The sequence below is a fragment of the Secundilactobacillus silagincola genome (assembly GCF_002583405.1).
Classification (GTDB): domain Bacteria; phylum Bacillota; class Bacilli; order Lactobacillales; family Lactobacillaceae; genus Secundilactobacillus; species Secundilactobacillus silagincola.
The window spans coordinates 114,967-345,652 of record NZ_BCMJ01000002.1; the positions used below are offsets into that span (position 1 = coordinate 114,967).

Consider the following 230,686-nt stretch of genomic DNA (forward strand, 5'->3'; position numbering starts at 1 on the left):
AATATTTAACAAAGCCGACTATTAGTGCTAACATAAAATTGTTAGGGTATCCTAACGTATGATTTTAAGACAATAAAGGGAGCGCGATTTAAATGGCTAACAAGTTAAGTAAAGAACAGCGTAAGGCATTGATCGAAAAGGCAGAGGAAGACCGTGCTAAGCACCCAAAGGCTAAGAGTGGCAAGTCAGGTTTCGCTACAATTGACGAAGCTGCTGAAAAGCTAGAAAACCAAAACTAATCAAAAACGGCTTTGGCTGTTTTCAAAAGAACAGTAAAAAGAACGTGATGGCAACCGATTGGCTGTGATCACGTTCTTTTTGTAGTTAGGCAGTTTTAACATCGACTAACCAGTTATCCTGAGTTGAATGGTTAGCTAGTTGATCACTTTGTTTAAGCAAGTCATTATTTCTTGTAATAATGGTGCCTTTAACGGGTGATTTTAAAGTTTCAACCGCTTTTGCGCCTTCCATTTCAAGCAGGTCATCATCGGGCTCCAATTGGTCATCTGGTGATGAAAAGTCCATAAAAGTGATATCACCTAGATCCTCATAAACTTGATCGGTCATCCCGATTCTGACGACACCTGGCTTGATTTCTTGATACCAAACGCCGTCTTTTTCTTTCGGTTCAAACTTAGCTGGTTTTCCACCAAACAAGTGTTTAATACTAGTGATTAATTTCGTCCAAAATGACATGACTATTCGCTCCCTCACATTTCGTTCATACAGTTAGTATACCGAGGTTTGTGAAAGAAAGAAAGCGATTCACGTTGGACTGGTATCGGCACCAGAAAAACCGTAAAATAGAAGTATCAAATATCAGTGAAAAAGGGGCAAACCTTATGTTCTTAATCGATACCAGTCGTGATGGCAAACCAGTCTATGATCCAATCGTCAATCAATCCCTTGATAATTATTTGATCAATGATCTCAAATTACCGGGGCATGGTCTCATCATGTACATTAACGAGCCTTCCGTGATTGTCGGGGTGAATCAAAATGTGTTTGCGGAGGTCAACGTACCATATTTACGCAAGAATAACATTGCGTTAGTCCGACGTACATCAGGCGGTGGTGCTGTTTATCATGATATGGGTAACTTGGTGTTCGAAAATATTGTGGTAGGGGAAACCGATGATGACGCTGAATGGGGGAACTACAGTGTCTTCGCTCAGCCAATTCTTGATGCGCTACACGAATTAGGAGCAACGGATGCCGTTTTACGTGGCAATTCCGACCTCGTGGTAAATGATCATAAGTTTACCGGTATGACCATGGTTAAGTCAGGCGATGCCTATGCTGCTGGCGGAACGCTGATGTATGACATGGATTTGGAGGCAGCTAGTCAGGCCTTACACCCGGTTGAAACGCGGATTAACGGTAAATGGGTCAAATCAAATCGAAGTAACATTGAAAATATTAAAGCTCACTTGGCACCAGAACATCAGCAGTTAACGAGTGAAGCCTTCAAGACTCAGTTGTTACTGAAGTTATTCCACGTAGAGCATTTAGAAGATATTGAAACTTATCATTTAACTGATCATGATTGGCAAATCATTGATGAACGGTTAGCCGAACAATATCGAACGAATGACTGGAATTTTGGTGCTAATCCCGGTTTTAACCGCTATCGGTTTAAGCAATTTGATGCAGGTACCGTTGCCCTTAATCTGATGGTTGACCAGCGGCAAATTATCAAGGTCGCTGTATACGGTGATTTACTTGATGATAAATTGGCCCGCAAGTTAGAAAGTCAGCTGACGGATGCCAGTCTAGATAAAGATGAATTACGAAAACGGCTCAGTAAGCGCTGGTTGCGTAAAGTACTGAGTGACGCGGATATTGAAACATTAGTTGATGAATTATTAATTGAAAAGCAGTAGGTGAATCATGGCAAAAGCAAAGTATCCAGTTGAAGAATATATCGGTGTGCCAGTTGAGCAGGATGATAGCGGTCAGTACGTTATCCGTGATGAATCAGATTTTCAACTGCATTCTTGGCGAACTGGTAGGCATACCAAGGGTAAATTGAAAGGAATCGGCCAGGTTTTTTTGACCGAGAATCATTTAACGGTAGCGGTGGTTGCCACCAAACCTGTGGCGTATAAGGACAGGCATGCCATTACAACGATGCAACGCTTCACCAGTGAGTTTGTTAGCGATGAGTTAATTCAGCTGGCAAAAACCAAACTTAAATAGTACAAAAAGGACTTCAACTCAAAAATGGCTGAAGTTCTTTTTGTATATATATTCATACTTGATTTACTTTACTTTTTAACGGCGATTGCTGAAACCTTGGGTAACTGATCAACAAACTGAAGGTAAGCTGCCTCTTCCGTGGTTTGCTGAATCGAGGCGGTTTCCGTTGTCACGTTAGCGTTATGAAGTTCTGCTTCATCAACGTCAATGAGGTGGGTCTCGGTGGCGTTACCCGTTAAATCGATCCAGTAGCGGTCATCGGCTTGGTGAACCTGAGTCTTAACTAAACCACCTGGATTGTAGACGGTGATTGTATGGTCAAATTCACCTAGATTAGGATGAACCATGGCAAACGCTAGACTAGTAGCTGACATACCGGTTCCACAGGCATTAGTAAAGCCAACGCCACGCTCATAGGTGCGAACAAATAACTGATTCTTCCCTAAGATTTGAGCGAAACTAACATTTACGCCATCAGGGAAATAGTCGTTGACGCCGTTTAAACGAGCGCCTAATTCACCTAAAACGTCACTATTCATGGTGGCTTCATCCACAAAACTGATCAGATGCGGATTAGGAACAGCGATGGCAGTGAAGTTTAATCCTGGCGCAAGTGCTGGTACTGGTTGGTCGATTAAGGCATCGTTACCCAAGTTGGTGAATGGAAAATCCGCTGGTTTGAACCGTACAGGAGAAATTTCCACGCTAAAAGCAGGTACTTCTGGCGCTAAGTCGTTTTGACGGCTAACTTGTAGATCAGCTGTTAGTGTTTCAACTTTAAACTGATTGGCATGGTTCTTTTCAGCCAGGTAACGTGAAACAGTTCGTAAACCATTACCGCACATTGAAGCTTCGCTGCCATCGGCGTTGATCACACGCATTTGACCCAAAACGTTTTCGTGTGACGATGAGTTGACCACTAGTACGCCGTCAGCACCGTCTAAAATACCCGTTTGGGGATTGGTAATCTGCTGAGCTAATGCGGTTAATTCAGCATCATTGAGCTGTTGGTCCAGGGTCGTTTGATCCAGTAAGAAAAAGTGATTTTCAGAACCGTGAACTTTTCGTAATTGCACCATAGTTTTTTACTCCTTATTTTTGCAGATAATCGTGTGGTTATTGTATCAGTCTTCAGTCAAAAAGTCTCTTGATTAAATCAATTTTTAACGGGTTCACTACTGAAAAAAGCATTATAGATCGACTTAACAGCTTCTTCCGCGTCTGCGCGACGGGTACCTAACATAATTGAGATGCGAGAAGCACCTTGGTTGATCATATGGACACCGATATCATGCTGAGCAAGTGGCTGAATGATTTGTTCAATGACACCCACTTTATTACGCATTCCTTCGCCGACCACCATGATGATAGCATAATCGTCAATCCACTCTAATGTATCGGGTTGGAGAACTTCGCGGATATCGTGGCACATGTTGTGGATGGTATCTTCATCAAACTGGGTTTTATCGAAAATAACGGTCAAGTCATCGATTCCAGAAGGCATATGTTCGTATGAGACGTTATATTTTTTGAATACTTGAAGTAATTTCAGAGTGAAACCAACTTCTTTGTTCAACAGGTAACGGTGCAAATATAGTGCAGCAAAGCGAGTAGAACTAGCGACACCAGTAATGGTTTGAGCTGGCTTGAAGTCCTTTTCTGGTACGATCAGTGTACCGGGTAGGTCTGGACGATTCGTATTTTTCACGTTAATGGGAATCTCGCCTTGAATAGCTGGAATAATGGCTTCATCGTGGAATACGGAAAAACCAGCGTATGACAGTTCTCGCATTTCCCGGTAGGTCATTCGGTGAATCGCCAGCGGATGATCGACTAGCTTAGGATTAGCAGCGTAGATAGCATCCACATCGGTGAAGTTTTCGTACAGATCAGCCTTTAAACCACGGGCGACGATGGCACCAGTGATGTCGGATCCGCCCCGTGAAAAAGTGGCAATCTGACCATTAGGGGTAAAACCGAAAAAGCCTGGGAAGACCAAGATAGTATCATCCACGTCAATGTGAGCTAAATGTGTGTAGGTTTCTGGTAGTACCGTGGCGTTATTGGGTTCATCACTAACAATGATGCCAGCTTCTTTAGGGTCGACAAAGCGGGCTTTGAGGCCTAAATGAGTCATAACGGTTGCCATTAAACGGGCATTCAAGCGTTCACCATGAGCTTTAAACGCGGCCATTAAGTAGTCGTCATCAGGATAATCGGTCGTGGGTAACTCGCTTAAGGCGTGCCAAATAGGCGCAAGTGCATCTTCAGTTAAACCAAAGTAGTCACCAATTGATTGATAACGGCTAAAAATTTGGTTAAAAATTTTACTGGTGTCTGCATGTTTAATCGTTAATTGTGCATATTTAATAAGCAGATCCGTGACCTTAATGTCACCATCATGACGTTTTCCTGGTGCTGAGGTAATAATGACCTGACGTTCAGGATCGGCTTTCATAATCGAAATTACTTTTTCAAATTGGGGTCCGTCGGCTAACGAACTGCCACCAAACTTAACGACTTTCACATCTAACACTCCTTGTCCGTTCTGCTTTTATCAGAAACGGTTAATAATTACATTGAATTCTAACAGTTTATTTTTCTTTGGCAAATTTTTTTTGATGGAAATGGGGGTGCTTTTGTGGGGCAATAGTAGGATGTGAATTTTTTTTGGATTAAGTTTTTTGGGGGGATGGAAGTGGCTGGAAAGGCTGTTTACTCTTACATCGCCTAATTGGGCTACACCGAGCAGAGACTTGCACCTAAGGGCACTCAGACACAAATCCAAACCCGGGATTTTTGCCCGAGTGCCCTTAGGCTCCAGTCTCTAACCGCTCGTTTCCACACCTTTTTTTAATTGGGTTCCACCGAGCAGAGAGCTGCATGTAAGCAGATAAGGCTAATAATCCAAGCCCGGGATTTTTAGCCTTATCCACTTACACTCCGCTCTCTAACCGCTCGTTTCCACACCTTTTTTTAATAACCCCTTGACTATCTTAGAAAACAATTATAAACTTTGATTAAATCGAAGAGGTTGCAACCGACATTAGTCAGTTCACTCAGTCACTGTTATGACTAAGAGGTGAACCAAAAGGGGACGTTGCCGAAGCGCTGAATGTTGCAGCATTCAGTTCGCTGGGACGTGATTCAATAAATCACGGACTGTCGCAGATATAACGTCTGCGGAGCGCTATCGAAATTGAGTCCATAATGAATAAGTCATTAACTGTGGGGTCCTTTTGTTTAGCGTAAACAAAAGGACCCTTTTCGTATAATCTATTATCTACCGGAGGGCATAACATGAGTGAGCAATTGACAAACGAACAGATCAACGAAGCAGGACATTTAACCATCGGTGGTGTCGATGCGGATGAATTAGCAACGAAGTACCAAACACCGCTAGCAGTTTACGATGTTTCTAAGATTCGTGATCAGATTCGACGTTTCAAATCAGTTTTTGAAGCAAACGGCGTGGACTACGCAGTTAGCTATGCCAGCAAAGCCTTTGCCGCGATTGCTATGTTCCAAGTGATTGACCAAGAACAGGGGCACATTGATGTAGTTTCCGGCGGTGAACTTTACACGGCCCTTCAGGCTGGGTTCCCAATGGCCCGTGTGAGCTTCCACGGTAATAACAAATCACGCGAAGAATTGGAAATGGCCGTTAAAAACCACGTGGGTGTCATTGTTTTAGATAACTTCCATGAAATTGAATTATTGGATCAAGTCCTTAAAGAACAGGACGCCAGTTCAGCAGTGATGCTCAGAATTACGCCGGGGATTTCAGCACATACCCACGAATACATTTCCACTGGTCAAGAGGACAGTAAGTTTGGCTTTGACTTGAAGTCAGGCCAAGCTGATGAAGCACTTCAAGAAGTTTTAGCGAACGAACGGATGAATATGTTAGGGATTCATGCCCATATTGGTTCTCAAATTTTTGAACTCAACGGGTTCCAAATGGCAGCGAAAAAGTTAGTTGAAATTGCAGCTAACTGGCACGATCAATACCAATATCAACCAGAGGTCATCAACGTTGGTGGTGGTTTCGGTATTCAATATACCAAGGATGATCATCCATTAGCTCCTGAAGATTTCGTGGATGCTATCGTTAAGACCATCAAGCAAAGTGCAGCAGATCAAAACCTGGACATGCCAGCTGTTTGGATCGAACCTGGTCGTTCAATTGCTGGCCCAGCCGGTTATAACTTATATACCATCGGCTCTCGTAAGGATGTGCCCGGCTTAACTTCGTATGTCACTGTAGATGGTGGTATGGGTGATAACATTCGACCAGCACTTTATCAAGCAGAGTATGAAGCGCTTTTGGTTGATCAGCCAACTGCAAAGCCAACTGAAACGGTGCACATTGCTGGTAAGTATTGCGAATCAGGCGATATCTTGATTGACCAGCAGCCGTTACCAGCAAGCAAGCCAGGTGACGTTCTCGCTATCTTGGATACTGGGGCATACGGATACTCCATGGCTTCCAACTATAACCGTAATCCAAGACCAGCCGTTGTCTTCGTGGAAAATGGTGAATCAACGCTGGTAGTTAAACGTGAAACGTACGCTGATTTGACGCGGTTAGATCAACCATTACCTGAATCATTTTAAAGAAAAACTTCCTATTTATAACTAATTTAAGAGAGATGAGGTTATCACATGGCACAATTAGACGCACAAGAAATTATTGATTACATTGGTAATGCACCAAAGAAGACCCCGGTTAAGGTTTATATTAAGGGTAATTTGGCTGATTTAAATGTTCCAGATAGCATTAAAGCCTTCATTGAAACTAAGACTGGCGTGCTGTTCGGTGACTGGTCGGATGTCAAAACTTTCCTTGACCAGCATCAAGCTGAAATTACGGATACGGAAATTGAAAACCAGACCCGTAATTCCGCTGTACCGTTGTTGGACATGAAAGAAATTAACGCTCGAATTGAACCAGGTGCCATTATTCGCGATCAAGTTTTGATTGGTAATAATGCCGTGATCATGATGGGTGCAACTATCAATATTGGTGCTGAAATTGGTGATGAGTCCATGATTGATATGGGTGCGGTTCTTGGTGGCCGAGCGATTGTTGGAAAACATTCTCACATTGGTGCCGGTACCGTTTTGGCAGGCGTCGTTGAACCTGCATCTGCTGAACCGGTCCGTGTTGACGATAACGTCCTGATCGGTGCCAACGCCGTGGTGATTGAAGGCGTGCACGTTGGTGAAGGTGCGGTGGTTGCAGCTGGCGCTGTGGTGACTAAAGACGTTGCACCGCATACCATGGTGGCTGGTGTACCAGCTAAGTTTATCAAGAACGTTGATCAGAAGACCGAATCGAAGACCGGTCTTGAAGACGATTTAAGAAAGTTGTGATGAGATGGCAGTTTTAACGGAAGATGCGTTAATCAAAATTCGTCGCGACTTGCATCAGATTCCTGAGTTGGCGTTAAACGAAGTGCAGACGGCAGCTTATCTGGAAAAAGTGATTACCAGTTTTAATCAGACCCATTTGGAAATTCGAAAGATTCCTGATTTGCCAACGGCACTGTTAGTACGAATTGAAGGCAGCGCACCAAAACGGACCCTGGGTTACCGAACTGACATTGACGCGTTGCCGGTTACTGAAGAAACGGGTCTCCCATTTGCTTCCAAGCATCCCGGTGTCATGCACGCGTGTGGGCACGATATTCACATGACGGTGGCGTTAGGTGTTTTGAGTTACTTTGCTGAACATCAGCCGACTGACAACATGATTTTCTTCTTCCAGCCAGCTGAAGAAAGTGAAAATGGCGGCAAGCTAGCCTATGAACTAGGGGTATTCAAAGGTCAGTGGCGACCCGATGAATTTTATGGGTTGCATGACAATCCGGACTTACCGGCTGGCGCGATTGGCTGCCGAATGGGAACTTTATTTGCTGGTACTACGGAAGTGAATATTGACCTTGAAGGTAAGGGCGGTCATGCTGCTTATCCGCAAGATGCTAATGATATGGTGGTGGCAGCAGCGGCTTTGATCAGCCAAGCTCAAACCATCATTTCCCGCAGCATTGACCCCATCGAGGGCGGTGTGATTACACTAGGTAAACTGGAAGCTGGTACGATTCGTAACGTGATTGCCGGTCACGCCCACATCGAAGGGACGATTCGTGGGTTGACGCAAGTCATGATCAAGCGTATTGACCAGCGTTTGCAAGACGTTGGTGAAGGGATTGCCAGAAGTTTTAACGCCAAGGTGACCGTGGGTTTGAATCAGGGCGGTTATCTACCGGTTGAAAATAATCCGGAACTGACCAAACGCTTCATTAAATATATGAAGGGAAATCCCGATGTTAACTTTGTCGAAACCGAACCTGCCATGACGGGTGAGGATTTTGGTTACTTGCTTTCCAAGATTCCTGGCACGATGTTCTGGCTGGGGGTTGAAGACGACTCACAGTTGCATTCAGCAACACTGAGTCCTAAAGAATCATCTATTGAAGCAGGTGTTAACGCCATTACCGGCTTTATGACCGCTAGAATGGCTGAATAATTAGACTGTAATCTGAATTGCTCAATAAAAAGGAGAACTATTATGACAACACTAGATAACGTAGATTTGATGACCGCGATTATTACCCCATTTGATGAAAACGACAACATTAACTATGATGCGTTGGAAAAGTTGACTAATCACTTGATTGATACTGGCAGCAAGGGCTTTGTTATCGGTGGGACGACTGGTGAAACACCGACGTTGACTCACGATGAAAAGATTGAATTATACACCCGTTTCGGTCAAATTATTGGTGGTCGTGTGCCCGTTATTGCCGGCACTGGTAGCAACAATACCCGTGAAACCGCAGCCTTAACCAAGGAAGTCAGCGAAATCCAAGGTGTCGATTACGAACTCGTCGTGGTACCTTACTACAACAAGCCAAGTCAACGCGGGATGATTGCTCACTTTACAGCAGTTGCAGATGCAGCTGAAAAGCCAATCATCATTTACAACATTCCTGGCCGTACTGGTGTAACCATGGCCAACGAAACGGTTGTAACATTGTCTCAGAACCCTAAGATTGCAGGTGTTAAGCAATGTACGTCAATTGAAGATATCGAATTTTTAGTTGAACACACCCCCGATGATTTCTATGTTTACAGTGGTGAAGATGCTCAGGCACTGTCTGCTCGCGTGGTTGGCGGTGCTGGTGTGATCTCCGTTGCGTCACACATCTACGGTGATCAGATTCGGGCAATGTACGATGCACTCTACGCTGGTGATTTGACTAAGGCTGGCGGTTTGAAGCGTCAATTAACACCAAAGATGGCCGCACTGTTCATGTTCCCATCACCATCACCCGTTAAGGCAGTTTTGAATGCCCAAGGCTATGGCGTTGGCGATTGCCGCTTACCAATTCAATCATTGAATGAGGAAGAATCTCGTCAATTAGCAGTGGCGTTAGGTATGGATGAAGACGCATTAGTAAAATAATAAGTGTGGTAGAACAAGGAGTTTTTTAAAATGATAAAAGTGTTAATTGCCGGTTTTACCGGTGCCATGGGTCAAAAAGCGGTTCACCTAGTTCAAGAAAGTGACGGTTATGAATTAGTCGCTGGTTTCGCTGCTGATGTGACTTCCAAGGATCCTAAGGACTATGATTTGCCAGCCGGGGTTGCCATCTATGGTGATTTGAACGAGATTCAAACCGATGCTGACATTTGGATCGACTTTACATTACCAAGCGCGGTATACGCCAACACCAAATTTGCGATTGAACACGGGATTCACCCCGTTATCGGGACAACTGGATTAACGGATGATCAAGTAAGTGAATTGCAGGAGTTAGCTAATGCTAAGCATTTAGGTGGTTTGGTCGCACCTAACTTTGGTATGTCAGCTGTGTTATTGATGAAGTTTGCCAAGGAAGCAGCCAAGTACTTCCCAGACGTTGAAATCATTGAAATGCACCATGACAACAAAGCGGATGCGCCATCAGGAACGGCTCTAAGCACAGCTAAACTGATCGATGAAGTTCGCCCAGAACATGAACAGGGAAATCCTAACGAAACAGAGAGTTTGTCAGGTGTCCGTGGTGGTGATTATCACGGGATCCATATTCATGCGGTTCGCTTACCCGGTTACGTTGCTCATGAACAAGTTTTGTTTGGCGGCCCAGGTGAAGCATTAACCATTCGCCAAGATTCCTTTGACCGTCAATCCTTCATGACCGGCGTTAAGGTCGCCATGGATCACGTCCTCGACTTGAAACAGTTAGTTGTTGGACTTGAAAACGTACTTTAATTAATAAAAAAATGGAGTGACATTATGCCTCAATTAGCTAGTGATTTAAGTCAGCAAGTCAATCAAAGATTAAACCAAGTTGGACCTTCCGGCATTCGGGAAGTTGCCCAAAAATTCTCAACCATTCCAGGACTCATTCAACTCACCCTGGGAGAACCAGATATGGACGTTCCGGAACACGTTAAGCAAGCAGCCATTAAGAGCATTCAAGACAATGATTCACATTACTCGCCACAGAAGGGGACCATGTATCTGCGGGAAGGTATTCATCATTATCTGATGGCAAGTCAGGGTTTGGATTACGATCCCAATACTGAAATTATTGCAACTGTAGGGGCCACTGAAGCCGTTTGTGCCTCACTGTTCACCATTTTAAATCCTGGTGACAAAGTGGTGATCCCGACACCAGCGTTTGCCCTGTACTTCCCGCTAGTGACGATTGCTGGAGCAACCACGGTTCAAGTTGATACCTCGGACAGTGACTTTGTTTTGACACCAGAGCGGTTGGAAAAAGTGCTGGATCAAGAAGGTGATTCAGTGAAAGCTGTTTTACTGAACTATCCAGGTAATCCAACTGGGGTTGAATATCCCAAATCAATGATTGAAGGCTTAGCTAAAGTCATTGCTGATCACCATTTGTTTGTGATTGCTGATGAAATTTACAGTGAACTGACTTATGGTGTTGATCACTACTCGATTGCTAACGTCATTCCAGAGCGGACGATTTTGATTAATGGCCTTTCGAAGTCCCACGCCATGACTGGTTATCGTATGGGCTACATGGCTGGTCCGGCTGAACTAATTGCGAATGCAACCAAGATGCACGCTTTCATGGTGACTTCACCATCGAACCCAGCACAGGCTGCCGCGGCTGAAGCACTGCATAACGGTCTGCAAGATCCCGTTGAAATGCGGAAAGTTTATCAAAAACGCCGTGACTTCGTTCAAAATGCGATGGATGACATGGGACTATCAATGGCGACCCCATCTGGTGCGTTCTACGCCTTTGTTAAAATTCCAGCTAGCTACGGCAAAGATGATGTGAAGTTTGCGTACGATTTGGCTGAGCAGGGCAAAGTCGGTGGTGTACCGGGCAGTGCCTTTGGTGCCGGCGGTGAAGGCTATATTCGTTTCTCATATGCGGCTTCTGATGAAGATTTGACGGAAGCAATGAAACGGCTAAAAGCTTTTTTAGCTGATAAAGCCTAGCACTTGACTAATTGTGCAAAATACAGTTTAATGCAATTATTAAAAACTAATTTGAAAATATGCGTGATGAAAACGAGGGATATCTGATGAGTGAGAAACTACGAGTAGGGATTATTGGTGCAACAGGTATGGTTGGTCAGCGATTTATCAAGATTTTGGCTGACCATCCCTGGTTTGAGATTGCTTTAGTTGCGGCTAGTGCGCACAGTGCGGGCAAAACTTATGCCGAAGCTGTTAAGGGCCGTTGGAAGATGGAAGGCGATGTTCCTGAACAAGTGAAGGACATGGTGCTTCATGATGCAGCCAATGTTGACGAAATTGCACCTCAAGTCGATTTCATTTTTAGTGCCATCAAATTAGATAAGGCCGACACCCGTAAGTTGGAAGAAGCTTATGCAAAGGCTGAAACGCCAGTTGTTTCAAACAACAGCGCGCACCGTTGGACACCTGATGTGCCAATGGTGATTCCAGAAATTAATCCGGATCATACGGATGTCATCAAGTATCAACGGGAACGCTTAGGGACTAGTCGCGGTTTTGTCGCCGTTAAGCCTAACTGTTCGATTCAAAGTTATACGCCAGCACTATCAGCCTGGCGTCAGTTTGAACCTACTCAAGTGATTGCTACGACTTACCAGGCTATCTCTGGTGCCGGTAAAACCTTCAAGGATTGGCCAGAAATGGAAGGCAATGTGATTCCTTACATTGCTGGTGAAGAAGCTAAATCAGAGGGCGAACCCCTGAAAATTTGGGGCCACGTTGATGACGAAAAGAAGGCCATTGTGCCCGCTGATGATACTGTGATCACTTCTCAATGTATCCGAGTGCCAGTATTATATGGGCATACTGCTGCAGCATTCGTTAACTTCCGCAAGAACCCAACTAAGCAGGATCTAATCGATGCACTGGAAAGCTATACTGGTGAACCGCAACGTTTGGGTCTGCCAAGCGCGCCAAAGCAGTTTATCCGCTACATGACTGAAGATGACCGTCCGCAAGTTCGCTTGGATGTGAACTACGAACACGGTATGGGAATTTCTATCGGTCGGCTTCGCGAAGATAAAATCTTTGATTGGAAGTTCGTTGGTCTGTCTCATAACACAGCTCGTGGGGCAGCTGGCGGTGCCGTTGAATGTGCTGAATTATTAAAGGCACAGGGTTACATTACAGCTAAATAAACAGAGTGTGAAAACAAGCGTTTAGAGAGTAGAGAATAAGGCATAGACGACGGAAATCCCGGTTTTGGATTTCTGTCATCTATGCCTTATTCTCTACTCTCTGCTTGTTTGAGCACGTTTCAAAAACAGAGTGTGAGGAGGAGCGCTTAGAGACTGGAGCGTAAGTAGCTTATGGTGGGAATCCCGAACTTGGATTTGTACCATGAGTTGCTTACGTGCAAGTCTCTGTTCTCAAGAGCACGTTTCAAAAACAGAGTGTGAGGAGGAGCGCTTAGAGACTGGAGCGTAAGTAGCTTATGGTGGGAATCCCGAACTTGGATTTGTACCATAAGTTGCTTACGTGCAAGTCTCTGCTCCCAAGAGTACGTTTCAAAAACAGAGTGTGAGGAGGAGCGCTTAGAGACTGGAGCGTAAGTAGCTTATGGTGGGAATCCCGAACTTGGATTTGTACCATAAGTTGCTTACGTGCAAGTCTCTGCTCCCAAGAGCACGTTTCAAAAAACAGAGTGTGAAGCCAGTTTAGTCTAGATTAAAGCATTGAACAAAGGTAAATTTTAAATGGTATTTCAGTTAAAAAACCAGATAAAGCTTTAATCAATATAGGCTTATATCACAGTCCTCTTTCGTTTTATTAAAATTTAATTTTCCTGATTACCGTAATTAACATTAGCGCCAGTATTCTGTTAAACTGGAAGAAGACTATTTCGAAAGGAACTGAAATTCATGAAGCCGCAGACCATATTAAAATCCCAGTTCGGATATGACAGCTTTCGTACCGGCCAAGAAGAAGTCATTAACGATGTGCTGGGACATCGAAACGTGCTGGCAATTATGCCGACTGGTGGTGGTAAATCACTTTGTTACCAGATTCCGGCACTCATGTTAGATGGGGTTACGCTGGTGGTGTCACCACTAATCTCACTAATGAAAGATCAGGTTGATGCGTTAAATGAAAATGGGATTGCGGCAACCTTCATCAATAGTTCACTGGACTATGACCAGATCAATCAGCGTTTCAATGATGCCGCAAACGGTGACGTTAAACTACTATATGTTTCCCCAGAACGGCTGGATTCGGGTTACTTGAACCGGCTAGCAGAGCTCCCAATTGATTTGGTAGCTATTGATGAGGCCCATTGTATTTCTCAGTGGGGGCATGATTTTCGGCCGAGTTACTTGAATCTGGCGCAAACGATTCAGCAGTTACCCAGTCAACCAACGATTATTGCGTTAACGGCTACCGCGACGCCAATTGTGGCAAAAGACATTTGTCAGCGATTAGGTTTAGCGGAAGAGGTCAAAACCGGTTTTTCACGGCCCAATCTAGCTTTTAAAGTAATCAAGCACCAGGATAACGACAAATATCTGGTGGATTATTTAAAGCAAAATGCCGGTCAATCCGGTATTGTTTACGCAAGTACCCGTAAAGAAGTTGAACGGTTAACTAAGTTATTAAATAAAAAACACATCGACGCAACGATGTATCATGGTGGTCTTTCTAAGGAAGTTCGTCGCCAAAATCAAGAAGACTTTCTTTATGATCGGGTACCCGTCATGGTCGCCACCAACGCGTTTGGTATGGGGATCGATAAAAGTAACGTTCGGTTCGTGATTCACGCACAGGTTCCAGGCAGCCTTGAATCATACTATCAGGAAGCTGGCCGGGCAGGTCGAGACGGCTTGCCAAGCGAAGCAATTTTACTCTTTCGACAGTCGGACGTGTCGATTCAGCATTTCTTGATCGATCAGTCTGAGCGAGACGATGCGGGTAAGAAGCGGGAATACGAAAAGCTACAGGACATGACGCAGTATGCTAATACGCAAGAATGCCTGCAACGATTTATCTTAAATTACTTTGGTGAAGAGGGCACTGATTGCGGGCAATGTTCGAATTGTCTGGATGATCGTGAAGAACAAGACATTACCGTTGATACTCAAAAAGTACTGTCTTGCGTTAAGCGGATGAACGAACGGTTCGGGAAAATCCTTGTGGCGCAAGTGCTAACGGGTTCCAGCGTGGCACGGATCAAAGAGTTTCACTTTGACCAGCTGACCACGTACGGCATCATGAAGGGTTCGTCACAGAAGTCGGTAGCAGAGCTAATCGATTTTCTGACGGCTGCTGGTTATTTGGTAGCGGAAGGCGGTCAGTATCCAGTACTGCGTGTGAGTGATAGTGGGGTAGCTGTGCTGCAGGGAAAGCAGAAAGTTTACCGGAAAGTTGCCGTGCAAGCAACGCACGTCTTACCACAAAACGATGATCTCTTCGAACGCCTGCGGGCTATTCGTCGAGAATTTGCTAAGAAGCAGGGCGTACCGCCATTCGTGATTTTTTCGGATAAAACGCTTCGTGATATGTGTGCAGTGATGCCGCAAAACGAAGAAGAGATGCTGACGGTCAGCGGTGTTGGTGAAAGTAAACTGGCTAAATATGGTGCTGCTTTTCTGAAGGAATTAAAGGCTGATAATGAGTTAAAGGTGGATTAGCTAAAAAGAGAGTTATCGTAAATTTGTATTGATAAAAATGTTATCTAGTTTTTGACTGAAGTACAATTGAAAATTTACTTTTGTTCACCACTTTAATCTAGCTTAAACGTGTTCAAACAAGCAGAGAGTTGCAAATAAGGCATAGATGACAGAAATCCAAAACCGGGATTTCCGTCATCTATGCCTTATTCTCCACTCTCTAAGCGCTTGTTTTCACACTCTATTTTACCCAATACGCACTCTTATAATCTTCCACAACCCCGCTGATATTATGCACGACTCCATTTAACTTTGGGTTAGTTAAAAAGCTGTCAGCCTGCTGATACAAAGGCGTGACGCCCTGCTGTTCAGTTAGCCTTTTTTCAGCATTTAGCATTTGCTGCCACCGTAATTGATTGTCCGTGCTCTGATTGTTATTAAGAGTATTTACTAGTCGGTCATACGTAGCGTCGTGCCAGTGCCCGTAGTTATGCCGACTATTGCTCGTCATTACTTGTAAAAATGAAAGCGGATCGGGATAATCGGCACCCCACCCGGTGAGCAGCAGGTCAAATTGCCCGTTAGTTACACGGTTGTTTAAGTGATTTGAATCTAGAGAAACTGTATGAATGGTGAGTCCTGGCAAATGATTTTCCAGTTGGGTTTTGAGATTGTTCGCAACCCGAACACTGACCGCATCGTTTGCAGTAATGAGAGTTAGCTTGGCCGTACTGACATGCAGTTGTCGTTTGGCTGCTGCCCATTCGTGTGCTGCTGTCTTGTTGTTCCCTTTGACGTATGAGGATGCTTCCTGCTGATTAGCAAAGTCGGAATGATTAAGATTATTTTTACTGAGGCCGGCAGTGACAAATCCTTTTGGCGGTAGAGAGGCATTTTGCAGTGCTTGATCGATCAAACGGCGACGACTAATTGCGTGCGAAATTGCCAGTCGTGCGTTACGATTATTAATGAGTTTTTTATTAGCAGTGTTACTTGTGCTAAAATTATAAGCAATTATGCGCATTAATGAGAAGGGCCGGACAATGTAGTCTGGGTTATTTTTGTTCTCAGGGATCTGTTTACCAATTAACTGAATTTCAGCAACTTTACCGCTGCGGTAATCCCTTAAATCTTGAGAGGGCGATTTAGAGGTCACAATGGTTAAACGTTTGAGATAAACATGGGATTTGTCCCAGTAATACGGGTTAGGTACCAGCGTTCGAGAAGCACTATTGGCGTGCCATTTAACCAGTTTAAAGGGGCCACTGTAAATCTGCTGATCTGCACTGGCACCGTATTGGGACCCATAACGTTGCACCGTGGCACGATGCTGAGGTGCAAACAGTGGGTAGGCTAATAGACTTTCAAAGTAGACCATTGGGTGATTTAACTTCACTTGAAGGTTGTGTGTTGAAAGGGCTTTGACGCCTAAACGGCTTGCTGGCAGCTCACCTTTTCTAATTTTGTCGGCGTTTTTAATTCCGTCAAATAGATTAGCATTTACGGACTTAGTTTGCGGGTTAACACTTCGCTGCCATGAATAAACAAAATCAGTGGCGGTAATTGGCTGACCATTGCTCCAGCGCGCGTTATTTCGAAGTTGAAAGGTGTACGTTTTGGCATCTTTACTGATGTGGTAGCTCTGAGCTAAGCCGTTATTGACCCGGCCATTGTTGCCCAATCGAAATAGGCCTTCCGTTGAACTGCGTAATTTATTAAAACTGTTAACCTTTGAAATATCCACGGTGTTTAAACGTGTTTGCTCAACAACGGTAACGTTTTGATTACGTGACATGACCCCTTTATTGTCAGAAGTCTGTTTTGAATTAGACAGACTTTGCTGACAGCCGCTTAAAAAAAGCGTTGCCAGCATAACGCTGATTAGTTTGAATGTTGTTTTCATGGCAGTACCCTCTCAATCCCAATAGCTCTATTTTGATAATAATGAAGCAGTTTCATAACGTCAAGTAACATAAATACTTTACGAGGTGAACCATATTGATAGAAGGGCAACAACTTTCTGCAGGTCAGTTTGCCCAGCTCATGAGAATTGATCGTCACGTTCTTAATCGCTTTGATGAGCTGGGTTTATTCCAGCCAGCAAGTCGGGATAAGAACGGACGGCGGGCATATGATCTCAACCAGGTCAATCAATGGCTGTCACTGCAAGCCACGGTTAAGCTGGAAAATGATTTGAATAAGACGAAAGCAACACTGCACACAAATGGTAATGATCACATTGCCATGTTGAAGTATCAGCAGCAACTGGTTGAAAAACAATTAAATCAGTTGAGCATGGCGCATCAGCAGATTTCCCAGGAAATCACGAATCAGGAAACCGCACGTCAGGCCATGCCAGAAGCGGCGACGGTGGTCGATCGTTCACCAGTTAGTTTACTAACAACGACGTTTCCGGAGGACATACAGGTCACGGGAAACCAAATTCAAGCGCAAATCAAGCACGTGCTTTCCGTGATGGACATGGCACCGGTTAATTTAGTAGTTGGACGGATACATTCGCAGCACGCAATTGAGTCGGGGCAATCCAAGTTGGTGACGGCGCTATATACGCCATTAGCTCCCAGCAGCAAAGTTAAGGCTGATACCACCCAGTTAGGTGGTCGTGCAGTGCTTGCTTACCACCATTTAGATACGCCATTGATTGATGGCTTTAACCATTTACGTGAGTATGCAGCGCAACATCACCTGATTTTAGGGACCAATTATTATGAAGAACCAGTAGTTGGCAACTGGCAGACGGATGATCCAGCGAAACAGGTGGTACGCCTGTTAGTTGCAGTGAAGGAGTGATTGGATGATTGAATGGTCAGAAAGTACGATTCGCTCCTTTCGAAAAACGTTATTGGATTGGTATGATGCCCACGGTCGCCATTTACCTTGGCGTCGGGACCATGATCCATATCATGTTTGGGTTTCGGAAATTATGCTTCAGCAGACCCAAGTGAATACAGTGATACCATACTACGAACATTTTATGGCGGAATTTCCCACCGTAACGGATCTGGCTAATGCACCTGAAGCTAAGCTGATGAAGGCGTGGGAGGGTCTTGGTTACTACTCTAGGGCGCGTAACTTACAAAAGGCGGCTAAACAAATCGTCAATGAACGTGGCGGTCAGTGGCCCCAAACCGCTGAGGGCCTGCAAGAATTAGCTGGTATTGGACCATATACTGCTGGTGCCATCGCCAGCATTGCGTTTAACGAACCCGTTCCCGCCGTGGATGGCAATGCTTTCCGGGTGTTTGCTCGTTTACTGGAGATTGACCTGGATATCGCTAAGCCGCAAACACGCCCAGTTTTTGAACGGGTGATTGGTCGCATTATGTCACCCGACCGTCCCGGTGATTTCAATCAGGCGGTGATGGATCTTGGCGCCAGTTATATGTCTGCCAAGAATCCTGATTCGGCGCATTCACCAGTGAAGGCCTTTAATCAGGCTTATTTAGATGGCGTTGAGATGCAGTATCCGGTGAAATCGAAGAAGCCCAAGCCAGTTAAAGTGGCTTATTATGGGTTAGTCATTCGCCATGATGATCAGTTTTTGATGCAAAAACGACCCAGTGATGGGCTATTGGCTAATTTCTGGACCTTCCCCTTAATCGCGGAAGACGATGTTTTAGCCATGAGTGAAACGCCTGAACTGGTAACGGAAGAAGAACGATTAAGCTTGCTTGAGAAATTAGTGCAGCAGGAGTTTGGCCTAACCGTTCGCGTGATACCTATGGGTGGTAAGCCAGTTAAACATACGTTTACTCACCGTCAGTGGCTCATCACCTTGTTAAGTGCTGAAGTTAAACCAGATGCTGACCTCAGTTTCTTTCCGGGTAAATGGCTGTCCAGCGACGAACTGACGCGAATGGCGTTGCCGAAAGTTCAGGAAAAATTACTAACGCGGGTACATCAGATTCAATAAATAGTTTCAATTTGAGATTTAAACAGAAAGAAAGTGATGCTCTTGGATGAGAAGTTACATAAATCAGATCAGCCAGTTGATCAAATGGGGCGACCGTATAATCGACTCATATTAGTTTTTACGATGCTTGTGGGGACCTTTAGCACCTTTTTGACGTCAACGATGCTGACTACCGCTTTACCAACGTTAATGAAATCTTTTAGTATTTCGGCGAATACTGTTCAATGGCTGACGACTGGGTTCATGCTGATGATGGGGATTATCATTCCCATTACCGGTTTTTTCCTTCAGCGATTTGATTCGCGGAAGTTATACTTATCCGCTATTTTGATTTTTGGTATCGGTACACTGCTGTGCCTTTCCGCTACTAACTTTTGGATGATTTTAGCTGGTCGTTTGATTCAGGGGGCTGGTGTGGGGATTACTGCGCCAGTTTACCAAACCATTATGACCTCCATTTTTCCGCCCTCGAAACGTGGTGCTGCTATGGGGACTGCCGGGATGGTAGTTGGTTTAGCACCTGCAATTGGGCCAACGCTTTCAGGCTGGATCCTGATGCACTATTCTTGGCGGATGCTGTTTTTATTTATTTTGCCAATTTTAGTACTGGTCCTCGTTATGGGCTGGTTTACACTGCGCAAGGTACTGCCCACCAAGAAAGCGCCCATTGACTGGCTATCAGTTTTGCTTTCTGTTATTGGTTTTGGTTCCATGCTGTTTGCTTTTTCATCTGTTGGAAATTATCAATGGACAAGTCCGGTGGTTTACGTCACGTTGATAGTTGGTTTGATCGTTGTGGGGCTGTTTATTTGGCGGTCAGTTAAGATCAAGAATCCGCTATTGCAACTTAAAGTGTTTGCTCACCGTGAATTTTCACTTTCAGCAGCGTTGGTAGCCGTATCGTTTATGGCGATGAACGGGTTTACGCTGATTCTGCCAATGTATTTGCAAACCATTCGCGGGGAGTCACCGTTAGCTTCAGGGTTAACGTTATTGCCAGGGGCGATTGTCATCGGGTTGATGAACCCGATTACTGGTCGAATTTTTGATCGATTAGGCGCACGTAACATGGCCATTGCTGGCATGTTATTGCTGACGTTGGCAACCGGTTCCTTTATTCCGATTACCGCAACCACACCAGTGATTGATATCGTGTGTCTGTATACCGTTCGGATGATGGGAATTTCCATGGTTATGATGCCCGTTACCACTACTGGGATGAACGCTTTACCGTTGAACTTGATCAGTGATGGAACCGTTGTAAACAACACTGCACGACAAGTCTTTGCTTCCATGGGGACTGCTGTGCTGGTTTCGGTAATGTCGAATGTGACCATGAACCACATGCCAAACCATGCCGTAGCCACGGCCACACCAATTTTATTTAAAAAATTAGCTTTGCACGCTAACGTTGTCGGTTTTCGGTATGCTTTTGGGATTGCCACTACGTTTGCATTGATTGGCCTTGTGATGACCTTCTTCTTGAAACGAAATAAGGAGGTGGCCTAAATGGTTGCAATACTATTATTTGCCGGTGTGTTGCTTTTTGCTGGTAGTATGATTTTTATGAGTGGCGGTACTAAGAAAACGGTTTGGGTAATTATTGGCCTGATTTTAACCGTGGGCAGTATTTTGCTGATGATCCTAAACTTCAATCAGTATTTAGGTATGAAAAAGGTGACGGTTAGTCATGAATATCCGCTTACCTCTAGTTTAACCACCAAAAAACGGGTGTTGCTTTATCGCCAGATTGGGACGAAGAACGAGCGGGTGTATTTGTATAAGAGCAATCCGCTGGAACACAAATTAGAACACACAGATCCTACCCAGGGACCAGTTGAAATTACTCAAAATGCTAAGCACAATCAACTGAAAGTCACCAGAACGTATCGGGTCTACCGAAATGAGGAACTGCGACTGTTATTCAGCGTTGGCGTAAAGAATCACGACTATGCCGGCACCCAATGGCACTTTAGTCTGAAACCTGGCTGGCACCTGGTACGGATGAGTTAAACTGAATCGCTTTTACAGCCTAGAAACATCGTGTATAATGAGCACAATGTCACTTATTAATTGGGGGAGCTGCTATGTATAACGTTTTTGATGTCTTAAAAATGATTACGATCAATCATCAAGGAGTTGATGGCGCACAACTTGTTGTTACCGATTTGGAAGGCAAACCCAATAGTCTGCTGACCGACCTGCTACGAGATACAGTGGGTAACATGCGCCTATTTATTGATATGGAGAAAGTTGACTCTCCAGATGATGTGTTAGCTGAATTAGGGGCCACAACACCCCTTCCTGATGATGTACTGGATGAATACTCAAAGATTCTTAAAGAACGTGTGGCGGGGCTAAATTTTGCTCCTCAAAAGGATACCATTGAGTTATTGATTCGGTAATTTGATAATTAAAAACTAAATTTAAAATAATTAAATTGATATCATTTGAGGTTTTATTTAATTTTTTAAAAGTACTTGAAACGTATGGTGTTAAACGTGTTATACTGCAGTCGGTGATTCGATTAACCAAAATAAAGTTCATTTTTTTAGGAGTTTATTGTTGCACTTTTCCGAATTACCTGTTATTGTATTGTTAATGTATTTATGCTTCGGAATTAAGGTACAACGTTCTTTTTAGAATGGCTCCTTATTCAAAAGTTTCAAATGCAAAATTTATTTGCGCATAGCGCATGGAGGTTTCATTCTAATGGAACAAGGTACTGTTAAATGGTTCAACGCTGACAAAGGTTACGGTTTTATCACTCTTGAAAACGGCTCAGATGTATTCGTACATTTCTCAGCTATCAATGCTGACGGCTTCAAGACTCTTGAAGAAGGCCAAAAGGTAACTTTGGACGTTGAAGACGGCGACCGCGGCCCACAAGCTGCTAACGTTACTGTTGCTTAATTCTTAATTAAGCCCAACGAAACCACCAATCATTTTGATTGGTGGTTTTTTTGTGTTCTCAAACCGGTTTTACATCGTATCGGTACTTCAAAATATCGTACAGTTTGAGGCAGCGAGGGTGGAGTTCAGTTGGTCCAACTAATCAATAGATGATTTTTCAATCTTTACGCAACCGATACATAAACGACATATGTTCATTACAGACAAACAGTAAACTTAAGGCGAATAGTAAGGGTATAGTCACATTGGTGCTTATAAATCCCGTTGCTATTCCCAGTAGTTCGGTCACTACTGTGCTCTCCCTATAAAACATTGCACAAAACGGTTTTGAAAAAGCCTACTCTCAAAACCGTTTTGTAGTCACTCACGTTAGGAAAACAATGATGATAAGCTTTGAGACCACCGAACAAATAATTGGTGTGATAAGATGAGCTTAATTAGAAGCATCATGATGGTGTGAGTGGGGGCGGTTTTATCAAAACTTTAGTGATTGTGGGACATCCACAAATTGAAGATTCCAGTACGCAGCAGTTTTTAAAGAAAGCTGCAGATTTGTCGGAGGTCACTTGGCATCCTGTAAATACTTTTAATGTCGAGGTGGCAAAAGACCAAGCACTAATTCAACAAACGGACCGATTAGTGTTGCAGTTTCCGCTTTATTGGTACTCAGCGCCAGCCGTTTTAAAAAACTGGATAGATCAAGTGCTGACACGACACTTTGCGTATCCGGATGCTATGGGAAGTCTAGTTGGCAAAGAGTTAGGAATTGCAGTCAGTTTAGGGTCACCAGCCAGAAATTTCGTTGCCGGTGCTGGGGAGAACTTTAGTCTTTCTCAAATCATGATCCCGTTTCAAGCGTTAGCGCATAAGTTGCAAATGACTTATTTACCTACATTTGTAATTGATCAGTTTGGCTATCAGTCAGACGAGATGAAGGCCAAATTATTAATTAATTATCAACGCTATCTCACGCAGCCACGATTGGGACACTTTGATGATCAAACCGATTGGCTGGTGAATAAATTATCGGAATTAATTGCTACGGTTCCAGAAGACAAAAAGCAGCAATTAACGTTAATTTTAGATCAAATCAAAAATGATCAATCGACACTAGAAGATCTGCAGATGAATCTGAAGATGATTCAAGATACGGAGGAATAGCTGATGGCAGAACAGACATGGGCGACACAACAGCTCTTGAAATTAGCAGCACAAACGCCGCAATTTAAAGAACGCGCACTGTACTTAGCGCTTGCTGAATTGAACGAAGAACAGCAGCGCCGCATTAAGCTGGCACAAGGTGAAATCGACGGACGAACCTGGAATCCTTCACGTTGGTAATTCGAGGGATTTACTTGTTTAATTAATTAGGTTTAGAATGAGACTTAATATAGTTTTTAGAAACGGGATGGTCACTTTGCTATTGGGATATGGGTTTTTATTTGCAGCGATTATATTTGAAATTATCAGCAGCTCGTTATTGAAGGAGTCAGATGGTTTTCATCGTCTGATACCCACCATTTGCCTAGTGATTGGGTATACGATTACACTGTTTCTTTTTTCCAAGTCGCTTCGCTGGATGGATCTCGGGGTAGCCTATGCGCTGTGGGGTGCGATTGGTACACTATTTACAACGATTATCGGCATCATTTTCTTCAAAGAACGGCTCAACCGCTCTAAGGTGGTCGGTGTTGCGTGCATTATTATTGGCACGGTGATGTTGAATATATTGTGAGGTAGGTGAAGGCGGATGTTTAAATATTATGTAGCGTTAGGTCTTTCGATTGTGACGGAGATTATTGGGACGATTTCGTTAAAGCTATCAAAGGAGTTCACCCAAGCCTCTTGGACTTTGTTGAGCATTGTCGTCTTTTTAATTATGCTCTACAGTCTATCGTATGCCATGCGGGTGGTACCGTTGAGTGTGGCGTATGGACTTTGGTCAGGCGCTGGCACGGTATTAACCGCAGCGCTGGATGTCACCATGTTTCACGTTTCATTTTCAATCGGTGAGATCTTGGGTTTAGTTCTGATTGTGGTGGGTATCGTGTCGTTAAACTGGTCTGGAGAAGCAGAAGAAGAAATTGATTATGAGTCATTGCAAGTGGAAGATAGGATGAATATTAAGGATTGAGTGTGACACAACTCGGTAGATTCCAGAATATAACACAAAAACGCCATTCCCATGTTGGACTGGCGTTTTTGTGTTACGTTACGCATTCATTTTGAAGATGACTGCGCGTCTTCATTAAACTGGTTGACATCAGTTGTATAGCCGACTACCGAGATTAAATCGTTGAGTCTTAACTTGTCATTAGCGTCTGGCGAGAGGTTAACTTTACCCTCTGTCTTGATGGCAATTACGTTAATGTGATACGTGTTTCGGACGGCTAATTCGTTCAAGGATTTACCCACGAAGTTTGGATTATCGACTTTCACTTCAGCCATGGTGACTTGGTCGCTCAGCATCAGGTAGTTGACGATGTTCGGCTGCAAATGATGAAAGACGATTCGGCGGGCCATGTCGCGTTCTGGTCGTACAATTTGGTCAGCACCAATTTTTTCCAGTACTCTAGCGTGGCTTTCGTTTTCGGCTTTGCAAATGACGTCTTTGGCACCCAGTTCTTTAGTCAATAGTGTAGCCATGATACTGGTCTGAATATTTTGACCGATTGAAATAAAAACGTGATCGAAACTGCCAATTTCGAGTTCCTTCATCGTATCTTCGTCTTGGGCATCAGCAATCACAGCCCGTGTGACGATGTTTGTAAATTCGTTAACCTTTTCTTCGTCAATATCGATGGCCAGGACTTCTTGATTAGCGTCTACTAGAGATTGGCAAATTGCACTGCCAAACTGACCCAGGCCAATCACGGCATAGTTTTCACGCTTTTGTTTAACCAATTAGAACACTCTCCTCTGGATAACGATAGTTAGGTTGCTTACGGTTAGCGTTTAAGATTGAGAACATCACGGTATAGATGCCAACACGGCCAATGAACATTAAAAACATGATAATCAGTTTACCAAGCACGTTTAAGTGAGGGGTTAGCCCTAGTGAGATTCCCGTTGTTCCAAACGCTGCCAGAACTTCAAAGGTGACGGTTTGCAGGCCATCATTTTTAGGAATGGGTTGGGTGGCACAGAGAATCAAGGTTGCTACTGTTAAAATGGTCAGTGCAACGAATATTAAGGTCAGGGCGCGGAAGACATTTTCTTGAGTAAAACGACGGTGACCAAAAGTAGCATCACGTTTTCCTCTTAGAGTGGCGATACTTTGCAGGGTGAGCAGTCCAATCGTTGTGGTTTTCACCCCACCGGCAGTTGATCCAGGTGTCCCACCAATAAACATCAATAGCATGGTGAACGCAATACTGGCAATGGATAATTGCTGATATGGCAATGTCACTAACCCAGCAGTCCGAGGTGTGATTGCCATGAATACGGTGTTAACTAGCCGATTACCAAAAGAAACGTGCGGGCTAAGAACTGCTAAATTATTTTCGCTGAGTAGATAAACAACGATTGAGAGTAAGACCAGCACGGTACCAGTTCCCAAGGCTAATTTGGTATGCAGTGACAAGTGATGCCGTTTAGGAAAAAGCAGCAGATCTTGCCAAACTAGGAAACCAAAAGAACCAGCAATAATTAAAATAGACATGACGCTTAATACATAAGGATCGTTAGCAAAGCCTTCCAAACTATTGCCGAATAGGTCAAACCCAGCGTTACAGAAAGCCGAAACAGCGTGGAACACACTGAACCACAGCCCTTTGGCTAAACCGTACCGCGGGTAAAAATCGACCATTAATAATCCGGCGCCTGCCAGTTGGATGATGAACGATAGCAGTAAAATTAATTTGATGACATTGAGTTGAGATAAGTTATCTAGGTTAAGTGATTCCTGGGCTAGGAGTCGGGTCGACAGTCTCATTTGTCGGCGCATGAATAAGAACAGCATGACGGTGAACGTCATAAAACCAAGGCCGCCAATCTCCATGAGAAATAAAATAACCGTTTGACCAAAAATCGTCCAGTGAAAAGCAGTGCTGACCAAGGTTAGTCCCGTAACACAGGTGGCACTGGTAGCGGTAAAAAAAGCATCCAGTACGGAAGTGCTGTGAGCGTCACGAGTTGCAATCGGCAGACTGAGAAGAACGGTGCCAATTAGAATGATGATTAGAAAACCAAGTGTCAGTGCTTTGGGGAGTGAAAGGTGCTGACGTTTTGACATAGCCGCCCCTCCTTTAAGTTTTATTAATTAAACTATAGCGAAAATAGCAGCAGTTTAAAAGCAATATGGTACCGAATTCATTGCCAGCAACGTGAGACTAAAAATAGATTGCGATGAATTGAACGACGCATTAAATAATTGGTAAATCCAGTGGTATAATTTAGTGAAAAGCATTAACTAAATCGTTGGAGGTTGTGAAAAGATGCTGATACAGCAAGTGTCAATTGAAAATAGCGATACCTTAAAAGATGTTCGAATTGAAGATGGCAAGTTTGTTGAAATTGCTGATCACATTGCACCAAAAGATAGTGAAGGCCTGATTGATGGTCGCGGTAAGTTACTATTACCACCGTTCGTTGATCCTCACGTTCATTTGGATTCGACTTTAACAGCGGGGGATCCTGAATGGAATCAATCAGGAACACTGTTTGATGGCATTCGTATCTGGTCGGCTCGGAAACAAAAATTGACAATTGAAGATGTCAAGACGCGTGCAATCCAGACGTTAAAGAAACAGGCAAGTCATGGAACACAGTTCGTTCGGTCACACGTTGACGTGACGGATCCTAATTTGACGGCTTTAAAAGCGCTGCTTGAGGTTCGTGATGAAGTGAAAGATTTCATCGAACTGCAACTGGTTGCGTTTCCTCAAGAAGGCATCCTTTCTTTCCCACACGGTAAGGAGCTGATGACCAAGGCTGCGGAGATGGGCGTTGATGCCATCGGCGGTATTCCACACTTTGAATTTAACCGTGAATATGGCGTACAGTCCTTGCACTTTGTCAGTGATTTAGCTGAAAAGTACGACAAGCTAATCGATGTTCACTGTGATGAAATCGATGATCCAGCAGCTCGAGGACTTGAAACCTTGGCTACTTTGGCTTATGAGACTGGTATGCGTGATCAAGTAACGGCCAGTCATACTACCGCAATGGGTTCGTATAACGATGCTTACGCTTATAAGTTATTCCGTTTGCTGAAAATGTCAGGGATTAACATGATTGCTAATCCACTGGTTAACACTTTCCTTGGTGGACGGTTTGATACTTATCCAAAGCGTCGGGGTATGACCCGGGTCAAAGAGTTGACGGAAGATGGCATTAACGTTGCCTTTGGCGAGGATGATATTAAAGATCCGTGGTATCCAATGGGTGACGGTAACATGATGGATCCGTTACATCTTGGTCTTCATGTGGCACAGACCATGGGTTATGATCAAATCATGAACTCATATCGGTATGTGACTCAAAATGGTGCTCGTGCGATGCACGTCTTAGATCACTATGGTATTGAGGTTGGCAAGCAAGCGAACTGCATTATTTTGAACAGAGATAACTTCTATGATGCTCTGAATGAACGAGCAGAAGTACTGTATGCGATTCATCATGGTGTTGTGACTGTTAAGACACGGCCTCAAGAAGTGAAAACTTACTTTGGTCAAAGTGACATTACTAAGTAATTAAATTCTGTTTTTGAACGAAATTAGATGAGACACAAAAATCCCTTAGGACAGTGACGATTTGGTCACCGTCTTAAGGGATTTTAGTAACTGATTAATCATGTCGGAATGCTAATAATAGTCAAAATTAATCAGTTAGGCGTGCTTTTTGGGCTTGTGAGCGCGAGATTCTGAAGCTTTCTTTTTAGCCACAGCTTCCTTATGTAGGGAACGTAGCTGATCTTTATAACTTTCAATTTCCTCTGCGTGGTTTTCGTGCCATTCTTTAAAGGAGAATTGACTATCAGTATCACCGGGTTTAAGACCAGTTTGAAGCCAGAACAAAGCTTGGGTTAAACTTGAAAAATTACGCATCCAAAGCGTTTGACCATTTTCAGAATCAAAGGCAACGTAGGACTTATAATGTCTCTTTAAAAAAGTGTGTTTGCGAATTTTGAACGCTTCCCGTTTACGTGTTAGCCGATAATCTGGTAGGATATATTGGCCAGTTAGTGTCAGCTTGGGAAAAAATTCGTTGGCTTGACTGTGTTGCTCTTTCAACAAGGCGTGTGCTTGATCGATGTTGATGAGCTGCGCGTGAATTTCGGACATCGGAGTTCCTCCTCTTGAACAACTGGGTATATGTTAAAGTTCATGTATGAACGTTAATTACTGAATAAATTACTTACAGTAATAACTTTAGCATAATTTTCACAGAATTAGTATGATTCACTACTGTAAAATTGAGCTTGTAATAAGAATTTACTAAACTTTAACAACATTTAAATTAATAAGAGGTGACTATTTTGGGTAAGTATTACGCAGTCAGAAAGGGTCAGCATCCCGGTATTTATACCAGTTGGCCAGAAGCGCAAAAAGAAGTATCCGGTTTCTCAGGTGCCGAATTTAAGGGCTTTAATACTGAATCAGAAGCAAGACAGTTTATGGGTGAAAAATCGGTTACGCATTCTGCCAACGGTGACATGATCATTGGCTACACGGATGGCGGTACCCGCAACTCCGGCAACGTTAAGGGCGGTCACGTTAAAACAACAGATCCGGCAGCGTGGGCGTACCGATTAGAATTGCCTGATAAAGTGCTAAGTGATTCTGCAGGTGAGTGGGGTGCCACAAATAACCGAATGGAGATCATGGCGTTTATTAAAGCGCTAGAAACGTTGATTGAAGAACATCAGCAAAAGACTGATATCACGCTGGTTCTAGATTCAAAATACGTTTTGGACGCAATCAACAAGGGCTGGTTAAAGGGCTGGCAGCGACGGGGTTGGCGACGTTCCGGCGGTGAATTAATGAACGTTGAGCTGTGGCAGCAAGTCAGTCGCCTTTTACCTCAGTTCCCACATCTCTCATTAGTCTGGACTAAAGGGCATGCCGATAATCAGGGGAATATTTTTGTGGATTCTTTATTGAATAAAACCATGGACGCAATGGTTAAAGCTGGTCGACCGACTCGGATGGCAACAGGTAAGGCTAAAGCGGTTAGCAAACCTGCCCCTAGGAAACAAACGCCTGCCAAGCAGACACATACCAAGCAAACACCCGAACAGCAAAAGCAGGTTGACCAATCTGTTTCTGACATTCAAAAAGCACTGGAACAATTGGATTTATTTAAAAATCCATAGTCCAGTGCCCGAGTTAAATTAGCTATTTGGTTTTTCCTTATGGGTGACTTTCCTGAATCGGCGTTCCACTTCTTTGCTCCAGAAACCACCTGACATTTGCGTTGGTTCATTGACCATCACAAAGGCCTCGGGTGCCAGCTCATGAATGAGTTCCATTAGCCGGCGATCGGCTTTTCTGGGTGCTAAGATGTTTAAAATCAGACGTGACCCATCGCGGCCGTACCCCCAAGTTTCCGTGACCCCATAACCATTGTTACGTAGGTCTTCCGGAAGCTTTTTGTTTTGCTGATACTTGGGATCGTCATTATCGATTTTAACGGTCACTTGGAAATTAACGTAACCCAGTGCCACGTGATCTTCGATGATAATACCAAGGTAAATACCCAGTCCAAAACCAACGGTATAAGCGATGACGTTAACGGGTGAATTGATGTTTTTCAACGCAATCGCCAGCGCAATCACGTATACGAATTCCTCAAGAACGGCCAGCAACGGTGCCCATAAACGCTGGCGCCGGACAACCAGCATTGTTCGAAATGTATTTAATGTAATATAACAAGCATTTAGAAGGAAAATAGTTAGTGCAAGTTTCAAGTAAATCGCCTCTTCTTTCATTATTGTTACGACTACAGTTTAGTGCAAATAGCGAATGATGAAAGCAATTTAACTCGAGTTTGTGACGTGTGATATGCTTATTAGCAAAGGAGTGTTCAATTTATGACGACAGAACGTGAAAAAATGACGGCGGGGGAACCCTATAATCAGTTTGATCCAGAGTTGATTAACCGTCGTGTCTACATGAGACAGCAATTAGAAGAAATTAATCATATTACGGATAATGATAATCGAAATAACCGCTTTAAAGCACTGCTGGCAGACGTTGGCGACGATTTCTTCGTGGAGTCATCGTTCAAGTTTGACTATGGGTTCAACATTCATATCGGCAATCATTTTTATGGTAACTATGACATGACCTTTTTGGATACCTGCCCAATTACTATCGGTGAGCACTGTTACTTTGGTCCTAACATCGGCCTTTATACGCCAGTTCACCCATTGGATCCCGTACAGCGAAATGCGGATGTTGAATTGGGTGCGCCAATCACCATTGGCGATAATGCTTGGTTAGGTGGTCGGGTCACGATTTTGCCTGGTGTGACTCTGGGCAACAATGTGGTTGTGGGTGCTGGCTCAGTAGTCACGAAATCATTCGGCGACAACGTTGTTATAGCGGGTAATCCGGCGCGAGTCATTAAAACAATAAAATAGATTCATTTTCTTATCTATGCTGCATATTTTACTTATTCTTTCAAACGTGTATAATGAAAATGTAAATTCATTCGGGTTTCATTTGGAAGTGGCAATTTGTTGCAGAGAAAGCTGTTGCAGATGGTCTTAGACCGATCTCGACAGCTTTTTTGTGTTTTGTACTTTGCTGACCCTTATGAAAATACGTCGGGTGTTTGCAGAGTTGAAAGGTAACAATTTCATCTGTGGTTTCAAGTATATCTTAGCTAATAAAAAGTCATGGTGTACTTCACGAATTAAAGCATGCTACGCAAGGTAGAGATTTTAACTGATTCAGGAATGGTCCGAATTCGATAACGGGATTCTCATCAGGAATGAGTAAGGGCGATCTTTTACAGCCTTGCCGGACACTTTGACTTGCGCCACACTCTGTCCCCGGTATGTACAATTATTAGAGGAGGAATATTATTTTAAGAAGCAAGTTAATCAACAAGTGGGTCTTTGTACCAACTGTGGGATTATTCTTACTGGCAACTTTAGTGTTAATGATAGGTGGAAAGGGTCTTCAAGCACCTTTATCTAGCCTATTGAGTTGGATGAACCTAAAGTTAGGGTGGATGTACCTTGGTATTTATATCATCAACTTTGTCTTCTTAATCGGATTGGCATTTAGCCGATATGGGAAAATTAAAATTGGAAAACCTGATGACAAGCCGGTTTATAGTGGATTCAAGTGGGGCGCTATGGTGTTCGCCACTGCGATTGATGCCAGCATTATGATGCTGTCCATCACTGATCCGCTAACGGTGATTCAAAATCCACCTTTTCACATTAAAGCCTATTCTCACGCCGCCTATATTTCTGCCACTATGATGGGGCAGTTTAACTGGGGGCCAATGGCTTGGATGATGTTCGCACCCGCTGCGGTTTTGATTGGTTACCTGATGTATCGTAAGGGGCAACCCGTTCAAAAACTTAGCGACGGTATCGGCATGCTAGATGGTGATAAGCATCAATCAACTAAAAAGTTCTTTGCTGGCTTGATCAACGTCCTTGTCGTTGTCGGCATCATCGGTGGTGTTGGTTCATCAATTGGGATGGAAGTTCCAATTACGGCTAAAGCATTCTCAAGTGCAACCGGTATTAAGTACGGTTTACCATTGGAATTAGCATTGTTCGCTGTCTTATTCGTTTTATTTGCTGTCACAGTCTTTAAGGGCTTAAATGGTGGTATTGATCGATTAAGTATGGCGCACATTTGGTTAGCCATCGGTTTTCTGGTCTTAATTTTGTTCTTTGGTCCAACCCGTTACATTATTTCTAACGAGGCGCAAAGCTTAGGCATGCTCGTTCAAAAGTTCGTGCCAATGGCGACTAATACGCGTCCAAGCGCCACTCAGCAGGATACGATTTTCTACTGGGGCTGGTGGTTGTCATACATGCCAGTGATGGGATTATTCATTGCAAAAATCTCACGTGGTAAAACCATTCGTCAAATGTTGATGGGCATGTTATTGTACGGCTTTACGGGCTGTGCATTGTTCTACGCCGTAATGGGTGGCTACGCGCTTTGGTTACAGCAAAACGGGGTCATTAATTTGGTCCACATGCTAAATACCCAAGGTCAAGCTGCTGTTATTGCGACCGTTATTGGGACGTTACCAATGAAGCAGGTTATGACATTGCTTTACTGCTTGTCATGTTTCATCTTCTTGGCAACGACGATTTCGGGTTCAGCCTACATTCTGTCATCGTTTACCAGTGTGCCATTGAAGCACCGCGAACCAACTCGCTTTAACCGGATGAGCTGGGTTGTTGTCTTCATGATTTTCGCTTTTTCACTGGTCTTAGTGGGTGGCTTCCAAGTTATTCAGACGATTTCCGTAATGGCTGGATTCCCATTGATTGCGGTTTGCGCGGTCATACTGGTGTCAATTCACCGGTTGGTCAAACGGGATCACGAACTGGTCTTTACGCCATCTCCAGAAGTTGCGGAAGTGGCACAAAGACGTCCTGTTACCGTGGAACGCAAATCTGCTATTCGTGGTAAGCTGATTTTATCACCTAAGCAAATAGCTAATTAAGTTATAAATGATAAAAGCGCTAGTAACATTGTGAAAAACAATGTTACTAGCGCTTTTTTGATTGAAGTTGAAACTAACATTATATTTAATGGCGAATTTGTTTCAATTATTCACAGTTGCGCAGTTAGGGAAGTTATCATAGAATAAATAAATGAAATAAACAGAAATGGAAAAGTGCAATAATTTGAGACAAATGTTTTCAAAATCCAATTGAAAACGGGGGAGAAACAATGTTGATATGGGAAGTTCGAGGAGTTAACTTTGTCATCAACATGCTATTATTAACGGGGTTTTCACTATTATACACTTGGTTGCAGCACGCCGAATTTCACCTGCCAATTTGGCGACGATTACGTGAGGCGAGTCAGATTGCTCTGACGATTGGCTTTTTATTGCTTTATCACTTGGCGTCAGAACTCAGAATCATGGAGGCTCATGATCGTAAGGGCCTTGGGTGGAGTTATTTAGCGTTTCAAATAGGGGTGCTTCTCTTTGCGATGATTTTAAAAAGGAGCTCATGGCTTTTTCTAAGTCTATCTGTCGTCCTGTTATTCTGGTATTGGTGGCTGCCTAACGTGTCATGGTGGGGTTATTTTTATGTTGTGAGCGTTTTATTGTTAGCTGAAGCTGATCGGTTTGGGTGGCGGATCATCGATCGGCCACTAGTGTTTTATCCGTTTTGTTTACTCTTTTCGGCCCCTTTTCTGTGGGCAAATTGGATTTCGTTGCGTGGCATAGAGGTTAGCTGGTGGGTAGAGTTAGCAGAATGTTTCGTGGTGTATTATTTGATTTGGTTGATCTATTACCAGTTGAAAAGACGTGATGAGCGTCAGGCAATTCTTCTTTGTGAAGCCAGTAAGGATAACCTGACAAAGCTGAATAATTTCAGAATTTTTAACGACGATCTGCAGCGGGCCTTTGATCAGTATCATGAAAAAGGGACCCAATATTCGCTTTATACGTTTGATATTGATTTCTTTAAACGGGTCAATGATCGGTATGGTCATTTGGAAGGCAACGCAGTACTTAAGGGCGTGGCCACTGAATTGAACCGTTTGTTGCCGAAAATCAGTAGTAATGCAAAGGCTTATCGGGTCGGCGGTGAAGAATTTTCTTTTATGGTTTTTGACGATCAAACGCAGCACGGATCTCCCAATGAAGTCGCCAACCAAGTCCGTGAGGCGATTGGCAAACTCGTTTTTAAAACTAAGCAAGGTGACCAATTCCAAATCACGATTTCGTTGGGACAGGCACAAATCGACGCTGAGGATCAAAACTACTTAGATATTTATAAGTGTGCTGATCAGCGACTGTATCGTTCAAAAGAAGCCGGTCGTAATTGGGTAACCACTTCTGGTAAATTGTTAAATTAGTCTGATATGGTAGATTCATGGTAAAATTTAGGTATTAAAACCAGTTAATTCAGAAGGGAATTCTCAGTATGCAGAAAGTAATTATTCCGGAGATTGCGGACAAACAAACCGACCATTATTTGTCTAAGAAGGGCTATGAAGTTCTTACCGTTACCAGCCCTGATGCGGCGACTATTTTGGCGACAGCACCTGATGTTGCTGGTATTATGATGTTTGTTTCTCCCTTTCCCAATGATTTGTATGATAAATTACCCAATTTAAAAGTTTTAGCACGTTACGGTGTGGGCTATGACAGTATTGATGCTGAGTATGCTGCAACTAAGGGTGTTTGGGTGACCAATACGCCGGGAGCCAATGCCATTAGTGTAGCGGAAAATGCTGTGACTGATATTATGTTGTTGTCGAAACGCTCATATGAAATGTCAACTTTGATGCATCAAGGGAAAATTAGGACTGCTAAGCAACTCTTTGGACATGAATTACTGGGTTCGACGGTAGGGATTGTTGGTTATGGTCACATTGGCCAAGCCGTTGCTAAGATGCTAAGTGGGTTTGGTGTTAAAACCTTGATTTATAACCGAACTAAACGGCCAACAGAATATGGAGAGTACGTTGATTTAGAAACATTATTGAAACAATCAGATTATGTTACGCTGCATATTGCCGCTACGAAGCAGACTGAGCATTTGATTGGCGAGAAAGAATTAGCCATGATGAAAACGAGCGCTTCATTGGTTAATTTAGCGCGTGGTTCAGTGGTTGATGAACAGGCACTGATTACTGCCCTCAACACGCATCAGATTGCCAGTGCGGCTTTAGACGTTTTTGATGAGGAACCTTTACCAGCAGACAGTCCGTTTTATAAAATGGATAACGTCTTTTTAACACCACATACGGCATCGAATACGGTAGAAGCCGGTCAGAATATGGCCTTTGGTGCTGCTAAGATGATCGATGCTGCGCTATCTGGACAAAAGCCAGAGTGGGCAGTCAATGATCCACAGCTTTAACGTTAAATTAGTCTATTAGTCATTAATTACCTAATCTATTAGTTTGCTTGGATTTCTCCCGGTTATTTTAAATACCGTTTTCTTGTTAGTTTTGTACAAGCTAAACGTTTTGGAATCGTTTTCTTGCGTGCTACACTACAGGCACAAAAAATAAAAGGGGGATCCTGACAATGGCAATTGATGGATCGTTATATCATACTGAGGCAGTAAATGAAAAAGGTTTAAGTGGTGTGAGCTTTATTCGCGGTAACGAAGGGTTGGCACTTGGGGTCAGCAGCTCGTTAGTGAAGGGCTCTGGTACCAATCCGGAACAATTAGTTGGTCTGGCAATCAGTACGTGTTTTAACGCTACTATTGAAATCATTGAGCAGTTGCATAAGTTACCGCATACGAGTGTTGTACACACCGGTGTGGATCAACTTAAGGATGACACGGGCTACAAGTTCGTGGTTCGCGTTCAAGTATTGATGACAGGTGTTGATCATGCGCAAGCACAAGCACTAGTTGATGAAGCAAAAAACTATTGCCCAGTGGCTAAGATGATTAAGCAAAACGCTAATGTGTCCTTTGAAGTCGTTGATGAATTTGCGTTTTAAACCAAAATAAATTAAAAAAGTTCGCCCGCATATGCAGACGAACTTTTTTAATTATAGGCGTTGATGTTTTAACTTTCGAAAAACGTAGCGGTCACTTAAAGCAATGAAGGTGCCTTGGAATAACAGTGCCACCACTGTACCAATATTCACTGCCCAAATGTGACGTTGAATCAAAAAACAGATAGCGATAATTGTAATGGGTGTGATAAAAGCGGTTAGAGAAGCGGTTACCGCATTGCCGTGCAGAAATTTAAAGCGTAGGATCTGCATCAAATCATCGTTTGGATGCAGAATCAGGTTAATTCGCTGATAAATAGAGATACCGCAGCCAATCATCATAACGCCGACGATATCGAGTATCACTGACGGAATGAGTGATAAATGTTGAATATGGAAAACAGTCAACAGTTGTGCAATGCCACTGACTAAATAGCTAAAGGGTACCATGAAGAGTATATTGCCAAGCATTCGGTGCCAGTCAATTTCTCGTAGCAACACAGCGTTGGCTAAGATAACTGCGATACCTTCCAGCAACAAAATGTTACCTAAGTTCATGTGAAATAGGTGTGACATGTTGACAGCGGATGCGGTCCATAATGCGCTGCCTAAATTTAAGGAAACTGTCAGTGCGTTTCCTAGTGAGTTGATTATAATGGAAATAATAAGTAATATACAATCTCCCAAAATAGTTGGCTTGCCGTTGTCTTGATACACGTGTTGATCCCTCCATAACGTTTCTAATTATACGGGAGTATATTGAAAATAAAAGGGGTATTTCCCCAATAGGAGTGAGTTAAATGATTAAATTCGAGCAATATTCCGGGGTGCTCTTTGATCTTCACGGGGTGATTGCGGATTCATCTCAGTATCATCTTCAAGCTTGGCGCCAATTAGCTGATGAGCTTGGAATTACGTGGACATCAGCCTTAACCGAAACAGTGCTTGGAATGAACCGGCAGGAAGCAGTGACAACGATTTTAGAGGCTGGCCATCAGCTGGATCGCTATACGGCTGAAGAACGGCAGAAGTTGGGCAATCATAAAAACCAGATGTATTTAGAGTTGATTTCTCATATGTCGCCAGCGGATGTATTGCCTGGCGTGATACGTTTCCTAGATGAATTAAGGGCTCAGCATTATGGTATCGTGCTGGCTTCGGCGTCCATGAACGCACCGTTAGAAATTAAAAAGATGCAGCTGACAGATTATTTCCCGCTGATTGTCGATCCTGCAACACTGACGCATAACAAGCCAGATCCCGAGATTTACGTTCGGGCAGCGGCCCTACTGAATTTACAGCCGGATGAGTGCATGGGTGTTGAAGACTCGAAGACTGGTTTGAGTGCTCTAAACGGTTCGGGTGCTTTATCCATTGGCGTTGGTCAGCCAGAAGAGATTGCAGCCGCTGACGTTAAATTTAGCCGTTCTACAGAATTGAGTTTAGCTGGTATCCAGGAGCAAGTTGAGGCACAACAAAAAAAGGTCACTGACTAAAGTGATCTTTTTTAATTAAAGCAGTTTTTCTAAATAATCTTTTAACACCACAGCTTGATTATGCGTTTCATCTTTTGCGCCATAAAGCATGATGACATTGCCTTCAGCAAGATGTGACTTGATTAGTTTCAGAAACTTGTCACGGTCAGGATTGGCGTCCAGTTCAGCGATATAACGGGTTTTAAACTCAGTGTATTTTTCTGGATCATGGCCGAACCACTGACGCAGCTCTTTGGTTGGTGCAATAGTTTTAAACCACTCATCGAGAGCAGCCTTTTCCTTTGAAATTCCCCGTGGCCACAGACGGTCAACTAAGATTCGATAGCCATCCGTATCAGCAGGTTTAGTATAAATTCGTTCAATTTTGAGTGCCATTTCGAATCACCTCTTCTATAATGACAATATCACATATTGATGTTAGGGGTAGAAATAATGACAACTATGGCAGAATTTTTTAGTGGCCGTTCAACCGAAACCATTAGCCGTGAACTTTTAGGTAAATTACTCAGCTATGAATCACCTAAAGGATTAGTTAGTGGCTACATTGTTGAAGCTGAAGCATATCTTGGCGTTGCTGACTCGGCAGCCCACGCGTATGAAGGTCGTCGGACTAAGGCTAACGATGCGTTGTATGGCGCACCTGGGAATATCTACATCTACACTTCTCGTGGGTACTATGCTTTTGATATTGCGGTCCAAGAGAAGGGTGAGCCACAAGGAATTTTGGTGCGCGGGATCGAACCCAAGGATGGTCTAGATATCATGATGGCTAACCGGCCAAAATCCGGATCAGAACTTACGAACGGTCCAGGCAAACTGATGCAGGCCTTTGGTGTCAATGACCTTCACTGGAACAACACTATGCTTGATCAAAGTCCCTTTAAAATTGATTTACAGGATAGCCGCGAGCCGTTGCGGATTGCCACATCAGCCCGCATTGGCGTCAGCAAACGTGGCAGTCAAACGGATGCACCATACCGCTATTTTGTGGCGGGGAACCCCTATGTTTCTGGAATGCGCAAACGAGATATGGATTTAGAAACACATGGCTGGGTAAAATAACTTAATTTTCAGTGTACGATTTGCGTGCACTGTGGAATGCCGCAGCTCCCATGTCAAATGTCTGGTAGTCGATGTTTTCAAATCCTGCATTAACGAACATTTTGGCTAATTGTTTGGCATCAACAAATTCGGCGGCGGTTTTTTCTAGGTAGGCATAGTCTTGGTAGTTGCGGACGGCTAATTTAGTCATCAGCGGAACCAGTTTAAAATAGGCTTGCCATCCTAACTTAACGAGTGGTTGAGTTGGTTGTGACGTTTCTAGTGAAGCTGCTTTCCCACCGGGGCGTACCACGCGATGCATTTCCCGTAAAACTTGGTTGGCATCCGGTACGTTACGTAGACCAAAGCCGATGGTAACCACGTCAAAATGATTTTTATCGTAAGGTAACGCCATTGCATCACCTTGAACTAAAGTGACGCGGTCGTTCATGCCGGCTGCTGTGACTTTCTTTTTAGCGATTGCCAACATTTCTTCACTGAAATCCAGACCGATTACCTGACCAGAGGGGCCAACAGCTTTTGCTAGTGCTATCGTCCAGTCACCAGTCCCGCAACAGAGGTCTAACACAAAACTGCCAGGTTTGATGTCCATCTTAGCCATAGCAACTTTACGCCAGTGTTTGTGGGTGCCGAGAGAAATGAGGTTATTCATACGGTCGTAATTTCCGGCCACCCGTTGAAAGAGTGACTGTACTTGTGGTTCTGGTGTGTGATTAGTGAGTGCCATGTTGATTCCTCCTGAGTGAAGTTATTAAATCAATTTTAGCAAAAAACGTCCCGCAAGTCTGTTTCCAGCTGCGGGACGTTTTGATTTGTTGATTTAAGTGTTAAAGATACTTAGCGTCTTCAACTGGATCTTGAGAGGTTAAGATCTTAGGCCCATCTTTGGTGATGACCAAAGTGTGTTCGTACTGTGCTGAAGGGGTGCCATCAGCTGAAACATAGTATTCCCAAGTATCGCCAGGAACTTGCTTTGAAGCAATCTCCCAGGTACCAAGGTTAACCATTGGTTCGATGGTGATGGTCATACCTTCACGCAAACGTAGACCCTTACCAGGTTCACCATAGTGAGGCACGTTTGGCTCTTCGTGCATAGTCGGTCCAATACCGTGGCCAATCAATTCACGAACGTCGCCCATGTGGTTTTCGTCTTCAACGTAGTGTTGGATAGCGTAACCAATATCACCGATTCGGTTGCCAATAACGGCTTGGTCGATACCTAAGTAAAGGGCCTTTTTGGTCACGTCCATGAGGTGCTGCTTTTCTTCGCTGATCTCGCCAACGGCATAGGTCCAGCAAGAATCGCTCATGAAACCATCCAGATTAACTACCATGTCAACGGCAACAATGTCACCGTTTTTAAGTAGGAGGTCTTTACGAGGGGTGGCGTGGGCAACTTCATCGTTAACACTGACGCAGGTGGCGTACTTGTAGCCTTCAAAGCCTTTTTCTTCGGCCTTGGCGTGGTGTTCTTCAATGTAGGCGTTAGCAAATTTTTCGATGTCCCAGCTAGAAATGCCGGGTTTGATGATGTCGCGTAGACCCAAGTGAACACCGGCCAAAATGGCACCGGATTTACGCATCATTTCAATTTCACGTTCTGATTTTAAAGTAATCAAGAATTTGAGCTCCTTTGTTCTTTAATGAATTCAACAGTTATAATGGTACACCAAAAAACGAAGGTGCGAAAGCAAACGTTTTGAGACTGGAGCATAAGGCGCTTTCGGCAGAAATCCGTGGGCTTGGGATTTGTGCCGAAAGCGCCTTATGTGCAAGTCTCAGTTTGCTTAAGCCCAGTTCAGCAATGTTGAAAGCTTGCTGGAACCCGAATAGAACATGGTGTGGAAGCGGACGTTTTGAGAGCGGTGTGTAAGCGAGTAACGTTGTAAGCCTGGGTTTGGGCTTATAACGTTACTCGCTTACATGTAGCTCTCAGTCCGCTGGAACCCGAATAGGCTATACCGCCTGTCCAAAACACCCAAAACCACCTCGAAAGTCTCATAACCTTAAACCTTCCTTAAATATCTTGCCCCCGCCCCAATAACTTGCTACAATGTTCTGCAACGATATGACTACACTAAACAGGAGGGATTCAATGACATCACCGATATTCGCCTTTTTCGATCCAACGTATATCTTAGTTATTGTTGGCTTGTTACTGTCAATGGCAGCTTCAGGCTACGTTAATTCAACCTACGCTAAATACGACCGATATCGTGCACAAAGTGGGGTAACTGGAACGACTGCTGCGGAGTATATTTTACAGCAGTCGGGGATTAATAATGTTTCAGTTCATCCAATTGCAGGGAACCTGACTGATAACTACAACGGCGGGAATAAAACGTTGAATTTGTCAGAATCAACGGCTAATTCATCGTCGGTAGCAGCGGTTGGTGTGGCAGCCCATGAATGCGGGCATGCGGTGCAGGACGCTACTAATTATGCACCAATGCGATTGCGGACTGCCATTGTACCGATTGCTAACTTTGGTTCCTCAATTTCATTTCCGCTGATTTTAGTGGGTGTACTGATGGGAATGAATCAGACTTTGATTCATATTGGTATTTTCTTGTTTTCTTTTGCACTGCTGTTTCAATTGGTGACTTTACCCGTGGAATTCAACGCGTCACATCGGGCACTTCGAATTCTTAGTGACGGCGGTTTATTGACAGCTGATGAGGTGCCAATGGTAAGACGCGTCCTGACGGCGGCAGCCCTCACTTACGTTGCAGCTGCACTGGCGACATTTTTACAATTGTTACGATTAATCATCCTTTTTGGTGGAAATCGTGACGACAATTAAGCGTGTTTGACTTATAATAAGAATAGGATGAAAAGGTTGGTGGTAATGATGGACTTAATCTCATATTTAAAGGATCAAATCGAGTTTTTAACTGAGCAATTTAACGAAGCAGAAACGGACAAAGACGTCACTATGAAGTACATTACTGAGTCTCGCTTAGATGAAGCAAAGAAGATCAAACAAGCGATTGATGACGGTACGATTAATAGTTTAAGTTAGTATTTAGCACGGCCAATCTGGTCGTGTTTTTTTGTTTTATGAGGAGGACTGAAAATGGCACTTAGCGACTATTATGAGCAGATTAAACAAATGGGACACCAAAGAAACTTCGAAGCAGGCGAAGATTTATTGCGTGAGGGTGACGTTGCCAAGCAATTGTATTTTGTTGATCAGGGTGCAGTGAGATTGTGGCATAACGATGATGGTCGCGATATCACTGTGCAATTTTTCTTTGAGGGTCAAGCGGTGTCGTCCTTTGAAAGTTTTTACTTGATTAAGCCCAGTTTGTTTGCTATTACTGCCATGGAAAAAACGACGGTGACGGTTGTTGATGGGAAATTATTGCGACATACTATCGAAGCAGAGCCCAAATTGATGGCCGCGTTTACCGATTATGTTTGTCACCGTTTTATTGATTACACGCAATACTTCCTCAATCGAATCGAGGATTCACCAGAATTGCGTTACCAGAGTTTGTTGGCGTCTGATCCCGAATTGGTCAACCGCGTTCCAAAGTATGAGCTGGCCTCATATCTAGGTATTACACCAGTGTCACTTTCCCGGATTCGCAGTCGGTTAGATAAATAATACTGTCTGAGAATGTGATACAGCTCTGAAATTCACCGAGTTGTGTCACACTCTTTTGTTAGGTTACCAGAACTTAAAACTCCATAATCATTTAATCTACCTTTGACGCAATTGATTTTAACCCTAATTACGCTTATCATTATGGTCATAAGGGGGAATCTGAAGATGGATCAATCAACTACGCTATCAGGCCGCGCGCGTTTATGGTTCGTGGCGACTTTGCTGATGGGAACTTTTACCATGTCGATCAGTCAATCAGCATTGTCTACTGCCTACCCGACGTTAATGCGGTACTTTTCAATTTCTGCTTCAACGGTTCAATGGTTAACAACGGGATTCATGCTCATTATGTGTATCATGATGCCGGTGAGTCCCTGGCTATTGAGCAATATTGGGTTTAAGCCATTATTTTTATCTGTTTTAACGATGTTTGACGTGGGGACGCTCTTAATCATATTAGCACCCAACTTTCCGTTAGTCCTGCTGGGACGTGCAATGGAAGCGATTGGTGTCGGTATTTTGTTCCCGTCATATCAAACGGTACTTCTGACGATCACACCACGTGACGAACGCGGCAGCGCAATGGGCGTTGCAGGGTTGGTCATGGGGTCAGCATTAGCAGTAGGACCGATTATTTCTGGGATTGTGCTGCGGTTTACGACTTGGCAAGGTCTATTTATCGTTTTTATGATCATCATTAGTCTGGTCATTGTGCTATCGCTAAAGACGATTGTCAACGTGATGCCGCAAGTACCGTCACACCTTGACTGGCTTTCAGTAGTCAGCCTAGTCGGTTTCATTGGTGTGCTTTACGTGATCAATTTGGTGGGTACGCCAGGTGTTAACTGGGGGATTGCCAGCGTGATTCTGATTGTCAGTATCGTGTTACTGCTGTTCTTCGGTATTAGACAATTACGTCTGCCGGAACCGCTGCTCGATTTACGGGTCTTCAAGGTTCGTCAGTTTAACGCATCAGTATGGCTAACAGGTCTTTCCTATATCGCGCTAATTGTTGTTACGATTGTTTTTCCACTGTACTATCAAATTATCTTGGGAGTTAGCCCGTTCATTTCAGGTATGGCGTTAGTTCCCGGTGCGCTATTCTTAAGTATTTTGAACCCACTGACCGGTCGTTTGGCTGATAAAATCGGCTTTAAAAAGGTTTTATTGATTGGGATGACGATGATTCTGGTGGGCTGGGGAATCCTAGCACTGGTTCCTGTTAAATTCTCACTTTGGGGAATGATGCCGATTGCCATGCTGATCGAGGGCGGCAATGCTTTTGTCATGATGCCTGCAACGACTTTAGGTGCGGATGCATTGCCTAACGAGAAGGTTTCTCATGGGACCGCCGTCATCACTACCATGCGTCAATTACTGGGATCGACTGGTGTTGCCGTTGCAACTATCTTGTTGTCGCTAGGAGGAGTTGCCACCGCAACCTTAGGTAATTTCCACATTGTTTTCATCACCTTCTTTATTCTTGAAATAATCGGTCTACTTTTAGCACTCACTTTGAAAGAAAAGAAAGTTCAAAATTAAAATGGTTGAAATTCTGATAATGACGTTTAAATTTTAGTCTAAATTTTTCAAAAAATTCTCTCATTTTTGTAATTTTAAAAGTCAATTATAGCCCGTCATAACGGAATTTGTCGCTTTTATTAAATTCTCATTTTTCTATTTTCGTTCGGGTCATTTTAGGCTACAATGGAGTTATGCAAATGAGTTGCATTGGAAGGGGAATTGTCCACATGACTGAGTCAGGAAAAGTAGAAACATCTGCGTTATATATGAATCCAGATCGAGAAATTGCTGTACTTAATTACACGAACAAGTATGTTTCCGATATCTTTACCTTAATCAATAGTAAAGAGCTCGAGGAAGTTGTCCGCTTATTTTTAGATGATCGACGTCATACCGCCGAGAGTCAGCGAAGCGATTTTGAGGATACAGATCCCAAAACTTACATCGATACACTGAAGGCAGTTTTGCTTGATCGTTCTGACGCTTTTGATACGTATAAGCGTGAGGAAATTCTGCTAAGCGTTGAAGACTTGTATTCATATTACCGGTCATATCTTAGAATTGGTGTTGTTAACTTGCATGGGAGTGAAGCTACCGCAAAGAACTTCATGCAAATGGATAATAAATTCAACGATGTTGTGATTGAAGCTTACCGGACAATTGAAGAAAAGCTGCAGGGATTCCGTAATAAAACTTATCGTCAGGTAAGTGCTGGGACTTCTGCATGTGTTCTGACGCAATCGTTAGACTGGCCGATTCCACATGGTTATGAAGCATTGAAGCCAATTCGCTTCTTAGAGACTTTGATGTTACGGCCACCAATGATGATGAAGACACCTTCAAACAGACGTGAGGGAACGTTTACAGCCGTTCCTGATAATCCAATTGACAAATTCCATGGCTCACGTAGCGAATGGTACTGCTTCCCAGCTAAAATCGGTGAAAGTTTAGCTTACATTTACTTCCATCGGGATTACTTTGTCAGCGGTATTTCACTGGCTAACTTATTCGAAGTTGCCAGTGCTAAGGAAGTTGCCGGTCATAAACCAGATGAAATCTTACTATTTGGTTTACCAGAGACTGAAGGCGATGTTTGCCACTATCACCATGATGAAGAAAACGACATCTGGGTCGGTGAAGTACCATACAACGATAAGACCACGTACTTTGGCTACATGAAGAAGATGTGCTTAACGTTGCATAACTTACACATGATCTACGAAAACCGTTTGCCAATTCACGGTTCAATGGTTCGGATCAAGTTCGCTAACGGTAAGAATAAGAACGTGGTCTTCTTCGGTGATTCCGGTGCCGGGAAGTCAGAATCTTTGGAAGCTTTGCAGGAAATTGCGGACGATAAGATTTTGAGTCTTGAAACGATTTTTGATGACATGGGCAGTTTCACCTTAACGGATGATGATTTGTATGCGCAAGGAACCGAAATTGGGGCCTTTGTTCGACTGGATGATTTAAGCTCAGCCGTGGCCTTCAATAACATGGATCGTGGTGTGTACTTGAACCCAGACCGTAAGAATGCGCGGGTTATTATTCCCGCTGATTCGTATAACCGAGTTGTGGGCCATCATGGCGTTGATATGTGGGTCTATGCAAACAATTACGATAAAGATATTGGTATTCACCGTTTCGATAATGAAGAGGAAGCTAAGGCAACCTTCATCGAAGGTAAGCGGTTTGCTTTGGGGACAACGGATGAAGTTGGGATGAGTACGACCTTCTTTGCGAACCCATTTGGACCAGTCCAAGAAGAAGCAAAGACGCGGCCAATTATTGATAAGGTATTCAAGCGCTTGTTTGATCAAGGAGTGTATGTAGGTGAAATTTACACCCACCTTGGAACTGATAAGAGTAAGGATAGCTTGAATGAAAGTGCTAAAGAGCTGTTGGATGAATTGTGGAACAGCTAGAGCGCGAACCGCGGCGTTTAGATAGCGGCGTGTAAGGCAAGGACCACCTAAATCCCCGAACTTGGGATTTAGGTGGTCCTTGCCTTAAACATAGCTATCTGCCGCGGTGAGCGCGTTTCAGAAAAATTAAATTAAAAGCAGCTGGATTAAAGTTTTTTCATTGCAAAATTTAATCCAACTGCTTTTTGTACATATAATCTAGGTTATCTCTTTAAACTATCTAGCAACTGTTTGCCGTTATCATAGAAGATCATTTGTTTCATTGGTTCAGAAACAACGTCGGTATCCGCAAGTGTTTTTGCTAAGTGATCCACCAATGGGGCAGGAGTGTAGGGTGAATCAGTACCGTAAAGCAAATGGTTAGGGTTAACCATTTGCAGTAAAGTTGGCAATTGATAGGGTAAAACCTTACCAGCAACATCAAAGTATTGGTTAGCCATTACTCCAGGCACATCAACTTGACTATCGGTTAGCTCTGAGTTCATTTTCTTTGATAACGCAACTCTATCGGAAATAACGGGAAGTAGGGCGCCCGCATGAGGAATAATGAATTTAATGTTTGGATACTTAGTGAAAATATCATTAACCGTCATGTTAACGACGGCACGGGTTGTGTCAAAGAAAAAGCCCATAACGGCAATGTTGATTTTACTCGACATATTTTTAGTTGCCGGATGTGGTTCATTGGGGTGCAACAGTACTAAAGCGTGGTGCTCGTTTAGTTTAGACATAATTGGGTCTAGATCAGGATTGCCAAGATATGTCCCATTTGCGTTAGTGGGCAGCGTGAAAGCTACGGTGTTTTTTGAAAGCGCACGGTCAATCTCACTTAAACTTTCTTCAACATAAGGTAGTGGCAGCGAGGCCGCAAAGCCGATTTTATCAGGGTAATGTTCCTGCTGTTCTGCACCATAATCATTGACTTCTGCTGTCATTTCGGCAGTCTGATTAGCATCATAGGCTACTGAGAAATGTGGTGCCGAAGCAGAAATAATTGTGTAATCAATACGTTGTCTTTCCATAGTTGAAAGCGTTGTGTCGATACTATATGCTGGAGTTGGGCAGTCGTCAGCGTGATCGTTGAACTTTTCCTTGAGAAATTTTTTGTATCCTGGAGAAAGATAGTGGGCATGGAAATCAATTTTACGATACATTATTAAGACCTCCTGATAAATTTAATTCACACCGTGTATAATATACTCACGGTGTGAATTAATCAAGAGATAAAAAATAGGAAGTGATTAGAATGGCTAGAAAAGCATCTTTAACAACTGAAGTGGTCGTTGCTAAGGCCACCGAAATTGTGAAAGAGTCAGGGTTTAATGCCTTATCATACCGAGGGTTGGCTCGTGCACTCAACGTTCAGCCGCAAACTTTGTATCGATATGTGGCTAATATTGAAGAATTGCAGGTTCAAGTAATCCTCACCTTTTTAGATGAATTAATTCAGTATACGCAATCTCAGGTGATTGGCTTTAGTGGCAATCAGGCAATCCTCAAATTTGCTCAAGCCGTGCTCACTTATTCAAACCACAAATTAACGTTAACCAGTTTGCTTTCAACGTCGGCTGACATTTCGGACAAACGTGAAATTAAAGCAAAATTAATGGCATTACGTGAATTGCCAGCTGTAATTTTAAAACGGCAGAGCAGTAAACAGATTGATGTTTCTGGTCGTGTTCAAATGCTAATGAGTTTGATTCTGGGTTTTGCGGAGTATATTGATATTGGTTTATACGATGGTACGGAAGAACAAGCAGTGGCACTGTTACAAAGTCAAATTGAAAAAATGCTGATTAGCAATTAGGATTAAGTGAAAAGGCTCTGTTACGAAATGATTAACATTTGATAAACCCACAGTGTTTCTCTTGCCAGTTACGTGATTTGAAGATATACTACTTTAAAATCGAAATTAAGAGGGATGATAACGTGCAATTTATTTTTACAAAACTACTATGGTCAACGTTAATGGTCACGGGGCTCATTGGCTCAGTTGTCGGCTTTGTGCTACCAGTCATCCCGGGCATTCCGTTTTTGATCTTAATGATTTATAGCTTGAAAAAACTATCGCCAAAATTTCACCGCTGGCTAAGTCGGACACGACTGGCTGAATGGTTAAAGGAACATCAGCCAACTTTAGCAAAATGGTTGGTAAACTAAATCGTAACGGAAAAGGGCTCAAACAGCATTGATTACTGTTTGAGCCCTTTAATTTTAAATCCTGGAATTCTTAAATTAATACTGAATATGCAGCAACTCAGCATGCTTAATATCTTCGATTGTCTTAGTGCCAGCCAATTGCATCACGATCTTCAACTCATTGTTCAGATGCTCGAAGACTGAGTAAACACCATCAGCACCACCCAGTGCTAAGCCGTAAATTGCGGGACGGCCAATGGCGACTAAATCGGCACCTAAAGCAATTGCCTTGAAGACGTCTGAACCGCGACGGACACCGGAATCAAAGATCACTGGTACTTGATGGTTGACGGCTTTAGTGACGCTTTCAAGAACGTCAAAGCTAGCTGGGCCACCATTCAATTGACGGCCACCGTGGTTAGAAACGTAAATACCGGCTGCCCCTGCACCGATCGCATAGAGCGCATCTTCAGGCGATTCAATTCCCTTAACGATTACTGGTAAATCGGTGTAGTCAATGATCCGCTTAACGTCATCTGGACCAATCTTTTGAGCAGCAGAGGCATAAATTTCAGAAATGCCCTTACCTTCGCCATCGCCTTCACTGAACTTGATTAAGTTAGCCATTGGAATTGGAAATTGGAAATGATTAATAATATCAGCTTCACGATAGCCACCAACAGTGGCATCAACGGTGAGGATGATGGCTTTTACGCCAGCTTGCTTAGCTTCATCTAAAAGTGACTTGTTAAAGTCCCAGTCCTTACTCATGTAGAGCTGGAAGAATTGAGGAGCACCGTCGCCGCCAGCGGCAGTATCCGCAATGGATGTTGATGAATAGGTACTTTGTGCCATTAACCCACCAGCTTTAGCAACTCCCTTCGCGGTATCAACTTCACCTTTAGCGTGAGCCAAGCCTTGTGCAGCAGCTGGTGCCATCATGATTGGTGTCTTCAAATCTAAGCCGAAGACCGTGGTATCAGTCTGTGGATTTTCAATGTTGCTTAGCGCCTTAGGAACGATTTGGCGGTGTTGGAATGCTTTACGATTAGCATTTAATGTCCATTCATCCTCTGAGCCACTCACGATGTAGCCAAAGCCACCGGTAGGAATAATCTTTTTAGCATCTTCTTCTAGTTGAGTTAGGTTTAAAATATCAAGTGTTTTTTCGTTTTCGTTTTGTTCGTAACCATTAGTCATAACCATAATATTTGCCTCCAGCAAAGATAATTATTTTTGATTGACTACAGCTTACTTACTTTTTGTAAGTGAGTCAAGAATAACCACTTGCTGTTTATCAATTAAAAAACCGTTACCCGACTAGAAGCTTGTCAGGTAACGGTTTTGTCTTATAAACGATACTGTTTAAAGGCTTCAAAATCTTGATCAACTTGCTGCACGTAAGCAGCCGTCCACGTCTGGATTGCCTGATCAAACTTATCTGAGTGCCCGGTATAACCAAGAATCACGCCAGCAGTTGGACTTTGTGCATGAGCAATACCCAGTACCCAAGCGCAGGTTTTGGCATAGGCTTCAAACTGATCCCAATCCAGTTCAGATAGTTCGATAGAGGCTTTCATATCACGGAATTGCCGCACGTAAAAACTCTTCTTTTCCGTGGCAAAGTAACCCAGAAATGAGTCGGATGCAGATTGAAGAATCTTTTGGCAATCAACGATCCGCTTACCTTCATTTTGTTCGTACTGAGCATTTGCGTCATCCAGCTCGTCGGCCAGTTGACGATGGGGCAGGGCTTCTTTAATTTGTAAGACCAAGTGTGAGCCGTCCGTACCCGTCAGCAATAATAGATAACATAATGACCCAAAGCTGCCCACGCCAACACTGTGACGGACGATGTCAGTGACGTGATACTGCGACAGCATTAAACCAACATCAGTGGGAAGGGTTTGACGGTATTGGGTGAGATATTTCGTAATATGTTTAGTGACCCGGTCGTTGACATGCTGCGTTCGCGGCGGGTTCTCCTTAAATGAAATTCGACCCTTGCTGTCCGTGATCGTAAACTTGCGAACCACCTGTTCAGAATCACGTTTGCCTGCTTTGGACAAGAATTTCATCAGTTTTTTGGTGTGCATTTCTTTACTGGGGATCGTGTTCAATATGTTTTCCACGCTGTTTACTGGATAGAAACGATTCAGCGCGGTTTTCTCGAACATATTCTGTAGACTTTTACGGTAGGATTCGCCCAGTTCCTTAACCAAATTCTTTAATTTGTCGTCGCCGAATTGGTGCTCACGGCCTGCCAATAGGGTGCTGACCGCCAAGCGTTTCACGTCCCACTCAAACGGATTGATGCCAGCTTCATCGAAATCGTTTAAATCAAATAGGAGGTGTCGCTCTGGTGAGCCAAAGAAACCAAAGTTACCGATATGTGCGTCACCGCAGCTAACTGCGTGAATGGGCGAATTATCCTGATGGGTCAGGTCAGCTTCCATTAATTCAGCGGTCCCCCGAAAAAAGGTGAAACTAGACTGGCTCATGCGCTGAGTCCGTTCTGGTAGCAGCTCGGGAATCAGAATTGAGCGAACCTGATCCATTAATTGGTTGGGATCACGATCAGTTGGCAGATATTCGCCCAGTGTCTCAAATGGGTACGCTGAACGGAGCTTCTTACCAAGTTTCTGTTGGTCTTTCAATGATTGCTGCACAACTAACTGACTAAAATCGAACGGCTTAACACTCATTACGTTTCACCTCAGTATTAGAATTACTATCTCTAGTTTAACACGTGACACCTTTAAGGAATGCCTTATTTACAGAGGTTTACATTGAGTTTACGTTGGGTTATCAATTGATTTTAATGGGTTACAAAATTGTAAATTAAGTTTAACTGGCCGTTAATTTAATAACCAGCAGTAAAGGCTAATACTATCAATATTGAGGAAAATAAAAGGATAGGAAGTAGCGTGCCTAAAATAAGACATAGAATTAGATTTAGGTTAGTTTTGCAGAGGCGAAAAGTAAGTAAGTCAACACACATAAAATAAGAAAACGAGATTAGTCCAATCGCAAAATTTTGAGTCGCTCTGAAGAAATTTAACACAATTGCTAAAACTAGAGCAGTCCCGACTATTATTTGCATTATACGATACGATTTATGGGTAAACTGTGTGGCAAACGTTTCTTTTATTGACTTCATATTAATCATGATTAACTCCTAATTTTTGGTTGAATTTATTGTTTTTGTGCCTCTGTTTGAGTTTTATCAGGTGTTGTAAGCAGCATGTGTCTGCTGTACATTTACACCTGATTCAATAATACCGTACTCAATAGTGCAGTAGCAAAAGCTAATGATAAATATTTAATAAAAGATTTCATAAGAAAAGCTCTCCCTAAGACTTGATGACTAATACGTATTAGTGAGTTGCTGTTAACATCACTAGATTATTCGTAAGTACCTACTTTGGGGAGAATCGGAATGCTTACCTTCTGGTTTGGCAACCATTAGTTGCATTAAATAAAGGAAATTAGTACACGGAAAGACATGGTGCAAGCGAAATTGAAAGATGGTAAAATTGTAAGGGTATTCAGAGAATACAGAAAATGAAATTATTTAGTAAAATTTTTACTCTTTTTCCGGTTTTCGGCTTATACTGAAAGCGGAAGCATTATTGAGAACACAACTTAAACTTAAGAGGAGTGGCGATACGATGACTTGGCAAGATAATTATCAAGTATGGAAGAACTATCAAGACTTAGATCCAGCATTAGCACAAGAATTAGCAGATATGGCTGATGACCAAGAGGCACTAGAAAACGCCTTTACCAAACCAATGGCCTTTGGAACTGCGGGTATGCGGGGGCTGATTGGTCCCGGAATCGGACAAATGAACCTTTATACCGTTGGGGCCGCCGCTGAGGGATTGGCTCGCTTTATGGATACCCTGGACGATAAGGATAAGCAACGCGGTGTGGCAATCAGTTTTGACTCGCGTTATCAATCGCGTGAATTTGCACACCATTCAGCACAGGTTCTTGGTGCACACGGGATTCCAAGTTTTGTCTTCGACGATATTCGGCCTACACCAGAACTTTCTTTTGCGGTTCGTCACTTGCACACCTACGCCGGTATTATGATTACCGCTAGCCATAACCCTAAACAGTACAACGGGTTTAAGATCTACGGTCCCGATGGTGGTCAAATGCCACCAAAGGCTGCTGATCAGATCACTGAATACGTTAACGGTATCGATAACATGTTCACCGTTAAAACTGTGAAGGAAACAACGCTCAGGAAGCAAAATCTCGTTCATATCATTGGTGAAGATGTTGATGAAGATTATTTAGCCGGTGTTAAAGCCGTTTCGGTTAACCCTAAACTGATTGATGAAGTTGGTAAAGACATGACCTTGATTTACACGCCATTGCATGGGACCGGTCACATCATCGGTTACCGGGCATTGAAGGACGCTGGTTACGACCACTTTACGATGGTCAAAGAACAAGCCATTGCTGATCCTGAATTTCCAACGGTCACTCATCCAAATCCTGAATTTCCAGAAGCCTTTAACATGGCGATTGAATTAGGTAAAAAGCAAGGCGCTGACTTGTTGGTTGCTACTGACCCTGACGCCGACCGTTTGGGTGCCGCTGTTCGGATGCCAAACGGTGAGTATCAACTAATGACTGGGAATCAAATCGCCTCTGTTTTGCTGAACTATATTTTGAAGGCTAAGCAGGACGCAGGAAAGTTACCAGCTGACGGCATGGTCGTTAAGTCCATTGTCTCCACCGAATTAGCAACCAAGATTGCTGATCACTACGGCGTTAAGATGGTCAACGTGCTGACTGGATTCAAGTACATTGCTGAACAGATCAAGCTGGCTGAACAGAATCATGATCACACCTTCCTGTTTGGGTTTGAAGAAAGTTTCGGCTACCTGATCAACCCGTTTGTTCGTGATAAAGATGCGATTCAATCAACCATTCTATTGGCCGAAGTCGCTGCTGATTACAAACAGCAGGGATTGACCCTTTACGATGGCATTCAACAACTTTACAAGACTTATGGCTACTTCAAGGAAAAGACCACTGCCAAGGAGTTCGATGGCGTTGATGGTGCCGACAAGATGGCCGCTATTATGAAGTCCTTGCGTGACAGCAAACCAACGGAATTTGCTGGTGTTAAGGTTGAGACTACTGATGATTATCAAACGCAAGTGGCAACCCACCAAGATGGCAGCACTGAAAAATTGGATTTGCCAGTTTCCAACGTTTTGAAGTATTGGTTAGCAGATGGTACTTGGATTGCTGTTCGGCCTTCAGGGACTGAACCAAAGATCAAGTTTTACATTGGGACTAATGGTAAAACTGACGAAGAGGCTACTCAAAAGTTAACTGATTTTGAAAATGCTTTAACTCAGTGGGTTAAGGATTAGTAAAAAACGATCTGATTTTATCAAAATGGTGTTGGTAAAATCGGATCGTTTTTATCTGCACGGAGCGCGTCAACGTGGTAAACAGCTGACATTGATCAGGCTTGAACACTCATAAAGATTGATCTGAAGCTAAAGAAAACGATTTCATTTTTCGTTGACAAGAACTAAATTTTAGGTTATTTTAGAGGTAGTAAAAATTTAGTAAAATCTGTGGAGGCATAATTATGGATTATCAAAGCTTAAAAGAAGAATTCAACAAAGCTTTTGGCTACGAAGGTGAACGCGTTTACTTTTCACCAGGCCGAATTAACCTGATCGGTGAACATACTGATTACAATGGCGGTCACGTTTTCCCTTGCGCAATTACCATGGGCACATATGGTGTTTACGCAGCTCGTAAAGACGACCAAGTTCGACTTTATTCTGCTAACCTTCCAGACGCAGGTATTTTGACTTTCCCGATTGATAAATTAGATTTTGACAAAAACGATAGCTGGGCTAAGTTCCCACGTGGTGTGATGTACGAAATGGCTAAGCAGGGCAAGACGGTGGATCATGGGTTTGACCTCTTCGTTCACGGTGATTTGCCAGACGCTTCAGGCCTTTCATCATCAGCATCCATTGAACTCTTGATTGGTAACATTTTGAACCAAGAATTTAACTGGGGTGTCGATCAAATGACGTTGATCAAGAACGGCCAAGCAGTTGAAAATGATTACTTAGGGCTTAATACTGGGATTCTTGATCAATTTGCCATCGGTATGGGTAAAAAGAATCAGGCTGTTTTGCTTGATGCAAATACCATGAAGTATGAATATGTTCCCGTTGAATTAGGTGACAACGTGATTGTTATCATGAACACCAACAAGCGGCGTGAACTGACGGACTCTAAGTACAACGAGCGTCGGTCGGAATGTGAAAAGGCTGTCGCACTTCTACAAAAGGGTGGCGTGGATGTTAAGACGTTGGGTGACTTGTCACAAGAAGAATTCGATAAGGACGCTTACCTAGTTAACGATGACACATTAATCAAACGTGCGCGTCACGCGGTCATTGAAAACCAACGGACATTACGTGCTAAGAAAGCCTTGAGCAACGGTCAACTTGAAGAATTCGGTAAGTTAGTTAATGCGTCACACGTTTCCTTACATTATGACTACGAAGTTACGGGTAAAGAATTGGATACTTTAGCTGAAACCGCATGGAAGCAACCAGGGGTCTTGGGTGCTCGTATGACTGGTGCCGGCTTCGGTGGCTGCGCAATCGCCATTGTTAACAAGGCTAACGTTGATGACTTCATTAAGAATGTCGGTGATGTTTACAAGAAAGAAATTGGTTATGAAGCCAGCTTCTACGTTGCAAGCATTGGTGATGGTCCTAAGGAAATCAAAGCTTAATAGAGTTTAAAAAAGCGCAAAGCAATGTTACTTGCAGAGCGCTTTTATATCGGAATTAGGTTAAAGAGAAAGTATGGAGGTAATCGTTTATGACAGTTGTTGTATTAGGTGGTGCGGGCTATATTGGTTCACACACAGTTGATCGATTAGTTGAAAAAGGGTACGACGTTGCGGTGATTGATAGTTTGATCACAGGTCACCGGGCTGCGGTTAATCCTAAAGCACGTTTTTACCAAGGTGATATTCGCGACCGCGCCTTTTTGGATGAAGTTTTTAACAAAGAAACTGATGTAGAAGGCATTATTCACTTTGCGGCCTTTTCAATCGTGCCGGAATCAATGAGTAATCCATTGAAGTACTTTGATAACAATACTGGTGGCATGATTACCTTACTTAAGGCAATGAAGGACCATGATATTAAGCGCATCATCTTCAGTTCAACAGCTGCAACCTATGGTGAACCTAAGCAGATTCCAATTAAGGAAACTGATCCTCAGATTCCTACGAACCCATATGGTGAAAGTAAGTTAGCCATGGAAAAGATTATTCACTGGTCTGATGTGGCATACGGTATTAAGTTTGTGGCTTTACGTTACTTCAACGTTGCGGGTGCTAAAGCTGATGGCTCAATCGGTGAAGATCACCATCCAGAAACCCACTTGATTCCAATTATTTTGCAGGTTGCTGCGGGTGAACGTACTGGTTTGAAGATTTTTGGTACTGACTATCCTACTAAGGACGGGACTAACGTGCGTGACTACGTTCATGTTGTGGACTTAGCGGATGCACATATCCTGGCTTTGGAATACCTGAAAGCCGGCAATGACAGTGATGCCTTTAACCTTGGGTCATCAACTGGTTTCTCAAACAAAGAAATTTTGGAAGCTGCCCGTGAAGCAACTGGTCAGCCAATTCCTGCTGAAGATGCACCAAGACGTGCGGGTGATCCTAGCACCTTGATTGCTGCTAGTGACAAGGCTCGTAAAGTCTTAGGCTGGAAGCCACAATACGATGACGTTAAGGAAATTATTAAGACCGCTTGGAACTGGAAACAGACGCATCCAAAGGGCTACAACGACCGAGGTGAAGCCTAAAATGTCAAAAACTGTTGATCAATTTGTTGATGCCATTCTTGCTAGCGGAACCTATCAACCACTAGACCGCATTTACGTGACAAACCGCGTTCTTGGACTAGTCGGTGATGACGATGCCGTTGAAGCTAAAAGCGATGATTTATTGGATGTCGTTGATGCCTTGTTGGCAACTGCAGTTAAGAACGGTAAAATTGAAGATGGTCAATCTGACCGCGATATTCTAGAAGCTGAACTCACTGATTTGCTGACACCAACACCAGCTAAAGTGAACCAAGAATTCTGGAATGAATACCAAAAGTCACCCGAAGATGCAACGAACTTCTTCTATAACTTGAGTCGTAAAAACGACTACATTAAGACGAGATCGATTGCTAAGAACATCGTTTTTGATGCACCAACGGATTATGGTGACCTTGAAATTACCATTAACCTGTCAAAGCCTGAAAAGGATCCCAAGGCGATTGCTGCTGCTCGTAATCAGAAGAGTAACACGTATCCATTAAGTCAGTTAGCCATTGAAAACGAAGGCTACCGTGGCCGTTTGGGCTACCCAGCACGGACGAATCACCGGGTTATTCGGTTAACTCTTGGCGGTGAACCATGGGGCTTCCAGTATTCGCCATACGCTTACTTTAGTGAACACGCCATTTTCTTGCTGCAAGAACACCGACCAATGGTCATTAACCAGCATACTTTTGGTAATTTACTGGAAATTGTCCGGTTATTCCCACACTACTTTGTAGGTAGTAACGCTGATTTACCAATCGTTGGTGGCTCGATGCTGGCACAAGACCATTATCAAGGCGGTCGTCACGACTTCCCAATGATGAAGGCACCGCTAGACCGTAAAATTAAGTTAGCCGGTTTTGATGATGTTGATGCTGGTATTGTTAATTGGCCAATGTCTACGATTCGACTGTCAGGTGAAACACCTGAATCGTTGATCAATGCAGCAACAGCCATCGCTAACAGCTGGCAGCATTATGACGACGAATCAGTCGACGTTCGTTCCTATACGGATGGTGAACGTCACCACACGGTAACACCAATTGCTTACCGGCGTGGCTCTAAGTTTGTTTTAGATATTGTTTTGCGGGACAATCAGACTTCTGATAAGTACCCAGATGGTATTTTCCATCCGCATCAGGATGTTCAGCATATTAAAAAGGAAAACATTGGTTTGATTGAAGTTATGGGGCGCGCTATTTTACCAGCACGGCTTAAGACGGAAATGCAAGAAGTTAAACACTATGTATTAGGCGACTCAAACGAGATGAAGGACTATCACAAGGCATGGGCTGATCAATTGAAAGCAGACCATAAGTTTACTGCTGACAATGCTGACGGCATTATTGACCAGTCAATCGGTGAAGTCTTCGCTCGGGTTCTGCAAGATGCAGGTGTTTTCAAGTGGGACGACAAAGGCCAAGCTGCTTTTGACCGTTTCATTGCACAAATTAAGTAGTTTATTATACGAAAGGGGGAAGCATCTATGAAAGTGACTTTAAAAGACATCGCTCAAAAAGCAGGTGTTTCCCTGTCCACTGTTTCTCGAGTACTCAATTATGATACGACGTTATCCGTCAGTGATGATACTCGGCAACGCATTTTTGAAATTGCGGAAGAGCTGAACTATACCAAGACTAAGCGAGTCTCGCAGGTAGCTGATACCTATAAAATCGCAGTTGTTCAGTGGTACTCCATTAATAAAGAGCTGGATGACCTTTACTACATGACGATTCGAATGGAAATTGAAAAACGCAGTCAGGAACTGCATATCCAAACGATTCCAGTTTTTCAGAATCAGGTTTCTGAAATCAGCAAGGATGTCGATGGCATTATTGCGGTCGGTAAATACAGTGAAGCACAGGTCGATGAACTCAGTGCAATCAGCGATAATTTAGTCTTCGTTGACTGGAGTGAAATGGATCGTGGCTTTGATAGTATTGTGACCGAGTTTAAGCCAGCCGTTCTCAAAGTGATTGACTATCTGTTGCCAAAAAGTCAGGATATCGGCATCATCTATGGTTCTGAATACACGACGGATGGACAACTTAAGATTCCTGACCCACGCTTTAAGGCCTTCAAGTCGATCATGACTGAACGCAAGTTATTTAATCCTCAGTTTGCCTTTGAAGGTAACTACACTAATCAAGCTGGTTATGATTTGATGAAGCAGGCTGTACGGGATTTAGGTGATGATTTACCGCACGCCTTCTTCGTTAGCAATGACCCTATGGCAATCGGTGCCTTAAAGGCATTGGGTGAAGATAATATCAATGTTCCTGAACGCGTTAGTTTGTTCAGCTTCAATGACACTTCAGTTGCCAAGTACGTTTACCCAGAGTTAAGTGCGGTACACGTGGCTACGGATCAGATGGGGATCAGCGCAGTTGAATTAATGAAGAGTCGGCTGGAGAATAGCCGAGAAGTACCGCTAAAAGTGGTTGTTGGCACCAAGCTGATTATTCGTAAGAGTACTCGGTAAACAGAAATTAAATCACACAAGAAACCAAAAATCTAGCAAGGCGATGAGCTGAGCTAGATTTTTTTGTCCACTTAAGAGCGAATTCGTGAAAGTTATTGTAAACATTTCCACCCCGTGTTAAATTAATTATCTCAATAAAAGCGCTTATTATTACGATTCGAATAATATACATTTGACAAATTTAAAAAATAACGTGATTTTTTTAAAAAAGTAAACAATTTTTCTTGAAATGAAGTATAATGAATGTGACATAAAGAACAAACAAATTTAAACGAGAACAGTTGTTAGATATCAGGATCAACTGAAAGGAGACTATCATTATGATAAAAAAACACCGAAAAGTATTATTAGTTGGTGATGGCGCCGTGGGTTCATCTTTTGCATTTTCACTTCTACAAAACTGTGGGATCGATGAACTGGTGATCGTTGACCTTCAAAAAGAACACGCTGAAGGTGATAGCCTTGATTTGGAAGACCTGACACCGATGATGATGCCAGCTCGGATCAGAACCGGCGAATATTCAGATGCCGCGGATGCTGACATCGTTGTTTTGACCGCAGGCGTTCCTCGTAAACCAGGCGAAACTCGCTTAGACCTGGTTAATAAGAATACTAAGATTTTAGAATCAATCGTGACTCCAGTTGTGGAAAGTGGCTTCAACGGCGTGTTCGTTGTTTCGGCTAACCCAGTTGATATTTTAACGGCTTTAACTCAGCACATTTCAGGTTTCCCTAAGAACCGTGTCATTGGGACTGGGACTTCTTTGGACAGCGCACGGTTGCAGGTTGCACTTGGCAAAGAACTGGATGTTAGCACCAGCGATGTTGATGCCTACGTGTTAGGTGAGCATGGTGACAGTTCATTTGCTGCTTATAATGAAGCAACGGTGAACGGTCAGCCACTCTTAAGCCTGCCAAACATTGATCGTGACCGTTTAGCTCAGATTGAAGAGGACGTTAAGAAAAAGGGCGGCGCTATCATTAGCCGTAAAGGCGCAACGTTCTACGGTGTTGCAGTCAGCTTGATGAAGATTTGCCGGGCAATCCTATTGGATGAGAACTTGGTAATGCCAATCTCAGCACCAGTTAACGGTCAATATGGTCTGGAAGATGGCTACATCGGCACACCAGCTGTAATTAATGGTGGCGGTATTCGTCAGGTCATCGAAGTCAGTCTGACGGATGAAGAAACCGAAAAGATGCAAGAATCAGCACGTAAGATGAACGAAGTCTTACTCGCTGCTGAATAAATAAGTGATAGAATAAGATTAATCGAACGAGTTGGGTAGCAATTGCTGGCAACTCGTTTTTGTTTGAGGTGAAAAAATTGGAATTTACAACGAGTGATCATGTACGGCTTAGCTATACTGACGAAGGTGATGGCCCAGCGGTTTTATTGCTGAGCGGTATTGGGAGTTACCGTGAAATTTGGCTGCCAACAAAACGATTTTTAGTTGATGCAGGTTACCGAGTAATTAATTTAGACGCGAGAAATCAAGGCGCCTCCCAACGAACGTTTAAGGGTCGGCGGATGTCCCGTCACGCTATCGATATCAAAGAGTTACTGGCACACTTGGATTTAAATGATGTAATTGGAATTGGTAATTCCATGGGAGCCAGCACATTGTTTGCGTACGCTTCGTTATTTGGCAGTCACCAATTCAGTGCGTTTATCGATGTTGATCAGAGCCCCAAAATGATCAGTGATGACACGTGGCAATACGGGTTCAAAAACCTTACATGGGAAAATTTCCCAGAAATGTTAAAGTTGCCGTTTGGTCCTGCGACAGCCACACGTGTATCGGATGAAGTTCGAACCAATGTCCGGGCTGCCAGACAGGCACACCCCTATGATGTGGAACAAAATAACGCATTTTTAGTGGATCATGCCTTTCAAGATTGGCGGGATGTTTTACTAGGATTGCAGATACCGTTGCTGATCGTTGCTGGGGCAAAATCACCCTATTTTAATCCGAAGTTTGCGTCAGTGGCTGCTGCACTGGCACCACGAGGGCAATCGCAAGTGATTAATAATGCTGGTCATATTGTGATGACGGAGCAGCCGGCGTTATTTAATAAAGCACTGTCAGCCTTTTTGAAGAAAATTTGAAATAATCTGTTAGTTTCACAACTCAATAACCATGTATAAAATAAGCGGTATCCCAGTGCTTTCGGGATACCACTTATTTTATACATGGTTATTTATTGAATTTACGATCTACCCATCTCGAGTAAAACTCTGTTAGCAACGGATTCATTGGTTACAAAGTCCGTCAGTAGGCCACCACGTAAAGCACCAAGTAGAGCACGTCCCTTGAACTTACTTTTCACGATGGCGATACGATGAGGAACAGTGAGAATAGCATCTAAGGAAGCACCAAACAGTTTATCGTGTCCTCTGTTTAAAATATGGCCATTAATATCGTATGGCCGACCATACAGCATGCCAGCAACGTCGTCTGGTTCGATTTCACCCAGAATTTCGTCACGATGATTTTGCCATAGAGGAATGGAATCGACCGATGCCAGAGTACCAACCCCAGCGAATAGCAGGTCCATCTTAGCCATGGTAGTGAACGCTGAGACTAATGCTGGCTCCTGCTGTAAAGCAGTACGAGTGGCATCATTAATGATATAAAGGGGTGCCGGAATGGTTCTAAAGCTGGCACCGAATTTAGTCGCTGCTTTTTGAACTAGCGGGGTGGCACCAAGGGTAGAGTTGTATTTTAAATTGTCGCCCATAAACTGCGTGAAGACGAGATCATCTAAAATCTCGGACTGGAAGTGGTTAATCACGTTAGCAACCGTACCGCCCCAACCAACACCGATCACTGAACTGCGGTGAAGCATATCCTGAATTTCTTCGGCCGCGAACTCCACCACGTTTTCATAGTCTTCATTAGTATTATCAGCGTCTTTGAGAATAAAGGCATTTTGCAGGCCAAACTGCTTTTTAAACCGAGCCTCCATTTCCATATTGCGGTCAATGGGTGCGTTAATGGTGATTTTAACGAGGCCGTTGTTCAAAGCATCATCTAAATCTTTTGTAATTAAATAACGGCTAAGGTTATATTTTTTTGAGATTTGCGAAATAGTCAGTTTAGATAGGTAATAATCGCGTGCAATGTTAGCCAATTGCTCGCGGAATTTCATGTTGTCCAAAAAGTTTCCTCCTAAAAGTTTCAGTAGCCGTATCGGTGGCAGAACCATCATACAAGTTTTCGTAAGTGTTTATCAATTAGATGTGAATCTAGTTTCATTAATTAACTTCCCTACCATCATATCATGTTAGAACAAAAATGTTCGTATTTTTAAACACTTTTATCAGAACAAAAATTCTTATTTTAAAAATGTAAAAAATATGATTTATATTTGAAAAAGTTAAAAAGGCGGAGTAAACTATAAGAGTAGAAGAACTTAATAATTAAATCACAAGTGATTGTTTGAAAGGAATGGTGCGATTGACAGATAATAGTGAGATTTTAAAAGTGCATGAGAGTCACACAGGTGTATTGGACATTCAATCTGATCTAGGTGTACATAATAAGACCGATTTGGGCAAGGCGTATACTCCCGGAGTAGCGGTGCTCTCTAAGTTGATTGCCAAACATCCGGAACTTAAAAATAAGTATACGGTTAGCGGTAAGTTGGTCGCTTTGATTACGGATGGTTCCGCCGTTTTAGGTCTCGGCAATATTGGTCCAGCTGGCGGTTTACCCGTGATTGAAGGTAAAGCTTTGCTATATAAGGACTTGGCTGGCATTAACGCTATTCCAATTGCGGTTAACCAAGTGTCAACTGACGAAATCGTTAAGACGATTCAAAATATGTCGCAGTCGTTTGCGGGCATTCATTTGGAAGACATTGCGGCACCGAAGTGTTTTGAAATTGAGGAAGCACTAAGTCAATCGTTAAACATCCCAGTTTATCACGATGATCAAGAAGGGACTGCAATCGTTGTTTTAGCAGGCTTAATTAACGCCGCTAAAGTCGTAGGTAAGCAATTGTCAGATTTGCGCGTGGTGATTAATGGCGTCGGCGCTTCCGGCTTAGCCACCGCTAAATTACTTTACGCAGCAGGAATCAAACAACTGACTTTAGTTGATATTTATGGTGTGGTTACCGCAAATGATATGAGATATAATCAGTACCAACGTGATTTTGCGGCTCAAATTGAGGCTAGTGATGCTCAAAAGGGACTTAAATTGAGCGACGTGATGGATGGTCAGGATGCCTTCATCGGCCTTTCTGATCAGCATCTGTTATCCGGTGATGATGTTCAGCGGATGGCTGCTGACCCAATCGTCTTTGCGTTAGCAAACCCGATTCCCGAAATTGAACCAGAAGTTGCTGCTCAAGCTGGTGCTAAGGTCATTGCGACCGGTTCAAGCCAACATCCTAACCAGGTCAACAATATTTTGTCCTTCCCAGGCTTATTTAAAGGTTTGCTGGCCAGTGGGATAAAGCACGTTGACGCCAAGCTACAATTAGTTGTTGCCAAGGCTTTAGCGAGTGTTGTTGAAACACCAACGGCTGAGGAAGTGGTTCCAGGTGTGTTCAATACCCAGGTGGTTGAAACAGTCAGCCAAGCGGTTGTAGATTATGCCGATGACCAAAAGAAAGAATTGATGACGGAGGTCTGACATGGACAATCAAATTGTCGATCTGTATCTTAGCAACCCTAAAGTGAAAAGGGATTGGGAAGATTTTTTAACGAGTCTGAAGATTACCAATTTCTCTGCCAATGAGGTTGACCAAATCGACTATACGATTGGTATTTACAGCGGTGATGACTTGGTAGCAACGGGTTCCGTTGCCGGTAATGTGCTGAAGTACATTGGCGTCTGCAATAAGGGTGTGACTACTGGTTCCCGGTTCAACGCGATTGTTTCCGAGTTAGTTAATCGCCAATTTGCGAACCATATCTATCATCTATTTGTGTTTACGAAACTGAATTATAGTGACAGTTTCCAACATATTGGCTTTAGTGAACTGGCACATTCAGATGAAGCCGCGTTTTTAGAAACCGGTAGTCCGGATGTGAATGACTTCTTGACCGATATTCCCCGGGTCGATGATCAAAGTGATAAACAAGTTGCTGGCATCGTCATGAACGCTAATCCGTTTACTCGTGGGCACCGTTATTTAGTTGAGCAGGCGGCTAGTCAAAACGACTTGGTGTATGTTTTCGTCGTGAATACGGATGCTTCGTTGTTTACGACTGAGGAACGGTTCCAGTTAGTAAAGGACGGCACAGTCGACCTTGATAACGTCATCGTAGTTAACGGTGGCGACTACATGGTCAGTTACGCGACGTTCCCAGCTTATTTCTTGGCATCACCTGATCAGGCTGTGACGTATCAGACAACCTTGGATGCACGCATCTTCCGTAATGTCATTGCCCCAGCGTTGAATATTACGACACGCTACGTTGGGTCCGAACCATTATCGCGTACCACCAGTATTTATAACGATGTGCTGACACGAGAATTGCCGCCTGCAGTTGAGGTGAAGGTGATTGATCGTGATCAGACACTAACAAGTGATCATCAAGTGATCACTGCAACACAAGTTAGACAGTTCATCAAAAAGGGTGAGACCAGCAGTTTAACGGCTTTTGTGCCGGAAACGACTGCTCAATTCATCCAAAATCATTTAACAACCCTACAAAAACGGATTCAGGAAGGAATGAACATTGATGGAAATTAAAGAAACAGCCGTTGCTGGTACTTTGGAATCATCAGATATTCAGATTATGATCTCTAAAGCTACCGACGGGATTCAGATTGATTTGCAGTCCGACGTTGAAAAACAGTTCGGCGACCAAATTCGTCAGGTGATTACCAAGACGTTAAACGATTTAGACATTACAGCCGCAAAGGTTAAAGCAGTGGATAAGGGTGCGCTTGATTGTGTCATTAAAGCCCGGACGATTGCGGCAGCCCAACGTGCTAGCCAGACCACTGATCAACCAGCATGGGAGGTACTCTAAAATGGCTGAAAATGAAGAACGTTTACGTCGAACGATGATGTTTGTTCCTGGTAATAACCCAGCAATGGTGAAGGATGCCGGTATCTATGGTGCCGACTCCATCATGTTTGACCTGGAAGATTCCGTTTCACTGTCAGAAAAAGACGCTGCTCGTGTTTTAGTTTACGAAGCACTCCAAACGCAAGACTACGGTAATGCTGAATTGGTTGTCCGGGTCAACGGCCAAGACACTGAATTCTATGCCAATGATGTTAAAGCCATGGTTAAGGCCGGCATCGATGTGATTCGTTTGCCAAAAGCTGAATCAGCTGACATGGTCAAACAACTTGAGACTGATATCTTAGCTGCTGAAAAAGAATTTGGCAGAGAAGAGGGTTCAACTCATCTCATGGCTGCTATTGAAAGTGCTAAGGGTGTTTTAAACGCACCTCAAATCGCTGCAGCTTCTGATCGGATGATTGGGATCGCTTTATCAGCCGAAGATTACACCACGGATATGAAGACTCACCGTTACCCAGATGGTGCTGAACTCGAATTTGCCCGTAACATGGTGCTTCACGCTGCTCGTGCAGCCGGTGTGGCAGCCTTTGATACCGTCTTTACCAACATGGACGACACTGAAGGTTTCTACCGTGAAACGGAATACATTCACCAGCTCGGTTTCGACGGCAAGTCACTGGTTAACCCTCGTCAAATTGAAATGGTTAACAAGGTCTACGAACCAACTGAAAAAGAAGTATTGAACGCTAAGAACGTGATCAACGCCATTGAAGAGGCCCGCCTTAAGGGTTCAGGTGTGATTTCAATGAACGGTCAAATGGTTGACCGTCCAGTTGTTTTACGTGCACAACGTGTCATGCGGCTCGCAAAAGCGTCCAACCTAGTTGATGAGGAGGGTAATTACATTGAAAAATAGTGTTAATCGCGACTTACCAGAAGATGTCATGAAAGACTTAAACTACCAACCATTTGAATCCACTGAAATTGGTCATCCCGAGATTCAGCGGGTTGCCCCTAAAGTTCACGTTTCAACCGGTGACGACAAGGTAGTTACCTCAATCAAGCAAGTAATCAAAGATACCTTAAAAGATGGTATGACGATTTCGTTCCATCACCACTTCCGAAACGGTGATTTTGTGTTTAATATGGTGATGCGCGAAATCATCGATGCTGGCTACAAGGACTTAACCTTGGCGCCATCGTCTTTGACTGGCGTCATGAATGATTTAGTGATCGAAGCTATTAAGGCTGGTACCATTACGCACATTACTAGTTCTGGGATGCGTGGTTCATTGGGCGATTTTGTCTCACATGGTGGTTTAAAGAGCCCAGTTATCTTCCGTTCACATGGTAACCGTGCCCGTGCAATCGAACACGGCGACATTAAGATCGATGTTGCATTCTTGGGTGTGCCTAACGCAGATGCGCTTGGTAATGCCAATGGTATGGAAGGTGACGCTGTCTTTGGTTCATTGGGTTATGCCTTAATGGATGCCCAATATGCTGACAAGGTTGTTTTACTGACTGACAACATCGTTAGTTATCCAAACACGCCAGCTTCAATCAAGCAGACTCAAGTGGACTACGTGGTTAAAGTTGATAAGGTAGGGGATCCTGACAAGATTGGTTCAGGCGCCACTCGTTTCACTAAAGACCCTAAAGAACTGAAGATTGCATCAACGGTTAACGATGTTATTGTGAACTCACCTTACTTCAAGGATGGCTTCTCATTCCAAACTGGTTCAGGTGGTGCGGCCTTAGCTGTTACCCGTTACCTGCGTCAGGCTATGATTGATAATAAGATTAAAGCTTCCTTCGCATTAGGTGGGATTACAAAGCCAACGACTGATTTGTTAAAAGAAGGCTTAGTCGACAAAGTCATGGATGTTCAAGACTTTGACAAAGGTGCTGCTGAATCAATGCATACCAGCGCCAACCAACAAGAAATCGATGCGTCATGGTACGCTGATCCTGATAACAAAGGCGCCATGGTTGATCAATTAGACGTTGTGATCTTAAGTGCCTTGGAAATTGACACTAAGTTCAATGTGAACGTTATGTCAGGTTCTGACGGTGTCATTCGTGGCGCTATTGGTGGTCACCAAGATGCTGCAACGGCTAAGTTGACCATCATCTCTGCCCCACTAGTTCGTGGCCGTATCGCAACCGTTGTGCCAGATGTAACCACTGTTGTTACTCCAGGTGACTCAGTTGACGTTCTGGTAACCGAATACGGGATTGCCATTAACCCTAAGCGGAAGGACCTTCAAGAAGCACTTGGTAATTTACCTGGTGTGCCAGTTTACAAGATTGAAGACCTCCAAAAGCTGGCTGAACAAAAAGTAGGCAAACCAAAGCCACTTGAATTCACTGATCGGACCGTTGCCATGATTGAATACCGTGACGGCTCAATCATCGATACCATTAAAGAAGTTAAAGACTAAATTAGAGAATCGTTATTCCCTGAAAGGACTGAGTTGATGACCGCCATTTTTCAAACTGGTCAGCCGCAAGAAATCACTGATGTGCTTGATAATCGCGATGCGCGGGTGGCACTGCAGCAGCAATTGCTGACGCGTTATCCAAACGAAACGCTGATCGCCATTAAACTGAATATTCCTGGGCCAATTAAAAACAACCAGCAGATCAAGCAGCTGTTTACTGCTGGGATGCAACGTTTTTACGACCAGTTAAAGGCGCAGACTCGGCACTTTCAAACGGTGACGCAGTGGGATAAGCCAACGGGTAATGAACTATTCATGACCGTTGAACTTGACCCCGCAACTGTGAAACAGTTAGCCGTTAAATTTGAAGACCACGACCACCTTGGACGACTATTTGACGTGGATGTGCTTCACGCTGGCCGTGAGCGGGCACTGTCCCGTTCTGACTTTGATTTGCCAGTACGTAAATGTCTGATTTGTAATCGAGAAGCGAAGGATTGCGCCCGTTCCAGACGTCATTCGGTAGCGGAACTACAAGCCCGAATCAGTGAGATTTATACTGCTGAATTCGCATCTGCGGGAGGACATTAGACATGGATGCAACTGAAAAGGACGCGTTAGTTGGCGATGCATTACGTGCACTGCTATACGAAGTTAGCGTCAATCCAAAGCCTGGTTTAGTCGACCCAGTGTCTAGCGGTCCTCATCCTGACATGGACGTCTTCACCTTTATTGATAGTTCCATGAGTCTGAGACAGTATTTCAGCCGTTGCGTTGAGCAGGGTACCACGTTTCAGGGTGATGATCTCAGAGCGTTGTTCTTAGCGATTCGTCCGGCTGGTGTTGAGGCCGAAAAAGATATGTTTGAGGCGACTAAGGGTGTTAATACGCATAAGGGTGCCATCTTTTCCCTGGGAATTTTGGTGACGGCAGATGCCTACCATGCTAACCATAGCGACCTGTCGATACAGAAGATTGTTCAGCTAATGTTGAAGGATCTAACCGTCAACGATTTTAAAGGGTTAGCGGATAAGGCACCTGAAACATTAACCGCTGGGGAAAAAGAGTATTTAACCTATGGCATTAAAGGTATTCGTGGTGAAGCCGAAGCAGGTTTTCCAACGGTGATGAACATTGCTTTACCAGCTTTACGTCAGCATCAGGGAACTAAGAATCAGCGGTTACTTGATACCTTGATGACCATCGTGGGTAATAGCGTAGATACTAATCTAGTAAAACGCGCTAAAACCAACGATATCGTTGCCTGGGCTCGTTTACAGTCAGAACGGTACTTCGCTTTAGGCGGCAGTCGAACAGTCCAAGGAATGGCATTTCTTGACGAATTAAACGAGATTTTTACCGCACGTAACCTCAGTTTGGGTGGATCAGCGGATTTGCTGATCTTAACGATTTTTATGGGGCTGCGTGAGGGCGTTATTTAGAGCTTAAAACTAAATAGTAAAAAGCGGATACCTTTTTTGGGGTATCCGCTTTTGCTATCTATATAGGAGTTAATTAGTAGCGAGTTTAGCTAGTTCATCAATTTTATCGAAAAACGCTTCAGCGTGAACGTTGGTGACGAAGGTAATGTCACGTCCGTTTTCGGTGATGAAGGTCCGGCCTTCAGAAGGTGCGTGGTCGATCACATCACTTTTAACGGCGATTGAATCAACTAAATCGGGATAGTTACTGATTAGAGTCGTTAAAACGTCCCAAAGGTAGTAAGTCGAATTGGCTTCAAAGGAATGGACGAGTGAATATCCCTGACCAATTAAATCAAGAGCTGGATACTGCCGTTGTTTGGCCCAGCGTGTTCTTAATTCTTTAGTCAATGGGACTTGGTCCGTACTATCCAAGCCCACCATGGTAATCTTTAACGGTGAGTCCCAAACTTTCTTCACTGCTTGTGCATCCCAGTAAGCGTTCCATTCAACTGTACCGTCTTGCCCAGGTTCTGCAACGTTTCCTTGGCTGTTCATGGCACCGCCCATCCAGAATAGCTGCTCAATGTTGTCAGAGATTGTTGGATCAGTGGCCAACGCACGAGCTAAGTCAGTTAACGGTCCTGTCATCACGAGGGTGACAGGTGTGTCGGATTGTTTGATGGCATCGACCATGTCCAGATGGGCTGGTTTTGTTGCCAACGGTGTTTTTGGTTCACCATGTTCGTTTAGAATGGGGAAGTCATCAAACGAAAAAGCGCTTAACCGCCATTCTTTAGGAAACTGATGTGCTGGTCGTGAATTCGATTTAGCCACGGTAGCTGGTTTACGACCCTCATGACCAAACCGGTCAATGATTTTCCGGGAAGCAGAAGATGCAGGATCGACATAGCCGTCAGCATCGATAACACCGACACCAATAAGATTAACATCGGGCATCTGAAGTAGCAGTAAAAGTGAAACCAGATCGTCGACGTTACCATCGTGATCAAAATAGACATTATGCAAGGGAAAGACCTCCAGTTATTTTTAGCCAAAATTTAGTGATAACCGTACTTGGGGTTCTACGCGTCAATATAGTCTAAATGTGTTCAAACAGGCAGAGAGCTACATGTAAGCAGATAACGCTAATAATCCAAGCCCAAGATTTTTAGCATTATCCACTTACACTCCGCTCTCTAAACGCCTGTTTTCACACTCTACCAGATTTTCACACGATCCTTCGGTGCCTTATACATCTTATCGCCCGGTTGAATGTTGAAAGTGCTAAAGAAATCATCGAGGTTTTGAACTTGAACGTTGGCCCGCAGTTTGGCTGGCGCATGAACGTCAATGGACAGCAATAGTTGTTCGCGTTCCGGAGTAGCCTTTTGGCGCCAAATCTTGGCCCAGTTGAGGAAGAAAGCGTTCAGATCCACGTCCGGTTCACCTTTAGCTGCTTCCAACGCACAGCTAAGGCCGCCACCATCAGCAATGTTTTCAGAAACGGTCAGCTTACCATTTACTTTTTGACCGGCGTAAGGCAGACCATCGAATTCTTTCACCATGTTTTCTGCTAATTCATGGAAGTGTTCATTGTCTTTTTTCGTCCACCAGTTGTTGAGACTGCCGTTTTCGTCAAATAACGAACCGTTATTATCAAAAGCGTGAGAAATTTCGTGGGCAATCACGGCACCGATACCGCCAAAGTTTTCACTGGAAGACTGTTTCAAGCTGTAGAACGGTGCTTGCAGGATCGCTGCTGGGAACACAATGATGTTGTAGAAGGGGTGGAAGTAGGCGTTCACAGTTGAGGCACTCATTTCCCAACGGCTTCTGTCAACGGGTTGATTCCAGCGTGCAAAATCGTCTTCGTTACGGATGCGGGTGAATGTCATCAAGTTGGACAGCACGCTACCGCCTTCACTAGCAGTAGTGACTTTGAATTTACTGTAGAGTGGGTCAATCTTGTCTGGATAGCCGACTTGAATGCCTAATTTATCAAGCTTCAAAATCGCTTTTTCACGGGTTGCTTTACCAAGCCAGGTATTGTTAGCCAGGCGTTTCTTATAAACGTTGACCATTTTGACGACCATGTCATGAACGTCTTGCTTAGCAGCTTCGCCAAAGTATTTGCGGCCATAGTAGTCACCAACGACTTGGTCAAAGGTGCCGGTAGCTAAATCATAAGCGGCTTTTTCTTGGCTACGAGCTTCTTTACGGCCACTCATCGCACGGCCATAGATGGTGCTAGTTTGACGCTGCTCGTCGGTTAAATAGCTGGATAAGCCCATTACCGTCTTAAACAAGAGCCAGCTCTTCATCATCTGGAAGTGATCATCGGTCAGTAGATCACCTAAAGCATCGAAGAAGGCCGGTTCCGTTGCGATAATTTTTTCAGGTGTGCCATGAACCAGAGTCGTGATAGCGGTTCTCAGATCCAATTTATTAGTGCTATCGGCAATCTGGTCAAGTGTTCGTGGATTGTACATCTTACTGTAATCAGCACCTTCTTCGGCTGATTTAACGTGAGGTGCAATCAGTTTATCAAAGGCGGTTGCTTGTTCAATGATAGTTTTAGCTTTTGATGTTTCGTACCCAGCTTGTTCGAATAACTGAGTCATCATCTTCTCCAGAACTGGCATTAACTGTTTAGCCGCCTGGTTATCCTTTTCATAATAGGTCTTATCGGGCAAGAATAAGCGTGGTCCGCTAGCAAACAGTGCATACTTAGTGGAATCCTTCATATCTGAATCAATATCCAGTGAGAAAGGTGTTGGCAGACCGGCTAAAATCCAGTCAGCCAGCTGGTCACTGAGATCTTGATAGTTGTTAAGTGCTTCGATGCGGTCAAGGTAGGGTTTTAATGGTGCACTGCCGTCTTTTTCCCGCTTATCAAAGTCACTAACAAGTTCATAGAATTTCTTAAATTCATTCATTTCATCGTTTTCAGGTGTTAATTTACCCGCTAATAAATCCTTAAAGTCGGCCATTAACGTTTTTTCAATCCCATCCGAGAGGTCGGTAAACCCACCTGTAGTTGAGTGGTCGCCAGGGATGGTGGCTGTTTTAAGCCATTCGCCGTTTACAGCGTCGTATAAATCAGTTTTTATTAAATCTTGATCAATTTTATCTGCCATTTGATAACCTCCATCTGATTAGTAGACTGTTCTTATTATACTGCTACCCCAGTGGCTTTGATACAAGATTGATTACAAAAAGCCGGTCTCAAAGTTGTCAATAAACTTCGAGACCCGCCAGATTTTGTAATTATCACTCAGTCGTATTTAGCTGAAAGATGAGACTATTCAATTAAATGTAATAGTGACTAAAACCAGCTTAGACTGTTAACGAATCGTTGGCCAGCCTTCATAACGTTAAACTCGTACTAAATTTTCCACCAATTTTTTTCAATTACGGTAACGTTGTTTAAGTCTTCTAGTTCGAACCGTTCAATATCGCCATCATGGGTTAGGTAAAAAACACCGTCACTTGGGGAAGTATTTACCATTCCCGTGACAGCTTTAGATTGGCTTAACGTCAACTTGATCACCCAATTATGGTGATAGGCTTTTGTAATAGTAGATGATAAATCCTTGGTTGTTTCTTGCATTGATATCCCCCCGATTTAAAAACTCAAGCTTCATTATAGGGAGCCAAAATATAGAATTCAATCTTGACATTTTGAGCAGGTCAAGCGACGTACTGTTGCGTGGCGATTTACCAAAGAAAAAATTTTTTGAACTCTTTTTTCATGAAAACAAAGGTGAAAATGCTCACATTATTTTGGTACATATTTTAACGTTAGCGCTTTCAAATGTGGTAGCATAAAAGTAGAAAAGAAGCGGAGGTGTCATTCATGTTTGAGAAAATTTTAGTTCCAATTGATGGCAGTGAGAATGCTTATCGGGCGCTTGATGCTGCGGTTGATATTGCGAAACACTATGGGTCAAAGATCACGGTTGTCGCGATTGCTAACGATCAGAGTTACACTCAATATGGGGCAATTTTTGGCGACGACATTATGGCACACATGAAGGAACAGGCTGAAGAATCATTGCAGGCGGCTAAGACGCGTGCTAAGGATGCTGGCGTGGATGTAGAAACGGATTTTGAGGTCGGTATTCCAAAGCAGGCCATTTCGGAGACCTTGCCAGATTTACTGGATACTACTTTGACCGTCATTGGTAAATCGGGTGTTCACGGTTTGAACCGAGCCATTATGGGATCAACTACCGGGTATGTGGTTCGTCGGTCAATCACGCCAGTTCTGGTTGTTGGTGAGTAGCATAAACGCGTAAAATTTAAGCTTAGAAAGCATGCATTTCGACTGATATTTAGTCGGGAGGCATGCTTTTTTGAAACAAATAAACGACAAGTGTTTTTTCCATAAAATTAATGAGACTCATGGTAAACTTACGGTAATTTCAGTACGTGGGGGTGTGTAAGCCATGTTGCACACGTTATTAAAATCGGTACGTGAATACCGGCTTCAAACGATTGTTTCACCATTGCTCGTAGTTTCAGAATCGGCCATTGAGACGTTTATTCCCTTTTTGATGGCTGCAATTATTGATCAGGGGATTCGTCCTGGTAATTTATCGGTTGTGATTAAGGTTGGCGTATTACTTTTACTGATGTCGGTGGTTTCACTGACGTTTGGTGCCGGTGCCAGTTGGGTTTCTAGTCAAGCGGCAGCTGGCTTTGCCAAGAATTTACGGCACGATATTTTCAGTCAAATTCAAACCTTTTCCTTTCAAAATTTGGACCATTTTGCCACTTCAAGCTTAGTGACCCGGCTGACCACCGATATCACTAACATTCAAACGGCGTATCAAATGCTGATCCGAGTGGCGGTTCGAGCCCCGTCCATGCTGTTGTTTTCAATCATCATGGCGTTTTTAGTCAGTCGGCAGGCGGGCTGGTTATTTGTTTGCGTTGTTCCGGTGCTGGCAATCGGGTTGTTCTGGATCGTTAAAAAATCTCGACCGCTTTTTAGGCAAGTTTTTCGTCAATACGATAAATTAAACCGGGTAGTCAGAGAAAATTTGCGTGGCATTCGGGTGGTGAAAACATACGGTCAGCAAGGTGCTGAAATCTCTAAATTTCGTCAGTCAGCAAAGGAAATCGCTGAGGTTTTTGCCAAAGCACAGCGGATCGTTGCCCTGAACATGCCACTGATGCAGTTTGTGATCAGTACGACCATGCTGATTTTATCCTGGCTGGGTGCTAAGTTGATTGTCGGTAAAGCTCTGGAAATCGGTCAATTCGTCAGTTTGTTCACGTACAGCATTTCGATTTTATACAGTTTAAACATGCTGGCGATGATTTTTTCGCAGTTGTCGGTTTCACAGGCATCTGCGGAACGTGCGGTAGAGGTGCTAGAAACAGCACCAGACATTGTGGCGGTACCTGATGCTGAGACTGAAGTACCAGATGGCAGCATTGATTTTGAACACGTGACGTTTAGTTATCCGGGTACGGATGATGATCAGTTAAACGACGTTAATCTACACATTAACAGTGGTGCCGTAGTCGGCATTATTGGCGAAACGGGGACGTCTAAAACGACCTTGGTGTCACTGATTCCACGATTGTACGATGTTTCTAGCGGTGTCGTCCGCGTCGGTGGGAAAAACGTGCGGCAATACGCCTTGAAAACTTTACGGGACCAAGTCGCGATGGTGCTGCAAAATACTATTTTATTTTCGGGTACGGTTCGGGAAAATTTAAAGTGGGGTAATCCGGATGCCACAGATGAACAGCTTGATCAGGTACTTCAGCAGGCCCAAGCTAAGGATTTTGTGGCGCATTTACCAGCGGGTTTGGATACTCAAATTGAGCAGACTGGTCAAAATGTTTCGGGTGGGCAGCGTCAGCGACTGACCATCGCGCGAGCACTATTGAAGCAGCCTAAAATTTTGATTCTGGATAATGCCACTAGCGCTACTGATACGCAGACTGAAGCGCGGATTCGCCAAGCGTTTAAACAAGACTTGCCTAACGTCACCAAGCTGATGATCACTCAGCGAATTGGCAGCATTATTGATGCTGATCAAATTATTATTATGAAACGCGGTGGTATCGAAGCCATTGGCACCCATGACGAATTAATGGTTTCTAATCAATGGTACCGGCAACTTTACCAGGCACAGCAGAAGACGGGAGGCAACGGCCATGAATAAGCGACGTGAGGTCTTCTGGCGCCTGTTGAGACTGTTGGTGAGTGATTATAAGGGTTGGCTGAGTATCAGCCTAATAGCCATTATTTTAAGCGCTTTATCAGGAGTGGCTGGTTCGTTGTTCATTCAACGGTTAATCGATCACTATATTATGCCGTTGACCCGAGCCACTAATCCGGATTTTAAACCGCTACTGGTTGCAATCGGTGTGATGGCGGCTATTTTTTACGTTGGGGTGATTGCTACCGTGATTTACTCACAAATCATGGCGGTGGTTGGTCAACGCATTCAAGAGTCGATTCGGGATCAGATGTTTGAAAAAATGCAGGTGCTACCGCTGCGTTACTTTGATCAAAACGACTACGGTAACGTTATGAGTCGTTACACAAACGACGTGGATACCTTGATGCAGCTGATTACGCAAAGTTTTCCGCAGTTTGTGGTGGCCTTGTTTAACGTAACTTTTGCACTAGCAGCCATGTTGCTGTTGAGTCCGGTACTGACTTTAGTTTCACTGGTGATTTTTGCGACCAGTATTATGATCGTGCGCTGGCTGACTCATCGCAGTGCCAAATATTTTCGAGCTCAGCAGGCTTCTCTAGGTAAGTTGGACGCCTTTGTTGAAGAAATGCTGAACGGTGAACGGGTGATTAAGGTGTTTTCCCACGAAAAACAGGTGCAAGCAGAGTTCGAAACGTATAATGACGCCCTACGAAATGATGCGAGGTATGCCAACGGTTTTGCCACCATGCTCTTTCCCATAATGGGCAATATGGGAAATTTGCTGTACGTGTTAATTGCGGTGCTAGGTGGTGGTTTAGCCATTATGCACCCAACGCTGATCACTTTAGGGACTATCGCCGCGTTTTTGCAGCTTAGTCGTTCTTTCAGTCAGCCGATTGCCCAAATTTCACAGCAATTAAATTCAATTATTCAGGCGATGGCGGGTGCTGGACGAATTTTTCAGCTATTGGATGAAGTACCAGAGGATGACCAAGGAACCACCACGTTAATCAAACAGGGTGAAAGCTGGTTTTGGCAGCCAGCAGATACTTCACAGCCACGGGTGCCAGTGAAGGGAAACATCAAATTTTCCCACGTGAATTTTACGTATCCGCAGTCTAACGCTGGGTTGCACGATTTAAGTTTTGAAGCACAAGCAGGCGCCAAAATAGCCCTAGTTGGTGAAACTGGGGCCGGAAAGACGACGACTACCAATATGCTCAATCGATTCTACGATATTGATAGTGGTCAGATTATGTATGATGGTGTGGATATCTCAACCATTAAAAAGGCCGATCTGCGCCGGGCATTGGCCATTGTGTTACAGGATACGCATTTGTTTACGGGGACTATTAGGGATAATATTCGTTATGGTATCCCGGATGCTGACGATTCGGCAGTGATTGCTGCGGCCCAGTTGGCGCGGGCAGATGTTTTTATTAAGGAGCTGCCAGCTGGTTACGACACGGAGATTACCGGTGATGGTGAGGAATTGTCGTCCGGGCAACGTCAAATGCTGGCTATTGCCCGCGCTGCAATCGTGGATCCACCGGTAATGATTTTAGATGAAGCAACTTCCAATATTGATACCCGAACGGAGCGTTTGGTTCAGGCTGGCATGGATAACTTGATGGCCAACCGGACCACCTTTGTGATTGCTCATCGGCTATCCACGGTCTTTAATGCAGATTTGATTTTGGTGATCGACAACGGTCAAATCATTGAACGGGGTACTCACGAGGAATTACTGCAGCATCATGGGCGATACTACGAACTCTATCAGGGATTAGGATAGAAAAAAGGTCTCATTTAAGTGACCATGCATAGTCGCTTAAATGAGACCTTTTTTACTTGCAATGCTTGCGATTAACAAGAATTACTTCTTGTTTTCGCTCTTAAGCCATTGTTGCAAGTTTGAAATTTCTTTTTGGCGCTTGGCGTCCTTCTTTTGGTTCACTGGACGACGGCCTTGTACGCCATGTGGATGTGCTTTTCTCATGTGTCTAACCCTCACTTCTTGAATATGGTGTAATCAATCACTCGACCATTCTACCCTATATACCCACTCAATTGCAAGAATAGTTGTTGAAAAAAGTAAAAACTAACGGTTAGTTTAAATCTGTTAGTGCTATGAATCCCACAACGGCCCGTATGATATGATGGTTTGTGACAAGGTGGTAGTGAAATGATAATTGGAGCAAAGCAGACGCATTCTTTATGGCAACGCTGGTGGCCGTACTTGGTGGTCATCTTAGGCGCATTACTGGTATTTGGTGTGGCGCATGACGACCAACTGTACCAAACGCCCATTTTAAAAATTCAATCCGTTAAGCAAATCAGTTCAGACAAACAGTCCGACCAGTTTAACAACGAGGATCGTCAAGTTGAACAGGAATTAGATGGTGTAATTACCAACGGAAACGATAAAGGGAAAAAACTAAAAATTGAGAATACTTATTTGAAGTCGCAAGCAACGACGCTGGGGTATCATCGCGGTCAAAAGGTATTTCTGACCGTGCACCATAATCGGAATCGCATCTCAGCAACCATTAGTAACCTTAAACGGGATACGGCTTTAGCTTTTACAGTTTGGCTGACGGTTAGTCTTCTCCTAGTTTTGATGCGGTTTAGCGGTTTAATGGCACTAACCAGTGTGATTGTTAACGGTGTTTTATTCTGGCTAGCAGTTAGCTGGAACACCCATACTCAAGGTGGAATCGTCCTCGCTATTTTTGGTGGTCTAGCCATTGTTTTTGCGGCATTAACACTATTGATCGTGATTGGCTTTAACCGGCAAATGTTAATGACGTTACTGGCAACGATCGGTGGTACTGCGATTGCAATCATTGTGGCACTGGCTGTGTTTGCGCTAACCCATGAACGTGGCGTGTATTATGAATCAATGCAGTATGTGACTCAATTGCCGCGACCGCTATTCCTAGCCGAAACGATTTTGGGTTCCTTGGGAGCGGTTATGGATGAATCAACGGATATTATTGCCTCGTTGATGGCATTAAAAACGGAGAAACCAGATATTTCAGCGAAACAGATTTTTAAGTCTGGCAGACAAATTGGCGGCGAGATCATGGGACCGTTAGTGAACGTGCTGTTCTTTATCTTCGTGGCCGAGACCTTACCACTGGCTTTGCTATTTTTGAAAAACGCCAACTCGTGGGGATATACCTTTAATATGACTATGTCGCTTGGGGTGGTTCAAAGCCTCATTAGCGGGATTGGTATCGTATTGACGATTCCTCTTGCCTGTGGCATTACAAGTCTAATGATTGGAGGTCATAAGTCATGGGGACGATTACAGCGCTAGGTTTACTTTTACTCATTTGCATGGTTGCTGTGGGTGGTACTCAGGGATTGCAGGCTTGGATCAGCTTACTCTTTAACTTTGGCGCGCTGTTCTTTGCTATGGTACTGATGGCCTTCCACTTTTCGCCCGTTTTAGTCACGTTGGTAACGGGGATTATCGTGTTGGCAATGACTATTTTCCTTGGTGGCAATGATTCTAACAGTACTATGGTAGCTTTCTATGCTTCCGTGGCGGTTTTGATCCTGCTGGTCATTTTAATTATTCCCATTGAACATTGGGCACAGATTCAGGGATTTGGACAAGAAGATAGCGAAGACTTGGAAGGGATGTCCACGATTTTAGGAATCAGCTATCTAAACGTGGCCATCTCTACGGCAATCTTGAGTACGTTAGGTGCCATTGCCGAAGCAGCCATTGCGATTGCTGCCGGACTGGCTGAAATACTGGAACAGCACCCTAAGATTACTTTAAAAAATTTGCAGGCTGCCGGTTTTAAGGTGGGGTCTCAAATCATTGGGACGACGTTTAATACCTTGTTCTTCGGGTTTTTTGGCGGTTTTTTGGCACTGTTCATCTGGTTCGCCGGTGTCCATTATTCCCTAGGTGAAATTTTGAATGATAAAATTCTGGTTGGTGAAGTGCTGATGGTGCTATTTTCTATGATGTCAGTGATTGCCACGATTCCGTTAACCACTTGGGCAATGGTGGCTAGTGAGCGGCAGGCTAGAAAGAAAGTGTGAAATAACTCGGTAGATTCCAGAATTTAACACAAACAAGGCACAGCCAACAGAAATCCCCAAAACCGGGATTTCCATTGGCTGTGCCTTATTCTTCACTCTCTAAACGCTTGTTTTCACACTCTATTTATCTAAATCAACGGCACCGGAGTATACCCAGTACTGTTTAGCGTTCTTAGCGGTGCTGAAAGTGAGACGGTACCAAGTTGTACCTGCTTTATCCTTCACACCCTTATCGTTAATGTAGACTTTTTTGCCTGCAGCAGCCTGTACGGAAGACCAGCTGTACTTAGAAGTGTTAGCGTATGCGTTCTTAACGTGATTGTACAAACGGTAGTTAGCATATTGACTTGAAAGCTTACCAGTTGTCGTCAATTTACTGTAGGTAACTTTATCCAGTGGGGTTGCAGAAGCTGAACTGCTTGGTGTTGAAGCAGAACCACCAAAATCACTGTAGTAGTATGAATGAACTAACTGATAGAAGGCGGCCATGTTGTAACTTTGACCAAAGTACTTCTTACCAGTGGTTGAGTAATAACCAACTGGATCAGTATGGTCAGAACCACCAAGGTGTTTAGCAACTGAACCGTGAGACCAAACTGTTCCGTTACCATCATAGGCAGCGTCATTTGGCTTTAAGCCATATTGGTGAAGCAGATAGGCTGTATACCAAGCAGCGTTGGAAACTTCGTGGGCAAAGGCGCTCTTACTGTGAACTTCGACTTGTTCGAATTGAACAAACCGAGCGTTACCAGGGAAGCCAACGCCCCAAGCAAGGTAGTTCGTATTAGCAATGTTAATGATGTGCGAAGCATCAACGAAAGAATGAACGAAAGCGTTGTTGTAATGTGCCTTCATATAAGCAATTTCGTTGTAAATGGTGGAATTGGGGTTAGCCGTTTCATGTACGACTACACCCTCTGGTTTACCAACACCATGCCGGTAAGCATTCTTAGGGAAACCACCCCAAAGAGTTTTGGTCACTTTAGCAGGTTTAATTTTTTGACTTGAAATATAATCATTTACGGCTGAACTGGCAGCGTGAGCAGTGGTTGTACTGGCAGCACCCACTGTGAATAACGTCAGTAGTCCAGTAAGTAATAATGAAAACTTTGAAAATTTTTTCACATTTATCATCTCTCTATAAACAAATTTTATTTTTAATGAACGGTCGATTCATTCTCTGAAATCATACTACCGAGAAAAAGGATGATTGACAAGTTGTCAACGGCCACTAAACCTGTAATATTACAGGCATAGACGCTGTCTTGGTAGGCTAAACCGAGCTTGTTTTCATTCATGTTAAAAACAGGTAACAAAACGCTTAAGCCATTAATTTTAGATTTCAATCAAGTATCTAAAAAAACCGGCTCAACTTTGAAGTTAAAGTTAACCCGGTTTTGCGTTTAAAGTTAGGCGTTATTTACGAAGCACGTGTAATGCCTTTTGCTTGGCATTCGGGGCAGAGACCATAAAGTTCGATGTGGCAGGCGTTGAAATCATACCCAGACTGCTTTTGAGCCGTATTTTCCAGCATACTAGCAATTTGTGGCAAATTGGGATCATAAATATCAGTGACCTTACCGCAATTTTCACAAATAGCGTGATAGTGCGGCCGGCCAAAGAAGTCGTACCGGACACCGCCGTTTTCGTTAGGAATCTCAATGACAATTCCCAGTTCAACGAAAAGGTTCAGTGTATTATATACGGTAGCCAGACTAAGCGAAGACATTTGCGGTGCCAATTCCTTGTAGATTTCTTCTACGGGCGGGTGGTTTTCATGATTCATCAGGTAGTCTAGAATTAATTTACGCTGAGGAGTAATCCGAACGTGCTGTTCACGAAGCTTAGCAAGCGCAGTACTAAGGGTTGCATCGGGTTCTTTCATGATTATAGTCTCCTTTCACATTAGAGTAATTATTAGTTACCCTTATTAAAACACTTTTCTTAGAAAGATTCCAGAAAGCCTCATTTTAATTTAACTGACAGCTGGGAACTCTGGAGCTGATTCTTAGAAAATTCGGTCATATAGGTTTTGATTTCATCAATGAGTGTTTGATCGTTGCCGTTCACTCTGGTAATTGTGAGTTCAGTCGTTTCAAAGGTGCCATTCACCGGAGCCAAGGTAATAATCCCAAGGAAGCAATCGGTTTGTTTGTCGCCGACACCCCAGGTCAAGGCCTGATCATTCATGACGGTGCTCATTTCACGGTTGATATAGGTAGCTGTTTCAATCATGGACTCGTTGGGATTAATTGTTTGGCGTAAAGCATTGATATCCTTCACTTTAAAATTGGTCAGCCAATTTAACTGGTAATGCGGCGTTAATATGGGGTGGTAAAGTTCAAATTTTGCCATGAAAATACTTCCTTTTTGTGAGTGAATGTCTATGAGTGTAACATAAAATGTGTTTGATTCGAAGTATTTCAGTCAAGTAAAAATCATCACAAACAAATCATTCACCTTTTAAGGTCGGGCTAGACCTGTGCTATAATTGACACGTTGAAATAAAATTAGCATAGTGGAGGATTGAACATGATCGAAACATTTTTGATCGGTACCTATACGCATAAGAGCAGTGAAGGTGTTTACGAACTGCAATTAGACACGGAAAAGAAACAGTTACAAAACCTTGAATTAGTTGGCCGCGCTGGCAATCCAACCTACGTTGCCGAATCAAAGGCACATAAGGTTTACGCTATTGACGCGGAATCAGAAGACGGTAAGAAGATTGGTGGTTTGAAGGTCTTTGATGCTGCCGAAAAGCCGTTTAAAGAACTGGATAAAAACCTGATTGCTGGTCCCAATCCAGCTTATGTTGCTGTTGATGAAGACCGCCAATTGGTTTTCACCGCTAATTATCATACCGGCGTCGTTATTGTCTACAAGATCAATGCAGACGGTACTTTGACTACGGCGGACACCACTCAGCATACTGGTGCCGTTGGTCCTGCTCCAGAACAGCAAGATGGCCCACACCCACACTTTGCTGATTTAACACCGGATAAACGGTTAGTTTCCTGTGACCTTGGTGAAGACGTGGTCTACCTTTATGATTTAAGTGATGACGGCAAATTAACTGAAAAGTCTCAGTTCAAGTGTGCTGCTGGTTTTGGCCCACGGCACATTGTTTTCAACACTGACAAGAACGTGGCTTACTTAGTTGGTGAACTTGGCAGTGGCGTAGATGTTTTAGACTACGATGCCAAGGCAGGCAAGTTTACTTTACGAGAAGAATTAAAGACCATTCCACGCGATTGGACTAAGCATAACGGTGCCGCTGCAATTCGCCTGTCTAGCGACAACAAATTTGTTTACGTTTCTAACCGTGGGTACAACTCCATTGCGACTTTCAAAGTTGAAGATAACGGTGAACTAACGATGATTGATCAGATTCCTTCAGAAGGTGACTTCCCCCGTGATTTTAACTTTAACGCTGACGAAAGTTTCATTATCTTAGTTAACCAAAACACTGATAACGCAACGTTGTACAGCCGTGATGCTGATACTGGTAAATTAACCTTGGTTCAAAAAGATTTTAAGGTACCAGAAGGCGTTTGTGTCGCACCCGTTAAATAAGTAAAACAAAGTGCGTAAATAAGATTTATCTAAGCACTCTCATTTTTAAAAGCCCGTGTCTATCACCTTTAGGACACGGGCTTTTTGGTTGGATTAGAACTTGCTAAAAGCTGCTACAAACGCTTATAAAACGGTATTGGAAGCGTTACAATGTCCTTGGTTAGATAATCAACTATCAGGATAGGAGTGAGTTAGACATGATGAATCGAATTAATCTTCAGTTGGTGGCTATGGGACGAGAGGTAACATGGGGGCGAGTCTTGTTATTGACGCTGAACCTTGTCACCTTCATCAGTCTGATTCTGGGGACTTCGGAATTTTTATTTGCCTTTCTATTGTTTGCCAGCTTAGTTCTTTTTAGCGGTCACTTCATCGTTTTTGATACGACCAAACAGGCACGGGGATTACAGGAGCTCGACTTGTGGTTAATTGGTTTAACGTTAGCTGCAGGGTATCTCAAATTAGTCTTTGGTATTTAAACAATCGACATCGAATTAAACAGTCGTTTCACAGTGAAATGGATCAATTCTCAACGTGGGATTGGTTCATTTTTACTTTTATTATAGGTGGTAGAAAACGTAACAAAAATACCACTGGTAGCTTAGGAATGTTAAAATATAGGAAGTGAAGAAAGAGGAGAATAGTGCGATGAAGCGACATGCAGCTCCAAGGAAATCAATACTGAAACGGCCCATTTTCTGGGTGATTCTCGTTGTGATCGTGTTGATTGGTGGTTTCACGGTTGAGCATAAGTCGATTGCTAACTTGTTTAGTCAACCAACGGCCACTAAACCTAAGCCAAAACCGAAACCGATTAAATTAACGGCCTCAGAGAAAAAGGTGGCCCAGAAGTATCATTTAAGTCCCAAAGCAACGGCCAAGGCGCATACTGTTAAGGTTACAGCAATTGGTGACTCGGTCATGGTCGATATTGTGCCAGAAATGAAGCAGGTTTTTCCCAATGCCCAAGTTGATGGCGCTGTGGGACGGCAATTCTATGAGTTACCGACGATTGCTCAGAATTTAAAGAACGAACATAAATTGGCTAACACCATTGTGGTTAATCTGGGGACTAACGGACCGCCAAAGAAAGCTGATATTTCGCGTTTTCTTAAAGTAGTTGGCAATAAACGGCAGGTCTACTGGATCAATACTCACGTGCCAACGCAAAAGTGGCAGGATCAGACCAATCAGATGATTGCGTCAATCGCTAACAGTATTCCTAATGTGCACATGGTAGATTGGCATGGTCTCAGTAAGGATCAACCGACCTGGTTTGCGGGTGACGATGTGCATTTACAAACGAAGGGGGCCATCGCGTACGTGGGGTTGTTGGCGAAAACGATGGGAAAGTAAGAGAGTGTGAAAACAAGCGGTTAAAGAGTGGAGTATAAGGGGGACCAAGCGTAAATGCCCTGAACTTTGGGCATTTACGCTTGGTCCCCCTTATATGCAACTCTTTGCTTGTTTGAACACGTTTATGAGAGCGAAGAGCAAGACGAAAATCCCAAACTTGGATTTATGTCTTGCCTGCCTTACATGCAGCTCTCTGCTTGTTTAAACACGTTTAGGAGAGTAACAGCCAAAAAAACGTCATTCCAATTGCTGGGATGGCGTTTTTGTATTGATTGCTAAATTAATCTAACGCCAAATACCTTTCCATGATCTCCAAATGATGTTCAATCGTCAGCGCCTTCAGCATACCCATACCAGGGAAGTGGTGTTCCTCTGATAACGCCACTAATTTAGCAGTAGCAGCTGTCTGATTTTTAGTTGGTTGGCTTTTGATCCATTGAACTGCCTTGGCCAAAGCTTCGAAGTATTTTTCCCGTTGATGTTTAAAATCATCGTGCTGGTCAGAAACAAAGTGACGGATGCGTACCTGATGATTAGCGAGGTAAATTAAATGCAGTGTGACTGTTCGACTAGGGTGACCACGTTCAAAGTAGGCAGCGCCTTGAGTCAGATAGTCGCTAAAGCCGATTTCATGGTATTGGTGGGCGAACTCGATATCGTTAGACCAGAAGCTGTCTGGCATCGTTGAAAATTCAAAACTGTGTTCCGGCACGGCGTAATGATCAAATAAGTGACCGAAATGGCGGCCGGCAAGCAGTTGGCGGATGCGAGCTTCGGGCGGAGTCAAAAGCGTGGCGGAATTGGGTAACCAGTTGTGATCAAGAAATAATTTTAAATCAGCATAGTGCTGAACGATCACTAGGCTGTTATCCAAAAGGTTAGGTGGTAACAGTGGTGTTAAAACGTAGGCCCGTTGAATACCAGGCTGTTCAAACAAGTCATCGATGGGATAACGTTTGGCGGCCTGATAGTCATAGTGATCCACTTGGGGATTCTGGATAACGGCTAATCGGTGGTGATGCTGACTGAACGCTTTGATTGTTTTCGGTAGTGCAGGTACGTCACGCACCGGTTCAATAATGGGCACAATGTTTGCGATGTGGTCACGCTCAGCAAATTCAGTTAACGCACGCAGGTCGTATTGGCGACCGCGAAAATAGGGGTAATAGATCATTTTTGCTTCGCCTCATAGAGTTGATGCTGCAGTTTGGCAATTTCGAAGTTTAACGCGTCCACTTCTTCTTGTAGGGCCGTGACCGCGTTAGCACGCGTTTCGTCAATAAAACGGTCGTAAAAATTATTTTCTGGATCATAGATATCATAGTGTTGATGACGTTTTTTCAGTTCTTTGAAGAGCCGGTCGGTGGCATACTGACTGATGCCTGTTTCCACTCGTTTAGCCTTGCGGACTTCCCGGGCAAGCGAATATAGGAAATGACGCATTAATTCGCCTTGATCAAGGGTAATCTCCTGATACCGTGGTTTCTTTTCAACGGTTAGATACCCCGGCGTTAAGACCGGTTCAGTAGCAACTTCTAGCTGGGCTGGATCATATTTTTGATAACTGAGGACACCGATTTCTGCCGGGATTTCATCTGCAACCTCCTGATAGAGGGATAGCGGCAGAACAAAGTAGTTATAATTCCCGATAAATGAAAGTTTGGCGTGTGAATGAAAATCACTTTTAGTCACCTTTAATTCGTAGCAACGCCATTCATCCGTACCATTTGGTAAATGCTGATAGCTTAAAGTATCCACGATTCCTTGGTCATCGGGCATGGTAACTTCCTCTACTGCAATACTGCCAGCCTCGATGCAGGTTTCGTATAGTGTTTTTTCCAGTTCTAACGTGAGCTTCGTTTTCAAAATTAACTCAACTCCTTATCGGTCATTTCCCAGAAGTGCTCAATAGTGGGCGCCAATTCATCAGCGCTGTGCAGAATACGGTGGTACTGCCAGTGCGGCGGAAAGTAGCGAGTATATCGCTGACTAGCAAATCGCTGATCCATTAGGAGAATAACTCCCTGATCCGAGGTGCTGCGAATAAGTCGACCCGCTGCTTGGAAGACGTGATTCAAGCCGGGTATTTGATAAGCATATTCGAAACCGGGTTCACCTTGTGAATCAAAGTAGTCCCGCAGCAAATTATTTTCGGTACTTAGCCCTGGAAGTCCGACGCTAACGATGGCGACACCAATCAACCGGTTGGCGGTTAAATCGATTCCCTCGGAAAATAAGCCTCCCAGGATAGCGAACCCAACGAGTGATTCGTCTGGGTTTGGTTGAAACGCAGCCAAAAAAGCTGACCTGTCCGACTCATTCATGTTGGGAGTTTGAGTGACAGTTTTTAAATCTGGATAGGCCGTTTTGAACGCCAAACTAACGGTACTTAAAAAACTGTAAGAGGGTAAGAATACCAAGTAATTACCCGCTTTGCCGTTCACTAGCGTTTTGATGCCAGTGATAATTTTGGCTAAATTAGCCTCACGACTGCGATAGGTCGTGCTGATGTAGTCAGTAATCAAAATACTCTGGTGTTTTGGTGGGAACGGTGATGGTAATTGATAGCAAAGGCTGTCTTTATTGCCACCAAGTACCCGCTGATAGTAATCTAATGGTGAAAGGGTAGCCGAAAATAGTACTGCGCCGCGCCCCTTATCCAGACAGTCGCGCAAAAACGCGCTAGGATCCAGACACAGCTGTTTGAAGGTGATTTCCCGGTCGTAATCATCACCCAAATTAATTTTAGTTCGGTAGGTTTCGTCGTAAAAGTCAGCAATTTTCAAGTAGCTTAAGCACGCAAAATAATAATCCAAAACGGTTTTTGTATAATCGGTTTGCGGCCGTTGTTCGTCGCCTAGCCAGTCGCTGATATGGTCACTTAGTTTAGTGACGGCTTTATTAAAATCATCGGCAGGACTATTGAAGACACTTTCTGCCTCACCGCTTTCAATCAGTGGACCCGCGACCTTAAAGAAAGCGCGTCGCATAGCTCGAAAAGCTCTTAGCAGGGTCGGCGTGCCCTCATCCGAGTTTTTGGTGGCTGCAATCAGATCAGTTAGTGGTGCCAATGATAATTCTGTGGAATACATATCTCGGGAACGACTCACCAAATTATGCGCCTCGTCCACGAGAAAAAAGTTGTCATCGTCATGGTCAACAGCAAAGAACCGCTGAAGGTAGACTTGCGGATCGAATAGGTAATTATAATCGCAGATAATCACATCACAAAACAAGCTGATATCCAATGAAAATTCAAAGGGGTCCAGTTGGTGCTTGCGCGCGTAAGTTTCCACCGTTTCTCGAGTAATGGCAGTTTCATTGGTTAAAATATCTTTCAAACCGGGTTTTAACCGGTCGTAATAGCCCACCATAAAAGGATTTTCTTCTGGTGATAGATCCGCTTCTTCTGGGAAGGTGATGGTATCCTTGGCTGTCAGCGTAATGCTGCGAAGAACCAGTCCTCGTTGTGCCATCAAAGCTAGTGCTTGCTCAGCAACTCGCCGGGTACTTTGTTTGGCAGTTAAATAGAAGAGCCGCTGAATCTGGTTTTCACCCATTGCCTTAATACATGGGAAGACGGTTGAAATCGTTTTTCCCGTACCAGTAGGGGCTTCAATGAATAGTTGTTTTTTAAGGCGTAACGCTTTGTAGACCGATACAGCCAGTTCACGCTGGCCAGTTCGGTAATGATCGAAGGGAAAAGTTAGGTCTTTGATCGAAATGTTGCGGCTGTCTCGTAAATCTGCTTGAAGTTGCAACCAGGTTTCGTATTCAGCAGTGACCGACTTAAAAAATTCAGTAGCTTCGGCTAATGTATAAGTCATTTTTCGTGTCGTGACTTCCTCGGTTGTCCGGCGATAGTAAGTCAGCTGTAAAGTTAACTGTTCCAAATTTTCATCGGTCATCAAGATATACGCGTACATTTTGGCCTGTCCCCAATACAGTGTTAGGGTGTTTTCGGTCAAATCTTCAAAAGCTGCGTCAGAGGTTTTAATTTCTTCAATCAAGGTGTCGTTGCCGTTTAAAATGACCCCATCAGCACGACCATGGACTAAGTAGGGTTTGCCTGCCAGTTTCACTTCATGTTCAAGACTATATTCTTTTTGATAGTGTTCGCCACGTGATTTTTGCAACATGCGGTGAATTTGGGCGCCTTCTAAAGCAGTATTCATGCTTTTCATGCTGGCGTTAAGATCGCCAGACCGCAGTGTGAATTCTACTAGTTCGCGAATCCCTAATTTGGTGATTGTCATTTTTCGTTCCTCTTTGTTCATAGCTGAAACCCATTATAGCATGATACGTCATTAACCGTTTTCCGTTCTCAATTCGCAAAAAAATTTGAAAAAGAACTTGTTTCCGACAAATAAACAGGGTATGATATCAGCAATGAAACCTTTAACAAATAGTCCTGTGAGGCTAAGAAGGCACGATGAACTAGACGCAGAGTCTAGACTTTGGTGAACCTCTCTACCCACAGGCGGTAGAGAGGTTTTTGTTGTCTGACGATTTAATTGTCTCCCGTGAGAGCAAAACGTCCAAAGGATAAAACCCGAAAAGGCGCGCTTTGCAAACACGGCAAGGCGCGTTTATTTTAGGAGGAAAAAACTATGATTGAAACCACCAAGCCGTTAAGTTACGCAAACGTACTCAGTATGAAAGATTTGGATGCCGATGAAGTGATGGCATTCATTAAAGAAGCCCAGCAGTTTAAGGCCGGCAAACAGATTCATCTGACGCGACCGGTTTACGCTGCCAACCTGTTCTTTGAAAACAGTACCCGAACCCACACCAGCTTTGAAATGGCTGAACGTAAATTGGGCTTGCAAGTCGTTGACTTCAACCCGGCTGTCAGTTCTGTTAATAAGGGTGAGAGTATGGGCGATACCGTGAAGGCACTGCAGGCTATCGGTGTGGACGTGGTTGCTATCCGTGATCGACATAACGAATACTACAACGCACTTGTTAACGACCGCAACATTCATGTAGGCATCGCTAACGGGGGTGATGGTTCTGGTGAGCATCCTTCACAATCGTTGCTTGATATGATGACCATTTACGAAGAATTTGGCACCTTTGAAGGTTTAAAAGTTGCTATCATCGGTGACTTAGCGCATTCACGCGTGGCTCGATCAAACATGGAAGTTTTAAACAAACTCGGTGCTCAAGTCTTCTTTGGCGGACCAAAGAAGTGGTTCGACGATCGTTTTGACGCTTACGGGACTTGGTTGCCAGTAGATGATTTAGTTGATCATATGGACGTGATGATGTTTCTGCGCGTTCAGCACGAACGACTGGATGCTACAGAAAATAAGCACTTTACGGCGGCTAAATACAATGCTGAGTACGGTTTAACACCTGCTCGCAAGGCTCGGATGCAGGAACACGCCATCATCATGCACCCAGCGCCAGTGAACCGTGGAGTTGAAATTGCGGATGACTTAGTAGAATGCGACAGTTCCAGAATTTTCCAGCAAATGGCTAACGGTGTTTACGTGCGAATGGCAATTATGACAAGTTTGCTGCGCTACCAAGGGTTGGTGGATGAGGATTAATCATGAAACGATTAATTAAAAACGGTCAGTGCCTAGTTGACGGGCATTTACAAGTGCAAGATATATTGATTGCTGACGGCAAAATCGAAAAATTCGGGCAGCACCTAGCAGCAAACGTTCCGGTGGGTCAGATCATTGATGCCCAGGGATTATTTGTGAGCCCGGGGCTAGTTGACCTCCACGTTCATTTACGGGAACCCGGTCAAACAGATAAGGAAACGGTCAAAACGGGGAGCTTAGCAGCTGCTCATGGCGGTTATACCACCATTGCTGCGATGCCCAACGTCATTCCGGCTCCAGACACACCGAAACGGATGCAAGACATGCTGGCATTAAATCAGCGAGACGGTGCAGTTCATATGGTTCAGTATGCCACCATTACGACTGATCGTGGCGGTGATGAACTGGTCGATATGGCTGGCTTAAAGGCTGCCGGTGCCTTTGCATTCAGTAATGATGGTAACGGTGTTCAAACTGCGTGCACTATGTATCAAGGAATGAAGCAGGCAGCGGCGTTAAACATGGCTGTGGTTGCCCATGCGGAAGACGATAGTTTAACCTATGGTGGTGTCATGCACGAAGGCGGTGTGTCAAAACGACTGGGATTACCTGGAATTCCAAGTGTTTCCGAAACTGCCCAAGTTGCTAGGGACGTGGCTTTAGCCGCGGCTACCGGAGTCCATTACCATGTTTGCCATGTCTCGTCGGCTGCGACGGTTCAGGTGATTCGAGCAGCTAAAGCGGCGGGGGTGAACGTGACCTGTGAAGTTTCCCCCCATCATTTACTGTTAAGCGATGAGACGATTACAAGTGATAATGCCATGCTCAAAATGAATCCGCCACTGGGTAGTGAACGAGATCGACAAGCGCTTATTGCGGGGCTGCTAGACGGTACCATTGATGTTATCGCCACCGACCATGCCCCGCACACGGATGCTGAAAAAGCACAGTCTATGTTGAAGGCACCTTTTGGTATTACTGGTAGCGAAACGGCATTTGCGATGCTGTACACCCGTTTTGTGAAAACGGGACTATTTAGTCTGGCACAGTTGATCAATTGGATGGCTGTTCAGCCAGCGGTATTGTTTGGACTCAATGCTGGGCAGCTTACTGAAGGCGCACCAGCTGATCTGGCACTGTTTGATCTCACTACGCCATTTACGATCAACGCTAATGATTTCTTATCTAAGGGGCATAACTCACCATTTATTGGCGAACAAGTTCTGGGTAAGACTGTACGTACGATTGTTTCTGGTCAAGACGTTTATCCGCTTCGAGATATTAACTGATACTTGCTTTGAGATGACTCCAATCACTATAATTAATGTAGTGAAGATTGGGGGAATAAAGATGACTGGAGCAGAATTAGCTGCTTTAAAGCCATTGCTGGCTGCATATAACATTGAGTTGGAGATTAGCGGTACGGTTATTACTCACGTGAATGGGCACGAGGCGCAATTAGACGTTACAGGTTATATGCCTGATCAGCTAATCAAGCTTGTGTTGGAGATAGTGGGAACTGATCTAAGAGCCGCGTTATTCAAAAAAATGCACGAGTAATATAACAGTTGTGTGACAATTGTTTCAAATTGCTGACAAATGTTAACTTGAATGAGACACTGACGTAATTTTCTTTGACTATACTAGTCTATGTTGTTTACGAACGAACTAGATTGTTGAGGAGAATTAATCTTGTCATTAAAAACTTGGATAGCGAGTCTATTACTCACCGTATCAATGTTTGCGGGCGTTGCCGGTGTGACCGGAACGAACGCAGCTGCAAAAATAAAATATAATCCCAAAGCAGATGCGATTATGAGCATCTCGGCGTTTAAACGTATGGGTCGTGTTCATTATCATCACCGGGTATTTACCTATTATTCACCAAATGGCTCTCATATTTTTGGTATGGGCGCCTACACGTCAGATGGAACTTACACGTTGAATGGTCATGATAAGAACGGCTATTTGATTTTAGCGAATAATAAAAAGTTTGGTACTAAGATTAAGACGCCATTAGGTGTGGGTGTTGTTCATGATCGTGGCACTTATGGCGGTCACTATGATATTGTTGTGAAGTAGAGTGTGAAAACAAGCGTTTAAAGAGTGGAGTACAGGGCCTCAAGGCGAAAATTCCCGAACTTGGAATTTACGCCTTGAGGCCTGTATGCAACTCTTTGCTTGTTTGAACACGTTTAAGAAAATAATCCCCATTCTGATGGTTTTATCAGAATGGGGATTATTTGTATCCTAACGTTTGCATTGTGACTTAGTTAAACTTCCAGTCATCTAGATCTTTTTCGTGTTTACCGAGATAACTGATGGCTTCTTGTACGAGTGATTCAGACTCTTTATCGAGTTCATCAGCTGGCGTTCCGGATTCATAGTCCGAAAGAAATCCTTCACCTACGGCTTTATAGATATGTTCACGGGCTTCGCCACCATCTTTAAATAGTGAATCTAAGCCCTTAACGTCGTCTTTTGCTGCGTTATAAATGACCTCCGCAAGGTCATCTCGATTACCTAATTTTTTGGCACCATACTCCATTAAGAAGTCATTCATGTCGACGATAACACTGTCTTTGAGTGCTTTCTCAGATTTTTTCAAGAATAATCACCTCTTTCATTCATTTTAAAACTTTCTGTGGTCGAAATTCAACGTGTACGCAATGATAAATGGCGGTTGTCGATTAATAATTAATCGGACTTGATTTACGTCAAGTTCAATCACTGTTTTATCGGGTATAATCGGGTTAGAATGAAACAGGAAGGTAACCGGATTGGAGGTTAACGCAATGTTAGAAAATCATGATGCGATAGCTTGTGTCAAATTAGTACCGATCTTTCAGCAATTAGATCATGACACGATTTCTGCCGTGGCTGAGTTGGTACAGGATCGACACGTCAAAAAGGGTGAATTCGTCTTCATGGCAGGTGACCATGCGGATTCATTGATTATTATGGCTCACGGACAAGTCAAAGTGACCCAAAGCTCAGCTAATGGCCGAGAACAGTTGATTCGGCTTCTACAGACGGGAGATTTCGATGGCGAATCAGTTTTGTTCGAAGATTCGGAAAGAAAAACCACTGCAGAAGCACTGACTGACACACAAATTTGTTTAATCACTCGTCAGGACTTTCAAAAATTAATTAAACAGTCACCAACGGTTGCCATTAATATGTTAAACGCTTTAGGTAAGCGGGTGACTGAACTTGAGGCTCAGGCAGCGGCAACGCTCACTACCAGTGTTGGTGAGCGTTTGGCTAACTACCTGGTTGAAACTAGCTCGGAATTAGAAACTAACGACTTTGATTTACCGTTGCAAAAAAAGGATTTAGCGCTCTATCTAGGAACTTCGCCGGAAACAATCAGCCGGAAACTGAAACAGTTCTCGACGTCGGGATTAATCTCGCAGCGAGGGCGCAACCACATTAAGCTTAATGACATTGATGGTTTAATGATGGTGGAAAATTAGTCAGTTAAATTAATTACTGCAACTATTAACAGACTGCCCGATTAGTGGTAGTCTGTTTATGGTTTATTGGGTCCATAGCTCAGTTGGGAGAGCGCCTGCTTCGCATGTAGGAGGTCGACGGTTCAAGTCCGTTTGGATCCATTTTGTTTTGCTCAAAAAAGATTAAGGAAAGATTAAGGATTGTATTAATACATTTAACATGCTATGATTCGGTTAATGTTATGGGTCTATTTTTAGGGGGAATCATAATGATGAAAAAGATTGGTACAAAATTACTTATTGTGATAGCTGTAATGTTTGGTGGCATCGTGGCCGTGCAGCAACCAACCACAGCACATGCGTCAAACAAAATTTCGTCTGTTCCAAGCGGTCATTTTAAGGTATCAAAAGCCGGTTACGCGTTTCACTGGCAGACAGTTAAAAGTGGCAGTAAAAAGGCACAGATCCTTGTGTTTGGTGACTTTAAGCAACCTACTGTTCGTTATGCTGTCCCAACTAAGTATAAGTTAAGCAAGAATCACCGGACTTTGACGACTTACTATCGTTTGATGAATAAGAATAAGTTAGATAAGACGACTTACCGGATGGATATCTATAAATACAGTAACAGTAAGTATAAAGTTAAGTTAAATCAGTATAAGGCGGGCTTACTGCCAAGTTATAAGGGTAAATCTTACACGGCCAATGTGACTAAGAGTTCACCAGCGCAGAGTTATGCGTCAACTTATGCTAAGCCTAAATTATTTAATGCAGAATATAAAGCGACTTATAAAGCGAATTATGACGCAAACTATAAAGCAGCGTATGATGCATATCTTACCCAAGTGACCGACGCAATCAACAAGGGTGCCCAACAAGATTATAAAGATGGTAAAAATGGGGATCCAAGTACACCCGAAGCGCAACAAGATATCAAAAATGCGGCACTTAAATATGTTAAAGACAATACTGATAAAATTACCCAAAATGTCACCACTAATTTTACCAAAGCTGTGACCCAAAAAGTTGACAAAGATGTCGCCAAGACTCTTCAAAACCTGGTTTCGGCATACAACGCACATTGATTTATTAAAGACCAAATTAAGTTGTGACAAAACTGGTAGATTCCAGAGTTTAACACAATTAAAGCCTATTCCGATGTACTTTTCGGAATAGGCTTTAATTGTGTTAAATGGCCGGAATCTGTGTTTTGATGCGCGATTAGGCTATATTGACGTATAGAATCAAGGTCTCATTACGACTAAGCGTAACTAAAAATGGATTGAAATACTTACCAAGATAGACTTGCGGCACAATCTCTTTTGTAGTTTAATGCCGAACTGAACGGTGACCACCACTCCGTCGTCCCTTAATGACTTGACGTTTAAACTTAGGTTTTGCGTTATCAGCTTCAAATTTAAAGTGATGCATTTTGCCGGCGAATGGCTGTCCACTCATGCGGATACGTAGCCAAGATTGCATGGTCGCCAACATTTGTTTAGCGTTTTCGACTTGAATGGTTTGACCTGCTTTTTCGGCTGCTGGAAGGATATCTTCTTGAATCTGTTTAACTAGCTTTTGATGGTAGGCAACTAATTCCATCGTTAGTGGTGCCTGAACATACTGATTAAATAAGCTTTCAATGTAGCGAAGCGCGTCTTTTGCGTTTTTGGGTTGATAATAACGATCATCTGTCATGTTTTTACACCTCGAGTATATAGAATAGCAGTCCAAATCAGGTTAAGCAAGAAGCGACGTTAAAGATGTGGAAATTACCGCTGTAAGTAGATTAAGTGTTTGATTAAAACCGTAAAAAAGCGTAAATTTAAAAATTGTAAATAGCTCAAAGTGAGAAGGTGCAGCGTGGCAAGCAAAGATTATGTAGCCGACCAGCGGGTTCAAAGACATCGCTGGTGGATTCTAGCGGCGGTGGGTTTATTTACGTTCATGTCGACACTAGATGCTAGTATTGTTAATATTGCGTTACCTGTGATTTCAAAGAATTTAAGTATTCCAATGAACCAGTCAGAGTGGGTAGTTTCGATTTACCTGATCGTCATCTGTGCACTGTTACTCCTATTCGGTAAGCTAGGTGATTCACTGGGTAAAATCAACGTTTTTCGAATTGGCACGTTGCTATTTGTTTTCGGTTCGTTGCTGGCCGGCTTTAACGGCAATTTTTACTTGCTGCTGTCGGCACGGGTGGTCCAGGCACTTGGAGCATCGATGACCATGGCGAATAATAACGGTATCATTACCGAAATTTTTCCCTTTAGTGAACGAGGACGCGCTCTAGGTATGATTGGTTCGTTCGTGGCGTTGGGTGCCATTGCAGGACCAGGATTGGGCGGTATTGTACTGTCTCATCTCCCTTGGGGCTATATTTTCTGGTTAAACGTTCCTATTGGGGTGGTGACAATTATTATTGGCCAAGTGATCTTACCTGCAGACATCACTAAAACCCACGAAAAAATTGATCGTTTTGGTGCGGTAACTATGGCGCTGTTCATGGTGTCACTATTTGTTGGTATCTTTTTAGGCCAGGAAATTGGTTTTACCAATCCATTGATTTTAGGGTTATTTGTTTTCGCCATCGTGATTGGAGCCGTCTTTGTCCGCATTGAGAATCATCAGGCTAATCCGTTATTGTCATTTAGTCTATTTAAAAATGGTGCTTTTACGATGAGCTTGTTATGTGCGTTCCTTATTTTCGTCACCAACTTCTTCTTTAATGTCATTTCACCGTTTTACTTAGAAAATGCCCGTGGGTTAAAACCTAATGTTGCCGGGCTGATCTTGATGGCTTATCCAATTGTGCAAGTAATCGTGGCGCCAATTGCGGGTGCCATCTCAGATCGAATCGGCCCTGAACTGATTACCTTTTGTGGCTTGATTTTGATTCTGATGAGTCAAATTGGGTATATGTTGACAGATCTGACGACATCGTTGTGGCTTTTTACCGCAATCGTGGGCTTCGTGGGTTTCGGTAACGGTATTTTTCAGGCGCCTAATAACACCATTGTTATGAGCGCGGTTGATCCCGAAAATCTTGGCATTGCCGGTGGGATGAACGCGTTAGTGCGTAATTTAGGAATGGTAGTTGGCGTTTCGTTTTCCACAACGGTACTTTTTAGCGCCATGAGTCACTATCAAGGAACGAAGGTGACCACTTATCTGAACGGACAACCGGATGTTTTTATCTATGGTATGCACGTTTCATTTTTAATTGCAGCCATCATTTGTGCGATTGCCGCGATGATAACGGGATATCGTTTAATTAAACGGCCAACTGGGCCAACGAAAGGTGAATCATAAATGGCATATCAGACACTGCTTTTTGATATTGATGATACATTATTGAATTTTCAAGCTGCGGAAAAGCAAGCGCTGGAAGGGTTATTTCAAGAACTGAAATTACCATTAACGACAACGACCTACGCGTTCTATCATGCTGAAAACTTGGCCTTATGGCAACAGTTTGAATTGGGTCAGATCAGTAAGCCTAAGTTGCTTGTTAAGCGGTTTACAACGCTTTTTTCACACTTAGGCATTACCGGTATTGATGGTCAGGCAATGGAGGAACGCTACCGCTATTATTTGGGGCAAGGACACCAGCCGATGCCGCAAGCTCCGGAAGTCCTGAACGATTTGTGTCGGAATCATGACTTATACGTAGTAACGAACGGTGTTGCTAAGACGCAGCAAAAGCGGCTTTCTGAAGCTCATTTTGACCGCTACTTTAAAAACGTCTTTATCTCTGAACTAGTTGGCGCTCAAAAACCGGCACCAGAATTTTTCCAGCGGGTGACGGCTGACATTCAGTCTTATGAACCAGCTCAAACCATTGTGATTGGTGATTCGTTAACCTCTGATATTAAAGGGGCAGCCAGCTTTGGGTTGGATTCTGTTTGGTATAATCCAGCTCATGCGGATAATAAAACTGACATTAAGCCAACGTACGAAATTGATCAGCTTGAAAAACTGGAAGAGATTGTGGCTTAACCGTTAAATCATAGAAATCAAAAAAGCCGACTGCTGTAGTCGGCTTTTAATATACGGTGTTTTTAATGATACCTGTCGTTTAGAAATGAGTAAAATCTGAGAAATTTGCACTTCATTTCGTATTTTGTATCAGGTTAAATCTTGTCTAACGCTTGTTTCAAATCATCGATTAAATCGTCGGCGTTTTCGATTCCGACTGAGATCCGAATCAAATCAGGCGTGATGCCAGTGGCTTTCAGTTCTTCTTCATTCAACTGCGCATGGGTCGTTGAAGCAGGGTGAATAATCAGCGAATGTGCATCGCCGACGTTGGCCAGCAGAGAGAACAGGTCAAGGTTTTCAATTAATTGTTTACCTGCAGCTTCGCCACCTTTGAGACCAAGAGTAAAGATTGAGCCTGTGCCCTTAGGGAAGTACTTTTGGGCGAGTGCGTGGTACTTGCTATCTGCCAGTTCAGGATAGTTCACCCAGGCGACCTTTGGATGATTGTTTAAGAACTGAGTGATCTTTTCAGTGTTGGCAACGTGGCGTTCTACCCGTAAAGAGAGATCTTCTAGTCCTTGAAGCAGCAAGAATGAGTTAAACGGACTGATAGCTGCACCGGTATCACGTAACGTTTGAGCACGAACCTTGGTAGTGAATGCCGCAGGGGCCAAATCACTCCACACAATGCCGTTGTAAGTTGGATCTGGCGTAGTAAAGTCAGGATACTTGCCGGATGCCGCATAATCGAATTTACCGTTTTCGACGATGACACCACCCATTGACGTCCCGTGGCCGCCAATAAACTTAGTTGCGGAATGGACAACCACATCAACGCCGTGGTCCAGCGGTTGAATGAGGTAGGGTGTGCCAAAGGTATTGTCGGCAATTAGAATAATGCCGTGGTCGTGCGCCACTTTTGCAACGGCTTCAATATCAATCAAGTTGATGCCTGGATTACCAATGGTTTCAATGTAAAGTGCCTTGGTATGGTCGTCGATGGCGGTGGCGAAATTCTGTGGGTCATCTGGATCGACAAAGGTTGTTGTGATGCCTAATTTTGGCAGTGTCACGCTAAATAAATCGTAAGTCCCGCCGTAAAGCGTGCTGGCTGAAACGATGTTGTCACCAGCATTAGCGACGTTTAAAATCGATGCGGTTACGGCAGCGGCACCGGTTGCTAACGCCACACCGGCAGTCCCGTTTTCAAGTGCGGCAACCCGCTGTTCAACGACAGAAGTGGTTGGGTTGGTCAGTCGGGTGTAAATGTTACCAGGATCGGTTAATGCGAAACGACCAGCTGCCTGTGCAGCATCCTTGAAAACGTATGACGTGGTCTGGTAAATCGGAACAGCACGGGCACCGGTTTCATCGACAACTTGACCTGCATGAACTTGTTTCGTTTCAAAATGTAAATTTTTCTCAGTCATATTAATCTCTCCCTAATTTTTAGTTTATTTATGATGTGCACTTAAATATGTGTATCAGAAAACGAAAAAAGCGTTCACCCCAATACCAGCCTAAAGCCAGTATGGGACGAACGCCGTGTTACCACCCATTTTCGTAATTCACTTACATGAATTACCTCAACAACACCTATTGATGTTTGGGATAGTAACGCATCCTTGCGGGTCAGTTGCGTGAACAGCTCACCATCAATTTTGGGTTCATTCACCAAATCGAGCTATGCCTGCCTCTCACTAAATGCAGGTCGCTGTGTAAAGTCTCATTGGTTACTATTCCCATCAAATTTTCATTATCTAATTGTGTTCTAATATAGTCGGTATTGGTTGGAAAGTCAAATTATTTTTTGGCTTTTTTGGAAAATAAACTTTTAAACCAGCCAAAAATGGGTCCCCAATCCATCATGCCACCCGAGTTAGGTGGCGTTTTGATATCCACTTTAATTTCCGGTAAACTGTGATGTTCCTCGACTTTGCGAGACTTGTCTGGCATGTTAAAATCTCCTTATGAGTGAAATCCAAATTTAATTACATTTTAACGCAAAACGATTGTTTTCAGGTTTGAATTAGCGTAAAGTTTCATTGTTGTATGAGTTACATTAGCGAATAGAGAGGTGGTGCGTCAATGAATTCGATCATGAATGATCTGCAATATGCATTGCAACGGAAAGCTTTAGTGAATGTTTATCAGGTTAAGCAAGATATTGTTTATACTGGTTATGTTGAGATTGTCGATGATGCTGGCATCATTTTGACAACCTTTGATGATAGTGGCAGTGAAGATGGTGCTGTTTATCTGACGTTTGATGTGATTGAATTTGTTGAGTTTGACAGCGATGATCTCGATAATATGCGGTATCGGATTGAAAACGCTACTGCTGAACACTTCTTTTCTTTTGGTCAGATGACCATTGAATTCGACTCGAAACGGCCGCTAATTCGGCAAGTATTAGAAAACGCCATGGTAGAAGAAGCCGCGGTGATGGTTCTCGATAAGCAGAGTGGTGAACTTCATGAAGGTGAAGTGGTCCGAATCTCAAAACAGGATTTTGATTTTCAAGTGTTTAACAAATTTCACTTGGATCAGCACCCATTATTGACCCTTGATTTTACCGATGTAGCCCTGATTGAATTTGAGGGCAAAGAACTCACCCTTCAGACCGCTGCGATGGGCTTCTTACAGACAATAACACCCGTAAAAACTGTTTCAGTATCAAGTTTAACTGGTATTTCAGACGTGCTTCATCGTGCAGAACAAACCCAGCAGCTGCTTTCCATTAAGCCGGTGGCAGATGAGGGCATGTTCTTCGTCGGCCGAGTGAATACGGTTGGTGAGGATTGCGTGGTGGTGAACCTGGTTGATATGACCGGTCAATTTGGTGGTTATTGGTTGGTTAAGTTTACTGCCATTGCCCAGATTACGACGCAGTCTGATTACTTATCAGTGATGAAAACCTACATGACGTTAGATGATACGTTAGGAGTGACTGCACAGACAGGAGTCAACGATGAACGGTTATTTGACGGTACGGATAATTTATTTCAAGAAGTACTCAGTCAGGCCGGCAAGTTTCACCGGGTGATCCGGCTACAGTTGACGGATGATGAAAATATTACCGGTTATATTAGTAAATTTGGCGGCAACGAAATTATTTTTCACGCAGTCGAGCAGGGTACCGTAGTTGATAAAATGGGTACGCTGATTGATTTAAACGAAATTGATGAAGTGGCCTTCGATTATTTGGATGCCATGTTAACTGAAAAACAGTTACGTAATCAAGGCGAACTTTAGGGGGGATCTCCTTTGTTGGAAAAATGGCAGAAAATGCCGAAGTGGTTCAAGGACACCATGGCGGTTATTGCGCCAATGGCGATTTTATTGATTCTTTACGATTTACTATCTCCGCAATTTACGCATCAGCCATATTCGATGACGACCTTTATCGCGTTTCCCTTTCAGGTGATCATCGCTTTTGGACTCTTGGGTTTGTATAACCATCATAAAATCAAAATTATCGAAAAAGATAAAGCACAAAAGGCTGAAGCAGCGCGAATCGAGCGGCTTAAAAAAGAACAGCAGGAACGTCAGCATGAAGAAAATAGCCAACGTAATCGAGCTGTTAAACAGAATCGACCGCAATGAGAGTGTGAACCAAGGCGCTTAGAGACTGAAGCAGAACATCACCCCACCATAAATCCCGAACTCGGATTTGTGGTGGGGTGATGTTCTGTGCAGGTCTCTGCCTTGGTGAGCACGTTTGAGAGATTCCAGAATATACCGTAAAAATGCCAATTCCAAGCGAACTTTGCCGGAATTGGCATTTTTTGCGTTAAATGGTCAGAAACTGAGTTTGAAACATTTTCCCTAAACGTGTTCAACGCGGCAGAGACCTGCATGTAACAAGGCCCACCAAAACCGGGATTTTTGGCGGGCCTTGTTACACTCCGGTCTCTAAACGCCGCGTTTCACACTCTCCAAAAACGTGCTCAAACAAGCAAAGAGTTGCAAATAAGGCACAGCCAACAAAAATCCAAACCCGGGATTTCTGTTGGCTGTGCCTTATTCTCCACTCTTTAAACGCTTGTTTTCGCACTCTGTAGTTAATCCGTATAAAATTCAATCGCCAACGCACCCACACTCGTATAGGTGCTGATCACTGGCCCAGCTTCATGAATGGTGACCAATGTGTTTGGTAAGGCCGCCTTAATTTGGTTGGCCACTTCACTTGCCTGAGTCAAATTATCCACGTGTGTCAGGCCAACTTTAGCTGGTGCAACGGTCTTGATTCGTTCCACTAGGTCGGCAATTTCTTTACGGATAAACCGTTTGCCACGCCCTTTAGCCGCCACTCTGAGTTCGCCGTCTTTGACTTCTGCCATGACTTTGATGTTCAACAGGTTAGCGATACCACCAGCCGCCTTGCTAATTCGGCCACCCCTGATGAGATTTTCAAGTGTGTTGAGAAAAACGTAAATCTCAGTGTGGGAACGGTGTAGTTCAATGGCATTTAGGATGGTATCCATTGGGGCACCATTCTTAGCCAATTTAGCCGCAGTGATCACTTGAAACGCTAGTCCGCGGTCAATTGACTTTGAGTCAACAACGGTGACTTTAGTTTCGGAAATTTCTGCTGCTTGTCGAGCGGCGTTGACCGTTCCACTCAAAAAATGAGTCAGATTGAGGCATAAAACTTCGTCGCCATTTTCACCCAGCCGATTGAAAGCCTCTAAAAACTGACCAATTGAGGGCTGGCTGGTTTTAGGAAGTTCATCATCATTGACTAAATGACTCAGAAACTGGGCGTTGGTGATTTGAACACCATCGTTTAAAAATTCTTGTTTACCTAAACGAACGATCAACGGTACCACGGTAATCGGCAAGGTTGCCATTTCTTCAGCAGTTAACTGAACCGTTGAGTCCGTTACGATTTGAATAGACATAAGTCCACCTCTTTAGTGAATTACTCAACGTATCCTTAACAAGACGCGTTGCTTGATTTTGATTCTATAAAATCAATGCCATAAACTATGGGACATCGTCTTTCACCAATTCCAAGTTTGGCGGTATACTTAATTATACGCACTAGGCACATTATACCGTAAAATCAGCAAAACATGAAAGATGGGGTTAAAAAATGACTGAGTCCCAAAAGAACGATACGCCTGACGAACCAGCACCAGCGAAAAAGCCGTTAAACCTCAACGATTTAGCTTCTAATCCGATGCGAGTTGGGATGGAACGAATGGCGCAGGAGAAAAAGTCTCAGACGAAACAGCAAAAGAAACATTGGTGGTCTAGGAAAAAGAAGTGAGGTGTTCAACGTGGCGGATCTTAAATTAATTCAAGGTGACATTACAACCTTTAAGGGTGACGCTATCGTTAATGCTGCTAACACAGGTTTAGTAGGTGGCGGTGGCGTTGACGGTGCCATTCACCGAGCAGCGGGACCTGAGCTGAATATTGCCTGCCGAAAGCTGCATGGCTGTCCAACAGGTGATGCAAAAGTGACGCCGGGGTTTAACTTACCAGTTCGACTTATCATTCACACACCAGGACCAATTTGGCGTGATGGTTCTTTTGAGGAACCTAAGTTGTTGCGTAGCTGTTATGAGAATAGTTTGAAGCGGGCGGTGGAGAATCATTGTCAAACCGTGGCGTTTCCGTCTATTAGCACGGGAATTTACGGTTATCCTTTAGATAAAGCCTGCAAGATTGCGGTATCAACCATTCGAAAGTTTGACGCACCGCTTCAAGTGACGATGGTGGCGTTTGATCAAAAAACGTATGACGCTTTTAACAAAGCAATGGCAAACTAAAAACAGCTTGTTAATCAGGAAATATCTGATTGACAAGCTGTTTCGTTTATACTGTGATACTTGTATCGTGTTCATTGATGTTGACCCCGATAAATTAGTTTGCACCGATAAAATGATTTAGTACCGCAGTTTCTTCAGTCGTTGGGTCACTTTCCATTGACTTGATATTGTGTAACCGTTCAACTGTAATGTGAAGATTTAAGGCCAGTTCAGTATCTGTAAGATTATGTTTCTTTTGATATTGAATGATTTTTTCTGCAATACCGTTTACTTCTTGTTCCATAATATACCTCCACCTGATATGACTTAAAACTAAACACAACTAAACCTAGGTTCATTATAAACGATTTTTGGGAGTCCGCCAAAGAATTAGAAGTTTGGATGATCGATAAACCAGAATTTAAAAGCGAACTGAAGTCACCTAAAACCCATTGATAGAGCAGGTAGACCAATAAACAAGTGAAAAAAGTTACATAAAATCAATTGCACTGTAATCTTTTCGTGATGTTGCTCCTGTATCATTGTAAATATTAATAATTAATATGAGGTGATAGTTATGAACTTAAAACACAGTTTACTAATGCTGACAGCCACCGTTTCATTGTTTGGTGCAACGGTTACTACGGCTTCAGCCGCAACTATTCAGGCACTCCCTAACCAAGAAGCTACAAGAGCGGCTCATAATGCCGTTGAAGGAAGTACTGATAATAGTAGCGAGACCGCTGATACGACTCAGTCAACTAGTAGTTCTGCTACCGTTGCTAATGATGGGGAAACTGCCACCACGTCTCAAGCCAAGGCAGTGGTTAATTTAGCGAAGAAGTTAGCCACCATGAATATTCCTTACGTCTGGGGTGGTGAATCATTGCACGGTATGGATTGTTCCGGATTAACGGATTACGTCTATGCCCATGCTGCCAATATTCACTTGGGTCACTATACGGTGACTCAAGAGGGTCAGGTCAATCGTAAACCCGTCTCTCAAGCTAAACCAGGGGACCTGCTTTTCTGGGGGTCGGCTGGTGCGACTCATCACGTTGCCATTTATATTGGCAATAACCAGTTTGTAGCAGCGCCTCAACCAGGCCAGAACGTGGATGTTGAGACGATTAGCAGTTACTTCATGCCAAGTTTTGCAGGGACTGTCAAGTAATAATCGCTATCCCGCTTACTTATTTGCACTCATGATATAATGGGCGTAAATAAGTAAGGGGGGAGCGGCAGATTCAGTGGGATGAATTTGCCCAATGATAAGCGATGAAAACGTTAATCAAGATCGTGTTACCAATGGCTGTTTTAGGATTGCTTGGCGGGTGTGGCTCACAAACCAAGTCACATTCAGCATCAAAGGAATCAAAGACAACTGAAGTAGCTAAACCTAAAACTAACAGTAGCAGCAGTAGTAGTTCCACAAGTGATTCTTCAACCAAACCAGTGGCTGAATCATCTGCCCAATCTGAGCAACCAAGTGAGAAAAGACAGAACAACCAAACCACTGCTAAAACGCAGGCTAAGACCCAAAGTTCTCAAGCCGATGTCACTCAAAATCATCCTGCAGTGACGCAGCAAATGCTTGCTAGCCGAATCTCTCGGTTACTCAGTGGTCAATATGCTCCTCAGGATTTGAGCTTTCAGTTCAATCAAGCGGGGTCTGGCATTTATACGGTTCAGGTGCAGGAAAATCATCAGTCACCCAATATGAAAGCTAAGGGTGCGGATCCAAGTACCAGTCCAACAATTGCGTGGTTTAAGACCAATGCGAAGGGCCAGTTACTTAAATCAGTTGACGGCGGTGTTAATTACGTGGTGGTTGGTAATGCGTATTAAAAATAGGACTGCTTTGCAACTCAAATTTTGACTATAAAAACAAACAAGCGAGAGTGTGACACAACTCGGTAGATTCCAGAATTTAACGCAAAAAAGCGTATTCCGTTTACTTTGTCGGAATACGCTTTTTTGCGTTAAATGGCCGGAATCTGAGTTGTGGCGCAGGTTTAGACTAGATTAAAGTATTGAACAAAAGCAAACTTTAAATTGTCTTTAAGTCAAGAAACCAAATGAAATTCTTATCAATATAGACTTATGCCACAGCTTTGCTTGTTTGTTTTAAGACTGGTACCTAGTAAATTACCACATACCGTGTTTTTTACGAATTGATGATCTAAATCCAAACAGGGTAACGATAAAGGCAAAGAACGCGATTGCAGCAACGATTGTCCATAGCCAGCTAGTTGTTTGAACGAAAACATAGTAGCCAATTCCGATTGAACTGAAAAAGGTTAGTAGCAAGGATAAAAAGAGATTGTCGATACCGTAAAACGCGTGACCGATAGTCAAAACAATGGCACCTGTAAATACCGTTTCTGCGCTTACCATACTGCCCAAGTGATAGAAAAATGCACCTAGTTCGAGTAACGCGCCTAGAACCATTACGGTCACGCCGAATGCTGTCGTGAATTTAAGTGGTTTTCGAGCCATAATGATCACCTTCTTTAAACTATATTATAAATCTTTTAAGTAAAATGGGGTAATCATATTATTGCAAATGTAAGCCGAATAACGCAACTTGCAATAGTGCCAGACTGCCAATGACGATTAGCCAGTCCCACCAGCGGATGCGAATCTGCTTGAAATATGTGCGGGGAGCATCCTCAGAAAAGCCGTGAGAAGTCATGGCTTCAGCCAAGTTTTCTGACCAGTCTAACGAGGCGAGAATCGCTTTAAAATACAGTTGGGGTGACCAAATGTGAAGCGCTTGTCCGCGCATATTACCGGCTGCACGGATCACGTTAACTTCGCTCACAATTTTTGGCAGTAAGTTGAAGGCCCCTAAGAAGCCGTAAGCAAACTTACTGGGAATGTGTGCGTTTTGTTCCAAAGACATCACTAAATCAGCAACTGAAGTGGTCAACGTTGCGGCTGAACCCACAAAGACGTAAGCGTAGATCCGAGTGAACAAAACTAGGGCAAAATGAATACCAGCATTGGATTGTAATAAAATTGCTACTGCTAGTGCTACTGCAGGAATTAAAGGGACAAAGAACAACAGCACAAGTCGTTTTAGACTTGGCCGACTGCTGAGGATGACCAACAAACCGATCACTGCCAGTCCTAGGTTGACTGTCCAGGTGTTAGTGAAGGAAATTTCTAGCGCAATCAGTACCGCTAATAAGAATTTTAAACTCGGGTTCACGCTAATCCCTCCACATACTGTAATTGTTTGTTTTCTAGAGTCACATGGTAGTCAACTAAGGCATCTAGGCCAAAAAGCTGATGACTAACAATGATCATGGTTTGCTGACAATCTTTCGCAACCTGTTTCATGATGGTCATAACGGCCTGCAATGAACTGAAATCAAGTCCGGTAAACGGTTCATCGAACAGCAAGACCGGAGTAGCCATGATCAGCATTTCTAGAATCTGCAGTTTTTTCTTTTGACCGCCGCTTAACGTGTAGACCACTTGATCTTGTAACTGAGTTAACTGTAATTTTTCTAGGAACTTAGGAATACGATCCTTAAAATAAGCTGGTGCCTGACTATTTTTTAAGGATAAGGCTAATTCTTCCGATACCGTTACATTTAAGAATTGCTGATCGGCATCTTGAAAGACAAGCGCAACTTGCTGGTAAAGGCGATTAGGCCGAATCTTAGCAATTTCTTTTTGGTTAAGCAACAGGGAACCATTGTATTGATGCAGTTTTGAAATTGCTAATAGCAAGGTTGATTTGCCCGTACCATTGGCGCCAGTCAACAGGGTAATATGGTGCTGGAAGAAATCAATTTTAGGCTGGGTCAGCAAAGTCGATGTTCCAGCCGTCAACTTTAAGTTGTTGGCTGAAATAATCGGTTCATCAGTCTTTTTAGGCAACAGCAACTGTTGATTAGAGGTATCTTGCCGCTTAAAGGTAGCCATTTTTTGTTGTGCTGCTTTGTCGTTGAGTAATACGAGTGAATCACCGGTGTCATTCAGCACAAAGAGATGATCAATATAGGCATCATAGTCTTCAAGGTCATGATCAGAAATGATAATGGTTTTGTGTTCTTCGTGCTGCAGTCTTGAAAGTTTAGCTAACAGCAACTGACGGGCAACTGGATCCACGCTGGCAAAGGGTTCATCTAATAAGATAGTGTCCGCTTGCATGGCGATGATCACTGCTAAAGCAACCTTTTGTTTTTCGCCACCTGAGAGGCTATTGAGTTGGCGATGACGTAATTGACTGATTTCAACGTAGTCAAGTGCACGGTCAACTCTAGCCATCATATCTGCCGGAGCAACACACTGGTTTTCTAGCGCAAAAATTAATTCTCGCTCTACTGTGTCCATGGCAAATTGCTGATTTGGATTTTGAAACATCATTGCAACTAACTGACCACGATCTGTTTCCGGTATGTCACTAATTTTGGTGTCGTTTAGCCGGACTTCTCCGGCTGTAATCAGTCCGCCAAATTTCGGGTAAAGGCCACTGATAATTTTCATCAGAGTGGACTTACCGGAACCAGAAGGCCCCGTCAATAGCGAAAAGCCGCCGTTAGGAAAAGTAGCTGAAATATCGGCCAAAGTCAAAGGCTTTTGACCGTCCTCAGTCGGATAAGAAAATGATAGGTGATTTACCGAAATCGTTGCCATGAGTTTACCTCAATTCTAGCGCGTTTGAGTTTGCATCAAGTGTGTCCGGTCAAGCAGATTAACAATGGCTTTAACCAGCACACCAGAGAAGATCCAAGTTGAGATGAGACGAATGATGAATAGTGCAATTAGTAAACCAATGTGGTACTTGGAGTAACCGTTACGAATCATGTCCCAACCAAAGGTGACAATAGTGGTGGTCAGCACACTGAGGTTCAAGCTGAACCAGTCATAACGTTTGTAACCGGTAAACGTGAAGCCTAATTCTGAAGCCACCCCTTGGACAACACCAGAAATCATCGTGCTGGCACCCCATTGGCCACCAAGAAACATTTCAACCACAGACCCCAAGAATTCACCAAGGGTAGCCGAACCGACTTTCTTAAAGACGTATCCGGATAATGGACCAGCCATCACCCAGATGCCCATGACAATGTCGTTGGCGCCTGGTCCAAGGCCAACGGGGGTAAGAGCAACCGTTAGCACGTTGTACAACGGGCCGATGATCCAATAGATTACCCCGAAGAAAATAGCAATTAACGTTAATAAGATAATGTCGCGTAAATGCCAAGCATTTGAATATTTCATGACAAAAAGCCTCCACATATAGTATAGTTTTACTAAACGGTTTCCACAGAAAAAGAGCCAAAGATAAACGTTTATCTTTGACTCTTCCTTTTGGCTTTTATTATCAGAAAATAAATGCATTATGCTCCCTTCGCTGGTATTAACCAGATCAGGTTCAATGGGTGGTATCTCAGCCAAAAGGCACCCCAGATAACGTTTAGTACAATGCTCAGTTTACACGGACTAGTTAGTATTTGCAAGCAAACTAGCGCAGCGTTATGCGCGGCCTAACTTCTTTAGATTTGGAATTGTCAGCATGGTGCACAGACTAATGATGTAGAGTACTGACAGGAAGCCCATAACGACGATTAAACTGTAATGATCCATCAAAAAGCCGATGGCAACACTGGAGAAACCGCCAATCGCCCGGCCAACGTTGACAATCACATTATTAGCCGTTGAACGGATTTCAGTGGGATAGAGCCGAGAAATCACGGCACCGTAACCGCCAAACATCCCGTTTGAGAAGAATCCGAGGACAGCACCGGCAATCAGTAAAGTGACTTCATTGACTGCCAGAGTGATACTGAAAACGGCAACAGCCGAGCAGATCAGGAAAATACCAAATGCCAATCGGGGACCGAAGTAATCAAGAATGCTGCCGAATGTCATCATCCCAATACTCATGCCGACGATTGTTGCAATCATCCAAATAGAGGAACCAGACACGCTTAAGTGCAATTTCTGTTGCATGATGGAAGGCAGCCAGTTCATTAAACCAAAGTAGCCGGCAATTTGGACCACCACCATAACGCTAAGTGCAACGGTTTGATAAGCCAGCTTCGGTGTTTTAAACAGCGCGCTGATACGAACCCGTTTGCTGGGATCTTTTTCAGCTTTTTTAGCGGCTAAAAATTCGTCGCTTTCGTGGAGATGACGACGGATGAAGTAGGTTAAGCCAACTGGAATCAGTCCAAATAGGAACAGTGCACGCCAGCCGAATGCAGGAATAATGAATGCAGCTGAGATAGCAGCTAAAATCGCACCAATTTGACCACCAATAGCCGCAATTGAAGTCATCTTACCAATCTTATGATGATTGAAGTTTTCGGCAATCAGCGTAATGCCGACGCCATATTCACCACCAGCACCGACACCGGCGATGAAGCGGCAGAGGTAGATTAAGGTAATGCTATTAGCGAAGTACATGGCAGCAGTGGCAAAAGCAAAAATGAAAACGGTGTGGGAGAAAGTACGTACTCGTCCGAAACGGTCAGCAATGACGCCGAAAAAAATACCGCCCACTAGCATGCCCAAATTAGTGATTGATGAAATCAGCCCTGCCTGAGCACCGTTGATATGTAAATCAGCGATGATGGAAGAAAGTGCAAAGGAGAGGAACAAAACGTCCATATTCTCCAAAGCAAATCCCGCCGAGGTAGAAGCAATCGTCCACTTTTGGTTCTTGCTTAGTGCGTGGTGTTGTGCAGTAGTTTCCATATTCAGTTTCCTCCAAAATAAGTGCTCACTGGCACTTGTTATTTTTGCGGTTACGGATCTAACCGTCGCTGGTATTGTGACATAGTTTATTGATGAATACAAGTACTTCTTGACGGTCACTAGCTGGCTGATGTAAACTCAAAGCAAGATATCTTTAACTTAGCCCAGTGAGACTAACAAGTTTACGGAAGAAGTCCATCTTCTTGATGGAACCAGTGAACCGTTTAGCGCTCGAGCTAAACGGTTTTTTGTGTGTAGAAAGGAGAACGAAATGCGCCCCATCATTATTGCGTTAGACTTTGAAGATCGAAATCAGGTATTCAATTTTCTTGATCGATTTGACCACCAAGATCAATTATTTGTGAAAGTTGGCATGGAACTCTTTTATTTTGAGGGACCGAAGATTTTATTGGAATTACGTAAGCGTGGGATTCAAGTTTTCCTTGATTTGAAGCTGTATGATATTCCTAACACCGTTGAGCAGGCCATGTATCAGTTAGGCCAGCAGGAGGTTTCCATGGTTACGGTTCACGCGGCTGGCGGTGCTGAGATGATCAGCAGGGCGAAGAAGGGACTTTTGCGTGGCAGTCAAAAAGCTGGCGTAAAGCCCGCTAAATTACTCGCCATTACGCAGCTGACTTCAACCTCTGAAGAGCAGATGCGGACCGAACAGCTGGTCAATGCCAGCTTAACGGAATCGGTACGGCACTATGCCCAATTGGCAGAAGCTAGCGGTGCGGATGGCGTTATTTCATCAGCCCTTGAAGATCCCATGATCCACCGTTCGACCAGTGATGAATTTTTGTGCATTAATCCTGGGATTCGTTTAGCTACTGATAGTGCAGACGATCAAAAACGGGTGGTAACGCCAGCTCAGGCTGCTGAACTTGGCAGTGATGGTCTGGTAGTTGGTCGTTCAATCACTCAAGCGGATGATCCAGTCGTTGCTTATCAAAAAATTGCCAAAGAATGGGAGCTATAATCATGACTGAAATTGCACGTCAAATTGCACAAGATCTTTTAGAAATCAATGCTGTAACGTTATCGCCTAAAGAACCGTTTACTTGGGCCAGCGGGATTCAGGCACCAATCTACACTGATAACCGCCGGACGATTGCCTTTCCAGCCGTTCGGACACACATTGCAGAAGGACTTGCCGATTACATCAAGAGTAACTTTTCTGATGCAACCGTGATTGCTGGTGTAGCAACTGCCGGTATTCCTCACGCTGCAATCGTTGCCGACAAACTTGAACTGCCCATGAGCTACGTTCGGTCAAAGCCCAAGGATCATGGAACGGGTCAGCAAATTGAAGGGCAAATCTTGCCAACCGATAAAGTAGTTCTGATTGATGATTTGATTTCAACCGGTGGCAGTGTGTTAGGTGCTGCTAAAGCGGTCCAACGGTCAGGTGCAGAAGTGTTAGGAGTCCTCGGTATCTTTTCTTATGAATTACCGGATAGCGCGGAGAACTTTGCGAAAGCTGAATTGTCCTTGCATACACTGACTAATTACAGTACGCTGATCCAGTTGGCTAACGAAAACCACGACATTGATCAAGCAGAACTGAATTCGTTGCAGCAATGGCGACAGGACCCGTGGCACTGGTTACCAGCAGAATCTAAGTAACGGAGATGACGCGGCATGTCCATCAAATTAATTGCTACTGACATGGATGGCACCTTTTTAAATGATCAAAATGATTATGATCACGCACGGTTTCAAAGACTATTAACAAAGATGAAGCAAAAAAATGTCCGGTTTGTGGTGGCCAGCGGTAATCAGTACCCGCATTTACCCCAGTATTTTCAAGGATTAACCGGAGAAATTACCTACTTAGCTGAAGATGGGGCGCACATTGTCTCAAATGAACAGACTATCAGCGAAGATGTGATTCCACGTGCTGTACTACTCGAATTCCTAGAATGGATGCGAACTCAACCACTATTTAAACATGCATGGGTGCTACTGTCTGGTCGACAAGCGGCTTGGACTGAAATGCTGGCTTCAGCTAAACGGTTTAAAAAGTCCAGTTATTTTTATGGCAATTTAACCCACGTTATGGATCTAGCCGAAGTGAATGATGATATTTATAAAGTTGATATTACGTGGCCTGCTTTTGACGTTTCAGCTCAGGAAGTATTGGTTAATGAGACCTTTGCGGGTAAACTACGAGCAACTTCTAGTGGGTTTGGTGGCATTGACGTGATCCTTCCCCATGTGAATAAGGCGTATGGCTTAGGCAAACTGCAGCAGCAATGGCAGATCAGCCGTGATGAAACACTCGCGTTTGGCGATAGCGGCAACGATTTGGAAATGCTGCAGCAGGCTAAGTATGGCTATGTGATGAAAAATGCGCCAGAGTCTGTCAAAAAACAGGTGAATTTAATCACACCGCTGACGAACAATGATAGCGGCGTCCTCGCTGTGATTGATGATTTTCTCAAATAGATTGAAATGGGTTATACTGAAACTATTGTGAAGAAATCGACGAGGTGGATAAAATGATTAAATTAGTAGCACTAGATTTGGATAATACATTACTCACTAACGATAAAAAAATTAGTCAGGTCAACGAACTGGCTTTGAAGAAATTAACGGCAACTGGTGTTAAGGTTGTTTTATGTACGGGACGCCCAATCAACGCTATTTGGCACTATATTGAACAGCTTGGCTTAACGGGTGCCGATGATTATACGATTACCTTTAATGGTGCGCTGGTGATTAATAATACTAGTCGCGAGGTTTTGGCTAAGCAGGGGCTCACCAAGACTGACTTAGTGCCACTGCATGATTTTTGTAAGGCTAACGGGTTTCCGATGGATATTCTGGATTTTGACCAGGTTTATCCGGTCACGGATTTAGTGAAGTCAATTTACACGTTGGGTGGCGGCATCAAGTTTGCCCCCATGACGTTTGATGAGCTGCCTGATCACTTATATGCGAAAGTTGTTGCTGCTCAAAAGCCGGAAGAGTTGGATCAAATGATTGCCACGTTGACACCAGAACTTCATGAAAAGTATCATATTGCGCGGTCACAACCGCATATTTTAGAGTTTTTGAGTTCAACAACTGACAAATCCGTTGGTCTGCATGCACTCTTGCAACATTTCGGCTGGGATGAAAGTAACCTCATGGCTTTTGGTGATGCTGAAAACGATGCTGGTATGCTAAAGGCAGCGTCTGTGGGTGTGGCCATGGCGAATGCGATTCCTGAAATTACGGCGTTGACTAACTACCACACTGGAACTAACGAAGAAGACGGTGTCGCGGAATTCGTTGATCAATATTTTAAACTTAACTAGCCATTTATAAATAGTGTAGCTCTTGATTTTCAATAGAGAATCAGGGGCTTTTTTTATGCCACTGGAGTTGAGTGGTAACTGTTGGATGGAAAATTTAGCTTGCTTGCACTTCAATTCAGTGTTATTATTTATTTCAATCGCACACGATTGATTGAGGAGGCTTACCCATGACAACGCACGTTCATATTGCTGATCAACTTTGTTTCAGCACGTATAATGTCAATCGCTTGTTTAACAAATTTTACCAAGAAGCGCTGGCACCGTATAAGTTAACTTATTCGCAGTATTTACTTTTGACGGCGCTGTGGGAAAATGACCATCAGGAACTCCGTGATTTAGGTGAGGTTCTGCATTTGAAGTCAAATACCTTAACGCCATTGGTGAAACGGATGGAGCAGCGAGGCTGGGTGAGTCGCACTCGGCCTGATGATAAACGGCGCCTCATTGTGAACTTGACGGACAAAGCCAAGGCTAGTGAGGAACCGATTCATGAGGAGTTGGCGACGTGTTTAGGTCGCCGACACATGTCCTATGAGGACTATCAGCAAGCGTTAGCTTTAAACCAAAAATTTATCGCCGCTTTTAACGAGTAAGGCGGTTTTATTTTCAATAATTAATCGTGCACGACTATTTAACTAGGAGGCTTTATATTATGGATTTTGATGTTATTTTTATTGGTTCTGGTCACGCAAACTGGCATGCAGCCGTTACTTTGAAACAAGCTGGTAAAAAGGTTGCCATTGTTGAAAAAGACATGGTTGGCGGAACTTGTACCAACTATGGTTGCGATGCCAAGATTGCTTTGGACGGGCCGTTTCAACTTGTTGAACAGTTAAACCGGTTTAAGGGCAATGGCGTTAAAGAAACACCTGCCATCAACTGGCCAGAATTAATGGCCTACAAACATCAAATGATTGATCCACTTGCACCTTCTATGGATGGTTTATTTGGTCAGATGGGAATTACCATGCTCAAAGGTTCTGGCGTGATCACTGATGCTCACACAGTTATGGTTGCAGGCGAGACTTATAAGACAGACTATATCGTTATTGGAACGGGTCAGCGTCCTGCTACTTTAGATATCGAAGGAAAAGAATACGTTCACGATTCCCGCGAGTTTTTAGACATTCCTGACATGCCAAAGCGATTGACCTTCATTGGCTCAGGTGTGATTGCTATGGAGTTTGCCGCAATGGCTGCTACCATGGGTCGAGAAGTTCACATCGTAGAATTTGCTGACCGTGCACTTGGGGCCTTTCCAAAGACCTACGTTGATCGTTTGCAGGCTAAGTTAGAACAGCAGGGTGTTGTTTTCCACTTTAACGAAGCGGTAACTGCTGTGACTAAAACTGAAGGTGGCCTGACTGTTACCACCAAGAATGGTTTGAACATTGAGACTGACTACGTTCTTGGTGCTACAGGACGAATTGCTAACGTGGAAAACATTGGGTTAGAAAATGTTGGTATCGATGCTTCTCGTCGCGGTATCAAAGTTAATGATCATCTGCAAACTAGTGTTGCAAGTATCTTCGCCAGTGGAGATGTGATCGACAAAACGCAGCCTAAGTTAACGCCAACTGCAACCTTTGAATCGAACTACATTGCGGACGTGATTTTAGGCAATGATCAACCAATCAGCTATCCAGCAATTCCAAGCGTGGTCTTTACTATGCCTCGGATTTCTCAAGTCGGCGTGAGTGTGGCGACTGCCACGGCCAACCCAGACGAATATCGCACTCAAGTTGTTCCGTTTGGTAAGCAGCTCGCCTTTGAATTTAAACTTGCTTTGGGTGCCGAAGCAACGTTGGTGTTCGATAAAACCGGCTACCTAGTTGGTGCCAGTGTATACGCAGATGATGCGGATGATTTGATCAACCTCATCACCATGATCATTAACGGTCATTTCACTCAGAGACAACTCAATCAACAGATTTTTGCCTTTCCGAGCGCGACTAGCGGTGTGATTGATTTACTTCGGTCATTATTACCAAAGGACTAAAATTAAAACTGAATCATTTTCCAAAAACATTAAAAAAGTGAGATTGTGCCACAAGTCTATATTGGCAAGCATTTCAATCAATTTTTCAGCAAAAATTAGTGATGCCTGTTCTTTGGTTCAATGTGTCAATATAGCCTAATCATGCGCCAAAACTCAGATTCCTGCCATTTAACGCAAATAATGCCTACTCCGCACAAAAAATCGCGGAATAGGCATTATTTGCGTTAAATTCTGGAATCTACCGAGTTTTGTCACACATTCACTTTAATTTAGCTTAGTTCTTAGCAAACAGCCCTGTTAGATATTTCATGAAGGTTGCTAGATAACGGTCCGCATCAACGTTGATACCAACGTTGACGTTCGTTTCTGGTTGATCCAAGCGCGCTTGGTCGCCAATTGTTCGGCCGTAAGTTTCTTTATCAGTGGAAACAAACATGTTAAGTCCCAGTGTGGTAATAAAACTTGGGTCGAGTGCCACACCAACGGCAAGGGGATCATGCAACGCACAACCAGGTACTTGAGGGTTGGTTTCTTCGTAGGCTTCAATGTAGTAGTCAACGATATCAGCAAAGGCAGTACCAGCTTTGGTATTAAGTTCACGCCACTGTGACGTTTCTTTACGAGTCAATAGTGTCCGCAAGGTAACATCCAAACCGACCATGGTTAGCTGCATTGGGCTGGTAAAGACCGCGTTGGCAGCTTCTGCATCTTGGTTAATGTTAGCTTCTGCATAGGCGTTAACGTTACCTTCAACGGTTAAAGCACCGCCCATGAAAGTGACGTTACCAATCTCTGTGGCAATTTCAGGGGCTTTTTCAAGCGCCTTAGCTAAGTTAGTCATTGGACCAGTTGGCACTAACGTTAAATCTTTACCGTATTTTTTAACGGAATCGATTAAGAAATCAACACCAGAAGTGGTTTCTAATTGGCGCTTAGGTTCTGGCAGTTCAACTTGACCAATCCCGTTTTCACCATGAATTCGTGCACTAACTTGCATCCGGTCGAAGTGATCACTTGTAAGGGAGTGACTTTCGCCGAGATAAACAGGTACATCGGGGGCACCCAGCAATTCCAAAATCTTCAGTGAGTTGATGCCGCCTTCTTTAACGTAGACGTTACCATATGAACCAATGATACCGATTAGATCGACATCTGGTGCGGCCAATGCATAGGCAATAGCCAATGAGTCATCAATACCAGTATCCAGATCCAAAATCATTTTTTTTGTAGCCATCAGAAAACCTCCATCGAACAACTTATACCCAGTTGTTCTTTGTTATTGTTGAAAGCGCTGCACTATACTCTTCAATCATAAGTGAAGAAAGATTGAAATACAAGAAATTTACGGTTAGATTCGGGTACGAATAGCGTCCTGATGGGAATCTGATTAACATATTGAAACGGGATGAGAATTTTGTATCGATACTGGTAACCGGATACATGTGGTACAATATTTCTGTCCAGTACCATGTGAAAATCATGAATTTGGAGGAATGAACAGTAACTATTTTGCTGTAAAAGGATATCAATCTTTGTAAAGTGGTGCTTCTATACTATTCCGTATTCTTATAAGGCTGGTGAAGATATAACTAGGTTAAAGTTAAAAATTAAATTTTCCGTATTAGCTGATAGCTTATAAGTAGTGATTTATATGAATTTCATTAAAAGGCTTTTTAGGCTAAATTCATCCCGTATAATATGAGGGACACCTCACCTGGTGATTAAATTTAATAAGGCGGAACAACAGATGTTACTCACCTATAAAGTCGAAATTAAGCTGACTGAAAAACAAGCCTGGCAGATTGATTGTCATATTGGTGGTAGTCGTTGGGCCTATAACCTGTTTTTGGATATCAACCGGCAACGTTACGAAATGGGTTATTGTTACTTAAACGCTTACGCCTTTAGTAAGTGGTTTAACCATGAATATCTAGAAGCCAATCCTGATGACAGGTGGATCAAGGATCTATATGCCAAATCAATTAAACAGGCCTTCATTGATGCTGACACGGCTATGAAACGGTTCTTTAAGAAACTGAGCGGTTTCCCACATTGGCGCTCGTTTAAGCGCGGTCAGGGCAGTTACTACTTTGTTAAGAACGATAAAACGCAAATCATTGCCTGTCAGCGTCACCGGATTAAGTTACCGAAACTTGGCTGGGTTCGCTTGAAAGAGTTGGGCTACATTCCCACAGACTCAGAGCACTTCGTTATCAAACAAGGCCGGATTAAATTTAAGGCTGGTCGGTATTACCTGACCTGTTTAGTGGAACAAGCCGAATTGCCAAGGTTAGAATTGATTGGTGAGCCCATTGGCATTGACCTTGGCCTAAAAGAATTGGCCATTCTAAACGATGGTACATTGTATCCCAATAAGAATAAGAGCAGCCGGGTAAGACGTATCAGAAAACGTCTGCGACGGCTGCAAAGAAAGTTATCCTGCCAGTATGAAGCACTGAAAGCTAGAAGACAGAAAGAAGGAAAATCTGCTACTGATTTAAATCTAGCGAAAACTCAGCGGAAAGTGCAACGCTTGTATCAACGATTGACCAACATTCAGTCGGATTATCAAAATAAGATTATTGCTGCTGTGGTGAGAACCAAACCGCAGTGGGTAGCCTTAGAAGACTTGAATGTTAAAGGTATGATGAAGAATCGGCATTTAGCTAAAGCGGTCAGTTACCAAGGATTCTACAACTTTAGAATCAAATTAATCGCTAAATGCCAACAACTAAGCATTCCGGTACACTTAACTGGCCGGTTTGAACCAACTTCTAAGTTATGCCATCAATGTGGCTATAAAAAAGTTGATTTAAAGCTAAGTGAGCGAACCTATCAATGTCCTAAATGTTGTTATACTGCAGATCGAGATATTAATGCGGCCTTAAACATCAGGGATACTGAAAACTTTGAATTAGCCTACTAACACAGGCTTCAAAGTACGTACCGGTGGCTAGCTGGGAATTAACGCTTGTGGACTATCATATCAACTGCAGTAGTGAGTTTCATGCGAGGCAGGATAGGGAGAAACAAGAATAATCTATAACTTTTTATCAGTTATCAGTAGCAGGTAATAATGACTCAGAATTTAACGGAAGAACAAATTAAAAAAAGGCGCAAAGAAAACCTCCTGGATGATGCGACCAAGGAACTTAACGAGTGGACCGGAGATGACACAGCCGTCGAAATTCATTTATTCCAAATGTTTTCAGAGGTTTTTAAGCGGCATAATAAGGATGAAGGGGACGCATTATTCATTGTGGGTACTAAGACCACGACCCCAAGTTTATCCGAGGTTTCATCAGCTCCAGTTAAACCCTGGCTTTTCTCCCGGGTATTAGCGTTGTTGGGCCTAAGTTTTGCCTTACTGACGCTGCTATTTCTTGTTTTTCATAGTGATAAAGCCGTTCCCGGGATGGTTTTTATTGGCTCACTAGCCGTACCGTTTTCACTAGCTATTATGTTTTTTGAAATTAATGTTTATAAAAATATTTCCGTGTTTCAGGCTACCGAAGTTTTTTTGATTGGCGGGATTGCTTCGTTGATTGCAACCATGGTCCTGTATCAACTGATTCCTTCAGGTAACGGGGTGGATTTAGTCTCTGCGCTAACGATTGGATTCATTGAAGAAACGGGTAAATTACTGATTATCGGCTACTTTATCAATAGTTTCCGAGTGAATTATATCTTTAACGGCATGCTAATCGGTGCTTGTGTCGGTGCGGGATTTGCGGTTTTTGAAACTTCGGGTTACACCGGTGAATTTGGCTTAGTCACCTTGTTTGTACGGAGTTGGCAGGCCATTGGCACCCACACCATTTGGTCGGCGATTATTGGGGCTGCAATTATTCTAGCCAAGGGTCGTCATAAGCCAGTGAAGGGTAAAACAATGGTGCGACCAAAATTTTTGCGCTTTTACGTGCTAGCGGTTTTACTTCATGCGGGGTGGGACTGGCAAGCGCCAACACCGTTCCTATCCGCTTTTGATATTCAGAAATGGCTGATTATCATTGTGGGTTGGATTGCCATTTTTGTCCTGATCGATGCGGGGTTACGAGAAGTGCGTACCTTGCAGGGACAGCGCATTATTAATTAAACGTTTAGAGGAGTGTCGAAGTTGGATAAACAGTATGATTTAACAATTATTGGCGGAGGTCCCGCCGGCATTTTCGCCGGATTTTACGCAGGTTTACGTGAGGCATCTGCACAACTGATTGAAAGCTTACCCGTTTTGGGCGGTCAGGTCAGTGCCTTGTATCCGGAAAAGCGAATCTTGGATGTTGCTGGGATACCCAATATTCAAGCGCAGCATTTGATTGATCAGCAGGTCGAACAATTTAAACAGTTTCCAATCGATGTTAAGACGGAACAAACCGTCACTAACATTGAGAAAACGGCGGATGGTTTTACGGTGACAACACCTAGTGAAGTGACCCATTCGAAAAACGTTTTAATCGCGGTTGGAAATGGTTCTTTCGCGCCACGTCCCTTAGCAATTGATAATGTGAAGGAATTTGAAGGTAAGAGTCTGTTCTACGCTGTTACTGATTTAGCTCATTTTAAGGGACATCGCGTGCTGATTGCGGGTGGGGGCGACTCTGCTTTGGATGAAGCACTAATGTTAGAGCCAGTGGCGAAAAGCGTTCATTTAGTTCACCGGCGAAACGAATTCAGGGCGCTGGAGCACACGGTTGCTCAGGTTAAAGCTTCAACGGTCGATGTTCAAACGCCATACATGATCAAAACCATTGAAAAGACTGATAATGGGATGTTGGTCACCGTTAAAAAGATGCGTTCAGACGATGAAACCGAAACCTTTGAAGTCGATGATGTGATCGTCAGCTATGGCTTCACTTCCGACCATAAAACAGTGGACGGCTGGGATATTGATCTTGAAACGGATCACCGGCTGTTTAAAGTTAACACACAAATGGAAACTAGTGTGCCCGGTATTTACGCCATCGGAGACAGTGTGACGTATCCAGGTAAGCAGGCGTTGATTGCCACCGCTTATGGTGAAGCGCCAATCGCGGTTAACGCAATCATGGCTAAGCTGTATCCGGACCGTCGTGGACCGATGCATTCTTCATCGATTATTAAGCAAAAGTAAAGCGAGAGAGTGTGAAAACAAGCGTTTAAAGGGTGGCGTATAAGGGCTCAAAACAGAAATTGCCTTGAACTTTAGGCAATTTCTGTTTTGAGCCCTTATACATAACTCTTTGCTTGTTTGAACACGCTTAGGGAAATGTTCGAAAATTCCAGAATTTAACGCAAATAAAGCCCATTCCGGCGAACTTGGAATGGGCTTTATTTGCGTTAAATTACATAGATGACGTCCAGATTAAACGTTACTTATCACCACTGTTTGCGTCCGGATTCGTAATCTTAATTCGGTTGGTATCCGTTGACTTATGATTTAATTCTGGTGCATTTGTCTTGTAGTCTGATTGGGTCGATTTATTGCCATTCTCACTGAAGAGACTGGTAGACTTACCCTTTAAGCGATGTTCAATATTGATTTCCTTACTTAAACCGTTGGCATAGTTGTACTTTGCTGGGTTAACTGCTTTGAGTCCCTTAGGATGATAGAAACGCAGCAGGTTCTTTTGGTTAAGCGAATCTGACAGGCTAAGTTCGAGTTTGACTTTGGCTTGCATCTTCTTGATCTTGGCTTGCAGTTTCTTATTCGGATGAAGTTCTTGACCTGTTTTATTGTCGTAGACAGTGCCCGATAAGCAAGTATAGCGGTCACTGACCCAATCTTCATTTCTGAAGGCCACCACTGTATCATGTTCCTTTGAGAATAAATCAGTCCCAAATTGGATGTACTGCTTGGTGCTAATTCCTAATAAATGTAACAGGGTTGGCAAGACGTCGATTTCGCCACCATACGTATGGTTAATGTAACCACCTTTGGTACCAGGCATATTGAACATTAACGGCACACGTTGAAGCTGAGCGTTATCAAAGTCGTTCCAATCGCTTGGATTTTTGCCTAGTGCCTTCGCCAAGCTGGTATTTTCAGAATTAGAAATCCCGTAATGGTCACCGTATAAGACGATCATACTCTTTTTATCCAGTCCGGTTTTGTGCAGGTAACTGTAAAATTCCTTGATGGACTCGTCCAAGTAATGAGCGGTCTTGAAGTAGTTATCAACGGCCTTATCACCAGTATCGGGTGCCTTGAACCCATCGTCTTGGTCTTCTTTATCAAGGGAGAACGGGAAGTGGTTAGTTACGGTGAGATACTTCACGTAAAAGGGCTGTTGCAAGCGTTGTAGGTACTTCACGGAGTCGTTGAAGAGCAACTTGTCCTTCAAACCAAATCCAAGTGATTTATCACCAGAAGTATCGTAGTAACTGGCATCAAAGAAATACTGATAACCGAGATTTTTATAAGTGTTATTTCGGTTCCAGAAACTGGCCACGTTACCGTGGAACACGGCGGTGGAGTAACCCGCTTTTTGTTTGAGAATCGATGGGGCACCCTGGAACGTATTGTCGCTGCCAAGCTGTGCAAACAATGATCCTTGAGGTAAACCATAAGTGCTGGTTTCCAACATGTTCTCGGCATCACTGGTCTTACCTTGACCAACTTGATGGAAGAAGTTGTCAAAAGCGTAGGTTGACTGACTATGGTAGAGCTTGTTTAAAAACGGTGTTACTTCTCTACCATCGACTTTTTTATCGATCATGAACTGCTGGAAACTTTCCAAGTGAATCACAATGACGTTTTTACCCTTGGCCTTACCATAGTAAGCCTGGTTAGGTTTAGCGTAATGTTTATGGACAAACTTTAAAATATCAGTTAGCTCTGATTTTTTGGCCGTAGCACGGACATCACTGTTGTGCTGAGTCTTCATCCCATCATAGAGGGTAAAGGTGTCTAAGCCGAGATATTTGACCACGTAAGAGCGATCAAAGGTCTTGGTAATCAACTGTGGCCGGTTCATTTCACTGACTGCCATGGTCAATCCAAAGGCTAAGAAGCCAAGTGACGTGACGGCGAATCCCGCACGCCAGTTTAGCTTTTGATCGTCAGTTTTAATTCTTCTGGTGAACAGTAAAATAACGATGACAACTAAATCTAGCCAGAAGAAAATATCGTGAAAGTTTGTGAGGGCAATCGAACTGCCGCTAAGCCCCTGGTTGACTTTGTTATATCCCAACATGGTAGAGACAGTCATAAAGTCTGTAAACTCGCGGTAGTAAATCACGTTTAGGTAGAGTAACACGGTATTTAAGATATCCAATACAATGATTGACGTATAAAACAGCCGGGTACGCTTAATGTAAAGCGCCAGGCTGTAGAAAATAATTGCAGTTGGAATCGGGTTTAAGATGTATAAAATCACCTGCAGCGGATCGTTGAGAGTGATGTGAAAATCAACGAAGTAGGCGAGCAGTGTTTTTAGCCAAAAACAGACCAGCAACAGGGTGGCAAAACCAAGTCGCGTGTCCGTTTTTTGCCATAAGCGCTTGATAAACTGCAAAATAGTGGCTCCTTTTTACGACAGATTAATTCTTAATGCTCACTAGTTTAGCAGACTTTCGGGGTTTGTGCCGTATTCACCGTAAAATTTATCAAAATGTAAGAAGTCAGTGGTATAAGTTAACGCTTTCATTTTCATCCTTTTGTTCCTTACGGATGGTGATATACTTGAAGTAACTTAAGAAATGAGGTGTCTTTTAATGACTAAACTCAATTTATACGTTGTCCGTCACGGGCAAACTTATTTTAATATTTATAATAAATTGCAGGGCTGGAGTAATTCACCGCTCACTCAAAAAGGTATTGATGGTGCGGTTGCTACTGGTAAACGCTTAGCTGACGTTCACTTTGAGGCTGCTTATTGCAGTGATACAACTCGGGCCATGGATACGGCAAAACTAATCTTAAAAGAAAACAATGCTTCGGCAGTTAAAGAACCGCAAACGACGATGTTTTTCCGTGAAGAGTTTTATGGCTATTACGAAGGTAATGATATGGCGCAAGCTTGGTATTTAGCCGGGGCACCTCATGGCTTGCCAACCTTTAAGGATATTGTGACCAAGTATTCGATTGGTAAGGCTAAGGATTATTTGAAGGAAGCAGACCCTTTCCACCAAGCTGAAAACAACGAGGAATATTGGAAACGGGTGGATCAAGGGTTTGATTTGATCCGAAGCAATCCAGATTTAAAGGATGGGGACAATGTGCTGTTAATTAGTCATGGTAACACATTGTTAAGTCTGATGGAGCGTTATGGCGGTGGCAAGTATGATTTGACGGTGCGTCCAGCGAATGGCAGCCTGACGAACTTGACGCTGACCGATGATGATGTGATTGTGGAAAGTTATAATAAATAAGGTGCGAAGCCAAGCGGTTAGAGAGTGGAGCAGAAAGGCGTCCAATGGAATTCCATGAACTTGGGAATTCTGTTGGACGCCTTTCTGTGCAACTCTCTGCTTGGAGTAGCCCGATTAAGAAAAGGTGCGAAGCCAAGCGTTTAGAGTGCGAAACATAAGGGCGTCTTCGATGAAATTCCGTGAACTTTGGAATTTTGTCGAAGACGCCCTTATGTGCAGCACTCTGCTTGGAGTAGCCCGATTAGGCTATATAACAGTCGTAAATGCAGTTATTCATTCATCCGCATCCCAGCTCAAATCACCATCATCACTAAAGTCAACGTTCTGCTTAGCGTAGTAGTCCATAATAGTTGGCCGCAGTGATTCAAATTTTGGTGGTAATCCCAAACTATTGCCAAGGGTCAGGATGGGTTCATCTAGGCTGAAGCCGGGAGTCGGTGTTGCCAGTTCAATCCGATTATCGCCGGGTTCACGAATGTAGAGGCTCTTAAACCAGCCACGATCCCGATACATTTCAATGTCCCAGCCTTGTTCTTCTGCCAGGTGGTAATAACGTAGTAATTCTGCTTCGTCCGCAACTCGTAAAGCCACATGGTCAATGGACCCACGACCAAAACGGGTTATCTGGCTAAAGTCAGTGGTTTGCACCAGTTTGATTTGTTCAGCGCCTTCCAATTCAACAACGTTATTAGTAACCGTTAAGTGTAATAGCTTTTCAAAAAAGGCCTGTGAGGCACTTACATCTGGCACGTGTAGCTCAGTCCCTATGAAGCGGCTGATTTGGTACTTAGGGTCGATGCCGTTATTGGGCACAATTTGCCACTCAGTGAGTTGATGATCAGTTTCAACCATCGTTACTGGGATTTGATCAGGATCATCAAACGTGAGATTACCGTCCGTTTCAGTCACGGTAACACCTGCGTTAGAAAGGCGATTTTGCCAGAAAACTTTGCTACCAGTTGGAATGGCTAGACGGATACCATTTATAAAATGATTACCGTCCGTTCGATGGCCTAGTAGTGGTAAAACGAAAAAGGTAATCACTGATCCAGGTGTGCCCAAATAATCGCCATAGAATAAGTGTCGAATGTGAATGTTTTCTTGGTTAACTGAGTTCTTGACTAGCCGTAACCCTAAAACATGTGTGTAAAAATGAATATTCTGCTTAGCGTTTTTCGTCAAAAGTGAAATGTGATGAGTTTGCACGATACCCGCCTGCTTTCGTAATTTTCTTGCCCCAAGTATAGCATATCGCTACTAAAACCCCGCTGATTTCGCTCTTTAGAAGTGGGGTATAATATAACGAATAAGGAGTGTGAGATATGAAAATTGAGTCAGCAGAAAAGACGCATAGTCAAGTATATGCGGATGCAGCTAGTATCCGGCAAGCCGTTTTTGTGAAGGAACAGGGGATTTCGGCCCAGTTAGAGTTTGATGGTCTAGACGATCAGGCGACCCACTACGTTGGCTACGTTGATGGGCAACCGGTGGTGACTGCTAGAATTCGATATGAAGATCAGGTCGTACATATTCAACGGGTAGCAGTCCTGAAATCGTTTCGTCATCACGGGTATGCTATGGCACTGTTACAGCAGGTGATTGCTAAAATGACACCAGGAACTCAGTTAGAACTCAATGCCCAAGCAACAGCCATTGGTTTGTATGACCAACTAGGCTTTAAGCAAACTGGTGAGCCGTTTGAAGAGGTCGGTATAAAACATGTCAAGATGGTTAAGCAACTATAGGAAGATTGATTGATGCCATTAAAAAAGCTTGGTTGCCAGTATGAAACTGACAATCAAGCTTTTGTTATATGTTCAAATATTATATGTGTGAATTAATTTTGAGATGCAGTAGTACTGAAATCAGTAACGTGTGCGTAACCAACAACGTGCCACCATGGTGCGTGAACCTTTTCCTTCACCACACCGCGGTTTTGTGCATCAATCATTTTACCGTTACCGACGTATAAGCCAACGTGGCTAATGCTACGGGTACTGTAACCAAAGAAGACTAAGTCGCCCTTTTTAACGTTAGAACCACTAACATGTTTGTAAGCATTGTATTGTGCTTGGGCAGTCCGTGGAATTGTAATCTTAGCAGCCTTTTTGTAAACATAACTCGTAAAACCAGAGCAATCAAATGAGTAAGGACCAGTTGCGCCCCAAACATATGGATGACCCAGCTTACTTTTAGCTGTAGTATAAACGGTGCTGTAAGTTGCGTCCGTGCTTGCAGCATGTGCTGTTGTTACCTGTGCACCAGCAACTGCGAAACTAAAGAATGCCGCGATGGCAATAATACTCTTCGTAATTAAATTCTTCATTGAACTAAAAACCCCTAACTTATCCGTCTTTTATGTACAATAATTAGTGTACGTGTTAATTATTTCAGTTATGTAACAAAGTAGTGTCAATGACGTTAAACAATCTATTTCAAATTGTAATTTACGTAATAATTTCACAATAACACCCCAACTTTTCTGACAATTCAAGATTTTGAGGTGACTAACTTTGCTCATTAAGTCAGAATGTGAAATAATAAGGTTGCAAAACCTGAGAGGCGGTTATGAAATGAAGTATCAAATTCCTAATATAGTTGATTTCGACAAATTTGTATTTCGGATTGGTGAACTGAGCCGAATGACGGGTGTATCGTCTCGTCAGCTGCGCTACTGGGAGCAGCGGGATTATATTTCAGCAATTACCCGTGATGATCAAAATAAGGCGCGCGTCTACGATTTTTATACTTTTCTTCAAGTTAGTATTATTAAAAAGTTATTGGATGAGGGGTACCGACTTCCTGCTGCCGTGGAAAAGATGAGTAGTATTGAAAAAGAACTTTCGTTGTCCAGAAAGTTCTTTCATGCTGCGTTTAATGGCGTGGAGGTAGTAGACGGCCAGGTGTTTTTAAATCTGGGGTATTTTGATAAAGCTAAAACCCAAATTTTGTATGGTCAGTATGAAAACGGGCAGGCTAGTTATGAAGTTCGACCAGCTAATGATGATTAACTAAATATGAAAGCAAAAAACAAGCACTATCCCGATAATTTCGAGATAGTGCTTGTTTTGTTTACTGATTCATTATTTTGCGTGTCGTTTCAGGTGAGGCCGTTTTGAAGGCAACGTGATGGTTAACTTACCAACTGACGTGACGATAATTGGTAGGATAATGTCGAAGATAGCTGTTGCGAACAAAATGATCAGGCCTGCTTGAGTCAGTGGTGCAAAGTTAGCACTGAACAGGACTAAGCAGATCACTAGTACTGTAAAGACTTGGTAACGAATGATCTGGCCTAATGAGCTGATGCCCGGTAACAGCCAATCCATCATTGTAGCCTCTTTAAACCGATAGCTGATTGCCAGTTGAATGAGCAGACTAACACTGGTTACTAATAATGGAACAGCAGCAATCAGCGGTACTTGCCAGTTAAAGCTTGGATCGCCTGACATAAAGTGGCTGGTAAGCTGTGCAAGCTGAGTGCCACCCATAACGGCAAGTGCCAAAGTAATCAGCCAGTAGATTGGCTGTAAGACTGAGCCGCTTAGCAGTGCCACAATCAAGAAGGTGATGACACCAATGGTTAAAATCAGCCAACCGGTGTTAGCTCTGACAGAATGTTCGATGGTACTTTGAACAACTGGCTGGCCAGTATAAGCGATTTTAGCCTTACCCAGGGTCGTCCCTTGCAGTTGGGTGTTAACTTCAGACTGCAACTGCTTGATGGTAGCCGAATTGTTATGGCTAGAAGCAGAATTCTTTAAGTAAACTTGTAACTGAGTAGTCTTATAGTCTTGACTGGTGTTGCTTAGCAATGACTGCTGGAACTGCATGCCAGTTAACTGTTCAGGGGTAATGTAATAAACCTTAGCAGCATCAGAAGCCTGTAAAGCTGATAGATAACTGTAGATATTGTTATAAGACTTGATCAGACCGTTCAAACTGGACGTGGTTTTCTTTAAACTGTTTTGAACGGAGGATACTTGAGATGCATAGTCTGAAACGTTTGACTGGACAGCTTGACCGTCATTGCCAGCTGAAGTTGCTTCGTCGTTTAAGACTCGCATGTTACTTGCAACGGTCTGGAGCTGACTATTAACCAAATTAAGTAAGCGTTGATAGTTTCTCACACGGCTGGAAGCGGATGAACTTTGCGAAACACTAGCTCGACCAGCAACTTCAGAGACTTGTGAACGAACTGTGCTAGTATCATCTGCTAACTGGTTCGTTTTGGAAACTAAACTGTCAAGCTTGTCGGCGGATTCGCTCAACTTGACTTGGCTAAGGTCGGAACGGTTGCCTTTAAGGTCTGATTGAAGTTGAGAGAGCTGATCAGTGGCACCTTTGAGTGTCATGTTCATCTGGTTCAACTGCGTATTGACGTAGTATTCGTTCATTGGCTGACCGTTTGGTTGAGTCAGTGAAGTTACGCCCGAGACACCAGGCATTGATTGTAATTTAGAAGTTAAATTATCAATTTGAAGCAGGGCTTTTTCGTTATCGACCCGATTATTGCTACGAATATAGATGGTGACTGGTGTTGCCTTACCTTCACCAAAGTGCGCATTGAGGACACGCATACCGGCTATAGCTTCATTATTAGGGGCGACTGTTTTAGCAGCCGAGAAGTTCAAGTTGTCCCGGTATAAAATGGCAAATGGACCGACAACGTACAGCACAGCAATAATCGCAACGAAGGGTTGCCAGAGGCCAAAACGTGCCATCCAATTCCAGAATCGGTGTGGGCGTGAAGGCAAGTCAACGGCTGGCCAGAAGAACCGTTCGCCCAAGAGTTGCATAAAGATTGGGGCAATGGTGTAAAGACCAATGATAGTGATAATCGTAACGAAGGCTAAACCAGACATGGCACGAATGGTTGAGAAACTGAAGGCGTAAAAGCTGGCAAAAATGACGGTCAGTGTGCCCCCAAGAATCAACAAGAAGTTACGTACAGAATGAACACTATGCGTGGTTGCTTCTACCGCGTCTTGCCCAGCGGCTACGTTCTGCTTAAACGCGTTAAAGAGATAGTAGTGGCCTAGAGTACCCAATATTAATGTCAGTAATAGGGTCAATAATGGCAAGTATTCAGAATACGGGAAACTGGTACGACTGGCCAAATTATTAATCAAGCCTAAGGAAACGGCGTACATCATTAGCATGGATAACGTTGAAATTAGAGGTGCAATCAAGGATTTGAAGATGACGCCGATGATCAGCAGGCTTAGTATGAAACCAATAATAGCTGCAAAGGTCGTGACGTGGCTAATATTTTGGTTAGCAGCATCGTTAACCAGTTCTGGGCTAGTTAAATAAGTTGATAGACCGGCAGTTCGAATCTGTGATCGTAGCTGTTTAGCAAGTACGCGGGGATTCCCCTGGTTTTGAGCAATTGCCAGCTGAACGGTTTCGGTGGAGCCGTCTTTAGAGTAGAACTGACTTTTGGCCGTAGGATTCGTGGTCATGGTTTGAATTGACTGAATGCCATAGGTCTTTTCTTTTTCAGTCAACCGTTGAACAGTCTGATCAATTTTAGACTGCTGCGTGGCAGTCAGCTTACCGTTGGGGTTATTGAAAACCACGGTGACGTGTGACGTACCTGATTGGCTTCGTCCCCAAGTGTTTTGCATGCTTCGGGCCACCATAGGCTGACTGTTATTAGCCAACTGCGGCTGACCTTTAGATTGAATCAGATCAGAAGTGTTAGGCATCATCACAATTGCAACAAAGATTGCAATGAGCCATAGCAGCAACGAAAAGATTCGTTGTTTGTGTAACTGACGTATCCGCTCTTTCATTGAATAATATCTCCCTTAAAATGTCGCCACTGATGGCGCATATATATAACTACTATATTAACATAGCCGATAGGGGTTTGTATTTCAATTCTTGAAATTGAAATAATTAACCTTTTAGGCTGTCCGACACCTGATAAGTGCAATTTTTAGTCTGATCAGTTATTGTGAAAATGAATTCAATTCAAAATACTATTAATTGGGTCAATTTTTGCTTATAATTAACTTTCTTGAAATGAAGGGTGTGAAAAGACCATGTCAAACCAATATCAAAGTCGTTTTGCCGGATTAAATACAAATCAACGGTTTTCAATTGCAAAACAATTAGCTGCTGATTATCATTTGGATGTCAGCCAAATTCTGTTTACCTACTTAAAGGTTGCGGAACCAATTCTCAAAGAAGCACAACCTAAGCAACAGATTTCTGAAAATGCACAGAAGCAAATTGACGAACAATTCGAAAAGATCTTAAAGCAACTCAGTCAACCAAAGGAGCGGTAACAATATGTGTACGAGTATCTATCAAATCGCGCTGGATGGGACACATGTATTGGGAAGAACAATGGATTGGCATTCAACAGGTGCTGGACCGGTATTTGTTCCGCGTCAATATCACTGGCGTTCAGTATATGATAATCAAGCTTATCAAAATCGTTACGCCATTGTCGGTAGTGGTGGTGCTCACGATGAGGAAACCGATATTTCTGATGGTATCAACGAGTTCGGTTTAAGCGTCCAAAAACTGACCTTTGCTAATGGGGCACTTTTTGATCACCAACCGGATCTGAATAAGCACTCCATTGCGCCCTTCGAATTACCACTGTATCTTCTGGGTCATTTTAAAACGATTGCGGAAATCGAAGCACACATGAATGAAATTCAGTTAATGAGCGGTGAACGGGCGTTTAAACCCTATGGCTACCCTGAACTTCACTTCGTTGCCGCGGACGCTACGGGTCGAATCGTTGCTATTGAAACTTCAGAAAAACCGCTAAAAATATACGAGAATCCCTTGGGTATCTTGACTAATGCCTATGATTTCGAGCGACAGCTTAATCAACTAAAAGATTATATGACCTTTACACCAGAATTTGAGGCTGGTACGGTGCCGTTGAATACACCACGGGTAACTACAGGCAGCTTTTCGGGTAAGAAGGTACCAGCCGGATCATACACACCAGGTTCCCGCTTTATTCGGGCGGCATACTACAAAGAACGTACGGACCGGCCAGAAGATGAAGAAGCGGGTATCATCAGTATGTGGCATCTGTTGAATGGCGTATGCGTACCTAAAAGTACCGCTTATCAGCAAAATTATTCGATTTACCGAGCTGCGACGGTGACGGAATCGTTATCATACTACTTTGAGTCCTATAACCGGTTAGGTGTCGTCAAATTACAGCTGACACCAGAGATGTTGGAACGAACAGCACCGGTGATTTACCAAATTCCAGATCAGTTACAGACATTCAGTTTAAATTAATGAATTATTAATTCTTAGTCAATGAAGGGACATGTTAAACTAAACTTAGTATTAACAATAATTTTGATGAATGGAGACACAGTTTTTGGCCAAGAAAAAACGCCGCAGTAAAAAGAATAATTCACAGGGTGTAGCAACATTAGTCTTTTTGTTAGCCTTATTTGTCATCGGTGGCGGACTAGGTGTACGCTATGTCATGAATAATTATCTGGCTAACCAGCAGACTCAAACCAACAAGTCAGCTAATACGGAGACCCCTGAACAGCGCCAGCAACGTCAGTTTATTGATTCAGTGGCAAAACCCGCAATTAACGTTTATAAGGATAACCATCAAGTGTTGCCGAGTATCGTAGTTGCACAAGCCATTATCGAATCCAATTGGGGTCATTCTCAGTTATATCAAGACGCCAAGAATCCGTTTGGTATCAAGGGCAGCTATAACGGACAAACCAAATCGTTTCCGACTACCGAGTACGTTAATGGTAAAGAAGAGCGAATCAATGCCAACTTCCGGGTCTATCCGAATTTGGAAGCGGCAATTTTAGACCATGACGCGGTGGTTGCCCAGCAGTTTTTGCCAGCCCACGTCACTAATTACCGTACTGCGGCAAGACTATTGCAGCAAAACGGCTACGCAACGGACCCTTCATATGCCAAGAAATTAGTTAATGTCATCAATACTTACAGTTTGAATCGGTTTGATGGTTACTAAAATATCGAACTTCCTGCTTGATACCCTTGGGTGATTTCTGTATGATACAAATATTAAGACCACGATAGGAGAGATGTTTGAGATTGTTTGATCTAATCGGAAAGCTTTACGGGCCATTTTTTGATTTGCATAATTGGGAAACCGTCATCAGTTCAGGTAGCGACTGGCTGGTGATCTTTTCACTGGTACTGATCGAGTGTTTACTTTCAGTGGATAATGCGGTGGTACTGGCTGCTCAGACCCAGGCACTGCCCACCAAGGAACTGCGCGAAAAGTCGCTGTTTTACGGCATCTGGGGTGCCTATATTTTCCGCTTTCTGATTATTGGAATGGGCGTTTACCTGATCAATTTTTGGGAAATTAAAGTTTTAGGAGCGGGTTACCTGCTCTTCTTAACGGTGCAATATTTCTCCAAGTCACGAGTTAAGCATACGCGTAAATTAGTGTCCGGCAAAAAAAGGCGTATCTCGCTGTTTTGGTCCGTGGTCATGCAAATTGAATTGATGGATATTGTCTTTTCAATCGACTCAGTACTCGCTTCACTAGCGATTTCATCTAATCCAGTCATTGTTTTGATTGGTGGCTTGATCGGTATTTTAGCTATGCGTGGCGTGGCTGAACTGATTATCAGATTAATGCGTTTCATTCCAGAACTCGAACCAATGGCATATGGCTTGATTGCTTTGATTGCCGTTAAGTTGTTTGTAAGTATTCCGATGATTGATATTGAAATTTCAGCGACTACCTTTGGACTTGTTGTCCTGGGCGCAGTCGTACTCACAGTGATGATTCACTTTATTCGAAGAAAGGGGAAACGGACAGCAGATGGCAGTCACGATAACGAAGGATAATTTAGCTGAAGAAACCGCTACTGGAATGGTCCTCGTTGATTTTTGGGCGGACTGGTGCGCACCATGTAAAATGATGGATCCGGTGCTTGAACAATTGGAATCAACGTATGGGGATCGCATCAAATTCGGCAAATTAAATGTGGAACATAACCAGGATTTGGCTATGAACTACAAAGTGATGAGTATTCCTAGTCTAGTCCTTTTCCGCGATGGTAAGGCCGTCGAAAAAGTGACAGGCGTGTATCCTAAAGATAAGTTAGCCAAGTATTTAGACAAAAAATTAGCAACCAATTAGGGGGCTTTATTTATGAAATTAGGATTTATCGGTACGGGTGTCATGGGTGGTGCCATTGCGGGCCATCTGTTAGATGCCGGTCATGAGTTAGTAGTTTATAACCGGACCAAGTCCAAAACGGATGCGTTGTTGGCTAAGGGTGCAACCTGGGCTGATACGCCTGCCAAAGTTGCACAACAAGCGGATATCATCTTTTCAATGGTAGGTTATCCAACTGATGTAGAGTCGATTTATTTCGGCGATCAAGGCATCTTCAGTACGTTAACGGCAGGTAAAACGGTGGTGGATATGACCACTAGTACCCCAACGTTGGCAGAAAAAATTGCTGCGAAGGCCGAAGAACTTCACGCTCATGCACTGGATGCACCGGTTTCAGGCGGTGACGTTGGTGCTAAAAACGCCACATTGACGGTGATGGTCGGTGGTGATCAGGCAACCTATGACGCAATGAAGCCGTTATTCGAGTTGGTTGGGCAAAAAGTTCACTTGTTCGGACCAGCGGGCAAGGGTCAGCATACCAAGATGGCTAATCAAATCATGATTGCCGGTACCATGACTGGAACCGTTGAAATGATGGTTTACGCTCAGCGTGCCGGTTTGAAGATGACGGATGTTTTAGACACGTTAAGTAGCGGTGGTGCCGATAACTGGAGCATGGACAACTACGCTCCCCGAATTCTGAAGGGTGATTACACACCCGGTTTCTTTGCTAAGCATTTCCTGAAGGATTTGCGGATCGCGTTAGATGAAGCGGATAAAATGAAACTTGACCTACCCGCAACTAAGTTAGCCAAACAGCTCTACGAAACCATGGTTGACGAAAAAGGGCTCGGTGATGATGGTACTCAGGGCCTCATTAAACTGTATGAAGATCTTTAACGCAACTAAAAAAGCTAATGGACAGTTCAACTGTCCATTAGCTTTTTTGGTTGACGTACTATTCTTGTAAGTCGGAGAAGAAACTATACAGCTTTTCTTGTGTCAATTGCTGTTTTTCGTCACCAGAAACGTCGTAAGTAATCTTCCCATCACTGATCACTACCAGTCGGTTACCATACTTAAGAGCATCATCCAAATGGTGGGTGATCATTAAGCAGGTTAGATTTTGAGCAATGATCCGTTCGTTAGTTGCGGTCATCAACTCCTGCGAGGTTTTTGGATCTAAGGCGGCAGTATGTTCATCCAGCAATAAAATATCTGGTTTTTTCAACGTTGCCATTAAGAAACTGAGTGCTTGACGCTGACCGCCGGATAAGCTGCCAGTAGGTGTGGTTAAGCGTTCATTCAACCCGTTACCCATGCCACTAGTCATTTCTTTAAACTCAGCCATGTGCTGCTTGAGATGACGTGGCGTTAAATGGCGATGTTCGCCGCGCTTAGTCGCTAATAACAAGTTTTCAGCTACGGTCATGCGGGGCGCGGTGCCTAACTTTGGATCTTGGAAAACCCGGCTCAGAAAACGGGTCCGCCGTTCCTCAGATTCGTTAGCAATACTTTCACCGCGAAGTAAAATGTCGCCGGAGTCAATGGTTAAATTACCCGCGATGGTGTTGAACAGCGTGGATTTACCGGCACCATTAGAACCCAAAATTGTGATAAAGTCACCCTCATTAATACTGAGGTTTAAATCTTTTAATAGGGTAAGTTCTTCAGGTGTGTTGCGGTTAACTTTAGTCACCACGTGTTTTAACTCTAGAATTGGTTTAGTCATGAGTAGAAATCCCCCGTTTCCAAACGCGCTTTAAATTGAACATATCCCGGAAGACTGGCACCATCATGCAAAGGGCCAAAACAACGGACGAGAACAACTTTAAATCGTTGGTGTTGAAGCCTAACTTTAAGACGACTAGCAGGACGAAACGGTAGAGGATCGAACCTAAAGTTACGGCAACCAGTCGTTGATTCATGGTCAATTCACCAAAGGCAACTTCACCAATAATGATAGAGGCCAGCGCAATGACGATGACTCCGATGCCCATGTTAACATCAGCGTAACCGTCGTTTTGAGCAACTAAGGCGCCACCTAAGCCAATTACGCCGTTTGATACCATTAAGCCCATGATTTTCATATTATCAGTCTTGATGCCTAATGATCGGGCCATCTTCTCATTATCACCAGTGGCGATGAAGGCTTGACCGAGGTCGGTTTGCAGGAAGTAAATTAAGACTAAAGTTAAGATAACGATCACGGTGAAGCCAAGGAACACACTGTCAAAATACATTGGGGCGTGTGCGAAAATTGGTAATTTCAGTAGGGAGGGTTTATCTAACAGTGTCAGGTTAGACCGGCCGTGCATGATTCGTAAGTTGACGGAATAAGCCGCGGTCATGACTAAAATACCGGCTAACAAAATTGGAATACGTCCCTTGGTGTATAACAAACCGGTTGCTAAACCGCAGAGCATACCTACACCGATGGCAATTAGCGTTGCCCAGATCGGACTGATGCCGTTATTGATTGCGGCAACACAGGCAGCAGCTCCCATGGGGAAAGTACCTTCAACCGTCATATCAGGGAAATCTAAGATTCTAAAAGTTAGGAAAAGTACCAGTCCGAGGGTTGCCCAGAGCAGTCCTTGACCGATGGCAGAAACGCCTAATCCAAATGTCATTTGATGATTTCCCCCTTCTTTTGTGCTTCTTTAACTAGTGAGCTAGGGAAGGTGATTCCCAGCCGGTTAGCTTCTTTCATGTTCAGGATCAAATCACCGTGGCGAATGAATTTAATCGGTGTTGTGGCTGGCTTTTTGCCCTTTAAAATATCAGCAGTCATGCGGCCGGTTAAGACGCCCAGCTTGTACTGGTTGATACTGTAAGTGGCGAGGCCACCGCTTTTAACCATGGTATCTACGGCTGGAAAAACGGGAATTTTAGCAGCGTTAGAATTCTTGATCAGCGTCTGCATGGCTGAGGCCACCGTGTTGTCGGTAGGAATGTAAACAGCATCCACGGTTTGAACCATTTGCTGTGATACTTGATCCACATCGTTGGTATTAGAAATGGAATAAGCCTTTAAGTTGATGTGTTCGTCTGCACATAATTGTTTGAACTGCTTGTACTGAGCGGCGGCTGAATCGTCACTGGACGTGTAGAAGATACCCAATGTCTTCATCTTTGGTACGACTTGTTTAATGAGACCAAGTTGTTCCTTCAAGGGTGCCTGGTCGGACACACCCGTGATGTTATGTCCTGGTTGCTGGTTATTCTTGACGAGGCCAGCACCTTTAGGGTCGGTAACCGCACCTAACACAATTGGAATTTTAGAAGTTGCATTGGCTAAGGCCTGTGCTGAAGGTGTTGCGATCCCAATTGTTGCGTCGGCATCTTCATTGACAAAACGGTTACTCATGGTCATCAAATTACTCTGATCATTTTGTGCGTTTTGAAAATCGATTTTGATGTTTTTGCCAGGGTGATAACCCTTCTCCTCCAAGCCGTGAATAATACCGTGATGGATAGAATCCAGAGCAGGATGGGACATGAGTTGCAAAATACCGACCGTTGGCTTGGCAACTTTAGCGGGCTTACCCGTCCCGCCTTCGCCAACGAAAGCGAAACCTAGAAAGATAACAATAATAGCGATTAAAGCATATAGTCGCTTCATGATTCGATTCCCCAATCTAAAATTAATTTGAAATAAAAAAGGCGACCCCCTCGCAGAAGTCGTCTAGGAAGCGCGACGTGCAAGGTTAGTCATGCAGCGTCACTCATATGATAAAGTAACCGGCAAGACACGTGTATTGAACATGTTGTTCAAACCGCATCAAATAGGGCGGTTTGGTTACCGGGATTGCCAGGAACTAAGTTGCTTAGCGTACTTTGTCATTTGAATTCCTCCGAACTAGAATATCTACTATTATAATGACCAGACTATCGATACGCAAGCGTCACTTGTGTTTCAGCGGTCTTGATTTTGATGTAAAAAATGTGAAACAAAAGGACCCAATCCTGTAAACAAGATTGAGTCCTTTCGCGCTTGATAAGCTACATTAGTAGTTATCGTGACTATATTATACACCATGCTTTGTCATATAGAAACAAAAATATACTTTTTCCGCCTAGAGAACGGCCCACAGATTATTCATAAAATGCAACGCAATGCTGTATCTGAGATCTTTAAAGTGTAGGTAGGTACCAGCTAGTACCCAACCCAATGATGCATAAAACAAAGTGGTTACAGAAAACGTCATCGTATGCAGATAACCGAATAGCAATCCGCTGATAAAAACGCCGAAAACGTTGCTCCAAGGCGAATTTTTTGAAAAGAAGAAGTTGAAAAAGAAACCGCGGAAGAGGCACTCTTCCAGTACTGGCGCAATCAGGACACCGTAAACTGTATTCCAAAAAGGCAGTTGCTGGATTTGGCCATCCAAGGCTGATTGATTACTGGGCATGGGTAGTAGATGGCGTGTGATTAACTGTGACCAAGCAATCTGAATAGCGAGCATGAGGACAAAAAGTAACAGTAGCTGGCTAATACGGTGCCAATTAAAAGGTTGGCGGCCAAAATGCCGTGGGTTATACCGTTTAAGCTGTCGATGGTATAACCACGTGTATAAAACCAATATGACTGCCACCATTATCAGCATAGCCCCAATGAACCTGTCGGCTAGCCCAACGTTTTTATTGGCATACTTAGTTGCAAACTCCAATAGAACAGAGTTTGCTAGATACGCCGCAAGTAATAAAATAAAAGCGCCGATACGTAAGCCTTGACGTCTGATATAAGCCATTTTCGGCACCTCACTTCTAGTTGATTCTAATAGGTAATGATTTTAATGAGATTTTGATCTGGATCGCGAACCCATAAGGCAGTTGCTGAACCCTTTGCACCCTCGTAAGGCACGGGTCCGTCTGCGATTTCCACCGCGTAATTCGTCAGATGAGACAAGGTGTCTTCCAACGCATCGTGAGTTTCTAACGCTAGTTCAGCGCTGCCAGGCGTAACCACGTGAGCGGTGATAACATCTTTATCATTAGGTGTTCGGAAGGTTAAACGGTGGTGGCCAAGCTGCAAAGTTGGCTGTTTAGCGTTCTTAATGATTGGCAGGTCAAACACTTCATGGTAGAAACGCATGGCGTGATTGACGTCACTCACCGTTAATGTCAAACTATCAATATCTTTAATATTCAATTTTGTCATCCTTTGTGTGATTATGGTATGGGCATTATTATACCACAGACTTGAAAGCCGCTTGTTCAGTACAATCTAATAGGTACTTCCAAAAAAATTATAAATTTGGTTGTAAGCGTCCCCATCTCTTTCACAAGTATAATTAAACGATTTGGGAACAGTGTTTGAGAAAGCCCGATATCATGCCTTGTTTCGGCTTCATTTCTTGCTATTAAAATTGTTTCGTGATAGGGTGAAGTGTTGTGAAAAAATGAAAATGAACTTAAATTTAGCCTTTAAAGGCTGTTTAAATGATGGTGTTCCGGCAAGCTGACAATTTTGGCTAGGGGACTTTTGATGAACGCGTTAGATCAGTTTGTCGGAAGTCCCTTAGGTATTCTATTTAAAAGCCTACCCCTGCACCCCGATTAAGGGAGGTAAATCGAAAAAATGTCTTTACTAGAAGTTGAAAACCTTAGTATGGCTTTTGCTGACAAACGGCTGTACGATGATGCAAGTTTTCAGCTAAATAAGGGTGAGCATATGGGAATCGTTGGTCAAAATGGGGTTGGTAAATCAACCTTGATCAAGGTTCTGACCGGTGACGAATTGCCATTATCCGGTTCCGTTAAGTGGCAAAAGGGAATTCACGTTGGCTACTTGGATCAATACGCTGATATTCCTGATGGGATGACGCTGATTGACTTTTTGCATACTGCGTTTCAAGATTTGTATGACAAAAACGCTCGGATGACACAGCTGTATACTGATTATGCAGAAACAGCGGACGATAAATTATTGGAACGAGCCGGCAGAATTCAAGAAGAACTGGAAGCCAGCAACTTTTACGATATTGAAACCGAAATCGAACGGATCATTACTGGCCTTGGCCTTGATGATATTGGCCGTGATCACGAAGTCGCTCAAATGTCGGGTGGCCAACGTTCTAAAATTATTTTAGCCAAATTGTTACTACAAAACCCAGATGTGATTTTACTGGATGAACCTACCAACTATTTGGATGTGGCGCACATTGCCTGGCTGGTCGATTATTTGAATAGTTTCGATGGTGCTGCAATGGTCATTTCCCATGATTACGATTTTTTGGAACAGGTGACCAACTGTATTATCAACGTGGCCTTTGGAAAAATCACGAAGTATCGTGGTAGCTTCAAGTCAGCTATGCGTCAACGGGCTGAACGTGAAGAAGCTCAGCGTAAAGAATACGAAAAGCAACAGATTAAGATTGAAAAAACCGAAAAATTCATCGCTAAATTCAAGGCTGGGACCCGGTCAAAACAAGCTAAGTCTCGGGAAAAACAACTCTCACATATGGACTTGGTGGATCCGCCTTCGAGTAACATTCAGGCCAGTTTTAACTTTCCATATGAAGATACTGGTTCGCAAAATGCGTTAGTGGTGGATCATCTTTCCGTTGGTTATAATCGGCCACTGTTAAAGCCAGTAACGTTCTCCGTGAATACCGGTGAAAAAGTTGGTTTTGAAGGCTTTAACGGGGTTGGTAAATCAACGTTGATCAAGACGATTCTTGGTCTGATCAAATCAAAGGGTGGTTCGGCACAATTCTCTCCTTCGGCTAAGGTCAGCTATTTTAGTCAAGATCTTGAATGGGAAAATGATCAGGAAACACCACTGAAGATTATTCAGGCCAAGTATGAAAAACTTCCTCAAAAAGCCATCCGGACCAAGCTTGCTAAATGCGGCTTGGATGCAGCCAACGCCATGAAGCCAATCGGCCAACTTTCTGGTGGCGAACAGACGAAGGTCAAGTTAGCCATGATGGAATTTGAACCAAGTAACTTTTTAATCTTGGATGAACCGACTAACCATTTGGATGAAGAAACCAAGGAAGCCTTAAAGGACGCTATTAACAAGTTCCCAGGTAACGCCATTGTGGTTAGTCATGAGGTCAGCTTTTACGATGGTTTAGCCGATAAAGTGCTGAACGTTGAAAAACTAAGTCTTAAGAATCAGTAAAATGTTGACCGTTTCGCTAAATGTTATCCCTTTGAAACATTGACATGCTACAATTATAACTATTAAGACATGTTTGGAGAGAGATTATGAAGCGGGTTTTGCAATTCATTACCGTCATTGTTGCACTTGTTGTGCTTGGGGTTACAGCGCATCATCTGATGACGCCAACACCAACCAGGAGCGATCAGACAGCGCGTACGACAAAAAAAGTGACGACAAAAAAGGCTACCCCAGTTCAGATCAATTGGCGTAAGCCTTCTGAAAATAAACCGTATCCGAAGTGGGACCAACTGAAAGATCCGTGGGTTCACGTTTCGGTGAAGCAGCAACGAGTCTACATTATGGATGGTAATAAGACGGTTTATACCATGTTTGCTTCAACGGGTGTGGATAATTCCACGCCTCGAGGCACCTTCCATATCCAGGCTGAACGCGGTAAGTTCTTCTATAATGCACAGTCTAAAGAAGGCGCTAAAGATTGGGTGTCATTTAAAGATCATGGCATCTACCTTTTCCATACCGTACCAACTGATCAATACGGTAATTTTAACGTCAAAGAGGCCGACATGCTGGGACGCACTGCGCATTCTCACGGTTGTGTGAGATTAGCAGTGCCGGATGCTAAGTGGTTTTACGATAATGTCACTTACGGCACTAAAGTTGTGATTGATTAAAAACGACGTAAATAAAAAGGTTTCGAATTCATTTTTGAATTCGAAACCTTTTTTGATTAGTCGTTAAAGTTGTTATTTTCAACGTCGCGGATGAAAGTTGCCAAATGATCGTAATAAACTGGCGCGTTATCGATCATGTGATGGTGACCACCTTCAGGAGTGGTGACTAACCGTGCGTGTGGAATTTCTGTTGCCATGCGCTTGGCAGTGGCAATTGGCATCGTTTCGTGTTCACCAAAGGTCAGCAAAGTAGGTACTTTAATTTCCTTTAAGTGTGACTCGAACTGCCATTCCTTTAATTTACCAGTGATGACAAATTCGTTATCACCTTGGAAAGCACCGTAAACGGGACGTGACATGGTTGGAATCAAGTGGGAAATAGCAGCTGGCTTTTTCCGGTCAACGTAACCGTCGTTTAAGACATCCACGTACTTTTGGTATTGTGGATCATCGTAGTTGTTGGCGGCTTCTTGCTTCTTCATGTAAGCCACTGCGTCAGCTGGCAAAGCTTCTTCACGGACTTGGTTGATGTGAGTGACGTATTCGTCAATGTTATCGACCATTGATGAAATGATGGCACCCTTTAAATGCTGACCGTACTTAGCAGCGTACATTTGTACTAAAGCACCGCCCCATGATTGGCCAATTAAGTAGAAGTTGTCCAAACCTAATTTTTGACGAACTTCCTCAACTTCATCCAAGAAGTAGTCGTAAGTCAGGTACTTTTCAGCAATTTTTGGATCGCTGTAGTCGGGTTGATCAGAGTACCATGAGCCTAGTTGGTCGTACATATGAACCTGAACGTTTAATCCCTGTTTCTTAAGTTGCTGAGCAGTGTCCTCCCAGTATTCATGGTTGCCACCGGGGCCACCGTGCAGTGCAAGCAAGTGAATATCACCTTCGCCTTGCGTGTTAGTCCACAGATGATAGCCGTTATCTAGCGTAATGATCGTGGTGCCTTGTTTCATGTGAATTACCTCGTTTCAAATTTGAAGTTAACTACCATAATATCACGAACTCTATAGGTGGGGAAGCTCTAGCCAGCTATTAGCCAGCGAGATTGTGTAGGTGATGTTTTGGTTACCGCGAACGGTCATGCCGAAGTCCGTGGCATAAACGATCAGCCCTAATTGGTGACCCGCAGTAAGTCGATAATGAGTGGGTTGCAGTTCCAGTGTCACTGGATAAACTTCGCCTGATGTAATGGTATCTACTTGGGTCAAAGCAGTTCGATTTTGTAAATTTATGTGGGCTTTTGAAATCAGCTGATAAGGCGTTTCTTTCTTGCTGAGTTCGTACTCCCGCAAATCTTCTTTTCGAAAGTGGTCTCCCACCGCCATGGCTTGTCGTGCCAGCACGGTTGGCAGTGGATTCAGCCGCTTGAAGTTACCTAAATCAACTAATTCGGCACTGATCAGGCCAACGGATTGATCAGACGACACGCTGAGGTGTAAGACTGGGCAACCATCGATTACTAGGTCATCAGATTGGGCGAGTGCTTGAAAAATTTGACGGTGGCCTTCAAGCGGGGACGATTTTTTAACCAGGTCACGCTGCCACTGGGCGTTGTCCTTAGCATACTGTTGGAAATGTTCATCGTCTAATTGATCGTTAAACTGGACTGTGGCTTGATCAGTTGTGCTAGTGGAGAGCCCGTCAGTGGTTAAATGATAGTGAGCTGTGTGGTTAGTGGCTGCACCCCAATCGGGATAAGCCTGCCAGGACTCAGCACTAGCGTTATCTTGAATCAATACATCAGGTAAGATTTTTTCTGCATGATTATCGAGATCATAGAGTTCGTGCGACAGCCAAAGATTGACCATGTCGGTATAATCCAGTGAACGGAAATTATTGATGTAGATGTGCGGTCCTTGATGCAAAATAAGCTTGCGACTGATAGGCAGGTCACTAATTGCGCGCCAGAGCTTTTCCGCGTTGCGCGGCTTGACGTTCCAGTCGTTAAGTCCATGGACGATCATGACATCCGCTTTGATTTTCTTGGCGTTTTTACGGTAGTTGCGTGCGTCCCAGAAATCGTTGTAGTTACCCGTATCACGATCTTGTTCAGTTGTAATGGCTGCCAGTTGCTGTTGCCACTTTTCCTTGATGCGACTGTAATCACCGGCTTGCTGCTGACGAGAGAAGGTTTCTTCTGCCAGAACATCGGCGTCTTCGCCAGGGAACCCGCCTGGGGCAATGACCAAACCGTTTTCACGGTAGTAGTCATACCAACTGGAAATCCCAGCTTCACAAATAATGGTTTTCAGTCCTTCAACGCCGGTAGTTGCGGCAGCGGTAGCTAGGGTACCCAAATAGGAGCGGCCTGTCATTGCTACATGACGGTTTGACCAGGTCGCGGCGATGGCAACGTTAGCTGTGCGATTAGTGAAGGCAGTTCGTTTGCCGTTCAACCACTCAATGACTGCAATGGTTGACGTTGTTTCTTCCGGGTCACCAGTGGTTCGTAAGCCGTCTGACTCCTTAGTTCCAATACCGGCTGCGTACACCACGGCAAACCCTCGAGCAAGAAAGTAGTCGTTTAAACTATAATCAAACGTATTACCGAAACTTTCATCAGCTTGATCGGTGTGAGTATTGATCACCCGTGGTTCCGGCAGTTTAGTTGGCACTGATTGGTTGTCACTCAAGGTGTTGGGTGTTGCTGGTTTTTCTTTCAACGGGACATTGACGTTGTGTGTCAATGCGTCACCGTCAGCGTCGTTAGTTCCTTGATTGTAAGGTGAAGCCGTATAAAGGACCGGTACTGGTTGCTGATTTGATTCACTGGGACGGGTAATTTCTACCTTCAGCAGGTCTCGCAGATTATCGTGGTCAGTATCCTGAGAAGATTCTACATAGACGACTTCATGGATCAGCTTGGTGGTGTCAAAAACGGGCTGAGCTTTACCATTAAAGAATAGCGGTTGGGGCAAGTCGTCGAGTCGATGGAAATAACCGCGACCAGCTAGCTGATCCAGAAAAGTTTGGCCCGTGGTGGTATGGGTGATGAGTAGTTGATACCAACCGTGAAGCAAGTCATCATTAGTCAATGAATCATGTTTAAATTCAGGTAAATTAACCGTTGAAGTGATGGCTGCTGGAGAGTTGATCTGGAAATCTTTGCCAGCCTCAAAGCCTAGGAGTTGCAGGATCAGATTATAAATATGTAACGGTTTGATGTCACCGCTGATTTGGGTCAGTGACAGTGCATCTAACTGGTCAGCAGCAAGCAAGTTAGCGATTTTGGTATCCGCAGCTTCGTGACTAGTGACCTCGGGGAAACTTTGTTGGAGTAAACGACGTAATAACCGGTGAGGTGTGAGTTGTAAATCAGCTTGACGGATGAACTGAATTTGCAGTAATTCTTTCTTTTCGTCAGCTAAACTTGTGGGTGCAATTGCAAATTGATTAATTTTCATAAGGTCATTCCTCCTGCAGGTGAGTATTGTTTTCATTATACCGCAGCCATGCCATATAAGCCGAGCTGATAGCCAGGGGTGTTTGAGTCATGATACACTGTAATAATAACTAATTTGAGGACAAGGATAGAAAGGAACGTTGATGTGAACTATATTGGCGAAATAGCGCTAATTTTATTTGCCACTACGATTGCTGGCGCGCTTAGCCAGCGAATCGGGATCCCCAGTGTGATTGGTCAGCTGCTGGTGGGCATTTTACTCGGCCCTGCTTTACTGAACTGGATTCGGCCAGGTGAGCTGTTAACGGCTGGAGCAGAGATTGGCGTGATCATTTTGATGTTCATGGCTGGGCTGGAAAGCGATTTAAAACTGTTAAAAAAGTACTTTAAACCCGCAATCAGCGTGGCAACTATGGGTGTCATCTTACCCATGATCTGTTTTTATATTTACGGGGTACTCATGCACCAAAACTTTGAGCGAGCTATCTTTTGGGGTGTGGTTTTCGCGGCCACTTCAGTTTCGATTTCGGTTGAAGTGCTGCGGGAATTCGGTAAATTAAACACTAAGGAAGGTGCGACCATCCTTGGCGCCGCTGTTGTGGATGACATTATGGCAGTACTGATTCTGAGTGTTTTTGTCAGCATGTTTTCTAGTGGCAGCCGTAGCGAACCTAATTTACTGCTCAGTATTGGCGAACAGCTCGCTTATTTTGTAGTAGTTTACGTGGTGATTCGCTGGATTGCACCGCTTTTGATTCGGTTATTTGAACACTTACCGGTACCGCAATCAGTGCCGATTATGTCTTTGATTATTTGTTTAGGCATGGCTTATTTAGCTGACTTAACCGGACTGAGCGCTGTGATTGGTGCCTTTTTCGCAGGAATCGCCGTGGCGCAGACAACTGCAAGAGAAGAAGTTGAAACCAATATCAGTCCCATTGGGTATGCGTTTTTCGTGCCGATTTTCTTTGTTAGTATCGGTATCGAAATGCGCTTTGATCATTTCTGGAGCAACATTCTGCTGATCCTAGGAATGACCATCGTTGCCGTATTGTCCAAGCTGATTGGCGGCGGACTGGGAGCCAAAATTTTAGGGTTTAGCTTTAATAGTTCTTACGTTGTGGGAGCTGGGATGGTTTCCCGTGGTGAAATGGCATTGATTATCGCCCAAATTGGGTATCAGGCTAAACTTTTAGCGCCAGAGCTGTATTCGGAGTTGATCGTGGTGATCATCTTGTCCACGGTCATTGCACCGTTGTTGTTGAAACACGCTATTGCTAGGCTGGATTCATAGTTAGTTGAGAAGATATAATTTGTCTGTTTTGATATGTGAAGTTCAACGTTTTCTTAACTGACATCTTGCTAAGAATATACGGATGCTCGATACTTTAATAGGGTCTAATCATGTTCCGCAACTCAAATTCTGGCCATATAAGATGAATAACCCCCATTCCAACAAAATTCATCAGAATGGGGGTTATTCATCTTATATTCTGGAATCTACCGAGTTGCTGCACACACTATTCTGCATTATCCGGATTATTCAACCGGCTGTGGTGCATACCATAACTGAAGTACAGTGCGAGGCCAAACAGGAACCAGATACCAGAAGCAATCCAAGTTTCAGCCTGCAGCTGAGTTAACATGAATAGGCACAGAAAACCTGAAACGATTGGTAGTACCGGATACCAAGGCACTTGGAAGCCTTGATTATTCTCGATTTCCTTGTTATGACGCAACGGGATGATGCCAAAGGATACGAACAAGAAAGCAATCAACGTTCCAATGTTAACCAGATTGGTCAATTGATCCAGTGGTACGAATCCACCCATGACGGCAATGACGACTGTAATCGTCCGTAAACTGTTGATGGGGTTTCCATGACGGTCTAATTTACCCAAGAACTTCGGCAGTAAACCATCACGGCCGACAGAATAAATTAACCGTGACGAACTGTAGATCATGGTGACCATCATGGTAAACATTCCAGCTAAAGCGCCCAGTGCAATCACACCGGCAGCCCAGTTTTGGTGGACCACTTGCAGCGCGAAGGAAACGGGATCGGCAACGTTTAACTTCGTGTAGCTGATCATCCCAGTGAGGACGATAGCAACCAGAACGTACAGCAACGTTGCAATGATCAATGTCCCGATAATACCGATTGGCATGTTACGCTTAGCGTTCTTCACTTCAGCAGCTGAACTGGAAACCGCGTCAAAACCGAGGTAAGCGAAGAAGACAGCTGATGACCCGGCCAACACACCGTGAAAACCGAATGGCATGAAGGGGTGCCAGTTACCTGGCTTAATGAAGAAAGCACCCACCACGACAAAAAGCAAAATAATAGCAATTTTGACGAAAACAATAATGTTGTTTAATCGGACGGATGATTTCACCCCGTGAGCCAGCATCAACGAAATAATCAGCACGATGATAATGGCGATCCAGTTACCATAGGAACCATGAGCGATGTCTAAAGGACCAACGATTGACGATGGAATATCAACACCAAAGCCACTCATGAAGGACTTAAAGTAGGCCCCCCAGGCACTGGAAACGGCGGCCACGGCCAGCACGTATTCTAGAATCAAAGCCCAGCCGAGAATCCAGCCAATGATTTCACCGTAAACCAGATTGCCATATGAATAAGCACTCCCAGCAACCGGTAGGGCAGAGGCAAACTCGGCGTAACACATAGCCGCGGTGGAACATACTACGGCGGCTAAAACGAAGGATAGAATAATCCCAGGACCGGCCTTAGTTGCAGCTACAGTACCAGGTAGAATAAAGATCCCGGTACCAATAACGGCACCAATCCCAAGTGAGATCAAGTCGACCGCTGACATGGTTTTGACAAATTTCTTGTCAGTTTCCAAATAACGGTCAACTTTTTCCCGGCGAAAAAGACGCGAAATGAATGATGACATATAACTTCCTCCAAATTAAATATTGAAAAGAATTTTAAGTCCATCTTAACCATGTTAGTCGTTAAAAGCAATGCACAGCCCCAGTACTGGCATGTTCATCCCCGTCAAGTTTTGGAGAAATTTGTCTAAAATAGAATTTCCCAGTTTGCTTGCCACACTGATTAGGCTAAAATAAGAGTTATTAATATTTTCGGAAGAAGGATGATTTAATAATGACAACGGAAGTAGCTAGCGGTGCAGTGGTTTATCGGGTTCAAAACGGTCAGCCAGAATACTTGTTGCTTAAGAGTGCTACCAGTGATTTCTGGGGCTTCCCTAAGGGCCACGTAGAAGGTAAGGAAAAGTTAGACGAAACGGCCATCCGAGAAATTCGTGAGGAAACCCAGCTTCACGTTGAACTCGATACGAATTATCATGATGAACTTAAATATGAACTGCCCAACGGCAATCATAAAGAGGTCCACTTGTTTGTCAGCGAAGTTCCCGTTGACGTTCGAATTAAGAAACAAGACGTTGAAATCAGTGATTATGGCTGGTTTAACGAAGATGAAGCGGTTGATCGGCTAACCTACGATAATTTAAAGCAGTTGATGAAACGGGCACACCAGTATATTTCTGCGAAAATTACGGCCAATAAATAGTGGGGGAAATCATGAAGCACGTCATTGTCATTACGGGTGCAACGGGAACCGGTAAAACAACGGTGAGTACCTATTTAAAAACTAAATATCAGATTCCACGGATCATCACACACACCACTCGGCCAATGCGGCCCGGTGAGAAGGATGGCGTGGACTATTATTTTGAAACGGATGCTAGTTTTGCCAAGAACCATTACCTAGAGTCAGTGACTTACGCCGGTTATCAGTATGGGTCGTCGTATGAAGGACTCCAGCGGGCGTTTGAAAAGTCCGATTTAGTTAGTATCGTCCTTGATACTAAGGGAGCTGAAACCTACGTTCGTGATTTGAAGGAGCAGGCGTTTATTCTGTTCTTAACCGTTGGCAAATCGGTGGTGCTGCATGAGAGACTCAAAGATCGCGGTGACCAGCTAGAGATGATTCAATCGCGAATTAAAAGCAAGGAGTACAGTCGCGATTTGACTTTACCAGAGGACTTAAAGGGGATTGCAACGGTACTCCAAAACGATGATTGGACGAAGACTCAAGAGCGGCTTGCAACAATCGTGGCAAAGTTGAAGACTTCCTCTTTGTAAAAAGCAGCGGACATATGTGTTATTGTTCATATATTTGTGATACACTATCTTAAGCGTAATCATTATTGTTTAAGACGAAAGTCACGTTTAAAGAGGTGTCATTAAATGCCGGCAGAACTCGCCCAAGCGTTAACAGAATTAAAAAAGAACCATTTAAAAGTCACGAAACAGCGTAAAGCACTGTTAAGCTATTTACTTCAAAATCAAGATCACTACCACGATGTGACCCTCGTTGATGAGTATATGAGAAAACAGTTTCCCGGAATGAGCCACAATACCATTTACCGCAATATCAAGGAATTTGAAGAAGCGGGGATGGTTGAACAGCAGGTTCAGGGGGAACAGGCACGGGTCAAGTACCAGTGTGATTTCAGCCACCTGCACCACCATCATTTTATCTGCCAGAACTGCGGTAAAGTGACGGAGCTTAAAGAGTGTCCAATGGACGTTTTCGAGGCTCAGCTACCGGGCTATAACATCGTTGGTCATCGGATTGAACTGTATGGTATTTGTCCTGATTGTCAAAGATTACTTGCAAAGTAATATTGGTAAACAAACCTTATTCAATATTTAAGGTTTGTTTTGTTGTTTATTAATAATAATTTGAGATACTAATGGTTAATAAGAAAGTTTTGAGGAGGCATGAACAGTAACTGTTTTGTTGTAAAAGAATATCAATCTTTGTAAAGGGGTGCTTCTATACTATTGCGACTATTGCGTATTTTATAAGTCTGGCAAAAGATATAACCAGGTTAAAGTTGGGCGTTAAATTTTTCGTATTAGCTGATAGCTTATATGTAGTGATTTATATGAATTTCATTAAAAGGCTTTTTGGACTAAACCCATCCCGTATAATATGAGGGACACCTCACCTTGGTGATTAAATCCAATAAGGCGGAACAACTGATGTTACTCACCTATAAAGTCGAAATCAAGCCAACTGAAAAACAAGCCTGGCAGATTGATTGTCATATTGGTGGCAGTCGTTGGGCCTATAACCTGTTTTTGGATATCAACCGGCAACGCTATGAATGCGGTTATCATTACATGGGCGCTTATGAATTTAGCAAGTGGTTTAACCATAAGTATCTTGAGAGCAATCCTGATGACAGGTGGATCAAGGATTTATATGCTAAATCCGTTAAACAGGCCTTTATCGATGCCGATACGGCTATGAAGCGGTTCTTTAAGAAACTGAGCGGTTTTCCTCATTGGCGCTCGTTTAAGCGCGGTCATGGCAGTTACTACTTTGTTAAGAACAGTAAGACGCAAGTGATTGCTTGCGAACGTCATCGTATTAAGTTACCCAAGCTCGGTTGGGTGCGCCTCAAAGAATTCGGTTATATTCCCACTGATGCCGAGCATTTTGTGATTAAACAAGGCCGGATCAAATTCAAGGCTGGTCGTTATTACTTGACCTGTTTAGTGGAACAGGCCGAATTACCAAAGTTGGAACTGACTGGTGAGCCCATTGGCATTGACCTTGGCCTAAAAGAATTTGCCATCTTAAATGATGGTACTCTGTATCCTAATCAAAATAAAAGCAGTCGGATAAGACGCATCAGAAAACGCCTTAGACGCCTGCAAAGAAAATTGTCTCGTCAGTATCTTGCACTGAAAGCTAGAAGACAGAAAGAAGGGAAGTCTGCTACTGATTTAAATCTAGCTAAAACTCAGCGGAAGGTGCAACGCTTGTATCAACGATTGACCAACATTCAGTCGGATTATCAAAATAAGATTATTGCTGCTGTGGTGAGAACCAACCCGCAGTGGGTAGCCTTAGAAGACTTGAATGTTAAAGGTATGATGAAGAATCGGCATTTAGCTAAAGCGGTCAGTTACCAAGGATTCTACAACTTTAGAATCAAATTAATCGCTAAATGCCAGCAGTTAGGTATTCCAGTACACTTGACCAACCGTTTTGAACCGACTTCTAAAGTGTGTCACCAATGTGGCCATAAAAAAGTTGATTTGCAACTCAAAGACCGGGTGTATGGATGTCAAAACTGTGATTATACCGCGGATCGAGATATTAATGCGGCCCTGAATATCAGGGATACTGAAAACTTTGAATTAGCCTACTAAAACAGGCTTCAAAGCATGTACCGGTGGCTAGCCGGGAATTAACGCTTGTGGACTATCATATCAACTGTATTAGCGAGCTTGATGCGAGGCAGGATAGTGCGAAGCAAGAATAATCTATAACTTTTTATAAGTTATTAGTAGCAGGCATAAAATATGGCATACCGGACACCACCCTTTATCACTCCGTTTGCGATTGTTTCAATTGCACTCGCATTGGGCGCAACTAACGTGGTGGTTAATTCAGTCAGTCACTCTAAAGAGGGTAAGCCGGCAAGCGCTCGCGTGATCTCTAATAATTCGGTGACGGATTCAACCAAGCAATCGGTCAGTTCTGATAGTAAATCTTCGAATAAAAAAGATTCTAGCAGTGATAGTTCAAAGAAGAAGGATTCTAGTTCACAAAGCAGTCAAAACGATACGAGTACAACGACTTCTAGTCCGCAAACAGGAACGAGTAATGCCAACGGCACTTCTACCAATAAGTCGAAGTCGACGGGTGGCAATACGACTACTAATAACAATAACACGGGTACGAACGATTCTAAGTCAACAACGACATCTTCACAAACTAATGATACGCAAACAAATAATGAGTCAGACGGAACTGGCGCTACCAGCAATACTGGAAGCACCGACCAGACGACGGCTCAATAAGGGGGTGGCAATAGTTGTTTAGTTTCTTAGATATGATCAATCACTACCTGGGGTATGTGAACTTAAACGTTAAACTGAAGAACCGAATCTACACCATCCTGGGCGTCATTGGTGTGGTTTACTTACTGTATGTTTCGGTGCGCTGGATTCAAAACGGTTTCGGACTGCGAGGCAGCTTGATCCTGTTAGTCGCCATTATCTTAGCTTACTTTTCAGTCATGAACGTTTTCTATTACTTCACTAATAAACAGGCACCATTTGATATTTCACCTAAAATTGAAAAAATGCTTGGCAAAACGCTGGGTGCTGGTGATACAGCGACTGAGGACGGCCAGCAATCCAGACGTCAACGGGGTAATAATCTTCTAAACGGTGCCAATATTCCGGCTAACGGTTATTTTGACAGTAAGAAGATTTTACCCGGTAAAGTGGCGGTCAATGCAGAACAGAGCAGTAACATTGCGCAACTGGCTAATCAGTTGCAGCAAATGAAACTGATGACCCCTGATTATGGCGGCCTCGGTTCACGGGAACTCGCACAACAACTGGAGAAGACGAAAAAGCCAGTTTATGCCATTGGTCTAGGTGTTAATATTCCTTATTTTGAGTTACAGCAAGATGGTCAACAGATGATCGTTTACGCTGGGATGAACCAAGCACAAAAGGCACCAATGGGCAAGATTACCACGGTTGGACTTCAGCCCATCGAAGACGTTTATGATAAGGTAAAGCTGTATCTTGCTAACGTCATTTTAGTTGGTGGTCCATACATGGAAATGGGGCGTAACGAACCCATCGAAAAACAAGCGCCTTACATGATCCGCGTTCAATTGGCTTATGAGCGGGATAAGCAGGCACATCGGGTTCAGCAAAATGAAGCACCCTCGCGACAAGAGGGATTTTCTCAGTCTGAATCAATGACAAATACACCAACTTCACCCACTGCGCCAACTTCACGGATGAGTCGGTATCATTAAATAGAGTGTGAAAACAAGCGTTTAAAGAGTGGAGTCTAAGGGCTCGAAACAGAAATTCCCTGAACCTGGGGATTTTTGTTTCGAGCCCTTAGACATAACTCTTTGCTTGTTTGAACACGTTTAGTCTAGGTAAAAGCAAAGCACCGGATAAATCCCGAACTTGGATTTGTGGTGGGGTGCTGTTCTGTGCAGGTCTCTGCCTTGGTGAACACGTTTGGAGAACATGACACAATTTATTGTTTTGTGAATTTAAGATGAATAATGCGTATTCCAGGGATCTTACCGGGAATACGCATTATTTGCGTTAAATGGCTGGTTTCCGAGGTATGGAATCAAACTAGACTTGGTTGTTCTTTATGATGATCCCAGTTGGTTGCCATTTATATTATTTGAGCTGTAATGAGAATAACATTAGAACGAAGTGAATATTTCTAAAAAAGTGAATATTTTACCGTTTGATGAAAAAATTATCGTAGTCATTAATGTGTTGATTTAGCGCCATTTCTGCAGTGATATGAGCCTATATCACGAACTTGAAGCGGTGAATTGCTTTGACCAATGGCTGAATATGGTTTAATATTTATAGTGAGTCAAAATTAGAAGTAGATGAAATTGAACGAAATATTTCAGTACTTCAAGACGTGCACTTGCAGTATAGTGCATTTTATGCGAACCAAATATCTAATGAATTTCAGCCGTCTAAGCGAGCAGGCTGTATGCCTCTAACAAGACCATGCAGCTTGTTCGCTTATCTTGTTGTAGAATACTTTAGAGATTGGTCACTATTTTCTTAAGGCGGAGGGGAAAAACATGTCAATGATTGAATTTCACGATGTTCAAAAGTACTATGGCGATTTCCATGCTTTGCATGACATTAACCTGACCATTGATGCAGGTGAAACCGTGGTGCTTATTGGCCCATCAGGTTCTGGTAAATCAACTTTGATTCGAACCATTAATGGTTTGGAACGGATTCAGGAAGGTAAGCTGATTGTTAACGGCCAGGATTTAGCCGATAAAAAGACTGATATGAACCGGATTCGTAAGAACGTTGGGATGGTGTTCCAACACTTTAACCTCTATGCGAATAAAACGATTTTGGAAAATATTATGTTGGCACCAAGACTGGTTTTGAAACGGCCAGAGGAAGAGAATAAAAAAATTGCCATGGACATGCTGGATCGAGTTGGTTTAGCTGACCAAGCACCTAAGATGCCATCGCAACTTTCTGGTGGGCAGCAGCAGCGTATCGCCATTGCCCGTTCACTAGCTATGCGTCCTAAGGCACTATTGTTTGATGAACCAACCAGTGCTTTGGATCCCGAAATGATTGACGATGTGCTGAACGTTATGAAAGACATCGCGCGTGACTCATCGATGACCATGTTAGTGGTTACCCACGAAATGGGCTTCGCTCGTGAGGTGGCTAACCGGGTTATTTTCATGGCGGATGGTCGCATTCTTGAAGACGATACGAAAGAGAAATTCTTTGATGGGCAGCCAAGTAATGAACGTGCTCGTCAATTCTTAAGCAAGATTATCACTCACTAAAGTCAGGAGATGGGAGCATGAAGAAATTTTTCCGATTGGTCGGCGTTATCATCTCTAGTCTTGCATTAGTGCTGGTATTGTCTGCCTGTGGATCAAAATCACTGGCAGATCAAAACGTGGTTACCCGTGCTAAGCGGACTAACACGATTACTTGGGGTGTTAAAGCTGATACAAAGTTGTTTGGTTTAATGGACGTGAAGAACAGTCACATCAACGGGTTCGAAGTTGATATGGCTAAGGCGATCACTAAACAGATTTTAGGACCCAAGGGTAAAGCAGAGTTTGTTCAAGTGACGAGTTCAACCCGGATGCCGTTACTGAAAAACGGGAACATTGATGCCATTATGGCGACCATGACCATTACTCCAGAACGTTTGAAGCAAGTCGATTTTTCTCGGTCTTACTTTGATGCCGGGCAATCATTGCTGGTTAAAAAGGGGAGCCCAGTTAAAAACGTCAGGGATCTTAACCATAAAGGTGCCACTGTTTTAGGCGTGGTTGGCTCTAATTCTGTTCAAAACGTTGCCAAGTTTGCACCAAAAGCAAGGGTGCTGCAGCTTTCTGATTATGCGCAAGCCATGACGGCGTTGAAGTCGGGTCAAGGTGAGGCGCTGACCACTGATAACGGTATTTTAGCTGGGATGTCAGTTGAAAATCCTGGCTACGTATTGACTGGCGGTGCCTTCACCAAAGAACCATATGGGATTGCCATCAACAAGAATCAACCAGAATTTAAGCGTGACTTAAATCAGGCTTTAACCAAGGTCGAACAAAGCGGTCAGTATAATCGCCTTTTGAACAAGTGGTTTGGAAACGTACCTGGCATGAACGTTAAGGAGATGGAACGATGATAGCTATTTTTCATAATTACGGCAGTCTATTGCTCCAAGGATTCGGTCAAACCTTACTGTGTAGTGTGATTGCACTGATTTTTAGTTTGATTATTGGATCGATGTTTGCCATTTTTGAAACCACACCAATCAAGTTTTTACGAGTCATTGCGCGGATTTACATTGAAGTATTCCGAAATATTCCGTTGCTGGTTATCACCATGTTTTTCTTTGTGGTGATTCCCATGTTTATCGCGAAGATCAACGGGTTTACCGCCGGAACAATTGGTCTGACCATTTATACGTCAGCCTTTATCGCTGAAACGGTTCGTTCTGGGATTAATTCAGTGGATCCCGGGCAAATGGAAGGTGCCCGTGCCAACGGGTTATCTTGGTGGCAAGCAATGCGTCACATTGTTTTACCGCAGGCCTTTCGTTACGTGATTCCACCACTGGGCAACCAGTTTATCAACTTAGTTAAAAATTCATCAGTTCTAGCCTTCGTTGCTGGCTTTGACCTGATGTATCAAGGAAACGTGATTGCGTCAGACTCATTAAATACCATGAGTACCTACATTTGCATTGGTATTTTATATCTGATTATCACGTTACCGCTAAGTTACTGGATGCGTTATCTCGAAAAGAAATTAGCCTAGGGGGGTGCAGTCATGAAGGACTTTATTAATGCATACTCATGGATCAACATTCATTACTTGCTTCAGGGCCTTTGGATTACGGTGGCTGTATCCGTAGTCTCGATTCTCGGCAGTTACGTTCTGGGCTCGATTTTAGGCATTATTCGTTACGTTAACATTAAAATCGTCTCACCAATCGTCGGTTTGTTCATCGATATTATTCGTAACTTACCGTTGCTGCTGATTATCTTCTTTACCTACTTTGGACTGCCAAACTTAGGCTTTCGTCCCAGCAGTGTATGGGCAACGATTTTAGCCATGACGGTCTTTGAATCAACGATGATTGCTGAAATCGTCCGTTCGGGTATCGCAGCCGTTGATCCTGGTCAAATGGAAGGTGCTAGAGCGAACGGATTATCTTATGGACAAGCAATGTATCATATTGTCTTGCCCCAAGCTATGAAAAAGATGATTCCAGCGCTGGTGAGCCAATTTATTTCTTTGATCAAGGATACATCACTGGCTACCATTATCGTCTTGCCAGATTTGATGCATAACGCACAAATCGTTTATGGGCAAAACTCAACGTACATTCTACCGATGTTCCTGATGATTGCCATTATGTACTTCATTGTATGTTATGCATTGTCGCTGTTATCACGGTCGTTGGATAGAAGAATGAGTTAATGTAAAAGAGTGTGAAAACAAGCGTTTAAAGAGTGGAGTCTAAGGGCTCGAAATGGAAATTCCCTGAACTTGGGGATTTTTGTTTCGAGCCCTTAGACATAACTCTTTGCTTGTTTGAGCACGTTTGTAAAAGAGTGTGAACCAAGGCGTTTAGAGACTGTAATAGAACGAGCCCCCACCTTAAATTCCGAACTTGGATTTAGGGTGGGGGTTCGTTCTATGCAGGTCTCTGCCTTGGAGAACACGTTTAGTCTAGGTAAAAGCAAAGCACTAAATCCCGAAACTTGGATTTAGGGTGGTGCTGTTCTGTGCAGATCTCTACCTTGGTGAGCAGGATTAACTGATATATTTGAAATAGTTAAACCTAATTAGCGATTTTTTGGTATCCTATATTCTAGACGGAGAGATATTTTTGTGTCTGGGAGAGGACGTTGTGATATGAATAAATCAAGGAAGTTAGTGTTAGGGGCCATCGCTTTTGGACTTGCTATGGGCGTTGGGGTTGCACAGTTTGGACAAAATAATTCACCTTTGGACCAAACTATTGTGGCGCACGCGGATCAGAGTGTTAACGTGAAAGACCAGGGGATGGTCGGAAACGGCGAAACCGATAATAGTACCAAGCTGCAACAGATCATCGATAATTCCGATGAGAACGTCACGATTCACGTTCCCAAGGGTAACTACTTATTTACGAATGCTGAGCTAGATGCCATCGTGTTGCATTCACATATGACCTTTGATTTTGATAAGGGTGCTGAGTTTACAATCAAAAATGGCGATCGGATGGCTTTTGTTTATCCTAGTCCCAAAGGTGGTTACAACGGTGGGATTAGTAACATTACGTGGAATAACGCAACCTTTCGTGGCGATTACAATAAGTCAGATGGACAAAGTGTTTTCGTACAATCAATTCATCATGCTCAGCATGTGAACTTTAATAACTGTACCTTTGATAACGCTGAATCACCAACAGGGCACTACCTTGATATTGATGGCAGCCACGATGTTAACGTTAAGAATTCAACCTTCACTGGGTTTAACGCGCAAACTGACTATAAAGAAGCGATTCAAGTTGATTATTCTAACCATAAAGCCATGTCATATCACGAACCAGGGGATGTGTATGATAACTTACCGTCTTATGATGTTAACGTGACTAAGAATAGATTTGTACCGCTTTCCAATAAGTCAGGTTCAGTAAAGTCATTTGGACCAAACCCGATTGGGCAGCACGCACTCTACGCCAATGGTGCGGGTGGCATTATTCACGATATCCACTTTACAAACAATTACGTTCAGGATGCTAAACCGCAATTGAGTGCCGACGGGGCAAACATTCACTTCGTCTGTGTTTCAAACTTATATATCAGCAATAATACCTTTGAAAATAAGGGTGCTTTAGGCTCAGGTAACTACATTCGAATTTACAACATTTCACCAATCGTGAAGATGTCAAATATCCAGATTACGAACAACAAATTCGTTAACCTAGATCCAAATAACCGTTACGTTTACTTTGATAATTCAAAGGGCGCCGGAATTACCGGTGTGAAGGTTACAGGTAATAAAATCACCAGTTCAAAGAGTAAGATTCCGTTTGTGTTGAGTGCTGGGATGACTTCTAGTGACATGACAGTTAGTGCCAATACCAACAATAAAAATGTCGCAGTTAAACCTTCCGACATGAAGAATACCTCGAAATTACAAAAATTGACGGGTAAGTACAAAGCCAATAAGGCGACTAATACGAAAGAATCATATACTTCCGGTTATAACGGTCAGTACGCCAAGTTAACCACTCAGGCAGCCCAAAAGTACAGTTTGTATAGTCATATCCGTGGCCATGCCGGCTGGTACATCTATAGCCAACAGGATGGCTGGTCTAACGCCAAGAAATCGGGCATCGTCTACGTTGACATGCGAGCTACGGCTGACAGTGGCAAATGGTACCGAATTCGTTTCAGTTCAAGTCCAAACGCCCGGGAATACTGGGTCCGTTCAGGCGCACTGAAATTTGATTCGATCGAGTATGCCCCCTATGTCCGGTCTCTGATCCCAATCAAGAAGTATACGATGTATACTAAAGTATTTAACGATCCGCAATTGGCTAAGTTAGCTGGAACAACGGCTGACTTAGGTTCTAAGCCAGTTAGTGTCACACAACGGGCGACCAGGGTATCCGTATCAAATGGCCAAACTTCAACCTACTATTTGGTTAATGATAAGTACTGGACGAGGTCAAGTGCCTTTTATTAGAAATATGGCAGCGTGAAGTAGCATTTATTCCTCTAGATTAATTTCTTTATCAACGAATTTGATAGCGTACTTTGAGAAGATCAATTCATTTACGAATTGGTCTTCTTTGCATAAAAATAGTGCTGGTGATTTCTCACCAACACCAAACATTACTGAACCATTATTCTTCTACAACATACTGTTCAAAGCGCTGATAATCAACGTTGGTTACTTCGGCTTCAATCTTGGTGCCATTTTCAAGATAGTCCGTTGCTTTAACGCTGGCGTGTTCGTTCAGATACGAAACAACGTCGCCCTTTTCAAATGGAATCAAGAAAGTAGCAGTCACGTAGTTCTTGAAGACTTTTTCCCTAATTACCTGAACGAGCAGATCGATTGAGGCGGGATCTTTAGCTGAAACCACGATTTCGTCACCAGCTCGTGACGGATAGTCGTTGTCTGTCAGGTCAGCTTTGTTGTAAACGGTGACCATTGGCAAATCAGGGACGCCAATTTCAGTCAAGGTTTTCTTTGTAGTAGACATCATGTCGATTCGGTTAGGGCTGGAGTAGTCCACGACTTGAATTAACAGATCAGCATTGGCAGCTTCGTACAAGGTAGACTTGAAAGCTTCCACCAAAGTGGTTGGCAGCTGGGAAACAAAACCGACTGTGTCACTCAGCAATAACTTCTTTGAGTCATCGAATTGCAGTTGCCGAACACTGGTATCCAGAGTAGCGAAGAGCATGTTCTTAACCATAACCTGCTTATCTTCGTTCATGCCATAGCGTTTGATCAACTCATTCATAATGGTTGATTTACCCGCGTTGGTATAACCAATAAGTGCCACGTTAGGTAATTGGACCCGTTCGCGTTGCTGTCGCTTAACGGTTGCTGACTTATCGACTTCTTTTAGTTCATGCCGAACGTGATTGATTTGGCGCTGAACGGTCCGCCGGTTTAATTCAATCTGAGCTTCACCGGCACCACGGTTGGTAAAGCCACCACCAGCACTGGTACCCGTTTGTTGGTCTAATCGCTGGTTCATCGCGGTATGCAGACGGGGCATTTGATACTGTAACTTAGCCAGTTCAACCTGTAACTTAGCTTCACGGCTTTGCGCTCGGTTAGCGAAGATGGCCAAAATGAGTCCGGTACGATCCATCACGGGCACCTTCACGACTTTTTCCAAGTTTCTGATTTGACTAGGGGTCAGTTCATCGTTTGCTACTACGATTTCAGCACCAGTATCAACGACGATATCACGTAATTCTTCAACTTTACCAGTTCCAAAGTAGGTTCCGGCAACTGGCTGACTAAGATTTTGTACGGTGGTTTCTACCACGTTCATATGATTAGCTTCTGACAAGGCCTTTAACTCTTCCATGGCATAATCAAAGTTGTAGCGTCCTGTATTAAGGCCAATGTTAATGACCGGCACAAGTTCGCTGTTATCCATGTTGTCACCATCCTTAATTGTTTAGCTTCAGTATAACATGAGAGTGTGAAGCAACTCGTTAAATTCTGGAATCTGTGTTGTGAAATCGATTTAGGCTAGATAAAAGGATTGAACAAAAACAAATTTTCATCGTACTTCAGAGTACTCCAGATAAGAAGCTAAATATGGACTGATGTCACGGCCCCAATAGCCATTGTGCAATAATAGCTTTTACGCAATTGATTTTTAGTAGCGGTCAGTTTACAATTATGAGAGTTTTTTATTCACTGAGGGACAAAGTTCGGGCCTCTTAAATTAACTTATTGAACGAAAAGATATTCGAGTGAGCGAAAATATATGCAATTTTTGCAATAAAAATCCCCAAGATTACCCGTATTAAACAGGCAAGATGATAAAACAGCATTGATTTTAATGCTTTTCTAATATACAATATATATCACGAATCTTTAATAATTATACTTGCACGTTATCCATAATTTGAGGGAGTGAAATGGCTATGCAGTTTAGTAAGACTTTAACATTAGCAGCTATTTCAGGGGCTTCTTTACTGTTATTTTCCGCTTGTGGGTCTAAAAGCAAACGGCAGCTAGCCGATGACCAGACCTTACACTGGGTTGAGACAGCGGATCTGCCAACCATGGATCCCTCAAAATCAACGGATGTCGTTAGTGGTGGTGCACTGAACAACGTTGATGAAGGTTTACTTAGAATTGGTCAGGGGTCAAAACTGAGGCCGGGGATTGCCAAGGCTTACCATGTATCAAAGGATGGGAAGACCTGGACCTTTAATTTGCGGCATTCTAAGTGGAGTAATGGGGCACCGGTAACGGCTACTGACTTTGTTTATGGCTGGCGCCGGACGGTTAAACCAAGTACGGCAGCGCAGTTTGCTTACCTCTATAATCACGTTAAGAACTATGACGCTGTTAATAAGGGCAAAAAAGCCCCTTCTCAACTGGGGGTTGAAGCTCATGGTAAGTATCAGTTAGTGGTAACACTATCACGGCCACAGAGCTATTTTAAGTATCTCGTGGCTTCTCAGGCGTTTCTACCGCAAAACCAGCAGGTGGTTAACAAGTATGGTGCCAGATATGCAACTCGTTCTGGCAACGCCGTTTATAACGGACCATTTAAGCTAACTGGCTGGGATGGGACTAACGATACCTGGACGTTGAAAAAGAATGATCAATACTGGGACGCGAAAGCAACTAAGTTAAAAGCAGTTAAATACCGGGTGATCAAGGATCAAGGGACTTGGCTGAGTCAATATCAAACTGGCAAAGTTGACGAGTTGATGACGGACGGCACACAGTACCGACACCTTAAAACTTCTCCGGATATACATATCAGGGGTTCTGCTTCCATGTTTTATCTGGAGTTCAATCAGCGCAACGGGTTCTTCAAGAATAATTTAGATGCAAGGAAGGCCATTTCGTTAGCAATCGATAAGCAATCCTTAACGCATAATATCTTAGCTGATGGTTCTCAAGCGCCTAAGGGACTGGTTCCCCAGAACCTGGCGAAAAAGAATGGCGTTGATTTTGCCGATGCAGCCTACGTCAAATCAGGAACGACTTATCAGTTGACCGAAGCACGAGCACTGTGGCGGAAAGCATTGCAACAATCGGGGAAGTCAAGCGTCTCGCTGGATTTACTTGCGGATGACACGCCCAACGGTAAAAAAACCGTTGAATTTATTCAGAGTCAGTTGGGTAAGCTACCAGGGTTAAAGCTGATAACGGCTACCGTGCCGTTTAACGTTCGGCTTTCCCGTTCCACTCAGGGCGATTTTGACATGGTGGTTGGTGGCTGGATCGCTGATTTTCCGGATGCCATTTCGTTCAGTTCATTATTTACGTCCAACAATGCTTATAATCGTGGTCGCTGGCAAAACAAGGCTTACGATACCGATGTGAAAAACGCTGAGGGCAAGGATGCAAACAATCCGGATGAACGTTGGAACGACTTGGTGAACGCTGAGAAGACGCTGATGCAGCAACAAGGCATTGTACCGCTATATCAGCGAACTCAGGCGCAGTTGCTGAAGCCTTACGTTCACGGCGTTCAGTACTTTCCGACTGGCGCACAATGGGACTTCAGTCGAGCGTATATTTCTAATCATCAGTAACCCGTTATTGAGTGAAAATAAAGCTGAGCTGATGCCCACCCTTGTTTTTACATCTTTTAGAAAAAGTGTAATGATGTTAAATAGTAAGTAGAATGAGAGGTATTTTCATGGCGAAATATTTAGTAAAGCGGATCTTTTATCTGCTGTTAACCTTATTCATCGTCATCACAGTCACGTTTTTTCTGATGAAGCTATTACCAGGGACGCCGCTGCAAAACCAGCAAAAGCTGTCACCATCGCAGCAACACCTGATTTTAAAGCAGTATGGGTTAACAAAGCCCGTCTGGCAGCAATATTTGATTTACGTTGGCGGTGTTTTCCAGGGTAATTTCGGAACTTCCTTCCAGTTTAGTGATCAACCGGTTTCCTACTTGATTTCGAGCCGGATCGGACCGTCACTTCTGTTGGGGGTTCAGGCGATGATCATCGGTGTGATTCCTGGTATCTTAGTTGGTGCTTTGGGCGCCATTAAGAAAAACACTTGGGTAGATACCACTACCACGATCGTTTCTATTCTGGGGATCTCAATCCCAAGTTTCGTGCTGGCCGTTTTACTGCAGTACTTTGTTGGGTTGAAATTACAGTGGTTCCCAATTGCCGATTGGGGCGGCTTCTCCTATACCGTTTTGCCAACAATTGCGTTGGCCGCGTCGCCGTTCGCGGATACGGCGCGGTTTACACGAACAGAAATGGTGGATGTGCTGAACTCCGATTATATTGAGCTGGCCAGAGCCAAGGGGCTGAGTAAGTGGGGTGTCATTTATCACCATGCACTGCGGAATAGTTTGATTCCAGTGGTGACCATCATGGGGCCATTGGCCGTTAACATCATGACTGGGTCAATGGTGATTGAAAACATCTTCTCCATTCCAGGGATTGGTGAACAATTCGTTAAGTCCATCTTGACTAACGATTATCCGACCATCATGGCGGTTACCATCGTTTACAGTGTCATGCTGATGGTAGTGCTGCTGATCACCGATATCGTTTATGGTATTATCGACCCTCGAATTCGAATTTCTGGCAAGAGTAATTAATTAGGAGGTAAATAAATGGCTGATGAAGTAAAGCTTCCTGCAGATAGTTTTGAACCTCTTGATAAGTCAAAACATCTCGACAGTGAAAAAATTGCAGCGCCTAACTTGACGTTTATGCAGGATGCATGGCGTCGTTTAAAAAAGAATAAAAGTGCCATTATTGCGATGATCATCCTCATCATCTTCTTTGTTTTAGCGTTTGGATCAGCGTTCTTCTCACCGCATAACCCTAATGCTGTTAACCCGCAACTGGCAAACTTGCCACCAAAATGGCCGGGAGTAAATATCAATGGCCTCAACGGGACACTGGTCCAAGCTGGTAGCCGAGTGAATGCTTATCAGGCTGCTGGTGCCGGTGCCGGCGTGCACTATTGGCTAGGAACCGATTATCTCGGCCGTGATATGCTTTCCAGAATTCTCTTTGGGACGCGTATTTCCCTGACAGTTGCCATTGTTGCCACTGCCGTTGACTTGTTAATTGGTGTCACTTTCGGTCTCTTTTCCGGCTGGAAGGGCGGCTGGGTCGACAACTTTATGCAACGTGTTATTGAAATCATTATGTCAATTCCAACCCTAGTTGTGGTTGTGCTGCTGATTTTAATTTTGAAACCTGGGATGTCGTCAATTACGTTAGCCATTGCGTTTTCTAGCTGGACGACGATGGCGCGTCTGATACGAGCGCAAACGCTAGAGTTAAAGGAACAGGAATACGTGCTGGCGGCAAAAACGTTGGGTGAAAGCTCAATCAAGATTGCTTTCAAGCACTTACTGCCCAACCTTTCTAGTATTATTATCATTCAAACCATGTTCACCATTCCAAGTGCTATTTTCTTCGAAGCCTTCCTGTCATTCGTTGGTATCGGGATCAGTGCTCCGCAGGCTTCACTTGGGACGTTACTGAACGATGGTCAGAAAAACTTCCAATTTTTGCCATATCAAATGTGGTATCCAGCCATCGTACTGTCTGTGATCATGATTGCCTTTAACATCTTCGCTGATGGCCTGCGTGACGCCTTTGATCCGCAAACGAAAGGGTAGGTGAAGTGAAACTATGCAAAGCAAAGAAACTATTTTGAAGGTCAACCACCTCAAAATCAACTTCAACACCTACGCTGGGACGGTTAAAGCCATTCGTGATGTCAGTTTTGATTTAAAAAAGGGCGAGACCTTAGCCATTGTTGGTGAATCCGGTTCTGGTAAGACGGTAACGACCCGTTCGATCATGGGGTTGCTGGCTAATAACGCAGTGGTTGAGGGTGGCACCATTCAATTCCACGATAAAGACGTGTTAAAAATGTCACAGAAGCAACTAGAAGGTTTACGGGGTGCTAAAATCGCGCAAATCTTCCAAGACCCAATGACCTCACTGGATCCAACCATGCGAATTGGCCGTCAAATCGCTGAACCACTGATGATTCATAAGGGTGTCAAAAAAGATAAGGCCATGGCGCAAGCTCTGGAAATGATGAAGTTGGTTGGTATCACTGATGCAGAAAACCGAATTAACGACTATCCGCACCAATTTTCAGGTGGGATGCGGCAACGGATCGTGATTGCCATCGCGTTGATCAACTACCCAGAAATTCTGATTGCTGATGAACCTACCACGGCTTTGGACGTGACCATTCAAGCGCAGATCCTGAATTTAATGCGTGAATTGCAGGACAAGATCTCAACCTCCATCATTTTTATCACTCATGATTTAGGGGTGGTTGCTGGGATGGCTGATCGAGTTGCGGTGATGTATGCTGGCAAAATCGTTGAATACGGGACCGTTGATGAAATCTTCTATAACCCAAAGCATCCTTATACTTGGGGACTATTGAGCTCAATGCCAACGCTTGATACTGACAGCGGTGAGTTAGCCTCAATTCCTGGGACACCGCCTGACTTACTCGATCCGCCCAAGGGTGATGCGTTTGCAGCGCGGAATCCTTACGCGTTAAAGATCGATACGGAGCAGGAACCACCGTTTTTCAAGGTTTCTGATACCCATTACGCTGCTACTTGGCTATTGCATCCAGATGCACCAAAAGTAACGCCACCGGACCAGATTATCCAGCGACAGGCTAAGTTTGCGGCTATGCAAAAAGAAGCTAAACAGCAGCATAAAATCGAAGAAGAGGAGGAACAGCAATAATGGAGCTTGATAACGCTAAAAAAGTGCTTGAAGTGAGTCATTTGAAACAGTATTTCAACGTTGGCAAGCGCGATGAAGTTAGGGCTGTTGACGATATTTCCTTCGATATTTATGAGGGTGAAACCTTCGGGCTGGTTGGCGAATCCGGTTCTGGTAAGACGACTACTGGTCGAGCCATTATTCACTTGTACCGGCCAACTAGTGGGTCGATTAAGTTTAATGGTCAAGAAATCATTGGCATGAAAGATAAGCAAAAAATGCAGCAGTTTCGCCGTGACATGCAGATGATTTTTCAGGATCCATACGCTTCCCTGAACCCGCGGATGAAGGTCAAGGATATCGTAGCGGAAGGTATCGACATTAATCATTTAGCGAAAAATGATGCCGACCGCAGCAAGCAAGTGGCTGATTTACTGGCAACCGTTGGCTTGAACCGAGACCATGCGAGCCGTTATCCCCACGAATTTTCAGGTGGGCAGCGGCAACGGATTGGGATTGCGCGGGCACTTGCTGTGCAGCCCAAGTTCATCATTGCTGACGAGCCAATCTCCGCCTTGGATGTTTCCATTCAAGCCCAGGTGGTCAATTTACTAAAGAAGCTGCAGCGTGAACGGCAATTAACCTTCTTGTTCATCGCCCATGATTTATCCATGGTGAAGTACATCTCGGATCGAATTGGTGTCTTGCATTATGGTCGGATGCTGGAAGTCGGCACGTCGGATGAAGTTTATAACCATCCGTTGCATGACTACACCAGAAGCTTGTTGTCAGCGGTGCCGGTGCCGGATCCGGAGTATGAACGGACGCGGACGCAGATCAAGTATGATCCGAAGTACGAGGATGGTTCTAAAAAACGTGAATTAGTTGAAATTGTGCCCCATCACTATGTCCAGTGCAGTCAGGATGAGATCCCGATGTATCAGGAGAGAGCGAAGTCAATGGGACTGAGCGTGAAATAGAACAGAGCGTGAAAAGACTCGGGTAAAGCCCAGAGTGTAACGAAAAAAGCAGGTATGTCCTTGAATTTTAGGACGTACCTGCTTTTTTTGTTACACGGCCGGGCTTTGAGTCTTTGAACGCGTTTCAGCGACGTAAAAGTTATGGCCGGGCTCTGAGTTCTTGAACGCGTTACGGCTACGTAAAAGTGAACGGCACTCATTCAAACTGTGCATCATACAACTTCTTATAAGCTCCGCCAGTCTTCAGCAAACTTTCATGCGTGCCAATCTCAACCACACGGCCACTCTCCAGTACAATAATCTGATCCGCATCGTGAATAGTGGACAGCCGGTGAGCAATAACCAAAGATGTCCGAGATGCCAGCAGGTTATTCAGGGCGTGCTGAATGGCCTTTTCAGACTGATTGTCCAGACTAGCGGTGGCTTCGTCCAAAATGATGATGGGTGCATTTTTTAACAGCGCCCGTGCAATCGAGACCCGTTGTTTTTGACCACCGGAGAGTTTGACGCCCCGTTCGCCAACTTGTGTATCGAGCTGATCTGGCAAGTCACGAATAAAGGTATCGAGGTCGGCTAGTTTTGCCACTTGCCATACGTCTTCATCAGAAGCGTCCGGACGACCATACAGAATGTTGTTGCGGATACTGCCGTCGATGATAAAGATATCCTGTGAAACGATGGCGATATTTTGACGTAATGAAACAATGTCGATGGACTGAATCGGGAGGTCATCAATCGTAATGCTGCCGCTGTCTAAATCATAAAAGCGATCAATGAGCCGAGTAATTGTCGTTTTACCGGAACCTGACCGGCCGACTAACGCGGTGGTCTTGCCATAGGGAATCGTAAAACTGACATCTTTTAGGGTTGTGTCATGGCTTTCAGGGTATTTCGCACCGTCGTAGTTAAAGTTAACGTGACTGAGGGTAATTCCCTTAGAAAACTTTGGGAACGGTTTAGGATCCGCTGCATTTAGCACCTGTGGTTTCTCCTGTAAGATTGACTGGATTCGACCGTAGGAAACCAGTGATTGCTGCAGTTGGTTCAGCAGACGGGTGAAAGCCTGAATCGGTGACTGGACCATGGCGACGTAGCTGAGGTAGGCAACTAACGCCCCTACCGTAAGTTGCCCCTTGATGATAAAGTAAGCGCCTAACGACAGGACAATCGCGATGCCCAGCGTGTTGATGCCGTCAATCAACGGTGAGAAGATGGCTTGATTCCGGCCAGCGGTGATCATGTCTTTCCGATTAGTATCGGCAAAGTGGTCAAACCGTTTAGCTTCGGTATCTTCACTGTTGAAACTCTTAATGAGATCGATTTGAGTCAGGGTCTGCTGCATCTGGTTCGACATTCTGGCTTGAGAACGTCGCGCGTTCATGAACGCAGTACGGATGCGAACCCGAAATACCCGGTAGACGATGAACATTAGTGGGAAGGTGAGACTGACTGCCAATGCCATTTGCCAGTTGATGTAGAAAATCAGCGCTAGTACGCCCACAAACGTAAATAAATTACCAACCATGTTCAGCATATTGGCTGAGATAAGACTTTGCAGATTATTGATGTCACTGGTCAGCCGGGTCATCAAATCACCGGTTTTACTGGATTCGAAGAAACTGGTATCTAATTTTAACAAGTATTCGTACAGTTGATTTCGCAGATCGGTGATGGCGTTTTGACTCATGACGCTCATATAGTAGGTGGAAATGTAAGTGAAGATGCCTAGTATAATGGCTGCCAGCAAGAGGATAGCAATGGCACCAAAAAGCCACTGGAAGTTGCGCTGCGGGATTACTTTATCGATAATGAACTGTTCAATCTGCGGCATCACGAACTGCAGTAAGGTAATCACGGTGAGCGCTAAGATGTTTAACACCAGTAACCAGCGTTTTTTAAGCACTTTACTGAAGACAAAACGAAACATTTCCATCAATGATCCGTCTGTTTGTGACGCTGCTTGTTTATCGGCCATGGAACTCCCCCCCCAATATTTCGAGCTGATTTAATCTGTCCGCTAATGTAGCACTCAGGCTGACTGGGTGCAAACAAATAGATTGGTGATTGCTATCAACATTGTACTTGAAAAGCGGAAGTGTGATTGACTTTTCATCTATTTTCTAATATGATTTTAATAATCTAATAAAAGGAGTGGTGAGATTGAACTTATTACCGATGCATCAGTTTACGACCAGCGATGGTGCGACGTTAGAATATTTTGACGAAGGCGAAGGACAGCCGCTAGTCTTCATTGCTGGTTACCGAGCCAGCGCTCAAACTTGGCTGCCACAAGCCGAATATTACAAGGACCGCTACCGCGTGATCGGCATGGAACGTCGCTTCAATGGCAACACTGTTTCACCTACATATAACAAGACCATGGCCCGTCAAGGCGAAGATCTGCATGATTTAATCGAGAGTTTGCAATTAAAGAACCCCATCGTTGTGGGCCATTCCATGGGTGGCTCAACCGTGATGGCTTACTTATCCTTATTCGGCGATGCACAGTTAGGCGCTTTTGTGAACGTGGATCAAACGCCGAAAATGGTCAATGATGATGACTGGCAGACCGGGATGTACAAGTTAACCACGGCAAATATGGGCACCTTCTTTGACGCACCGCTGGATAGTCCGTTTTACAAGGATGTTACTCCGGAAGTGATGGCCATTATGAAGGCGGTGGCAGCCGAGACCAATGACAATACATATACCTTAGAGATGACTAAACCGTTGCTACTGGACCACGCGTGGGCTGACTGGCGTGGTATTCTGCAAACGGTGACGGTGCCCACGTTATTCATGGCAGCTGATCACAGTCCGTTTTGGCCAAGCGCTCACGCAACTGAATCGGCAAAATTAGTGAAAAATGGACGGGCTGCCATATTAACGGATGTCGGCCATGGGATGGAGTATGAAGATCCGGAACAGTTTCAGGCTGTGTTAGATCAATTTTTAGAGACGTTAAAGGGTTAAAAAATAAGCACCCCCAAAGTTGAGAAAACTTTAGGGGTGCTTATTTTTTTCAGTCGCGCTTCTCGTGAATGGTTTGAAACTGCTTTTGTGCTAACTCAATAACCCCCTGTGCCTGGCTAGAACAATCACATTGTGTCGGATAAGCGATGGCAATATCGCACTGAAAGGTGGTTGGCAGAATACTAACGGTACGCATTTTTTCCTTGGTCAATGGTGAAATCGCCGATGCCGGAACGATAGTCGCCCCCAGTCCACCCAGTGATAAGCTGGCCGCCGTATTAATATTGGCGGTTCTTAACACAACGTTCGGAGTGATGTGGTACTTGGTCAGGTAGCTATTAACCAGCCGTTGGAAACCACTGGTATCCGTCTCAACTATGAAGTCGCGTCCGTTGACCAAGGGACTGATATCGGCAATGGACTCCGTGGGAAGTTGCTGTGTTTCAAAAGTTGCCGGGATTAGTAGTATGCCGCTATCGGTATACAGGCGTTTGTATCCGAGTTTGGGACTATAGGCAGGGGTGATGCCTAGGTATAGGTCCAATTCTTGATTGATGATGGCAGTTTCCATTTCAGCGGAAGACTTTTCAATCAAACGGATTTCGATTTGCGGAAAGCGCTGGTGAAAGGCTGGCAGTAGTGGCGGTAGAATAATTTGAGCGAGCGACGGATTGACGCCAATCGTGAGGCGGCCCACCTGATTACTGGCAAACTGCTGCATCTCGTGGCTCATGACCTGATAAGATTGGACTAACTGTTTGATTTGATTCAAATAGTACTCGCCAGCATAAGTGAGCTTTAGCGGATGCTGTGTACGGTCGAGCAAGTCGACGCCGTATTGCCGTTCCTGGTTACGGATAAGTTTACTGACAGTGGGCTGAGTCATGAATAATTGGTCGGCAACCACCGAAATATTGCCGTATTTAGCAACCGCTTCCAATATCTGTATCATCTGATTTTCACGCGTTAGAGTTTTCATAGATGAGCCTTCTTAATTTAGGATCAATAAAACTAGTATGCCATTTTTGGCATATTTTTTCAATTAATAATCTATTTCACAAGCGACGCAAATGGATAGATAATAAAGGCGAATTAAAACTTGTTCAGTTAGTAACTTGAGTATGATGTCATCAAGTTATTTACCAACGATTAAATCAAGGAGGCATTTTCAATGCAATTCGTTGCTCTGGTCGGGACCAATGCCGACCAATCTTATAACCGTCAATTACTAGCTTATATGCAACGTCATTTTAATCAAAAAGCTAAGATTACTATTTGTGATATTTCTAATATCCCGTTGTTTCGGGAAAATGCTAAAATTCCTGCCAATGTGCAGCAGCTGGCTGACACTATTACAGCGGCGGATGGTGTGATTATTGCGACACCGGAATATGATCATTCGATTCCGGCCGCTTTAAAGAGTGTTTTGGAGTGGTTATCGTGTGAAATCCATCCTCTGGAAAAGAAACCAATTATGATCGTGGGTGCTTCTTTAGGCATCCAAGGGACGTCTAGAGCACAGCAAAATCTCCGTCAAATTTTGGATGCTCCAGGAGTAAACGCCATTGTAATGCCAGGCGACGAGTTTATGTTGAGTTTCGCCACTAAGGCCTTTGATGAACGTGGTGACTTAAAGGATGTCCAAACGATTCAATTCTTGGAAAGTTGCTTTAGCGATTACATTCAATTCTGTGCCAAAGTTAATGGAGAGGGGTCAGTGAAGATGAAGACAAGTCAGAGACAACCAGTTAAATGGGCCAGTGCCTACGATGTTGTCGTAGTAGGCTTTGGGGCAGCTGGTGCCACGGCCGCACGGTTTGCTGCGGATAGTGGTGCCAAAGTATTGTTGGCGGATGCAGCACCTGATGGTCACGAAGGTGGTAATACCCGTTACGCAGGTCAAGTTGTTTTGACCGGCCATGATTACAATAAGACCAAGGCTTACCTGAAAAAGTTATTTGGCAGTATCGATGTTGATGAAGAAATCTTGGATACTTACGCTAAAGGTATTTCCAATATCCCAGACTACTTCAAAAAGTATTTGGAAATTAAGGAACCAGTCAGCTATAACAAGGTCCATCGCGATCCTAATTTTGAAGCCTTTGCTAACGGACTATCACCAGAATACCCAGAATTTGAAGGTTCAGATACAATTGATCTGACCACGGTTCATGATGGCTATTTTGATGCTTCACTATGGAAAACGTTACGGGCACAAGTCACTAAGCGGCCTAAGCAAATTGACATCTGGTTATCTTCACCTGCTAAACATTTGATCCAAAATACGGATACAGGTGTTATCGAAGGTGTTCAGATTCAGCGTAATGGTCAATTAGTGAACATTCAGGCGCGCAACGGTGTCGTTATGGCAATGGGTGGTTTTGAAAACAACCCTGAAGACATTCAAAACTTCATTGGCGTACCTAAGTTAAAGGTCATTGGGACGCTGTACAACAAGGGTGACGGTATTACCATGGCACAGGAAGTTGGCGCTAAATTCTGGCACATGAAGAGTTTTGAAGGCTACGGCTTTAATACCAGCTTCACCTTCGAAAATCCAGAAGAACAACGAGGTAAGTTTATCTTAGGCGCATGGCCCGAATTATCGCATGGTAGCATCTTCATTGCGGGTGATGACGGTAGCCGTTACGTTCGAGAAGACGAAAACGGTCGGCATGGTCATGCGTACGAACATGGTAGCTGGCACAATCCAACGGTTTATAATCACCCACACTTGATTTTTGATCAAGCACAATACGATAAAATCAAGGCTCAAGGTGAACTGCCGTATCCTGACTTCTTTAAGATCACGGTAAAAGCCGATAGTTTGACAGAATTAGCAGCTAAAATTCAGGCAGATCCTGAGACACTGAAACAAACAGTTAGCCAGTTTAACCAGTTTGCTGAGCAAGGGACCGACTTCGCGTTAGGACGTGCCGGTGATTCACTGGCAGCGTTTGGTGACGGTCCGTTTTACGCCACGCCATTAGCCACTGCCATGCTCAATACTCAGGGTGGTGCGCAACGAAACGCTAAGGCAGAAGTGTTAGATGCTGCCGGCCAACCAATCCCACACCTTTACAGTGCTGGTGAATTTGGCGGTATTAATGCTAACCAGTACAACGGTGGCGGTAACTTAGCAGAGTGCTTGATTTTCGGGAAGATTGCTGGGGAAAATGCCGCAGCAGTTAAGACCGATTCACTGATCACCACGACAGAAACGGAACCCGTAGCTGACTTGGGCAGTAACGACTTGGACGGCGAAAACGTGTTAAATCAGTATGAAGTTGGTGAAAACCAGTATTTGGGTGTTTCTGAAGCTGGCATCGGTGGCCAAGTGGTCGTTCGTGTCACGTACGCAGATGGTACGTTGAGCGATGTTGAAGTGCTTAAAGAGTCTGAAAGTGAAGATGTTGGCCAACAAGCCATGACGGAATTACCTCAGACCATGGTGGCCGCTAACACCTATGATGTTGACGGGATTACCGGTGCTTCCTCATCAAGCCGTGCGTTGAAGAGTGCTGTTAAGAACGCCTTGTCGAAGGTTAAAGAAACGGTTTAATTACAGAATAAAAAACGCTCGTTATTAAAGCAATTTCTGCTTAATGACGAGCGTTTTTTGAGTTTAATCTAATTGGTCATCAACCCGATTATAATACGCAACGGAAATATCACTACCGCGTACTTCCAACTTGGTTACTGAACCGTTAAGTGCGGAAATCGCAACGTTGATATCCGGTTGGAAACGGGAAACAATGCTGCGAATGGTGGTGCTATGACTGGTCACTAACACTTTATCGCCGTCAACGCAGTCTCGCATTAACATGTCAAAGCCGGGTTGCAGCCGCGCCCAATACCGGGCATTATCTTCAGCGTCGTTAAAGGGGTCTTGAGCTGCAATACGATCCTTAACGCCTTCAATGGTGTAAGCAGAAATCATGGCGTTAAAGGTATCATTGCCATCAGGACCGCCAATCATGTGCCAAGTTTGGTTTTCGTCATTACCTTCGAAGTAGCCGAAGTTTTCTTCCTTGAATGCTGGGGCAATGGTGGCCTTTTTTACCGTGCCACTGTTGACGGCTAGAATGTATTCAGCCGTGTGCTGGGCACGCTCGGAGTCGCTGGTATACGCTTTAGTGAAAGAGATGTGCGCCAGTCGTTGACCAGCAGCTTTCGCATCTTGCACCCCCTTATCAGTCAGTGCGGCGTCAATCCAGCCTTGAATCCGGTGGTACTTGTTCAGGATAGTTTGTCCATGACGGACGAAGTAAATATCAAAATTAGCCAAAAAATTGCCTCCAAAAATAAGTGTCTTAAAATTAATTTAGTTTGCCCAATTCACGACGAATTTGAGCGGACTGCTGTTTGCTACTGGTGAAGAGGATCCGGTCATTCAACTTTAATGGCGTGTCGCCACTAGGCCGAACGAACCGTTTTTCACGGTAAATCTGCGCAATGGTAATGTCGTCAATAAAGGGCAGGTTGCGGATTTGAATATCCACGTATTTGTGGTTACGCAGCTGAACTTCGTAAACGCCAGCTTCGGTAGAAGTAAGCAGTTCCAGCGTCGACGGGGTTTCAATCAAACTGCGCAGCATACTGATCTGAACATCGGGGGTACTATAGACTTCCACCCCCATCTTTATCAGGGTATCTTTACGCTCGTCGAGAATGTTGGGGTCTTCAAAGCGGGCAATTACCCGTGGTACGCCATACTGCTTGGCCGATTTAGCCAAGCGGTAATTTTCCTTAGAGTTACTCTGACCCAAAACAACAATATCGGTGTCGAAAACGTCAGCGTTCACCAAGTCATCGGGAACCAAATTTTCTAGTAAATGCACGTCGATTTCACTGTTAAAAGCGCGGTAGTTACGTTCCTGATCCGTGTACATGTGAATGTCGTAGCCGTGCTTCGTTAGCTGCTGAGCCACGGGCACGGTGAGTAAGTTAGTGCCGATAAAGTGGACGTTCAGTGGCTTGCTGTCGGCGGCTTCGGCACGATATAGCCGGTTGAAGGTTATCGGTCCAATGATACAAGTGAGGATGGCAGCCAGCAGGAAGGCACCCGATTGCTGAGCTGTGATCCGGTGCAAGTGCTCAGCAACCTGTAAAATCGCCAAAACAACGGTTAAGGTGGTTGTGCTCATAGCGGTACCGGCAAAGGCATTACCGTTGGTGAACCGCAACCGTAAAATCGGCCAAATAGCGGCTTTGGCGACGAGATAGGCAATCAAGAAAACGGGAATCAAAATCAGCGTTTTCGGATCAGCCAGCAAGGTTCGCAGGTTCAAGCCCACGCCGCTCATAATGAAGAAGATGGGGATGAAGAAGCCGTAGCCGATGGAATCCAGCCGCACCTTAGTTTCTTCGTGAGGTTCCAGTAACTTGATGACGATACCGGCTAAGAACGCACCCAGAATGCCTTCAGCACCAACGGATTCCGCAATGGTGACTAATAGCACGATGACGAAGAACGACAGCCGAACGTCCAATTGCGTAGTGGACTTATTGATGCGGTCAAAAAATTTGAAAAAGCTTTTAAACCGCACCACTAACAGGCCGGCAGCCAACAGAATCAACAGTAATAGCCAGAGTGACTTGGCGGTGGGACTGTAGGCGGATGCGTAGAAGGTCAGGCCAATCATGGGCACCACTTCACCCAGCGCCGAAATCAGCAGAATCGTTTGACCAAAGGGTTTGCTTAGCAGCTCCTTTTCCTTTAGCGCGGCGATGACGATGCCCAAAGAAATAGTCATGAATAAAATCATGGCTAACCAGATGTCGGAGAACATACCCGATAATTTGAGCAGGAAAGCAATCACGGCTGACATTACCACGATTGAACCGTAAGACAAGAATGCCAGTATGACCGGTGAGTACTTAGGCGCATTGGCAGACTGTTTTTGCTCTAGTGGCGTCAGGTCGTTACGTTTGCGGCTGAACAGACTAAAGTCAATTTCCAGACCACTCAGGAATAACAGGACGATCACGCCGACATCCTTCAACATGCTCAACGTATCATTACTATGGATAACGTTAAGTAGACTGGGGCCTAAAACGACCCCAACGATGATTTCCACCACTGCAGTAGGCAGTAAGGTGAGTTTGAACCGCGCCATAATCAGCGGAATGGCTAACGCGGCTAACAGAATAATAACTAATGAAATTTGATCCATGATAATACCTCGAATCATTTACGTAATAATGAAGCTAGATTGTTCTTATCGGGCGCAATTAGTGATATACTTTAATATCGAATTTACGACTGGAGGGCGCTATGGCAGATACGATTAAACAGCAAGAACAAGCACACTTAGATGTGGTGATTGATAAAATCAAGATTGCTCAGGTTAAGTCGCAAGAACGGATCGACAACGCAAAGTCAGGCGAAGAGGGTATCCGTAACAACCTCGTTAACGAATTACGGCTTAAAACTGATTCGTACGAAGGCATTATGGAAACCGGCTTGTCGGTTCATCAGCAGCAACAGCAGCTTAATGAACGTCAAAATAGCTGGCAGCACGCTACCGACGAATTGAAGACGCTGAAGAAAATGGAAAAGACGCCTTATTTCGCGCGGATTGATTTTCATGAAGAAGGCGAACCCAAAACGGAGTCGATCTATATTGGACTGGCTTCCTTTTCGGACCAACCTGATCGATTTCTAGTATATGACTGGCGTGCGCCGATTTCTAGTGTTTATTATGATGGTGGTTTGGGCGATGTCACCTACCAGACGCCTGATGGGGAACAAACTGTCAATCTCAAATTAAAGCGTCAGTTCCAGATCGAAGATGGCACCATCAAGACGGTGTTCGATACCGAAGAAGCCGTTGGTGATCAGATGCTGCTGGATGCGTTGAGTGAACAGTCCGATACTAAGATGAAGAGTATCGTCACCACCATTCAAAAAGAGCAAAACCAGATCATCCGGGATACCAAGTCGGACTTGCTATTCGTTCAAGGGGCAGCGGGTTCCGGTAAAACGGCCGCTGTTCTGCAACGGGTAGCTTGGCTGCTGTACCGTTATCGTGGGAAATTAACGTCTGGTCAAGTCATCTTATTCTCACCAAACCAGTTATTTAACGATTATATCGACCAGGTGCTGCCTGAACTGGGTGAGCAAAACATGGTTCAAATGACGTACTATCAGTATACTGGGCATCGCTTACCAAAGATGTCAGTAGAGACCTTAGCACAGCGGTTCAGTGAAGATTACAGTGACGCTGAAAAACGGATTGATGCCTTAAAGGGCAGTCTGGCGTTCTACAACGCTGTCACCGTCTACGCCAACCATTTGGAAAAAGAAGACATGATTTTCCGGAACATTAATTTTAAGGGGAAACCGTTCTTTACTAAGGAAAAGATTCACGAAATCTACTATAGTTTTAACGAAAATTATCGCTTATTCAACCGCCTAGATGGTACCCGCGAGCAGCTGATCAAGATGCTCAATCGTCGAATCAGTTCTGAAATGCGAGCCAAGTGGGTTGAAGAAGCTGTTCAGGATTTAAGTCAGGAACAAATGAACCAGATGAAGGGTGAGGACCCTCAAGAAATCGAAGACGCTGACAAGGAATTCAAATTCTACGCCAGAAAGATCGTCATGAAGGCTTTCGCACCCATTCGACAAGCGGTTGTCCGTAACCGGTTCTTGAGTATCAACGGTCAGATGATTCACATGCTGCGTAGCATTCCAGCAATTATCAATCTTGATGAGTATGGCATTACCAAGGACGATTGGAAGGCCAGCGTCGAACGCACCATTGCTGACATCAAGCAGTCTAAGATGACTTTGAGCAACATTTCGCCCTACCTGTATCTGTATGACAAGATGACGGGTCACAAGGGTGAAAAGGATATGCGCTACGTCTTTATTGATGAAATTCAAGATTACACGCCGTTCCAGTTAGCTTACCTGAAATTCAGTTTCCCGCGTGCTAAATTCACGTTGCTGGGTGATCTGAACCAAGCCATTTTCACCAAGGAGAACAGCAAAACGCTGCTGAGCGAACTGAGTACCATGTTTGATCCGGAAAAGACCACGGTTGTGCAATTGACACAATCTTACCGTTCAACCGCGCAGATCACTGACTTTACTCGGCATATTCTGGTAAACGGTGAGGCAGTGAAAGCCTTCGACCGTGACGGCGCTTTACCGGTTATTAGTGTCCAGCCGGATAAACAGGCGACGTTACAACGGCTGATCAAACAGTTGCAGGCCAACAATAACGAAAAGGAAACTACGGCCATTATCGGTAAATCATTGGCTGATTGCCGTGATTTAGCTAACGACCTACACGACGCTGGGGTTAAAGCCACCTTGATCCAGTCTGAAAATCAACGGCTGGCACCCGGGGTGATCATCGTGCCATCGTTCTTAGCGAAAGGGCTAGAATTCGATGCCGTCATCGTCTGGGAGGCTTCAGAGAAGAACTACCATGAAGATGATGAACGACAGTTGATGTATACGATTTGTTCGCGGGCGATGCATGAATTGACGGTGTTGGCAACCGATAAGTTGTCACCATTGTTTGATAACGTTCCTAGTGATGAATATGAAAAAGAATAAACTTGAAGAGTGATTGAATCTACAGGATTCAGTCGCTCTTTAATTTATGCTAAACAAGATTCGTCTGAGTTATAGCGCTTGCGAGATAGCTCGTGTATAATGAACTCAATTTAGTATCTACGGAATTTGATGAGGCTGACTTGAATGACTGATTTAATGAATTACGATGTTTTTAGTAAAAATGAATGGCGCGACTTTTATCAGGACGCCTCAGTGCCACTGACCCAGGCGAGTTTGAAACAGATCAAGGCTTTTAACGACCGGATTTCTGTTCAGGATGTACAGGATATCTACATTCCGTTGATTCACTATTTACGGTTACTGATAAAGCATTTTGATGCTTGGCAAGAATCTAAGGCGCATTTCCTACGGCAGAAATCGCGGCACGTTCCCTACATTATTGGAATCGCTGGTAGTGTGGCGGTGGGTAAGAGTACTACGGCGCGCTTGCTGAAAGTCCTGATGAATCACTTCTTTCCTGAAAGACGAATCGAGATGCTGACCACGGATGGGTTTCTGTATTCAACAGCTGAGCTGAAGAAGCGCGGTTTGGTGACACGGAAAGGGTTTCCTGAGAGTTACGATATGAAGGCGCTGATCACCTTTTTAAACGATGTTAAATCAGGTAAAGAACTCATGGAAGTGCCGGTGTATTCTCACAAGAATTACGACATCGTGCCGGATGAGGTTCAGGTGATCGAACGGCCGGATGTGCTGATCATTGAGGGGATCAATACCTTACAATTACCCAGTTCTGAACAGATTTACGTTTCGGATTTTACCGATTTTTCCATCTACGTTGATGCGCGGCCAAAATTGGTCGAGGAATGGTATTTGGAACGGTTTAAAGCCCTGCTGAAGCTGGCTAAGGATGATCCGGATAACTATTACCATTCCTATACTAAAGTGCCGATAGAGGCCGCTGTGGAGTCCGCTAAGAATATTTGGTACAGTGTTGACCTGCCAAACTTGGAAGATTATATTTTACCCACGCGTAGCCGTGCAGATATGATTATCCACAAAGGTGAACAGCACATTATTGACCAAGTGATGTTGCGTAAATCATAATTGGTATTGGGGAAGCTAACGTAAGATGGTTTGTGAATACAAACCTGTTCGAGTCGAATGACTTGTTTTTAGAAAAGTTATTCGATAGAATCCGAACGATTAAACTTTCCTCATTTTGATTGACCGGCATTAGAAGAATCTGTATAGTATAACTAATGGTTTCAAGTTCTGTTTAATAAGAAAGGTGTGAATGGATTGGCAAAGGTGGATTTATCGTCCTTTGATAAGATCATTGTGCTGGACTTCGGTTCACAGTACAATCAGCTCATTACCCGTCGGATCCGTGATCTGGGTATCTACTCAGAATTAATGTCCCACGAAATCACGGCTGACGAGGTAAAAGCTCTAAATCCCAAGGGTATCATCTTTTCTGGTGGCCCAAACAGTGTGTACGCTGATGACGCGCTGCGGGTCGACCCTGAGATTTTCAAGTTAGGTATTCCAATTCTGGGAATTTGTTACGGAATGCAGTTGATGGCTTACAATTTAGGTGGTCAAGTTAAGTCTGATAACGGCCAATACGGTCGTGCTGCGATTACAGTGACCAGCGATGATGCCAAGTTATTTGCCAACACGCCTAAGGAACAAAACGTGTGGATGAGTCATGGTGACTTGGTAACCAAAGTGCCTGAAGGGTTTACGGCGGTTGCTACTAGTCCTGAATGCCCAATTTCTGCTATGCAGGATACCGCACGGAACTTCTATGGGATTCAATTCCATGCCGAAGTGCGTAACACCGATTACGGTAACGATATTCTGAAACACTTCGCTTTCGACGTTTGCCATGCTGAAGCAAACTGGTCAATGGATGATTTCATTGATCTGCAAATTCAGCACATTCGCGAAACTGTTGGTGACAAGAAGGTGCTGCTGGGCCTTTCCGGCGGTGTGGATTCATCAGTTGTAGGTGTGCTGTTACACAAGGCCATCGGCAATCAGCTGACCTCCATCTTCGTTGACCACGGTTTGCTTCGTAAGGGCGAAGCTGAACAAGTTATGGCTAGTCTGAAGGGCAAGTTTGGTTTGAACATTATCGAAGTCAACGCTGCTGACCGGTTCCTATCTAAGCTCAAGGGTGTTAGTGAACCTGAAAAGAAGCGGAAAATCATCGGTAACGAGTTCATCCAAGTGTTTAACGATGAAGCTCAAAAGCTGAACGGTATCGACTTCTTGGCACAAGGTACGTTGTATACCGACGTGGTTGAGTCTGGTACCGATACCGCTCAAACCATCAAGTCTCACCATAACGTGGGTGGCCTGCCAGAAGACATGAAGTTCCAACTGATCGAACCATTACGGACTTTGTTCAAAGACGAAGCGCGTGAATTGGGTGAAAAGTTGGGCATGCCTTCAGACCTTGTTTGGCGTCAGCCATTCCCAGGTCCAGGTTTGGGTATCCGTGTGATCGGTGAAATTACCCCTGAAAAACTCGAAATCGTCCGTGATAGCGACTTTATCCTTCGTGACGAAATCAAAAAAGCCGGCCTAGACCGCGATATCTGGCAATACTTCACCGTTCTGCCAGGTATCCGTTCAGTCGGTGTCATGGGTGATGGTCGGACATACGACTACACAGTTGGTATCCGTGCCGTAACTTCTATCGATGGGATGACTGCGGACTTTGCACACATTCCATACGAAGTGTTAGCTCAGATTTCAACACGTATCGTAAACGAAGTAAAGCATGTTAACCGTATCGTGTATGACGTTACGAGCAAGCCGCCTTCGACAATTGAGTGGGAATAAGGCGCTAAGTTAACTTGGTGCTGGAAGGCCGCTCGTTAATAATTAAAAATCAGTTGGTAGTCTGCTAAATGGCCGCCAGAAGAAAAGTCAGTCCTGAGAAATCGGGGCTGACTTTTTGCTTATGGTAATAAATCGATATTTTCCATTATGAAATTGATAAAGTACTGACTGGCAATCGGTAGCATCTCTTTCTTTTGACTGATCATACCAATATTCCGTGTCAGTTCAGGTTTAATCGGTAGAATCGCTACGTTATAGGCCGTTTTCTGCAAAACTAATTCTGGTAAAATACTAACGCCTAAGCCTAGTTCAACCATTGAAAGAATGGAATAATCATCGTGGACACGTAGCTTGATATTGGGCTGTAAGTGAGCTTTTTCAAAGGCAGCTAACGGTTCGCTGTAGGAGCCTTCCTCCAATTCTAGAAAGGGCTCAGAGGTTAGGTTTGCTGTTACGAAACAGTGCTGAACTAGTGGGTGATTGGGTGGCAGTACGGCTTTTAGTACGCCAGACTTAACAAACTGAACATCTGTATGAGGTAGGGCGTCAGGACTCACAAGGCCGAAATCAACTTGATTCGTTCGTACCCATTCGGGAATAGTTGTGTAATCGCCTTGATGCAAAATGAACTTTACTTGTGGATATTGTTGCTGGAATTTTTGAATTTGGGCAAGAAACACCCCGTTCTTTTAAGGACGTGATGAATTGCCTTTTTCTGACATTGTTTGTTGGCAACCAGTGGGGAATATTGTATAATAAGAACATACGTTTGCTAATGATAAAATCAAAGGATGTTACCGCTTATGACGCTAAAGGCGATTAAAACCCGTATCTATCCCACTGCGCAACAGCAGGAAAAAATCACGGCCAACTTTGGTTACTGCCGTTTCGTTTGGAATCAGTTGCTTGATATGCAGAAGCAGCGCTATGCCAACGGGGGCAGTTACGTCAACGAATTTGGCATGAACTACCTCATTAAATGCTTGAAAAAAGAATACTCTTTTCTCAAAGCAGCTGAATCGACTTCTCTGCTGCATGTAAGTCGTGATTTACACCACGCCTATCAAAAACTGTTCAAAGAACACAAAGGGTTGCCGAAGTTCAAATCCCGTAAGTTTCCCAAACAAAGCTATCAATGTAACGCTGTTAATCACAATATTCAGGTGATTGATCAGCATCATCTTAAACTACCCAAACTGGGATGCCTAAGATTTAAAGCTGGACGACAACCGTTTGGTCAAATTAAGAACGTGACAATTCGACTCTCCGCTACCGGCAAATTCTACGCCATTATTCTAGTTAAAACTGATATTAAGCCACTAAAATGCACTGGTAAGGCCATTGGTATTGATATGGGTGTTGCGGATCTCATGATTACTTCGGATGGTATTAAGTATCCCACTATCCGGTTTGATAAGCAGCTCGGAAAAAAGAAACAATACTGGGAAAAGCGTTTGGCTCGGCGCAGACGTCAAGCTGAGAAAGAGATTACTTGGGATAAACATAATCAGGTACCCGAACCCAGAGAGTTGGCTGATTTTAAGAACTACTTGAAGGCTAAGCACATGGTCGCTAAATATCATGAGAAGATTGCCAATCAACGGGATAACTATTTGCATAATGTTACGAAAGAACTGGTCGAACAATATGATGTGATTAGGATTGAAGATTTGAAAGCCAAAAATCTGCTGAAAAATCACAAATTATCTAGGGCGATTACCAACCAGTCGTGGCGAAAATTACGTTTAATGCTGGAATATAAATGTGCCTGGTATGGAAAGCAGCTGTTCATTATCAACCCCAGAAAGACTTCACAAATATGTTCAATCTGCGGCTACGATGATGGCAAGCACACCTTAGACATTCGCCAGTGGACGTGTCCCAACTGCGGGATTAATCATGATCGCGATATCAATGCCGCAATGAATATTCTAAAAGCAACAGCATCATAAAAGACCAATTGGGCTGGAACAGCCCCTAGTCAATAGCCGTAACCTCTGCGCATCATTCTTTGAATGATACGTAAGTCAGCGGTGTTCCTAGAAGCGCGTTACTTTAGTGACGAGTAGTTCACAGTTTTTAAATTTGCTGCTCCTGAAAACAGTAATACAGTGACGTTTAATACTCAGGGCGGTGAGTTAACGGTGACTAAGAAGGACGACTTGTACGAAATGAACTTCCCTTCTTACGAGTTGAAACAAGTGCCGGTCACTGAAGAAATGACGACGGCCTTTGGGGAACAACCAGCAGAGGCTTACATGGGAAGAGACCTGCTATGTGTCTTTCCGGACGGGACAGATATTGAAAATCTTAATCCCAATATGGATAAATTAAGTCAACTGGATGGCTTGCTGCAACATGCCACCGTTGCCAGCGACAAGTACGACTGTGCTTCACGTTCCTTTGCACCCAAGCTGGCAGTTCCCGAGGATCCGGTTTGTGGGAGCGGTCACTGTCATATCGTGCCTTATTGGGCTAAACGACTGGGGAAAAATCAATTGACAGCTTACCAAGCCTCACCACGATCCGGTATTTTGTATTGTGATTATCAAGGTGACCGGACGTTGTTGAGTGGTAAAGCGGTACTGTATTCGGAGAGCGAGACCTTTATTTAGCTAGGTAATGAGAAATTTTAAACGGCGTACGAAACAGTTGCGACTTTCAATTCGATTGATATGCGGATAGTAATTACAAAAAGCCAGATTCTAAATTGAATCTGACTTTTTTGTTCGTATTTAAGGCGACTTTAGAGGAATTCGCATCGTAACACAACAACCATTTAACACTGGGTAAGACTAACGTAGTTGATATTTATCTAACTATTGTGATAAATTAGACATGTTGAATGAAATTATCTAAGTTGGTTGATATTAATGTGCTGGGACAATAAACTAGACTTAGATGAATGATTCAAAAATACGTTTCGAAAGAATTGATTGTTTTAGCTCCTGTGCTTGCTGATTTTGGCTAATGCGTCAGGCAATGTCTCAGAGACCGAAATTCCTATGAAGCGGTCAGTGAGTTGCACAAAAATTTAAGCGCTTACAATTAATCAATCTACAAACATTTAACTGATTAAAACAAATCAGTAGAAATTGAGGGATATAAAATGGCTAAAAATAAGAACGATGTCTTAACGAAGGCTAATCGCCAATTAAAAGAATTTGCAAAGATTGTGAATAGTGATCATGCACTTCGAAAAGTAAAGCCTGACGAAAAGCTGCGGGTTGGTGTGGACTTAGGGACATCGTCAATCGTACTCACGGTTTTAGATGAAAATAATAATCCAATATACGGTGCTTTTGAATATGACCACGCGGTTCGTGATGGTATGGTGGTTGATTACCTTGAGAGTATTAACATTTTAAAACGGTTAAAGCAAAAAGCTGAATCCGTTTTAAAGACTGAGCTGACGACTGCTTGTGGCGCCATTCCACCTAACACTGGTGAAGGTGGTAAGAAAGTGGTTGCAAACGTGATTGAAGCCGCTGAACTTCAATGTTTAAACGTGGTTGATGAACCAACCGCAGCCGCTAAGTTTCTGCGTATCTCATCCGGAACAGTGGTCGATATTGGTGGTGGTACCACGGGTATCAGTATTTTTAAGAATGGCAAGCTTACAACCGTTGTGGATGAAGCAACGGGTGGCTTCCATATGACCTTGGTACTTGCTGGGGCACAGAAAATTAATCAAGATAAGGCTGAACTCTTGAAGCGCGATAACTCTAAGGAGGCCGAGGTTTTCCCAATTATTCGACCAGTGGTGGAAAAGATGGCCACGATTACAAAGAACGCTGCACCTGATCAGCTGCAGAAGCCCGTTGTCGTTGTTGGTGGGGCCACTAACTTCAAAGATTTCATCAAGGCGTTTAGCAAGACGCTCAAGATGGATGCGGTTAAGCCGGCCTTTCCTCAGTTTGTGACACCGTTGGGGATTGCGATGTATGATCATGAGGATTAGATGAAACAGGAAAATCATGGTAGAATTACACAGAAAAGTTGCCAATAACTGAACTATTATTTGGTCATTTATCAATGTGTTTAATCCTTTTCTTTGAAATAACTGGATATGAAGTATTCTCTTAATGGGCTTTAAAAACTTGATATAAGACTACACATTTTTTGTAGCTTTTGCTCAAGTTTTCTGGACTAATCTGAATAACTAAATTGCAAAATTTGTAATATAAACTTACTAACAGGCGTAAAATCCCGAGAAATCGGGATTTTTTCTTTGAAGAAAATTAATGCATCAAGTTGAAACCTTCTAATATTAGTTTAGATTCTTGTCCGTTTATTCACATATTGAATTTGGATTGGTAGGTCATCACAATGGAATTATCGTGGACGCAACATGAAATCTGATTGTGGTATATTTAACGCATGATCTGTTTCATGTTCTTCTATAGTAGAACTGAATAAAATTACTTGATAGGTAATTTAGGATTGTTGTTATATAGGGATTCTTTTAGTCTAGTCCCCGCACCAGCGGGGGTGATCCTCTGATAATTTAATAGCTCATTTACTTGTCGCTCTAGTCCCCGCACCAGCGGGGGTGATCCCTCGTCTTTAGTGGCGTTAGCGTTGTAAGCAATCTAGTCCCCGCACCAGCGGGTGGGGTGATTACGCTGCATTGACTGCGGCCATCATGATTTACGTAAAGACGATCTCGTATGTTATGATAATTGCAATAGTTTTCATAACCAATCCCCGCATCAGCGGGGGTGATCCAATTAGTATGAGGATCTTTGTTAGGACAAATGTGCTTCCCCGCATTAGCGGGGATGAAGGTATCCATTATCGGATACTTTTTATATTTTAAAAAATAAGAACATTAGAATGAGAATAAATAGTGATTAATGAAAAGGAATGTGTTATCCTTTAAATAACGAATTAGGAGAGGTTAACTGTACTTCATTTTAAATAAAATCTTATAAAGGAATATCAAAGGTAATCAAATGCTAAACACTTATAAAGTTGAAATTAAGCCAACCGCCAAACAAACATGGCTGATTGATTCCCACATTAGTGGTAGTTGCTTGGCCTATAATCTATTCTTAGATATCAATAAACAGCGTTATGAACAGGATTATTATTATTTAGATGCTGATGCTTTTAATAAATGGTTTAATCATGAATATCTTGAAGCTAATCCTGATGATATGTGGATCAAGAATTTGTATGCTAAGTCAGTTAAACAGGCATTTATAGATGCTGATGTGGTCATGAAACGTTTTTTCAATAAACAGAGTGTTTTCCCTCATTGGCGGTCATTTAAGTGCGGTCAAGGTAGTTACTACTTTGTTAAGAACAATAAAACGTCTATCATCTCCTGTCAGCATCATCGGATTGAGTTGCCGAAGCTTGGTTGGGTATGCTTAAAAGAAGTCGGTTGTATTTCTACCAATGCCGATTATTTCGTGATTAAGCAAGGCTGGATCAAATTCCAGGCTGGTCGATATTACTTGACCTGTTTAGTGGAGTAAACAAATCGACCACAGTAGAATTAACCAGTGAATCTATTGGTATTGATTTTGAATTATAAGAATTTGTTATTCTAAATGAGGGTATTTGTATCATAATCAGAATTAAAGCAGTCGGATAAAACGTCCGTACAGACTGCAAAAAATATTCCAGTAGTATCAAGCACTGAAAGCTAGAAATCAGAAAGAAGGGAGATCTGCTACTGAATTAAATCTAGCTAAAACTCAGTGGAAAGTGTAAGGCTTCTATCAACGTCTTACTAACATTTAATCTGATTATCAAAGTTACCCACTGTGGTGAGGACCAAACTACAGCGGGCAAAAAGTCCTAAGAAAATTTGAATGTTAAAGGTATACAGCATTTAGCTAAAGTGGTTAAGTATCCTAGGAAAACTAAATAGACGTTTTGAATCAACTTCTAAAGTGTGTCACTAGTGTGATCATAGAAAGATTGATTTTGAAACTAAAAGAGCGAGTGTACGCATATCAGAGCTGTGATTATATCGAAGATTACGATATTAATGCGGTTCTAAATATTAAAAACTTTGAATTAGCTTACTAAAACTGTTTTCAAAGTATGGTACCAGTGATTAGCAGGGTATTAATGCCGGACTATTATATCAACGGTATTAGCGAGTTTGATATGAGACAGAGTAGGAAGAAGCAAAGATATTCTACAATTTTTTATAACTTATTAACGGTAGGTGAGATAGTGGACTTAATATCAGAAATAAACAAATTAGATTCAAAAGTTGTCAATCTTTGGGCTAAGAAAAGAACAGTAGACGGAGAACAGCTTTGGCTTCCTTTGATGGCACATTTAGTTGATACTGAGCAAACAATTAATTGGCTGTGGAACTATTGGCTTAGTGAGGGTACGAAACAAATCATATCGTTTCAGTATGGTGAAGGTATTTCACAGAAATTAGTGAAATTTATTGGTTTTAGTCATGATTTGGGTAAAGCAACTCCAGTATTTCAGAAGAAACCATCGTATGATGGAGGAAATTCAATTGATGAAATTTTGATGGAACGGTTGATCCAGTCGGGGTTCGAGGGACTCAAGGGAGCAAGCTTTAAATTTCCTAAAAAATCCCCTCATGCACTAGCCGGAGAAGCCCTATTGATGAATGTACATGTTCCAGAATCGGTAGCGGCTATTATCGGAGGTCATCACGGTGATGCCGGGGATGAAGTTCCTTTTAAACAAATTGGTGCTAATCGTGCTAACTATGAGCAAACTGCTGGTCATACTATCATTGATTCAGTGTATAGAGAAAATTGGAAGCGGGTTCAAAATGAAATTATCAATTTTGGTCTCAAAATATCCGGATTTAATTCGGTTAGTGAAATTCCAGAAGTCAATCAAACACAAGCTGTGTTGTTAGAGGGATTATTGATAACGGCTGATTGGCTGTCATCGGGTGAGTATCTGAACAATGATTTTAATAAACCGCTTTTTCCGCTAATTTCAATTGAAAAAGGACTATTCGATATTGATCTGAAAGAAAGATTTCAGACAGCGATAACGAATTGGGATTTTGGGGGAGAGTGGGATCCACAAAAGGTAAACATACAAGATGACCCTTATCGTCAAAGATGGGGATTCAATGCCAGACCAGTGCAGACGGTGATTACAGAGGCAATTGAAAAAGCTGATGACCCGGGAATAGCTATTATCGAGGCACCTATGGGAATTGGCAAGACTGAAATTGCTCTCGTTGCAGCTGAGCAGATGGCATATAAGGGCAAGCGAGGTGGTTTATTCGTAGGATTACCAACTCAAGCAACTTCAAATGCGATGTTTAGTCGAGTCCAAGATTGGCTTGAAAAACTGGCTAAGAAGCAAAACGAAAACTTTCCAGTTAAATTAATGCATGGTAAGGCAGAATTTAATGATGCGTATACCAACTTGCCGGAAGCATCAGATATCTATGAAGATGAAAACATAAATGCTGATGGTTCCGTAGTTGTAAATGAGTGGTTTTCAGGTAAAAAATCCATACTTTCAAAATTTTCAGTTGGAACTATCGATAATTTACTTTTGATGGCACTCAAACAAAAGCACCTGTTTCTAAGACATCTTGGATTTAGCGAAAAAGTGGTCGTTATAGATGAAGCTCATGCATATGACGTCTACATGGATCAATATTTGGATGAATCTCTTAAATGGCTTGGTGCTTATCATGTACCGGTAATTGTTTTGTCTGCAACCCTTCCAAAAGCTAAGCGGGTAGAATTTATTAAGGCATATAACCGAGGAAAGTTTGGTAAGGGAACTGAACCAAAGAACGATGTAGATGAAAAGGAAAATTCCTGGAAAGATTCAGAAGCGTATCCATTACTGACGCTTTTAGATGGAGATGTTGTCAAGCAAATTTCTGAGTTTCCTGGGGTATCCGATCAGCTTCCACTTCAATTATCCGTTTTAAGAATGTCGGACGATGAAAGTGAGCTAATTGAATCTGTCTTAATGTCTATTCAGGGAGGTGGAATTGCAGGAATTATTGTTAACACAGTTCAAAGAGCTCAAGAGCTGGCGGAACTTGTACCAACGGATATTAAAACAATAATTCTTCACTCGTCCTTTTTGGCGCCAGATAGGGCTAAAAAAGAAGTAGTATTACTGAATACGATAGGGAAAAATGCTGATCGGCCACAAAAAATGATAGTGATTGGCACACAGGTACTTGAACAGTCATTAGATATCGATTTTGATATTTTGTACACCGATATTGCTCCTATGGATTTGATTCTTCAGAGAGCTGGTCGACTTCATCGACATCGAATCAGTCGACCTGAAGCGCTTCAGGTACCTAAATTATTTATTATGGGCGCAATGACGGTGGGAGATTATGGGGATCAGAATGAATCTGTTTATGAGAAATACCTTTTGATGAGAACGGATTATTATCTGAAAGATAAAATTAGTTTACCTGATGATATTTCAAACTTGGTACAACATGTTTATGATTTTGATAATGATCCCGAAATGACTGGAATTGACAAATCTAAATCGAAATTTGAAAAACATCTTGCTGATGAAAAATCGAAGGCGATGGGTTTCCGGTTATCGGATCCAGGAAAGAGTCGGAGAGATACTTTACATCAGTGGCTAAAGCGTATGCATACAAACGTGGATGAAAATGACCAAAGAGCTGCTGCCGCTGTGAGAGATATAAAAGAGTCAATTGAGGTTATCTTACTTCAAGAGAAACAAGGCGTTGTTTGCTCGGTTGATGGTACTCCAATTAGTCAATGTCCATCCAGAGTAGTGGCAGAACAACTAATTAGATTACCTCCTAGAGTAACTTTGCCAATTGGTGACTATATTAAGTTGCTGGAGGATATGACAAGTAGCAGGTTTTATAGTTGGCAAAAGGATAAGTGGTTGAAAGGTTCACTCGCTGTTGTTTTAGATGAAAATTTGGAAACAACTCTTGGACCATGGCAATTAAAATATTCTTCCAATTACGGTTTAAAGTGTGAAAAGGAGGTTAACAATGGTGACTAAGTCCTTTAATTTAACGACAGAACCATGGATTAAGGTAATCGAAACAAAAAGTAATCAAACGAAAACAGTTTCTATGATTGATTTATTTGAAAACGCTCACTTGTATTCAAGGTTGGCAGGTGAAATGCGGTCTCAGGATTTAAGCCTGATGAGGCTTTTACTTGCTGTTTTGCATACTGTCTATTCAAGAGTGAATGCCATAGATCAGCAATATAGCTGGGTAAGTGTTGATTCTAAAAATTTACTCTTAAATGATTCAACAGAACAGGTTACACCCGATATCGATGACTTATTGGATACCTGGCAGGGCATATATGACCAAGGATCGTTTACCAAATCTGTAAGCCAATATTTAAAAGCAAATGCATCATATTTTGATTTCTTTGGGAATCGCCCGTTCTATCAAGTCACTGAAACCGAATATGATAGTTTTGTACCAAAAAAGAAAAGTGTGGCGACCGGCACGGGAACTGTTGCAATTAAACAAATTAATCGACAGATTTCAGAAAGCGCAAATACTCCAGATATTTTTGCGCCTAAGTCGGGAATGGCTAAAAATAATGTTGATTTACCAGAATTGGTCAGATGGTTAATTATGTATCAAAGTTTTACTGGGGTTACTGATAAGACAAAAGTCGAAACTGATGAAAAATTTTCTACATCGGCTGGTTGGGTTTATAGGCTAAATCCTGTTTTCGCTAAGGGTAACAGCTTATTTGAAACACTGATGTTGAATTTAAATTTAGCTGATGATAGGAATTTAGCACCTCAAAAACCCGTCTGGGAATATGAAACTATTAGTCAATATATTGAAGAAAGAAAAAAACAGCTTCCACCAACTAACTTAGCATTTCTGTATACCCTATGGGCTAGATTAATTCACATTGAATGGGGTGAAAATAATAATCCAATAATATTTAGTGCTGGATTGCCTACTTTTGATAGTGAAAACGTGTTTTTAGAACCAATGACTGTATGGCGTAAAGATTCTAAGGCTTCCAAAGGAGGATCTGATGTCTTTAAACCTGCTGTAAAAGGAATAAGATCACTAGGAATAGCTATGTGGAGAAACTTTGGACAGTATATTAATGTAGATAAGGCTGATGATAATAATCAACCAGGAATTGTATCTTGGCTGCAACTATTAAAAAACGATAATTTAATTGACCGTCAGAAACTGCTTCACTTGGAATCAGTCGCGTTAATCAGTGATGGTAATGCAACATCACAATCTCCGGTAATGGAATCTTGTGATGACATGGAAATTAATGCAGACATTCTTTTCGATTCAGATGAAGTTGATTATTGGCCTGAACGAATTGAGGAAGAGGTTGACGTGGCACAGAAGGTTGGCAAAGACTTTTGGTCATTTGCGGCTAATATTGCTACTATTCGAAATTTGGATTCAAGAGACTTTGCAGGTAAAGTTAGTTCCGCATTTTACGATCAGTTAAACAATCCGTTTAAGTTGTGGCTTGCTTCACTTTCAAAACAAGATGATCCTGATGAAAAAATTGATGAGTGGAGAAATATTTTAAAAAGGATAGTCATTAATTCAACTCAACAATTGTTAATGAGTAGTTCACCTCGGGATATTAGCGGAATTATTGTTGATGGTAAAAATGACACCCGGAAACTTTTAAACATCTTCACAGCTAAGAACCAACTAATGGGTAAAGTGAATAAAGATTTGAATATTCAGAAGGGGTGATATGGATGAATAAGGCAATCGAAGCGAAAGTCGCAACGATTAAAATTATTAATGCTCTATATAATGAAAACAATGTAGATAAGGCCACACTTTCAAGTTTAAGAGGAGCCCCAACTATCGTCAGCCAAAGAGCAGAAACAGTTTGGCCAATAATGCTTCCTTATATGGCTGAGGATTTACTAAGTCCAAATGGGAGACCATCTTGGGGCGAGAACGCAGTGTATACCGCAACGAGATTATTTGCTTTGTATCAGCAAGGCAATGATCAACTTGTCTATGCACCATATGATAAGGAAAAAAGCGAAAGTGGGAAAAACTTTTTTAGTGCATTAGCTGTCTTGAGAAGAAATCCTGATTCGCGGGATGCATTGGATAGACGTGCGCAAGCGTTATTTGGAAGTAGTAATTTTGGTAGTGTCGTACATTCGTTAACACAATTAGCCAGTATTTTAAAATCAAATAAACTTGGTATCAAAATAGATTTTCCGGTGTTGGCTCAGAATTTATTTGATTTTCAAACCAGTTTTGAGAATGCAAGCACTGTAAAGTTACTATGGGGACAAGAGTACTACGCTGATATACACGAGACTAAACCTGAAGGGACGAAATAATAATGACAAATACAAACCTATACGTTGATGTAAATGTTTTACAAACTGTACCATCATCAAACATTAACCGAGATGATACTGGTGCGCCAAAGACGGCTATCTATGGTGGCGTCACGCGAGCAAGAGTTTCATCACAGAGTTGGAAGCATGCAATGCGAGTTTCATTCAATAAAGATGGTGTTACGGCTGGTGTTCGGACTAAAGAAGTGGCCTCGATGCTTGCAGATGCTTTGAAAGAATTGAACGATTCTATGAGTGAGGATGACGCAATGAAAAAAGCCGTAGAAACACTTACAGCAGCTGGCATTAAAGTCAACAAAGATGGTCAAACTGGAGCTTTATTGTTAGTAAGTCATGGTCAAATAAAAAAATTAGCTGAATATACGATTAACAATGACGAAATTGATAAAAAAGACGTTAAGGCCGTTCTGAAAGGAACCCAGTCTCTAGATTTAGCATTATTTGGTCGTATGGTAGCTGATAATCCTGAACTTAATGTCGATGCTTCAGCACAGGTAGCCCATGCCATTTCAACGCATGAAATTGTGCCAGAATTCGATTACTTTACTGCTCTGGATGATTTACAACCAGAAGATAATTCAGGTGCGGCAATGCTGGGGACGATTGAATACAATTCTGCTACTCTATATCGGTATGCAAATGTGAATGTCAAAGAGTTGGCTGAGAATATTGGTAACGATGGTGCATTAAAAGGTGTTGCTGAATTTATTAAACAATTTGTACTTTCAATGCCAAGTGGCAAACAAAATACGTTTGCAAATAAAACGCTGCCAAGTTATGTAATGGTCGCAATTCGAACTGATACACCAGTTAATTTAGTATCAGCCTTTGAAACACCGGTAACATCAAATCATGGTTATGTAAGTAAATCCATTACGAATCTTGAAAAAGCTAACTCAGATGCGCAAAAAATAGTTGATAAGCCTTTGCTCACAGTGGCATTAGATCAAAAATCTGTTTCTGCCATTACTGATCAAGCAGAAAACTTAACCAACTTATTGAACCAAGTCACTGATAGTCTTAAAGAGGTGATGCCGGATGAAGACACTAACAATTAGATTAACGGCGCCTCTACAGTCATACGGTGGTGCAGTTTCTTTTGCTAGACGGACAACCCAAGATCATCCTTCCAAAAGTGCCGTGATTGGTATGATTGCTGCTGCTTTGGGATATCGCAGAAATGATGATCGAATTGTACAACTGAATGAACTGAGTTATGCGGTACGGGCTGATCAGGTTGGCAGGACCTTAACCGATTTTCAAACAGTTGAATGGAAAAAAGATAAGAGGAAGATCACTTACCGTGATTACCTGCAAGATGCTGTTTTCATTGCTGCAGTGGGTAGCGAAAATGCGGAATTAATTGATCAAATCCATGACGCTTTGAAAAGACCAAAATTTCAGCTCTCGTTGGGGCGACGTTCAAACGTACCGGCAGGTGTTCTTAAAATGGAAGAATTTCCAAACTCAGATCCGGTTGCCACTTTGTCTGAAATGGTTTGGCAAGCTTCCAGCATAATGCAAAAAAAGCGAAAAAGAGATGCTGAGGTAAAAGTTGAAATATTTTCGGATGCTAATCTTATGCCAGATTGTCATGAAAGTATGGCGAAGGATAAGGTCATCTCCTTTGATCAAAGAAATCGGCGTTTTGATTTTAGAGCTGAGGCTTCCAAATTTGTGGATGTTGAAAATCCTTTTTTTGAGGGAAATATTCAAGATACTCAGGGTGCTCAGAAATAGGGAGGAAGAGCGATATGTTTTTATCAAGAGTTCAGGTCGATACAGATAATCGACGAAAGATAAAAGATCTTACCCACTTAGGAGCCTATCATAACTGGGTTGAGCAGAGCTTTCCTGACGAAATTGAAGCGTCTGTACGCAAGCGACACTTGTGGCGATTAGATCGAATTAATGGGAATCTCTATCTTTTAGTGCTAAGTGATGAAAAACCTGTTACCGAAAAAATGGAAAAGTATGGTGTACCCGGTAGACTCGTAACGAAATCGTATGATCGGATGTTGAATTCTTTAACTGAAAATCAACAAATGAGATTTAGAATTACAGCCAATCCAACATACTCGGTTTTTCAATCTGGAGATAAGAGAGGGAAAGTTTACCCCCACGTGACAGTTGAACAACAGAAAAAATGGTTCATGAGTAAGGCAAGTAAAAATGGATTTGAGATTTTACGTCATGATACAGGTGACTTGAATGACGAGAACAGCTTTGTCTTTGATATCATTAGCCGGGATCGTCCGATATTAGGACGCAAGAAAAATCGTAATGTTCGTCTTAGTCGAGTAACTTTTGAAGGTATTTTAAGAATCAAAGATGTGGACTTGTTCAAGCATATGTTAGTAACCGGAATTGGACGAGAAAAAGCATTTGGTATGGGATTAATGACAATTATCCCGTTGGAGTAATAAATGAAATCACAACCAGGGGCTAAGAAACCCGAAATCTCAGAACTTAGTAGAATCAAAGACCGCGTTACTTTTTTATATTTAGAGCATGCAAAACTAAATCGTCAAGATAGTGCAATTGTGGTCGCTGATAGTAAAGGGACGGTGTTTGTTCCTGCAGCTATCATCAGTGTTTTAATGCTTGGACCTGGGGTGGATGTTACGCATCGCGCGATGGAGCTAATGGGTGATTCTGGAATGAGTGTGGTTTGGGTCGGAGAACGAGGAGTCAGACAGTATGCTCATGGACGGTCTTTGAACCATTCGTCATTACTAACAGAAGCACAGGCAAAATTGGTGTCGAATACGCAATCGAGATTAGCGGTCGCCCGTAAAATGTATCAGATGCGGTTTCCTAATGAAGATGTTTCAAAATTATCAATGCAACAGCTTCGAGGTAAGGAGGGCGCCAGAGTGCGAAGAGTGTACCGCCAGCAATCAGAACGAACAAATGTACCTTGGTCAAGACGAGAATATAATCCTGATGACTTTAATTCTGGAACACCGATCAACCAAGCTTTGACTGCGGCACATCAGGCTCTGTATGGGCTAAGTTATAGTGTAATTGTTGCACTTGGGGCTTCACCAGCCTTGGGCTTTGTTCATACTGGTCATGATTTGGCGTTTGTATATGATTTTGCAGATTTGTATAAAGCTGATTACTCAATTCCAGTCGCGTTTTCGATTGCGTCTCAATATAGTGAAAATGATGATATAGGTGCACACACTCGATTAGCAATGCGGGATGCGTTTACTGATGGTAAATTAATGATCCGGATGGTAGCTGATTTAAAAGCGCTGCTGGGTATTAAAACTGAAAATGAGGCCGATATTGTTAATCTTTGGGATGATCGGCTGGGACTCCAAAAATTTGGTGTTCAATATACTGAATACGAGGGAAATGATAAGCGGTGATCGTCGTCACATTGACTAAGGTTCCACCCTCATTGCGTGGAGATCTGACAAAGTGGTTCCAAGAAATTCAAACTGGTGTTTATGTTGGTACTGTTAGTGCAAGAGTAAGAGATAAATTATGGGATAGAATTATACGAGATATTGGGCATGGTGAGGCAACGATGGTTTTCAATGCTCAGAATGAATTTGGTTATCAATTTCGTACAACCAGAAAAGATCGTGAGGTAGTCGACTTTGATGGTATTCCGTTAATGAAAAGGCTCAACTCAGTTAGGGCACCGGTTAAACACGGTTTTAGTACTGCAGCCAAATACCACAAGGCTCGTATGTATTCAAAGATAAGAAGCCAGCCGAACCAAAATAAATTAAACGATTCGTTTGCCTCTATAGATATTGAAACTACTGGATTAGATGTTATTCACGACAAAATAGTTTCAGTTGGTGCGGTGAAGAGGTCAATTAATGGTGAATTTCAACAATTTAACGCCTATGTAAAGATTGATGATCCCATGCCCCCCAAAATCTCTAAACTAACTGGTATTACTAATGAAAAACTGAATCATGAAGGCAGAAATTTGAGTGAGGTATTGAATGAGCTAACGAAATTTGTTGGTGATGATGTGATTGTTGGTTATAATTCATCTTTTGATGACGAATTTATATCTGCTAACTTGAGAAGATTAGGGCAGCCTATTTTGACTAATCGGCTTGTTGATTTGTTACCTATTGTCAAAAAGCACAACAAGTTTCTCGATAACTTTAAATTATCAACGATTTTGGGTGAGTATGAGATTGTTAACTCTCATCCACACGATGCATTGTCGGATGCAAGTGCAACAATGAGGCTTGCAGAAGAACTGATTAAAAAAGGGCAATTAGTAATATGAGATTGCTGATTTAACGGGATCTTTTTAGTATATTCCCCGCATACGCAGGGGTGATCCTACTGTTTTGACCGTTGGCCATTTGACCAATCAATATTCCCCGCATACGCAGGGGTGATCCCGCCGATATTTCAAAAGACCAATTACCCTTTGAATATTCCCCGCATACGCAGGGGTGATCCTATTTCTGTTGCCCTGTTGCATTATCCCGAATGATATTCCCCGCATACGCAGGGGTGATCCCTCATATGTAAGTCTTGACCTGAACAAGTCATTATATTCCCCGCATACGCAGGGGTGATCCCAATCAGCTGGTCATGCTTGTACTCGTAGCCAAATATTCCCCGCATACGCAGGGGTGATCCTCAAAGCTGTATGTTTCGCTCTTAATCCATTTAATATTCCCCGCATACGCAGGGGTGATCCCAACCGTGACCTGGATAACTTCGACGGCGGAAAATATTCCCCGCATACGCAGGGGTGATCCTATTTACATCTACTAACGATTTGTTTGAGAGCCATATTCCCCGCATGCGCAGGGATGATCCCATGATAAGATACAAGCGTTAAAGGTTTCACACATATTTCCCGCACTGGCGGGGGTGATCCCATTTCAATTCACGCACTCCTCGAAAGAGTGTGGTATTTCCCGCACTGGTGAGAGAGTGATTCCAAGCACGCTCAAAACGCATTTGATAAAACCGAGTTTTCCCCGTACCAGCGGAGGTGGTCCTATGAACTGATTGGTGGAGTTGTCCTGCGTTTCGTGGCCCCTGCATTTGCGGGGTTGATCCTGTTTCAGAACGACTTACGACGGTCTATCGATTGTTTTCCTGTGTACGGATTGATTCTTTATTGTCCATCGTCATCGTCCTCCCCGCACAGTGGAGGTGATCCCCCTTGAAACCTGGGATAATAATTATGGTATTTGATTCTTCCCGCACTAGAGAGGCATAGCATTGAATTCTTTTTAAGCGCAATAGTGGTTCTGAATGGTACGAAGTTAATGAATGAAATTTAAGTGTTTGTTTCAAGTATTAGAGCAATTTAGCCAAAATCGAGTAGTATTGAGTTCAATTCATTTAATAGGGTAAAAAGTCTTCCTATTATTTTCTGAAGGGGGTTCAAACATGAAGCATCATTAAAATAGCGTGGGCCAAATTCATTGGTCTCACGCCATTTGTTGTATCTTATTTAGTTCCAGCTGGTTCTATTTACCTTCACCCACCACCATCTTCTCAATAAAATACCGATGAAACCGCTCATCTCCAGTCAACTCCGGATGAAACGCGGTCACCAACACATGGTCCTGCTGAGCAGCTACGATTCGACCATTATCCAAAGTTACCAAAGCTTCGGCAGGTTTTTGAACAGCTGACAGGTAAGGGGCACGGATAAATACGCCGTGGTAAGGTTTCGACCATCCTTTTACCGTTAGTTCAGTTTCAAAACTCTCTCTTTGCCGCCCAAAACCGTTACGTACTACTGTTCCATTTAAGCCGTTCAATAAGTCGGGTTGAGCTAATAACACTAGTCCGGCACAAGTGCCAAATACTGGGAAGCCCTGTTGGACCAGTGTTTTTAACGGTTCGAACATCTGCTCTCGCACTAACAGCTTGCGAATCGTGGTACTTTCACCACCAGGGATGATCAGGCCATCGAGATTTTTCAAGTCTGCTTCGGTTTTAACCGGTCGTGCCGTGACGCCACATGCTGTTACCATCTTTAAATGTTCACTAACTGCACCTTGAAGTGCTAATACACCGATAACCACACGCATCACCCCCGTCTAGATTCCGCGATCAGCCATTTTTTGGTCGTCCGTCAAAGTTGAGATATCGATACCCTTCATTGGCTTACCCAGATTTTCGGAGACTTTTGCGATTAATTTCCAATCGGTAGGGTGCGCTGTTGCGGTGACAATCGCTTTGGCGAATTTTGCGGGATTTTCAGAATGAAAAATACCGGAACCAACGAAGATACCATCGGCGCCTAAGTTCATCATCAGTGCAGCGTCAGCGGGTGTAGCTACACCACCGGCTGCAAAGTTCACAACGGGTAATTTACCTAAATCATGAACTTGTTTGACTAAATCGTAAGGTGCTCGCAAGTCGCGGCTGATTGACATTAATTGGTCAGGGTTTGCGCCAACCACGTGACTGATTTGTTCGTTAACTTTTTCCATGTGGCGAACGGCTTCGATGATGTTACCGGTACCGGGTTCACCCTTGGTTCGCAACATCGAAGCACCTTCACCGATTCGGCGGAGTGCTTCGCCTAAATTACGGCAGCCGCATACGAAGGGGATTTTATAGTCATTTTTATTAATGTGGTAGTTGTCATCCGCGGGAGTTAAGACTTCACTCTCGTCTATGTAGTCAACACCAATGGCTTCCAGAATTCGCGCTTCAGCGATGTGGCCGATCCGCACCTTCGCCATGACTGGGATGGTGACGGCATCCATGATAGCCTTGATCATCGCTGGATCAGACATCCGTGCTACACCACCTGCTGCTCGGATATCTGAAGGTACCCGCTCCAGCGCCATCACGGCGACGGCACCAGCAGCTTCCGCAACCTTAGCCTGTTCCACGTTAGCGACGTCCATGATGACGCCGCCTTTTTGCATCTGTGCCATACCTCGTTTAACCGTAGTTGTGCCTGTTTCTGTCATAATCAAGCCCTCTTCTCTAGAAATTAGTTACATACTAGGGCACAGCGTTTATAATAGAAACAACCAATTGGATGGTAAATTACCCATCCAATTTAATCAAAGAGGGTGACAACATGAAGTGGCAACTTCCAGGTGGTTCGCAAGCGTTATACATCAAAGTGATTACGCTGATTACGGACGCTATTAATAATGGTGATCTGATTCCTGGCCAGCAGTTACCGGCAGAACGGCAATTAGCTCAGATGCTGTCGGTGAATCGCTCGACCATTCAGCAGGCGTTAAACGAATTGGTCAGCAACGGGCTATTGACCCGCAAACGTGGCAGTGGCACTTGGGTCAGCATGGATAAGTGGGGAATCTTAACTGAAAATGTCAATTGGCGAATGTACCTTGCCGCTAATCGATTTGGTGATCCTGAGAGTTATTTGCAGCAATTACGGGAACTGGAGTCGGATCCGCAAGCAATTAACCTGGCGCACTTTAACATTCCTAATAAAATGGCGTTACCCGTGTCACTCAATCATGTTTCAGCTAAGCAACTGGCTAAACAGGAAAATCACGTGGACATTAGTGGTGCCGCGGATTTGAAGCAACAGTTAGTTTCCCAATTATCGCCATTATTACAGCATTCATTTAGCGCGAATCAACTGCTGATTACTTCTGGTGCCCAACAGGCCTTTTACCTGATTACGCAGGGTTTATTATCTTATGGTGACGCCATCGCCATCGAAAAGCCGTCGTACTTTTACCAACTCACGCTCTTTCAGGTGGCCGGTATTCGGGTTTACGGCATCCCATTGATGGCGGATGGTAGTCTTGATCTAGCGTATCTGCGGCAGGAATATTACAAGCACCGGTTCCGTTTCTTGTTCGTTAACCCAAATGGTCAAAATCCAACTGGGCAAATGATGCCGCTGGCTAAGCGAAGAGCGTTGATTAGAACCTGCCAAACGTTGAAGTTACCCATCGTGGAAGATGATCCCTTTGGCATTACGGATGCAGTATCGGATAATCAGTCGGAACCGCCATTGAAAGCCTTGGACCCTGATAACGTGCTCTACATTGGCTCATTATCGTCCTTAGTCGGCAATCAAGCACGGATTGGCTGGCTCCTGGCACCATCGTTTATCGTCAATCAGTTGGCAGATATTCGCCAGCAAATGGAATCTGGCATGAGTATCTTTCCACAAATCATTGCCAGCCAGTTTTTAGCCCAACCGGATCTTCAGCAACAGATTCAGCAGCAAGCTACCCAGTTGCGAGAAAAACGGCAACTCTTACAGCAAGCGCTAAAGCCATTTGCTGATCGAGATCAGTTAAGCTACCAGTTACCGGCAAATGGGAATAGTTTTTGGGTACATCTAAACACGACTCATCCGCTCAGCGTCACTGACTACAACCAGTTTCTGAAGCAGCGGGTACTTGTCAGACCGGACTTTTTATTTGGTTCACACCAAAATAATCTGCGAGTGGGGTTCGCTAATTTAAGCGCGGAACAAGTACCACAGTTGCAGGAACGGTTACGGTCAATTCTGGCGAGATTGTAGCATTGTATAGGCACGTATAAAACCCCGAGGATAGCGAGTCCTCGGGGTTTTATAGTTATAATTAGTTAGTTATTAACTACCTTGACCAGTAACACTTACATCTTGAGCAACGATTGTAGGTACAGTATTCGAACCACCGGATTGGGTATCATACTCTTCACGACCGCCTAGCACACCTTTGACGGTGACGTAATCGTCTTTGACGGCTTCAGTGGTATCAGGATAATAGACCGTGAATATTTCATCTGCGTAGTCATCCGTATATACTAATAACTCAGTAGCACTGCCGCTTTCGTTAGCTTGAAGAACTTGAGCGTTTGTGATGTTGTAGGATTCACCCTTATAATCATCAGATTTAAGCAGTTCACCATATGAGTAATTATTTCCAGCGGCTTCCGTGGCATCGTAATCGGTAGCAGAAATACCCGCCACGGGCTCATTTGTAAAATCACCGGTGTCCTCGGAGTCTTCAGAATCAGAAGAATCATCGGCATAATCAGAATCGTCATAGTCAGAAGAATCATCCGTATCATCGCTTGAACTATCAGAACTGCTGTTATTATAAGCCGTTGCAGTTCCAGTAGCGGAGCTAGAATGGTGATTACCATAAACTGCTAATGCGATGAAAAGGACAGCCAGTGTAGCAAGAATAGCCCATATCCGTTTAGTTTTCCGCTTTGCCTTTTTTGACTTGCGTTTCTTTTCTGGAGCAGGTAATGATGCTTTTGTTAAGTTATTTGAAGAGGTATCAGTTTTCTCCTGATGATCGCTACTTTGAGGAGCAGATGATTCGACTGATTGGTCTTGCTGCTGTTCTGTATTTGAAGCATCGATTTTTACTGGTGGCTGTTTGGCACCACAGTATAAGCAAAATTCGGCTTCATTAGGTAATTCTTTACCGCAGTTAATACAATATCTCTTTTCCACTATATATTCCCCTTAATGTACAAAAATAAGTGCGTGTAACAAAAATATTTCTCATCTTGTCTTCTATCTTTGTTAACAGAGGTAGATAGGGTTAGATGAGTGTAAGAATGAAACGAAGTGAAACATTGGTAATGTATGCAGGTGAATCTAAATCAGAATATCCTTATCCTCTCCATTCCTCTAATGCACGGTAGATCACCCTCTCGAATGTTATCAATCAAATCAGGTAATCGGCAAATAACGTTATTTAAAACACACGAAAACAATTAATGAAATCTAAAAATATGATCCAAGTAATAGTGTTGGTGAATTAATTGATGCTCATTAACTATTTTAGTTTCTTATCTTTAAATACGTTCATCGTTAGCGTAAGTTTTAAGTATATCAAAATTGAAGGTGAATTGGAGTACTTTTTTGCAGACAACAGAAATAGATGGAGAATTGTGATGACTGCTCTTTAAGGTGCATATGAATTGATATTTCAATGAAGTGTAAATGCTATATTGACACGATTTATTAAGTTTACTAGTATTAGCAGTATAAAATACTAGTATTATTAGTGTTTAAAAAAATCGTTAGGGGATGTTTTTATGGGGAAAACAATGCAACGGTTAATCAAACAGGGACTAATGGCTTTTTTGCTGATGGTGATAACGATCGTGGGTGTGAATGCTGTGATGAGTCACGCAACGGTTTCAGCTCAGGCGGCAGTTAAATCCAAAACGTATAAGACTGTGCCCAAGAGTCTCCAGGGAACTTGGTATCATTACGACAAAGGGCATGGTTTGTACAAAATTACAGTCAGAAAGAGTTCACTTTCTTATGGTTATAAGAAACAATATACGATGCACAATTTGCTGGTGATTAAATACTACGCGAAGCACAAAACCAGTTTTTATAATATCTCCAGCAAGTCAAACATTGGGCCGGGTATTAATTTGTTCTCATACACCATGAAAATCAATGGAAAGAAGCGGCACGTTCTTGCTGAACCCTCACAGGGTGCTGGAATCAGGCTCTTTGTATATACCAGTTTTAAGACGAGTCATGTTTATACCGCACCAGCATCTTTGCAAAAACATTTGGCTTGATATTGGGGATTGAAATTAAATTGGGGGGGATTCCACAATGAAAAAAGTAATTTTACCAGTCACACTATTATCGGTGTTTTTACTTGCTGGCTGCGGCAATCAAAGTGCTAAGAGCGCTAAAAGTTCGGATAGTAGTCAGAAAACAGCCAGCAGTAAAGTTGTCTCAAGCAAGAAGTCGTCTCAAAAAGTCACGCAATCAAGTCAAAGCAGTAGCAGTACAAGCAGCGTTTCCTCGTCAAGCAGCAGTTCATCTTCACAGGCGGCGAATGATAGTACAATTGTTAAACAGTTTGTAACGGGTCGAACCTTTACGATTCAGCCTGAACTGTATAATGGTGAGGACGTTAATAAAGCCATGGACGAGCAGAAGGCACCACAGAATATCGTTCATGACTATACAGTTTCAGTAACTTTTGATCATCCGTCACAGGCGCTGCTTAAGTATATTTTGGAAGTTCATCCAAGGCATACGCACTATACAGTAAATAATGGGATACTCAAAGTTGGCAAGTACAGTATTCCTTATGCTATCAATGGCAAATCTGTGACCTTTTTACCGTGGAAAGCTTCAGATGGTCAGGGAGGTACAATTACTTATCAGTTTACGAGCAACTGAGTTTGAGAATTTTAAAGAAAAATAGCGGCATACATGAACGTGATCGAGTTCATGTATGCCGCTATTTGTCTCATAAGGAGATAATGAAATAAGTTCTACTTCTTTTCATCAACCAAAACCGTACCTTCAGGTGGATTCTGATCCAGCGCGCCCACAATAGGGTGGGGTTGATACGGTGCTTCCAATGCTTTAATGTCATCAGGAGTTAAGGCCACTTGCTGTGCTTCAACGGCCTCCCGTAAATGTTCCGCTTTAGTGGCGCCCACGATTGGCGCAGCCACGCCTTTAGCCCACAGCCAAGCTAAAGCGACTTGACTCATGGTAGTGTCGTGCTTTTTAGCAATTTTGGCAACTTGGTCGATAATTGGTAAATCAATATCTTCTACGTTATCGTACTTTCCTTTTGCCACTCTATCAGTACGGCTACGTAGAGTATCAGTTGACCAGCCTGTATGACTGAGATGTCCAGCAGCCAAAGGGCTATATGGCATCAGCGAAGCACCCCATTGCTTGCAGGCAGGAATTAATTCTTTTTCGTCTTCGCGATACAAAAGGTTATAGTGGTTTTCCATGGTCTGAAATGTTGCCCAGCCGTGATCTTTAGCCTTCTGCTGCATGGCGTTGAACTGTTTGGCGTACATGGCACTAGCACCGATTGCACGAACTTTACCGCTGACGACCAGGTCATTTAAAGCACTCATGGTTTCTTCAATGGGCGTGTCATAGTCGAATCGATGAATAATATATAGATCCAGATAGTCCGTACCCAACCGTTTCAAGCTCCCGTCAATTTCACGTTCAATGGCTTTGCGACTGAGGCGGCCAGGGTTGAAGTAGACTTTTGATGCGATGACCACTTTATCCCGGGTAACATTTTGACCTAAGGCTTGTCCTAAATACGTTTCGCTGGTGCCTTTAGAATAAGCATTGGCTGTATCAAAGAAGTTAATCCCTAAATCTAGTGCTGTCTTGACCATCTGAGTGGTTTGATCAGCATTCAATGTCCAATCGTGCATGGTGCCGGGTTGACCGAAACTCATGGCGCCAACGCAAAGCTTGGAGATTTCGATATCCGTATTGCCTAGTTGAGTTTGTTTCATTATTTTCGTGTACTCCTTTCTAATACAAGTGATTGAATCATCTTTACTTATCAGTAATTGTAGTCCTTCGAGTGAGCTATAAAGCAAATATAACCACAAAAAAATTGCCGAGAGATTAATCTTTCGACAATTTTTTATCATGTTTATTTAAGTTAAATTACCGCTTGATCATCCGGTAGTTTTCATCATAAAACTTACCATTGCGGATGTCATCGGTCATGCCTTCGTATGGTTCCGCAGCAATGACTTGATCGTTGTTTTGACCAGCATCGCCAATGTAAGTGATGTTAGCGAATTCTGGGACAACCATCTTTGGATAAGTTTCGTACTTTTCACGAGATTCTTCCATTAAATCAATGTGTTCGTTTTGGTAAGTTACGGTGATTTCTGGATGATCCTGAACCCACTTTGGGAAGAAGATGGTGCCGTTTAACTTATGTTCGTTGGGAACAAAGTCCAAAGCAACATCAGTCCCGGTTGGTTCCGTCCAGGCAATTTTGTAAATGCCGGCAGTTAACAAGTTGATGTGAGCCTCTTGGTCAGTAACCCAACGACCTGCAACCATGCCACCGTGAATCCGGTAGTCAACGGTGTGGTCGTTCTTAGCGTACCATTCGTATTCCCAACCGTTATCGTAAGTGTAAATGAAGTGGGTGCCCAAAAAGTCATCCAAGGTTTCGAAGTGTTTGTCCATATGATTTAAATTAGCCATTATAGTTTCCTCCTGTAATTTCGTACATGTAATTAATTACATGTTTTAGTTGACTTGATTATGGTATACTTATCTCATTCAAACGTCAAGGAGAAATAAACAGTAACTGTTTTGCTGTAAAAGGATATAAATCTTTGTAAAGTGGTGCTTCTATCCTATTCCGTATTAGTTGATAGCTTTTATGTAGTGATTTATATGAATTTCATTAAAAGGCTTTTTGGGATAAATCCATCCCGTATAATATGAGGGACACCTCATCTTGGTGATTAAATTCAATAAGGCGGCACAGTTAATGTTACTCACCTATAAAGTCGAAATTAAGCCAACTGAAAAGCAAGCCTGGCAGATTGATTGTCATATTGGTGGCAGTCGTTGGGCCTATAACCTGTTTTTGGATATCAACCGACAGCGTTATGAACAAGGTTATTATTATTTGAATGCCTATGCTTTTAGCAAGTGGTTTAACCATGAGTACCTTGCAGCCAATCCTGATGATATGTGGATCAAGGATTTATATGCTAAATCAGTTAAACAGGCCTTCATTGATGCTGATACGGCTATGAAACGGTTCTTTAAGAAGCAGAGTGGTTTTCCACATTGGCGCTCGTTTAAGCGCGATCAAGGAAGTTACTACTTTGTTAAGAATAGTAAAGTACAAGTGATTGCCTGCGAACGTCATCGTATTAAGTTACCCAAGCTTGGCTGGGTTCGTTTAAAAGAGCTCGGCTACATTCCTACAGACTCAGAACACTTCGTTATTAAACAAGGCCGGATTAAATTCAAAGCTGGCCGTTATTACTTGACTTGTTTAGTGGAACAGGCCGAAATACTAAACCTAGCATTAACCGGTGGGCCCATTGGCATTGACCTTGGTTTGAAAGAGTTTGCCATTCTAAACGATGGCACATTGTATCCCAATAAGAATAAGAGCAACCAAGTAAGACGTATCAGAAAACGTCTGCGACGGTTGCAAAGAAAAATGTCCCGTCAGTATCAAGCACTGAAAGCTAGAAGACAGAAAGAAGGAAAGTCTGCTACTGATTTAAATCTAGCCAAAACTCAGCGGAAAGTGCAACGCTTGTATCAACGATTAACCAATATTCAGTCGGATTATCAAAATAAGATTATTGCCCATGTGGTGAGAACCAAACCGCAGTGGGTAGCCTTAGAAAACTTGAATGTTAAGGGTATGATAAAAAACCGTCATTTAGCTAAAGCTATTAGTTACCAGGGCTTCTACAATTTTAGAATCAAATTAATCGCTAAATGCCAGCGGTTGGGCATTCCGGTACACTTAACTAACCGTTTTGAACCAACTTCTAAAGCGTGTCACCAATGTGGCCATAAGAAAGTTGATTTAAAACTCAAAGATCGGGTGTATGAATGTCAGAACTGTAATTATACTGAAGATCGTGATATTAATGCCGCCCTGAATATCAGGGATACTGAAAACTTTGAATTCGCCTACTAAAATAGGTTTCAAAGCATGTACCGGTGGCTAGCCGGGAATTAACGCTTGTGGACTATCATATCAACTGTATTAGTGAGTTTCATGCGAGGCAGGATAGGGAGAAGCAAGAATGATCTATAACTTTTTATAAGTTATCAGTAGCAGAAATTATCATGGCTTTACGCAATGTATTACAGTTCATCATTTTAGGCCTACTGGATCAGCAACCGTTGACTGGTTATGAATTGACTAAGGCCTTTGATTCAGACATTGGCGAGTTTTGGTCCGCTAATCATAGTCAGATTTATCCCCAACTGCGCCGCCTAGAACAATCCGGCCAGATTACTCACGAAGAAGAAGTCAGTGGTGAAAAACTGGCTCGGAAGCGGTATGCCGTTACAGCGGATGGTCGCGGTGCCTTAAACGATTGGCTTTCTGCTGAAACTGAACCGACCGTTGGCGGACGAGACGAATTTGCGGTAAAGATGTACTTTATCAAAACCCCAGATGATCCCAGGCTGGCGCATATGCTGGCCGCGCAATTAAGGTTTCACGAGCAGAAACTGGATCATTTAAAAATGCAGATGACCCGTAAGTTTCCTGATGGACAAAATAACAACGATTACGGCCATTATCTCGTGCTGGATCATGCCATCCGTCGGGAAACGGCTTATTGCGAGTGGCTAGAGTCGGCTAATCCTAATCAATAGAAGCAAATCTATACTTTCAATTAAGATTAAGGGCTAAATCTTTACGAATCTTCGTGAAGGTTTAAAATAAACTATGCAATTGCATACAATTGTGTTAAACTGCTTTTACTCATCAATCAAATTATAATTTCAGCAACTTTAAAGGAGAAATAGGCATGACAAAAACGGTCATTATCACCGGGGCTAATTCTGGTCTTGGTTTTGAAACCACGAAACAAATTGCGGAGAAGGGCACCGATTATCAGCTGATTATGGCCTGTCGGAACATGGAAAAAGCACAGGCAGCTAAAGATGAAATTCTAAAGGTTGTCCCTGACGCCAATCTCATTTGCCTTGAATTGGATACGTCGTCATTAGCAAAGGTTCGCGCATTCGTTGAAGCGTTTAAAAAACTAAACGTGCCGCTCTACGGCTTAGTCTGCAATGCCGGAATTGCTGGTCGGACAGTCCACAAAACGGATGACGGCTTTAGCGACATTTTCGAGACGAATTACCTGGGTCATTTTCTGTTAACGCAACTGTTATTGCCACTGATGAATGATGTCAGTCGAATTGTGACCGTCAGCAGCGAGCGTCATGACACGCCATTGAAGGGCGTAGCTTGGCCTGGTGTAGGGGCGTTGGCATATGGCGGTAATGCACAAGTGGATAGTATGAGCTATCCCTTCTCGAAATTATGTATGATTTTATTTAGCTACGAACTAGAGCGTCAACTGGCTAATGCCGGTAAAAAGATCGTGGTCAACACGGTGAACCCAGGATTGATGATTGAAACTGGGTTATCCAAAAACAAGTCACGTTTTACCCCAGAAGTGGTTAAACAATTTGCTGATATTATTGGCACTGCCAAAGATTCTGGCAAGATGATCACGGATTTGATTTGTGACGACAAATTTGCAAAGGGGCCAACTCAGTATTTTGATCGAAGTAGCGACAAACCCGTTGCTTCATCAAAGTTGTCTCATGACGAGCAGGTCCAACAGGAACTCTGGGACTTCAGTATGAAGGCTGTCGGGTTAAGTAAATAAGGTGAATTCAAACGAATAGGCAATCACTGTCACTCGAATTTGGGTGGTCAGTGGTTGCCTATTTTATTAATGTGTTATTATTAAAGTAACAGTATAATTTAACCATTAAAATAGGTCAGTTCAGTATGGAGGGATCACGTATGAATTATTTAGTCACGGGTGCAACTGGGCATCTAGGTAGTAAAGTCATCGCAAATTTAATCAGGAACGTGGGCGCTGATTCTGTAACCGCGGCAGTTCATACGCCTGCCAAAGCAATCGCACTGAAGGAGCAAGGTGTTAACGTTGTCCCGTGTGATTACTTAGATGTAACAAGCATGACGAAGGCTTTCACAGGTCAAGACGTGGTGATTTACATTCCAAGTAAAACTTATGAGGTTCTGCAACGCGTCACGGAATTTGAAAATTCAATCAAGGCGCTACAAAAGGCTAATGTGTCCAGCGTGATCTTTGTTAGCTTCTATGCTGATCAGGAAAACAATCCGTTTGTGATGTCACCGTATTATGGTTACGCGCCACGAAAACTAGCGACAAGTGGCTTGCACTATGCGGTGATCAAGAATTCATTATATGCGGATCCGTTAGTGCCTTATTTACCGGAATTAATTGAACGTCAAAAGCTCATTTATCCTGTGGGTGATCAGGCCATGAGTTTTATCACGTCGGCTGATAGCGCAGAGGCGATTGCGTCCTTAGCGACTCAGCCTAACTTACGGGACGCTGGTCAAAGTTATTTGTTGACGCAAGATAAGAGCCTGACCATGCCTGAACTGGGTCAAATCATGACTAAGGTCACTGGTCATACCATTGGTTATCGACCAGTGACGACACAAGAATTCGGTCAAATTTATGCGGAGGAGGGCGATGGTGAAGAACTTGCCAGCATGTATGCTGCTGGGGCGTTGGGTTTGTTTGATCAGGTAACACCGGATTTCAAGACGATTACGGGTCATGCTACTGAAGATATGGCTAGTTTTTTGGAGCGAAACTACATTGAAAAATAATTAGATGATTTAATTTAAAAAGCACTGCCACGAAAATTAAAGTGACAGTGCTTTTTAGTTGAAGCAAAGATCTTTAAATAAACAAACTGGTATTTCGCTGACGGGCATCGCCTAAGTAGGCTGCTACGCCACCAAGTTCAATCCCATCAATCAGTTCATCTTGTTGGACGCCCATGAGGTCCATGCTCATGGTGCAGGCAACCATCTTAACGTCAGCATCCTGGGCTTTTTGCAGCATGGTATCTAGTTGATCCACGTTATTGTTGTGCATTAACTTCTTCATCATACTTCTACCGGCACCCAGCATGTTGAGTTTTGATAGCGGTAATTTTTGTGCGCCGTGAGGTAAGGCCATATCGAACATTTTGGCCATACCCTTTTTGTGTAATTTAACCCCTGGCTTCTTAATAACGTTGAGTCCCCAGAAGGTGAAGAACATGGTGACCGGTTGTCCCATGGCGGCAGCACCCTGTGCAATGATCAGACTAGCAATGGCTTTGTCGAAGTCACCATCAAAGACAACGATAGTCGTGCCTTCTTCGTTTGTTTTAGTCACGCTGGTGGGAGCTGTTTGAGGTGCGTCAGTTGGACAAGGGGCAGTGGCCTGTCCTTTTTGAATGGTAGCAACTACTTTATCACCCTGAATCTCATTATTCAAAATTGTGTTGTCAGTGGCTTTAGCCCACGCATCGATGTCCTTGTAGAAGCCAAAGTCCGAAGCGGTGACCTTTAATTGCTGACCGTCATCTAGTTCCTGCATAGCGTTTTTAACTTTGAGGATTGGACCAGGACATTGTAAGCCACAGGCGTCTAGTTCAACCTGGGTGATGTTTTGCGACGTTGGTTTTGATGTTTCGGCTTGTACCGGGTTTTCAGCGGTCGGCTCTGGCTTGGAAAGCTGATATTTCGCCGTACGGTAAGTCTTCAGGCCTCCGTCGAGATTAATGGCGTTGAAGCCACGTTGGTTGAGTACCCGAGTGACGTTATAGCCTCGCAGACCAGCTGCACAGTAAACGTAGATGGGTTGATCCTTTGGTAATTCTGACAGCCGGTCACGAATTTGGTTCCGTGGAATATTAACCGCGTGCTCTAGTGCGGGTTCTGCCAGTAGTTCATCAGGATTACGAACATCTAAGAAGTAGGCACCCTTTGAAAGTAAATCGTCCACTTGATGCCATTGAATGGTAGTCACTAACTTATCCTGAATATCGCCAGCCATGTAACCGGCAAAGTTCACGGGGTCCTTGGCGGATGCATATGGCGGAGCGTAGGCCACTTCTACGTCGGCGAGTTCGGCTACTTTGGCGTGGAAGCGAATTGCTGTTGAAATGATGTCGATCCGCTTGGCAACGCCTTTGGTTCCCACAGCTTGTGCGCCGAGGATATCGCCTTCAGGTGAGAAGAGGACTTTCAGTTCGATAGGGGCAGCACCAGGATAGTAGCCGGCACTTGAATTCGGGTGTAAATGAACGACTTCGTAAGGCATATTTAGCGCTTTAAGCTGACGTTCGTTCACACCGGTAGAAGCAGTGGTCAGTGCGAATACTTTCGCCACCGACGTCCCAAGCACAGCTGGATTTTGACGGTCAATACCAGCTAAGTCATCAGCTAAGTAACGTCCTTGCCGGTTTGCTGGACCAGCTAGTGGTATTGATACCGTTTGGTTTGTGATGGCATTCTGGACGGTGATAACGTCACCAATGGCGTAAATGTCAGGAAGGTTGGTTTCGAAGTGATCGTTTACTGTGATAAAGCCACGATCATTCGTTTTAACACCGGCATCTTTTGCTAACCGTGAATTTGGTCTGATACCAATGGCTAAGATGACGAGGTCGGTGTTGATACTGTCGCCACCAGCGAAGGTTAAAGTGTGACCAGCATCGGAAAACGCTTCCAACTTAGTGTTGAGACGTACATCAATTCCATTAAGCGCCAGGTGTTCGTGCAAGAATTGTGCCATTTCAAAGTCTAAGTTTGGCATCACTTGTGGCGTGGCTTCAACTAAAGTGACATCGAGGCCGCGGTTGTGAAGGTTTTCCACCATTTCTAGACCAATGAATCCGCCACCGATGACAGTCGCATGTTTGGGTAACTTCTTTTCGATATAGTCAGTGATTTTATCCACGTCAGGAACAGTCCGAACGGTGAAGACGCTGTGGGCATCGGCTAGACCGGGGAATTTTGGTACGACGGGGTTAGCACCGGTTGAAAGTACTAATTTGTCATAGTGATCCTGCACAGTGTCATCAGGAGTTTGAATGGTGATTGTTTTGAGCGTTGGATCGATATGAGTGACTTTACTATTAACGTGAACATCAATGTTGAAATCACCTTGCATATCGTCAGGGGTCGAGACAAACAGGCTATCACGATCAGGGATGGTTTGCCCCACGTAGTAAGGCAAGCCACAGTTGGCAAATGAGATGTAAGGTCCTGCTTCATACATCACAATTTCAGCATCCTCATTCAGTCGTCTTAGCCGAGTTGCAACGGAGGCACCGCCAGCGACACCACCAACAATAATTATTCGTTCAGACATGTTTTGTTCCTCCTTGTGAAATTCATAATTAAGCTTGAAATCATTATACCCCATGGCGGTATATTGTCAATATATTTACTTATCACTTATTTTATGGTAAATTCTAATCATTTGACTTTGATACCCCATATAGGTATAATCGATTTAAAGATTAAGAGAGCAGGTGTTTTTAATGTCAGTAAAACCAATTAATGATCAAAATTTTAACCAAGAAACCGATTCAGGAACCGTTGTGATCGACTTTAATGCGACATGGTGTCCACCATGTAAGATGATGAATCCAATCGTTGAAAAAATGGCTGATGAGCTGGGCGATAAAGTGGCCTTTAAATCGCTGGATGTCGATGAGAATCAACAAACAGCTGCCCAGATGCAGGTTCAAGGAATCCCGACTTTCATCGTCAAAAAAGATGGTCAAATCGTTGACCGAATCGTGGGTTTCACACCGGAACCAGCCTTCAAGTCAAGACTGTCCCAATACATTGACTAGATATGATATAGTGGTATCAAGTAATTTTTAGGGGGAAACGCGCATGGCATGTGATCCAAAATTAATTAATCGACTTAAACGTGCTGAAGGTCAGTTGCGTGGCATTCAGGCCATGATGACTGAAGGCCGGGATTGTGCTGAAGTCGTTACCCAGTTAAGTGCGGTAGAAGCTAGCGTGAAGCGGGTGATGGGAATGATCATTACCGAAAACATTTCCCAAAAAATGACGGAGACGCCAGATGAAGCGCTACAGTCATCCTTGAAGCTGATTCAAAAACTGTAGGTGTGCCATCATTAAAGGACCGGATCATACCCGCAATAGGGCGTGATCCGGTCCTTTGTGTACTTGGTCATGTCCAGGCGCAATGAGGTTGTGATTTACGCCAAATTTGATACAATAACTGCAATAAGGCGATTGAGTCGCCACAGAAAGGATGAACGTGTATGTTGGGCATTGTAATGGGCGTTGGGACGTCACTGGAGGACTACAAAGCTTAGTCCTCCGCGGTTATGGAGGACAAAACAATTAAATTAACAGAATATGGCGTTAACGAGACACACAAATTAACGGCTGGTTTGAGTTTGGCGCGAGTGGTTGCTACCAGTCATCAGCAATATACGATTGTGACTGATCAGGGCCAATTCCAGGCTCAGGTTGCTGGTCGACTCTTGAATTTTGCTACTGACGCGGCAGATTTTCCAACGGTGGGCGATTGGGTACAGGTACGGTTACCGGAGAACCAGACGGATGTTGCGACAATCGAACGGCTAAATGACCGCAAGACCGTTTTTCTTCGGAAGACGGCTGGTCGGCGGTCAGCTGCACAATTAGTGGCCGCTAATATCGACTGGCTCTTGTTATGTATGGCACTGGACGCGAATTTTAACGTCCGGCGATTAGAACGTTATTTAGCCATTGCGGCAGCATCAGGTGCGCAGTCAGCCATTGTGCTAACTAAGGCCGACAAAACGACACAGCTAGCTGAACAGTTGACGGCTGTTGTGGAAGTTAGCGGAGACGCGAAGGTGATCGTTTGTGATGCCACGCGTACTGCAGGAATGGCGGAACTAACTGCATTCATGCAACCCGCACTGACATATGCTTTTCTGGGTTCTTCAGGCGTGGGAAAAACTACGCTGATTAACCATTTGATGGGCACGTCCAGTTTGGCAACTGCAGCGGTCCGCAAAACTGATGATCATGGCCGGCACACGACTACTGCGCGGCAACTTGTTAAATTACCTAATGGCAGCTTAGTGATTGATACGCCTGGAATGCGCGAACTGGGTTTATTGGACGCTGACTTAGACACGACGTTTGCGGATATTACTGAACTGGCGAAAGACTGTCGATTCAACGACTGCACACACCGCCAAGAACCTGGTTGTGCGGTGCAGCAAGCAGTTGCGGATGGTCAACTTTCTGAAGCACGATTAGCCAGTTATCGGCAACTGCAAGCTGAACAGTCGAATAATCAGCTCCGTGGTAAGGCAAGGGAAAACGCCAAGATTGATCGCATGTTCGGCGGTAAAAAACAGATGAAGGCCTTCATGAAAGAAGTTCGTCGAAAACGAAAATAAGACTTAAATAAGTGTTAATTGATAACTCTCATGGTATTTGCCGTGGGGGTTATTTTTTATTGACACATGCGCTACATGTTGTTATTATGTACTGGTACATTGTATTAAAGAGTAGCCGGTGAAAGCTGGTAAACAAACGTTGATTCAGGCAAACTATATAGTATTACAAGGTAGGTGAGACGATTGAAAGGGTTAACCGAGTTATTAAAGGGCGCATTGGAAGGTATCGTTCTTCAACGAATCAGTCAGGGTGAAACGTACGGTTACGAGATTACCAATTATCTGATTGATTTGGGCTTCGAAGACATCGTTGAAGGGACGGTTTACACCGTATTGCTGCGTTTAGAAAAAAAGGGGTTACTGTCGGTTGAACGTCGGAAGTCTGAAATGGGGCCGCCACGGAAGTTTTACTCGCTTAATGAGGCAGGACAGCGCTACTTGAGTGACTTTTGGCAGAAGTGGGGTTTTCTAACGGCTACCATGGCAAAATTAAAGGAGCAGCAAAATGACTAATTTATTAAACAATAGTATTGGGGATAAGAAACGCTATAGACAATTTAAACAAGAGGTGGAAGCACTTCCTAAAGCCTACGCTGAAACTTTCAACGCATTGCAGAGTTACATTTGGAACTTTGCTAAGAATGGCGCTATGATGGATGTATTAGAAGAAATGTTACACATGTTTCAAGAGAGTGCTGCTGAGAAAGTACCTGTGAATCAGCTGATTGGCGATGATCCGGTGGAATTTGCTGAAAATATCATGGCGCAGTATCCAGATGAGTTATGGTTGATCAAGTACCGGACACGGTTGCGTGAACAGGTTAAAAAGGCGGAACAGCTCTCGGATTAAAACGCTGTCATACAGGTGATATAATGAATTTGTATAGAAATCAATTAGCATATGAGGTACATGGTGATGGTCAGCCTATTTATTTTCTACATGGGATGTCATTATCCAGCATCAGTATGAGTTCGATTTACGAGAGAATTGTGAATCACGACAAATTTCGGCGCTATTATATCGATTTACCAGGTATGGGTGCTTCTCAAAACGTTCAGGGCATCAATAATTCTGATGATGTCGTTAAATTGTTAGCCGATTTTATCGTTGACACAGCGAGCAATTCACCGATTATATTAGTGGGGCATTCATATGGTGGTTATTTAGCGTTTGCTTTAGCTCAAAAACTGATCAGTGTAGTTGGTGTTTTCAACACTTGCCCGGTTGTGATTGCTGATAGCGATGATCGACACGTTGCTGAACACACCACTAAAGTAGTCGAAAAAGTTCCAAACGATGGTTCTATGGCGATGAAGGGATATTTATTTCTCAACGTGGTGATTAGCCGGCAAACTTGGGCGGATTATCAGCAGCAAGTGGTGCCGGGACAGCAACAGTTCAACAGTGGCTTTTGGGATTCGATTCGAAATAGTGGTGAATATGCGGTTACCAACGAAAAGCAATTGTTTGATGAACTCGCTAAACGTATTTTACCAATTGAAGTTTTACTGGGACGTTACGACAATGTTGTTGGATATAAGGACCATTTAGCAAAATTAAATCAGCTACCAAACAGTGACATTACGATTGACGAAAATGCCGGACACAGTCTTTTAATTGATGATCCAGAACTGGTTGCACAAAAGTGGCAGCAGTTTATTTCAAACATAACAGATTGAGTTTATATCCAATGAATTAAACACATTATTAGTTTAATCGGAAAAAAATTTCAAAGGAGAACGCAAATATGCAAGCAATCAAAATTTCTGAACCTTGTGAAGCTAACGAATTACAACCAGTTGAGGTACCAACACCGCAATTAGTTCCAGGTTTCACTTTGGTTGAAGTTAAAGCTTTTGGTGTTAACGAATCAGAAGTCACTAGCCGAAAAGGGGAATCTTCAAGTGATTTTAAGTACCCCCGCATTTTAGGCATTGAAGGCGTTGGAGTGATCAAAGAAGCTGATCCCGCCTCCAATTTTAAAGCGGGTCAGAAAGTAGCCATGATGATGACGGGACTCGGCCGCGCAATCGATGGCAGTTATGCGCAGTACTGCTTAGCACCCAACGAATCATTGATTCCGCTAGAGACGAATCTGGATTGGTCAATTGTGGGCGCTTTGCCAGAAATGCTGCAAACAGCCTATGGTTCATTAAGTAAAGGGTTGAACGTTGCTGCGGGTGATAAAGTGTTGATTCGCGGCGGTTCCTCCACAGTGGGGCTGATGGCTACGGTCCTTGCGAAAGATATGGGCGCAGAAGTGATTGCGACGACTAGAAGCCAGTCCAAAGTGGCTATCATGAAGCAATTCGGCGCCGATAAAGTGATCATTGATGATGGCAAGATTGCTGAAAAACTTCCGGATGGCGTTGATAAGGCTTTGGAACTGGTGGGCACAACCACTTTATTTGATACCTTTGGCGCAGTTAAGTCAGCTGGGAAGGTCTGCTTTACCGGTGGTTTGGCTGGCGGATGGGAAATCGAACACTTCTCACCATTCATGATTCCTGCTGGTAAGTTCTTCACTAGTTACGCGGGTGAGGCGATTGATTTATCCGCTGATGTGTTTAATCAGGTTTTGAAAAAGGTTGAAGCGAAACAGATTCAAGTGCCGATTGCTAAGGTTTATCATGGTTTAGCTTCTGTTGGTGAAGCACAAACTAACCTTGAGTCAGGTCAATTTATTGGCAAACACGTGGTGGTATTGGACTAGAAATGATGTTAAAAGGACTGGTAAACGATTACTGTTTATTAGTTCTTTTTTTCGCTGTAATTAAAAAGAACGTTCAAATTATTTATTTGCGAGCGCAACTAATTGGTGATAAAATGTGGACGTTAAAGCAAATAGACGAAATATAGGTTCACTTTAAAAAGGGGGTTGATGACGTGATCGATACCGGCGATGATTCACTGGTCAAGTGGCTGGTGATTGCTGGCCGGCAAGTAAGTCAGCATCTGGGTCAGCAGTTGGCGCAAATTAACGTGAGCGCCAGCCAATATTATTACCTGTTAAAAATTCACGATAATCCAGGGTTAACGCAAAAGGAACTGATTGAGGTTGAATTCATTAATCCCAGCAACGTGACCCGCGCGATTAAACAACTGGTTGATCAGGGGTTAGTCAGCCGGCACCGGTCGGCTGCTGACAAACGTGCTCAAGCATTGCAGTTAACGGCTGAGGGACAGAAGATGTACCCGGAAATTAAAGCCATTTTAGATCGAGAAGAAGCGCTATTTAGGCAGGTTACCAAAAAACAGTTCCCTGATTTTGAGACGGATCAATTGGTTCAAATTTTAAAGTCATTCGCTCGTCTCCACGGGGATACCGATAAAACATCAAACGAAAGGAAGCCTTCAAAATGAAAGCAATCGTCATTGAACAAGCTGGCGGACCAGAAGCTTTAAAGTTAAAAGAAGTGCCAACGCCAAAGGTAAAACCGGGCTGGAGTTTAGTCCGTGTGAAGGGATTCGGCATTAATCACTCCGAAATCTATACTCGAAAAGGCGAGTCACCAACCGTTAAATTTCCCCGAATCTTAGGTATTGAATGTGTCGGTGAAGTTGCTGATACCACGGAATCAGACCGGTTGCCTGTTGGCCAAAAGGTGGTCAGCATCATGGGTGGCATGGGCCGTGAATTCGACGGTGGTTACGCAGAATATGCTTTGCTGCCAAACGAGCAGATTTATCCCGTTAACACCAAACTATCTTGGCCTGAATTAGCGGCGATCCCCGAAACTTACTTTACGGCTTATGGCTCACTGAAAAACGCCCATATTGACACCGCCAAGAGTCTGTTAGTTCGTGGTGCCACAAGTGGTGTGGGTAGTGCGGCTATTAAATTAGCTAAGGCCATGGATCCGTCAATCACCATCACTGGCAGTACTCGGCATGAAGAAAAATTTGATAAGCTCAGGGCTATCGGCTGCGATAAGCCAGTTTTGGATAAGGATGGCAAAGTTCAAACTGAAGACCACTTTGATGCCATTATTGAATTGGTTGGCTCGGCAACGTTGAACGATTCCCTATCACACCTCAATCAGTTTGGTTATTGCTGTTTAACTGGTGGGTTAGGTGATCAGTGGACGGTACCAAACTTCAGCGCGTTCGTGATTCCTAATGGCGCTAGTTTAACGACGTTTGGTTCTGGCATTGCATCCAATGATTCGGCTTTCAACGATATGCTGAATTTGATTGAAACGCATCATATTGATGTTAAGCCAACACAGACCTTTGATTTAGCGCATACCGGCGATGCCCAAGCAGCACTGGAAGCCAGTGACAGTTTCGGCAAAGTCGTCGTATTGCCATAACACAACGAAAGCAGGTTTTTAATGACGGTATTAACGATTGCAGGGAAAACTTACCCTGATTTACAAATTCCCGACGATTATCAAGTTGTCGTGAATCAATTAGTTCCACGAGATGACGAACAGGTTCATTTGCTTCGTTATCAGCCAGCGGATTTGCCAGAGGAAGCTTTAGGAAGAGAACACGTCACGGTTATCTACCGTGATGATGGTGGGTTGTATTCGTATAACGCGCTGACTGAGCCGCTTTCTGGTCCACTGCCAACGGAGCAAGAAGCATGGAATAAGGCTGAGAAGATCTGGCAGCAAGTTGCACCTGACTACCGGAATAAATTGGAACGTTTACGTATTCTAGAAGGTCAGGAACGGCACTATACTGATGCCACGGGCAAAACAGTGACATTTCCAATTTTGTGGGCCAAGTATGCGAATACAGTTGATCTTGGCAGTTATGAATGGATTGGCCTGGGTCCAAACAATCGGTTAGTTGAGTTTGAACGGTACAATTTCTGGGATTATGAGGCCGGCCGACAAAAGACAGAAATGTGGTACGGTGATGATTGGATTCGCGCGCGGCGTGGACTACCACCGCAGATGGAGGCACCGTGGCCAAGGGCGTAGAGCGTGAAAGCAAGCGTTTAGATAGCGGAGTGTAAGGGACCCCCAGCATAAATCCATGGGTTTGGGATTTGTGCTGGGGGTCCCTTACATGCAGCTGTCTGCTTGCTTGAACGCGTTTCAGCTAGGTAGTCGATAAAAATCTATGGGTTTTGGATTTTTGTTGGCTGTGACTTAGATGCAAGTCTCAGCTCTCGTGAACACGTTTCAGGTTAGAAAGCAGTATTGAAACACTTACCGATATCTACTGGTGCCACAGCCCTTTTGTGTGAAAATACTATTTTAGGTTTCAATCATCGCAGGATTGTTCTATCCTATGGGTGTAATTGTCGGCTTAAAGTTGGTATTTGAGGAGGAACTACTTTCCATGTCAGAGACTTACCGGTTACAACTTGGTCCATTTGTCCGAAATTTACCCGTGATGACATTGCCGAATGGTGTGACAATTGCGTCGTTTGTCTTGTTAGGCGACGCTGAATTGACTCATTGGGCGGCTGAACAGCTGCTGAAAAAGACTGACGGTCTTGATTTTGATTATTTTGTGACAGTTGAAAGTAAGGGAATACCGTTAGCCCAAGAGATGACGTGGTTAAGCGGTCATAAACGTTACTTCGTTTTGCGTAAGGGCGTGAAGGATTACATGGTTTCTCCGATGACCATACCCGTTCAAGCCATTACCACTTCTGCCAATCAGCAGTTAGTTTTGGATGGGACGGATGTCGTTAAATTAAAGGGCAAACGAGTGATCATTGTGGATGATGTGATCAGTTCCGGTGGTTCACTGCAGGCGGCTGAAAAGCTGTTACAGGAAGCTGGTGCACAGGTTATTAACCGACTGGCAGTTTTGGCGGAAGGCTCAGCTAAAGAACGTCAAGATATCAAGTATCTGGGAACACTACCATTATTTTGAGGTATAGAAAAGGGATTGCGCTTATTGAGAGTGCAATCCCTTTTAATAGACTTAATTAAACTATCTTCTGATTAATCGCTGCAGTATTTGCATGCGATACCGTTGATTTCTCTCGTGAAGCGAAGAAACCGAAGATCACGCACCAAGCGATTCCCAAGAGTGCTGGAATCCGGTTGCTTGGATCGAAGAACAGACTGAGATAAACCACGCCGAAGAAGACGATCAACAGTGGATCAACAACCTTATAGGCTGGCATTAAGAAACCGTCGGGTAAAAAGTCTGCAGAACGACGATAACGGTAATGCGCAACGATTGTCAGGGCGTAAACAATCAGATAGAGGTCACTAGTAGCGGATGCAATCAGACTGAAGGCGTTGGAAACACCAGGTAGCACGCTGAGTAATGGTGATAACAGCACACACCCAGTGGAAATGAGAATTGCCAGTGCGGGAACACCATGCGTTGAGATTTTCTGGAAGTGTCGCATGAATGGACCGTGAGATTCAATGGCTAGCTGGAAGAAGTGCCGACCTGAGGAATAAATCATACTGTTAAGTGCGGAGACAGATGATGTGAGAACCACGAAGTTGATTACGGCTGCAGCTGCCCGAAGTCCAACCAGCGAGAAGACCTGAACAAATGGACTTTGAGTGGTTGAAAGGCTGCGCCATGGGTAAATCAGCATGATTACGAACAAAGCACCAATGTAGAAGATCAGGATTCGAACGATAATTTCGTTGATGGCTTTAGGCAAGACCTTATGTGGATTCTTAGTTTCAGCAGTGGTAATGCCGATAAATTCCATTCCTAAGAAAGCAAAGAAGACCATTGGAAAGGCACCAATGAAGTTATTGACACCGTTTGGAAACAGCGTGAAGTTAGACGTCACGTTTGATAGGGTAACTGTCCCAGTAGGAGTCTTAAAATGGCTGAATAACAAGAAGAAGCCAGTAGCAATCATGGCTAAGATCGCAATAATTTTAATCGTCGAGAACCAAAACTCCGCTTCACCAAACAGTCGAACGGCAATCAAGTTCACGGCGGTCAAAATAGCCAAGAAGACGATTTGAATCAGCCAGCCTGGGACGTGCGGGAACCAGAACTGAACGTAATTAGCGGTTGCAGTAAGTTCTGCCATACCAACACACACAAGGCCAATCCAGTAGGTCCAACCGGCAAAGTAACCGGTGCGGTCACCGAGATAGCGAGTGATAAACGCAATAAAAGTATGCTGTGACGGATCTTGATACAGCATTTCGCCAATTCCTCTCATCATTAAGAAGAAGAAGGCGCCAATGATAATGTAAACCAGAATAATTGATGGACCAGTTTTTTTAATGGAAGTACTGGCACCCAAGAAAAGGCCAGTGCCAATCGTACCACCTAACGCAATCATTTGAACGTGTCTATTAGATAAGGTTCTTTTCGTGCCATCGGCATTGATATTTGTTTGTTTCTCCATAGACTCACTCCTTTTCGTTTATTTGTATTTAATCACCTAATGATAAAAAATTCAAGTATTAAATTAGAATTTAATTTGAAAGCGGACTGGAAAATATTGGAAAAAGCTGGTATATTTAGTTTGTTAGCAAGGAGAATGTGACTAATTGTATTCACTAATTAAAATTTAATGAATAATTAATATGCAAAAATTAATGAATAAATACTTACATGTCCATGTTAGTTTACTTGTCTACGTTCCTTTGTTTACTAGTATACGTTGCTTGGTAATTCTGGCAGTTGCAGCTAGTCATTTACGGGAATAATCAATGAATATTCAATTCAATATTCATTGATTATTGCGCGTTAACAAATTTCTTGGAGGTATCATTTTTATGGAAATCAATGAATTGAATCCAGATATTTTATCTGTTAAGCCTTCCGCGTTACGGGTGTTTGATCACGAAATCAGTGAGGATCCAGATATAGTTAAACTGACACTTGGTGAACCAGACTTTAATGTGCCAGAACACATTAAACAGGCTGCCATTGCCTCTATTAATGCTAATCAGTCGCACTATCCCTTCTACTGGGGGATTCAGGAGTTGCGGGACGCTGCTTCAACGTATTACCGCGACAAGTTTGGCTACCAATACACGGCTGATCAGATTGTTTGTACCGTTGGTGCTACAGAAGGCTTATCAGCTACGTTTAAGACGCTGTTTCGTCCCGGAGATGGCATTTTAATTCCAATGCCAGCTTATCCTGTTTACAAGGCCATGGCTGGGATCAATCAATTAGTGCCAATCATGATTGACACGACTGATACTGACTGTGTACTGACACCTAAACAAGTGACGGACGCTATTGCTGCACATCCGGATGTGACTGTCAGAGGCGTTGTCATCACAGATCCATCCAATCCAACGGGGGCAGTGTACACAGAAGAACAGTTGGCTGCCTTAGTCCCTGTATTCCGAGATAACAATATTTGGGTCATCAGTGATGAAATCTACGGCGAACTTACCTATGGTGTTAAACACTACACGTTATCCAAGTGGTTGCCGGAACAAACGATCATCATTAACGGACTTTCAAAGTCTCATGCGATGACCGGCTGGCGAATTGGTTTCGTGTTCGGACCAGCAGGGGTGATTGACCAAATTGCCAAGGCTCATCAGTTTGAAGTGACGACGCCAACGTCAATCGTCCAATATGCAGCTGTTGAAGCACTGACTCACGGCCAAAATGACGCTGCGGCTATGCGCAAAATTTATGAACAGCGTCGTGATTACCTCACGCAGTCATTGGATAAGTTGGGAATGACCTACGTGGCGCCTAAAGGGGCGTTCTACATTTTCACTAAAATTCCAGAACAATGTGAACAAGACAGTTTTACTTTTGCGCGTCACTTGGCCAAAACGTATCATGTTGGTCTGATGCCCGGCGCACCATTTGGCGATCCGCAAGCACTGCGAATTAGTTACGCTTCTAGTAACGAAAACCTGCATGCAGCGGTGGATGCCTTAACTAAGGAATTGGCTCGGGTTGGTTCATTAGCAAAATAGTGTCGGCAAAATTAAGAGAGTTGTAAAAAACACCTCGCAATAACCATTATCAATGGCTATGCGAGGTGTTTTAATTTGTCATAAAAATTGAGTTAGTCCGCTTTTAAAAATGATTCTTGTTCATACAGTGGGTCAGGATACGTGTAAAAGCCTTCACCAGACTCAACTCCGAGGTGACCATCATCGATCATTGATTTGATCATGGTCATTGCTTTTATCAAATCGGTATTATTGGATTCCTTGGCTAGTACAGAATGGATGTTGTATTCGGTTCGCAAACCAACATGGTCCATGACTGCGAAGGGACCCATGGGAGCGCCAGTGGCTTTCATCCAGGTTTGGTCAATGGTGTGCGGATCGGCAACACCCTTAGCCCACAGCGTTAAGCCGGCATCCAGGTAGGAATCCAGAATTGAGTTGAGGATGTAGCGAGGTTGTTCTTTTTTGAGCTTGATAGGCAGCATACCAATTTCTTTAGCAAATTCGACCACTGTGTCGTACACTTTAGGATCAGTTTTGGGTGAGCCCATAATTTCAGCGGTGTTATTCTTCCAGACTTCGTTAGCAAAATGGAGGTTCAAAAACTGCGCTGGTCGGCCAGTATCCGCCATGAATTGGCTTGGTACAAGTGTTGAGGAGTTGCTGGCAAAAATCGTTTTGGCCGGTGCAATCGCAGATAGTTGAACGTAAAAGTCATGTTTAATTTGTGTTTTTTCGGGCACTGATTCGATGACAATGTCTGCATCATCTGTGGCTGTCTTTAGGTCAGTGGTGTACGAAATGCGAGAGAGACCTTCAGCAAAATTCTGCGCGGAAGTACCTAAATCACGGGTGTAACTAGATTCTAAACCAGCAATCCGAGACTTAGCCTTTTCGATTGCTTGATCATTGATATCGTAAACGGTGACTTGCTTGCCACGGTAGGCACATTGGTAGGCAATTTGGCTACCTAAAACGCCGGAACCGGCCACAGTTACATTATTGATGCTTGTCATAGTTGATCAGCCTCCATAGATTGAGAAAGTTAGTTTTAACCATAGCAAGTATAGATTGGTAGCGATTTTAAAGTCAACGAATATGCGGTTTTTAAGGGAAATTGGTATGGTATTGCTAATCTGTATGATAATTAAAGAGTGAAAATTTGAAGGTTTAGTCGTTCATAATGAGAAATGTTTGTCCTTTTTTAAAATTGAAACAAGATTCATTTAGCTATATAGTGACGTTAGAATTAACTGATTACTAGATAAGTTGTTATATAAGGAATGAATCGATTATGAAAAAATGGGTTAAAATTTTAATCGGCATTTTGACTACAATCGTAGTGCTGTTTATTGCAGCCATCATGGCAGGCTACATTGCATTACGGACTCAGGGATGGCATATTGGAACGCCACGGGAAATCCAAGGTACCTACCAGCAGAAGTTACCTAAGAATAGTCCCTTAGGTTTTGGTGGTGTCATTAAAATTCGGCCATACAGTACGGAAAGCGCGAGTTCTGGAATGCCGGTAATCAAAGCCAGTGATATGCTATGGCGTAAGGTTGGAACTGATGCTTACCTAGTTCGGGGTTGGGGCAAAGCCAGCGGTATGTATCAAGGTGGCGAAACAAGGGTGGTTTATTATAAGTATGGCAACGCAATATATGCGCAGTCGTATAAGGACTACAAGGTTCAAATGTATAGTGACCCCTATTACCGGACGAAAAAGCTAGTATTTAAACAGTGAGTAAGGATGAAAGAAGCGGATTAAATCATGACAGATGCGAAATTTGATTCTATTTCTGATTTAATAATGGCCATTAAAGCCAGTCAAAAACGGCTTCAGTTAACAAATCGGGCAATCTTAAGTATCGTGAATCTGCAGTCAGAAAAAGAAACCGACTTTTTCTCAGGTCAAGTAAGTCGCGGTAATTATGAGCAAACGCTAACAGCACTGCAGACGATTGAAAGGTTGCTGAATCAGCAAAATGTACCCCTAACAGCGTATCTGCAGCAACTGCGTGCATTACCACTGCGTAATATTTTCCTGCGCAATCGGTATGCGTTTTGGTTTGCCAATTTTATTGAAGCTGGTGGGTCGGCAAGCATTCTTATTCGGGATGCCAAGGAAAATGACTTTGAAATCATCAACCAAATCGTATGGAGCAGCAATTTGCTGGTCAGTACATCGGGTGTTGCCCATATACAGACGCATCAAAAACAATTGGTGCATTTATCAGATGAAGAATACCAAACGATTAGAATAATCATGGCACAATTTTCGACTGCTTCACCGTTGTTTTTCTTTAATCTAAGACAGTTGCAAACGGTTGGTTTAATCACGGATATTTCAAAATTACAGCAGTATTGGAATCAGGAGGCAGAGTTGAAAGAACATGCCAGGTAACTGTGCTTATATACGTGTAGGGTTAAGGAAAAACGACAAATTAAAACGCTTTCATTTTCATGGTAAATGTATTAAACTGGGGGAGTAAAAAGTTGATTATTACAAGTAACAATTGGTATTATTAGCAGGTTGTTTTTGTCTAATTAATTTTTTGTAGGAGTGATGAGTCACTAATAGCACGATGATTGTTTAAGATAATCTATTAGTTTTTGGAGGAGACCAATTTATTTAATTTACTCTAGGGGGAGAACTATGAAGCATGATGAACTGAATCAAAAGCGGCAGAAACTTCATCAGGATGAGCAAAAATTGGCGTATCATGTTAAATTGTATAAGTCCGGCACATTTTGGATTGCAGCAGGGATCACAACTGTAGTGTTGGGCATCACTATGTTAACGGGAGTGTCAGTAGCTAGTGCTGCTGACACAGATGTAACGGAAGCTGTAAAACCAGCCGAAAACAGTGTCAGTGCGTCTAGCTATCGCCTTAAAACTAGTGAAACGGCACAGACAGCGGCATCAACAGAATCGGCTGGGACTGTTAATAATGATTCGAGTATAAGTAAGGAAACCGGTGATAAATCTGTTGATGTGGCAGCTAAGGTTACCAACTTAGGTGATGCAAACAGGACTCAAATTGATCAGGCTAAAGAAGCAGCCAGTGAACAGTATGCTCAAACTGTTCAGCCACAGGTTGTTACAGCCGTTTCGGCACCTACACCAGAAACAGCAGCAACGGGTCAAGTTACGATTAAATATGTAGATGAGGATACTCAGAAAGAAATTGCGGATAGTTATGTAGCGACGACGACAATTAAACCAGATTTAGTGACTGAAGCGAAAGTTAAGTCAGACTTTGCTGAGCCTTTTATCTCGGGCTATACCTTCGATAAATTAGGTGAAGGTGACACGTTGAACTTCGCACCAGTGGCTGATGGCAAGGCAATTACTGCTTATTATAAGAATAATTCTGTGACTGTCCCTGACACGATGGAGCCAACCGCTACGCAGACGGAACCGACACCAGAGGCAGCGACCACAGGACAGATCACAATCAAGTACGTTGATGAAGATACTCAGGCGGAAATTGCAGATAGTTATGTAGCTACGACAACGATTAAACCGGATTTAGTGACTGAAGCGAAAGTTAAGTCAGACTTTACTAAACCAACAATCTCAGGCTATACCTTTGATAAACTAGGTGAAGGTGACACGTTGAACTTCGCACCAGTGGCTGATGGCAAGACAATCACTGCCTATTATAAGAACAACTCTGTAGCTGTCCCTGACACGACAACTGAGCCGGAAACCACACCGGAAACCACACCAGAAACAGCGGTCACAGGACAGATCACAATCAAGTACGTTGATGAAGATACTCAGGCAGAAATTGCGGATAGTTATGTAGCTACGACAACGATTAAATCAGATTTAGTGACTGAAGCAAAAGTAAAGTCAGACTTTACTGAACCATCAATTCCAGGCTATACCTTTGATAAATTAGGTGAAGGTGACACGTTGAACTTCGCCCCAGTGGCTGATGGCAAGACAATTACTGCTTATTATAAGAACAACTCTGTAGCTGCCCCTGACACGACAACGGAGCCGGAAACCACACCGGAAACCACACCAGAAGCAACCGTTACAGGTCAAATCACAATCAAGTACGTTGATGAAGACAACCCTGAAACAGTCTTATCATTTAATAGAGATAATGCAGGTTTCCCATCAACAGCTCCGGCAACAATTAGTGGTAGTTATACCGCTACAACAACGGTTGATCCAGACCTGGTCACGAAAATGAAAGTTAAAGATGCCTATGTCCAACCAAGAATTTTGGGATATACCTTTGATAAACTAGGTGAAGGCGACACGTTGAACTTCGCCCCAGTGACGGATGGCAAAACGATTACAGCCTATTATAAGAGCGATTCACCAGCTGACACCATAACTGAGCCAACCACCACGCAGACAGAAACCACACCAGAGACAACGGTCACGGGTCAAGTCACGATTGCTTATGTTGATAAGGATACACAACAACTCCTTGGATTTAACAGTGGCCAGTCTTCAATTCCAGGTACCCCTGTTCAAATCAATGGAACTTATGTGGCTCAAACAACGGTATCCACGGTTGATCCAGGTCAGTTAACGGTATCTGGTAAGGTGGCACAGGCTGAGATCGCTGGTTATAAATTCGTGGGTAATGACACCACTGATCTCACGTTTGCCCCAGTTGATCAGCAAAAGATGATTAAAGCTTACTATGAGAAATTAGCACCTGTTGTGATTAATTACGTGAACGAAGCTGCCCCAGCTGATGTTATTTTTCAAATTGAATATGACGCACAGGATCCGGCTAATTGGATTAGCGGCAGTGCTGACTTTAATTTTGACTATGAGCCAACCTTTAACGGCTATACGTATGATGAGCAAAGAACTCAGGCAGACAGTGTCTTAATAGGGAATGGATTTAAGTCACTAGATGATACCGGTGGTCAACCAGTCACCATCAATATTTACTACAAAAAGACGACTGCTGATCCTAATCCAGGGGCAATGTATATTGGTGATACCATTACAAAAACAAGCGATATAACAGATACCGCGGTAAAGAAGACAAATGATCTTGAAACCCCAGGGGCAGCATTTGCACACGATAAACTCCCTGAAGTTTCAGCGGCAAAGCCAATCACCAGTGCAGCAGTGGCAATCAATGGCCATGTAGTGAACCAATACCCTAATTACACACTGACGGGTACGATTGGGACTAATAATCAGGACGGCAATTTAGCACAAGGGCTAATGCCGCTGGCAGATTACATTCCTAATCAACCAGTTGAAGTTGTTTTTGTGGATGATTCAACTGGGAACATTCTTCAGCAAGGACTATACGGTGATTTTGATCTGGATAAGGGCGTGTTGCCATCCGGAAATTATGACACGGGTGTGGTTAATGAAGCTTATCAGGCTAAGTTAGCAGATAAAGGGTATGAACTTGCTAAAGTATACGGCGAGCCAACCGGCACATACGATGCCATGCACAGAATCGTTTACTACGTTTACACGCCAAAATTGGCTACCAACTATGTGCCTGTGACGCGACTCATCAACTTTACAAGCTCTGACGGTGCTCTGAACATTAATCCGATAGTGCAGACCGTTTGGTATAAGAAGGTGACTAACGAAGTCACTAATCAGTCAATTTACACGCCTCAAAGCGGGTTCTATCAATATGAAATTCCGATTGTTTCAGGTTATTCAGCAACTCTTAACGACCAGCCGGCTACCGTAGTGGCACAGGAAGGATTGCCTGCAACAACGGGGATGCCGACTAATGAGAGCGTGACTGTTAATTATGCTAAGCTCCAACCAGTCGTTGTTCCGGCAACTACTGGTGAGGATACACCGATTGCACCAACTGAAGATTCTGGGGAAGTACCTATGTCACCAACTAACGATGGCATCACCAACGTTACTACTGACAATCAGGTGCCAACGACAACAGAAAATGGTGGCAAAACAACGATTGAAACTGATAAAGATAATGGTAGCGTCGTGGCAAACAAAGGTGGTTCGTCAGCTCAGACTGATGTAACAGCACATGCTGTAAGTAAACAAGCTACTAATATTGTTAGTACAAATGCGTCATCTACAACACATGATCAGTTGCCACAAACGAATGAAGATAACGGTGGCAATTTTAGCTTACTTGGTGCTGTATTGGTATCAATGCTTGGACTTTTTGGAATCAAAAAGAAACGCTGTGATTAATTAGAATATTAAGACAATCAGAATTTGAGAACCTGATTGTCTTTTTTATTTTAGTCTAATAGTGAAATCACTAGAATCAACGCAATGTTGGGATTTTAAATCAGACTTAATAAGGATTAACTAAGAACTGTCAATTTTGTTTGCGCACGCAACTAACTGATGTTAAAATACTGACAGTCATATGATCGTATTTGATATTAAAGGAAAGAAGAGATTATCAATTGAAAATTATCACAACTGAAGAACATTTTGATACCAATAAGAACGTTAAAGAATTCAACGAATTTTCCAAGGTCCCTAATAACAATCCCTTTCAAGAGAAGCTTAACAAAGATCTGACGGATGCTGATAGTCGAATTGCTTATATGGATAAGTACGGCATCGACATGCAAATTATTTCCGATGCCGGTAATTCACCACAAGTATTGCCTGATGACAAAACTGTTGATGCTTGCAAGGCACAAAACGACTCACTGGCTGAAACCGTTTCGCAGCATCCTGACCGCTTGGCTGGTTTAGCTGCTCTGCCAGTTAACGTTCCAGACGAAGCTGCCAAGGAATTAGAACGTGCGGTTACGAAGCTGGGTCTGAAAGGCGCCATCATTAGTGGTACCATCAACGGTCAATTTCTAGATCAAGCCAAGTTTGACCCGATTTTTGCTACGGCTGAAAAGCTGGATGTGCCGCTATACTTACATCCTGGTGTGATGACCGATGATCAAAAGGCAATCTTATTTGATAGCTCAGCATACAGCGACATGATGGCAAATATGATGGCCGGTGCTGCGTGGGGCTGGCACATGGAACAGGGTGTTCAGATGGCGCGGTTAGTCTTTTCTGGTTTATTTGAAAAGCACCCGAACTTGAAGTTGATCTCTGGTCACTGGGGTGAATTCGTGCCCATGTTTATCGAACGGCTCGATGTGTTCGGTCGATTCTCTGAATTGCCACACCCATTTTCTTACTACTACCGTAAGAATGTCTACGTTGGCCCTTCAGGGATGCTGACTGCACCACAGTTGCAGATGGTTCACACCGAAATGGGTGCCGATCATATGCTTTATTCTGAGGACTATCCATACGTTAAGATGGAAGATAAAGTGAAGTCCTTTATTGAAGATGCGCCATTTAACGATAAGGATCGTGAAATGATGGCGCATGGGACTGCTGAAAAATTGTTTAAACTTTAAGAGTGTGACATAATTCGGTAGATTCCAGAATTAAACACAAAAATGCGTATTCCGTTGAACTTTGTCGTCGGGATACGCATTTTTGTGTTTAATGGCCGGAACCTGAGTTGTGGAGCCGTTCTTTTAGACTAGATTATAAATTGTCTTTCGGTTAAGAAATTAGGTGAAACTTTTATCAATATAGACTGACGTCACGGCCCTTTTTAGTTAAAGAACCATTCACTTGCTTTACTGTATAGCTTTTCAACCGTTTCTGGTTTATCGTCGCCAGGCTGGTTCTGATCTCCTTTTTGACCCGAACGAGAAAGAATGTAACACAGGCACTTGTAGCTTTCTCGATACTGATTGATTTCATCATTATCCAGCTGTAAGTTGGCACCAGGAAGGGTTGGCAGTAGCGAATCTCGCTCGTAAATGCAGTCGCCATAGACGATTTTCCATTGTCCATTAATCTTTTTTAGTTCACTAAAGATTCGAACGTAAGATACTAGGTCAAATTCGTTACCATCAATTTGTTGACGAGGTGAAAGCATGGTTACGGACATTTCGGCAATCGCCTTATCGCCGTTCAACCAGACCATGGTACTGTTCATCTTGTGTTTGGAGCCACCGCCACCGGCAGCTTTAGTTTTTGCAATGTAGTCTTTAGCAGGACCGTTGAACCAAGAAACGTGAATCGTGGCATCATCGCTGTAACAGGCAGCTTCTTGGTCGAAGTAACCATTGTCGCGTGTATAACGTTCGTATTCTAACAGTTCACGAATTTTTTGCCGGTCCATTACTTCTGCATCAGTTTGATCAAATGGAACATCATGAAAATCTTTAATCATCTTAATTCCTCCTTAGGGGTAACTTGAAGCAAATTATTTTGTGTTAGTTGCATGGATTATAGTGAACGGGGATGAAACGATAGCCCGGTGTGTTCTGATTCTTGACGATGTGACCAATCCCAGGGAAGGGTAGGTGAGCACCGGCAATTAATTCTTGATCGTCGACGACTTGTTCCACAGCCCTTTTAGCCGTTGAAATTTCGGTATTGACCCGTTTTTCATCGAATTTACCCAAAACGATTTCAATGTCCAGATCAGTGAGTTGAACGTCTGGATCGTGAAGCACATCGCCCCAGACAAACAGTTTCTGTCCTTGCGATTCAACTTGATAGCCTGTGTGTCCCATCGTATGGCCGGGTAGGGCAACGGGGGTGATGCCAGCACTAATTGCGTCATTGCTGTCGAATAGGATGCACTGGTTTTTCGCCATGTATGGCGCCAATAAATCTTTGAGGTTAGGAATGATGTTCACCCAGAAATCGTAGTCTGTTTTTTTCAAATAAACGGTAGCGTTTGGAAACGTCATCTGGTTATCGATTACCAGACCATTAATGTGGTCCGGGTGGGCGTGCGTTAACAAGATCTGATCCACGTCTTCAGGTTCATAACCGGAAGCCTTTAGATTGGTTAACATGCTGCCCATGTTTGGCCCAAGCACATTGCCACTTCCTGTATCGATTAAGGTAACGTCCTGACCAGTATTAATTAAATAGGTGTTGGAATCGACCTTAATATTTAGCCGGCCATCAATCATGGTTGTATTCGTATAGTTAGTTTTCCAAATGTTAGTGATGGATTCTGCATCGCTGCCATAGTAGGAATCGGTGGTACCAGCAGTGAAGCCATCGTATAAAGCTGTGATTTCATAATCACCAAGTTGAATTCTAAAGTATCCAGGAACTTGCTGTTTTATCATGATCATCTTCCTTTCTCATCGATTGAAAGACGACGTTGAACTTGTTTCAATCGAGTGACTATAGATTATCATCAACTATTGATTTTGTCAACAGTTGATAAAATCTTTTATTTTTGCTATTCTAAAGCTCAAGGGAAGTGACTGAATTGGACTCATTAGGAATAGGTATCTCTACTGGTGTGTTTTCAAGAAAAACACAGATGTACATGAAGTATTTCGTTAAAAAAATGGGGCTGACAGAAGTTGATGCCATTATTTTGATTAACGTGAAGGAAAATCCTGGAATCATTCAGGATCAGATCGGTCATAACTTATCAGTAGATAACGCCATGGTGGCGCGGAGCCTGAAACGCATGGAAGCGGATGGCCTGCTTAAACGGGTGATTGATGAGAATAATCAACGGACTAAAAAGGTCTACATTGAACCATTGGGGGACAAAACAGTCACCCAAATTGTTGATGCAATGTCATACTGGGATTCACTGATTGTTGATGGCCTATCAGAAAAAGAAAAAGGAACATTGGTATCAGCTTTAGCCTTTTTAAAACAGCGTGCTGAAAAAATCAATGTTAATGATGTGCTGGCCGCGCGGGATAAACTAGAGTAATAATCGAATCGATATCAAAATAACCAAGCTTAATTCAACATAAATAATGCCTATTCCACGATTGGTGGAGTAGGCATTATTTATGTTGAATTAAGCTTTCAAAAAGTCAGGTTGTTGAAATTCTGGATTGGGATAGTGGTAAAAGCCCTCACCAGATTCCATCCCTAATTTACCTTCAGCCAGCCGTTGTTTTAATTTAGCCGTAATCTGACCATCTGGATCCATAGTTTTTGGTAACGGGACGGCTGTTAACGTACGGGCACCAATCATATCCAGAATGGCGAAAGGTCCCATCTCGGCACCAGTAGCAAGCATCCAAGTTTTATCAATGGTTTGTGGATCAGCCACGCCATTGACCCATAGCGACATGCCAGAAACCATTAGCGGTGTCAGCAGGGAATTCAGGATATAACTAGGGTGTTCTTTTTTAAGCTGAATGGGGATCATGCCGATGGCTTTAGCAAAGGCCACCACTTCTCGATAAACTTCCGGATCGGTTTTGGGTGAGCCCATGATTTCTGCGGTGTTATTGACCCAAATATGGTTGGCAAAATGCATGTTCAATAGGCGTTCTGGATGACTTGTGGCAGGCGCTAATTGACTAGGGAGCAAACTGGAAGAGTTGCTGGAGAAAATAGCTGTAGCGGGAGCCAGTTCACTAATTTGCTGGTAAAATTTGGTTTTTAAATCAAGGTTTTCAGGGATCGCTTCGATGACTAAATCAGCCTGTTTAACAGCCTTTGCCAGGTCA

General features: G+C 43.4%; 217 protein-coding genes, 1 tRNA gene, 1 pseudogene, 1 CRISPR repeat array and 2 riboswitches (1 of these 222 cut by a window edge). Of the genes and pseudogenes, 152 read left to right on the forward strand and 67 right to left on the reverse strand.

The window, feature by feature from the left end:
- The first annotated feature begins 92 nt into the window (after positions 1 to 92).
- On the forward strand, positions 93 to 239 hold the full coding sequence (locus CES82_RS12425; protein ID WP_089088279.1) for a hypothetical protein: 147 nt from the start codon (positions 93 to 95) through the stop codon (positions 237 to 239).
- Between the two features lie 85 nt (positions 240 to 324).
- Here the strand turns inward: CES82_RS12425 and CES82_RS02380 are convergent, their stop codons facing one another.
- A complete protein-coding gene (locus CES82_RS02380) occupies positions 325 to 696 on the reverse strand; it encodes a glycine cleavage system H family protein (protein WP_098823730.1) in 372 nt (123 codons plus the stop codon).
- A gap of 146 nt (positions 697 to 842) precedes the next feature.
- Between CES82_RS02380 and lplA the strand changes: the two genes are divergently transcribed.
- Both lplA and CES82_RS02390 read left to right on the forward strand, forming a co-directional pair.
- Complete coding sequence (lplA, locus tag CES82_RS02385; RefSeq protein WP_098823731.1) at positions 843 to 1,883, forward strand: lipoate--protein ligase; 1,041 nt, start codon at positions 843 to 845, stop codon at positions 1,881 to 1,883.
- A 7-nt stretch (positions 1,884 to 1,890) separates the two neighbouring features.
- Positions 1,891 to 2,199: a DUF7671 family protein gene (locus CES82_RS02390; protein WP_098823732.1), complete on the forward strand. Its 309-nt coding sequence runs from the start codon at positions 1,891 to 1,893 to the stop codon at positions 2,197 to 2,199.
- A gap of 68 nt (positions 2,200 to 2,267) precedes the next feature.
- Here CES82_RS02390 and dapF read toward each other — a convergent pair whose 3' ends face one another.
- Both dapF and CES82_RS02400 read right to left on the reverse strand, forming a co-directional pair.
- Positions 2,268 to 3,278, reverse strand: coding sequence for a diaminopimelate epimerase (gene dapF, locus CES82_RS02395; protein WP_098823733.1), 1,011 nt, complete (start codon positions 3,276 to 3,278; stop codon positions 2,268 to 2,270).
- A 77-nt stretch (positions 3,279 to 3,355) separates the two neighbouring features.
- Positions 3,356 to 4,726, reverse strand: coding sequence for an aspartate kinase (locus tag CES82_RS02400; RefSeq protein WP_098823734.1), 1,371 nt, complete (start codon positions 4,724 to 4,726; stop codon positions 3,356 to 3,358).
- A gap of 494 nt (positions 4,727 to 5,220) precedes the next feature.
- Positions 5,221 to 5,400: riboswitch (Lysine riboswitch) on the forward strand.
- A 99-nt stretch (positions 5,401 to 5,499) separates the two neighbouring features.
- Here CES82_RS02400 and lysA point away from each other — a divergent pair.
- The 8 genes from lysA to recQ all read left to right on the forward strand — a co-directional run bounded on the left by lysA (position 5,500) and on the right by recQ (position 15,354).
- A complete protein-coding gene (gene lysA / locus CES82_RS02405) occupies positions 5,500 to 6,816 on the forward strand; it encodes a diaminopimelate decarboxylase (RefSeq protein ID WP_098823735.1) in 1,317 nt (438 codons plus the stop codon).
- A gap of 48 nt (positions 6,817 to 6,864) precedes the next feature.
- Complete coding sequence (gene dapD, locus CES82_RS02410; protein WP_098823736.1) at positions 6,865 to 7,575, forward strand: 2,3,4,5-tetrahydropyridine-2,6-dicarboxylate N-acetyltransferase; 711 nt, start codon at positions 6,865 to 6,867, stop codon at positions 7,573 to 7,575.
- A gap of 4 nt (positions 7,576 to 7,579) precedes the next feature.
- The gene (locus CES82_RS02415; RefSeq protein ID WP_098823737.1) at positions 7,580 to 8,731 is read left to right on the forward strand and encodes an N-acetyldiaminopimelate deacetylase; all 1,152 of its coding nucleotides are present in this window, start codon (positions 7,580 to 7,582) and stop codon (positions 8,729 to 8,731) included.
- A gap of 42 nt (positions 8,732 to 8,773) precedes the next feature.
- The gene (dapA, locus tag CES82_RS02420; RefSeq protein WP_098823738.1) at positions 8,774 to 9,670 is read left to right on the forward strand and encodes a 4-hydroxy-tetrahydrodipicolinate synthase; all 897 of its coding nucleotides are present in this window, start codon (positions 8,774 to 8,776) and stop codon (positions 9,668 to 9,670) included.
- A gap of 30 nt (positions 9,671 to 9,700) precedes the next feature.
- Positions 9,701 to 10,480 (forward strand): 4-hydroxy-tetrahydrodipicolinate reductase, encoded by a 780-nt coding sequence (gene dapB / locus CES82_RS02425; RefSeq protein ID WP_098823739.1) that lies wholly within the window; start codon positions 9,701 to 9,703, stop codon positions 10,478 to 10,480.
- Positions 10,481 to 10,504: 24 nt separating this feature from the next.
- Entirely contained in the window at positions 10,505 to 11,689 is a 1,185-nt protein-coding gene (locus CES82_RS02430; RefSeq protein WP_098823740.1) for an aminotransferase class I/II-fold pyridoxal phosphate-dependent enzyme, read from the forward strand.
- 86 nt (positions 11,690 to 11,775) lie between these two features.
- Entirely contained in the window at positions 11,776 to 12,867 is a 1,092-nt protein-coding gene (asd, locus tag CES82_RS02435; RefSeq protein WP_098823741.1) for an aspartate-semialdehyde dehydrogenase, read from the forward strand.
- Between the two features lie 723 nt (positions 12,868 to 13,590).
- On the forward strand, positions 13,591 to 15,354 hold the full coding sequence (gene recQ / locus CES82_RS02440; RefSeq protein WP_098823742.1) for a DNA helicase RecQ: 1,764 nt from the start codon (positions 13,591 to 13,593) through the stop codon (positions 15,352 to 15,354).
- Between the two features lie 220 nt (positions 15,355 to 15,574).
- On the opposite strand, the gene CES82_RS02445 is transcribed toward recQ, so the two are convergent.
- Entirely contained in the window at positions 15,575 to 17,236 is a 1,662-nt protein-coding gene (locus CES82_RS02445) for a peptide ABC transporter substrate-binding protein (RefSeq protein ID WP_098823743.1), read from the reverse strand.
- Between the two features lie 95 nt (positions 17,237 to 17,331).
- Between CES82_RS02445 and CES82_RS02450 the strand changes: the two genes are divergently transcribed.
- The 10 genes from CES82_RS02450 (at position 17,332) to CES82_RS02490 (ending at position 24,314) form a co-directional block, all read left to right on the forward strand.
- On the forward strand, positions 17,332 to 18,144 hold the full coding sequence (locus tag CES82_RS02450) for a MerR family transcriptional regulator (protein WP_098823744.1): 813 nt from the start codon (positions 17,332 to 17,334) through the stop codon (positions 18,142 to 18,144).
- Between the two features lie 4 nt (positions 18,145 to 18,148).
- The gene (mutY, locus tag CES82_RS02455; protein WP_098823745.1) at positions 18,149 to 19,267 is read left to right on the forward strand and encodes an A/G-specific adenine glycosylase; all 1,119 of its coding nucleotides are present in this window, start codon (positions 18,149 to 18,151) and stop codon (positions 19,265 to 19,267) included.
- A gap of 84 nt (positions 19,268 to 19,351) precedes the next feature.
- Positions 19,352 to 20,776, forward strand: a complete 1,425-nt coding sequence (locus CES82_RS02460; protein ID WP_225364835.1) for an MDR family MFS transporter — start codon at positions 19,352 to 19,354, stop codon at positions 20,774 to 20,776.
- On the forward strand, positions 20,777 to 21,280 hold the full coding sequence (locus CES82_RS02465) for a DUF4811 domain-containing protein (RefSeq protein ID WP_098823747.1): 504 nt from the start codon (positions 20,777 to 20,779) through the stop codon (positions 21,278 to 21,280).
- Between the two features lie 74 nt (positions 21,281 to 21,354).
- Positions 21,355 to 21,672: a hypothetical protein gene (locus CES82_RS02470; RefSeq protein WP_098823748.1), complete on the forward strand. Its 318-nt coding sequence runs from the start codon at positions 21,355 to 21,357 to the stop codon at positions 21,670 to 21,672.
- A 307-nt stretch (positions 21,673 to 21,979) separates the two neighbouring features.
- Positions 21,980 to 22,180 carry a cold-shock protein gene (locus CES82_RS02475; RefSeq protein ID WP_054736490.1) on the forward strand — a complete coding sequence of 67 codons (201 nt, stop codon included), beginning with the start codon at positions 21,980 to 21,982 and terminating at the stop codon, positions 22,178 to 22,180.
- 486 nt (positions 22,181 to 22,666) lie between these two features.
- Complete coding sequence (locus CES82_RS02480; protein ID WP_263850119.1) at positions 22,667 to 23,341, forward strand: NAD(P)H-dependent oxidoreductase; 675 nt, start codon at positions 22,667 to 22,669, stop codon at positions 23,339 to 23,341.
- A gap of 3 nt (positions 23,342 to 23,344) precedes the next feature.
- A complete protein-coding gene (locus tag CES82_RS12430) occupies positions 23,345 to 23,521 on the forward strand; it encodes a hypothetical protein (protein ID WP_180245632.1) in 177 nt (58 codons plus the stop codon).
- Between the two features lie 67 nt (positions 23,522 to 23,588).
- On the forward strand, positions 23,589 to 23,915 hold the full coding sequence (locus tag CES82_RS02485; RefSeq protein WP_180245633.1) for a DMT family transporter: 327 nt from the start codon (positions 23,589 to 23,591) through the stop codon (positions 23,913 to 23,915).
- Positions 23,916 to 23,930: 15 nt separating this feature from the next.
- Positions 23,931 to 24,314 (forward strand): DMT family transporter, encoded by a 384-nt coding sequence (locus CES82_RS02490; RefSeq protein WP_098823751.1) that lies wholly within the window; start codon positions 23,931 to 23,933, stop codon positions 24,312 to 24,314.
- 86 nt (positions 24,315 to 24,400) lie between these two features.
- On the opposite strand, the gene CES82_RS02495 is transcribed toward CES82_RS02490, so the two are convergent.
- Both CES82_RS02495 and CES82_RS02500 read right to left on the reverse strand, forming a co-directional pair.
- Positions 24,401 to 25,084: a potassium channel family protein gene (locus CES82_RS02495; RefSeq protein WP_098823752.1), complete on the reverse strand. Its 684-nt coding sequence runs from the start codon at positions 25,082 to 25,084 to the stop codon at positions 24,401 to 24,403.
- Positions 25,077 to 26,414, reverse strand: coding sequence for a TrkH family potassium uptake protein (locus CES82_RS02500; protein ID WP_098823753.1), 1,338 nt, complete (start codon positions 26,412 to 26,414; stop codon positions 25,077 to 25,079). The genes CES82_RS02495 and CES82_RS02500 overlap by 8 nt, the downstream gene beginning before the upstream one ends.
- A gap of 202 nt (positions 26,415 to 26,616) precedes the next feature.
- Here CES82_RS02500 and codA point away from each other — a divergent pair, with 202 nt between their 5' ends.
- Complete coding sequence (gene codA, locus CES82_RS02505) at positions 26,617 to 27,873, forward strand: cytosine deaminase (RefSeq protein WP_098823754.1); 1,257 nt, start codon at positions 26,617 to 26,619, stop codon at positions 27,871 to 27,873.
- Positions 27,874 to 28,008: 135 nt separating this feature from the next.
- Here the strand turns inward: codA and CES82_RS02510 are convergent, their stop codons facing one another.
- Positions 28,009 to 28,464, reverse strand: coding sequence for a hypothetical protein (locus tag CES82_RS02510; RefSeq protein ID WP_098823755.1), 456 nt, complete (start codon positions 28,462 to 28,464; stop codon positions 28,009 to 28,011).
- A gap of 191 nt (positions 28,465 to 28,655) precedes the next feature.
- Between CES82_RS02510 and CES82_RS02515 the strand changes: the two genes are divergently transcribed.
- Positions 28,656 to 29,495: a ribonuclease H family protein gene (locus CES82_RS02515; RefSeq protein WP_098824005.1), complete on the forward strand. Its 840-nt coding sequence runs from the start codon at positions 28,656 to 28,658 to the stop codon at positions 29,493 to 29,495.
- An 18-nt stretch (positions 29,496 to 29,513) separates the two neighbouring features.
- Here the strand turns inward: CES82_RS02515 and CES82_RS02520 are convergent, their stop codons facing one another.
- Positions 29,514 to 30,089, reverse strand: coding sequence for a DUF2179 domain-containing protein (locus CES82_RS02520; protein WP_180245634.1), 576 nt, complete (start codon positions 30,087 to 30,089; stop codon positions 29,514 to 29,516).
- 123 nt (positions 30,090 to 30,212) lie between these two features.
- Between CES82_RS02520 and CES82_RS02525 the strand changes: the two genes are divergently transcribed.
- The 5 genes from CES82_RS02525 (at position 30,213) to CES82_RS02545 (ending at position 35,806) form a co-directional block, all read left to right on the forward strand.
- Complete coding sequence (locus CES82_RS02525) at positions 30,213 to 30,764, forward strand: sugar O-acetyltransferase (protein ID WP_098823757.1); 552 nt, start codon at positions 30,213 to 30,215, stop codon at positions 30,762 to 30,764.
- A 464-nt stretch (positions 30,765 to 31,228) separates the two neighbouring features.
- Positions 31,229 to 32,827 carry a BCCT family transporter gene (locus tag CES82_RS02530; RefSeq protein WP_098823758.1) on the forward strand — a complete coding sequence of 533 codons (1,599 nt, stop codon included), beginning with the start codon at positions 31,229 to 31,231 and terminating at the stop codon, positions 32,825 to 32,827.
- 230 nt (positions 32,828 to 33,057) lie between these two features.
- Positions 33,058 to 34,200 (forward strand): GGDEF domain-containing protein, encoded by a 1,143-nt coding sequence (locus CES82_RS02535; protein ID WP_098823759.1) that lies wholly within the window; start codon positions 33,058 to 33,060, stop codon positions 34,198 to 34,200.
- A 68-nt stretch (positions 34,201 to 34,268) separates the two neighbouring features.
- Positions 34,269 to 35,210: a phosphoglycerate dehydrogenase gene (locus CES82_RS02540; protein ID WP_098823760.1), complete on the forward strand. Its 942-nt coding sequence runs from the start codon at positions 34,269 to 34,271 to the stop codon at positions 35,208 to 35,210.
- A gap of 170 nt (positions 35,211 to 35,380) precedes the next feature.
- On the forward strand, positions 35,381 to 35,806 hold the full coding sequence (locus tag CES82_RS02545; RefSeq protein ID WP_098823761.1) for an OsmC family protein: 426 nt from the start codon (positions 35,381 to 35,383) through the stop codon (positions 35,804 to 35,806).
- 51 nt (positions 35,807 to 35,857) lie between these two features.
- On the opposite strand, the gene CES82_RS02550 is transcribed toward CES82_RS02545, so the two are convergent.
- On the reverse strand, positions 35,858 to 36,520 hold the full coding sequence (locus tag CES82_RS02550; protein ID WP_180245635.1) for a DUF6198 family protein: 663 nt from the start codon (positions 36,518 to 36,520) through the stop codon (positions 35,858 to 35,860).
- Positions 36,521 to 36,603: 83 nt separating this feature from the next.
- Between CES82_RS02550 and pgmB the strand changes: the two genes are divergently transcribed.
- Entirely contained in the window at positions 36,604 to 37,299 is a 696-nt protein-coding gene (gene pgmB / locus CES82_RS02555) for a beta-phosphoglucomutase (RefSeq protein ID WP_225364822.1), read from the forward strand.
- A 15-nt stretch (positions 37,300 to 37,314) separates the two neighbouring features.
- Here the strand turns inward: pgmB and CES82_RS02560 are convergent, their stop codons facing one another.
- Positions 37,315 to 37,674 carry a DUF488 domain-containing protein gene (locus CES82_RS02560; RefSeq protein WP_098823762.1) on the reverse strand — a complete coding sequence of 120 codons (360 nt, stop codon included), beginning with the start codon at positions 37,672 to 37,674 and terminating at the stop codon, positions 37,315 to 37,317.
- A 57-nt stretch (positions 37,675 to 37,731) separates the two neighbouring features.
- Here CES82_RS02560 and CES82_RS02565 point away from each other — a divergent pair, with 57 nt between their 5' ends.
- Entirely contained in the window at positions 37,732 to 38,361 is a 630-nt protein-coding gene (locus tag CES82_RS02565) for a DNA-3-methyladenine glycosylase (protein ID WP_098823763.1), read from the forward strand.
- A 1-nt stretch (position 38,362) separates the two neighbouring features.
- Here CES82_RS02565 and CES82_RS02570 read toward each other — a convergent pair whose 3' ends face one another.
- Both CES82_RS02570 and map read right to left on the reverse strand, forming a co-directional pair.
- Positions 38,363 to 39,088: a demethylmenaquinone methyltransferase gene (locus CES82_RS02570; protein WP_098823764.1), complete on the reverse strand. Its 726-nt coding sequence runs from the start codon at positions 39,086 to 39,088 to the stop codon at positions 38,363 to 38,365.
- A gap of 100 nt (positions 39,089 to 39,188) precedes the next feature.
- Positions 39,189 to 39,980, reverse strand: coding sequence for a type I methionyl aminopeptidase (map, locus tag CES82_RS02575; protein ID WP_098823765.1), 792 nt, complete (start codon positions 39,978 to 39,980; stop codon positions 39,189 to 39,191).
- Between the two features lie 476 nt (positions 39,981 to 40,456).
- Here map and CES82_RS02580 point away from each other — a divergent pair, with 476 nt between their 5' ends.
- From CES82_RS02580 to CES82_RS02595, 5 genes are all read left to right on the forward strand, one after another.
- Positions 40,457 to 41,164 carry a zinc metallopeptidase gene (locus tag CES82_RS02580; RefSeq protein ID WP_098823766.1) on the forward strand — a complete coding sequence of 236 codons (708 nt, stop codon included), beginning with the start codon at positions 40,457 to 40,459 and terminating at the stop codon, positions 41,162 to 41,164.
- 48 nt (positions 41,165 to 41,212) lie between these two features.
- Positions 41,213 to 41,383 carry a hypothetical protein gene (locus CES82_RS12435; RefSeq protein WP_180245636.1) on the forward strand — a complete coding sequence of 57 codons (171 nt, stop codon included), beginning with the start codon at positions 41,213 to 41,215 and terminating at the stop codon, positions 41,381 to 41,383.
- A gap of 90 nt (positions 41,384 to 41,473) precedes the next feature.
- Positions 41,474 to 41,971, forward strand: a complete 498-nt coding sequence (locus tag CES82_RS02585; protein ID WP_439959039.1) for a Crp/Fnr family transcriptional regulator — start codon at positions 41,474 to 41,476, stop codon at positions 41,969 to 41,971.
- Positions 41,972 to 42,136: 165 nt separating this feature from the next.
- On the forward strand, positions 42,137 to 43,513 hold the full coding sequence (locus CES82_RS02590) for an MFS transporter (RefSeq protein ID WP_098823768.1): 1,377 nt from the start codon (positions 42,137 to 42,139) through the stop codon (positions 43,511 to 43,513).
- Between the two features lie 209 nt (positions 43,514 to 43,722).
- Entirely contained in the window at positions 43,723 to 45,420 is a 1,698-nt protein-coding gene (locus tag CES82_RS02595) for a phosphoenolpyruvate carboxykinase (protein WP_098823769.1), read from the forward strand.
- A 203-nt stretch (positions 45,421 to 45,623) separates the two neighbouring features.
- On the opposite strand, the gene CES82_RS02600 is transcribed toward CES82_RS02595, so the two are convergent.
- Entirely contained in the window at positions 45,624 to 46,574 is a 951-nt protein-coding gene (locus CES82_RS02600; RefSeq protein WP_225364823.1) for an amidohydrolase family protein, read from the reverse strand.
- A gap of 92 nt (positions 46,575 to 46,666) precedes the next feature.
- On the opposite strand from CES82_RS02600, the gene CES82_RS02605 reads away from it, so the two are divergent.
- Complete coding sequence (locus tag CES82_RS02605; RefSeq protein ID WP_098823771.1) at positions 46,667 to 47,227, forward strand: TetR/AcrR family transcriptional regulator; 561 nt, start codon at positions 46,667 to 46,669, stop codon at positions 47,225 to 47,227.
- 122 nt (positions 47,228 to 47,349) lie between these two features.
- Positions 47,350 to 47,580 (forward strand): YbaN family protein, encoded by a 231-nt coding sequence (locus CES82_RS02610; protein WP_098823772.1) that lies wholly within the window; start codon positions 47,350 to 47,352, stop codon positions 47,578 to 47,580.
- Positions 47,581 to 47,655: 75 nt separating this feature from the next.
- Here CES82_RS02610 and CES82_RS02615 read toward each other — a convergent pair whose 3' ends face one another.
- Both CES82_RS02615 and CES82_RS02620 read right to left on the reverse strand, forming a co-directional pair.
- A complete protein-coding gene (locus CES82_RS02615) occupies positions 47,656 to 48,765 on the reverse strand; it encodes a lactate oxidase (protein ID WP_098823773.1) in 1,110 nt (369 codons plus the stop codon).
- Positions 48,766 to 48,908: 143 nt separating this feature from the next.
- On the reverse strand, positions 48,909 to 50,264 hold the full coding sequence (locus CES82_RS02620) for a DUF2252 domain-containing protein (protein ID WP_098823774.1): 1,356 nt from the start codon (positions 50,262 to 50,264) through the stop codon (positions 48,909 to 48,911).
- Between the two features lie 966 nt (positions 50,265 to 51,230).
- Between CES82_RS02620 and CES82_RS02630 the strand changes: the two genes are divergently transcribed.
- The 7 genes from CES82_RS02630 (at position 51,231) to CES82_RS02660 (ending at position 60,047) form a co-directional block, all read left to right on the forward strand.
- A complete protein-coding gene (locus CES82_RS02630) occupies positions 51,231 to 52,958 on the forward strand; it encodes a phospho-sugar mutase (RefSeq protein ID WP_098823776.1) in 1,728 nt (575 codons plus the stop codon).
- Between the two features lie 224 nt (positions 52,959 to 53,182).
- Positions 53,183 to 54,355, forward strand: a complete 1,173-nt coding sequence (locus CES82_RS02635; protein ID WP_098823777.1) for a galactokinase — start codon at positions 53,183 to 53,185, stop codon at positions 54,353 to 54,355.
- A gap of 89 nt (positions 54,356 to 54,444) precedes the next feature.
- Positions 54,445 to 55,449, forward strand: a complete 1,005-nt coding sequence (gene galE / locus CES82_RS02640; RefSeq protein ID WP_098823778.1) for a UDP-glucose 4-epimerase GalE — start codon at positions 54,445 to 54,447, stop codon at positions 55,447 to 55,449.
- Position 55,450: 1 nt separating this feature from the next.
- The gene (locus tag CES82_RS02645) at positions 55,451 to 56,914 is read left to right on the forward strand and encodes a UDP-glucose--hexose-1-phosphate uridylyltransferase (RefSeq protein ID WP_098823779.1); all 1,464 of its coding nucleotides are present in this window, start codon (positions 55,451 to 55,453) and stop codon (positions 56,912 to 56,914) included.
- A gap of 27 nt (positions 56,915 to 56,941) precedes the next feature.
- On the forward strand, positions 56,942 to 57,937 hold the full coding sequence (locus tag CES82_RS02650) for a LacI family DNA-binding transcriptional regulator (protein WP_098823780.1): 996 nt from the start codon (positions 56,942 to 56,944) through the stop codon (positions 57,935 to 57,937).
- 320 nt (positions 57,938 to 58,257) lie between these two features.
- Positions 58,258 to 59,187: an L-lactate dehydrogenase gene (locus CES82_RS02655; RefSeq protein ID WP_098823781.1), complete on the forward strand. Its 930-nt coding sequence runs from the start codon at positions 58,258 to 58,260 to the stop codon at positions 59,185 to 59,187.
- 68 nt (positions 59,188 to 59,255) lie between these two features.
- On the forward strand, positions 59,256 to 60,047 hold the full coding sequence (locus CES82_RS02660; protein WP_369689067.1) for an alpha/beta fold hydrolase: 792 nt from the start codon (positions 59,256 to 59,258) through the stop codon (positions 60,045 to 60,047).
- 101 nt (positions 60,048 to 60,148) lie between these two features.
- Here the strand turns inward: CES82_RS02660 and CES82_RS02665 are convergent, their stop codons facing one another.
- The gene (locus CES82_RS02665) at positions 60,149 to 61,099 is read right to left on the reverse strand and encodes a sugar-binding transcriptional regulator (RefSeq protein WP_098823783.1); all 951 of its coding nucleotides are present in this window, start codon (positions 61,097 to 61,099) and stop codon (positions 60,149 to 60,151) included.
- 290 nt (positions 61,100 to 61,389) lie between these two features.
- On the opposite strand from CES82_RS02665, the gene CES82_RS02670 reads away from it, so the two are divergent.
- From CES82_RS02670 to citG, 7 genes are read left to right on the forward strand one after another with little or no spacing between them, the layout of a single operon-like run.
- The gene (locus tag CES82_RS02670) at positions 61,390 to 62,580 is read left to right on the forward strand and encodes an NAD(P)-dependent malic enzyme (protein ID WP_180245637.1); all 1,191 of its coding nucleotides are present in this window, start codon (positions 61,390 to 61,392) and stop codon (positions 62,578 to 62,580) included.
- A 1-nt stretch (position 62,581) separates the two neighbouring features.
- Positions 62,582 to 63,646: a [citrate (pro-3S)-lyase] ligase gene (gene citC, locus CES82_RS02675; protein WP_098823785.1), complete on the forward strand. Its 1,065-nt coding sequence runs from the start codon at positions 62,582 to 62,584 to the stop codon at positions 63,644 to 63,646.
- Positions 63,636 to 63,929: a citrate lyase acyl carrier protein gene (gene citD / locus CES82_RS02680; RefSeq protein WP_098823786.1), complete on the forward strand. Its 294-nt coding sequence runs from the start codon at positions 63,636 to 63,638 to the stop codon at positions 63,927 to 63,929. Before citC ends, citD begins: the two co-directional genes overlap by 11 nt.
- Position 63,930: 1 nt before the next feature.
- The gene (gene citE / locus CES82_RS02685; RefSeq protein ID WP_098823787.1) at positions 63,931 to 64,845 is read left to right on the forward strand and encodes a citrate (pro-3S)-lyase subunit beta; all 915 of its coding nucleotides are present in this window, start codon (positions 63,931 to 63,933) and stop codon (positions 64,843 to 64,845) included.
- Positions 64,835 to 66,373, forward strand: coding sequence for a citrate lyase subunit alpha (gene citF, locus CES82_RS02690; protein ID WP_098823788.1), 1,539 nt, complete (start codon positions 64,835 to 64,837; stop codon positions 66,371 to 66,373). Before citE ends, citF begins: the two co-directional genes overlap by 11 nt.
- A 36-nt stretch (positions 66,374 to 66,409) precedes the next feature.
- Positions 66,410 to 66,964 carry a citrate lyase holo-[acyl-carrier protein] synthase gene (citX, locus tag CES82_RS02695; RefSeq protein ID WP_098823789.1) on the forward strand — a complete coding sequence of 185 codons (555 nt, stop codon included), beginning with the start codon at positions 66,410 to 66,412 and terminating at the stop codon, positions 66,962 to 66,964.
- A 2-nt stretch (positions 66,965 to 66,966) separates the two neighbouring features.
- On the forward strand, positions 66,967 to 67,815 hold the full coding sequence (gene citG, locus CES82_RS02700) for a triphosphoribosyl-dephospho-CoA synthase CitG (RefSeq protein WP_098823790.1): 849 nt from the start codon (positions 66,967 to 66,969) through the stop codon (positions 67,813 to 67,815).
- Positions 67,816 to 67,884: 69 nt separating this feature from the next.
- Here the strand turns inward: citG and CES82_RS02705 are convergent, their stop codons facing one another.
- The 3 genes from CES82_RS02705 to CES82_RS02715 all read right to left on the reverse strand — a co-directional run bounded on the left by CES82_RS02705 (position 67,885) and on the right by CES82_RS02715 (position 71,407).
- Positions 67,885 to 68,823 (reverse strand): nucleoside hydrolase, encoded by a 939-nt coding sequence (locus CES82_RS02705; RefSeq protein ID WP_098823791.1) that lies wholly within the window; start codon positions 68,821 to 68,823, stop codon positions 67,885 to 67,887.
- Positions 68,824 to 69,014: 191 nt separating this feature from the next.
- Positions 69,015 to 70,934: a M13 family metallopeptidase gene (locus CES82_RS02710; RefSeq protein WP_098823792.1), complete on the reverse strand. Its 1,920-nt coding sequence runs from the start codon at positions 70,932 to 70,934 to the stop codon at positions 69,015 to 69,017.
- Between the two features lie 248 nt (positions 70,935 to 71,182).
- Positions 71,183 to 71,407 carry a hypothetical protein gene (locus tag CES82_RS02715; protein WP_098823793.1) on the reverse strand — a complete coding sequence of 75 codons (225 nt, stop codon included), beginning with the start codon at positions 71,405 to 71,407 and terminating at the stop codon, positions 71,183 to 71,185.
- A gap of 246 nt (positions 71,408 to 71,653) precedes the next feature.
- Between CES82_RS02715 and CES82_RS02720 the strand changes: the two genes are divergently transcribed.
- From CES82_RS02720 to CES82_RS02730, 3 genes are all read left to right on the forward strand, one after another.
- Positions 71,654 to 72,082: a universal stress protein gene (locus CES82_RS02720; protein WP_098823794.1), complete on the forward strand. Its 429-nt coding sequence runs from the start codon at positions 71,654 to 71,656 to the stop codon at positions 72,080 to 72,082.
- 163 nt (positions 72,083 to 72,245) lie between these two features.
- Positions 72,246 to 73,979: an ABC transporter ATP-binding protein gene (locus CES82_RS02725; protein ID WP_098823795.1), complete on the forward strand. Its 1,734-nt coding sequence runs from the start codon at positions 72,246 to 72,248 to the stop codon at positions 73,977 to 73,979.
- Entirely contained in the window at positions 73,972 to 75,774 is a 1,803-nt protein-coding gene (locus CES82_RS02730; protein ID WP_098823796.1) for an ABC transporter ATP-binding protein, read from the forward strand. Before CES82_RS02725 ends, CES82_RS02730 begins: the two co-directional genes overlap by 8 nt.
- Before the next feature lie 81 nt (positions 75,775 to 75,855).
- Here CES82_RS02730 and CES82_RS12760 read toward each other — a convergent pair whose 3' ends face one another.
- The gene (locus CES82_RS12760) at positions 75,856 to 75,978 is read right to left on the reverse strand and encodes a hypothetical protein (protein WP_263850118.1); all 123 of its coding nucleotides are present in this window, start codon (positions 75,976 to 75,978) and stop codon (positions 75,856 to 75,858) included.
- Between the two features lie 186 nt (positions 75,979 to 76,164).
- Between CES82_RS12760 and CES82_RS02735 the strand changes: the two genes are divergently transcribed.
- Positions 76,165 to 77,301 (forward strand): YibE/F family protein, encoded by a 1,137-nt coding sequence (locus CES82_RS02735; protein ID WP_098823797.1) that lies wholly within the window; start codon positions 76,165 to 76,167, stop codon positions 77,299 to 77,301.
- Positions 77,280 to 78,041, forward strand: a complete 762-nt coding sequence (locus CES82_RS02740; protein ID WP_098823798.1) for a YibE/F family protein — start codon at positions 77,280 to 77,282, stop codon at positions 78,039 to 78,041. The genes CES82_RS02735 and CES82_RS02740 overlap by 22 nt, the downstream gene beginning before the upstream one ends.
- Before the next feature lie 120 nt (positions 78,042 to 78,161).
- Here CES82_RS02740 and CES82_RS02745 read toward each other — a convergent pair whose 3' ends face one another.
- From CES82_RS02745 to CES82_RS02755, 3 genes are all read right to left on the reverse strand, one after another.
- Positions 78,162 to 79,166 carry a peptidoglycan recognition protein family protein gene (locus CES82_RS02745; RefSeq protein WP_225364824.1) on the reverse strand — a complete coding sequence of 335 codons (1,005 nt, stop codon included), beginning with the start codon at positions 79,164 to 79,166 and terminating at the stop codon, positions 78,162 to 78,164.
- Between the two features lie 295 nt (positions 79,167 to 79,461).
- Entirely contained in the window at positions 79,462 to 79,926 is a 465-nt protein-coding gene (locus tag CES82_RS02750) for a Fur family transcriptional regulator (RefSeq protein WP_098823800.1), read from the reverse strand.
- A gap of 80 nt (positions 79,927 to 80,006) precedes the next feature.
- The gene (locus CES82_RS02755; protein ID WP_098823801.1) at positions 80,007 to 80,396 is read right to left on the reverse strand and encodes a hypothetical protein; all 390 of its coding nucleotides are present in this window, start codon (positions 80,394 to 80,396) and stop codon (positions 80,007 to 80,009) included.
- Between the two features lie 177 nt (positions 80,397 to 80,573).
- Between CES82_RS02755 and CES82_RS02760 the strand changes: the two genes are divergently transcribed.
- The 3 genes from CES82_RS02760 (at position 80,574) to CES82_RS02770 (ending at position 82,973) form a co-directional block, all read left to right on the forward strand.
- Entirely contained in the window at positions 80,574 to 81,617 is a 1,044-nt protein-coding gene (locus tag CES82_RS02760; protein WP_098823802.1) for a lactonase family protein, read from the forward strand.
- Between the two features lie 197 nt (positions 81,618 to 81,814).
- A complete protein-coding gene (locus CES82_RS02765) occupies positions 81,815 to 82,096 on the forward strand; it encodes a hypothetical protein (protein WP_098823803.1) in 282 nt (93 codons plus the stop codon).
- Between the two features lie 169 nt (positions 82,097 to 82,265).
- Positions 82,266 to 82,973, forward strand: a complete 708-nt coding sequence (locus tag CES82_RS02770) for an SGNH/GDSL hydrolase family protein (RefSeq protein ID WP_098823804.1) — start codon at positions 82,266 to 82,268, stop codon at positions 82,971 to 82,973.
- A 280-nt stretch (positions 82,974 to 83,253) separates the two neighbouring features.
- On the opposite strand, the gene CES82_RS02775 is transcribed toward CES82_RS02770, so the two are convergent.
- The 3 genes from CES82_RS02775 to CES82_RS02785 are packed head-to-tail and all read right to left on the reverse strand — an operon-like array spanning position 83,254 to position 87,229.
- Positions 83,254 to 84,147, reverse strand: coding sequence for a sce7725 family protein (locus tag CES82_RS02775; protein ID WP_098823805.1), 894 nt, complete (start codon positions 84,145 to 84,147; stop codon positions 83,254 to 83,256).
- Positions 84,144 to 84,839, reverse strand: a complete 696-nt coding sequence (locus CES82_RS02780) for a PH domain-containing protein (protein ID WP_098823806.1) — start codon at positions 84,837 to 84,839, stop codon at positions 84,144 to 84,146. The genes CES82_RS02775 and CES82_RS02780 overlap by 4 nt, the downstream gene beginning before the upstream one ends.
- 2 nt (positions 84,840 to 84,841) lie before the next feature.
- Positions 84,842 to 87,229, reverse strand: coding sequence for a helicase C-terminal domain-containing protein (locus CES82_RS02785; RefSeq protein WP_098823807.1), 2,388 nt, complete (start codon positions 87,227 to 87,229; stop codon positions 84,842 to 84,844).
- Positions 87,230 to 87,583: 354 nt separating this feature from the next.
- On the opposite strand from CES82_RS02785, the gene CES82_RS02790 reads away from it, so the two are divergent.
- From CES82_RS02790 to CES82_RS02805, 4 genes are all read left to right on the forward strand, one after another.
- Complete coding sequence (locus CES82_RS02790) at positions 87,584 to 88,528, forward strand: aspartate carbamoyltransferase catalytic subunit (protein ID WP_098823808.1); 945 nt, start codon at positions 87,584 to 87,586, stop codon at positions 88,526 to 88,528.
- A gap of 2 nt (positions 88,529 to 88,530) precedes the next feature.
- Complete coding sequence (pyrC, locus tag CES82_RS02795) at positions 88,531 to 89,817, forward strand: dihydroorotase (protein ID WP_098823809.1); 1,287 nt, start codon at positions 88,531 to 88,533, stop codon at positions 89,815 to 89,817.
- Positions 89,818 to 89,878: 61 nt separating this feature from the next.
- Complete coding sequence (locus CES82_RS02800; RefSeq protein ID WP_098823810.1) at positions 89,879 to 90,088, forward strand: hypothetical protein; 210 nt, start codon at positions 89,879 to 89,881, stop codon at positions 90,086 to 90,088.
- A 132-nt stretch (positions 90,089 to 90,220) separates the two neighbouring features.
- The gene (locus CES82_RS02805; protein ID WP_098823811.1) at positions 90,221 to 90,610 is read left to right on the forward strand and encodes a hypothetical protein; all 390 of its coding nucleotides are present in this window, start codon (positions 90,221 to 90,223) and stop codon (positions 90,608 to 90,610) included.
- Positions 90,611 to 90,797: 187 nt separating this feature from the next.
- On the opposite strand, the gene CES82_RS02810 is transcribed toward CES82_RS02805, so the two are convergent.
- On the reverse strand, positions 90,798 to 91,136 hold the full coding sequence (locus tag CES82_RS02810; RefSeq protein WP_098823812.1) for a hypothetical protein: 339 nt from the start codon (positions 91,134 to 91,136) through the stop codon (positions 90,798 to 90,800).
- Positions 91,137 to 91,323: 187 nt separating this feature from the next.
- Here CES82_RS02810 and CES82_RS02815 point away from each other — a divergent pair, with 187 nt between their 5' ends.
- The 3 genes from CES82_RS02815 to CES82_RS02825 all read left to right on the forward strand — a co-directional run bounded on the left by CES82_RS02815 (position 91,324) and on the right by CES82_RS02825 (position 93,068).
- Entirely contained in the window at positions 91,324 to 92,004 is a 681-nt protein-coding gene (locus CES82_RS02815) for a Crp/Fnr family transcriptional regulator (protein ID WP_098823813.1), read from the forward strand.
- 68 nt (positions 92,005 to 92,072) lie between these two features.
- Positions 92,073 to 92,145 (forward strand) — tRNA-Ala (locus tag CES82_RS02820).
- A 107-nt stretch (positions 92,146 to 92,252) separates the two neighbouring features.
- On the forward strand, positions 92,253 to 93,068 hold the full coding sequence (locus tag CES82_RS02825; protein ID WP_098823814.1) for a hypothetical protein: 816 nt from the start codon (positions 92,253 to 92,255) through the stop codon (positions 93,066 to 93,068).
- A gap of 244 nt (positions 93,069 to 93,312) precedes the next feature.
- On the opposite strand, the gene CES82_RS02830 is transcribed toward CES82_RS02825, so the two are convergent.
- Entirely contained in the window at positions 93,313 to 93,681 is a 369-nt protein-coding gene (locus CES82_RS02830) for a hypothetical protein (protein WP_098823815.1), read from the reverse strand.
- A gap of 165 nt (positions 93,682 to 93,846) precedes the next feature.
- Here CES82_RS02830 and CES82_RS02835 point away from each other — a divergent pair, with 165 nt between their 5' ends.
- Complete coding sequence (locus CES82_RS02835; protein WP_225364825.1) at positions 93,847 to 95,298, forward strand: MFS transporter; 1,452 nt, start codon at positions 93,847 to 93,849, stop codon at positions 95,296 to 95,298.
- A complete protein-coding gene (locus tag CES82_RS02840) occupies positions 95,299 to 95,985 on the forward strand; it encodes a YjjG family noncanonical pyrimidine nucleotidase (RefSeq protein ID WP_098823816.1) in 687 nt (228 codons plus the stop codon).
- Between the two features lie 134 nt (positions 95,986 to 96,119).
- Here CES82_RS02840 and CES82_RS02845 read toward each other — a convergent pair whose 3' ends face one another.
- Positions 96,120 to 97,397: an O-acetylhomoserine aminocarboxypropyltransferase/cysteine synthase family protein gene (locus CES82_RS02845; RefSeq protein WP_098823817.1), complete on the reverse strand. Its 1,278-nt coding sequence runs from the start codon at positions 97,395 to 97,397 to the stop codon at positions 96,120 to 96,122.
- Positions 97,398 to 97,770: 373 nt separating this feature from the next.
- Positions 97,771 to 97,923 (reverse strand): hypothetical protein, encoded by a 153-nt coding sequence (locus tag CES82_RS12440; protein ID WP_180245638.1) that lies wholly within the window; start codon positions 97,921 to 97,923, stop codon positions 97,771 to 97,773.
- A gap of 132 nt (positions 97,924 to 98,055) precedes the next feature.
- On the opposite strand from CES82_RS12440, the gene CES82_RS02850 reads away from it, so the two are divergent.
- On the forward strand, positions 98,056 to 99,222 hold the full coding sequence (locus CES82_RS02850) for a hypothetical protein (protein ID WP_098823818.1): 1,167 nt from the start codon (positions 98,056 to 98,058) through the stop codon (positions 99,220 to 99,222).
- 12 nt (positions 99,223 to 99,234) lie between these two features.
- On the forward strand, positions 99,235 to 99,573 hold the full coding sequence (locus CES82_RS02855) for a hypothetical protein (protein ID WP_098823819.1): 339 nt from the start codon (positions 99,235 to 99,237) through the stop codon (positions 99,571 to 99,573).
- A 458-nt stretch (positions 99,574 to 100,031) separates the two neighbouring features.
- On the opposite strand, the gene CES82_RS02860 is transcribed toward CES82_RS02855, so the two are convergent.
- On the reverse strand, positions 100,032 to 100,871 hold the full coding sequence (locus CES82_RS02860) for a DegV family protein (protein WP_098823820.1): 840 nt from the start codon (positions 100,869 to 100,871) through the stop codon (positions 100,032 to 100,034).
- A 194-nt stretch (positions 100,872 to 101,065) separates the two neighbouring features.
- Between CES82_RS02860 and CES82_RS12445 the strand changes: the two genes are divergently transcribed.
- Positions 101,066 to 101,242 carry a hypothetical protein gene (locus tag CES82_RS12445; RefSeq protein WP_180245639.1) on the forward strand — a complete coding sequence of 59 codons (177 nt, stop codon included), beginning with the start codon at positions 101,066 to 101,068 and terminating at the stop codon, positions 101,240 to 101,242.
- A gap of 10 nt (positions 101,243 to 101,252) precedes the next feature.
- Complete coding sequence (locus CES82_RS02865; protein WP_098824009.1) at positions 101,253 to 101,747, forward strand: O-acetyl-ADP-ribose deacetylase; 495 nt, start codon at positions 101,253 to 101,255, stop codon at positions 101,745 to 101,747.
- 94 nt (positions 101,748 to 101,841) lie between these two features.
- On the opposite strand, the gene CES82_RS02870 is transcribed toward CES82_RS02865, so the two are convergent.
- Positions 101,842 to 102,030: an LBP_cg2779 family protein gene (locus CES82_RS02870; protein WP_098823821.1), complete on the reverse strand. Its 189-nt coding sequence runs from the start codon at positions 102,028 to 102,030 to the stop codon at positions 101,842 to 101,844.
- A 492-nt stretch (positions 102,031 to 102,522) separates the two neighbouring features.
- Here CES82_RS02870 and CES82_RS12840 point away from each other — a divergent pair.
- Positions 102,523 to 102,900, forward strand: a pseudogene (locus tag CES82_RS12840) (C40 family peptidase); the annotation flags it as partial.
- 104 nt (positions 102,901 to 103,004) lie between these two features.
- Positions 103,005 to 103,574, forward strand: coding sequence for a hypothetical protein (locus tag CES82_RS02880; RefSeq protein WP_098823823.1), 570 nt, complete (start codon positions 103,005 to 103,007; stop codon positions 103,572 to 103,574).
- A gap of 300 nt (positions 103,575 to 103,874) precedes the next feature.
- On the opposite strand, the gene CES82_RS02885 is transcribed toward CES82_RS02880, so the two are convergent.
- From CES82_RS02885 to CES82_RS02905, 5 genes are all read right to left on the reverse strand, one after another.
- Positions 103,875 to 104,225 (reverse strand): hypothetical protein, encoded by a 351-nt coding sequence (locus CES82_RS02885; RefSeq protein ID WP_098823824.1) that lies wholly within the window; start codon positions 104,223 to 104,225, stop codon positions 103,875 to 103,877.
- A 58-nt stretch (positions 104,226 to 104,283) separates the two neighbouring features.
- A complete protein-coding gene (locus tag CES82_RS02890) occupies positions 104,284 to 104,940 on the reverse strand; it encodes an energy-coupling factor transporter transmembrane component T family protein (RefSeq protein WP_098823825.1) in 657 nt (218 codons plus the stop codon).
- Positions 104,937 to 106,376 carry an ABC transporter ATP-binding protein gene (locus CES82_RS02895; protein WP_098823826.1) on the reverse strand — a complete coding sequence of 480 codons (1,440 nt, stop codon included), beginning with the start codon at positions 106,374 to 106,376 and terminating at the stop codon, positions 104,937 to 104,939. Before CES82_RS02895 ends, CES82_RS02890 begins: the two co-directional genes overlap by 4 nt.
- A 15-nt stretch (positions 106,377 to 106,391) precedes the next feature.
- Positions 106,392 to 106,964, reverse strand: a complete 573-nt coding sequence (locus tag CES82_RS02900; RefSeq protein WP_098823827.1) for an ECF transporter S component — start codon at positions 106,962 to 106,964, stop codon at positions 106,392 to 106,394.
- Positions 106,965 to 107,071: 107 nt separating this feature from the next.
- Positions 107,072 to 107,162, reverse strand: a riboswitch (TPP riboswitch).
- A 57-nt stretch (positions 107,163 to 107,219) separates the two neighbouring features.
- Complete coding sequence (locus CES82_RS02905; RefSeq protein ID WP_098823828.1) at positions 107,220 to 108,443, reverse strand: MFS transporter; 1,224 nt, start codon at positions 108,441 to 108,443, stop codon at positions 107,220 to 107,222.
- A 271-nt stretch (positions 108,444 to 108,714) separates the two neighbouring features.
- On the opposite strand from CES82_RS02905, the gene pyrF reads away from it, so the two are divergent.
- The 6 genes from pyrF to CES82_RS02935 all read left to right on the forward strand — a co-directional run bounded on the left by pyrF (position 108,715) and on the right by CES82_RS02935 (position 113,747).
- The gene (pyrF, locus tag CES82_RS02910; RefSeq protein ID WP_098823829.1) at positions 108,715 to 109,425 is read left to right on the forward strand and encodes an orotidine-5'-phosphate decarboxylase; all 711 of its coding nucleotides are present in this window, start codon (positions 108,715 to 108,717) and stop codon (positions 109,423 to 109,425) included.
- 2 nt (positions 109,426 to 109,427) lie between these two features.
- A complete protein-coding gene (pyrE, locus tag CES82_RS02915; RefSeq protein WP_098823830.1) occupies positions 109,428 to 110,072 on the forward strand; it encodes an orotate phosphoribosyltransferase in 645 nt (214 codons plus the stop codon).
- A gap of 15 nt (positions 110,073 to 110,087) precedes the next feature.
- Complete coding sequence (locus CES82_RS02920; RefSeq protein WP_098823831.1) at positions 110,088 to 110,894, forward strand: Cof-type HAD-IIB family hydrolase; 807 nt, start codon at positions 110,088 to 110,090, stop codon at positions 110,892 to 110,894.
- Between the two features lie 53 nt (positions 110,895 to 110,947).
- Entirely contained in the window at positions 110,948 to 111,748 is an 801-nt protein-coding gene (locus tag CES82_RS02925) for a Cof-type HAD-IIB family hydrolase (protein WP_098823832.1), read from the forward strand.
- Positions 111,749 to 111,915: 167 nt separating this feature from the next.
- The gene (locus CES82_RS02930) at positions 111,916 to 112,341 is read left to right on the forward strand and encodes a MarR family winged helix-turn-helix transcriptional regulator (RefSeq protein ID WP_098823833.1); all 426 of its coding nucleotides are present in this window, start codon (positions 111,916 to 111,918) and stop codon (positions 112,339 to 112,341) included.
- 56 nt (positions 112,342 to 112,397) lie between these two features.
- Positions 112,398 to 113,747 carry a dihydrolipoyl dehydrogenase family protein gene (locus CES82_RS02935; protein WP_098824010.1) on the forward strand — a complete coding sequence of 450 codons (1,350 nt, stop codon included), beginning with the start codon at positions 112,398 to 112,400 and terminating at the stop codon, positions 113,745 to 113,747.
- Between the two features lie 274 nt (positions 113,748 to 114,021).
- Here the strand turns inward: CES82_RS02935 and CES82_RS02940 are convergent, their stop codons facing one another.
- Entirely contained in the window at positions 114,022 to 114,981 is a 960-nt protein-coding gene (locus tag CES82_RS02940; RefSeq protein WP_098823834.1) for a nucleoside hydrolase, read from the reverse strand.
- A 483-nt stretch (positions 114,982 to 115,464) separates the two neighbouring features.
- Between CES82_RS02940 and CES82_RS02945 the strand changes: the two genes are divergently transcribed.
- The 3 genes from CES82_RS02945 (at position 115,465) to CES82_RS02955 (ending at position 118,857) form a co-directional block, all read left to right on the forward strand.
- On the forward strand, positions 115,465 to 116,673 hold the full coding sequence (locus CES82_RS02945; protein WP_225364826.1) for an RNA-guided endonuclease InsQ/TnpB family protein: 1,209 nt from the start codon (positions 115,465 to 115,467) through the stop codon (positions 116,671 to 116,673).
- Positions 116,674 to 116,823: 150 nt separating this feature from the next.
- Positions 116,824 to 117,843 (forward strand): PrsW family intramembrane metalloprotease, encoded by a 1,020-nt coding sequence (locus CES82_RS02950; RefSeq protein WP_098823835.1) that lies wholly within the window; start codon positions 116,824 to 116,826, stop codon positions 117,841 to 117,843.
- Between the two features lie 21 nt (positions 117,844 to 117,864).
- A complete protein-coding gene (locus CES82_RS02955; protein WP_098823836.1) occupies positions 117,865 to 118,857 on the forward strand; it encodes an NAD(P)/FAD-dependent oxidoreductase in 993 nt (330 codons plus the stop codon).
- Positions 118,858 to 119,095: 238 nt separating this feature from the next.
- On the opposite strand, the gene CES82_RS02960 is transcribed toward CES82_RS02955, so the two are convergent.
- On the reverse strand, positions 119,096 to 121,231 hold the full coding sequence (locus CES82_RS02960; RefSeq protein WP_180245651.1) for an LTA synthase family protein: 2,136 nt from the start codon (positions 121,229 to 121,231) through the stop codon (positions 119,096 to 119,098).
- A 208-nt stretch (positions 121,232 to 121,439) separates the two neighbouring features.
- Between CES82_RS02960 and CES82_RS02965 the strand changes: the two genes are divergently transcribed.
- The gene (locus tag CES82_RS02965; protein ID WP_098823838.1) at positions 121,440 to 122,096 is read left to right on the forward strand and encodes a histidine phosphatase family protein; all 657 of its coding nucleotides are present in this window, start codon (positions 121,440 to 121,442) and stop codon (positions 122,094 to 122,096) included.
- A gap of 273 nt (positions 122,097 to 122,369) precedes the next feature.
- Here the strand turns inward: CES82_RS02965 and CES82_RS02970 are convergent, their stop codons facing one another.
- A complete protein-coding gene (locus CES82_RS02970) occupies positions 122,370 to 123,305 on the reverse strand; it encodes a VOC family protein (protein WP_180245652.1) in 936 nt (311 codons plus the stop codon).
- Between the two features lie 113 nt (positions 123,306 to 123,418).
- Between CES82_RS02970 and CES82_RS02975 the strand changes: the two genes are divergently transcribed.
- Positions 123,419 to 123,841: a GNAT family N-acetyltransferase gene (locus CES82_RS02975; RefSeq protein ID WP_098823840.1), complete on the forward strand. Its 423-nt coding sequence runs from the start codon at positions 123,419 to 123,421 to the stop codon at positions 123,839 to 123,841.
- A 92-nt stretch (positions 123,842 to 123,933) separates the two neighbouring features.
- Here the strand turns inward: CES82_RS02975 and CES82_RS02980 are convergent, their stop codons facing one another.
- The gene (locus CES82_RS02980; protein WP_098823841.1) at positions 123,934 to 124,422 is read right to left on the reverse strand and encodes a C40 family peptidase; all 489 of its coding nucleotides are present in this window, start codon (positions 124,420 to 124,422) and stop codon (positions 123,934 to 123,936) included.
- A gap of 247 nt (positions 124,423 to 124,669) precedes the next feature.
- Here CES82_RS02980 and CES82_RS02985 point away from each other — a divergent pair, with 247 nt between their 5' ends.
- Positions 124,670 to 125,107, forward strand: a complete 438-nt coding sequence (locus CES82_RS02985; protein ID WP_098823842.1) for a MerR family transcriptional regulator — start codon at positions 124,670 to 124,672, stop codon at positions 125,105 to 125,107.
- 72 nt (positions 125,108 to 125,179) lie between these two features.
- Here the strand turns inward: CES82_RS02985 and CES82_RS02990 are convergent, their stop codons facing one another.
- On the reverse strand, positions 125,180 to 127,894 hold the full coding sequence (locus CES82_RS02990) for an MMPL family transporter (protein WP_098823843.1): 2,715 nt from the start codon (positions 127,892 to 127,894) through the stop codon (positions 125,180 to 125,182).
- 252 nt (positions 127,895 to 128,146) lie between these two features.
- Here CES82_RS02990 and CES82_RS02995 point away from each other — a divergent pair, with 252 nt between their 5' ends.
- From CES82_RS02995 to CES82_RS03020, 6 genes are all read left to right on the forward strand, one after another.
- Positions 128,147 to 128,392 (forward strand): hypothetical protein, encoded by a 246-nt coding sequence (locus tag CES82_RS02995; protein ID WP_098823844.1) that lies wholly within the window; start codon positions 128,147 to 128,149, stop codon positions 128,390 to 128,392.
- 4 nt (positions 128,393 to 128,396) lie between these two features.
- Positions 128,397 to 129,374 (forward strand): linear amide C-N hydrolase, encoded by a 978-nt coding sequence (locus CES82_RS03000; RefSeq protein ID WP_098823845.1) that lies wholly within the window; start codon positions 128,397 to 128,399, stop codon positions 129,372 to 129,374.
- A gap of 70 nt (positions 129,375 to 129,444) precedes the next feature.
- A complete protein-coding gene (locus tag CES82_RS03005; protein WP_098823846.1) occupies positions 129,445 to 130,086 on the forward strand; it encodes a glycoside hydrolase family 73 protein in 642 nt (213 codons plus the stop codon).
- Between the two features lie 83 nt (positions 130,087 to 130,169).
- Complete coding sequence (locus CES82_RS03010) at positions 130,170 to 130,937, forward strand: TerC family protein (protein WP_098823847.1); 768 nt, start codon at positions 130,170 to 130,172, stop codon at positions 130,935 to 130,937.
- The gene (gene trxA / locus CES82_RS03015; protein WP_098823848.1) at positions 130,912 to 131,232 is read left to right on the forward strand and encodes a thioredoxin; all 321 of its coding nucleotides are present in this window, start codon (positions 130,912 to 130,914) and stop codon (positions 131,230 to 131,232) included. Before CES82_RS03010 ends, trxA (CES82_RS03015) begins: the two co-directional genes overlap by 26 nt.
- 12 nt (positions 131,233 to 131,244) lie before the next feature.
- Positions 131,245 to 132,111, forward strand: coding sequence for an NAD(P)-dependent oxidoreductase (locus tag CES82_RS03020; protein WP_098823849.1), 867 nt, complete (start codon positions 131,245 to 131,247; stop codon positions 132,109 to 132,111).
- Between the two features lie 58 nt (positions 132,112 to 132,169).
- Here the strand turns inward: CES82_RS03020 and CES82_RS03025 are convergent, their stop codons facing one another.
- The 5 genes from CES82_RS03025 to CES82_RS03045 all read right to left on the reverse strand — a co-directional run bounded on the left by CES82_RS03025 (position 132,170) and on the right by CES82_RS03045 (position 136,375).
- The gene (locus CES82_RS03025) at positions 132,170 to 132,943 is read right to left on the reverse strand and encodes an ABC transporter ATP-binding protein (protein ID WP_098823850.1); all 774 of its coding nucleotides are present in this window, start codon (positions 132,941 to 132,943) and stop codon (positions 132,170 to 132,172) included.
- The gene (locus CES82_RS03030; RefSeq protein ID WP_098823851.1) at positions 132,936 to 133,844 is read right to left on the reverse strand and encodes an ABC transporter permease; all 909 of its coding nucleotides are present in this window, start codon (positions 133,842 to 133,844) and stop codon (positions 132,936 to 132,938) included. The genes CES82_RS03025 and CES82_RS03030 overlap by 8 nt, the downstream gene beginning before the upstream one ends.
- Entirely contained in the window at positions 133,841 to 134,836 is a 996-nt protein-coding gene (gene trpX / locus CES82_RS03035) for a tryptophan ABC transporter substrate-binding protein (RefSeq protein WP_098823852.1), read from the reverse strand. Before trpX ends, CES82_RS03030 begins: the two co-directional genes overlap by 4 nt.
- A gap of 454 nt (positions 134,837 to 135,290) precedes the next feature.
- On the reverse strand, positions 135,291 to 135,965 hold the full coding sequence (locus CES82_RS03040; RefSeq protein WP_098823853.1) for a CPBP family intramembrane glutamic endopeptidase: 675 nt from the start codon (positions 135,963 to 135,965) through the stop codon (positions 135,291 to 135,293).
- Positions 135,966 to 135,991: 26 nt separating this feature from the next.
- Positions 135,992 to 136,375: a VOC family protein gene (locus CES82_RS03045; RefSeq protein WP_225364827.1), complete on the reverse strand. Its 384-nt coding sequence runs from the start codon at positions 136,373 to 136,375 to the stop codon at positions 135,992 to 135,994.
- A gap of 420 nt (positions 136,376 to 136,795) precedes the next feature.
- Here CES82_RS03045 and CES82_RS03050 point away from each other — a divergent pair, with 420 nt between their 5' ends.
- Complete coding sequence (locus CES82_RS03050; RefSeq protein WP_098823855.1) at positions 136,796 to 138,343, forward strand: ABC-F family ATP-binding cassette domain-containing protein; 1,548 nt, start codon at positions 136,796 to 136,798, stop codon at positions 138,341 to 138,343.
- An 86-nt stretch (positions 138,344 to 138,429) separates the two neighbouring features.
- The gene (locus CES82_RS03055; RefSeq protein ID WP_098823856.1) at positions 138,430 to 139,017 is read left to right on the forward strand and encodes a L,D-transpeptidase; all 588 of its coding nucleotides are present in this window, start codon (positions 138,430 to 138,432) and stop codon (positions 139,015 to 139,017) included.
- 56 nt (positions 139,018 to 139,073) lie between these two features.
- Here the strand turns inward: CES82_RS03055 and CES82_RS03060 are convergent, their stop codons facing one another.
- The gene (locus CES82_RS03060) at positions 139,074 to 139,985 is read right to left on the reverse strand and encodes a proline-specific peptidase family protein (RefSeq protein WP_098823857.1); all 912 of its coding nucleotides are present in this window, start codon (positions 139,983 to 139,985) and stop codon (positions 139,074 to 139,076) included.
- Positions 139,986 to 140,036: 51 nt separating this feature from the next.
- Complete coding sequence (locus CES82_RS03065) at positions 140,037 to 142,436, reverse strand: Xaa-Pro dipeptidyl-peptidase (protein WP_098823858.1); 2,400 nt, start codon at positions 142,434 to 142,436, stop codon at positions 140,037 to 140,039.
- 144 nt (positions 142,437 to 142,580) lie between these two features.
- On the opposite strand from CES82_RS03065, the gene CES82_RS03070 reads away from it, so the two are divergent.
- Complete coding sequence (locus CES82_RS03070; RefSeq protein WP_098823859.1) at positions 142,581 to 143,729, forward strand: cation:proton antiporter; 1,149 nt, start codon at positions 142,581 to 142,583, stop codon at positions 143,727 to 143,729.
- Positions 143,730 to 143,955: 226 nt separating this feature from the next.
- Here the strand turns inward: CES82_RS03070 and CES82_RS03075 are convergent, their stop codons facing one another.
- Positions 143,956 to 145,362 carry an APC family permease gene (locus tag CES82_RS03075; protein WP_098823860.1) on the reverse strand — a complete coding sequence of 469 codons (1,407 nt, stop codon included), beginning with the start codon at positions 145,360 to 145,362 and terminating at the stop codon, positions 143,956 to 143,958.
- Between the two features lie 212 nt (positions 145,363 to 145,574).
- Here CES82_RS03075 and CES82_RS03080 point away from each other — a divergent pair, with 212 nt between their 5' ends.
- The 11 genes from CES82_RS03080 to CES82_RS03130 all read left to right on the forward strand — a co-directional run bounded on the left by CES82_RS03080 (position 145,575) and on the right by CES82_RS03130 (position 156,256).
- Positions 145,575 to 146,003 (forward strand): bis(5'-nucleosyl)-tetraphosphatase, encoded by a 429-nt coding sequence (locus CES82_RS03080; RefSeq protein ID WP_098823861.1) that lies wholly within the window; start codon positions 145,575 to 145,577, stop codon positions 146,001 to 146,003.
- 11 nt (positions 146,004 to 146,014) lie between these two features.
- Complete coding sequence (locus tag CES82_RS03085; RefSeq protein ID WP_098823862.1) at positions 146,015 to 146,578, forward strand: nucleoside/nucleotide kinase family protein; 564 nt, start codon at positions 146,015 to 146,017, stop codon at positions 146,576 to 146,578.
- A 105-nt stretch (positions 146,579 to 146,683) separates the two neighbouring features.
- Positions 146,684 to 147,121, forward strand: coding sequence for a Fur family transcriptional regulator (locus CES82_RS03090; protein ID WP_098823863.1), 438 nt, complete (start codon positions 146,684 to 146,686; stop codon positions 147,119 to 147,121).
- 333 nt (positions 147,122 to 147,454) lie between these two features.
- Positions 147,455 to 148,663: an RNA-guided endonuclease InsQ/TnpB family protein gene (locus CES82_RS03095; protein ID WP_225364828.1), complete on the forward strand. Its 1,209-nt coding sequence runs from the start codon at positions 147,455 to 147,457 to the stop codon at positions 148,661 to 148,663.
- 153 nt (positions 148,664 to 148,816) lie between these two features.
- Positions 148,817 to 149,317 carry a hypothetical protein gene (locus CES82_RS03100; RefSeq protein WP_098823864.1) on the forward strand — a complete coding sequence of 167 codons (501 nt, stop codon included), beginning with the start codon at positions 148,817 to 148,819 and terminating at the stop codon, positions 149,315 to 149,317.
- Between the two features lie 14 nt (positions 149,318 to 149,331).
- Positions 149,332 to 150,294 (forward strand): DUF6681 family protein, encoded by a 963-nt coding sequence (locus CES82_RS03105; protein WP_098823865.1) that lies wholly within the window; start codon positions 149,332 to 149,334, stop codon positions 150,292 to 150,294.
- An 810-nt stretch (positions 150,295 to 151,104) separates the two neighbouring features.
- Entirely contained in the window at positions 151,105 to 151,845 is a 741-nt protein-coding gene (locus CES82_RS03110) for an amino acid ABC transporter ATP-binding protein (protein ID WP_098823866.1), read from the forward strand.
- Between the two features lie 17 nt (positions 151,846 to 151,862).
- Complete coding sequence (locus tag CES82_RS03115) at positions 151,863 to 152,696, forward strand: transporter substrate-binding domain-containing protein (protein WP_098823867.1); 834 nt, start codon at positions 151,863 to 151,865, stop codon at positions 152,694 to 152,696.
- Complete coding sequence (locus CES82_RS03120; RefSeq protein ID WP_098823868.1) at positions 152,693 to 153,331, forward strand: amino acid ABC transporter permease; 639 nt, start codon at positions 152,693 to 152,695, stop codon at positions 153,329 to 153,331. The genes CES82_RS03115 and CES82_RS03120 overlap by 4 nt, the downstream gene beginning before the upstream one ends.
- Before the next feature lie 12 nt (positions 153,332 to 153,343).
- Positions 153,344 to 153,997: an amino acid ABC transporter permease gene (locus CES82_RS03125; RefSeq protein ID WP_098823869.1), complete on the forward strand. Its 654-nt coding sequence runs from the start codon at positions 153,344 to 153,346 to the stop codon at positions 153,995 to 153,997.
- 438 nt (positions 153,998 to 154,435) lie between these two features.
- A complete protein-coding gene (locus CES82_RS03130; protein ID WP_098823870.1) occupies positions 154,436 to 156,256 on the forward strand; it encodes a glycosyl hydrolase family 28-related protein in 1,821 nt (606 codons plus the stop codon).
- A 160-nt stretch (positions 156,257 to 156,416) separates the two neighbouring features.
- On the opposite strand, the gene hflX is transcribed toward CES82_RS03130, so the two are convergent.
- Positions 156,417 to 157,694: a GTPase HflX gene (gene hflX, locus CES82_RS03135; protein WP_098823871.1), complete on the reverse strand. Its 1,278-nt coding sequence runs from the start codon at positions 157,692 to 157,694 to the stop codon at positions 156,417 to 156,419.
- Positions 157,695 to 158,184: 490 nt separating this feature from the next.
- Here hflX and CES82_RS03140 point away from each other — a divergent pair, with 490 nt between their 5' ends.
- The 5 genes from CES82_RS03140 (at position 158,185) to CES82_RS03160 (ending at position 163,958) form a co-directional block, all read left to right on the forward strand.
- The gene (locus CES82_RS03140; protein WP_369689068.1) at positions 158,185 to 159,822 is read left to right on the forward strand and encodes a peptide ABC transporter substrate-binding protein; all 1,638 of its coding nucleotides are present in this window, start codon (positions 158,185 to 158,187) and stop codon (positions 159,820 to 159,822) included.
- Positions 159,823 to 159,929: 107 nt separating this feature from the next.
- The gene (gene opp3b / locus CES82_RS03145) at positions 159,930 to 160,859 is read left to right on the forward strand and encodes an oligopeptide ABC transporter permease (protein WP_098823872.1); all 930 of its coding nucleotides are present in this window, start codon (positions 159,930 to 159,932) and stop codon (positions 160,857 to 160,859) included.
- Positions 160,860 to 160,874: 15 nt separating this feature from the next.
- Positions 160,875 to 161,897 (forward strand): ABC transporter permease, encoded by a 1,023-nt coding sequence (locus tag CES82_RS03150; protein WP_098823873.1) that lies wholly within the window; start codon positions 160,875 to 160,877, stop codon positions 161,895 to 161,897.
- Positions 161,898 to 161,910: 13 nt separating this feature from the next.
- Entirely contained in the window at positions 161,911 to 162,999 is a 1,089-nt protein-coding gene (locus tag CES82_RS03155; protein WP_098823874.1) for an ABC transporter ATP-binding protein, read from the forward strand.
- Complete coding sequence (locus CES82_RS03160; RefSeq protein ID WP_098823875.1) at positions 162,999 to 163,958, forward strand: ABC transporter ATP-binding protein; 960 nt, start codon at positions 162,999 to 163,001, stop codon at positions 163,956 to 163,958. The genes CES82_RS03155 and CES82_RS03160 overlap by 1 nt, the downstream gene beginning before the upstream one ends.
- 196 nt (positions 163,959 to 164,154) lie before the next feature.
- Here the strand turns inward: CES82_RS03160 and CES82_RS03165 are convergent, their stop codons facing one another.
- A complete protein-coding gene (locus CES82_RS03165) occupies positions 164,155 to 165,933 on the reverse strand; it encodes an ABC transporter ATP-binding protein (protein ID WP_098823876.1) in 1,779 nt (592 codons plus the stop codon).
- A 185-nt stretch (positions 165,934 to 166,118) separates the two neighbouring features.
- Here CES82_RS03165 and CES82_RS03170 point away from each other — a divergent pair, with 185 nt between their 5' ends.
- Positions 166,119 to 166,931 (forward strand): alpha/beta fold hydrolase, encoded by an 813-nt coding sequence (locus tag CES82_RS03170; RefSeq protein WP_098823877.1) that lies wholly within the window; start codon positions 166,119 to 166,121, stop codon positions 166,929 to 166,931.
- Between the two features lie 49 nt (positions 166,932 to 166,980).
- Here CES82_RS03170 and CES82_RS03175 read toward each other — a convergent pair whose 3' ends face one another.
- Complete coding sequence (locus CES82_RS03175) at positions 166,981 to 167,910, reverse strand: LysR family transcriptional regulator (protein ID WP_098823878.1); 930 nt, start codon at positions 167,908 to 167,910, stop codon at positions 166,981 to 166,983.
- Between the two features lie 192 nt (positions 167,911 to 168,102).
- On the opposite strand from CES82_RS03175, the gene CES82_RS03180 reads away from it, so the two are divergent.
- Positions 168,103 to 170,493 carry an NAD(P)H-dependent oxidoreductase gene (locus tag CES82_RS03180; RefSeq protein ID WP_098823879.1) on the forward strand — a complete coding sequence of 797 codons (2,391 nt, stop codon included), beginning with the start codon at positions 168,103 to 168,105 and terminating at the stop codon, positions 170,491 to 170,493.
- Positions 170,494 to 170,556: 63 nt separating this feature from the next.
- Here the strand turns inward: CES82_RS03180 and CES82_RS03185 are convergent, their stop codons facing one another.
- Positions 170,557 to 171,219 carry a histidine phosphatase family protein gene (locus CES82_RS03185; protein ID WP_098823880.1) on the reverse strand — a complete coding sequence of 221 codons (663 nt, stop codon included), beginning with the start codon at positions 171,217 to 171,219 and terminating at the stop codon, positions 170,557 to 170,559.
- Positions 171,220 to 171,250: 31 nt separating this feature from the next.
- Positions 171,251 to 173,107 carry a monovalent cation:proton antiporter family protein gene (locus tag CES82_RS03190; protein WP_098823881.1) on the reverse strand — a complete coding sequence of 619 codons (1,857 nt, stop codon included), beginning with the start codon at positions 173,105 to 173,107 and terminating at the stop codon, positions 171,251 to 171,253.
- Between the two features lie 101 nt (positions 173,108 to 173,208).
- Between CES82_RS03190 and helD the strand changes: the two genes are divergently transcribed.
- From helD to guaA, 3 genes are all read left to right on the forward strand, one after another.
- The gene (gene helD / locus CES82_RS03195) at positions 173,209 to 175,503 is read left to right on the forward strand and encodes an RNA polymerase recycling motor HelD (protein ID WP_098823882.1); all 2,295 of its coding nucleotides are present in this window, start codon (positions 173,209 to 173,211) and stop codon (positions 175,501 to 175,503) included.
- Between the two features lie 144 nt (positions 175,504 to 175,647).
- On the forward strand, positions 175,648 to 176,571 hold the full coding sequence (gene coaA / locus CES82_RS03200) for a type I pantothenate kinase (RefSeq protein WP_098823883.1): 924 nt from the start codon (positions 175,648 to 175,650) through the stop codon (positions 176,569 to 176,571).
- 195 nt (positions 176,572 to 176,766) lie between these two features.
- Positions 176,767 to 178,317 carry a glutamine-hydrolyzing GMP synthase gene (gene guaA / locus CES82_RS03205; protein ID WP_098823884.1) on the forward strand — a complete coding sequence of 517 codons (1,551 nt, stop codon included), beginning with the start codon at positions 176,767 to 176,769 and terminating at the stop codon, positions 178,315 to 178,317.
- A 119-nt stretch (positions 178,318 to 178,436) separates the two neighbouring features.
- Here guaA and CES82_RS03210 read toward each other — a convergent pair whose 3' ends face one another.
- A complete protein-coding gene (locus CES82_RS03210; protein WP_098823885.1) occupies positions 178,437 to 178,997 on the reverse strand; it encodes a LysR family transcriptional regulator substrate-binding protein in 561 nt (186 codons plus the stop codon).
- 123 nt (positions 178,998 to 179,120) lie between these two features.
- Between CES82_RS03210 and CES82_RS03215 the strand changes: the two genes are divergently transcribed.
- From CES82_RS03215 to cas2e, 12 genes are all read left to right on the forward strand, one after another.
- Positions 179,121 to 180,269, forward strand: a complete 1,149-nt coding sequence (locus tag CES82_RS03215; protein WP_098823886.1) for an RNA-guided endonuclease TnpB family protein — start codon at positions 179,121 to 179,123, stop codon at positions 180,267 to 180,269.
- 159 nt (positions 180,270 to 180,428) lie between these two features.
- The gene (locus CES82_RS03220) at positions 180,429 to 180,932 is read left to right on the forward strand and encodes a PhzF family phenazine biosynthesis protein (protein WP_225364829.1); all 504 of its coding nucleotides are present in this window, start codon (positions 180,429 to 180,431) and stop codon (positions 180,930 to 180,932) included.
- Between the two features lie 494 nt (positions 180,933 to 181,426).
- A complete protein-coding gene (eutJ, locus tag CES82_RS03225; protein WP_098823887.1) occupies positions 181,427 to 182,278 on the forward strand; it encodes an ethanolamine utilization protein EutJ in 852 nt (283 codons plus the stop codon).
- A gap of 994 nt (positions 182,279 to 183,272) precedes the next feature.
- Entirely contained in the window at positions 183,273 to 183,800 is a 528-nt protein-coding gene (locus CES82_RS03230; RefSeq protein WP_098823888.1) for a helix-turn-helix domain-containing protein, read from the forward strand.
- A 601-nt stretch (positions 183,801 to 184,401) separates the two neighbouring features.
- A complete protein-coding gene (gene cas3, locus CES82_RS03235) occupies positions 184,402 to 187,311 on the forward strand; it encodes a CRISPR-associated helicase Cas3' (RefSeq protein ID WP_225364830.1) in 2,910 nt (969 codons plus the stop codon).
- Positions 187,301 to 189,022 carry a type I-E CRISPR-associated protein Cse1/CasA gene (locus tag CES82_RS03240; RefSeq protein ID WP_098823889.1) on the forward strand — a complete coding sequence of 574 codons (1,722 nt, stop codon included), beginning with the start codon at positions 187,301 to 187,303 and terminating at the stop codon, positions 189,020 to 189,022. The genes cas3 and CES82_RS03240 overlap by 11 nt, the downstream gene beginning before the upstream one ends.
- 5 nt (positions 189,023 to 189,027) lie before the next feature.
- Entirely contained in the window at positions 189,028 to 189,633 is a 606-nt protein-coding gene (gene casB, locus CES82_RS03245) for a type I-E CRISPR-associated protein Cse2/CasB (RefSeq protein WP_098823890.1), read from the forward strand.
- A 2-nt stretch (positions 189,634 to 189,635) separates the two neighbouring features.
- Positions 189,636 to 190,712 carry a type I-E CRISPR-associated protein Cas7/Cse4/CasC gene (gene cas7e / locus CES82_RS03250; protein WP_098823891.1) on the forward strand — a complete coding sequence of 359 codons (1,077 nt, stop codon included), beginning with the start codon at positions 189,636 to 189,638 and terminating at the stop codon, positions 190,710 to 190,712.
- A complete protein-coding gene (gene cas5e / locus CES82_RS03255; protein ID WP_098823892.1) occupies positions 190,693 to 191,394 on the forward strand; it encodes a type I-E CRISPR-associated protein Cas5/CasD in 702 nt (233 codons plus the stop codon). The genes cas7e and cas5e overlap by 20 nt, the downstream gene beginning before the upstream one ends.
- A 14-nt stretch (positions 191,395 to 191,408) precedes the next feature.
- On the forward strand, positions 191,409 to 192,077 hold the full coding sequence (gene cas6e / locus CES82_RS03260; RefSeq protein WP_098823893.1) for a type I-E CRISPR-associated protein Cas6/Cse3/CasE: 669 nt from the start codon (positions 191,409 to 191,411) through the stop codon (positions 192,075 to 192,077).
- Between the two features lie 3 nt (positions 192,078 to 192,080).
- A complete protein-coding gene (gene cas1e / locus CES82_RS03265; protein WP_098823894.1) occupies positions 192,081 to 193,031 on the forward strand; it encodes a type I-E CRISPR-associated endonuclease Cas1e in 951 nt (316 codons plus the stop codon).
- Positions 193,028 to 193,918 (forward strand): type I-E CRISPR-associated endoribonuclease Cas2e, encoded by an 891-nt coding sequence (cas2e, locus tag CES82_RS03270; protein WP_098823895.1) that lies wholly within the window; start codon positions 193,028 to 193,030, stop codon positions 193,916 to 193,918. The genes cas1e and cas2e overlap by 4 nt, the downstream gene beginning before the upstream one ends.
- A gap of 29 nt (positions 193,919 to 193,947) precedes the next feature.
- Positions 193,948 to 194,524: direct repeats of the CRISPR family, unit length 28 nt; unit sequence ATATTCCCCGCATACGCAGGGGTGATCC.
- Positions 194,525 to 195,125: 601 nt separating this feature from the next.
- On the opposite strand, the gene pdxT is transcribed toward cas2e, so the two are convergent.
- Both pdxT and pdxS read right to left on the reverse strand, forming a co-directional pair.
- Positions 195,126 to 195,695, reverse strand: coding sequence for a pyridoxal 5'-phosphate synthase glutaminase subunit PdxT (gene pdxT, locus CES82_RS03275; protein ID WP_180245640.1), 570 nt, complete (start codon positions 195,693 to 195,695; stop codon positions 195,126 to 195,128).
- A 9-nt stretch (positions 195,696 to 195,704) separates the two neighbouring features.
- Positions 195,705 to 196,589 (reverse strand): pyridoxal 5'-phosphate synthase lyase subunit PdxS, encoded by an 885-nt coding sequence (pdxS, locus tag CES82_RS03280; RefSeq protein WP_098823897.1) that lies wholly within the window; start codon positions 196,587 to 196,589, stop codon positions 195,705 to 195,707.
- 113 nt (positions 196,590 to 196,702) lie between these two features.
- On the opposite strand from pdxS, the gene CES82_RS03285 reads away from it, so the two are divergent.
- A complete protein-coding gene (locus tag CES82_RS03285; RefSeq protein WP_098823898.1) occupies positions 196,703 to 198,136 on the forward strand; it encodes an aminotransferase-like domain-containing protein in 1,434 nt (477 codons plus the stop codon).
- Positions 198,137 to 198,208: 72 nt separating this feature from the next.
- On the opposite strand, the gene CES82_RS03290 is transcribed toward CES82_RS03285, so the two are convergent.
- On the reverse strand, positions 198,209 to 199,063 hold the full coding sequence (locus CES82_RS03290) for a zinc ribbon domain-containing protein (protein WP_180245641.1): 855 nt from the start codon (positions 199,061 to 199,063) through the stop codon (positions 198,209 to 198,211).
- A gap of 590 nt (positions 199,064 to 199,653) precedes the next feature.
- Between CES82_RS03290 and CES82_RS03295 the strand changes: the two genes are divergently transcribed.
- The gene (locus CES82_RS03295; RefSeq protein ID WP_098823900.1) at positions 199,654 to 200,154 is read left to right on the forward strand and encodes a hypothetical protein; all 501 of its coding nucleotides are present in this window, start codon (positions 199,654 to 199,656) and stop codon (positions 200,152 to 200,154) included.
- Between the two features lie 37 nt (positions 200,155 to 200,191).
- Positions 200,192 to 200,770 (forward strand): hypothetical protein, encoded by a 579-nt coding sequence (locus tag CES82_RS03300; RefSeq protein ID WP_098823901.1) that lies wholly within the window; start codon positions 200,192 to 200,194, stop codon positions 200,768 to 200,770.
- Between the two features lie 95 nt (positions 200,771 to 200,865).
- Here CES82_RS03300 and CES82_RS03305 read toward each other — a convergent pair whose 3' ends face one another.
- Positions 200,866 to 201,870, reverse strand: a complete 1,005-nt coding sequence (locus tag CES82_RS03305; protein WP_098823902.1) for an aldo/keto reductase — start codon at positions 201,868 to 201,870, stop codon at positions 200,866 to 200,868.
- Positions 201,871 to 202,027: 157 nt separating this feature from the next.
- A complete protein-coding gene (locus CES82_RS03310; RefSeq protein WP_098824015.1) occupies positions 202,028 to 202,564 on the reverse strand; it encodes a phenolic acid decarboxylase in 537 nt (178 codons plus the stop codon).
- A gap of 280 nt (positions 202,565 to 202,844) precedes the next feature.
- Here CES82_RS03310 and CES82_RS03315 point away from each other — a divergent pair, with 280 nt between their 5' ends.
- The 4 genes from CES82_RS03315 to CES82_RS03330 all read left to right on the forward strand — a co-directional run bounded on the left by CES82_RS03315 (position 202,845) and on the right by CES82_RS03330 (position 206,774).
- The gene (locus tag CES82_RS03315) at positions 202,845 to 204,053 is read left to right on the forward strand and encodes an RNA-guided endonuclease InsQ/TnpB family protein (RefSeq protein ID WP_225364831.1); all 1,209 of its coding nucleotides are present in this window, start codon (positions 202,845 to 202,847) and stop codon (positions 204,051 to 204,053) included.
- A 152-nt stretch (positions 204,054 to 204,205) separates the two neighbouring features.
- The gene (locus tag CES82_RS03320) at positions 204,206 to 204,742 is read left to right on the forward strand and encodes a PadR family transcriptional regulator (RefSeq protein ID WP_098823903.1); all 537 of its coding nucleotides are present in this window, start codon (positions 204,206 to 204,208) and stop codon (positions 204,740 to 204,742) included.
- Between the two features lie 155 nt (positions 204,743 to 204,897).
- Positions 204,898 to 205,770, forward strand: a complete 873-nt coding sequence (locus CES82_RS03325; protein ID WP_098823904.1) for an SDR family NAD(P)-dependent oxidoreductase — start codon at positions 204,898 to 204,900, stop codon at positions 205,768 to 205,770.
- Positions 205,771 to 205,910: 140 nt separating this feature from the next.
- Positions 205,911 to 206,774, forward strand: a complete 864-nt coding sequence (locus tag CES82_RS03330; protein WP_098823905.1) for an SDR family oxidoreductase — start codon at positions 205,911 to 205,913, stop codon at positions 206,772 to 206,774.
- Between the two features lie 73 nt (positions 206,775 to 206,847).
- Here the strand turns inward: CES82_RS03330 and CES82_RS03335 are convergent, their stop codons facing one another.
- Positions 206,848 to 209,313 (reverse strand): FAD-dependent oxidoreductase, encoded by a 2,466-nt coding sequence (locus CES82_RS03335; protein ID WP_098823906.1) that lies wholly within the window; start codon positions 209,311 to 209,313, stop codon positions 206,848 to 206,850.
- 172 nt (positions 209,314 to 209,485) lie between these two features.
- Between CES82_RS03335 and trxA (CES82_RS03340) the strand changes: the two genes are divergently transcribed.
- The 11 genes from trxA (CES82_RS03340) (at position 209,486) to CES82_RS03390 (ending at position 217,223) form a co-directional block, all read left to right on the forward strand.
- A complete protein-coding gene (gene trxA, locus CES82_RS03340; protein WP_098823907.1) occupies positions 209,486 to 209,803 on the forward strand; it encodes a thioredoxin in 318 nt (105 codons plus the stop codon).
- Between the two features lie 43 nt (positions 209,804 to 209,846).
- Positions 209,847 to 210,086, forward strand: a complete 240-nt coding sequence (locus tag CES82_RS03345) for a metal-sensing transcriptional repressor (protein ID WP_098823908.1) — start codon at positions 209,847 to 209,849, stop codon at positions 210,084 to 210,086.
- Between the two features lie 227 nt (positions 210,087 to 210,313).
- Positions 210,314 to 211,384, forward strand: coding sequence for a ribosome small subunit-dependent GTPase A (gene rsgA, locus CES82_RS03350; protein ID WP_098823909.1), 1,071 nt, complete (start codon positions 210,314 to 210,316; stop codon positions 211,382 to 211,384).
- A gap of 183 nt (positions 211,385 to 211,567) precedes the next feature.
- Positions 211,568 to 211,897, forward strand: coding sequence for a PadR family transcriptional regulator (locus CES82_RS03355; protein ID WP_098823910.1), 330 nt, complete (start codon positions 211,568 to 211,570; stop codon positions 211,895 to 211,897).
- Entirely contained in the window at positions 211,890 to 212,234 is a 345-nt protein-coding gene (locus CES82_RS03360; RefSeq protein ID WP_098823911.1) for a DUF1048 domain-containing protein, read from the forward strand. The genes CES82_RS03355 and CES82_RS03360 overlap by 8 nt, the downstream gene beginning before the upstream one ends.
- A gap of 23 nt (positions 212,235 to 212,257) precedes the next feature.
- Positions 212,258 to 213,064 (forward strand): alpha/beta fold hydrolase, encoded by an 807-nt coding sequence (locus CES82_RS03365; RefSeq protein ID WP_098823912.1) that lies wholly within the window; start codon positions 212,258 to 212,260, stop codon positions 213,062 to 213,064.
- 68 nt (positions 213,065 to 213,132) lie between these two features.
- Positions 213,133 to 214,098: a zinc-binding dehydrogenase gene (locus CES82_RS03370; RefSeq protein WP_098823913.1), complete on the forward strand. Its 966-nt coding sequence runs from the start codon at positions 213,133 to 213,135 to the stop codon at positions 214,096 to 214,098.
- Between the two features lie 173 nt (positions 214,099 to 214,271).
- Entirely contained in the window at positions 214,272 to 214,748 is a 477-nt protein-coding gene (locus CES82_RS03375; RefSeq protein ID WP_098823914.1) for a MarR family winged helix-turn-helix transcriptional regulator, read from the forward strand.
- A complete protein-coding gene (locus CES82_RS03380; protein ID WP_098823915.1) occupies positions 214,745 to 215,698 on the forward strand; it encodes an alcohol dehydrogenase catalytic domain-containing protein in 954 nt (317 codons plus the stop codon). The genes CES82_RS03375 and CES82_RS03380 overlap by 4 nt, the downstream gene beginning before the upstream one ends.
- Before the next feature lie 21 nt (positions 215,699 to 215,719).
- Positions 215,720 to 216,316, forward strand: coding sequence for a hypothetical protein (locus CES82_RS03385; RefSeq protein WP_098823916.1), 597 nt, complete (start codon positions 215,720 to 215,722; stop codon positions 216,314 to 216,316).
- A gap of 364 nt (positions 216,317 to 216,680) precedes the next feature.
- Positions 216,681 to 217,223: a phosphoribosyltransferase family protein gene (locus CES82_RS03390; protein ID WP_098823917.1), complete on the forward strand. Its 543-nt coding sequence runs from the start codon at positions 216,681 to 216,683 to the stop codon at positions 217,221 to 217,223.
- Between the two features lie 55 nt (positions 217,224 to 217,278).
- Here the strand turns inward: CES82_RS03390 and CES82_RS03395 are convergent, their stop codons facing one another.
- Positions 217,279 to 218,685 (reverse strand): amino acid permease, encoded by a 1,407-nt coding sequence (locus CES82_RS03395; protein WP_098823918.1) that lies wholly within the window; start codon positions 218,683 to 218,685, stop codon positions 217,279 to 217,281.
- Positions 218,686 to 219,058: 373 nt separating this feature from the next.
- Here CES82_RS03395 and CES82_RS03400 point away from each other — a divergent pair, with 373 nt between their 5' ends.
- Entirely contained in the window at positions 219,059 to 220,231 is a 1,173-nt protein-coding gene (locus tag CES82_RS03400) for an aminotransferase class I/II-fold pyridoxal phosphate-dependent enzyme (protein ID WP_098823919.1), read from the forward strand.
- 92 nt (positions 220,232 to 220,323) lie between these two features.
- Here CES82_RS03400 and CES82_RS03405 read toward each other — a convergent pair whose 3' ends face one another.
- On the reverse strand, positions 220,324 to 221,226 hold the full coding sequence (locus CES82_RS03405) for a 3-hydroxyacyl-CoA dehydrogenase (RefSeq protein ID WP_098823920.1): 903 nt from the start codon (positions 221,224 to 221,226) through the stop codon (positions 220,324 to 220,326).
- 278 nt (positions 221,227 to 221,504) lie between these two features.
- On the opposite strand from CES82_RS03405, the gene CES82_RS03410 reads away from it, so the two are divergent.
- From CES82_RS03410 to CES82_RS03425, 4 genes are all read left to right on the forward strand, one after another.
- Entirely contained in the window at positions 221,505 to 221,957 is a 453-nt protein-coding gene (locus CES82_RS03410; RefSeq protein WP_098823921.1) for a hypothetical protein, read from the forward strand.
- A 27-nt stretch (positions 221,958 to 221,984) separates the two neighbouring features.
- Complete coding sequence (locus CES82_RS03415; RefSeq protein WP_098823922.1) at positions 221,985 to 222,617, forward strand: hypothetical protein; 633 nt, start codon at positions 221,985 to 221,987, stop codon at positions 222,615 to 222,617.
- Positions 222,618 to 222,869: 252 nt separating this feature from the next.
- The gene (locus CES82_RS03420; protein ID WP_098823923.1) at positions 222,870 to 226,391 is read left to right on the forward strand and encodes a MucBP domain-containing protein; all 3,522 of its coding nucleotides are present in this window, start codon (positions 222,870 to 222,872) and stop codon (positions 226,389 to 226,391) included.
- Positions 226,392 to 226,612: 221 nt separating this feature from the next.
- Positions 226,613 to 227,581, forward strand: coding sequence for an amidohydrolase family protein (locus CES82_RS03425; protein WP_098823924.1), 969 nt, complete (start codon positions 226,613 to 226,615; stop codon positions 227,579 to 227,581).
- 203 nt (positions 227,582 to 227,784) lie between these two features.
- Here CES82_RS03425 and CES82_RS03430 read toward each other — a convergent pair whose 3' ends face one another.
- Positions 227,785 to 228,411 carry a nuclear transport factor 2 family protein gene (locus CES82_RS03430; protein WP_098823925.1) on the reverse strand — a complete coding sequence of 209 codons (627 nt, stop codon included), beginning with the start codon at positions 228,409 to 228,411 and terminating at the stop codon, positions 227,785 to 227,787.
- 43 nt (positions 228,412 to 228,454) lie between these two features.
- Positions 228,455 to 229,327, reverse strand: coding sequence for an MBL fold metallo-hydrolase (locus tag CES82_RS03435; protein ID WP_180245643.1), 873 nt, complete (start codon positions 229,325 to 229,327; stop codon positions 228,455 to 228,457).
- Positions 229,328 to 229,473: 146 nt separating this feature from the next.
- On the opposite strand from CES82_RS03435, the gene CES82_RS03440 reads away from it, so the two are divergent.
- Positions 229,474 to 229,935 (forward strand): MarR family winged helix-turn-helix transcriptional regulator, encoded by a 462-nt coding sequence (locus tag CES82_RS03440; RefSeq protein ID WP_143466282.1) that lies wholly within the window; start codon positions 229,474 to 229,476, stop codon positions 229,933 to 229,935.
- A gap of 90 nt (positions 229,936 to 230,025) precedes the next feature.
- Here CES82_RS03440 and CES82_RS03445 read toward each other — a convergent pair whose 3' ends face one another.
- Positions 230,026 to 230,686, reverse strand: partial view of a 3-hydroxyacyl-CoA dehydrogenase gene (locus CES82_RS03445; protein WP_098823928.1) — the 3' portion only. Its footprint extends 224 nt past the window's final position; the window shows 661 of its 885 coding nt (coding positions 225-885); its start codon lies off the right edge, out of view — the gene reads right to left on this strand; its stop codon occupies positions 230,026 to 230,028.

Coding starts and splice junctions, on each gene's coding strand:
- CES82_RS12425 (WP_089088279.1), top strand. CDS start 93: ATGGCTAACAAGTTAAGTAAAGAACAGCGTAAGGCATTGATCGAAAAG.
- CES82_RS02380 (WP_098823730.1), bottom strand. CDS start 696: ATGTCATTTTGGACGAAATTAATCACTAGTATTAAACACTTGTTTGGT.
- lplA (WP_098823731.1), top strand. CDS start 843: ATGTTCTTAATCGATACCAGTCGTGATGGCAAACCAGTCTATGATCCA.
- CES82_RS02390 (WP_098823732.1), top strand. CDS start 1,891: ATGGCAAAAGCAAAGTATCCAGTTGAAGAATATATCGGTGTGCCAGTT.
- dapF (WP_098823733.1), bottom strand. CDS start 3,278: ATGGTGCAATTACGAAAAGTTCACGGTTCTGAAAATCACTTTTTCTTA.
- lysA (WP_098823735.1), top strand. CDS start 5,500: ATGAGTGAGCAATTGACAAACGAACAGATCAACGAAGCAGGACATTTA.
- dapD (WP_098823736.1), top strand. CDS start 6,865: ATGGCACAATTAGACGCACAAGAAATTATTGATTACATTGGTAATGCA.
- CES82_RS02415 (WP_098823737.1), top strand. CDS start 7,580: ATGGCAGTTTTAACGGAAGATGCGTTAATCAAAATTCGTCGCGACTTG.
- dapA (WP_098823738.1), top strand. CDS start 8,774: ATGACAACACTAGATAACGTAGATTTGATGACCGCGATTATTACCCCA.
- dapB (WP_098823739.1), top strand. CDS start 9,701: ATGATAAAAGTGTTAATTGCCGGTTTTACCGGTGCCATGGGTCAAAAA.
- CES82_RS02430 (WP_098823740.1), top strand. CDS start 10,505: ATGCCTCAATTAGCTAGTGATTTAAGTCAGCAAGTCAATCAAAGATTA.
- asd (WP_098823741.1), top strand. CDS start 11,776: ATGAGTGAGAAACTACGAGTAGGGATTATTGGTGCAACAGGTATGGTT.
- recQ (WP_098823742.1), top strand. CDS start 13,591: ATGAAGCCGCAGACCATATTAAAATCCCAGTTCGGATATGACAGCTTT.
- CES82_RS02445 (WP_098823743.1), bottom strand. CDS start 17,236: ATGAAAACAACATTCAAACTAATCAGCGTTATGCTGGCAACGCTTTTT.
- mutY (WP_098823745.1), top strand. CDS start 18,149: ATGATTGAATGGTCAGAAAGTACGATTCGCTCCTTTCGAAAAACGTTA.
- CES82_RS02460 (WP_225364835.1), top strand. CDS start 19,352: ATGGGGCGACCGTATAATCGACTCATATTAGTTTTTACGATGCTTGTG.
- CES82_RS02465 (WP_098823747.1), top strand. CDS start 20,777: ATGGTTGCAATACTATTATTTGCCGGTGTGTTGCTTTTTGCTGGTAGT.
- CES82_RS02470 (WP_098823748.1), top strand. CDS start 21,355: ATGTATAACGTTTTTGATGTCTTAAAAATGATTACGATCAATCATCAA.
- CES82_RS02475 (WP_054736490.1), top strand. CDS start 21,980: ATGGAACAAGGTACTGTTAAATGGTTCAACGCTGACAAAGGTTACGGT.
- CES82_RS12430 (WP_180245632.1), top strand. CDS start 23,345: ATGGCAGAACAGACATGGGCGACACAACAGCTCTTGAAATTAGCAGCA.
- CES82_RS02485 (WP_180245633.1), top strand. CDS start 23,589: ATGGTCACTTTGCTATTGGGATATGGGTTTTTATTTGCAGCGATTATA.
- CES82_RS02490 (WP_098823751.1), top strand. CDS start 23,931: ATGTTTAAATATTATGTAGCGTTAGGTCTTTCGATTGTGACGGAGATT.
- CES82_RS02500 (WP_098823753.1), bottom strand. CDS start 26,414: ATGTCAAAACGTCAGCACCTTTCACTCCCCAAAGCACTGACACTTGGT.
- codA (WP_098823754.1), top strand. CDS start 26,617: ATGCTGATACAGCAAGTGTCAATTGAAAATAGCGATACCTTAAAAGAT.
- CES82_RS02510 (WP_098823755.1), bottom strand. CDS start 28,464: ATGTCCGAAATTCACGCGCAGCTCATCAACATCGATCAAGCACACGCC.
- CES82_RS02525 (WP_098823757.1), top strand. CDS start 30,213: ATGACGACAGAACGTGAAAAAATGACGGCGGGGGAACCCTATAATCAG.
- CES82_RS02535 (WP_098823759.1), top strand. CDS start 33,058: ATGTTGATATGGGAAGTTCGAGGAGTTAACTTTGTCATCAACATGCTA.
- CES82_RS02540 (WP_098823760.1), top strand. CDS start 34,269: ATGCAGAAAGTAATTATTCCGGAGATTGCGGACAAACAAACCGACCAT.
- CES82_RS02545 (WP_098823761.1), top strand. CDS start 35,381: ATGGCAATTGATGGATCGTTATATCATACTGAGGCAGTAAATGAAAAA.
- pgmB (WP_225364822.1), top strand. CDS start 36,604: ATGATTAAATTCGAGCAATATTCCGGGGTGCTCTTTGATCTTCACGGG.
- CES82_RS02560 (WP_098823762.1), bottom strand. CDS start 37,674: ATGGCACTCAAAATTGAACGAATTTATACTAAACCTGCTGATACGGAT.
- CES82_RS02565 (WP_098823763.1), top strand. CDS start 37,732: ATGACAACTATGGCAGAATTTTTTAGTGGCCGTTCAACCGAAACCATT.
- CES82_RS02570 (WP_098823764.1), bottom strand. CDS start 39,088: ATGGCACTCACTAATCACACACCAGAACCACAAGTACAGTCACTCTTT.
- CES82_RS02580 (WP_098823766.1), top strand. CDS start 40,457: ATGACATCACCGATATTCGCCTTTTTCGATCCAACGTATATCTTAGTT.
- CES82_RS12435 (WP_180245636.1), top strand. CDS start 41,213: ATGGACTTAATCTCATATTTAAAGGATCAAATCGAGTTTTTAACTGAG.
- CES82_RS02585 (WP_439959039.1), top strand. CDS start 41,474: ATGGGACACCAAAGAAACTTCGAAGCAGGCGAAGATTTATTGCGTGAG.
- CES82_RS02590 (WP_098823768.1), top strand. CDS start 42,137: ATGGATCAATCAACTACGCTATCAGGCCGCGCGCGTTTATGGTTCGTG.
- CES82_RS02595 (WP_098823769.1), top strand. CDS start 43,723: ATGACTGAGTCAGGAAAAGTAGAAACATCTGCGTTATATATGAATCCA.
- CES82_RS02600 (WP_225364823.1), bottom strand. CDS start 46,574: ATGTATCGTAAAATTGATTTCCATGCCCACTATCTTTCTCCAGGATAC.
- CES82_RS02605 (WP_098823771.1), top strand. CDS start 46,667: ATGGCTAGAAAAGCATCTTTAACAACTGAAGTGGTCGTTGCTAAGGCC.
- CES82_RS02615 (WP_098823773.1), bottom strand. CDS start 48,765: ATGGTTATGACTAATGGTTACGAACAAAACGAAAACGAAAAAACACTT.
- CES82_RS02620 (WP_098823774.1), bottom strand. CDS start 50,264: ATGAGTGTTAAGCCGTTCGATTTTAGTCAGTTAGTTGTGCAGCAATCA.
- CES82_RS02630 (WP_098823776.1), top strand. CDS start 51,231: ATGACTTGGCAAGATAATTATCAAGTATGGAAGAACTATCAAGACTTA.
- CES82_RS02635 (WP_098823777.1), top strand. CDS start 53,183: ATGGATTATCAAAGCTTAAAAGAAGAATTCAACAAAGCTTTTGGCTAC.
- galE (WP_098823778.1), top strand. CDS start 54,445: ATGACAGTTGTTGTATTAGGTGGTGCGGGCTATATTGGTTCACACACA.
- CES82_RS02645 (WP_098823779.1), top strand. CDS start 55,451: ATGTCAAAAACTGTTGATCAATTTGTTGATGCCATTCTTGCTAGCGGA.
- CES82_RS02650 (WP_098823780.1), top strand. CDS start 56,942: ATGAAAGTGACTTTAAAAGACATCGCTCAAAAAGCAGGTGTTTCCCTG.
- CES82_RS02655 (WP_098823781.1), top strand. CDS start 58,258: ATGATAAAAAAACACCGAAAAGTATTATTAGTTGGTGATGGCGCCGTG.
- CES82_RS02670 (WP_180245637.1), top strand. CDS start 61,390: ATGGTGCGATTGACAGATAATAGTGAGATTTTAAAAGTGCATGAGAGT.
- citC (WP_098823785.1), top strand. CDS start 62,582: ATGGACAATCAAATTGTCGATCTGTATCTTAGCAACCCTAAAGTGAAA.
- citD (WP_098823786.1), top strand. CDS start 63,636: ATGGAAATTAAAGAAACAGCCGTTGCTGGTACTTTGGAATCATCAGAT.
- citE (WP_098823787.1), top strand. CDS start 63,931: ATGGCTGAAAATGAAGAACGTTTACGTCGAACGATGATGTTTGTTCCT.
- citX (WP_098823789.1), top strand. CDS start 66,410: ATGACCGCCATTTTTCAAACTGGTCAGCCGCAAGAAATCACTGATGTG.
- citG (WP_098823790.1), top strand. CDS start 66,967: ATGGATGCAACTGAAAAGGACGCGTTAGTTGGCGATGCATTACGTGCA.
- CES82_RS02710 (WP_098823792.1), bottom strand. CDS start 70,934: ATGGCAGATAAAATTGATCAAGATTTAATAAAAACTGATTTATACGAC.
- CES82_RS02715 (WP_098823793.1), bottom strand. CDS start 71,407: ATGCAAGAAACAACCAAGGATTTATCATCTACTATTACAAAAGCCTAT.
- CES82_RS02720 (WP_098823794.1), top strand. CDS start 71,654: ATGTTTGAGAAAATTTTAGTTCCAATTGATGGCAGTGAGAATGCTTAT.
- CES82_RS02725 (WP_098823795.1), top strand. CDS start 72,246: ATGTTGCACACGTTATTAAAATCGGTACGTGAATACCGGCTTCAAACG.
- CES82_RS02730 (WP_098823796.1), top strand. CDS start 73,972: ATGAATAAGCGACGTGAGGTCTTCTGGCGCCTGTTGAGACTGTTGGTG.
- CES82_RS12760 (WP_263850118.1), bottom strand. CDS start 75,978: ATGAGAAAAGCACATCCACATGGCGTACAAGGCCGTCGTCCAGTGAAC.
- CES82_RS02735 (WP_098823797.1), top strand. CDS start 76,165: ATGATAATTGGAGCAAAGCAGACGCATTCTTTATGGCAACGCTGGTGG.
- CES82_RS02740 (WP_098823798.1), top strand. CDS start 77,280: ATGGGGACGATTACAGCGCTAGGTTTACTTTTACTCATTTGCATGGTT.
- CES82_RS02750 (WP_098823800.1), bottom strand. CDS start 79,926: ATGAAAGAACCCGATGCAACCCTTAGTACTGCGCTTGCTAAGCTTCGT.
- CES82_RS02755 (WP_098823801.1), bottom strand. CDS start 80,396: ATGGCAAAATTTGAACTTTACCACCCCATATTAACGCCGCATTACCAG.
- CES82_RS02760 (WP_098823802.1), top strand. CDS start 80,574: ATGATCGAAACATTTTTGATCGGTACCTATACGCATAAGAGCAGTGAA.
- CES82_RS02765 (WP_098823803.1), top strand. CDS start 81,815: ATGATGAATCGAATTAATCTTCAGTTGGTGGCTATGGGACGAGAGGTA.
- CES82_RS02770 (WP_098823804.1), top strand. CDS start 82,266: ATGAAGCGACATGCAGCTCCAAGGAAATCAATACTGAAACGGCCCATT.
- CES82_RS02775 (WP_098823805.1), bottom strand. CDS start 84,147: ATGATCTATTACCCCTATTTTCGCGGTCGCCAATACGACCTGCGTGCG.
- CES82_RS02785 (WP_098823807.1), bottom strand. CDS start 87,229: ATGACAATCACCAAATTAGGGATTCGCGAACTAGTAGAATTCACACTG.
- CES82_RS02790 (WP_098823808.1), top strand. CDS start 87,584: ATGATTGAAACCACCAAGCCGTTAAGTTACGCAAACGTACTCAGTATG.
- pyrC (WP_098823809.1), top strand. CDS start 88,531: ATGAAACGATTAATTAAAAACGGTCAGTGCCTAGTTGACGGGCATTTA.
- CES82_RS02800 (WP_098823810.1), top strand. CDS start 89,879: ATGACTGGAGCAGAATTAGCTGCTTTAAAGCCATTGCTGGCTGCATAT.
- CES82_RS02815 (WP_098823813.1), top strand. CDS start 91,324: ATGTTAGAAAATCATGATGCGATAGCTTGTGTCAAATTAGTACCGATC.
- CES82_RS02825 (WP_098823814.1), top strand. CDS start 92,253: ATGATGAAAAAGATTGGTACAAAATTACTTATTGTGATAGCTGTAATG.
- CES82_RS02830 (WP_098823815.1), bottom strand. CDS start 93,681: ATGACAGATGATCGTTATTATCAACCCAAAAACGCAAAAGACGCGCTT.
- CES82_RS02840 (WP_098823816.1), top strand. CDS start 95,299: ATGGCATATCAGACACTGCTTTTTGATATTGATGATACATTATTGAAT.
- CES82_RS02845 (WP_098823817.1), bottom strand. CDS start 97,397: ATGACTGAGAAAAATTTACATTTTGAAACGAAACAAGTTCATGCAGGT.
- CES82_RS12440 (WP_180245638.1), bottom strand. CDS start 97,923: ATGCCAGACAAGTCTCGCAAAGTCGAGGAACATCACAGTTTACCGGAA.
- CES82_RS02850 (WP_098823818.1), top strand. CDS start 98,056: ATGAATTCGATCATGAATGATCTGCAATATGCATTGCAACGGAAAGCT.
- CES82_RS02860 (WP_098823820.1), bottom strand. CDS start 100,871: ATGTCTATTCAAATCGTAACGGACTCAACGGTTCAGTTAACTGCTGAA.
- CES82_RS12445 (WP_180245639.1), top strand. CDS start 101,066: ATGACTGAGTCCCAAAAGAACGATACGCCTGACGAACCAGCACCAGCG.
- CES82_RS02870 (WP_098823821.1), bottom strand. CDS start 102,030: ATGGAACAAGAAGTAAACGGTATTGCAGAAAAAATCATTCAATATCAA.
- CES82_RS02880 (WP_098823823.1), top strand. CDS start 103,005: ATGAAAACGTTAATCAAGATCGTGTTACCAATGGCTGTTTTAGGATTG.
- CES82_RS02885 (WP_098823824.1), bottom strand. CDS start 104,225: ATGGCTCGAAAACCACTTAAATTCACGACAGCATTCGGCGTGACCGTA.
- CES82_RS02895 (WP_098823826.1), bottom strand. CDS start 106,376: ATGGCAACGATTTCGGTAAATCACCTATCATTTTCTTATCCGACTGAG.
- CES82_RS02900 (WP_098823827.1), bottom strand. CDS start 106,964: ATGAAATATTCAAATGCTTGGCATTTACGCGACATTATCTTATTAACG.
- CES82_RS02905 (WP_098823828.1), bottom strand. CDS start 108,443: ATGGAAACTACTGCACAACACCACGCACTAAGCAAGAACCAAAAGTGG.
- pyrF (WP_098823829.1), top strand. CDS start 108,715: ATGCGCCCCATCATTATTGCGTTAGACTTTGAAGATCGAAATCAGGTA.
- pyrE (WP_098823830.1), top strand. CDS start 109,428: ATGACTGAAATTGCACGTCAAATTGCACAAGATCTTTTAGAAATCAAT.
- CES82_RS02920 (WP_098823831.1), top strand. CDS start 110,088: ATGTCCATCAAATTAATTGCTACTGACATGGATGGCACCTTTTTAAAT.
- CES82_RS02925 (WP_098823832.1), top strand. CDS start 110,948: ATGATTAAATTAGTAGCACTAGATTTGGATAATACATTACTCACTAAC.
- CES82_RS02930 (WP_098823833.1), top strand. CDS start 111,916: ATGACAACGCACGTTCATATTGCTGATCAACTTTGTTTCAGCACGTAT.
- CES82_RS02940 (WP_098823834.1), bottom strand. CDS start 114,981: ATGGCTACAAAAAAAATGATTTTGGATCTGGATACTGGTATTGATGAC.
- CES82_RS02950 (WP_098823835.1), top strand. CDS start 116,824: ATGACTCAGAATTTAACGGAAGAACAAATTAAAAAAAGGCGCAAAGAA.
- CES82_RS02965 (WP_098823838.1), top strand. CDS start 121,440: ATGACTAAACTCAATTTATACGTTGTCCGTCACGGGCAAACTTATTTT.
- CES82_RS02975 (WP_098823840.1), top strand. CDS start 123,419: ATGAAAATTGAGTCAGCAGAAAAGACGCATAGTCAAGTATATGCGGAT.
- CES82_RS02980 (WP_098823841.1), bottom strand. CDS start 124,422: ATGAAGAATTTAATTACGAAGAGTATTATTGCCATCGCGGCATTCTTT.
- CES82_RS02985 (WP_098823842.1), top strand. CDS start 124,670: ATGAAGTATCAAATTCCTAATATAGTTGATTTCGACAAATTTGTATTT.
- CES82_RS02990 (WP_098823843.1), bottom strand. CDS start 127,894: ATGAAAGAGCGGATACGTCAGTTACACAAACAACGAATCTTTTCGTTG.
- CES82_RS02995 (WP_098823844.1), top strand. CDS start 128,147: ATGTCAAACCAATATCAAAGTCGTTTTGCCGGATTAAATACAAATCAA.
- CES82_RS03000 (WP_098823845.1), top strand. CDS start 128,397: ATGTGTACGAGTATCTATCAAATCGCGCTGGATGGGACACATGTATTG.
- CES82_RS03005 (WP_098823846.1), top strand. CDS start 129,445: ATGGAGACACAGTTTTTGGCCAAGAAAAAACGCCGCAGTAAAAAGAAT.
- trxA (WP_098823848.1), top strand. CDS start 130,912: ATGGCAGTCACGATAACGAAGGATAATTTAGCTGAAGAAACCGCTACT.
- CES82_RS03020 (WP_098823849.1), top strand. CDS start 131,245: ATGAAATTAGGATTTATCGGTACGGGTGTCATGGGTGGTGCCATTGCG.
- CES82_RS03025 (WP_098823850.1), bottom strand. CDS start 132,943: ATGACTAAACCAATTCTAGAGTTAAAACACGTGGTGACTAAAGTTAAC.
- CES82_RS03030 (WP_098823851.1), bottom strand. CDS start 133,844: ATGACATTTGGATTAGGCGTTTCTGCCATCGGTCAAGGACTGCTCTGG.
- trpX (WP_098823852.1), bottom strand. CDS start 134,836: ATGAAGCGACTATATGCTTTAATCGCTATTATTGTTATCTTTCTAGGT.
- CES82_RS03040 (WP_098823853.1), bottom strand. CDS start 135,965: ATGGCTTATATCAGACGTCAAGGCTTACGTATCGGCGCTTTTATTTTA.
- CES82_RS03045 (WP_225364827.1), bottom strand. CDS start 136,375: ATGACAAAATTGAATATTAAAGATATTGATAGTTTGACATTAACGGTG.
- CES82_RS03050 (WP_098823855.1), top strand. CDS start 136,796: ATGTCTTTACTAGAAGTTGAAAACCTTAGTATGGCTTTTGCTGACAAA.
- CES82_RS03055 (WP_098823856.1), top strand. CDS start 138,430: ATGAAGCGGGTTTTGCAATTCATTACCGTCATTGTTGCACTTGTTGTG.
- CES82_RS03060 (WP_098823857.1), bottom strand. CDS start 139,985: ATGAAACAAGGCACCACGATCATTACGCTAGATAACGGCTATCATCTG.
- CES82_RS03065 (WP_098823858.1), bottom strand. CDS start 142,436: ATGAAAATTAATCAATTTGCAATTGCACCCACAAGTTTAGCTGACGAA.
- CES82_RS03075 (WP_098823860.1), bottom strand. CDS start 145,362: ATGTCATCATTCATTTCGCGTCTTTTTCGCCGGGAAAAAGTTGACCGT.
- CES82_RS03080 (WP_098823861.1), top strand. CDS start 145,575: ATGACAACGGAAGTAGCTAGCGGTGCAGTGGTTTATCGGGTTCAAAAC.
- CES82_RS03085 (WP_098823862.1), top strand. CDS start 146,015: ATGAAGCACGTCATTGTCATTACGGGTGCAACGGGAACCGGTAAAACA.
- CES82_RS03090 (WP_098823863.1), top strand. CDS start 146,684: ATGCCGGCAGAACTCGCCCAAGCGTTAACAGAATTAAAAAAGAACCAT.
- CES82_RS03100 (WP_098823864.1), top strand. CDS start 148,817: ATGGCATACCGGACACCACCCTTTATCACTCCGTTTGCGATTGTTTCA.
- CES82_RS03110 (WP_098823866.1), top strand. CDS start 151,105: ATGTCAATGATTGAATTTCACGATGTTCAAAAGTACTATGGCGATTTC.
- CES82_RS03115 (WP_098823867.1), top strand. CDS start 151,863: ATGAAGAAATTTTTCCGATTGGTCGGCGTTATCATCTCTAGTCTTGCA.
- CES82_RS03120 (WP_098823868.1), top strand. CDS start 152,693: ATGATAGCTATTTTTCATAATTACGGCAGTCTATTGCTCCAAGGATTC.
- CES82_RS03125 (WP_098823869.1), top strand. CDS start 153,344: ATGAAGGACTTTATTAATGCATACTCATGGATCAACATTCATTACTTG.
- CES82_RS03130 (WP_098823870.1), top strand. CDS start 154,436: ATGAATAAATCAAGGAAGTTAGTGTTAGGGGCCATCGCTTTTGGACTT.
- hflX (WP_098823871.1), bottom strand. CDS start 157,694: ATGGATAACAGCGAACTTGTGCCGGTCATTAACATTGGCCTTAATACA.
- CES82_RS03140 (WP_369689068.1), top strand. CDS start 158,185: ATGGCTATGCAGTTTAGTAAGACTTTAACATTAGCAGCTATTTCAGGG.
- opp3b (WP_098823872.1), top strand. CDS start 159,930: ATGGCGAAATATTTAGTAAAGCGGATCTTTTATCTGCTGTTAACCTTA.
- CES82_RS03150 (WP_098823873.1), top strand. CDS start 160,875: ATGGCTGATGAAGTAAAGCTTCCTGCAGATAGTTTTGAACCTCTTGAT.
- CES82_RS03155 (WP_098823874.1), top strand. CDS start 161,911: ATGCAAAGCAAAGAAACTATTTTGAAGGTCAACCACCTCAAAATCAAC.
- CES82_RS03160 (WP_098823875.1), top strand. CDS start 162,999: ATGGAGCTTGATAACGCTAAAAAAGTGCTTGAAGTGAGTCATTTGAAA.
- CES82_RS03165 (WP_098823876.1), bottom strand. CDS start 165,933: ATGGCCGATAAACAAGCAGCGTCACAAACAGACGGATCATTGATGGAA.
- CES82_RS03175 (WP_098823878.1), bottom strand. CDS start 167,910: ATGAAAACTCTAACGCGTGAAAATCAGATGATACAGATATTGGAAGCG.
- CES82_RS03180 (WP_098823879.1), top strand. CDS start 168,103: ATGCAATTCGTTGCTCTGGTCGGGACCAATGCCGACCAATCTTATAAC.
- CES82_RS03190 (WP_098823881.1), bottom strand. CDS start 173,107: ATGGATCAAATTTCATTAGTTATTATTCTGTTAGCCGCGTTAGCCATT.
- helD (WP_098823882.1), top strand. CDS start 173,209: ATGGCAGATACGATTAAACAGCAAGAACAAGCACACTTAGATGTGGTG.
- coaA (WP_098823883.1), top strand. CDS start 175,648: ATGACTGATTTAATGAATTACGATGTTTTTAGTAAAAATGAATGGCGC.
- CES82_RS03215 (WP_098823886.1), top strand. CDS start 179,121: ATGACGCTAAAGGCGATTAAAACCCGTATCTATCCCACTGCGCAACAG.
- eutJ (WP_098823887.1), top strand. CDS start 181,427: ATGGCTAAAAATAAGAACGATGTCTTAACGAAGGCTAATCGCCAATTA.
- CES82_RS03230 (WP_098823888.1), top strand. CDS start 183,273: ATGCTAAACACTTATAAAGTTGAAATTAAGCCAACCGCCAAACAAACA.
- cas3 (WP_225364830.1), top strand. CDS start 184,402: ATGCCGGACTATTATATCAACGGTATTAGCGAGTTTGATATGAGACAG.
- CES82_RS03240 (WP_098823889.1), top strand. CDS start 187,301: ATGGTGACTAAGTCCTTTAATTTAACGACAGAACCATGGATTAAGGTA.
- casB (WP_098823890.1), top strand. CDS start 189,028: ATGAATAAGGCAATCGAAGCGAAAGTCGCAACGATTAAAATTATTAAT.
- cas7e (WP_098823891.1), top strand. CDS start 189,636: ATGACAAATACAAACCTATACGTTGATGTAAATGTTTTACAAACTGTA.
- cas5e (WP_098823892.1), top strand. CDS start 190,693: ATGAAGACACTAACAATTAGATTAACGGCGCCTCTACAGTCATACGGT.
- cas6e (WP_098823893.1), top strand. CDS start 191,409: ATGTTTTTATCAAGAGTTCAGGTCGATACAGATAATCGACGAAAGATA.
- cas1e (WP_098823894.1), top strand. CDS start 192,081: ATGAAATCACAACCAGGGGCTAAGAAACCCGAAATCTCAGAACTTAGT.
- pdxT (WP_180245640.1), bottom strand. CDS start 195,695: ATGCGTGTGGTTATCGGTGTATTAGCACTTCAAGGTGCAGTTAGTGAA.
- pdxS (WP_098823897.1), bottom strand. CDS start 196,589: ATGACAGAAACAGGCACAACTACGGTTAAACGAGGTATGGCACAGATG.
- CES82_RS03285 (WP_098823898.1), top strand. CDS start 196,703: ATGAAGTGGCAACTTCCAGGTGGTTCGCAAGCGTTATACATCAAAGTG.
- CES82_RS03295 (WP_098823900.1), top strand. CDS start 199,654: ATGGGGAAAACAATGCAACGGTTAATCAAACAGGGACTAATGGCTTTT.
- CES82_RS03300 (WP_098823901.1), top strand. CDS start 200,192: ATGAAAAAAGTAATTTTACCAGTCACACTATTATCGGTGTTTTTACTT.
- CES82_RS03305 (WP_098823902.1), bottom strand. CDS start 201,870: ATGAAACAAACTCAACTAGGCAATACGGATATCGAAATCTCCAAGCTT.
- CES82_RS03310 (WP_098824015.1), bottom strand. CDS start 202,564: ATGGACAAACACTTCGAAACCTTGGATGACTTTTTGGGCACCCACTTC.
- CES82_RS03320 (WP_098823903.1), top strand. CDS start 204,206: ATGGCTTTACGCAATGTATTACAGTTCATCATTTTAGGCCTACTGGAT.
- CES82_RS03325 (WP_098823904.1), top strand. CDS start 204,898: ATGACAAAAACGGTCATTATCACCGGGGCTAATTCTGGTCTTGGTTTT.
- CES82_RS03330 (WP_098823905.1), top strand. CDS start 205,911: ATGAATTATTTAGTCACGGGTGCAACTGGGCATCTAGGTAGTAAAGTC.
- CES82_RS03335 (WP_098823906.1), bottom strand. CDS start 209,313: ATGTCTGAACGAATAATTATTGTTGGTGGTGTCGCTGGCGGTGCCTCC.
- trxA (WP_098823907.1), top strand. CDS start 209,486: ATGTCAGTAAAACCAATTAATGATCAAAATTTTAACCAAGAAACCGAT.
- CES82_RS03345 (WP_098823908.1), top strand. CDS start 209,847: ATGGCATGTGATCCAAAATTAATTAATCGACTTAAACGTGCTGAAGGT.
- rsgA (WP_098823909.1), top strand. CDS start 210,314: ATGGAGGACAAAACAATTAAATTAACAGAATATGGCGTTAACGAGACA.
- CES82_RS03360 (WP_098823911.1), top strand. CDS start 211,890: ATGACTAATTTATTAAACAATAGTATTGGGGATAAGAAACGCTATAGA.
- CES82_RS03365 (WP_098823912.1), top strand. CDS start 212,258: ATGAATTTGTATAGAAATCAATTAGCATATGAGGTACATGGTGATGGT.
- CES82_RS03370 (WP_098823913.1), top strand. CDS start 213,133: ATGCAAGCAATCAAAATTTCTGAACCTTGTGAAGCTAACGAATTACAA.
- CES82_RS03380 (WP_098823915.1), top strand. CDS start 214,745: ATGAAAGCAATCGTCATTGAACAAGCTGGCGGACCAGAAGCTTTAAAG.
- CES82_RS03385 (WP_098823916.1), top strand. CDS start 215,720: ATGACGGTATTAACGATTGCAGGGAAAACTTACCCTGATTTACAAATT.
- CES82_RS03390 (WP_098823917.1), top strand. CDS start 216,681: ATGTCAGAGACTTACCGGTTACAACTTGGTCCATTTGTCCGAAATTTA.
- CES82_RS03395 (WP_098823918.1), bottom strand. CDS start 218,685: ATGGAGAAACAAACAAATATCAATGCCGATGGCACGAAAAGAACCTTA.
- CES82_RS03400 (WP_098823919.1), top strand. CDS start 219,059: ATGGAAATCAATGAATTGAATCCAGATATTTTATCTGTTAAGCCTTCC.
- CES82_RS03405 (WP_098823920.1), bottom strand. CDS start 221,226: ATGACAAGCATCAATAATGTAACTGTGGCCGGTTCCGGCGTTTTAGGT.
- CES82_RS03410 (WP_098823921.1), top strand. CDS start 221,505: ATGAAAAAATGGGTTAAAATTTTAATCGGCATTTTGACTACAATCGTA.
- CES82_RS03415 (WP_098823922.1), top strand. CDS start 221,985: ATGACAGATGCGAAATTTGATTCTATTTCTGATTTAATAATGGCCATT.
- CES82_RS03420 (WP_098823923.1), top strand. CDS start 222,870: ATGAAGCATGATGAACTGAATCAAAAGCGGCAGAAACTTCATCAGGAT.
- CES82_RS03430 (WP_098823925.1), bottom strand. CDS start 228,411: ATGATTAAAGATTTTCATGATGTTCCATTTGATCAAACTGATGCAGAA.
- CES82_RS03435 (WP_180245643.1), bottom strand. CDS start 229,327: ATGATAAAACAGCAAGTTCCTGGATACTTTAGAATTCAACTTGGTGAT.